The sequence below is a fragment of the Nocardia sp. CNY236 genome, assembly GCF_000482385.1.
Taxonomy (GTDB): Bacteria; Actinomycetota; Actinomycetes; order Mycobacteriales; family Mycobacteriaceae; genus Nocardia.
The window spans coordinates 43,972-246,165 of record NZ_KI519394.1; the positions used below are offsets into that span (position 1 = coordinate 43,972).

Consider the following 202,194-nt stretch of genomic DNA (forward strand, 5'->3'; position numbering starts at 1 on the left):
CGCGCAATTCCTCGGCGAGGGTCTTACCCACCTCGTCGCGCCGACCGGCAACGACCACCGTCGCACCTTTTTCGGCGAAAGCAACCGCGGTCGCACGACCGATACCAGTGAGTCCCCCGGTGACCAAGACGACAGACTTTCCCATTATCGAACTCCTAATGATTCCACTGCAGTTCACAGGGCCGGGCGTCCGCCGTCACCAGTGAAAATGCCGGTGGCGGTGAAGTGGCTATCGGCCCGTGGGCACGGTATCAAGGGCTCCAAATCTGTCAGTGTCGGCAGTATTTTCCCTAGCTACGAACCGAATTCGACGGCGGACGCTCGCATCCGGTGTGCACCGTGCGCGCGTCCGCGGGTGTAGTAGTCGCAGAAGCAGAGCCAACTCCGCGGCGCTCGTGCAGAGCGGCCTGCAAGGTTGCTGCCCACTGCCGCACGATGAGCCCACGGCGAGCGGAATCATCGGTGAGTAGGTCGGCCAGGCCGAGCCCGCGCGCGAGATCCAGGGTCGCCTGCACGAGATGGTGGGTGACCGGGTCGGAGTCGTCCACCCCCAGGGCTTCCACGGCACGGCGGTGTGAGGCGCGTCCCAGGCGGGCCTCCAAGGGAACGATGCGTTCGCGCAGCACGGGGTCGGCCGCAGCATGGGTCCACACCTGCACCGCCGCCTTGAACAGCGGGCTGGTGTAGGACTCGACCAGCCCGGCCACCACCGCTTCGGTGCGGGCCAGACCGCTACCCAACCGCGCCAGCGTCGCCGCGTCCGGCACCGACTGCCCACTACGGCTGTGGAACATGTATTCGACAGCAGCGGTGATCAGATCCTCCCTGGTCGGGAAGTGATGCTGCGCCGCGCCACGCGACACCCCGGCCCGTTCGGCAACGACTGCGACCGTAGCGGCTGCCCAGCCCATTTCGGCCAGGCAGTCGATCGTGGCTTCGAGCAGGCGCTGCCGGGTAGCTCGGCTGCGGTCCTGCTTGGGTTCGTGGGGTGTCGCCATGACGGCTATTCTGCCCAGCTGGGCGTGCGACGTTGCAAAAAGGCCAGCATGCCTTCGTTCACCTCGGGAGTGCCGAAGAAGCTCGCCGAACGCTGCGCGAGGTCTTCGGCAGATGCGTCGAAGGCGGCGAGAATGTCCGCGTTGACCAGCCGCTTCGCTTCGGCGAGCCCTTGTGGAGCCCCCTTGCGTACCTCTGCGCACAATCGCGCCGTCTCCGCCGCCAAGTCTTCGGCAGTGATGGTGACCAGGCCGATCTGCTGCGCCACCGCAGCGCCGAACTTTTCTCCGGTCAGGTAGTACCGACTGGCCGCACGCGGGTCGAGCCGAGGCAGCAGGGTCAGCGAGATCATGAACGGCGCCAACCCGATCCGCACCTCGGTGAGTGCGAAACTACTGCTCGGGCCGGCGACGACAATGTCGCATCCAGCCACGATGCCCATGCCGCCGGCGCGCACGTTGCCGTCGATCTGCGCGATCACCGGCTTCGGAATCTCCACCAGCCGCCGCAATACGCCGATCATGGCCCGAGTGCGGTGGTCGGCCGCCACGGCCGGATCGGCGTCACTCGCCTCGCTGAGATCCGCACCCGCACAGAAAGTGGTGCCGGTGTGGGTCAGCACGATGGCGCGCACCGAATCGTCGGCCGCGGCGGCGTCGAGCCCGTCGAGCAATTCGGTGACCAGCTTCGACGACAACGCGTTGCGATTGTGCGGGGAATCGAGGGTGAGCGTCGCAATGCCGCTGCTCACCGCGTACCGGACGAACGTACCCGCCTCGGTCATGCACATTCCTCTCAGTACGACTTCGGCAGGCCCAGCGAGTACTGGGAGACGAAGTTCAGAATCATCTCTCGGCTGACCGGCGCGATACGGCTGATGCGCGCGGCCGCGAGCATGGTAGCCAACCCGACATCGCTGGTCAGACCGGAGCCACCGTGGGTTTGAATGGCTTGGTCCAGTGCATTGATACTGGCTTCCGCGGCCGCGTATTTCGCCATGTTGGCGGCCTCTGCGGCACCCATCTCATCGCCCGCGTCGTACAGGGTGGCGGCATTGCGCATCATCAGTCTCGCCATTTCCAGTTCGATCTTGACCTGGGCGAGTGGATGCGAAATACCTTGGTGCGCACCGATCGGCGTCTTCCATACCGTGCGCTCCTTGGCGTATTCCACCGCGCGGTCGATGGCATAGCGGGCGACACCGATGGCCATGGCAGCGCCCATGATGCGTTCGGGGTTCAGACCCGCGAACAGTTGCATCAGCGCCGCGTCCTCCTTGCCGACCAATGCGTTCGAGGGCAGCCGGACGTCATCGAGGAACAGGTTGAATTGGTGATCGGGCTCGATGATGTCCATCTCTTGCGCCGTCTTGGTGAACCCTTCGGCGTCGGTCGGCACGATGAACAGCGCCGGCTTGAGCTTGCCGGTCTTGTGGTCTTCGGTACGTGCCACGATCAGCACGGCGTCGGCTTGATCCACACCCGAAATGAAGTGCTTGCGGCCGTTGAGGATCCAGTCGTCGCCGTCGCGGCGCGCGGTCGTGGTGATCTGATGAGAGTTGGAACCCGCATCGGGCTCGGTGATCCCGAAAGCCATCTTCTTGGAGCCATCGGCCAGTGCGGGCAACCAGGCTTGCTTTTGCTCATCGGTGCCGTACTTGGTAAGGATGCTGCCGCAAATGGCGGGTGAGACCACCATGAGCAACAGCCCGGCACCCTGCGCGGACAACTCCTCCAGCACCAGCGAGAGCTCATAGATTCCCGCGCCGCCGCCACCGTACTCCTCGGGCAGGTTCACTCCGAGGAACCCGAGTGCGGCTGCCTGGTCCCACAACTCGCGCAACGGTTCGCCCTTACGCGCTCTCGGCAGCACGTACTCGCGGTAGCTGTGTTTCGCGGCCAACGCGGCGGTGGCCGACCGCAGCGCCTTCTGCTCTTCGGTTTCGATGAAGCTCATCAGTTCTCCTGGGTTTCGTTGTCCGCGACGGGTTCGACGACCGCGAGCACGGCGCCGACGTCGACCTGCTGGCCGACGGTGACATTGAGGGCGTCGAGCACGCCAGCGGCAGGGGCGGCAATGGCGTGCTCCATCTTCATCGCCTCCAGCCACAGGATGGGTTGGCCCTGTTCGACATGGCTACCGACCTCGGCGCCGAGCCGGATCACACTGCCCGGCATGGGCGCCAGCAGCGAACCGACGGCCACATGGTCTGCGGGATCGCTGAAGCGGGGCAGCCGGCGCACGGCCACCGGGCCGAATGCGGAGTCGACATACACCTGATCGCCGTAGCGCGCGACCTCGAACTGCCGGCGCACCGGGCCCCGGTCCCCTGGGACGGACAACACGACCCGGTCGGGTGCGGACTCGACCAGGGCGATCCCTGGGTGCCCGTCCACGGTGAGGCCCGTTCGGGCGAAACGATAGCCCACCTCGTGCGTGCCGGTGACCCGACTTTCGTAGGACTTTCGCTGCGACTGCGAAGGAAGGTTGCGCCAACCGCTGGGCAGTCCGCCGCCCGTTCGGGCGCCGGCACGGTTGTCGGCGGCATCGGCGAGCGCCGCGGCCACGATCGACAGCGCCTCGTCGGACTCCGACACCAGCGGTGCGGCCAGATCGTCCAAACCGTGTGTGGCGAAGAATGCGGTGTCGGTGTCACCGGCCAGGAACGCCGGATGACGCAGCACCCGCACCAGCAGGTCGCGGTTGGTCACCAGGCCGTGGATCTTCGCCCGCTGCAGGGATGCGGCGAGCAAGCGGGCCGCGTCACTGCGTGTTTCGGCGTAGGAGATGACCTTGGCCAGCATCGGGTCGTAGTGCACCCCCACCACCGAACCGTCGACCACTCCGGTGTCCACCCGCACGCCCGGCCGGTCGAGCAGATCGAATTCGGTCGCTCCAGCGGCGAACACGATCCGATGGAGCGTGCCGCTCTGCGGCTGCCAGTCGTGGGCCGGATCTTCCGCGTAGAGCCGGACTTCGATCGAATGCCCGTGTATTGCGGGCGGTTGCGCGGGCAAGGAACCGCCCGCGGCGACATCCAGCTGCAGCCGCACCAGATCCAGCCCGGTGGTGCACTCGGTGACCGGATGCTCCACCTGCAGGCGGGTGTTCATCTCCAGGAAGAAGAACTCCCCCTGCTCGTCGGCGAGAAATTCCACGGTGCCGGCGCCGGTGTAGTCGATCGCCTCCGCGGCGAGTCGCGCCGCCTCGAACAGCCGCGCTCGCATCCCGGTGGTGCGCTCCACCAAGGGAGACGGCGCCTCCTCGATCACCTTCTGATGCCGGCGCTGGATGGAGCACTCCCGCTCACCGACCGCCCAGATGGTGCCGTGTGTATCGGCCATCACCTGGACCTCGATATGCCTACCGGTCTCCAGGTAGCGTTCGCAGAACACGGTCGGATCGCCGAAGGCCGATTCCGCCTCTCGTCGGGCGGCATCGATCTGCGGGGCCAGGTCGGCGAGGCTGCGCACCACCCGCATACCACGACCGCCGCCGCCGGCGGAGGCTTTGATCAGCACCGGCAAGTGCGCCTCGGTGACCTCGGCCGGATCCAATTCGGCCAGCACCGGCACGCCGGCGGCGTGCATCATCTTCTTCGAGGCGACCTTGGACCCCATCTGCTCGATCGCCGCGACCGGAGGCCCGATCCATACCAGTCCGGCGTTGAGCACCGCTTTGGCGAATTCCGCATTCTCCGACAGGAATCCGTATCCGGGATGGACGGCGTCTGCGCCGGCCGCCAGCGCGGCCTCGATGATCAGCTCACCACGCAGATAGGTCTCGGCGGGCGTGTTACCGGGGAGGCGCACCGCAGCGTCCGCCTCGGCGACGTGTGGCGCCGCGGCATCCGCATCGGAGTACACCGCGACGGTACCCAACCCCATGCGCCGGCAGGTGGCGAAGACCCGACGGGCGATTTCGCCGCGATTGGCGACAAGGACAGTGGTGATGGTCATCCGCGGCCTCACATTCGGAAGACGCCGAAGCCCTCGGCGCCTTTGATCGGGGCGTTGTGAATGGCCGACAAGGACATTCCCAACACGGTGCGGGTATCACGTGGGTCGATGACCCCGTCGTCGTACAGCCGACCGGACATGAACATCGCCATCGATTCGGCTTCGATCTGGGCTTCCACCATGGCGCGCATCCCCGCGTCGGCTTCTTCGTCGAACGGTCGGCCTTTGGCTTCGGCGGCGGCCCGACCGACGATCGAGATCACACCGGCCAGCTGCGCCCCGCCCATGACGGCAGATTTCGCGCTGGGCCAAGCGAAGACGAAGCGCGGATCGTAGGCCCGACCGCACATACCGTAGTGGCCCGCGCCGTAGGAGGCGCCCATCAGCACCGAGATGTGCGGCACCTGAGAGTTGGAGACCGCGTTGATCATCATCGAGCCGTGCTTGATGATGCCGTTCTGCTCGTATTCCTTGCCCACCATGTAGCCGGTGGTGTTGTGCAGGAACAGCAGCGGGGTGTTGGACTTGTTGGCGAGTTGAATGAACTGCGTGGCCTTCTGCGACTCCTCGGAGAACAGCACACCGCGCGCGTTCGCCAGGATCCCGACCGGATACCCGTGCAGTTCGGCCCACCCGGTGACCAGGCTACTGCCGTAGAGCGGTTTGAACTCGTCGAAGTCCGACCCGTCCACGATCCGCGCGATGACTTCACGCGGATCGAAGGGAATCTTCAGATCCGACGGCACGATTCCGAGCAGATCCTCGGAGTCGTACAGCGGCTCGATCACCTCGGCCCGGGGCGCCGGGCCTTGTTTGCGCCAGTTCAAACGCTTGACGATGGAGCGTCCGAGACGAATCGCGTCCTGCTCGTCGACTGCGTAGTAGTCGGCGAGACCAGAGGTTCGCGCGTGCATATCTGCGCCGCCGAGCGATTCGTCGTCGGATTCCTCGCCGGTGGCCATCTTGACCAGAGGTGGTCCGCCGAGGAACACCTTGGAGCGTTCCTTGATCATCACCACGTGATCGGACATGCCAGGGATGTACGCGCCGCCGGCCGTGGAGTTTCCGAACACCAGCGCAATGGTCGGGATACCGGCCGCCGAGGCCCGAGTGAGATCGCGGAACATCCGGCCGCCGGGGACGAAGACCTCTTTCTGCGTAGGCAGGTCGGCGCCGCCGGACTCCACCAACGAGATGATCGGCAGCCGGTTCTCCCGCACGATGTCGTTGATACGCAGGGTCTTGCGCAGAGTCCAGGGGTTCGAGGTGCCGCCGCGCACGGTGGGGTCCGTCGCGACGATCATGCACTCGACGCCTTCCACCACGCCGATCCCTGCAATCGTGCTTCCACCGACATGGAATTCACTGCCCCAGCCGGCGAGTGCGCACAGCTCCAGGAACGGCGCGTCCTCGTCGACGAGCAACTCGATGCGTTCACGGGCGGTCATCTTGCCGCGCTTGCGGTGCCGGGCCACCTTGTCCGGCCCGCCGCCGCCCACTGCCTTGGCGAACTCGGCCTCGACCTCGCCGAGCTTGGCGACCATGGCTTCTGCAGCGGCCTCGTAGTCCGGCGAGGCGGTGTCCAGTGTGCTACGCAGCGCGGTCATGACTGGTACCCCAATCTCTTCGCTGCCAGACCGGTCAGAATCTCGGTGGTGCCGCCACCGATGCCCAGGATCCGCATGTCCCGATATTGCCTCTCTATCTCGGATTCGCGCATGTAGCCGAGGCCGCCGAACAATTGCACGGCCTGGTGGGCCACCCACTCCCCCGCCTCGACCGCGGTGTTCTTGGCGAAACACACCTCGGCGATGAGGTCGGTTTCACCGGCTGCGCTGCGCCGCACCACTTCGCGGGAGTAGACCCGGGCGACGTCGATGCGCCGTGCCATCTCGGTGACCGTGTTCTGTACGGCTTGTCGGCTTATGAGCGGCCGACCGAAGGTCTCCCGATGGCGCACCCAGTCCAATGTCAGGTCCAGGCACCGCTGGGCGCTGGCGTACGCCTGCACGGCGAGGGCGATGCGCTCGCTCACGAATGCGGCTGCGATCTGGGCGAAGCCGGAGTTCTCCGGGCCCACCAGATTCTCCACCGGCACCCGCACATCCACGTAGGACAGCTCCGCGGTGTCGGAGGCCAGCCAACCCATCTTGTCGAGCTTGCGGCCGACCGTGAAGCCGGGGGTGTCCTTGTCGACGATGAGCAAAGAGACACCTGCGGCGCCCGGACCGCCGGTGCGCACCGCGGTGACCACGAAGTCGGCGCGGACACCGGAGGTGATGTAGGTTTTGGCGCCGTTGACGATGTAGTGGTCGCCATCTCGGTGGGCGGTGGTGGTGAGATGGCCGACGTCGGAACCGCCTCCGGGCTCGGTGATCGCCAACGAACCGATCTTCTCGCCGGCCAGAGTGGGCTTCGCCCAACGCTCGATCTGCGCGGCGTTGCCGGAGGCAATGATGTGCGGCAGGGCGATGCCACAGATGAACAGCGAAGCGAACAATCCACCCGAGGCGCCGGCCAGGTGTGTCTCCTCGCAGACGATCATCGCATCGACGCTGTCACCATCGCCGCCGCCGGCGGATGCCGGAAACTGCACACCGAGCAATCCGAGGTCGCCTGCCTTCTTGTGCAATTCACGGGGGATCTCCCCGTGGCGCTCCCAGTCGTCCAGGTCGGGCAGAACATCCCGCTCGACGAATCCACGCACCGTGGCGCGCAATGCGCGACGTTCCGGCGTCTCCCACGGTTGTGTCATGACAGCAACTCCACTGGAATATCGATGTGTCGAGACCGCAGCCATTCGCCGAGTCCCTTGGCCTGTGGATCGAAGCGGGCCCGATAGGCCACGCCCTGGCCGAGTATGCCTTCGATGATGAAGTTCAGCGCCCGCAGATTGGGCAGGACGTGCCGAGTGACGGTGAGCGACGCCGCTTCCGGAAGCAATTCTTTGATCCGCGCTTCGGTCAACGTGTGCACCAGCCAGCGCCACTGCTCGTCGGTGCGTACCCACACCCCGATGTTCGCGTCCCCGCCCTTGTCGCCGCTGCGGGCCAACGCGATGGCGCCCAGCGGCACGCGGCGAGTTTCCCCGGTCGGCGCCGGCTCCGGGGCGGTCGGCTCGGCAACGGCCACGAGTTCGGTGGAATCCGAGGCTGCGGCGATGGCGACGCGCGTGCCGTCGGGCAGCACCGCGGTGTGCGCTACCTCGGCGGCGTCGACGAACCCGGGCCGGAACACGCCGTACGGAGATCCGTCACCGGGCATCGAGGTGAAGCTGCACCCCGGGTAGCTGGCCAGTGCGAGTTCGACCGCGACATTGGAGAAGGCCCGGCCGACCTTCTTCGGATCGGGGTCGCGGACCACGCACCGCAGCAGCGCGCTGGCCTGCTCCTCCGTTTCGGCGTCGGACCGGTCCAGACGAGCCAGGGTCCAGGTCATCTCGGCGGGTTCGATCGGCAACCAGGACTCCAACTGACGTTGTGCCAGTTCGGCTTTCGCCTCGATGTCCAGTCCGGTGAGGATGAATTCCATTTCGTTGCGGAAGCCGCCGAGCGTGTTCAGCGAGACCTTGAGCTGCGGCGGCGGTGCCTCACCGGTGACTGCGCTGATCGACACCCGGTCCGGTCCGTCCTGGTCGAGCCGGATCGTGTCCAGACGCGTCGTCACATCCGGTCCCGCATAGCGGGCGCCCTGGATCTCGTACATCAACTGGGCCTCGACCGTGTCGAGGGTGACCGCGCCGCCGGTGCGGGCGTGTTTGGTGATCACGCTGCTGCCGTCGGCGCGAATCTCGGCGATCGGGAAGCCGGGCCGGCCGAGATCGGCGAGCTCGGTGAAGAAGGCGTAGTTGCCGCCGGTGGCCTGTGTGCCGCATTCGATGACGTGTCCGGCCACCACGGCTCCGGCGAGCCGGTCGTAATCGGTGCGGTCCCAGCCGAAGTGTGCGGCGGCCGGGCCGACGATCACCGACGCGTCGGTGACCCGCCCGGTGACCACCACGTCGGCGCCGGCATTCAGGCATTCGGCGATCCCCCATGCACCGAGGTAGGCGTTTGCGGCCAGCGGGGAGCCGAAGCCGAGTTCGTTCGCTCGAGCGAGCAGGTCGTCGCCTTCGACGTGCGCGATCTTGGCGTCGAGTCCGAGATCGGCGGCGACCTTGCGCAACTTCTCCGCGAGACCGGCCGGATTGAGTCCGCCCGCGTTCGACACGATGCGCACATTGCGCTCCAGAGCGAGCCCGAGGCAATCCTCGATCTGCTTGACGAAGGTTTTCGCGTAGCCGAGGCTCGGGTCCTTCATCCGATCGCGCCCGAGGATCAGCATGGTCAGCTCGGCGAGATAGTCGCCGGTGAGAACGTCGAGGTCACCACCTTCGAGCATCTCCCGCATGGCGCCGAGTCGATCGCCGTAGAAGCCGGAACAGTTGCCGATCCGGAGGACATCCGGATCGGCGGCCAGCATACTCATCAGGGCACATGCCTCCAGTCCGGCGAACCGTCGAGGTGGGCCGCCTGCCACATCTCTGAAGTCCGCGTTCTGCGACCAGCATCACATCCAGTACAGAAAAAAGCAAGCATGCGTGCTTGTTAACTGTCTCGGATGCTCTGCGACGACCCGTCGCAGCCGGTCACGCCGACCCGCGAGGTGGCACTGCAACCGTATGCAGCAAGATGTGCACCGTGTCCACCGACGTCACCGTGATCGCCTTGCTCGCCCTGTCCGGATTTCTACTCGGGGGCACCTACGCGACGTGGAAAACCACCCGACCGCTGGCGGCCGCACTGGCAGTATGCGCGGTCCTCGCGGCCGGTGGCGCCCTGGCCTGGTGGCTCGGCTAGTCGGCTAGCTCGATCATGTCTTTCAGCATTCCGAAATGCACATCGGAGCGCGTCGGCCCTCAGCGGTGTCCCAGCGGCTCACATGTGTCGACGGTGTACCGCACAGCAGCGCCCGGTCGTCGGACATCAGCTGGGCGACAGTGTCGCCGAACCGTGTCCACTGACGTCCCTCCCCCACACACAATCGGCCCGGCGCGCACATGCGCACCGGGCCGATTGCTACACCGTCCGCCGGGCAGTGGCGAGCGGTGACGCACCGTCCACCGGGCAGTGACGGACGGCGGGTGCGCCGACCTCCCGACAAGGTCGGCGCTCGACCCGAGTGGCGTGGAGTGACAACTCGGGTGGCTGTAGGCGCTAAGCGTCGCGCCGGTTCACCACGATCAACGCCGCACCGAAGACGACCGCCACGAACCCGGCGAAATACAGCAGGCTGCCCCAGGCCCCCCAATGCCACTCCCCGGTCGTGGCGGAGCCCACGAAACGGTTCACATTCATGAACGGCAGAAATGGGGCGACCGTTTCGCCGAAGCTGCCGAAAGTCCCGAGCAAGGTTTCGATGAGTAGCGGCCACAGCACGATCAGCGAGATCGCCGCCGCGGACTGCCGTACCAGCACACCGACACCGACAGCGAGCACGACGCCGAGGAAGGCATAGATCGCAACGCCGTAGACAACGCGCCAGTCCTCTGCAGTGGACAGTGTCAAGCTCGCGCCCGCGTCGGGTCCACCGAACATCGTGCCCACCACATAGGCCAGGAGTACCAGCACCGCGGTCAGCAGCGCTCCGTACACCCCGACCAATCCGGCTTTGGCGAGGACGACCCGGTCGCGATGCGGGGTGGCCTGGAACGTCGACCGGATGATGCCGAAGCGGTATTCACTGGTCACGGTCAAGGTCGCCATGATCATCAGCACCAGCACCCCGAATCCACTCACCCCGAGTGCCACTTCGGCGACGGTGAACGGACCCGAGCCCTCCTCGCCGTACGTCGAGCCTGCCACCGAGGCCAGCAGCGCGGCCACTCCGAGCGAGAGGGCGATGATGATTGCCGAGCACCACCACGGCGACTTGGTCGAGGTGAGCTTGATACGTTCTGCTGCCAGTACGCCCATCACAGCGCACCCCCCATCACCTGATCGACACCCTCACCGTGGTATTGCACCGCATCACCGGTCATCCGCATGAACGCCTCCTCCAACGAAGCCAGCTGGGGAGCCAGCTCGAACAACGTGATCGCGTTGGCACCGGCCAGCTTGCCCACCGCGTCGCTGGAAGCACCGGCCACCACCAATGCGGGGTTCTCCGGGTCGACGCCATCCTCGCGCACGGCGAAGCCGTTGGCGATGAGCAAGCTGCGCATGTGGGCCAACTGAGGGCTGCGCACTCGAACCGACTGTTCCGAGGCCCGCTCGACGAAATCCTGCGTGGTCGAATCCGAGATGAGCTTGCCCCGCCCGATCACCACCAGATGCTCGGCCGTCTGCGCCATCTCCGCGAGCAGATGACTGGATACCAGCACCGTGCGTCCTTCGGCAGCCAGTCGTTGCAGGAACCGGCGAATCCACAGGATGCCTTCCGGGTCCAGACCGTTGACCGGCTCGTCGAACAACAACACCGGCGGGTCTCCCAGCAGGGCACCGGCCAGACCGAGTCGCTGCGACATACCCAGCGAGAAACCCCCCGCGGGCTTGCCCGCCACCTCCGACAACCCGACCAAACGCAGGACCTCCGCGACTCGCGATTTCGGGATGTCGTTGGAGGCGGCCATCCACGCCAGATGCGCGCGCGCCGACCGGTTGGGATGCACCCATTTGGCATCCAACAACGCACCCACGGTGCGCAACGGATGGTCCAATTCGTGGTAGGGCTTGCCCTGCACGAGCGCAGTCCCCGCAGTGGGCTTGTCCAAGCCCAGGATCATCCGCATGGTGGTCGACTTCCCCGCACCGTTGGGTCCCAGAAAACCCGTCACGATTCCCGGTCGCACCGTAAAAGTCAGATCCTGCACCGCTACGGTCTTCCCATACCGCTTCGTCAGGCCCTCCAGCTCGATCATGCTGTCCAGCATTCCTGAAATTGCGCCGCGGTGCGTCGGCCTCGAGGGAGGAAGTTCGGTCATCCTCGAGAATGACCCGACCCGCGACCGACCCCGACCGGCGGCTTCGAAAACTCCGGGGTTTCGCCCGCACGCAGCGGGCAACTCGGCGATGATGGATGCGCCGAACGCTGTCGCTCCATTCCGGCCGCACGCCACAACAGCTGCGGATCGGGCACACATTCTCGACCTTCTGTCGGTTCGCACCGACCGCCCGTGGACGTTGCTACCCTCCCTAGACGAAGGATCGACGGTATGACCGCACACGACTCGGCCGCACCGCAACCGACTCGCCCTACCTGGGTGCCCGACGAGCTCTATCCGTTCGCCGACCACTACCTCGACCTCGACGAGGCCCTCGTCCACTACATCGACGAAGGCGACGGGCCACCGCTGCTGATGCTGCACGGCAACCCGACGTGGTCGTTCCTCTATCGCAATCTGGTACTCGGCCTGCGCGATCGATTCCGTTGCATTGCGCTCGACTATCCCGGATTCGGTCTCTCCTCCGCCGCACCGGGTTACCGATTCACCCCCGGCGAACACGCCGGCGTCGTCAGCCGGCTGATCGAACGGCTCGATCTGCGCGAGATCACCCTGGTGGTGCAGGATTGGGGCGGCCCGATCGGGTTTGCCGCCGCCACCCGGCACCCAGACCGGTTCGCCGCCTTCGTCATCGGAAACACCTGGGCCTGGCCCAAAACCGATCCGGGAACACAGGTGTTCTCCCGCTTCCTCGGTGGACCGGTGGGTGGCTGGCTGATTCGGGAGCGAAATTTCTTCGTCGAACGCATACTGCCGTCCGGAGTCCGCCGTACGACGCTGAGCGACACGGTGATGAACGCGTATCGCGGGCCTTTCCCCACCCCCGCCTCACGGCGACCGGTCCACGCCTTTCCTCGCGAAATCCTGGGCAGCCGCGATCTACTCGCCGATATCGAGCGCAAGCTCCCGACAGTGGCCGACCGCCCGGCACTGATCGTGTGGGGCGACAAGGATCTCGCATTCCGCTCCAACGAACGTCGCCGGTGGGAGCAGATTTTCCGCCGACACCACACCGTCGCGCTCGAAGGCGCCAGTCATTTCGTTCAAGAAGACGCCCCGGAGGAAATCATCACCGCGATCCGATCCTGGTCATCCACCTGATCGGACGATCCCAGGCTCTGTGGGTCGTGCGATAATCCGGATCGTGGGATCTGACGCGGTTCGGATGCTGTGGCCCGCGGCGTGAATGGTCCTGGCGACGGCGGGCTGGTGGCGCGTAAGGCGCTGGTCGATCGGCTCCAGGGCTCGGCTCGGGTCGCGGTGGTGTCTGCGCTTGCGGGCAGTGGCAAGACAGTGCTGCTGCGATCTTGGGTAGCGCAGGCGAGCCTGGCGGGGCGGACCGCGTGGGTGACGGTAGCGGGCGATGAGCGGGATCCGCAACAGTTCTGGCTGGCAGTGGTGGACGCGCTGAAGCGAACGGGGCCGGGGTCGGCATCGGTCCAGGCGATGTCGGCGGCGCCGGACCTCGACGGATGGTCCATGGTGGAGCGCCTGCTGATGGACTCGGCATCGCTCGAAGACCTCGTCTGGTTGGTCGTCGACGACGTCCACGAACTGGCCACGGAAGGGCTTCAGCAGCTCGAACTGCTGATCATGCGTGCGCCACCGCACCTGCGGTTCGTCCTGGCGTCTCGGCATGATGTGCGGCTGGGGTTGCACCGACTGCGGCTCGAAGGCAACCTGTCGGAAATCCGCACACCCGACCTGCGGTTCGGCTCGGCCGAGGCGCGGCAGCTGTTTGCCGCGGCAGGTGTGGAACTTCCCGAAGCGTCGGCGCAGCTGGTGCTCGAACGAACAGAGGGGTGGGCTGCAGGGCTACGGCTGGCGGCGCTGTCGCTGACCGGGAGACCGACCCCGGGCCAGTTCGCAATCTCCGGCAGTGAGCGGACGGTCGCAGAGTACCTGCTGACCGAAGTGCTGGACCGGCAGAGCATTCAGGTGCGGCGACTGCTGTTGCGCACCAGCATCCTCGAACGGGTGAACGGGGCGCTCGCCGACCTGCTGTCCGGAGGCAGTGGCGGAGAACGGGTGCTGCACGACCTCGAAGAGAAAAACGCTTTCGTGGTCTCGCTCGACACCCAACGGTCGTGGTTTCGCTATCACACACTGTTCGCCGACCTTCTGCGGTTGGAACTTCGGCGCACCTGGCCGGATGAAATCACCGACCTGCATCGGACTGCCGCCGAATGGTTCGCGGAGCACGGTTACCCGGTGCAGGCGATACGGCACGCTCAAGCCGCGCAGAACTGGGACCTCGCCAGCGGTCTGCTCGCCGATCACTGGCCGGGCCTTCATCTCGACGGGCGCGCAACCACTGTCCATGACCTGCTCGGCGGGTTCCCCATCGAACGTATCGCCACCGATGCCGAGCTCGCCGCAATCGCCGCGACGGACGAGCTCTCGCACGGTTCGGTGGAGACGGCGAACCACTATCTGAGCCTGGCCGAGAATGCAGCGGCGTCGATGCCGGCCCACCGGGCAGGACAGGCCCCGCTACTGCTCGGGACTGCCCGGCTGCTGCTCGCCCGCCATCGTGGCGACTTGGACGTAGTAGCCAGCGAGGCGAAGAACCTGCAGGATATGACGGCGATCCCGGACCCGATGCGATTTCGTGTGGGCAGGGACCTGCACGCGCTGGCGCTGATCAGTTTGGGCACCGCCGAGCACTGGGCAACCAGGTTCGCCGATGCCGGAGCGCACCTGGAACAGGGTCGGGAGCTCGCACATCGGCTCGGACGGCCCTACCTGGAGTTCACCGGCCTGGCCTATCAGGCCTCGGCCGAGGTCTTCCAGTCCTTCGCGCTCGCGACAGAGCACGGCCGCCAAGCGATCGACTTGGCCGAGCGGCACGGCTGGACGGACACCTCGGCCGCCGGCATGGCCGACATAGCACTCGGGACCATCGCCGTCTGGCAGGGAAAGCTGGACGAAGCCGCACTCTGGTCCCAGCGCGCCGAACGCACCATCAGAGCCGAAGCCCGGCCCGGAGTGGAACTGGCAATCCACTATCTGCGCGGGGTGCTGGACTTGGCACGCGGCCGGAACGCCGCAGCGCTCGCGTCGTTCCGGACCGGCGCGCAGCTGGCCGATCTACTCGCTGCACCGAACCTGTCGGCCACAACGATGCGGTTCTTTGTTTCGCAGGCCCTGGTGCGGCTCGGCGAGATCGATGATGCCGAGCAGGCTCTTGCCGCATTCCACGACGACCACGATCGCGGAGAGTTACGCATCGCCACGGCGGTGTCGAGACTCGCCACGGGGGATCCACATACAGTGATCGCCGAACTCGCCCCGGTCCTGGACGGTTGCGCCCCGCTGCTCTGGCGAAGCTGGCAGATTCAGGCGTTCTGGCTCGAAGCGATCGCGCGGGATGCACTCGACGACCCCGGCGCCGCCGGCCGCGCACTCGAGCACGCTCTGGATCTCGCCGAACTCGACGGTGTGTTGCTGTGGTTCTTGTTGCACCCTGCGCCGGACCTGCTCGAACGACACGCTGGGCGCTCCGCCCATGCTGCGCTGATCGCCGAGATCCAGAGCCTGCTGGCCGCCGGACAACTCGCCACTCCGGTCGCCGGTCCGCCACCGGCCGAGTCGCTGAGCGCGAGTGAGCTGCGCGTGCTGCGCTATCTGCCGACCAATCTGACCGCGCCGGAGATAGCCCGCGAGTTGTCCGTCTCGCACAACACCATCAGGACCCATATGCGCAACCTGTATGCCAAGCTCGGCACCCACCGCCGCTCCGAGACCGTCACCCGCGCCCGTGGCCTGGGCTTGCTCGCCCCGTCCGCCTCCCGTTCCGGGCGCTGAACGTCGCGGTGTGTCGGCAACCGGTGCGCGACGTCGGCCCGACGACGATTTCGAGCCACGCCAGACCTGTTCAGCAGATTCCCGCAATGATGGCCGCGAGGGCCGCCGGTTGGGACAGGAATGGCGAGTGCGAGCTGTCCAGTTCGGTCACCGTCGTCGGCGTGGCCGATACAGCATCGATCTCGCGGACGAATCGCCGTTGCAGCGCCACTGGGATCGCGTTGTCCTTCGTACAGACGACGTAGGAATGCGGGACGGTGCCGAAGCGATCGGCCGTCACAGTGAAATCTTCGGCCGGAATTCCGATCGGCCCATCGGGTTGGAGCAGACCGATTGCCGCATCGGCGGTGGCCCGATCGACGTCACCGTAGAACACCTCACGGGCCGCCGAGTGCCGGCTCGGGTCGCCGATGTCCAGGCGCGCGGCCCCGACCACCATCGGGTCGGCCACCAGAAGCGTGGAGGTCATTTCACCCTCGTTCTCCGGGCTGGCCGAATACTGCGCGACTGCACCATCGACGGGTGCGAACGCACTGACGTACACGAGATGGGAGAACAATGACGGTTCCAACTCGGCTGCTGCAGTGGCGACCGCACCTCCCATGCTGTGCGCCACCACGACGACGCGCTCGCCACCACCGATGGCCCGAATCTGCTCGACGAGCGTCTGCGCGGCGGACGAAGCCGTGACAGCTGAGGTACGCGACGGCTCGACAGCGTAAACGGCCGGATCGAACGGCCGACGCCAGCGTGACTCGGGCGAGCGACTCCGCAGCCCGTGACCGTCCAGATCGACAGCCACCGACGGGATGCCGCTGGCCGCAAGCTGTTCGGTGACCAGGCTCCAGCACCAGCTCGCGTGCCAGAAACCGTGGACGAGAACGACAGGGGTCATCTGATGGCTCCTCAGGATCGATGCTGGGCCTACCTGTCCCAGACGAACCTCAGCCTGCAGATGGCCGATGTGACCCGGCAATCGCATCGTTCGGGTGAATTCCGCCGCGGAAGCACCTCGTCGGACCAGTCTCGACCGGCAAGTGCCAGGCTCAGTGCCCCGGCCACTGGGCTGGACGCCGCTCGACGAACGCCGCCACACCTTCGGCACGGTCGTCGGAGAAAACTGCTGCGCGCCACGCCGAGTCCTCGATGTCCAGGCCGGCGGCGAGATCGACGTCCAACGACCGGCGCAGGGCGTTGCGTGCATTTCGCACAGCGACCGGAGAATTGGCGGCGATCCGTTCGGCCAGTTCGAGGGCCTGCGCGCGAACGTCGTCGGCGGGCACGAGACGGTCCACCAGACCGAGGCGCTCGGCCTCGGTGGCGGGCACCTTCCGACCGGTGAACAGCAGATCGGCGGCTTTGCCGTAGCCGATCCGCTTGGCCAGCAGCTGGGTTGCGCCGCCCCCCGGAACGATGCCGAGGGTGACTTCGGGCACACCGACCACGGCATCCTCGGCAGCGACGACGAGATCGCAACAGAGCATGAGTTCCATACCCCCGCCCAGCGCCCAGCCACGCACCGCGGCGACCGTGGGTACGGGCAGCTCGCGCACGGCGTCGAACATACGACGGAACACCAGCCGCTGAGCCATGAAGTCTCGATCCCGCATTGCGGCGCGTTCCTTCAGATCCGCTCCGACGCAGAATGCTCGCGGATCGGCCGAGCTGAGCACCACAGCCCGGAGGCTGTGGTCGGTCGCGAGCTCAGCGCAGGCCGCGGCGATCCGACCTGCCAGGTGAGTCGACAGCGCGTTGCGGGCCTGCGATCGGTTGAGAACCACCTCCGCCACATGGGCTTTGCGCTGGATGAGGATGTGTTCGTCGGTCATTGTCCGAGCCTCTCCTATTCCTGAGTACACCGCTGCCCAGCAAACAGGCGGGGACTCCCAGCGCCAATCCGAGCAAGACTCCGCCGGTCGGCCGTTGCCCGAGCATCGGCCAGGACATGATGGCGGCCATCGCGGGGACCAGACAAGACACCACGCTGGTCCGCGCTGCTCCGATCCTGGCCACCGTGGCGAGCATCAGCCGTGTGCCCAGCATCGAATTGACCACCACCAGCCAGGCAATGACCAGTGCTGCCTGCGGTGCGTCGTGGATGGCGCCGCGTTCGAGAACTGCCAGCACGACCAGCGGCGGCACAGCCGCCCCGAGCTGGACCGCGCTCGCGGCCCGCAGATCCACCCCGCGACAGAACCGCTGTTGCCACACGATGCTGCCGGACAAGCCGAGGAGGCCGAGGAGCGTGAGCGCGCTACCGACGTCGAGGCGTCCGGTGCTGGCCACCTTGTGCCAGAGCGCGACCAGCACGGCGGCGACGCCGAGCACCAATCCGAGCAGCCGCAGCCAGCCCAGCCGCTCCCCGAGCAGCGCTGTGGCGAGCACGGCCGTGAGCACCGGCTGCATGCCGAAGATCAACGCGGACACCGAAGCAGGCACGCCAGCGGCCAAGCCGGCGTACAGGCTCGCGAAGTGCACACAATGTCCGAGTACACCGACCACGACACAGTGCGCCAGCACGCGCCCCCGCGGCCAGGTGGCCTTGGCGGTGAAAGCGAGCGCGGTCATGGCCGATGCAGCCACAGCGAGCCGGATCGCCGTGAGCAGCAAAGGCGAAGCGGCGGCTACCCCGAGCGCACCAACCGGATAGCCGGAGGCTGTGGCCAGCATCAGGCCGATCATGAGGCCGGGAGTCAGCCCCGACTCCGCGCTTCGGCGCTTCCGCCGCCCCAGGACGGACCCCTTCATCAGTCGACGGATTGCAGCATCACCTCATAGGGCGTCAGGCGATTCTGACCTGCCGAGTCCACGCAGCGACTGACCCAGTACCGCACCACGGCGCGCACCACGTCGTGGGCGAGCGGCTTGTCGAACAGCTGACCGGAATCGGCTTGCCGGGAGAACCATTCGATACGTGAGGTCAATGCTCCACCCAGGGTGAGGACTTGGCCGGGGAGCGCCAATACGTCGCGGTCGGCGACAGCTCGCATGAGTTCGAGGCCAGCCGGACCGCCGGGCACCGAATGATTGTGCGCCAAAAGGAGTTTGGTGCCTGGTCGCAGATGGTCCAAGTCGACGTTCGTCAGCTCGTTGCCCCAGGTATTGGTCACGATCGCGCCGCCACGAAGCAGCGTCTCGGCGGTGTAGGTGCCGAATTCGGTGGCCACCACCGGATAGCCGTCGATTGTTTCGGTTCCCTCTGGATAGGCGATGTCACCGACGGCCACATCCTGGAATCGCGCGTTGCGCAGGTAGTCGAAGAACTCCCCACCCATTGCGCCGAGCGAGCCGAGCAGAGTCAATGGTCCAGCGAAGTCGGGTTTGACTTGTTCGAAGGCGGCGATGACACCGGTTGTCGAATAGGATGATTTTCCGCCGCAACCGCCCACTCCCCGGCCGACGCCCAGGACGTGCGGTGTGTAGCGGTAGAGAACGTCGGCCAGGCCGGCAAAACGGCCGAAATCCGGCGTGAGTTTCACTCGACCGTCCAGACTGTTGAGAAGTTGGCCGATTCCTTCGAATACCGGTTCAATTGTCCCCGAGAATTTTGGGTGCGCCGGGTCGGCCAGAATTTCTGCGTCCTGCTCGGTGCGTGGCCGCATTACACACCGTCCGCCACCCACTCTGGCGGCGATAAATCCCGCAGGCAGTCGAGATTCGAATGGCTCGAGAATTCCCTCTTCGACCGCGAGATTGATGAGTTTGTTCTTCAGCTGACTTTCGTCGATGGCGAGCCGAGCCAGAATTTGGACCGCGTCCTCGTCGCTGACATCGAAGGGAACCAGGCGGGTTCCGCCATATGAATAGTCGGTACCTTCCTGTCCATCCCAGGCGACCCAGGCATCAGCATGGGGCGTCTCCACTTTTCTCCAGGACACACCTGATTGCGATTGCATGTCATCCGACATGAATTCCACCCTTTTCACCCCTTTTCGAGCGCAACAAATTAGCCAGTTCTGAGAACTAGCTATATATTTGCCACATCAACTCGATGATTTCTCCTGCGCCAAAGACGCTACTCGGGACCGGAGACAGCAGTCGATATGACCGTGATCACACTTCATAAAATCCGACAAATGCACCAATGCTGTGAATTCGCTATTGTCTACACTGCGTTCGATATCGAAACAGAATCCTCCGCCGGCATCGTGTCCAATAGGTTGCTGCAATAATCTGAGAATCGACGCCGATGTGAGTCTCCGAAGGTTGCGCACGGCCGGTGATTCACGACGCAACGAGATCGGGTTCACCGCAGTGGGCGTGGCAACCGGGTAGCTCCACCGAGCGACGTCGCGTTCGTGAGTAGCCAGAAGAGCGCGGCCTGCGCAACGGGCCATGCTCTTCTGGTGACCCGCTGTGCGGGCCGCGTGTTGCATCCGGTTTCGGCGCCAGCGCCCGACCGGTGCTGCCGAGACGACCGGTGAGCTGGGGCGTCGAGACGCGCTATCGTGCTGGAGACGAAGCGTGTGCCCAGAATCGCTTGGGGATGCGCCCGGCAAGGCGGGCCGCGTAGCCCGCGCGGACCCCGTCGGCCATAGCGGCGGCCATCAGGTCCGGACGATGCGCCCTGGTGACCGCGGTCGCCAGCAATACAGCCGAACAGCCCAGTTCCATCGCGAGCGCCGCATCGCTGGCCGTACCGATGCCCGCGTCCAAGATGACCGGTACGTTCGCCGCGGCGACGATCATTTCGATATTGTGTGGATTGCCGATTCCCAGCCCCGTGCCGATGGGCGCGCCGAGCGGCATGACCGCCGCGCAGCCGGCTTCCTCCAAGCGGCGCGCCAGGATCGGATCGTCATTCGTATAGGGCAGCACGACGAACCCGTCGTCGACGAGTCGCTCTGCGGCCGTGAGCAATTCGATGGGGTCGGGCAACAGAGTGCGCTCGTCGGCTATCACCTCGAGCTTCACCCAATTGGTGTCCAACGCCTCACGCGCCAGCTGCGCGGTCAGCACCGCGTCGGCCGCAGTGCGGCAGCCCGCGGTATTCGGTAGTGGCGCGATCCGCAATCGCTTCAGCAGGTCCAATACCCCCGTGCCACCCGCGGCATCGATTCGACGCATGGCCACGGTGGTCAACTCGGTGCCGGAGGCAACCAATGCCTCCTGTAGTACCTCGAGGTTCTCCGCACCACCGGTGCCCATGATCAGGCGAGACCCGAACTCACGGTCGGCGATCCGCAACGGAGCCTCGACCAGCGCCCGCTGCGGAGGCGTGCCCCTATCGTCAGCCACCCTGAACCGCCGTCAAAACCTCGATCTGCCAGCCCCGCTCGACCGGCTCGGTCCACCGCGACTTGGGAAACACCGCACCATCCACCGCCAGCGCCACACCCTGGCAGGGCAGGCCGAGCCGCTCCAATAGCTCGTGCACGGTCAGCGGCGCCGCGAATTCGTGGTCCACGCCGTTGACCGTGACACCGATGGGAATGGATGACAGCGTCATCGAATGTCTCCTGCTATCGTCGAAAAGCGTTGTGGATCAGCGACGTCCGCATCGGGCAGGGCCTTCCCCCCGAGTGCGCCCACCACCGCGTCCGCCGTGATCGGTACGGTGAGCATGCCATTGCGGCCATGCCCGGTGGCCGCAACGATCCGATCGGTGAGCCGACCGATCACCGGTAGGTTGTCCGGGCTGCCCGGCCGGAATCCCGCACTCGCCTCGGTGAGCTCGTACTCTCCGATGCCGGGAAGCACCGTTTCCGCATCGGAGATCAGGTCACGAACCCCGGCGACGGTGACCGTGGCGTCGAAACCCGCCTCGTAGTGCGTGGCGCCGACGACGATCCCGTCGGGACGGGGCACCAGATACAGCGGCCTGCCATGCACCCGCGCCCGCACGACCCTTCGTGGCGCCGGCGCGACACCGGGCCGCTGTCGCAGGCGCAGGATCTCACCCTTGATCGGGCGGATCGGCAACTCCGGCCACAGCTTGGCCGACGCTGCTCCCGTGGCCAGCACGATCTGGTCGTGGTCCAGTTCGGTCAGCGAATGCACGGTCCGGGCACGCACCACGACGCCGGCCGCCTGTGCCGCACTGCGTAGCGCGACCATCAACTTCCGGTTGTCGATCGCTGGCTCGGTGGGCGCGAACAGTGCCGCACGCACCGTGCGGGACAGCGTGGGTTCCAGCTCGCGAACCGCGGCGCGGTCCAACAGCCGCACCTGGTGGCCTCGTTCGGTGACCCAGTCGGCCACGGTATGCAGATCGGCGACGTCGGCCTGGTCCAGCGCGACGGTCATGGTCTGGTCGGCCACGAACACCCCGACCCCGGTCGCGGCTTCCAAGCGAGCGGCGAACCTCGGCCAGCGAGCCAACGATGCGGCGCCGAATGCCAGTACCCGGTCCTCACCGGGCCAGCCTTCCGACAGCGGCGCGAGCATACCGCCGGCTATCCATGAGGCGCCGGCCGCGACCGCTGGGTCCAGCAGCGTCACCGACCAGCCGACTTCCGCAGCGTGCCAGGCCACGGCGAGTCCGATGACGCCGCCGCCGACGACGGCCAGAGTCCGCATTCGCTCCACCTGCCTCCTGTTTCGCATCTCCACGGTAGCGCGGCTACGGTCGAACGCGTGCAACCCTCCCATCCGAATCGACCGGTCTCGCCCCGGGAGCGCCTGGCCTCCGCGCGGCTGTACCTGTGCACCGATGCCCGCCGGGACACCGGCGATCTAGCCGCATTCGCCGAGGCGGCGTTCGCCGGCGGTGTGGACATCATCCAGCTCCGAGACAAAGGGTCCATCGGCGAGGCAAAATTCGGCCCGCTGGAGGCCAAGGCGGAACTCGGCGCGTTGGCCGAGCTGAAAGCGGCCGCGCACCGCCACCAGACACTGGTCGCGGTGAACGACCGCGCGGATATCGCGCTGGCGGCGGGCGCGGACGTCCTGCATCTCGGCCAGGCCGACATTCCTCCCTGGTACGCACGCCGAATTCTCGGACCCGATGTGGTGATCGGACGGTCCACGCACAATCGTGCCCAAGCCGGCCTGGCCGTAATCGACGACCACATCGACTACTTCTCCACCGGCCCGGTGTGGGCGACGCCGACCAAACCCGGACGCCAGCCGGCCGGCCTCGACCTCGTCCGTTCGACCGCGGATGCCCATCCGACCCGGCCCTGGTTCGCGATCGGCGGAGTCGACGCGCACAATCTGCCAGAGGTCTTGCAGGCCGGAGCGACCCGTATCGTCGTGGTGCGCGCGATCACCGAGGCCAGCGATCCGGAAGCGGCGGCACGAGAACTGAAATCCGCTTTGCTCGCGAATATCTAGAGCGCCGAGGTCAGGACAGGACTTGCTGCCTGGTGAACGAGAACCCGGCCTGTCCACCCGCCATGGATCGGACACCGCACCCATCCACGATGTCGACCTCGTCGACGATCTCGACGTGGTCGCCCGGTCCATCCGGATTCGAATGCAGCCAAACGAATCCGAGTTCGCCGAGGTCGAGGGTGCGCGGCAAGACCGCGGCTACTGCATCGCCATCGGCGATCTCGGCGAGCAGGACCCGACCGGGCGCAGCGCGCAACACCGGCCACGACGCCGCGAAACCCGGGTGCAGCGCGCGCATGTCGACCTCGCACTCCGGAACCCAGACCAGATCCGTGCTCTCCAGATTGCCGCGGGTCGGCAGTGTCGTCATCGCGTCGGCGACCACGGTGGTGTAGGTCCAACCACTGCGCGCGGACGCGGTCGTTCGCTGGCTGCGCACCCGCACTTCGGCAGGGTCGATACCAGCCTCCTCCCATGCTTCGCGCACCGCGGCATGCACCGGCGTTTCGTGACTGTCGAGCGCTCCGCCAGGCAATGCCCAGGTCCCGCCTTGATGGCTCCAGGGCGCTCGGTGTTGCAGCAACACTGCCGAACCGCCGCCCGCTCGGGGGGCGCGCAACAACAGTCCGGCGGCGCCGTAGCGACCCCAGTGCCGCGACCCGTCAGGGCTTTGTCGCCAGCCGTCGCCGTCACCACGCATGTCGTAACCATCCTCGTCTCGCCGCGACGCCGCCCCGCCCCGCTACTCTCAATCGAGACAGTTCATCCGCCACAGCGCATACAACCACAATAAACTCCGCGTCGATACGCATGGAGCAGTCGGGGGACCTGGTAGGGCCGTTGGAGCACACATCGAACTGTCCGGATCGGGAGGTGGACATGGCCGATGTCGAGGCGAAGCCAGCAGCATCACAGCTATTGTTCGCACCCGCGGTGGCCGGTCACGGTGATCCCGACGGAGCGGGTGTCAGGGCGGTCGATCGAAGCCTCGGGACTACGCGACTGCGGTCGCTGGCCACCTCGTCACCCGTGCGGCTGATCGCGGTGGGCCTGCTGTTGATGAGCCTGTGCCTGGCCACGGGCGCGGTGACTGCGACGACCGTCGGTGATCGGCAACACGGTCTGCGGGTATTGCTGCACAACACCGAGCCGGACGCACACTCCGCACACCGTCTCTACACCGCACTGTCGATCGCCGACGCCGCCGCCAGTACGGCATTCATCGCCGGCGGGCTGGAACCGCAAGCAGTGCGTGATCGCTATACCCAAGCCCTCGGCGAAGCTGCCGCCGAGCTGGTGACGACATCGAACCCTGCCATCGCGCCGAACCCCGTACACGATCCGGATGCCCGACTACGTACCGCTATGGTGACCGGGCTTCCGGTGTACGCGGGTCTGGTGGAGACCGCGCGGACGAACAATCGCAGTGGGTACCCCGTCGGGGCAGCGTATTTGAGCGAAGCCTCCCACTACATGCAGACCACGCTGCTGCCCATGGCCGAAGAACTGCAGAATCTGCGTGCCGCGAGAGTAGCCGACGCGCAACACGACCACGTACGCCCACCCTGGCTCGCCATCGCCCTGTCGGTCCTGGCGCTCGGCGCATTGGCGGGAGCACAGCGGCAACTGGCCCGGCGGTGGCGACGGGTGTTCAATCCAGGGCTCGTATTCGCATCGGCGACCATGTTGATTCTGTTGGCATGGACGGTATCGGCGGGAACGATGTCTGCCGCGGCGATGAGCGAGGCGCGCGACGAGGGCGTGGTTCCCACAGCCCTCCTGACCGAAAGCCGCATTCTGGCGCAGCGGGCGCGAGCCGCGGAGACATTGAAGCTGGTGCGCCGAGACGCCACCGGCGACTACGACCGCACCTACGATGCGGATGTCGAGCGGCTGGCCGAGCTGATCGGCACCTACCCCGCTTCCGCGCCCGCCGGAGGCGAGGTCCGCACCGCCGTTGCCGCGCTACACCATTGGCAGCTGGCCCATCGACGCATGAACGACGCGCTGGCCGTGGGCGATGTCAACACCGCGGCGGCGGTAGCGACCGGCCCTGGCGCCACCGACGCCGCGGTGCACGTGGACGCGCTGGACCGTGCGCTGGAGCGGGGTATCGCACAGACACGGGACACCGTGCGCGACACGATTTCCCAGGCGGCTCGTGCGCTGAACTTCCTCGAAACCGCGGCGCTGGTGCTCGCCGTGGTCGCGGCAGGCTCGATCGGACTCGGCATCTGGCCGCGGCTTCGGGAGTACCGATGAAAGCCGATCCCAGCAGGATGGTGCTGGTCTTCCTCCTCGTCGTAGCGTTCGTGGGCGGCTGCGGGAGTGATCCGGTCGCACCGCCACCGACCGCGACCCCCGCGTACACCAACCCGCCGTTGCCCGCCAAAGCCGTTCTCGCGCCCACCGATTCGTCGAGCGCGCCGCCCAGCCCACGGCAGTGCGGCGACCCCACGGCCAGCTTGCGACCCACCGGTGCGGGCGCCGGTGCTCGCGGCTCGACGATCGATGCGATCCGGGCTCGGGGCAGGCTGCGTGTGGGCTTGGATACCGGCACCAACTTGTTCAGCTTCCGCGATCCGGTCTCCGGCGCCATCGTCGGATTCGACGCCGATATCGCACGAGAGGTGGCCTACGACCTGCTCGGTGACCGAGATCTGATCGAGTTCCGCAGCCTCGGCTCGGCCGACCGCGAGGATGCGCTGCTCGACAACGCCGTGGACCTGGTTGCGAAGACGATGACGATCACGTGTGAGCGACGCGAGAAGGTCACCTTCTCCACGGTGTACTTCCTGGCCGGCCAGCGAGTCCTTGCGGTGAAGGGCTCGGGTATCACCGGCTTGTCCGACTTGGCGGACAAACGTGTCTGTGTCGTGCGAGGTACCACATCACTGGATCACATCCGCCGCCAACAGCCCGAGGCAACCGTGCTCACGGTTCCCACCTGGGCCGACTGCCTGGTCGTCCTGCAGCAACGCCATGTCGATGCGGTCACCACCGACGACGCCATCCTCGCCGGGCTGGCCACGCAGGATCCGTACACCGAATTGGTCGGAGACAGCATAAGTCTGGAGCCGTATGGCCTCGGTATTCCCCAGGGGCACGACGACCTCGTCCGCTTCGTCAACGGCACGCTGGAGCGGATCCGACACGATGGCACCTGGAGTCGCCTCTACGAGCGATACCTCACCGTGCTCGGCCCCGCTCCTGCTCCGCCTACCCCTGCCTATCGGGATTGAGCGGCGCCGGGCACTGCGCGGACCACTCAGTCGAGGACGGCGGTGGCCTCGACCTCGACGAGCACGTCCGGCTCGAACAGTTGATCGACACCGATCAGCGATGCCGGTGGCATCGGCTGCGCAATCCCGAGTTCCTGGCTGGCCCGCTCGATCCCGGCCATGAAGTCCCCCATCTTCTCCGCACTCCACGCAGTCACGAAGAACCGCAGGTGCACCACGTCCGAGAACGTCGCACCGGCACCGGCCAAACCACGCGCCGTATTCCGCAGAGCCTGCACGACCTGACCGGCCAAATCACCCGTGGCCACCGGATTGCCCTGCTGGTCCCGCGCGATCTGACCGGCCAGATACACCTGACGACTACCGGTGCCGATCGAAACATGGTGGTAGGGCACAGGCGCGAGCATGCCTTCGGGGCTGAGCAACTGCACGGTCATCAGGAGTCCTTTCATCGACCAACAAGTAGGTATCAAATACATACCTGGTAGCCGAAAGGAACTTCAACTATACTAGGTATCATGCCGGAAACCCCCCAGGTCGCAGCCACTCAATCGCCGATCGGTCCGCAGCACCGTGAACTGCTCGACCAAATACTCGACAAATGGTCGCTGGAGATACTCGAAACGCTGTGCGAACAGCCCCGACGCTTCAACGAGCTCCGCAAGGCGATACCGGCCATCACCCAGAAGTCGCTGACCACGACGCTGCGGCGCCTCGAACGCAACGGAATGGTCGAGCGCATCGTGACCAGGACACGTCCGCTCGCCGTCGAATACCAGATCGCGCCATTGGGAAAGACCTTTCGCGACCCGGTCGACGCTCTACTGAACTGGACCACCGCCCACATGTCCGACGTCGCGCACGCACGCGAGCGTTTCGACGCCGAAACCTCCATCGAGGCGTCAGCGAGCTGACGCGCACCCGGATTCGGCCACTACCCGCTGAGCGGCGCGTCCGTCACAGTGGCGATCGGACGCCCGCTGCACAGCTCGCCTCGCCAACGGTCCGGTTGCGAAGTCGGTCCCGAATTCGCGGCGGTTCGCGTGGCCGTCGACCTCCGCCCTGGTGGTGTGCTCGGTTGCAGGCACAGGCTCGTGGGCTTGTTCGAAAATATCTGCGGCGCAGCAGTACAAGGTGCCGTCATAGTCGCAGATCACCCAGTCACCGGGGCGGGCGGCGAGGACTCGGCCAGGGGTGTCGATCCAAAGATCGAGACCGACTCTCCAGATCTGCGCAATGGCACCGACCCATCTGATGATCTCGTCGACATTGGCGCCGTTGTAGCGAATGGCGTCGATTTCGAGTGGACGGCGGCGGAACCGTTGTGGGGCGGCGTGCATATCAGCCTTCCGTTGACGTAATGAGCAGGTTTCGACCTGCGACTGCGGGGGCTTCAATCGCTCAGCGGAATCCGACGGCGATACTCTGCAGTCACGAAGAACCGCAGGTGCACCACGTCCGAGAACGTCGCACCGGCACCGGCCAAACCACGCGCCGTATTCCGCAGAGCCTGCACGACCTGACCGGCCAAATCACCCGTGGCCACCGGATTGCCCTGCTGGTCCCGTGCGATCTGACCGGCCAGATACACCCGAGGACTACCGGTGCCGATCGAAACATGGTGGTAGGGCACGGGCGCGAGCATGCCTTCGGGGCTGCGCAACTGCACGGTCATCAGGAGTCCTTTCATCGACCAACAAGTAGGTATAAATTGCATACCTGGTATCTGAAAGGAACTTCAACGATACCAAGTGTCATGTTGGAAACCGCCCTGGTCACTCCCACCGGCCCCAGCCCCTGATCGGTGCACAGCACCGTGAACTGCTCGACCGAATACTCGACAAATGGTCGCTGGAGATACTCGAAACGCTATGCGAACAGCCCCGAAATCCTCGAGGTCACCGGTCACGGCGACAAACGCGGAGTCGGCGCTGCTGCACAGGCGCTGCAATGAGACGGCGACGCCTTCTGGGTACCGGGGCGCGAAACGACGGTATCGCTGCGACCGAATGATCAGGTCAGCGGATGTCCGGTGCGAGCTGCTCGGCCAGCCCAACGATGATGCCCTCCGGGCCACGGATGTAGCACAGCCGATAGCTCTGCTCGTACTGCTCCACCGAACCGACGAGTTCGGCGCCATGGGTGCGCAGGCGAGCAACGACGTCATCGATGTCGTCGACGGCGAACATGACACGACGAATGCCCAACGTGTTCGCCGGCGTGTCTTTCGGCTCGGAACCGATCGCCTTCGGTGTGTGGAACATCGCCAGTTCGACTCGACCGTGGCCGTCCGGGGTCCGCAGCATCGCGATGTCCTGTCGGACGTCGTCGAGCCCGATGACGCGTTCCACCCAACGCCCCTCGACCGGCCCCCTGCCCTCCAGTTCCATACCGAGTTCGACGAAGAACTCGACAACAGCATCGAGGTCCTCGACAACGATGAGGACGTTGTCCATCCGCCGAATCGTCATGCCCTATCTCCTTCGTCAGCCGGCCCCCGACATAGGCGTCGTGGGCACTAAAATACCGACTCGCAGCAAGACGGAAACTCATCGCCGCGCGACCACGCCGCACCTGCGGTGCCGTCGTATTCACCTCCGGTATCGGGTCAGCGAGCCGACGCACAACCGGATTCGGCCACCACCCTCCGGGCGGCGCGAGCAATGGCCAATTCCTCGTTCGTCGGCACCACCAGCACCGCCACTGGAGCATCGGGAGGGGAAATTCGGCGCGCGGCCCGGGCTCGAGCGGCATTGGCCACCGGGTCCACCGCGATACCGAAGCGCTCGAGACCGGCCACAGCGTCGGCACGCACCCGCGGGGTGTTCTCCCCGACCCCTGCGGTGAACGTAATCGCGTCGACCGCACCGAGTTCGACCAGGTATGCCCCGAGGTAATGCCGCAGCCGATGAATGTACACGTCGTAGGCGAGCAGAGCAGCACTGTCTCCATTCGCCATCAGCCGCTGCAGTTCCCGGAAATCGTTGACCCCGGACAGCCCCTTGATACCCGAATCCCGGTTGAGCAGAGTATCGACCTGGTCGATATCCAGATGCGCCGAGCGCATCAGATGCGACACGATCCCGGGATCGAGATCACCCGGCCTGCTGCCCATCACCAGCCCCTCCAGCGGCGTGAGACCCATCGACGTGTCGACCGGCCGCCCGCCCTGCACAGCGGAAGCAGATGCGCCGTTGCCCAGGTGAAAGATGATCTGGTTCAGCTGCGCGGGATCGCGCCCGAGCAGCTCGGCCGCCTGGCCACAGACATATTCATGCGAGGTACCGTGGAAGCCGTACCTCCGAATGCCGTGAGCGGCAGCTATTTCACCATCGATGGCGTAGGTTTTCGCAGCCGCTGGCAGACCGTGGAAGAACGCAGTATCGAACACGGCGACCTGGGGCACACTCGGCAAGAGTTCGCGGACACTCTCGATCCCGGCCACATTCGCCGGATTGTGCAGGGGCGCAAGCGACGACAGCTCCGATATCGCGGTGAGCACGCCGTCATCGATCAGGGTGGGTCGATAGAACGTCTCACCACCGTGCACCACTCGGTGCCCGACCGCGAACACTCCTTCACTCAGCACGTCACGGCCGGCCGCAGACAAGGTGTCGAAGACCAGACGTAGCCCTGTCGTATGGTCGGCGACCCGCTCCGCACGGCGAGTGATCTCACCGTCGGCGCGCTGCTCGATCGCCCCGTTGCCCTCACCGATCCGTTCCACGATCCCCGACGCGTCCACGACGCCCGACACCGGTTCCAGGAGCTGATACTTGATCGATGACGAGCCGGAGTTGAGCACCAACACCCGGTCGGTGCGATCAGAAGCTACGTCACGATTCTTCATCGCATCTCCTGGGCCTGGATGGCGGTGATGGCCACCGTGTTGACGATATCGGCCACCAGCGCGCCACGGGACAAGTCGTTGACCGGCTCGCGCAAACTTTGCAATACCGGGCCGATCGCAATGGCATCCGCACTGCGCTGCACGGCCTTGTAGGTGTTGTTACCGGTATTCAGGTCGGGAAACACGAATACTGTCGCGCGCCCGGCGACATCGGAATCGGGCAACTTGGCGTTGGCGACAGTGGGTTCGATTGCGGCGTCGTACTGAATCGGGCCTTCCACCGGCAAATCCGGCGCGCGCTCGCGCACCCGTTCTGTCGCCACCCGTACTTTGTCCACGTCCGCTCCCGCGCCCGATGTCCCCGTGGAGTAGGACAGCATTGCGACTCGAGGTTCGATCCCGAAGCGTGCCGCGGTCGCCGCGGAGGAGATCGCGATGTCGGCCAACTGCTCCGCTGTCGGGTCCGGCACCACAGCGCAATCGCCGTACACGAGAACCCGATCGGCCAGGCACATGAGGAAGACACTGGACACGGTGGAGACACCGGGAATCGTCCTGATGATCTCCAACGACGGACGGATGGTGTGCGCGGTGGTGTGCGCAGCGCCGGAAACCATACCGTCGGCGATTCCCATGTGCACCATCATGGTGCCGAAATACGAGATTCCCGAGACGACTTCTCGGGCGCGCTGCAGGGTCATCCCCTTGTGCTTTCGCAACTGCGCGTATTCTGCGGCGAACTCCTCCAGATACCCCGAGTTGTTCGGGTCGAGCACCTGGGCCGCCGAAATGTCCACCCCGAGTTCCGCGGCGCGCGTGCGCACCGCGGACTCCTCACCGAGGATGACCAGGTCGGCAATCTTGCGTTGCAGAACCCGGCCCGCCGCGCGCAGGACCCGTTCGTCATTCCCTTCGGGCAACACGATTCGCTTGCGATCGACGCGCGCTCGCTCGATGAGCTGATATTCGAACATCTGGGGCGTCACCACCGAAGTATGGGGTACATCGATACGCCGCAACAGCTCGGCGGCATCGACGTGTTCCTCCATCACAGCGAGTGCGGTATCGACCTTGCGTGCGCTGCCCGCTGACATCCGACCACGGGTCCGGTAGGCGGCGCTGGCGGTCTCGTAGCTGCCCAGACCGGTGGTGAGGATCGGCAATTTCGGCTCCAGTCCGCTCATCAACCGAGCCATCGTGGGATGAGGCAGCAGGCCGCCGTTCATGATGATGCCCGACAGCGACGGAAATCCCTCCGCCTCGTGCGCGTTGAGCACACTCAACAACACGTCGGATCGGTCTCCCGGCGCGATGACCATGGCACCTTCCTCCAGCCGCTCGAGGACATGTTCGGCGGTCATACCGCCCACCATGATCTGCAGCGCCTCACGGCGCAGCAATTCCGGCTCGCCACTGTACATTTCGCCGTCGATCGCCTCGCACAGCTCAGCGACGGTCGGCGCTACCAACAGCGGGATCTCGGGCAGCGCCCAGCAGGGAGCGTCGAGTCCGCGCAGTGCGGCGCATACCTGCTCGAGTTGCCGCGGATCGCAACGGTTGGCGACAACGGCGACCAGCTGTGCATGCTCGAGGGACAATTCGCCGGCACACAGCTCGGCCAGCTGCTCGACCTGCTGCGGGCTGCGCCCGGCGCCATGCACCACCAACATGACCGGTGCACCCAGGTTCACCGCCACGCGGGCATTGAACCGCAGTTCGCTGGGGCTGGCCACGTCGGTGTAGTCGCTGCCGACCACGACCACCGCGTCGCACACCTTGGCAACCTCGTGGAAACGCTGGACGATCTCGCTGATCGCCGCGTCCGGGTCGGCATGCACCTGCTCGTAGGTGGTGCCGACGGCCTGGGTGTAGTCGATATCGGCCGTGCTGTGCTCGAGCAGCAGTTCCAAGATGTAGTCGGTCTCGGTGGTCGAGCGCGTGATCGGCCGGAAGACTCCCACCCGCGCGACCGTCGAGCACAGAATCTGGAGCACGCCGAGCGCCACCGTGGACTTCCCCGTATCGCCTTCCGGTGAGGCGATGTAGACCGCAGAGGGAGCGTTGTCGACCATGCCCGCGAGCTTAGTGAACATCGAGCGCTCGGCCTCGCCGCCGCGGCTGGGCATTCGGTCGGGCGGTGCACGCCACTGCCGACCCATAGGCAGATCCAACCGCTATAGTCCGGGCATGACTGAGGCTTTTCCGGCATGGCGGTGGGGTTCGCGCAATACACCGTTGTCGCGTGTGATGAAGAAACTTGCGGCGACGAAGGTGGGATCCAAACTCGTCCGCATCGCCGCTCCCCTGGACCGGGCCCTCTTGGAGCGTACCGACGGCAAATACACGCTGTTCGGCCCGATCGGCGAAACGGTCGTCCTACTCACCACCATCGGCCGCAAATCCGGGCAGCCCCGCACACAGCCGTTGCTGTGTCTGCACGAAGGCGACACGCTGTTCGTGATCGGCAGCAATTTCGGCAGACCGCACCATCCCGCCTGGACGGCCAACCTACTGACGAATCCGAAGGCCACTGTCGCGATCGGCGGCGAACGTATCGAGGTGACCAGCAGACTGGTGGACGAACCGGACAAGAGCGCCGTCTTCGACCGCTTCGTGGAACTCGCCCAGGCCTACGCGGTCTACCGCACCCGAACCACCCGGGACCTGCGTATCTTCGCGCTGCGTCGGGCGTGATGGTTCAGGCGAGCGCACGCAGCCGGGGCGCCAGATCACGCTGGAACAGGTCCAAGAATCGGCGCTGGTCGTGTCCCGGGGCATGAAACACCAGGTGGTTCAAGCCCGCATCGAGATAGGGCTTGATCTGTTCGACCACGTGGTCGGGGTCGCTGGCGACGATCCAACGCTTGGCGATCTGCTCGATCGGTAGTGCGTCGGCGGCGGCTTCCATCTCGATCGGGTCGGTGATGCTGTGCTTCTGCTCCGCGGTCAACGACAACGGCGCCCAGAACCGCGTGTTGTCCAGGGCTTTCTGTGGATCGGTGTCGTAGGAGATCTTGATTTCGATCATCCGGTCGAGATCTTCGGCGGTGCGGTTGGCCTTGGCTGCGCCTTCCGCAATGGCGGGCATCAATTTCTCGGTGTAGAGATCCATGCCCTTGCCCGAGGTACAGATGAAACCGTCGCCCGCGCGGCCGGCGTACCGCGCCACCAAGGGGCCACCCGCCGCGATGTAGATCGGGATTCCGCCTTTGGGTACGTCGTAGATGGATGCGCCGACCGTCCGGTAGTACTGCCCGTCGAAATCGACGCGGTCGCCGGTCCACAATGCGCGCATCAGTTCGACCGCCTCCCGCAGACGGGCGAAACGTTCCTTGAATTCGGGCCATTCGCCGACGTATCCGGTCGCGATCTCGTTGAGCGCCTCGCCCGTACCGATTCCGAGCATGACCCGGCCGGGATACAAGCACCCCATGGTCGCGAACGCCTGGGCGATCACTGCCGGGTTGTAGCGGAAGGTGGGGGTCAGCACGGAGGTCCCGAGCGTGATGCGCTCGGTGCGCTCGCCGACCGCGGCCATCCAGGCCAGGGAGAACGGTGCGTGGCCGCCTTGGTGTCGCCAGGGTTGGAAGTGATCGCTCACGGTTGCGCTGTCCATACCGTGTTCCTCGGCCAGCACCGCGATCTCGACGAGTTCACGGGGGCCGAACTGCTCCGCCGATGCCTTGTATCCGAGTTGGAGTTCACTCATCTGCCATGCTCCTCGCGTTTCGTTTCGCCGCCACCGCGATCCGCCTTCGACAGTAGCCAACCCCAACCAGACGCGTGCACCGACCTCGCAGTCCACCCATTGCCGTTGCGTCCGAAACCAGCGAGGCCGGTCCACGGGTTGTGATCGAGAACAGCCGTAGCCGCAGAGATTTTGCTGCCCATCGGCGGGCGGGGTGCTTCACCGAATGCCAGAGTGTGCATCCAGTCGGGGAGGTCGGTGAACGCCCACAGCAGGTGGAAACCGAAACCCCGCTTGAAGGTCGGTGCGGCGTCTTCATTCTCGGAGTGCGCCACTGCCACAAACATCGGACAGCCGGCCCGTTCGGCGTCCCCCACACCAAGTCCCTAAGAGTCGCGAGCGCATCGGCCGGCGGCGCCTGTGCGGTGTGCCCTCGGCCGCGGTTTCATGGTCGCGTACGCGACCATGAAACGGTCCCGTTCACCACCGACTTCCCGCGACAGCCGCCCTGTAATGAGGTCATGACAACAGCGTTGACCGAGCGGGAGCCGCTCGGATGCGGCACCAGGACACGGCACCGGGGCATTCTCTGGTTCCTCGTACTCGCCTTCGCGGGAGCGTGGATTCCGTGGGGGGTCGCCGGAGCAATCGGATACTCCCTCGACAATCCGGTGGTCCAGCTGCTGACCGGGGCTTTCGTCCCCGCACTCGCCGCGGTCTGCACCCGGAGGTGGATCACCCGCGAAGGTTTCGCCGATGCTGGTTTGCGCCTGCGGCTCGCCCGCCAGTGGCGCTCGTACCTGATCGCCGCACTGCTCCCGATCGGTGTTCTCGCCCTCGCGCTCGGACTCGCGCTGGTGCTGGGCATGTGGCGTCCCGAGGCCGGCGACTTCGATTCCGGGCATGTGCTGTTCCTGGCGCTCGCGCCGATCATCCCAGTAGTGGCCGCACCGATTTTCTTCGGCGAGGAATTCGGCTGGACCACCTACCTGCGCGACCGTCTCGTGCCCGGCCGCCCCGTGCTCACCACATTCGCAACGGGCGCGATCTGGGGCATGTGGCATTGGCCGCTGCCCTGGGTGGGCTATCTCGGCGCGGGCGGTTCCGCCGCCGACGCGTTCATCGCCATGGTGCTGTGGCTGCCGCTGTCGATCGAACTCGAGTTCGTGATCGGCTGGTTGTGGACGCACAGCGGCTCGGTGTGGCCGCCGGCCCTACTGCACGGCGGGAGCAACCTCGTGCTGGCGCTGGGACTGGAACTGTTCGCGGGCACCGCCGACCCGTCCAGCACCGCCACTACGCTGCTGATGTGCGCAGCATATTCCCCCGTGGTCGCGTGGATCGTCGTGGCGACGAAGCGCGGCGGCCCGCAGCGCGCGCGACCGGCGACGCCGGCGGGAGTCCGGCGGTGACCACGGTGGGGTCCGCACTCCGTTCCGGCCCACGTTTCCTCATCTCTCGTTGGCCGTGGTGCGCGCTGCTGTCCGTACTCTGCGGTGGTGTCCTTGCGGCGGCCGCGGCCATCGGTTTCGTGCCGGTAGTACTTCTCGGGCTCACCCGCGATCTGCGGGCCGCCCTGTGGGAGCCTATGCTGCGACTCCAATGCGCTCGGCTCCGGCTCATCGACCCCGACACCGCGGACCACGCCGCAGACCGGGTGCGAGCCGCCGCCGCCGAACGCCGGTTACCCACTGTCCGGCACGCCACCTACCTGGTCGCCACCACTGTGCTCGGGGGTGCGGTGTGCTGCCTGGCGATGCTCGGTTTCATCCTCGCCGCGGTCCTGCTCGCCGCGCCGCGCCTCGTCCGGACTGATTACTTCGACCTCGGCCTCTGGGTGGTCGATGAGCCGACGGAAGCATGGATCTGCACAGGCGCGGGGTTTGCCGCCGCGCTCCTGCTGTTGGTGCTCCTCAGCGCCTGGTCGGCGCTCGAAGCGCTGGTGGCCCGGACGCTGCTGGCCCCCGACGCCGACCGTTGGCGGCGCGAAGCCGTCCGAATCGAGAACACCCGCTCCGCGCTGCTGGAGGCAGAAGGCTTCGAGCGCGAACTCCTCGAATCAGAACTGCACGACCGGGTCCAGCATCGGCTCGTCGCCCTGTCGATGACCCTCGGCCTGGCCGAAATCCAGGACACGAACGGACCCGCCGGCCGCGTCGCCGCCGAAGCCCACCGGCAGGTCGACGAAACCGTCAGCGAACTGCGGGCCGTCCTGCGCGGCTTCTCGCCCCGGGTCCTGACCGAACGCGGCTTGGGTCCGGCTCTGATCGATCTCGCGGCCGATCTACCGCTCGATATCCGCATCGACCTCGATGACGCGTCCGGCCCGGACAGCCGGCTACCCCCGGCCGTCGAGCACATGTCCTACGTCTTCGCCGCTGAATCCCTCACCAACGTCGCCAGGCACACCGACGCCACCCGAGTCGACCTCCACGGCACCCATGCCGGTACACAGTGGATTGTGACCATCACCGACGACGGGCCGGGCGGCGCCCATATCGTGAGCGGCCACGGCCTTGATCGCCTGCAACGCCGTCTCGCGGCCCTGGACGGGCAACTCACGGTGTCCAGCCCACCCGGCGGACCGACAACCATCCGGATGGAGTGCACAGTGTGACAGTGCCACCCGCTCGACTACGGATCGTGCTGGCCGAGGACAGTGCGCTGCTACGCGCCGGGCTGGAGAGTGTGCTCACCTCGGCCGGGCACGAGGTGAGTGCGGCAGTCGGCGACGCACCGGGCCTCCTCCACGCCTACGCGGCCTACACACCCGATCTGGTGATCACCGACGTCCGGATGCCACCGAACGGCACCGACGACGGCCTCCGCGCCGCCGCCGAACTACGCCGCCGCGACCGACAGTTACCGATAGTCGTTCTGTCACAGTATGTTTCAGTCGCTTACCTCGATGACCTACTCGGCGATGATTCGACTGCCGGTGTGGGATACCTCTTGAAAGAGCGCGTCGGACACGTTCGGCAGTTCCTCGACACCGTCTCCCGGGTCGCCGCAGGCGAAACGATCATCGACCCCGAGATCGTCCGAGCCCTCGTCAAGTCGAGCCGGCACCGTACTCCCTTGGCCGAGCTCACCGCCCGCGAACGAGAAGTACTCGCACTGGTCGCGGAAGGCAAAACGAACTCCGGCATAGCGGAGGTTTTGACGGTTTCGGAAGCTGCCGTACGCAAACACATCGGCGGCATCTTCGCGAAACTCCCCCTCCTCGAGGGTGATCGACGAGTTCAAGCGACGCTCATCTATCTCCGTTCACTCGGCCAGCCCTCGATCTCCTGAGCCGCCTGTGGTAGCAACAGACAGCCCCCAATGGTCCGACCGGCGCGGAGAGCGGGTAGCTGATCTATTTCGTGGTGGTCTGGAAATTTTCCGTGAGGGTGTCGGTTGTCTCGATTGGGTCCGAGTGAGCCGAAACGGCATGCTCGGCGGCGCGGCTGACCTGCTCCCAGCCTGCCCAGGTATCCATTCGTCGGCGGGAGATGTCGAAGGCCAGATCGTAGGCGGTGCCGCCGAGTAGCAGCCGCAGCGGTGGCTCGTCGCTGTCGACCAGCTCGAGTAGGGCTTCGGCGGCGAGTCGGGGTTCGCTGTCGACCGAGCCGTCGGCCCACTGCGCCTCCAACTGGGTCCGGAGCCCATCGTAGGCGTCCATCGGTGTCGGGGTGGTCATGCTCCGGTAGAGGTCGGTCCAGTAGCCACCCGGCTGCACGATACTGACCGCGACGTCGAAAGTGGCTGCCTCCGACGCCAGGGCTTCGCTCATGCCTTCGAGCGCGAACTTGCTCGCGCTGTACATGCCTGTGCTGGCGAAGCCGCCGAGGGCCGCGATGCTGGAGATCTGCACGATGTGGCCCGCACGCCGGGCCCGCAAATGCGGCAGGACAGCCTGGCAGACCCACAGCGCGCCGAAGAAGTTGACGTCGAACTGGGCTCGCGCTTGCTCCTCGGTGAATTCCTCGATCATGCCCAGGGACAAGGCGCCGGCATTGTTGACGATGATGTCGAGCTGCCCGAAGTGCTCGATCGAGGTGGTCACCGCACCGAAGACAGCCGTGCGGTCGGTCAGGTCGAGCGCTAGGGGGAGCAGCCGTTCACCATGAGACTCGTCGAAGTCGACGGCGTCGATGGTCCGAGCGACGGCGACCACCCGATCCCCACGCTCCAGAGCGGCCCTTGTGAAGGCACGCCCCAGTCCACGACTGGCGCCGGTGATGAACCAGGTACGAGCACCGGAATCGGACAGGGCAGACATGCGGTTCTCCAACGTTCGACGGATGACACCTACAAGACGAGACGCTCCGTCTCATCGAGCGCCAACAGTACGCCATGCCCCACCCTGTAGCAAGACGATACGACTCGTCTCATATCGTATGGTGATCGCATGACACCCGACCCGAGCCGCCGAAGAGAGAGTTCCCGGCAGGCCATCCTCACGGCGGCGTTCGACCTGCTACAGGAGGTCGGCTACGCCAAACTCACCATCGAGGGCATCGCCGCGCGTGCCGGGGTCGGCAAGCAAACCATCTACCGCTGGTGGCCGTCCAAGGGCATCGTCATTTTCGACGCGGTCCTCATGCTCAACGAAGGCAGCGAGGGTGAGGCTCCCCTGCTTCCCGACACCGGTGACCTGCACGCCGACCTCACCGCGGTATTGCGTGCCACCGTCGCGGAGCTCACGGACCCGCGCTACGATCGGCCGTTGCGCGCGCTGGCCACCGAGATCACGCTCGATCCCGAACTGGCGATCGCCTACGCCGAACGCCTGGACAAACCCATGAGACAAGCCAAGCGACAACGGCTGCGCAAGGCCCAGCAGGCGGGCCAACTCGCCGAGGACCTCGATCTCGACGTGGCAGTGGACATCATCTGGGGACCAGTGCTCAACCGCTGGCTGCAACGCAGCGGACCCCTCACCATCGACTACGCCGATAGCGTCGTCACCACCGCCCTCAACGGCCTTCGCCCCGCCGTCCGGGCCACCGAGCCCGGCCCCCAAGGCTCGCCAGCCCAGCGAGCCCAACCCTCAGACGAATCACCGAAATTCGCCAAGTGATCGTTCTGGACACCAACGTCGTCAGCGAACCCGCACAACTGGAGCTTCACCCGTCACCACCCGCGACACCTCGCCGTTCGCAGCCGCTGGAGTGTCCACCATCGACCCGTGGCAATGAGACACCAAGAATTCTCGGATCAACTAGCCACTCATCCGTATGAACTATGAGGTCGTCAGCGCTCGATGGCTGGGAACGGAATCGTGTCACCGGCCCGACTGCCCGGGAGCTCGTCGCGATGCAGGCGAAGGGTCGGCGCTTCCTGGCGCGGCAGCGGCAGCGTCGACGCCGGGTCCAGGGTCTGCGCTCGCGGGCGGGCGGGAAGCCGGTAGAACTCGCGCGCGTTGTCCTCCAACACCTTGTGCATGTCGCTGCCGACCACATCGCAGAGGAGATCGACGTCCGCGTCCCGGAATGGACGCCCCGCTCGGGTACCGGGCAGGTCTGTGCCGAACATGAGGGCTTCGGGATTCACCGCGTGGATGCGGCGCAGCGTGTCGACGACATTCATCGCGACCCGGCCGAACCCGGTCGCTTTGACCCGCGCTCCACGGTCGACGAGATCGAGCAGGAACGTCAACCCCTCGGCGGACATGCCCAAATGGTCGATCGAGAGCGCGGGCAGCTTGGAGATCACCGGTTTCAGTGAGGCGAGCGTGGCGCCGTCGATGTAGACCTCGACATGCCAGCCGACCAAGTCGTACGCGCGCAGCGCCTGCAACGTCAATGCGGTGATGTCGTCCGCGGCGCGCTTGAGGTTGAACCGTAGGGCGCGTACTCCGACGCGATCGAGTTCGAGTATCTCTTCGTCCGAGGCGTCCAGATCCAGTCGGGTCACGCCGACCCAGCCCTCACCGAGTTCGGCGAGGGCTGCCTTCAGGTAGCTCTGATCCGTGCCCTGGAACGACCCGCTGACCACGGCGCCGCCAGTGACATCGAAACGGGCCATACGCTTTCGATAGTCGGCGATGGTGAACGGGGTGGGCAGATAGCCCTCGTTCTCGGCCAGCGGGAACCGCGGGTCGAAGATGTGCAAGTGGGCGTCGAACACTCGTACAGAATGCCTCAGTGTCGGGCTTTTCGCTGCCACAGCACGGCATTACCGCGACGATGCAACGGCGAGCTGCGATCTGCTCACACCTTGTGGGGTTCGCTGGCACGCAGCATGTCCTCGCGCTCGACCACCTTGACGCGTTCACGGCCCTCGGGTTCGCCGAGGGACCGTTCATGGGCGTCGAGACGGTACCAGCCGGCCCACGTGGTGAAGGGAATACCCTTGCTCTCCAGGAACTCGATGACGGCTTCGGGTTCTGGCCGTTCAGCTGGCGTGAAGCCAGAAGCGTCGTCGAGTAGACACGCGATCGTCTCGTTGGCATCGCCCTTGGTGTGGCCGATCAGGCCGACCGGGCCGCGCTTGATCCACCCGGTGACGTAGGTCGCGGGCAAGTAGCGCGCCGCGCCGTCGGCATTGTCGTCGACGACCACCCGGCCCGCTTCGTTCGGCACGGTGCCGGCCTGCTCATCGAACGGCAGATCGGTCAAGTTCTGGGACAGGTAGCCGACCGCACGGTAAACCGCCTGCACGTCCCAGTCCTTGAACACGCCGGTTCCCTTGACGTTGCCGGTGCCGTCGAGTTGAGTGCGCTCGGTGCGCAGACCGACCACTTTGCCGTCCTCGCCGATGACCTCGGCCGGTGATTCGAAGAAGTGTAGGAACAGCTTGTGTGGCCGACCACCGACATCGCGAATGGCCCACTGTTCGAGAGTATTGGCGACCATGTCGACCTGCTTGGAATGACGACGCGCCGCTTCGGAACCTTCGTCGTAGTCGATGTCCTCGGGGTCGACGATGACCTCGATGGTTGGGGAATGATCCAGCTCGCGTAGCTCGAGGGGGGTGAACTTGGCCTGGGCCGGGCCGCGGCGGCCGAAAACGTGCACCTCGATGGCCTTGTTGGCCTTCAAGCCCTCGTGCACGTTCGGCGGGATCTCGGTGGGCAACAGCTCATCGCCGGTCTTGGCCAGTACGCGCGCGACATCGAGGGCGACGTTGCCGACACCGAGCACGGCGACCTTCTCCGCCTCCAGCGGCCATGTTCGTGGCACGTCGGGATGTCCGTCGTACCAGGACACGAAGTCGGCTGCGCCGAAGGAGCCCTCGAGGTCGATGCCGGGAATGGAGAGGGCGCGGTCGGCGTTGGCGCCGGTGGAGAAGATCACCGCGTCATAGAAGCAGCGCAGATCGTCGAAGGTGATGTCGGTGCCGTAGTCGATGTTGCCCAGCAGTCGTACCTGTGGCTTGTCGAGGACCTTGTGCAGGGCGGTGATGATGCCTTTGATGCGCGGGTGGTCCGGCGCCACGCCGTAGCGGATGAGACCGAACGGCGCGGGCATCCGCTCGAACAGGTCGATGCCGACCTCGGCGTCGGACTTCATCAAAGCGTCGGCCGCATAGATCCCGGCTGGTCCGGCCCCCACGATCGCGATGCGTAGTGGGCGGGTCGCTGCACTCTTTTCGGTCATCTCTTACGCGCACCCTTATGGTCGAAACAATTACAAGACGTCTGCCTTAGCTTAGGCTAAGTTGATGCACTGGCCGGTGGCACCTGTACGGCGCGACTGCCGGCCAGTGGCCACACGGTGCTCCCTCCACCGTGGCGAGGAACCGCTGATCGTGCTTCAACAGCAGGTCGCCGTGCTGTAATTCTATCCGTACACCGACAACCTCATCGCGCCGGCGCGTCCCAACCGGGCACACCAGCGGCGCCACCAGCACGACCGTTGGGCGCCTTCGTCACCGCCGCCGAGCACCCGTACCGGGTAGCGCACACGATCGTGCGCAGCGGCCGGCCCGCGGTCCACGGATCCGGGGGTCGACCGCGCGATACCTGCGCCCACCAGGGATCATTGAGCAATGACCGAGCAGCAGCCGACCTCGGACGAGGACCCGAACATCCGCATCGACCAGACCGACAAACGCACTCTGGTCCCGTTCGTCGCGGCGGGGGTGGTCGCGGTCGTCGTGCTCATCGCGATCGTGCTGACCCAGATCTTCTCCACCGCTGAGAAAAATGTCACAACATCCGATCGGATCGGTGCGGCTGTCCACAATTTCGTCGAGGGGTACAAAAGCACCGACACCATGCCGCCGCCGGACGCCGCGTGCGAGGATTTCGATGCCGGCCGTTGGCCACTGGCCCGACAGATGGAGGACGGAAAGTCCGTCGATGTCACGGAAGTGGGCGAGCCGACGGTGAACGGCGACCGGGCGGAGACGAGTGTGACAACGAAGGTGGACGGCGTGGAAGCCACCACCGTGTGGCGCCTCACGCAATCCGACGGCCGGTGGCTGGTCTGCACGTGAGCTGTACCCCCCGGTTTGACATAGCGACCCGTGTCGGTGCAATCTCAGCCGAAGGTCATGAGAACCAGCGTCAAGCCCCGGCGGTGCTGGTCGGCAACCCTCCTCCGCGGTGGGGTGCTCCGGGTGACGACCTGGCCGTGCCCCGATCCCGGGCGCGGCAAGTGCGGATTCGCAGGAGGAGCGCATGAGTTACGCCGGTGACATCACCCCCGAGCAGGCATGGGATCTATTGCACAGTCATTCCGACGCGGTGCTCGTCGACGTACGGACCGAAGCCGAATGGAGGTTCGTCGGAGTACCCGACACCAGCTCGGTCGGCCGACCGACCGTGCTGGTCGAGTGGGCCGACTCCGCCGGCGCGCGCAACGAGACCTTCCTCGAACAGTTGACCCACGCGCTCGGCGACCACGACCCCGACGCCCCGGTCGTCTTCTTGTGTCGTTCCGGCCAGCGCTCCCGCGGAGCGGCGATCACTGCGACTTCGGCCGGCTACCGCACCTGTTACAACGTGCTGGACGGTTTCGAAGGACCGCTGGACGAATTCGGTCATCGCGGCGGGGCCGGGTGGCGGCGCCTCGGATTGCCCTGGCGGCAGTCGTGATCACCGGCGGCTCGTTCGACAAGCCGCTGCCCGCCGGTGTCGGTCCCGCAACGCTGAGCGTGCGAGGCGGACTACGCCGCTCCGGGTTCGAGGAAACGGCCGAGGCGATGTACCTCACCTCCGGTTTCGTCTACGAGAGCGCGGAAGCCGCCGAGGCCGCGTTCAACGGCGACGTCGAGCATTTCGTCTACTCGCGCTATGGCAATCCGACGGTCGCGATGTTCGAGGAACGGATGCGGCACATCGAGGGCGCCGAGGCATGTTTCGCAACTGCGAGCGGCATGGCGGCGGTATTCACCGCGTTGGGTGCTCTCCTGGGCGCGAACGATCGACTCGTCGCTGCGCGGAGCCTGTTCGGCTCGTGTTTCGTGGTGTGCAACGAGATTCTGCCGCGCTGGGGTGTGGAGACCGTGTTCGTCGACGGTGACGACCTCGACCAATGGGAGCGTGCGCTGTCGGTGCCCACCACCGCGGTGTTCTTCGAGACGCCTGCCAATCCCATGCAAACGCTGGTCGATGTGCGCCGGGTGGCCGAACTGGCCCATGCGGCGGGCGCGAAAGTGGTGTTGGACAATGTGTTCGCCACGCCACTGTTGCAACGCGGCTTCGAGCTCGGGGCCGATGTGGTGGTCTACTCGGGGACCAAGCACATCGACGGGCAAGGCCGCGTACTCGGCGGCGCTATTCTCGGCGCCGAGGACTACATCGGCGGACCGGTGAAAACCCTGATGCGTCATACCGGCCCGGCCTTGAGCCCGTTCAACGCTTGGACCCTGCTCAAAGGCCTGGAAACGATGCCCCTGCGGGTGCGCCACTCGACCGACTCCGCTCTGCGGATCGCCCACTTCTTGGAAGACGATCCGGCGGTCGGCTGGGTGAGATACCCCTTCCTGCAATCGCATCCACAACACGAGCTGGCTACCGGTCAGATGAGTGCCGGCGGCACAGTGGTCACCTTCGAAGTGAAGGCGCCCGCACACGAGGCCAAGCGGCGCGCGTTCGAAGTCCTGAACCGGCTGCGCGTGATCGACATCTCCAACAACCTCGGCGATGCCAAATCCCTGATCACGCATCCGGCCACCACGACTCATCGCGCCCTCGGCCCCGAGGGCCGGGCCACCATCGGTCTGTCCGACGGCGTCGTGCGCATCTCGGTCGGTCTCGAGGACGTCGAAGACCTGCTTGCAGACCTGGACAACGCGCTGGCGTAATCACCTGGTGCGGGTCAGCGGCTTCCCGTGTCTTCGATGTCGGTCAGGTGGGCGATGTTCGCTCGATCGTCCGACGCAGCACTGGGTGTGGTGGTGAACCAGGCGTCCAGGATTTCGCGAAGCTCGGCACTGGATGTCGAGCGCAGACTGAGGGCGAGGACGTTCGCATCGTTCCAGGTGCGCGCACCTGCCGCGGTTGCGGCATCGGCGCAGAGCGCGGCACGGATGCCGGTAACCTTGTTCGCTGCGATCGAGGCGCCGGTTCCGGTCCAACAACAGACGATCGCTTGGTCGGTGCGGCCCTCGGCGACGTCCCGTGCGGCCGCTTCGCTCGACCACGCCCAATCATCGCGTTCCTCGGTGGACAAGGCGCCGTGCAGTACCGTCTCGTACCCCTGGTCTGCCAGCGCCGCGACGAGTTCTTCGGCGACGCCTGCGCGCATATCCGCTGCTACCGAGATTCTCATGATTCCAGCCTAACTGGCTGCGCACGACCGAACGGCTTGCGATGCGCGCACCCCACGTTATTGTCATACTGTCAATACAGTCCTCCCGGTCGCGTCCGGAGGCCGTTCAATGCTCCGCCCATTGCTGCAATGGCCGGCGGCCCGGTCACCGGTGCGCTGGATCAACGACGAACCGAGGTACGGCGTGCGCACTCCCTCCACCTCCCAGCACGGCCCGCTCGCGGGCATCAAGATCATCGAACTGGCCGGGATCGGGCCGGGGCCACATGCCGGGCTACTGCTCGCCGACCTGGGCGCCGACGTGGTGCGGGTACAGCGGCCAGGCCAGCTGCCCGGCGGATTCGACCGGGCACAACTGCGGGGCAGGACCATCGTCGAGGCGGATCTCAAGAACCCGACCGATATCGAGCGCGTTCTGCGACTGGCAGATCGCGCGGACGTACTGATCGAAGGCTTCCGTCCCGGAGTCACCGAACGGATGGGCCTCGGACCGGACGACGTACTCGCACGCAACCCCCGCCTCATCTACGGTCGGATGACCGGCTGGGGTCAGACGGGGCCGCTGGCCGACCGCGCCGGGCACGACATCAACTACATCTCCCTCACCGGTGTGCTGCACGCCATCGGCCGCAAAGGCGAACGCCCCGTCCCTCCGCTGAACATGGTCGGTGATTTCGGCGGCGGCTCGATGTTTCTGGTGTTCGGCATTCTCGCTGCCCTGGTGGAACGACAAACATCAGGTAAGGGCCAAGTGATCGACGCGGCCATGGTCGATGGCACCCTTGCGCTGTCGCATCTGATCTGGGGTCTGCGCGGTGCCGGCGCCTGGTCGGACGAACGCGGAGTGAACCTGCTCGACACCGGGATGTCGTTCTACGACACCTACGAGACCTCCGACGGCAAATACATGGCGGTCGGCGCGATCGAACCACAGTTCTACGCGCAGTTGCTCGCCGGCTTGGAGATCGACCCACACGGCCTGCCCCACCAACTCGACCCCGCGGGGCAAGACACCCTGAAAAAACTCTTCGCCGAACGCTTCGGCAGCAGAACCCGCGCGGAGTGGACCGAGGTGTTCGCCGGCACCGACGCCTGCGTCTCACCAGTGCTCACGTTCGAGGAGGCCACGCACAACGAACACCTCGTGGCCCGCGACTCGCTGCTGGAGTTGGACGACATCACCCAGCATGCGCCGGCGCCGCGATTCTCCCGCACACCGAGCGCCAGCCCCTCGCCACCGCCGACCACCGCGACACCCATCGAGTCGCTCTGGGCCGATTGAACCCAGCCGCCGAAGCCCGCGGCGGGAAGCCGTTGCTCAGTAGCAGGTCAGTGGTTCGGCTGCGCGCGACGACAGCGCCGAGTATGCAGATCCGATGGCCTTCACCGCGAGCCGCAAGTCGGATTCCGGGTGGGTGAACGGCAGCCGCACGAAGCGTTCGAATGCCCCCTGCACACCGAATCGCGGGCCGGCCGCGAGCAACACGCCGTGGTTGGGCGCGGTGGCGGCCAATGCCGTGGAGACCGGTGCGGGCAAGCGCGCCCATACCGACATGCCTCCCGCACCGACCCCGACGCGCCAGTCGGGCAGTTGTTCGGCGAGCGCGTCGAGCAGAGCAGCCCGCTGGGCACGCAGTTGATTCCGGCGGCGAACCAGGATCTGGTCGGCGAACTCGAGCAGATGCACGGTGGCCAACTGGTCCATGACCGGGGTACCCAGGTCGACCGCTGATCGAATGCTGAGCAGTTTGGTGATCAAGGGTTGATTGGTGCGGATCCAGCCGACGCGCAGGCCGCCCCAGAACGACTTCGACGCCGAGCCGATGGTGACGATGTCGGCGCCCCGGGAGAAGGCCGCGACCGGGGGCGGCGGATCGTCCTCGCCGAGCCCGAGATCGACCATGGATTCATCGACCACGATGGTCATCCGGGTATCTCGGGCGATGGCCGCCAGTTCGGCGCGGCCCGCGGCATCCAGCAGCAACCCGGTCGGATTGTTGTAGTCGGGCACCAGGTAGGCCAGGGTGGCCGCGGTTTGTCGGGCAGCGCTGCGAATTCCGTCGAGATCCCAACCACGTGCCGGGTCCTCGGGCCGCAACGGTACCGGCACCGGACGAGCGCCGGCGTCACGAATCGCTTCGATGGCGTGTGGGTAGGTCGGATGATCGATGAGCACGCTCGCGGCCGGTGTGACCAGAGCGTTCAACAACAGGCGCATGCCGTGCTGCGCGCCGAGGGTGACCAGGATCTGGCTCGGTTCGGTGGGTAGGCCCCGTGCGGTGTAGCGGCGGGCGATCGCCGCCCGGAGCACGAGCACACCGACCGGGTCCATGCCGTGGGTATCGAGATAGGATCTGATCCCTTCCAGCGCAGCGGAGTAGGCATCGTGCATCTGCGGGGGCGCGGCCATGGCGGCATAGGTCATGTCCACGGTGGACAGCTCGGGTGCGACCGGCATCGGCAGCATGCTTCTGGCCGGCCTGCCGTCGTAGTGCACGTCACGGGGCAGCGCCACGGTGCTGCGGGAGCCTTGTCGGCTGATCAGATACCCGTGCTCGCGCAACAATGCATAGGCAGAGGTGATCGTGGTACGACTGACTTCGAGTACAGCGGCAAGGTCGCGTTCACTGGGTAGAGCGACGCCCAACGGCGCGCGCCCGTCGTGAATCAGCAATCGAATACCTTCGGCGAGGGCCTGATACGCCGGACGCACCGACCGCCCTCCAGCGGATTGTTGGCCATCGTGGTGCCGCCACCCGCCCAGGTCGCGGGCAAGGCTCCCCGCGCCGATCACTCGCATCGCCATGAAGCCAGTATCGAGCGAGTGGTATGGATAGACAAGGCCAATTTCGAACAGTGGTCGACCATTACGACCGTGTCGGTCGCGCGGAGCAGACTTGGTGCATGAGCGATTCCTCTCGACTCGCCTCGGCGGTTTCCGATTCTCTCGCCACTCCCGAGGCGACGCGCACGGCAGACCATGCGCCCGCGCCCGCCCATGCCGCGATGACGTCGTTCGAAACCGCGATCGGCTGGTGTGCGATCGCGTGGCGCGGTGCGGCCGTGATCGTGTTTCAGCTTCCCGAGGCCGACCCGGCCGCCACCCGTGCCCGGCTCACCCGCGTCTGCACGGGAGATCACCGACACCAGCAGCTCACCGAACAGAAGCCTGCGGGCGTCATCGCGAAGGCCATTGCGGGCATCCGCGCCCATATCGCAGGCGAACTCGACGACCTGCGCTGGATTCCGGTGGACATCGATCATGTAGCACGGTTTCAGCGCGCCGTCTTCGCGGCGACCCGCGCCATCGACCCGGGGCACACCCTCAGCTACGGTCAAGTCGCCGACCGCGTCGGTGCACCCGGGGCCGCCCGAGCAGTCGGACAGGCACTGGGCCGCAATCCGATCCCGCTGGTCATTCCGTGCCATCGCGTCCTCGCCGCCGATCACGCGCTCCACGGTTTCTCCGCCCCCGGCGGCATCGACACCAAACAGCGACTGTTGGCCATCGAGCGCACGTCGGGCTTCGGCGAACCGACACTGTTCTGACCCGCAGGACCGACCGAACCACCGAGTGCGCCCAGCCGGTCCTATGGCATGTCGCGCAGTGCGGCAGCCAGCCGGTCCAGAAGCCCTACACCGGTTTCTCGTTCGGTCACCAGCGACCCCCGATCTGCGATCGTTGCTCGACGCGCCCGACGACCCTGCGCCGGACCAGGTTCGATTCTGGAAGCCGCCACCAGCAGCGAGTAAGTTCACGAGGGGTTGCGTCGTACGACCGAGGCAGTAACCGACGTGGGAAGAGCCGACGTGGACCGACGCACATTCCTCACCACTGCACCTTTCGCACTGACGGCAGCAATCGAACCTTCACGGGATCGGCTACTCGCCACCCTCGACCAGCTACCCGCCCCTGGGCAGCGGGTGCGGCTCGAAGACGTCGCCTCTGTGAAGAACATGTTCTCGCATTTCCAGCAGATGGATGTCTTTCACGGCGGCGGGTCTGGTCGGCTGATCTTGGCCGCCTATATGAACGAGCACGTCTATCCACTTCTTCGTGGTGCCCATGCTGTCGACACACACAGGGCACTGTGCAGTGCCGCGGCCGAGCAGACCTACTTGCTCGGATGGATGGCATTCGACAACGGCGAACACGGCACAGCGCAACGGTATCTGATCCAGGCCCTTCGTTTGGCGCAGGAGTCTCACGACCATGCACTCGGCGCCCATGTTCTCGCGGGGATGGCCGACCAAGCGACCTTGCTCGGCCACCCAGAGGAAGGGCGGCGGCTCGCGCAGGCCGGGCGACAGGGCCTCATGCGTGCGAGTTCTCCCGCGTGCCTGGCGGACCTGTGGACTCTCGAAGCTCGTGCTCTGGCGACGATCGGCGACAAGACCGGTACCGCCCGGGCGGTCAACGAGGCGGAACGCGCCTTCACCGACATCCGATCGGATCGAGAGCCGGAATGGGCGCGGTTCATCGATGAGGCCTATATCTGCGGTGAATGGGCCAATGCCTTTCGGGATATCGGGCAGCCGGCCGACGCGCAGCCCCATGCCCGCCGGTCGATCGCCCATGCTCGCGCTCAGAACCGTGCCCGCCGCGGCGCACTCTCCCACGCGGCCCTCGCGGCGACCCACGTCCACAATCGTGACCTGGAGGCTGCCTACGCAGCGGGGATTCGAACCCTCGACCTGTCGGGCAAGGTCGAGTCCTCGCGTTCGGTCGACGCCGTGCGCGACGTTCGCAGGCGCATCTTGTCCTTCGGCTCACATCCTCTGGTCGCGGACTACAACGAGCGCACGCGGACCGTCTTGGCGGCCTGATCTCGGCGACTCACGACCGGGACTCGCCGGAAACATCGGCCGCAGCCCGTATCGGCAGGGCTGCTGCAGCCGTACCGACGCCCCCGGGCTCAGTCGATCGGATGCTCACGGTAGAACTGGCACGCGTCCCCGGTGATATAGCCGTCGGCACAGCCGAAATACGTTTGGATACACGCGTTCGACGAACATCCGAGTTCGATCAAGGTCTGCCGGACCCTGACATTGCGTTGGGCCGGAGTCTCCGAGTTCGCCGGTGTCACTGCCGCCACAGCCGGGGTCGTGGGCAGCGTCGAGCTGTCGGCCGGCTCCGATTGGCCGCCCGAGCACCCCCCGACGAACGCTATTCCAGCCACCAGTGCGCACAGCATCATGGTCGATCGCATGAGCACCTCACCTGTTTCTGGATTCGCCCCGCATCACCGCCGCGAGAGCCTCGCGATCGGTGACATCCATCTTGCTACACGCGCGGTAGAGATGCCCCTCCACAGTGCGCACCGAAACGGTGAGCCGGTCGGCGATCTGCCGATTGGACAATCCTGCGGCAACCAGGTTCGCGATCTCGCGTTCGCGGACGGTCAACGGCAACGGTTGGGCGGCCTGCCGCAGAGCCGGGGTGCTCGCGCCGCCGCAGATCGCGGCCAGCCGGTTGGCGACCGCGGCGGACTCCACCAGTCGACGTCGATCCCCGGCCCGCTCATAGGCCACCGCGGCTTGGGCCGCGGCATCGGCGGCCGAGAGCACTGCACCGATGCGCTCGAATTCCGCCACGACGGAATCGAGTCCGGGGCCGTCACGAGCAGCCAGCGCCGCTGCGTGTCGTGCCTGGGCTTGTACCAATCGCCCGTCCACCCGAGCGGCGAGATCGGCCAATCGTTCGGCCACGGACTGCTCGCCGAAGCGAGCCGCGGTATGCAGCGCCATGGCCTCGATTGCGTGCTGATGTGCGTCGGACGCGGCGGCGGCGGCATCGATCGCGAGCTGGACGGCGGGGATGGTGGCGCCTTCTGCGGCCGCCGCCCAAGCGCGGGCGATGTCCAGCTGGGGCTCGTACACCGCACTGTGCCTGCCTCCCCTGGCTGTGGCGTGCGCGATCGACTCGGCAGCAGCGCTGGCGCGCCCGAGCGCCGAGTATGCCTCGGCCAGGCGAATTCTCGCAGGGTACATCCAGGCGGCGGCCCCTTCGGCAGCCAATGCGGCCAGCGCCTGCTCCAGATTCTCGATGCCGTCGAGGAACCGTCCCTGCGCGACGTCCACCGTGCCTTGCAGGATTTTCGACATCCCCCAGGCCAGATATTGGCCGGGCGACGAGTAGCCGAAGTATGCGCCGGCGCACTGCCGCGCGGCCTCCAGTTCGCCGGTGAAGGTCAGCGCCAGCACCTCGGCATGGGTGGACATGAAACGATTCAGTCCGTCGATATGGTGTTCCACCTCGTGGCCGCGGGCCGCATAGGCTCGGGCCGCCTCGGCTCTGCCGGTCAATGCCGAGGCAAGGCCGCCGCCGAACGAAGCCCACCACACCGCCCATGCCGGCGCGCCGGCCGTGGACATGACCGTATCTGCCGCAGCGATCGCATCGTCGAGGCGATTCTCATTGACCGCGGTCGCCGAGGCCAGCCCGGTGAGGATGACCGAGATCGTTGGATGGCGCACCTTCGCCTGTACCAGCGCCAGCACCTGATCGGCGCGATCGGCATCACCCATGGCCCACAACAGATTCGCGACCCGGGTGCTGCCCCAGCGGGCGAGTTGCACCTCGTCGAGTTGGTCGGGGTCGAAACTGGCCAGCGTGCGTTCCGCCTCGATTCGGTGGCCCTGCCACAGCAGGGCACGGGCCAGCAGATCGGCGGCTTCCACACCGCCGCCGCGCTCGACCGCGGCGCGGGCGAACCGTTCACCCAGCGGCAGATTCGCCAACCCGATCGCGTCGGCGGCTGCCGCCTCGAACAATTCCAGATCCGCGGACTTGTCACTGTCCAAGGCCAATTCGGCCAACCGAATGCGGTCGGCAGCAGAGTTGATCGGACGTTCTTTCAGCGAGGAATACAGCTGCCCCCGCAGCCGCCGCGCGGACGCGATACCGAGCCGGCGCCGAATCACCTCGCCGAACAAGGGGTGGGTGTAGCGCACCGACACCTCGTGCGCACTCTCGACCACTCGGATCACGGTGCGCGCTTCGGCGGACTCCACTGCGTGCTCGCCCACCAACTGCGCGAGCACGTCCAGATCGATGGGCTCACAGAAGGTCAACAGTTCCAGCACCCGCAGCACCGGATCGGGCAGCTGCTCGACCCGGTCCTCCAACAACGCGGCCAGCTCCGAGGTCACCGCCGCGCGCCCGCGCAACTGCCACACCCCATTGACCGGACGCAACGTGCCCGCCTCCAGAGCACCCTCGACCAAATGCCGTAGGAACAGCGCGTTTCCGGCGGAGGACTCCCACATCAGGTTCGCGGTGAACCCCTCGAGTTGGCCGCCGAGCATCGACTCCACCAACTCGACGCTTTGATGCTGTGTGAACGGGCGCAGATCGACGCGTGTCAGATGTCCGTCCTTCCACAGCGAGGTGACCGCGTCCGGCGTCGGGACTCCACTGCGCACGGTGACTACGATGCGTGCCGCTTTGTCGATGGCCAGCTGCAGCAGGAGCGTCGCCGACAGTTGATCGAGCAGGTGGGCGTCGTCCACGCCGATCACCGTGTCGCCATCGGCGAGCAGCGACTCGCGTGCCGCCGACATGAACGTCACCGGGTCGTGCGCGGTGTAGACACCGACCATGTGCGCGAACACCCCGAGCGGGATACTACGCGCCGACTCGGTGCCCGACACCCACCGAACATTGCCGCCCAGCGCGCCGGTGGCGTGCCGAGCCAGGGTGGTCTTGCCCACTCCCGCGTCACCGGTCAGAACCACTCCGACATGCTCCGACCCGGCCAAAGTCGCACGAATCGCTTCGAATTCGCTTCCCCGCTCGATCATCGGCCAGTTCCGAGCCATGTTCGTACTGTAGATCTTCACCGATCATGATCGAAGCCGAGCGAGACCGAGACAACGCACGGCTGCGCAGAGAGGCCACGAATACCGTTTCGATAGACAGCGACCCGACGCGACACCGACCACTCGGTCGCTGTGCCACCCTTCCGGAAGGAATGAGCTCTATCGGACCGACCGAACACCGCTGAGGTACTGGAAGTATCAACGCGCCTGGTTGTCGGCGCTGATGATGTATGGGGTCCAGATCTGTCCAGCCACTGCTACGGTCGTGCCATGTTCGCTCTCGTGGTGAAGTTCGACCTGTTCGACGAGGACGCCGCCGACTCGTTCGACACGCTTGTCGCCGACACCGTCCGGCAGATTGCCGAGCACGAGCCCGGCACGCTGGTCTATTCAACACACACCGTCGACGATGAGCCGCTGTCGCGAATCTTCTATGAGGTCTACGCCGACCGCGAAGCTTTTGGCGAGCACGAGCGACAACCGCATATCCGTGCCTTCCTCGACCGTCGCACCGAGTACGTCGAATCGTTTCGGGTGGAGTTCCTCGGCGACGGCCCGGCAAAGGGCCTTCCCGACTAGAGGCGCTGAGCGATTCCGCACCACATGGCGAACCCATGGACACTGTCGACCATGCGAGCCTCGGCGCGGGCCAACGCACGGACGGTCTCGTGCACCATCGGGTGGTAGCGGGTCTGTACTGGGGCGATCGACTTCGCGGTCTGTAGCGCGTCGAACGCCCGGCGTCGGTCCCCATGGAACAGGTAGGCGCGTGACAGGTCGATGTAGTGGTGGCCTGCGCGCTCCTTGGGCGCATCAGCGGGGATCACCAGGGCGCGTGCGCGGTTCAGTGCCTCCGTTGCGTCCATCGCTTCGACAGCGAGCGCTACCGACCAAATGCCGACATTCGTCGGACCAAAGCTGAGCACATGATCGCTATCGTCTCCGAGACGCTCCGCACTGGCCCGGGCTTCTGCAAGGTGTTCGTCGGCGAGGGTCCCGCGGCCGGATCGCGAAGCAGCGAGACCGGACTGCAAGTGCAATCCGCCCCACGCAATCAGGTCGTCGCGGTGACCGAGTCCGAGTCGCGGCGCAATCTCGCTTCGGCACCGTTCGAGGAAGCTGAGCGCGGTCGTCCAGTCGCCTCCGGAAGTTAGTTGCGCCGCCCTCTGAAACTGTGCCGTCGCCTTCCACAGGGGATTGTCGGCCTCTGTAGCGGCCCATGCGATCCTGTCGACAGCTACGGCGGCCAGGTCCGCATAGCCGAGCTTGTGTGCGAGTGAATGGGCCGAGTAGTACAGCTCGCACAACATCACCAGGGCGCGGATCCGGTCAGCGCCGGTCGCACGGTGGGCCGCAGCGCGCACTTCACTGAGGAGGTCGGGCAGGCGTTGGCCAAGCTTGTGAAAACTTGCGGCACGACGCCAGATGCACACCTTGTCTACATCGGTGCCCAGCCTCGCCAGCGGTCGGGGTTCGACCACGGCCGCGCTGTCGATATCGTAGGCGGCCAGTTCGGTGCGCAGCACAGCAATCGCAGAATGTACCTCGGTATCCGGACCAGGCACAGGCGTATACGGTTGCCCGGTCAAGTCGGTTACCGACAACCGCAATGCTCTGGATACCGCACCCAAGAACGCAGGCGTCGCCGGCGCCCGCCGTTGCTCAACAGCGCTCACCAGCGCAGTCGACACACACGCCTTCTCAGCGAGTTGCTTTTGTGTCAGGCCCGCCAGCCTCCGAGCCTCCGCCACTCTGGCCGCTACTGCCGCGCGATCTCCGATCATGGTCACCACCGTTTCATTGAACGCTGTGCCGAGCCCGCAGTGACAAGAGTACGAAAAACTTTCGTACTTCACATCTGAGAAGAAGGTCATGGTTGAATCCACGCCCCGACGCCGAGTGGCCGTCATTCCGACGTCGGGTGTACTCCACACCCGTGCAGCTGGAGGCATCTGCCATGGAAATTTTCGTCTCTTTGGTTCTCACCGCGTTGGTCCTATTCCTGGTCGTAGCCGCATCTCCCGGCCCCACCAGACATGAGCACGGCCTGACAGTCTCCGAAATCAAGACCCGGATCGCGGCCGAACTCGGCCGTGGAGGGACTGAAACAAGGCAGTTTCCGCGTGGTGCGCGCAAGAAACAAACGGTTTTCGCCAGTGCTGATGCACGCCACTATGAGAACGAAACGCTTGCGTGTCCTCGGGCCGTCGCGAGGCGATAGGTGTGATCACTCAAGTGAAGGGGAAGACTTGACATCGAAGCAGGTCGCTATCGGCTACATACGCCGTGATGTCTCCGGCATATCTCAGAACTGGGATGAAATTCAGATCCGCAGCCTCGCAAGTAGACTCAGATACGACCTGGCCAAGACCATTGTGTTCGAGGCGGGTACCAATGCTCCGATCGCGAAATTGATGAATGCCGTGTGGGCGGCCAACGCAGCCGCTGTGATCGTACCTAGTGTGTGGCATTTCGGCCCAACCGTGCCAGCCGAGCTTGTCACGCTTGCCGATGTGATTACTGTGCGGCCGCGGCACACATATACCAGGTAGCGACCGGGGTGTTCGACTGTGACGCACCCGCGGACAATCATGCGGTGACAATGCCCCGATTGCGGGTCCTGATCGACAACAGACCCGCGCTGCACCTCTATCGGGCATGTGGTTTCGCATTCAGCGGCCTGCATCTCGAGCGAGCGTTGTCATCGGGCTGCCGCGTCATGGTTCACGAAATGGAATTACCGCGGGCAGAGGTCATCTGAGCTCTTTCCTGACAGAGGTATCGGGATGATCGGGCCGCATGATCCCCCCACTGCGCGAGCAGAGAAGCACTGTGGCCGTGGCAGTTCGGCGCCCGATCCTGTCAGCAGGCTGACATTCTGCTGTGCCCGATGATGCCGACCGTGTTGGCTGCCAGGAGTGACACCACCGGCTCTCTAGAGAGGAATCGGCAATGACCACATCCGCTTCCAGCAGTTCGTCCAGCCCGAGTACCGGCGCCGGCCGTGCGATCGGTTTCGCCGCAGGATGGGGCGCACTCGCCGGCACTGCCGCATCCCTGGTGATGGCCATCTACGCCATGATCGCCGCAGCCACCTACCAAGACACGGGCTTCTTCACCCCGCTGTACCACATCGCGTCCACCTTCATCGCTCCGGACACGATGATGAATTCGATGCAGCAGGCAGGGGCAGGCGACAGCTTCTTCTTCTCCTTCGGCCCCGCTGCGCTCGGCGTGGTCATCCACATGGCGGTCGGCGCCGGCTACGGAGCTCTCTTCGGTGTCGGCGCCCGCGTCGCGCGCATGCACGCAGCAGCCGTACTCGCTGCCGGCCTGGGATGGGGTCTGGTCGTTTTCGCCATCAGCACCTGGATCGGACTACCGCTTGCAGCAGCGCTCTTCGATGGCGGTGACCCCATCCGCGACATGGCCGACATGGTCGGCTACCCGACCTTCGTAGGCGAGCACCTGCTCTACGGTGGCGCGCTCGGTGCGATCCTGGCCTACCGGCGCAACAGCTGACATCAGCCGCCGCGCTGACCGGGCAGGGTGTCCGGCCACGGACAGAATCTGCGAACGCCGCCGATACCGCCGCGTCGGTCTTGTGCGCGCTCAGAGCGATCCGGTCTGCCGAGCAGCCGATGGCAAGCAGCACGGCTAACCCAGGACATCGTGTCGGACGATCGTCTGGTCCCGGCCGGGTCCGACACCGATGCAGGAAACACGGGCACCGGACAGCTCCTCCAGACGCGACACGTAATCGCGAGCATGCGCCGGCAATTGTTCGTAGGTCCGAACATCGGAGATGTCTTCCCACCAGCCCGGCAAATATTCGTAAATCGGCTTCGCGTGGTGGAATTCGGTCTGTGTGGTCGGCATCTGTTCGACCCGTTCGCCATCGATTTCGTAGGCGACACAGATCGGCACCGTCTCCAGACCGGAGAGAACATCGAGTTTGGTGAGGAAAAAGTCGGTGATGCCGTTGACCCGCGTGGCATACCGGGCGATCACCGCGTCGAACCAACCGCAGCGGCGAGCCCGGCCGGTGGTGACGCCCACCTCGCCGCCGGCCTTGGCCAGGTAGGCGCCGGACTCGTCGAACAGTTCGGTCGGAAACGGACCGGAGCCCACACGGGTGGTGTAGCTCTTGAGAATGCCGAGCACCGCGGTGATCTTGTTGGGTCCGATCCCCGCGCCGACCGCCGCACCGCCCGCGGTCGGGTTCGACGAGGTGACATACGGATATGTGCCGTGGTCCACGTCCAGCAGGGTGCCCTGAGAGCCCTCCAGCAAGACGGTCTCGTCTCGCTCCAACGCCAGATTCAGCTGCAGCCGAGTGTCGGCGATGCGGTGCTTGAAGCTGTCGGCTTGGGTGAGGATTTCATCGACCACCTGATGCGGGTCCAGTGCTCGCCGGTTGTAGATCTTGACCAGCACCTGGTTCTTGAATTCCAGCGCGGCCTCGACCTTCTGCGTGAGGATCTTCTCATCGAGCACATCGGCAACGCGCACGCCCACACGGGCGACCTTGTCCTGATAACACGGACCGATACCACGGCCGGTGGTACCGATCTTCTTGCTGCCGAGGAAGCGTTCGGTGACTTTGTCGATGGCCACGTGGTAGGGCATGATCAGGTGCGCATCGGCGGACAGGAACAGGCCGGAGGTATCCACGGCACGCTCTTCCAGGCCGGCCAACTCCGCGAGCAACACGCCGGGATCGATCACGACGCCATTGCCGATCACGTTCCTCACCCCCGGGGTGAGGATCCCCGACGGAATCAGATGCAGCGCGAAATTGTCGCCGTTGGGCAGCACCACGGTGTGGCCTGCGTTGTTGCCACCCTGGTAGCGGACCACCCACTGCACCCGACCACCGAGCAGATCGGTTGCTTTACCCTTTCCCTCGTCGCCCCATTGGGCGCCGATCAGGACGATTGCCGGCATGGTCGTGTCTCCTACGGTTCGACAGGCAACACAGGCGTGTTGCAGCTACCTGCCGTACTGAGGCGGTGGCCGGAGGCACAGTGTAGCCGACGCGTTCGAAGCAGGGGCGGATCGGATCACGACGTGAGCTCGACACCCGTGCGGTCACGCCAGGACGAATGCACCCTGGGACTATGGTTGCACGGCACACCGAGCAGGAGCACGGCGTGGACAGGTGAGCCGGATCGGGCTCGCACAGATGCGGCCCGAGACCGATGTCATCGGCTCGAACCGAGGAAGGTGTACGGCGGCTTGAGTATCCATGTTCTCCGCTGCGAGCACGCACCCGTACCGCTGGCACTCTCGGCGCTGCCGACCACCCAGACGGCCGCCGTTCCCGAATCGGCAGACATCGACCAACTGCTCCCCGTCCTGGCGGTCGACAACCTACCGCGGCTGATCGTGCTGGGCGAGGATGCGGCACTGGCCGCGGTACTCACCCACCTGATGCGCACCGAGCAATTGCACGTGGAGATCGGCTATGTCCCGGTCGAGAAAACCTATGCTTCCCGCGGCTACCAGACCGGCACCGGTAACACCGCGGCTCGACGCGCCCTCGAAGGCCGCGCGGAGCCGACACCGCTGATTCGCGACGACCTCGGCAAGGTACTCGTCGGCCGAGCGATGATCACCGGCGTCGGCGAGGAAAAACTGACCGGCGAGGCCTATGTCGACGACGCCCAACTGTTCTCCGGAAAAGTCACGGTCATGATCATCTCACCGACCCTGGACCTTCCCGGGGTGCGCGCGAGCGTGCGGAAGGGGCTTCGCCAACGACCCTGGCTTCGAGGGCGGGCAGCCCAACTCGGCACCCCAGGGGCGATTGTGACCAGAGACGGCGTCCGCGCCGACCGCCCGGTGCCACGCTCGAGCTTCTATCGTCACCACGAACCCTGGCTGCTGGTGCGATGAGTTCACCGTTCCCGCTCGAGGGCAGGCGTCGCGCCGTACGACCGAGCCCGGTATTCCTCGCCGTGATCGCCATCACTGCGCTGGGCGGCGCGCTGGCCTGGGATGCGCCCCTGGACTCGATCAGGGCCAAGGTAGGCGTTTTCGTCTTCGTGGTATTCGGGTGGGTCGTCACATTGTGTCTGCACGAGTTCGCGCATGCGTTCACCGCATGGCGTGCGGGCGATCGGGAAGTCGAGTTGCGCGGCTATCTGACCTTGAACCCGCTGAAGTACAGCCATCCACTGCTCTCGATCGTCCTGCCGATGGTGTTCATCGCCCTGGGCGGCATCGGCCTGCCAGGTGGTGCGGTCTACGTGCATACCCACAACGTGGCGCCGCGCACGCAACGGATGATCAGTGCCGCCGGACCGGCCGTGAACGCGCTGTGGGCGGTGGTGCTGCTGGCGATCGTTCGGTTCCAAGGCAGCGCCGATGCCCATCCGGCGTTCTGGTTCGGTGTGAGTTTTCTTGCGTTCCTGCAGATCACGGCAACCCTGTTGAATCTGCTGCCGCTGCCGGGACTGGACGGATACGGGATCGTCGAGCCGTCGTTGAGCTATGCGACCCGCCGCTCGCTCGATCAATTCAAGCCGTTCGGAATCCTGATTCTGTTCGCGTTGATCTTCACCCCTGCGATCAATCAACTGTTCTTCGATGTGGTGTACACACTGTTCGAACTGTCCGGGGTCCCGTCGAACTGGTCGCGCTACGGCGGCTACTCGACTCGATTCTGGACCTGAATTCCGGTCCGAGGCCACCGACTCGCCGCGATCCACTCACACTTGGGGTGTTACGTATGGGTGCTGCACCGTCGGGGGCAGCAAAGCGATCGCGGAGATTCGCTGCACACCACACACCTGCATCAGATCGACCAGTATCGAACGGATCTGGGCGAATACCACGTGCGTCGAAAGCCCAGCGCCCGCAACCAGTTCCGGACGGGCTCGTCTGGCGACCGAACGCAGTACGCGCGCGGCTTCGGCCTGGTCGGGCTGCTCGCCGGGGTCGGCGAGCATCATCCGCCGCACGACGTCCACCGCTTGGCCCAGGCGCTCCACCTCGTCGATCACTCCCGGATGTAGCACTTCGTCGTCACGGACCAAGGTCAATGAACGGCGCAGCAGGACCCGCGTATTGCGAACCGCGTTGTCCAGCGGAGGCGCTGTGGCCCGGACGCGGTCGAGGCGTGCGCGCGAGTTCCAATACAGCGGCGAGATTCGGCTTATCTCGCGACCGCCTTCCAGGGTGGACTGCAACGAATCGATCTGCGGTTGCGTAGCGCGAACCGCGGTGAGCGCGCGGCGTATCTTGTCCGGGTCCTGTGCGAGCAGCCCGTCGGCGCACTCGGCCAGTGACGTGCCCATGACGCCGAGAATGTCCGCGGCCAGTGCCCTGGCCCGACGCACTGGATGCAGCGGGATCGCGGCGACCACCACCACTCCGACCAGCCCACCGACCAAGGCATCGAGGACTCGTGACGAGCCGCTGCCGGCCGAAGGCGGTAGCAACGTCGCAACCAGCACCGCGGAACCGGCTGATTGCATGGCGATGATCGAGCCACCGTCCAGGAACACCGCCGCGGACATCGCGACCGCGACCACCAACGCGATCTGCCAAACACCCGTGCCGGCATAGGAGATGAACACGCCGCCTATACCGATCCCGACCGCGACGCCCACAACCAGCTCGACCGAGCGCCGCAACCGAGCGCCGAACGAGATGCCGATCGACACCACGGCAGCTGTTGGCGCGAAGAACGGCAGCTCGTGACCCAAAACATGGTGAGCGAGGAACCACGCCAGTGCGGCGGCGACGGCGCACTGCAGGATCGGCAACGCCGATCGGCGCAGCCGTAACCATGAGGTACGTAGCCGGGCCACGCTATTGGCGCGGGCGGCATCGACGCGGGAAACCGGGTCGATCACCTATTCATTCGATGCCGAGCTCGGCAGCCGCGCGCGGGTCGCAGTCCTCCAGCAGATCCAGGCACCGCGCGTACTCGTCGGTCTCGCCGATTGCTTTGGCCGCTCGGGCCAGCACACCGACACACCGCAGAAAACCTCGATTGGGCTCGTGACTCCACGGCACCGGACCGAAACCCTTCCAACCATTGCGACGCAGCAGATCGAGGCCGCGGTGGTAGCCGGTGCGGGCGAAGGCATACGCGGCGACCACATCGTGGTTCACCGGCTCGGGCAGGGCTTCACCACGAGCCAGCGCCGCCTCGGCGAGGTGTGCCCAGGCGATCGAGGCGGCGGGGTGATCGGCCGCGGCCCGTACGGGATCGGCGCTGTCGAGCAGCAAATCCTCGACATCGGAAATTTCCGGCAGCAGTACCGGTTGCGGTCCGAGCAGGTCACCGAACGAGGTCATGCGGTTCATTGTGCACTGCGGGACGATTTGGTCGATAGGCTGGCCTTCGGTTCCAACTGTTCCACTCGAGCGAGGGGTGTGCGTGTCCGACTCCAACAATGGGAAGAATCCGGCGCATGACGACGTCGGGCCGGCCGACTCGGCCCGATCGCACGAGCCCGAGAACACAAGACCCGGAAAGGACGCCCCGACCTCCCGCGACAATGCGACGCCCGGCGGGGATGCAGCCCCCGAGAGGGGGAGCGCCGACAACGAGGAGAAGCGCGCCGCTGGCGACGTACCGCAGGTCGACACACCGAATGCCACAACCGCAGCAGCAGATCGACCGGACAAGCGCCCGGGTGAGCCGAATTCGGGCACGACCACCTCGAGCACACCGGAGGCGTCCACGCCGAGCGATCCCGACCAGCCGGCGAATACCGAGGCCGAAACCAGGCCGATCCCCCACAGCGATCCGAGTCCACCGACCGCCGCGACCGTCGTGATGCGCCGGTCCGACACCCCGAGCAGGTCCACCGAACCGTCGCCGGAAGCCTCCCTCCCGTCGAACGTGCCCAACCCGGCGAGTTCGGATGCCGCAACCGTTGCCATTCCGCGGGTCGGCGTCGACGACGCCCGGCCCGGCCCGGCCCCCGGGCAGCGTCCAACCGGTAGCGACCGAGCAAGCGGCAACCGTATGCCTCCGACAACCTCGGCGGGCCCCACGCCGAGTGCGCCGTCCGCAGATGCGCCGTTTCCCCCCTCCCGGGGGCCCGGACCGAACGATCCGACCATGCCGATACACCGCGGCCAGCAGACCGGGCAGACCAACCCGACGGCCGGGACGGCACGGCGGCTCCCCCCTCCTGCCCCCTCTCCCGCGGACACCCAGCCGACCATGTCCGTACCGGCGACGGCCGGTCGTCGCCCGGTCCCGCCGCGCACGGTCGCACAACCACAGCGCATCCCTGCGCCGGCACAGCCCGCCGGCGGCGCAGCCGCTGAGGTTTCGTCCCGGAAGAGACCCACTCGGTTGGTAATGGGCGCGGCGATCGGCCTGGTCGTCGCGCTGGCGGCGGTGGTCCTGGCGTTCGTGGCGTTCAGGGACGACAACTCGCCGCCGGCCCAGGTGCGCGCCGCCATCACCACCTATACCGATGCGTTGGCCGCCGGTGATCTGGCCGTACTTCAGCAGACCACCTGTGGTTCATTGCACCAGTTCTACCGAGACATACCGATCGAACAATTCGACGGCGTGCATCAGCTGTCGGTGGAGCGACAGGACATTCCGGTGATCGACAGCATCGATGCCATCCGAATCACCGAAGACACCGCGATCACGCAGGCCACGGTATACACCGAAGCCGATCCGGCAAATCGGTCGGCACGGACCTTCGACCTGCAGCGCACCGACGACGGATGGAAAGTCTGCGACCCACCCTCCGGGACACAATAGCCGCTAAATGTAGCGCAGCTCACACATAGTGGTCAATGGTCTAACTCGCCAGTAACATGGCCCGGACCATGAGCACGGAACAGACAATGGCACGACCGGAGACCGATTCGAGTCCGGCGTCGCTGGCCGGACACCGTTTCCGGGTACGCGATCACTACGAGGTCGGCCGCGAGAAGATCCGCGAGTTCGCACGTGCGGTGCAGAACCACCACCCCGCACATCACCGAGACGATGCCGCCGGCGCACTCGGCCACTCCAGGATCATCGCGCCGCCGACGTTTGCGTCGGTGATCGGGGCGAGCGCGATCACCACCTTGTTCGACACCGTGCTCACCGACTACGACCTGTCGCAGGTGCTACAAACCGACCAGGTCTTCGAGATCTATCGCCCCATTGCGGCCGGCGACCAGATCCGTAGCGAGATCGCCATCGAGTCGATCCGTCGATTCGGTGACAACGACTTTCTCGTGGTCCGCTTCGCGCTGAGCAACCAGCACGGCGATATCGCGATGGTCGGGTCGACCACGATCGCGCGGCGCAACGCAGCCGCCGACGTCGATCTGACCACCGTGATCGACAACATCATGATGCAGGGGCTGCCGGCTGCCGTGGCCTCGGAGACGGGCGAGCACGCCCACAACCGCACGCTGGCTCCGCTCGGCGTCGGTCCGTTGGCCGAGCCGAACGAAGCGGACATCGCGACGGTACACACACTGCCCACCTTCGACGAGCTGACACTCGGCGACCAGTTGCCCGGCGGGCGGTTCCGGCTGGCTCGGGGCGACCTGGCCAACTACGCCGGCGTCTCGGGTGACGCCAACCCGATCCACTTCAGCGACTACGCCGCACAGCTGGTCGGGCTGCCGACAGTGGTCGCACACGGCATGCTGACCATGGGGCTGGCAGGCGGCTACCTCAGCTCGTGGCTGGGTGATCCCACCGCCGTCCGGAAATTCAGCGCACGCTTCGCCGGACTCGTTCCGGTGGCCGCCGACGTCGCGAGCACCGTGGAATTCACCGGTCGCATCAAGTCACTGGATCCCGCTACGCGCACCGCGACGATCGTGCTCGGCGGTACCTCGGCGGGACGCAAGGTGTTCGGTCGCGCGTTGGCCGAAGTCCGGCTGCGCTAGTACGGGCCGGATCATTCGGCACGCGTCGAGCGCATCAGGTAGACGTTGTAGTCGCTCCAGGTCGAGATGGTGAAGTAGAAGTCTCGCCCGGATGACCACGGGTGGATGAACCCCCCGTACAACTCGGGGTAGTCCAGCACGGTCACCGTGGGTGTGCTCTCGGACCACTCACCCTGGGGTGAGCGCGCCTCGCGGACCACGATCGCGGCCTTGCTGGTCTCGAGGTAGCTCATCTGCCAGGTTTTTCGGGCGGCGTCGTAGCGCACCGACAACTCGCCGACAGGAGCGTTCACGATCGGTGTGGCCGACGCGGAGCCCCCCACGGGTGTCCACATCCCATCCTGCCAGTACTGGTAGGCGGTGGTGTTGAGTATCTGGTCCTGCGGAACGCGGGCCAAGCCCACCGCGCCGAGGCGGGTACTGGGCGTACCGAACATATAGACGTGACCCTCGTGTGGAACCATCGCACTCACTTGGAAATTCGCGAGCCCGAAAATGTTGTCCCAGCGGGCGTGCGGGTCCTTGGTCCAGGTCTCGCCGTGGTCATCGGAGTAGGCGATCCCGCCGTAGTTGGTGAAAAACGTTCCGGGAACACTGTTCCAGGTCCGAATGGACATGTAACTCATGTACTGCCGCCCATCCAATGCGAATCCCGAGGTGGGAATGGTGGTGACCTCCACATTGTCGAGCTTGCGGCTGGAGAGCACTTCGGCGGCGTGACACCGAGAATCGGTCACCATCCGATCGAAGGTCATCCCATCGGCAAGGTCGCGATCGGAACTGAACGCCAGTACGTTGCTGCGCCAGTCCAGCCCCATCGCGCCCGGGGGGTGGAACTCGCGACCGACGGTGTCGCCGAACGCGGCGGCGACTTCCCCCGGTGCACTCTCCCACATGATGCCCAGATCCGTGCCATACACTTGCCACCGCTTGTCGGTGCGGTTCACCGAGTTCGCGCCGGTCAGCTTCGCCACTTCCCGAGCCGGACTCAGGCGCGGCGCGGGCGGCCGAGGCGACTTTCCAGCGATCTCGACGGGCGGCTGCACCGGCTCGGGCGGTGGTGTCGGGGCCGGTTGCGGGCCGGGTCCGGGAATCGCAAAGTAGAACGGCTGAGGACTCAACAGGACCTGCGGAATACGCAGCAGCGCTGCGGGATTCGAGGAGCCATCCGGAAGGTCGGTCAGATCCGGACAGGGGTCCGCACACGGGTCCGATGGCAACTGCATCCGAATCCGCTGGGGTGCAGGCTCCGGCGGCGGCGGTGGCAGCACAGTGACCACCGGATACGGTACGGGCACCTCGAGGGTCTCGGGTACGAGGGGTTCGTGCGTCGGCATGGGGTCGCTGGCGCACGGGCCGACCCCGATCGGGTGGTGAAGCGGTTCCGCAGTCGCGACGTGTCGATCGCCGCAGACGAGCATTCCCGCGCCGACAACCGCGGCGCTCGCCGCGGCCGATATTCGCATGCCCATCGCCACCCTCTCGAAATCCTTTGCGGACACGAACCTTGCGGACACGAATCAGCGACCGACCCTACCCCGTCCGACTCGCGCGATCGGCTGGATTCGCGCAACTGGTCGAGCAGCAAACTTACGCGACCGCGACTGCGGCGCCGAGTGATCTGTTGTGCCACACCGGCTCTGCGCAGTCCTTCCCACCGGCAGCGCCACAGTTGCACCCGCCGTCGGACCACCGTGGTGCAGCGACGGATGTGCGGCGCTGCACCACAACGGTCGTCCCCAGCACAGCCGGGGTTGCTCAGATGAGCTCGGTCGGTTCAGGCGCTCACCGAGCGGCCGGCAGACTTCAGATCGTTGCAGGCTTCCACGACTCGCGCGGCCATCGACAACTCGGCCCTCTTCAAGTAGCTGCGCGGATCGTAGGTCTTCTTGTTGCCCACCTCACCGTCGATCTTCAGCACCCCGTCGTAGTTGGTGAACATATGGCCGGCGACCGGCCGAGTGAACGCATATTGGGTGTCGGTGTCGACGTTCATCTTCACCACCCCGTAGCGCAACGAGTCCTCGATCTCGGACTTCAGCGAACCGGAACCGCCGTGGAAGACGAAGTCGAACGGTTGCGCGTCCGCGGACAGACCCAGCGTGGCCGCGGCGACGCGCTGGCCCTCGGCCAGGATCTCCGGCCGCAGCACCACATTGCCCGGCTTGTACACCCCGTGTACGTTGCCGAATGTCGCCGCGAGCAGGTACTTGCCGTTCTCGCCCGCGCCGAGCGCGCCGATGGTCCGCTCGAAATCCTCCGCCGAGGTGTAGAGCTTTTCGTTGATTTCGGCTTCGACGCCGTCCTCCTCGCCGCCCACCACGCCGATCTCGACCTCGAGAATGATGTCGGCTGCCCGAGCGGCCTTCAACAACTCTTTCGCGATCTCGAGGTTCTCGCCGATCGGAATCGCCGAGCCGTCCCACATATGTGACTGGAACAGCGGGTTGCGGCCGGCGTCGACCCGCTCCTGAGAAATCGCGATCAACGGGCGAACAAAGCTGTCCAGCTTGTCCTTCGGGCAATGGTCGGTGTGCAGCGCAATGGTCACGTCGTACCGGGCAGCGATCACGTGCGCGAACTCCGCCAGCGCGACCGCGCCGGCGACCATGTCCTTCACGCCCTGGCCGGAGCCGAATTCGGCTCCACCGGTGGAGAACTGGATGATTCCGTCGCTACCCGCGTCGGCGAAGCCTTTGATGGCCGCATTGATCGTCTCCGACGATGTGCAGTTGATAGCCGGGAAGGCGAAAGAATTGGCTTTGGCCCGACCGAGCATCTCGGCATAGACCTCCGGAGTCGCGATGGGCACAGTAGGACCTCCGTGTCGTTGCAGCAGTATGGTGGCGCTGGTACCTAGTCTGTCAGCCTTACCCTAAGGCAGCGATGTTTCGCCTGGTATGCAGGGACGGAATACGTGGTTGACCGGAGAGTAGCTTTCTTCACGATGCCGGCATTCTCCAGACGAGCCGCTACGATGGGGCCGGTAATTTTGCTGGCGACTTCCCTATGCGGTGGCGAGCGACCCGAGCCAGCCATCTCGGACCAGGAGAACACGTGATTCTGCAGGCAGCCACAGAATCGGTGACGAGCAACCTCGCACTAACCGAGCTTCTCGATCCCATGCACCTGCTCACCGAAACTTGGCTCAAGGACGCAGTGCTGCCGAGCATCCTGGTGATCGTCTTCATCGAGACCGGTTTGCTGTTCCCCATCCTGCCGGGGGACTCACTGCTGTTCACCGGCGGTCTGCTGGCAGCCCTCGAGAATCCCCCGGTGTCCATTTGGGTGCTGGTACCCGCCACCATCGTGGTCGCTTTCGCCGGCGACCAGTGCGCGTATTGGATCGGCCGAACGATCGGGCCTGCCCTCTTCCAGAAGGAAGACAGTCGATTCTTCAAGAAACGCTACGTTACGCAAACCCACGCATTCTTCGAGAAGCACGGGCCGAAGACGGTCGTTCTCGCCCGTTTCGTTCCGATCGTGCGCACCTTCATGCCCGTGCTGGCCGGTGCGTCGGTGATGAACTATCGCCGGTTCGTCACCTTCGACATCGTCGGCGCGCTGCTCTGGGGCGGCGGCGTCACGGTGCTCGGGTACTTCCTGGGCAATATCGCGTTCATCAGGGACCACATCGAGGCGATCTTCCTGCTCATCGTGTTCGTGTCGATCCTGCCCGGTATCACCGCGGTGGCGAAGAAGCTGCTCAACAATCGCGCGCCCGACGAGGCGCTGACCGCATCGAGCGAGACCACCCGCTGAGCCGGTGCCGGGACCGTCGATGCCCCTCGCCATGGGCAGTTTCGATCCGCTGATGTCCGCTGGCCCGACACTCGTATGGGCAGTGGTGGTGACCTTCGTCTTCCTGGAATGTGCGGTGATTTTCGGGCTTTTTCTGCCCGGCGACTCCATGCTCGTCACCGCGGGGATCGTGTTGGCTTCCCACTCCGCGGGTGAGCAACACGTGTGGGCGCTGTCTCTGGGCGCGATGGTTGCAGCCATCGCAGGCAACCAGGTCGGATATGCGATCGGACAGCGCGCCGGACAGCACCTGGTCGCTCGAAAGGGCGGCAGATACGTCAACGTACGCAATGTGCAAAGAGTGTCGGAATTTCTGTTGCGATACGGGTTCGTGGCCGTGTTGGTCGCGCGGTGGATTCCGTGGGTACGCACGTTGTGCCCGTCCGTCGCAGGGGCGGCACGGATGGACCACCGCACCTTCACCGTGGCCAGCACCATCGGTGCGATCGTCTGGGCGCCGGTGCTGTTGCTCATCGGCTACTACGCCGGTGGCTTCGTTGCGCAGGTGCCGTGGCTGATGCCGATCGTCATCGGCATCCTGGTGGCCGCTCTGATCGTCGCGACGATAGTCGGAATACGGCGCTACCAGCGGGAGATGTCACAGCCTGCCGAGGATTTCAGCCTGGCGCCCCCGCCCACACTGGCCGCGGAGACCGAGAGCTGAGCCCACGGTCACAGGCCCGCCGCACTGACTTGGTGCGCCGCCTCCATGAGCAACCATCCGGACAGCTGTACCGAGAGATCGCGTTCGGGCACCCTGGACGAGGTCACCGCGCGACCAGGGGCGATGTGTCCGACCCTGGCGACGAAGCTGGGCAACTGCGCGGGCTTGTTCCAGTCGTGCCCGAACAGCGGCTCGCCCTCGACCTCCAGTCGGTTGGCCCACGCCGACGCGGCCGACGCGCGCACGATCGCCGCCGCCATCCGGCGGTCGGCGGCCTGTTGCCGGTCCCGGCCCGGCAGCATCATCGCCACCAGCGCCAGGTAGCGAATCAAGATGCCATTGAACAACCCGCTGTCGCCGACGCCACCGCCGTGCACCACGCCACTGACGGTCAGATGTTCTTCGACCGCGCCCAGCAGGCGGTGTACTCGGTCGACGTGCCTGATCTCGCCGGTCTGCACGGCCAGCTCGGTCTCCAGCCCGAGCACGACCCCCTGACAGTAGGTGAAAATCGGACGCTCGATCGCGCCGGAGGGCAGGTGGATGCCGTCCAGCATCAAGCCGGTCTCGGGGTCGCGCAGCGTCGCGTCCAACCAGTCGGCCATCTGCTGTGCACGCTGAATCCGACCGAGCCGCAACAGCGCGATCGCGGCGGGACCATTGGTCGGCGTGTTGTAGTAGTCCGATCCCACGCGCCACGGTAAGCCACCGTCCGATCGAGACACCCACCCACTGTGCAGTGCTTTCTCCAACAGGACCAAGGCGTTGCGCACGTTGGTGCCCTGGGTGCGCTCGGCGCGTTCCAGCGCGATCGTCAGCCAGGCGATGTCATCGAAGTACCGGTTGGTCCATCCAGTCAGATTGCGAATGCGATGTGAGCGCGCCAGCGCGGCGATCCGCTTGCGCCGAGTCGCTGTCGGCATCCGGTTGGCGGCATCGGTCGCGCAATCGATCAGGTGCGCCTGCCACCAGTAGTGCCACGAACCGAAGAAACGCTCGCGCCGGGTGGCGGGCCAGCCGACTACACCCAGTTCGGTACCGGGTAGTGCCCACAACGCACGCAGATGACGGGAGATCATCGCCGATTCGGCCATGTCGGCCCGTTCGGACCAGACAGTCGACGACTCCACAGCGTGCGGGCCCCCGGACGACGAAGCCGATCGATACGGCGTCGCCTCATGCTCCACGCGCGAAGCCTCGATATCATCGCTTCGCCAGGTCATGAATCAATAGTGCCAGGATGGAACGGAATTCCGCGCCCAATTTGCTGTGCGGGCGCGGAATGCCGTGATGAACTGGGCGTCTGCAATGTGGCGGCACGTCGCTCACCATGCAGCACCGAGATCGGCGTGTCGACGGACCCACGCATGCATTGCGATCCCCGCGGCGACCCCGGCATTGATGCTACGTGTGGAGCCGAACTGGGCGATCGACACCGTCATCGTGGCGGCTCGTCTGGCCGTTTCGGTGACTCCGGGTCCTTCCTGACCGAACAGCAGCAAGCATTCGCGCGGCAGTGCGGCCGACTCCAATGGCACGGAACCGGGCACATTGTCGACTGCTACCACAGTGAGGTCCGCACGTTGGCTGAACGCCGTCAGCGCGTCGATGTCGGCATGATGTTCGATACGCTGGTAGCGATCGGTAACCATCGCGCCACGACGATTCCAGCGCCGCCGCCCCACGATATGAACGGCCGCAGCGGCGAAGGCGTTCGCGGTACGGACCACCGTTCCGATATTGGCATCGTTCCCGAAATTCTCGATGGCGACATGGAACGGGTGCCGACGCCGGTCGATGTCGGCCACGATCGCCTCGCGAGTCCAGTACCGATAGGCGTCGACCACATTGCGGCGGTCGCCGAGAGCCAGCAACTCCGGATCCAAGCGCGGATCGGGCGGCGGCGGCCCGGTGTGCTCGGCGGCCCACGGCCCCACGCCGTTCGGATGTTCCCCCCACTCGGTAGGTCCGGGCAGGTCGTGCTCCGGCGTATTCGCCGCTGGGTGACTCACGTCGACGATGCTAATCCGACATCTGTGTGGTCGACGGCTGGACTGCCTCGGTGCTCAGTTGGACACGCCCCCGCCTGCAATGACAAAGATCAAGCCGATATTGGCGTTGGTGCGGCCGTCGACAGTGCCGCCGGAGGAGTCGATCTGGGCGAGCACTCGCTTACCCATCACCCATGCGACGGGCCCCAGCAATCCGCACAGAACCAAGCTCAGTATGCCCAGGATCAGAACGGGGTTGGCCTGAGGATGGTTCGGCGGATGCCCACACGGGACATATGGGCCATTGGCCGGGTACTCGGGTGGGGGAGGTTGCGGTGGATAGTTCACGGACTGGAGCGTAATAGATATCGTTGACTACAGCATTTACTACAGCCCGACAGCGTCTTTCGAAACATCCGGCGGTGGAGGCTGAGATGAATCACGGGCGGATATTGCGCACGGTGCTCGGAGTGACAGCCGGGTACCTGACGCTGCTCGCTCTCTGGTTGGGTTGGGTGGCGCCGCACACGCCGCCGGATACGGTGCCATATCAGATCATGGCGATGGTGGGATTGTTCGGTTCCTGTGTCGGGATCGGGATGATGTGGGCGGCGCGACCTTCGAAAGCGGACCGCCGGTTGTGGCGTGATGGGCTGGAAGGCTGGGCCACTGTCGAGGGCGTCCATCCGCTCGAACCCACCGATCACCACACCGAGCTCACCGAGCTGGATCTGGAACTGACAGTGCCCGGATCGGAAAGCTACCGGGGGACGGTCGTGTTCGATGTCGCACCTGCAGATCGATCCCGGTTGGCCGTCGGTGAGATCCTGTCCATCCGCGTCGACCCCACCGACCGCGACCGCATCATCCTGGTGCTGTGACCAGCGCACCGCCGTCATCGGTCGCGAGCCCGCAGGTGAGTTGTCGGGTCGGCGAGCAGACACTGTGCGGCGGCGTAGGTCGTGACGATGATGCCTTCGGTCAGTCGGCGCGCCCGCTCACCACGAGCGAACGACCTCCGCAGCACGATGAGTCCGTCGGAGAGGGTGAACAGCAACGCCCCGAGTTCGAGCCGCCTGCAGCCGGCCCCCTCGACCGTGGCCGCATCACGCGAACCGGGACGACCCAGCGCGGGATCCGAAGCCAGTACCGCAGCGGCGCCCAGCGTAAGTCCGTAGGCCGTCAGTGGCCGCGCCACCGAGGGCGCCCGCACCCGCAGCATCCCGGCCGCAGCCGACCACGCGACTGCCCGAGGCACTGTGGTCCGAGCCGTGGGCCGGCCGCCCATCCGCCACCACAGCGCCGCATATCCAGCCTGCATCACTGCGAACGATGACGCACCCGCAACCAGTCGGCGATCGTCGTCGGGGTCGATGAGCACGATGTCGCCGACTGTGGCCGCACCGAGCGACCCGATCAGGGTGGCGCGGTGAGCCCGTGGCAGCGCGCGGCCTTCGGACGCCACGTCCGCCGCGAGCAGCGGCATCAACAGCGGCTTCGCGGCCCACTGTGCCCGTGCCCGCCCGGTGAAAGCGCCGTACCCGGCTACTGCCGCGGCAGCAAGGTACGCGGCACGGAACGGGCGCATCGGCTAGAAGCTCGCTTCCGGTGGGGCGGGCGGCAAGGTGACGACCTGCCCGGCGTAACTCAGCCCCGCACCGAAACCGAGCAGCAACGCGGTCTGACCGCCCTTGGCCTTTCCGGTGACCAGCATTTCCTCCATGGCCAGCGGAATGGAGGCCGCCGAGGTGTTGCCGGTGTTCTCGATGTCGTTGGCCATGGGAACCTCGTCGGCCAAACCGAGATTCTTCCTCATCAGCTCGCTGATCCGCGCGTTGGCCTGATGTGGGATGAAGACGTCGATGTCCTCCTTGGCCACATTGGATACCTCGAGCGCGGTGGACAGCGCCCGCGGCAGGGTGACCGCGGCCCAACGGAACACCTGCTGGCCCTCCATCCGCAGCGACATGCGCCCGACCGGCTTGGTCTGCGGGTCGAGACCTTGCATGGCCTCCGCCCGGTTCATGTATTCGACGAAGTCGATGTCCTGCGTGATCGCAGAGGCGTGCTCGCCGTCGCTGCCCCAGACCGTCGGGGAGATTCCGTTCTCCGCGCTCGGGCCGACCACCACCGCGCCCGCGCCGTCGCCGAAGATCATCGCCGTGCCGCGATCGGTGGGATCGAGCCCGACCGTCATCGTCTCGGCACCGATGAGCAGCACGTACTCGGCCGAGCCTGCGCGGATCATGTCCGCCGCGACGCCGAGGCCGTATCCGAAACCGCCACAACCGGAGGTCAGGTCGAACGCGGGGACGCCGTTCATCCCCATGTCATGGGCCACCGCGGGCGCACCGTGGGGTGTGAGGGTCAGCCAGCTGGATGTGGCCAGGATCACCACGTTGATCTTCGAGCGATCGATGCCGCTGTTGGTGATCGCCCGTTCGCCAGCCGCCGCGGCTATCGACCGCAGGGTCTCTTCGCCGCTGATCCAGCGACGGTTGCGAATGCCGGTCCGCTCGTAGATCCATTCGTCGGTGGAATCCAGTACCTTACAGACCTCGGCGTTGCTGACCACACGTCTCGGTCGGTAGGCGCCGATCCCGAGCATCGCAACATTTTCCCGATTTCCATTTACTGCAATGCTCACCACGGGTGACTCACACGACCCTTCACAATCTAAAGTCTCAGATCGGCGCCCAGGTCATCCCAGGGCGAGATCCTTCAATCCGAGGATCGACCGGTACTCCAGTCCCTCCGCCGCGATCACCTGATCGGCGCCGGTTTCCCGGTCGACGACAGTGGCGACACCTACCACCGTAGCGCCCGCGCCACGCAACGCGCGCACCGCGGTCAGTGGTGAATTTCCGGTGGTGGTGGTGTCCTCGACAACCAGCACCCGCTGACCTGCCACGTCGGGGCCTTCGATCAGACGCTGCATGCCGTGCGACTTGGCCGCTTTCCGCACCACGAACGCATCGATCGGGCGACCCGGCGCATGCATCACGGCCAACGCCACCGGGTCGGCGCCCATGGTCAGACCACCGACAGCGGCGAAATCCCAGTCCGCGACCAGCTCGCGTAGCAGCGTGCCGATCAGCGGTCCCGCACGGTGGTGCAACGTCGCACGGCGCAGATCGACGTAGTAGTCCGCCTCCTTACCGGAGGAGAGCGTGACTCGGCCGTGCACGACGGCAAGCTCACGTACCAGCGCGGCCAACCTGTCCCTGTCGTTGGCGATCACCTGATCGATCACTTCTACTTCCTTCCGCGTGCTGGGAACAACCCGCGATTCATTCGGGCCGCCAGGGTTCGCGGGATCATTCCGGCAACAGTGGTGAGTGCCTTGAACTGCCATCCGGGCACACTGAGCACTCGACCCTTCTCCAAGTCACGCAGTGAACCGTCGACCACCTGGTCGACGCTCAGCCACATCCAGTCCGGCAAGGCCATCTCGATGCCGGCTCGCTGATGGAACTCCGTGCGCACGAATCCTGGACACAGGGCCTGAACCTGCACTCCGGTTCCGACCAATCCGCCTGCCAACCCTTCGGTGAAGGATACGACGTAGGCCTTGGATGCCGAATACGTCGCGGTCCGGCCAGGGATCAGGCCGGCCACACTGGCCACGTTGACCACGCGTCCGTTCGCCGCGGCGATCATCGACGGCAGAGCGGCCCTGGTGAGTTGCACCACCGACACCACGTTGACATCCAAGACGGCCTGCAGTTGCTCGGGCGTCTGGGCGCAGAAATCTTCCGAGTAGCTGAAACCAGCGTTGTTGACCAAGAATTCGACACCCTCGCTCAACCGCGCCGCAACCCGCTCGAGGTCGGGCGCGCACCCCAGGTCTGCAACCAATACCTGCGTACGCGTGCCGAAACGATGCTCGAGGTCTGTCGCCAGACCCGCCAAGCGCTGCTCGTCGCGAGCGACCAGCACCACGTCGTATCCGAGTGCGGCCACCCGGGTCGCATAGCGACGGCCGATACCCGAGGTCGGTCCGGTCACCATCGCTACCGGGCGGACGGCGCCGGGTAACCGGAGGTGCGGGCGCTGCCTCATGACGGCGCGACGAATCGCACGGGCACGGACTCCACTGCAGTGCGCATGTACCCGGTCACCTCGGCGTCGGTCCCTGGTAGGGACGGAACCCGGGGTGAAACGGTCCGCCGGGAGGATCGGCGGGTGATCGATGCGGCGCTACACCCGGCTCCACAGCCTCACCAGCCGGCGGGGCCTGATCCGATCGCCGCTCCTCCTGCGCCGGGCGACCCTCCTCGTCGGTGACGTCGTCGTCTCGTCCCCGTGGCCGAGCATTGGGCACCACCGCGAGCGATGGACGACGAGACGGTGGCGCTTCGGTCTCGGTGTCACCCGGCGGGGACGCCGGGGGGAGGTCGTCCTCACCGGAGCCGGATGCCGCCGAACGCTCGTCGATATCGGTCTGCTCCGGGTCGGTAGCCAGTGGCCGCTCACGAACGCGCGGACGACCGAGATCGGGCCCGTCGTCATCGAATCGTGGCTCACTGACCGGTGGAAGCACGTGCAGCAGCCCGGACAGACGTAGCACTGCGTCGATCGCGGTCTCCCAATCCTTCGAGGAGGTGCCAACCGGCAGCATGCCCAAAGTCCAGTTGCCTTCGCTCCAGAGCATCTGCACGGTGTCGGTCAATGCCTCGATGAAGGCCACCATGCGTTGGTCGACGGCATGCCGGGCTATTTCGGGATTGGTCGCGAAAACAACTCGATCACCGATGGCGCCCAATAGTTCCAGGTCGTGGTCCTTGGGTGGCGTTGCCGTCTTCAACCGCATGTCCACATCGATGTCCGAGCCGATCTGGCGGCGCACCGCGACCAGAGTCGCCGCATCCTCCAGGTCGAACAGCACGAACTTCTCGCCCTTTCGAATCCCGGTGACCACATCGACCGCGGACAGATAGCCGAGTTTGGCCATCGCCCCACGCCGCCACGTGGATGCCAGCGCAGGCTCCACCGACACGTAGGTATATCCCTGAGACTTCGCCCAGTCCTGTCTCGCATGACCGGTGCGCCGCCGCTGCAGCCGATCGAAATACAGCAACACGATCGCACCCGCCAGCGCGATCGCCGCCAATCCGAACCACATTGCCGTCATCGCCGCCTAGCCTAATAGGCGGGGCTGGCGATAGTCCGGCATTGGCTGCACACCGGACCCGCCGGGTGGCGCCGACCGTCGCAGACGGCGCTCATCGTCCACCGGGTAACGACGTGGAGATGATGACCGTGGCCAGCAACGATCCGTCCTCGGTTTCGTTGCCTTGAACCAACACCAGTTCACCGGTCGGCAGATCGGCGACGGTGGTGGCGGACAGCGAGATCACCTCGGTGTCCGCGTCGGTGCGCACCGTCACGGTGTCGCCCAGCACAGTGCTCACGGTCAAGGTTTCGCCGTTGTTGGCCGTGATGGTGCCCATGGCCGCGGTCAGCCCGCCGAACTCGCCGAAGTCGGGCACAGTCGGCAGTCCGCCGCCTGGCGGTGGCTCCACGGTTCGGTCGTCGGGTAGGGAACTGGTCGGGGCCGACGCAGACGGGCCGGCAGCGGTGTCGGTGGACCCGGAATTGCCGCCGGCCAACATCACTCCCGCGGCGAGGCCGAGCACTCCGACCAACACCAGAACCGACACTCCCAGCGCGATCCACAGGCCGGTATTGCGTCGCGGGGGCTTCTGTCCGAGCGGTGTCTGTTCCGGTGGCGGCTGCACCGGTGGCATGCCGCCGCCCGGAAGTACCGCCGTGTCCGTCGGTCGATCACCAGCGCTGCCGTGGTAGGCGGCCCACGAGGGGTCGTAGGGCGGAAACTCCCGCGTAGCGTTCGGCCCCGGCGGCGCCCACGAACCCATCTGCTCGGTAGGGGGATACTCCGCAGGCGCCGCGGCATCGTACGGCGCGGCATAGTCGGTAGGCCGCGCCGGATCCCCGTAGCCGGACTTCCCCGTCGGACCGAGGTGCTCGGTCGGTGCGTCCTCCGGCCGCTGGCTCCACGGATCGTTCGGGGTGGTCATGTCATCCAGGGTAGGCCGTAACCTGTCCGGCACTCGCTTCGCCGCGCCTCTGGTGGGCATCCCGGCGCCCGGTCGGGCTCGGGCGCCGGTCGGTCAGCGTCCGACCACCAGCGAGTCGCTGTCGGGACCCACACCCACCTTCACGCTGTCGCCGTCGGTGATTTCGCCGGCGAGCAGTTCCTTCGCGAGCGCATCACCGATGGCTTGCTGAATCAGCCGACGCAGCGGACGGGCGCCGTAGACCGGGTCGTAGCCGCGTAGCGCAAGCCAGAATCGGGCCGAATCGCTGACGTCCAGTGTGAGCCGCCGCTGCGAGAGCCGCTTCTGCAGCTGGTCGAGCTGGATATCGACGATGTCTTCGAGCTGCTCTTGGTCGAGCGGGTGGAACATGACCACATCATCGAGACGGTTGAGGAACTCCGGCTTGAACGCCGACCGCACCGCGTTCATCACGAGCTCACGATCACCGCCGGCGCCCAGGTTGGAGGTGAGGATGAGGATCGTATTGCGGAAATCGACAGTTCGGCCCTGGCCATCGGTGAGCCTGCCTTCGTCCAAAACCTGCAGCAGGATGTCGAACACATCCGGATGCGCCTTCTCGATCTCGTCGAACAGCACCACCGTGTAGGGCCGCCGCCGCACCGCCTCGGTGAGCTGGCCGCCCTGGTCGTAGCCGACGTATCCGGGAGGAGCGCCGACCAACCGGGCGACCGAATGCTTTTCGCTGTATTCGCTCATGTCGATTCGGACCATGGCGCGCTCGTCGTCGAACAGGAAGTCCGCCAGCGCCTTCGCCAGCTCGGTCTTACCGACACCGGTCGGGCCGACGAACATGAACGAGCCGGTCGGACGGTTCGGGTCGGCAACCCCGGCCCGCGATCTGCGCACCGCATCGGACACCGCCTGCACGGCTTCGGCCTGGCCGACGACGCGACGACCCAACTCCTGCTCCATCCGCAGCAGTTTCTGCGTTTCACCCTCCATCATGCGACCCACGGGAATACCGGTCCAAGCGGACACGACCTCGGCGATGTCGTCGGGACCGACCTCTTCCTTGAGCATGACCTCGCCGTCTCCCGCTGCAGCGGAGGATTTCTCGGCCTCGGCGAGCTGCTTTTCCAGTACGGGGATGCGACCGTAGCGCAACTCGGCAGCCTTGCCCAGATCGCCGTCGCGCTCGGCGCGCTCGGATTCGCCGCGCAGCGATTCCAGCTCTTCCTTCAAGACGCGAACCTGGTCGATCGCATTCTTCTCGTTCTGCCACCGAGTGGTCAGCTGGTTGAGCTTCTCTCGAGAGTCGGCGAGTTCGGCGCGCAGTTTATCCAGCCGCTGCTTGGACGCTTCGTCGGTTTCCTTGCTCAGCGCCACTTCCTCGATCTCGAGCCGACGCACCGCGCGCTCGACCTCGTCGATCTCCACCGGGCGGGAGTCGATCTCCATGCGCAACCGCGAGGCCGACTCGTCCACCAGATCGATCGCCTTGTCCGGCAAGAACCGGGAGGTGATGTAGCGGTCCGACAGTGTCGCCGCAGCCACGAGTGCGGAATCGGTGATCCGCACCCCGTGGTGCACCTCGTAACGATCCTTGATGCCACGCAGGATGCCGATGGTGTCCTCGACCGATGGCTCGCCGACCAGCACCTGCTGGAAGCGGCGTTCCAGGGCGGCGTCTTTCTCGATGTGCTGTCGATACTCGTCCAGGGTGGTCGCACCGACCAAACGCAGCTCGCCACGGGCCAGCATCGGCTTGATCATGTTGCCGGCGTCCATCGCAGATTCTCCGGTGGCGCCCGCACCGACGATGGTGTGCAACTCGTCGATGAACGTGATGATCTGGCCGGCGCTGTTCTTGATGTCCTCCAGCACCGCCTTCAGTCGTTCTTCGAATTCGCCGCGATACTTCGCGCCCGCGACCATCGCACCGAGATCCAATGCCACCACAGATTTGCCACGCAGAGATTCCGGAACATCGCCTGCGACGATGCGTTGGGCGAGGCCCTCCACGATCGCCGTCTTTCCGACACCGGGCTCGCCGATCAGCACCGGGTTGTTCTTCGTGCGTCGGCTCAAAACCTGTACCACACGGCGGATTTCGGTATCTCGACCGATCACCGGATCCAGCTTGCCCGACCGAGCGGCTTCGGTGAGATCGGTGGAGTACTTCTCCAACGCCTGATAGCTACCCTCGGGGTCGGGGCTGGTCACCCGGGTGCTGCCACGCACTGCGGTGAACGCCGAACGCAGCGCGTCCGCGGTCGCGCCGTACTTGGTGAGCAGCATCGTCACGTCGGAGTCGCCCGCGGCGAGACCGACCATGACGTGCTCGGTGGAGACGTATTCGTCGCCGAGTTCGGTAGCCAGTTGCTGCGCCGCGCCGATCGCGGCCAACGCCTCGCGGCCCAGCTGTGGCGTGGTGGTGGCGCCGGTCGCCCGGGGGAGCCGGTCCACGATGTCCTGTGCCTCGCGTCGCACTGTCGCCGAATCCGTGCCGATGGCTTTCAGCAAGGGTGCGGCGATACCGTCGGTTTGATCCAACAGCGCCACCAACAGGTGCGCTGGACGAATCTCGGGATTGCCCGCGGCGGACGCCGCTTGCAACGCGGCGGTCAGCGCAGCCTGGGTCTTGGTGGTGGGGTTGAACGAGTCCACGGGTCACCTTCCTACTAGTCGGTCGTACGGCACGACCCGCAATCGGCGCGCGCCTCGTCTCGCGTGCCCGATCCCGGCTCATGCCGCTATCTCACTGTCAACGTTCGAAAGGTTGAGTCTGTTCCACTCAAGTTTGGACACCGTCGCCGGGCAGGTGACGATACTTTTCGGCCGGACAGCTCGTACGCTACGCCGCAATACCGCTGGCAGCGACGCCCCCGACACTCGATGGCCCCGACACTGCTGAATACGACGATTGCGGGCGTAGCGGCACACGGATGCCTACGATGGCCAAGGTCGTCCGTCATCGGCACGCGCTCTTGGGACGGCAGCCCACCAAAGGTGCATCTCGACTCGAACTCGTCAGTCCGAATCCCCCGACTCGTCGGCCCGAATCCCCCGACTCGTCGGCCCGAATCAAGGAGCGAACGGATGCGCGCGATCGTCGTACGGAAGTTCGGAGCGACGCCGGAGCTAGCCGAGATGCCGGTGCCCGAGCCCGGACCCGGCGCCGTGCGGGTGCAACTCGAGGCGGCGGGAGTGAACCCCTTCGATCAGCGGATGGCCTCCGGCGTCTTGGAGGGCAGATTGCCGCACGACTTCCCGATGATCCTCGGAATGGATGGCGCGGGCACCGTCGCTACGCTCGGCCCCGGCGTCGACAAGTTCGCCATCGGCGAGCGGGTGGTGGGCAGATTCCTCACCCCGCCGGTCGGGCACGGCAGCTTCGCCGAATACGCGGTGCTGCCCGAGCGCGGCACGCTGGTGTCGGTCCCGGCGGGCGTGCCGACCGTCGCGGCCGCGGCGCTGCCGACTGCGGGGATCACCGCGCAGGACCTGGTGGAAGCCACTCGGATCCAACCAGGCCAAACCGTGCTGATCGTCGGCGCGACCGGCGGTGTCGGATCGTTCCTGGTACAACTGGCGAACATCGCGGGCGCGCACGTCATCGCGACTGCCCGCAGTAGCTCGGCCGACCGCATGACTCGCCTCGGTGCGGCGGAGACGGTCGACTACACCGTGGCGCCGGTCGGCGACCAGATCGTCGCGACCCACCCCCATGGCGTCGATGTGCTGTTCGATCTGGTGAGCTCGCCGAAGGCGCTGGCCGACCTGACGGCGGTGGTCCGTGACGGCGGGACGGTGTACTCGACCGTCTTCGCCGCGGACGAGGACGCCCTGCGTGCGCGGGCCATCCGCGGCGGGAACATCGATTCCAAAGGCAGCGCACTGGAATTGGCCAGGCTCATCGAACGTGTCGCTGCCGGCGACGTGGTGGTGCCGATCGCCGCCACCGTCCCGCTCTCGGCGGGTCCCGGGGTCATCGGCGCGACAGGCGCACAGGGCAAGACCGTCCTCGAAATTTGAATCGCACCGCTCCGAGTCGACCGGTCCGCCCATCGAGCCGGGTCACCGGCGCAGCGCTACCCGGCGACGACCGTGTCCACAACGACCGACCAACGCGCCCGCCGCGGAGGGAAGGGAACTCGTGACGCGGGCCGGTCGTTGGACTCCGTAGGTCGTATCCTCGGCGCTACGGCGACGAGACCTCACCCGGCGGAAAACCAGGCCAGGTCGCCTGAAACGGAGAACGCGACCGGCGTGTCAGAGGCGATGCGTCAGGCGGTCTCGGTTCTCTCGCGACGGCCGGCACGTTCGTTTACCAGCCGCGACGACACGACCGAGACATCCTCGGGGATACTTGTGGGTGGGAGACCGCCGGCAACGGCGCGTCCCCGACAGAACTGAGGGAAAGGAAGCTCCACGTCGTGGATGCGCGTTCGGCTGCGCTGGTCCGCGCCGACTTCCGTTCGGTGGTCGAGTCACCGCATGGACCCGAGCGATTGATCAGCGCGTTCTACGGACATCTGTTCGCCGAGAACCCCGGGTTGCATGAATTGTTCCCGCCCGCCATGGAAATGCAACCCAGACGCATGGCCACCGCGATCCAGTACGTGCTCGATCATCTGGAGGACTGGGAGCGAGCACAGGGATTTCTGGAGCAGCTCGCGCGCGACCATCGCAAGTATGGCGTCGAGGCCACGCACTACGACTCGGCCGGCCGTGCGCTGCTCGCCGCGTTCCGCGCCTACCATGGCGCGAACTGGAATCAGGAGCTGGAGGACGGTTGGCGCGACATCACCATCCTGATCTCCGCGTCCATGGCCATCGGCGCCAACTCCGACACCTCCCGACCGTATTGGGACGCGACCGTGGTCGGTCACCGCCTGGTCTTGGACGACTTGGCGGTCGTGCGCCTACAGTCCGACGAACCGGTGCCCTATCAGGCGGGCCAGTATGTTCCGGTCAGCGTGCCCCAACGCCCGAAGATGTGGCGCTACCTGTCACCGGCGATCCCGTCCAACCCCTACGGCGAGATCGAGTTCCATGTGCGCAAGATTCGTGGCGGCTGGGTGAGCCCCGCGATCATCGGCGAGACCACGGTGGGCGACCGGTGGAAGATCGGGGGCCCTCTCGGTGGCCTGCGGGTCGACCGGGACAGCGGCCGCGATGTGTTGCTGATCGGCGCGGGCACCGGTATCGCCCCCCTGCGAGCTCAACTGATCGAAATGGGCCAACGCGGCATCAACCCGCGCGTCCACTTCTTCATCGGCGGGCGCTACCCCTGCGACTTGTACGATGTGGAGAACATGTGGCAGCTCTCGCAGAGCAACCCCTGGCTGACCGTCGTTCCGGTGTGCGAACAGAAGACCAACCCGTGGTGGTATCCGCATCCGGTGCAGGACGAGCCGTACGGCATGCACCGGCGTCTGATCGGTAATCTGGGCGCGGTGGTCGCGAGCTTCGGCGCGTGGGCGGATCGTCAGATTCAGATCGCGGGATCGGCGCACATGATCGCCGATACCAGGCGCGCACTGATCGCGGTCGGTACGCCGGAGCACAGCATCAGCTGCGACCCTGTGTGACGAAGGAGGCACCTGTTGGGGGACCCGAGCATGCTCGGCAACGGCGCGCAGCATCCACCGGAGTGGACCTCGACCGTTGTCGGCCATCATCGACTCCGTCACGATCTCGCGGTGATTCGATTGATCGGCGAGTTCGTACCGTTCGCCGCTGGACAGTCGGTCGAGGTGGGAATGCCACAGCATCCCCATGTGCGACGCCGGCTCTCGCCGGCGCTACCGCCCTCGTTGGACGGCAAGCTGGAGTTCCACGTGCGCGCCATACCGGGCGGCTGGTGCAGCGGCACGATGGTGGCCGACACCCGCCCGGGTGACGAATGGCGGATCGGCACTCCCCGCGGCGGATTCCATGTGGACCCGGACGGCGAGGAGGTGGTGATGGTCGCCGGCGGAACAGGTTTGGCCCCCATGCGCGCCCAAATTCTGGAACTGGCGCGCACCCCGACCCCGCCGCAGACCTACCTGTTCGTCGGCGGGCGCTCACCGCGCGACCTGTATGCCGCGGACATGCTGCATCTACTGTCCGGCGAATTACCGTGGCTCACAGTGATTCCCGTGGTCGAAGATTTGACCGACCCGAATCGAGTGGACGAGTGGTACGAGCGGTCCCGCGTCGACATCGGATTTTCCGCCGATGACTTGCTACACGGGACACTCGCCGAGGTCGTCGGATCGCATGGCGCGTTCACGAAACACCAAGTGCTGGTGTGTGGCTCGCCCGCAATGGTCGCATCCACCCTGGACGAACTGATCGAAACCGGCACGCCCGCAGAGCGTATTCAGTTCGAGGGGCTGTGAGTTGGGAGCAGCCGACCTCGCCGAGTTCCTCCACACGTAGCGAGACCGGAAATGGTCGATTTGCGGAGGGTGATTCCACGCGTTACCGATTGGGTCGAGAAGCTGAGAGGCGATCCACCGGCACAACTACGGTGGATCGCCTCTGCCTGTGACAGGCTAACTATCGACGGTCGAACTCTCCGCCCACGACGCCAGCAGTGAACGCATCCCACTCCCCAGGGGTGAACTTCAATGCCGGACCGGTCGTGTTCTTGGAGTCACGGACACCCACCACGCCGCCGTGGAATGCGACCTCCACACAATCCTTCGACCCGCTACTGCGGCTGCTCTTGAACCACTGTGCTCCGACTAGGGAAACGCTCACTACTTGTACTCCTTCGCAACATCGACGATGAGGGCTCGACTATCCGCCTCATCCAGCGCCAACCGATCCAGTTCGACGCAAGCATGACGGTACTGCCCAACTTCGTGCGCCTTTTCAAGGTACAGGTCGCCCAAGAAGCCCTGCACATACACCACAGGCGGCATCGTCAATTCTGCCGTCGGATGCGGCGGGAACTCCAACAACACAAAAGTACCGATGAGAAGTGGACGGTATGCTCCAGTCGCTGTAGGCACTATACGAACCGAAACTTTCGGGAGCTGAGCAACTTCAACCATATGGTTGAGTTGAGCTGCCATGATCCGGCAATTGCCGACCGTACGCCGGAGCGCAGACTCGTCGATCAGGGCGTTCATGCACAGTGGGTTCGCTTCACTCGTCAACCGCAGTCGCCGGTTCAGGCCAACCTGCAACATGCGCTCGACATCGGCGGTGCGCTTGTTCGGAAACTCGGTCCAGATGAGTGCTCTTTTGTATTCCTCGGTGTGCAGGAGGCCCGGTAAGAAGGTCGTCTGGTAGGAAGTGATTCGACTCGCCGCGTCTTCGAGTCTGACGAACAATCCGAAATCCTTGGGGATCGCGTCATCAGTGAACGACTGCCACCAACCCCTCGCTCCTTTCGTCTCCTTGACCAGCTCCAGTACCACCTGGGTCTCTTTTTCGCTGGCACCATACAGCTGGCAAAGTCTCTCGATGAGAACCGGGTTGAAGCGGACCGGCTGGCCGGTCTCCATCTTCCAGACCGTGGAGCGCCCCACGGCTATAGCCTTTGCAGCGTTGTCCCTGGTGAGGTCGGATCGCTCGCGCAGACTCTCCAGCTGCAGGCCCAGCAGTCGTCGGGCGATCGTGGAATCAGTTGCCATATCACACTTCCGATGGCGTTGTTTCAACTAGGACAGTGATCAGAACCAAACTAAAACAAGGCCCGATTTTCAGAGACGTTTTCACTGAAACAGTGGCAAGTAGGGCGGTGCGCAGTGTCTTCTTGGTATGCGCCCGGATGGAAGCACGACACCCTCACCGTGTTGCTCGTTATTCGCGTTGCCGCGCAAGGGGAATACCGGAAGCCGGACGCGCCATTCATCCCTCGGATTGGAGATGAGGACCTCATGCACTACAACAACCATGTCATTGCCGGATGCCCCGCGAGTGGCCGATTGCTCATGGTGGCGATCGGCGTGCCTATTGCGGACACCCCCTCACAATGCAGTCTGGTGGTGGCCGATGGATGAGCGCGATTCACAACCGAGTGTGTGGCTGCTGGCCCGGCTTGCGCACGCGCTGCGGGTAATGCCCTATACGCAGGTAGATTTCGAACAACAGCCATTGCCCGAACAGGCCGTCGGATGGTTGCAGCGAGACGACGGTGCATGGAGCCCGGTCTACGCGGATGGGCTGGTGGGTCCAGAGCTTTCGTGGGCGCAAATGTTAGCTGCCACAGGCGAAGACATCGGTGATGTCATCGAATCGCTTATCGAAGCCGGCCTCATCGATACGAACCCCCACCAGGACAGTACGCCCTACCCGATCATAGGCGGCATGGCCGAAAGACCAACCGATCACGACACCTCGAGGGGTTGACATGCCACTGACCCCGCCCCAAGCAGAAACACTCGCCGCGCTCGCGGCAGCGCACCCCGGGGCGTCACTGACCGTCGCGCAGCTACGCGCGCGCACCAGACGTGCGGAATCGACCCTGCGGGCAGCATTACGCGCCCTCACCGCCACCGGATTCACCAGGGCCACACCCAGCGGATGGCAGATCACCCCGCGCGGACGGGCATTGCTACGCACCCGCGCCTACCGCCGATACCGCCCGCACCCTGGACACAACCGACCCACGAGACCCACAACCATGACCACGAAACCAATCGCTATCGGCTACCTCCGCCGCGACATATCCGGCATCTCGCAGAACTGGCACGAAATCCAGATCCGCAGCCTCGCACAACGACTCGGCTACACACTGTCCAAGACGATCGTGTTCGGGACACGCACTGACGATCCCGTCACGCAATTGATCACCGCCGCGCGCAACGCCGCCGCCCGAGCAGTCATCACGCCATGCCTTCGGCATTTCTCCTCACACCTACCCACCGAACTGATCGCAGAATTCGATCTGATCACCATTACCCCCCACCACACCTACACCCGCCCGCCGCCATTTCCATTCGGCTCGTGATTACCGTCGCACGACCCCAATCGGCCCCTACGAGGATGAACAGTTTCTACCGCGTGGGCTTGGGCGACCGAACGGGAACCTCCACACCGAAACACTCGACGCTGAGCACAACGATCACGGTGCACTGGGAGGTCACTGGTCGACCTCCCGTGTTGTGGCTGTGGTAGCGGTCTGCTGCCGCAGTCACGGAGTCGCCGGAGCCAGCGATTGCAGCGACACAGATATACGACACCGGGACCAGCAGTTCGGGCAGTGGGGGTCTCACCCTCTGGAGTGTGCTGGAGCTTCTGCTCGATATCATCAGCCGTTGCTTTCCGGGCATGGTCTGTTGAGTGCTACCTAGCACGACAGTTGTATTTCGTTGTGTTACAAGGAATGTCTTCGATATCGGAGTTGTCGGGCGGAGTTCTGGTGGCGGCGGCATCGGCAGGTGGCCAGGGCGTGGGTGAGGGTGCGGGCGGGGTGGAGGACTATCGCCAGGAGACGGCGGATGTCGGCGACTGTGATTCGACCCAGCCCGCGTGGGCTTTTGGATCGGTAGCGGCGGTGACGGCGAGGAAGGCGTGGGCGAGCATGGCCAGGGTGATGTGCCGGTACCACGGTTCCCATGTGCGGACCTGGTAGTGGTCCAGGCCGCATTGGTCCTTGGCGGCCTGGAAACATTCCTCGACCGCCCTCCTGGCGCCCGCGACGGCGACGATCTGTTCGCGGGTGACGGTAGCGGGGTGAAAGCACAGGTAGTAGGCGATATCGGTGGGGTCGTCGAGGCTGCGGCGGGCCAGCAGGGTGCGGGCGAATCCGGCGGGGATGTCGCCGAAGGACGGCAGCGTGGCCCAAGCCCAGTCGTAGACGCGTTCGCCTCGCTCACCGAGCCCGGCCGACACGCGATGCCAGGCATCAGCGGGCGCGCGACCGACAAGGGTGTCCACCCGGCGACGACCATCCAGATCGTTCACGGTCTGGATGGACCGGCACTTCCAGCACGTAGGACAGCCGGCGAGCCTCGCAGAACGACCGGAACTTGCAGGTACAGCTCTCGGTCGATCAATGCGCGCCCTGCACCGGCAGCGTAGGCGAGGAACACTCCGAGCTGGGGAGTTCTCCGCACGGCCGGCGGTGCCGGAGTATTGCCGCTGCACACCGGCGGACTTGACGCCCTTCTTCAGGAACCCGGTCTCGTCGACCACCAGCACACCATCCGGGCAAGCCAGCGCGGTCGCCACATAGGAGCGCAGCCTGTCTCGCAGTTCATCGGACTTCCACCGCGACCGGTTCAGGAAATGCTGCAGCCCGTCCGGCCCCACCACACCCGCGGCATCGGAGAGCTGCCAGGAGTTCTTGCGCTCCACCGGCGCCAGCAACCCCGTCGGATACGACGAGCCCACCGCCGCGACTCCGCCCGCCCGAACATCCCCGCGATCCCCGCGAACACCTCATCGAACGCCGCCCGCTACACCGAAACATCCTCGGCAACAACATTATCCAACACAGACACGCAAACTACCGCACCACAGGCCCTGTTGCAGCACAACGAAATACAACTGTCGTGCTAAGACGCCCGCGTCCCCAGAGCGGTGCGGGCGCGGACCCGTAGTCGCAGGCCGGTGGGGCTGAGGGCGAGCGCGGGCTTCAGCACCAGGGGCGCGTCCGGGACCAGCTCGACCTGCCAGCGTGCGAAGATCCCGGCGAACGCCAGCATTGCCTCGGTCTGCCCGAAGACGTCGCCGATGCATTTACGCGCTCCCGCGCCGAACATGATCAGGTTCCGGCGGTCCGACTTCGCGCCGTCGATCCAGCGGTCCGGGTCGAAGCGGTCGGCATCGTCGTAGGTGTCGCTGCGGCGATGGATCAGGTGCGGGCAGTACGCCACCGACGTACCGGCGGGCAGGTGGTGGCCGCCCAGTTCGGTGTCGACGGTGACTACGCGGGCAAAAATCCAGGCCGGCGAGTGCAATCGCAGGGTTTCGGTGATGATTCCGCTGGTCAGCTTCAGTTCCCGCAGGCGCTCGTGACCGGGATGGCTGTCCGCGGGCACGGAGTCGACCTCGTCGTGCAATCGGTCCTGCAAGTCCGGCCGCCCGGCCACGACATAGAGGGCCCAGGACAGTGACCCGGCGACGGTCTCGGTGCCCGCGATGAAGATCGTCACCAGCTGGTCGACGACTTCCGCGTTCGTCAGGCCACGATTCTCGCAGCCAGCCGACTCTCCCTCGGCGGCTTCGGCGGTCAGAAGCGCCGAAAGGAAGTCACCGTAATCGTTTCCGCTGACTCGGCGTTCGACCACGATCTCCTCCAGCAGCGTGCGCAGCTGTCGGTTGATCTCATCGAATCGCCGATTCGCCGGAGTCGGCAGCCGAAGCAACGCGGGCGGCGTGATCGTGCGGCGAGTGGCTGCGGCCATCACGAACTCGATCAGTTCGATGATCCGAGCCCGCCGGTCGGACGAGATCGCGTTGGAGAACATCGCATTTGTCAGCACCCGGGACGTGATCACCTCCATCTCGTGCTGCACATCCAGGATCTGCCCGTCCGCCCACGTTTCCGTGACCGCGGCGATCTGCTCGTTCATCACGTCTATGTACCCGGCGAACCGCTCGGAGCGGAAGACCGGCTGAATGGCACGCCGCTGTCGCCGGTGATCCTTGTGGGCGCAGGTCGCGAGACCGTTGCCGAGGAACTCCCGGATCCGGTCGATGATCGGCCCGCCCTTGTCGAACGTCCGATCGTCCAGCAGCACCTCGCGGGTCAGATCCGGACTGCACACCAGCACAATGGGTTTCGTGGCGATACGGATCTGGACCAGGCCGTCGTGCTCGGCCAGCGACTTCACGAACGTGTACGGATCGCGCATCAGATGCGGTAGGTGACCCACGAGCGGAAGGCTGCCCGACGCAACCGGAATCGACTCTAGTGCCTTCATGTTCCCTCCGATTCGGTGGTGATTTCTTACTGGAACCGCTTCTCGATCGCCTGCGCGATCGTGTCGGATGCATACTCCTGGATGAACTGCCGCGCAGTGGGCAACTCGACCACCTCAAGATCGGTGAAGGTGTCGCGTATGCGCGGAATGCAGTCCTTCGGCCGGTACACCAGGTCCTTCATGCCCCACACCAGCAACGTCGGTTTGTCGGCGAGCAGGGCGGGCACGTCGCGGGAGAGCTGGTCCAGCAGCGGCCGGGCGTCACGAATCTGCTTGGCGATCACGCCGAGTCCCCGGCGGGCTTCGGCGCTGGGCTGCACCGCGCGATAGTGCTCGGTCTCGGCCGGACCGATCGTGCGCCCCAGTTCGCTGAGCAGCACCCGCTCCACGAGGAAGTTCCGCTCCAGGATCTGCCGCTGCATCAGGCCGGTTCGGATGACCCGGCTGAACACCTGATTCGCCAGCACCTCGGGCGGCCAGAACAGGGTGTTGCCGAGCACGATGCCGCGCACCCGGTCCACGCGGGTGGTGGCCGCGCCCAAACCGATGGGCCCACCCCAGTCGTGCCCCATCACCACGAAGTCGTCGAGCCCCAGGTGGTCGATGAGTTCGCCGAGCACGGCGGTGTGCCCGGCGACTGTGAAGCCGAACTCCGCTGGGCGTTCGGACAATCCGAAACCGAGATAGTCGACGGCGATGCAGCGGTAGCGGCCGCGCAGTTCCTTCACGATGTCGCGGTAGATGAAGCTCCAAGTCGGAACGCCGTGGCAGAACAGGATCGTCGGACCGGAGCCCTCGTCGATGTAGTGGATCCGGCCGGCAGACGAGTCGAACCACCGGGATTCGAAGGGGTACAGATTCTTGTCGGGAACGAAGTCGATCAGCATGGGAACCTCTCTACGGTTGGGGGACGGATCACATGCGCGCCGCGGCGGCAGAGTCGTCGGACCTGGGCGCCGGGTCCAGGTTCCGGACGCGGACCATGATCGCGACCACGATTGCCGCAAGCCCGAACCATGCTGTACCCCAGTAGAATACGGAGCCATAGCCATGGATCGCGGCGCGGTCGGGCAGACTCGGGTCGGACGGATGATTGCGCACGTACCGGGTGGAAGCCTGGACCGCGATGGTGGTGAGCAGCGCGGTTCCGATCGAGGCGCCGATCGCTGCACCGCGTTCAACAGACCGCTGGCCACGCCGGCGTCCTCCTCGCCGATCCCGTACAGCGCGGTGGCCTGCATGGCCACGAAGATCTGCGCCATGCCGAGCGCGATGACAACCAGCGCGGGAAGCACCGCGAACCAATAGGATTGGCCCACCCGCAACTGCGCCAGGTAGATCAGGCCACCCGCCCCGAACAGCGAGCCGACCAGCAACAGCACCCGTGGACCGGCCTTGGGCAGCAGGGCGCTAGTCACACCCGCGGACAGCACGATACCGAACGGGAACGGCAGGAGGGCGACTCCGGCCTTCAACGGCGAATACCCCAGCGTCTGCTGGAAATAGCAGCTCAGGAACAGGAACACCGCGTACATGGCGACCGGCGCCAGCAGCGCGAGCAAGAACGCGCCAGCTTGGTTGAGCGTCCCCGCAATATGCAGGGGCAGAAGTAGATTAACGACAAGGGCCTCGATCGAGAGGAAAGCCGCCAGCAGGCAGACGCCGACCGCCAGCAGCGCGACGGTGCTGGCCGCGGCCCAACCGACCTGCGCGGCGCGATTGAAGCCGTTGACGATGCTGACCAGTCCCGCGGTCACGAACACGACGCCCGGCAGGTCGTAGCCGGCTGCCTGCCGCAGCGGCACGTCCCGCACGACGACCAGCAGCGCCGCCGCGGTGGCCAGCGCGACCGGAATGTTCACCAACAGGCACCAGCGCCAGGACACGTACTGCGTCAACGCTCCGCCCGCGATGAGCCCGAGCGCGAACCCGGCCCCGGACACGCCTCCGAAGACGGCGAAAGCTTTCGCCCGCTCCTGTGCCGCGGTGAAGGTCGGTCGGACGACGCCGCATGTTGTTCGGACATGAACCTCACCCTTATCTCTCAGCTTCCTGCCACTACGCGATGGTTGGAGCCGCGCCCGGGCAGCCGGCTCGCCAAGAAATCCACGGCAGACCCCAGTGCGCCGATCACCAGGATGATGGCGACAACCTGGTTGTAGGCCAGCTGATCTCGGGCATTCAGGATCTGATACCCCAGACCTGATCTGACCCCGAGCATCTCCGCAGGCACCAGCACGATCCAGGCGGTACCCAGCCCCAGACGGAGTCCGGTCCGCACGTGATCGCGGACGGCCGGAATGATCACGACCCGCAGTAGTTCTATGCGGGTCGCATGAAACGATCGGGCCACGTCCAGGAAACCCCGATCGATGGCATGCACCCCTGAGACGGTATTGAGCAGAATCGGCCAGACGGCAGCGGCCGCGACCAGGAAGTAGACCGGTTGATTGCCGATGCCGAACACGGCGATGGCGATCGGCGTCCAGGACAACGGCGAGATCATGCGCAGGAACTGAACGACGGGCGCGGCGGCCCGCTCGACCCGCGTGCTCAGACCGATGAGCAGCCCCGCCGGCACCGCGATCACCGTCGCGACGGCCAGGCCGATCACCAAGCGCCACAGGCTGATCGCCGCATCCGAGACCAGCACCCCGCGGTGATACAGATCAGCGACGGCCGGCAGCACCCGCTGCGGGGCGGTTTGGCGCAGCAGCGAATGCTCTGGCGACAACACCGAAGTCGCCAGCCACCAGAGCAGCACGGTGAGGGCGACGGCCGCCCCCGGCGGCCAGAGCTTGGCGAGCGCCGATCGGGCCGTGTCACCGGGACTGCGGCGGGATCGAACGATGGTAGAAGTCACAGCGGTTGCACCTGTTCGGCTCTGGAGAGGTCTGCAGGCAGCCCAAAGGCTCGGTTTCCTCCTCGCGCGGCAATTGAATTCAGCACAAAGCTGTCGTCGACCAGCCCCCGGTGCGCCGTGGCCGGATCCAGGTCGTCGAGAAAGCGGCGGTCCCCGTCGACCACGGTGTCGTGCATGGACTCGACCAGCTTTCGGGTGAACCCGGGATAGGGATAGGGCTGGAATCCCACCAGCTGCGGCAACCACTCCGGGTGGCGCAACGGGCAGGGCGGCTTCGGGTAGGTCAGCGCCGTGCGCACCGCTGGAAGTTGCTGGGGCAGATACCTTCCCGCAGTCAACGCGGTCGCGGCCCGATCACGATCGGCGGTGATCCGCAGCTGCGCGGCGACCACCGCGTCCATCACCGACTGCACCGCGCTCGGCCGCTGGGCGATCACGTCGTCCCGGGTCACCAGGACACAGCAGGCGTGTTCGCGCCAGACGTCGCCCAGGAAGGTGTGGATCCGTCCGATGTTCTTGATCTGGGCGATGGCATTGAACGGATCGGCCACCACGTAGCCCGCGATCGACCGATTCGCCAGGGCGGGGACCATATCCGACGGGCTCATGACGATGAGTTCGACGGTGCGCCGGGACCGCGACGCGCTGCGCCGGACCACCGGCGTGATGTCGTGTGCCCGCAGCATCTGCTGCACGATGATGTTGTGGATCGACCACCAAAAGGGGATGGCGACCTGGGATCCGGCCAGCTGGTCGAGATCGGTGATGTCCGGGGCGACCGTGAGCGCGGAGCCATTGGTGTGATTCCAGCCCAGCATCCGCACCCCGGCGCCGAGCACACGCTGCAGTTGCAGGGCCATCGGCATCAGCAAATGCGCGACGTCGATCTGACGGGAGACGAACGCCTCCGCCAGCGCGGCCCAACTCCGGAACAGAACGGGTTTGCCGGCGCTCACCTCGGCGGAGTAGAGGCCCGCGGCGTGCGCGATCAGCAAGGGTGCGGCGTCGGTGATCGGCAGATACCCCACGCGCAGGGCACTCTCGTGCCGCCGCCCGGCGGTCGCCGCGCTGCGCGCCAGGTCCGCCGAGCCGAAAAGCCCTGCGGCGACGGTGAGTCCGGTCGCGCCGGCCAGCAGGTGCCGCCTCGAGATCTCGGTCAAGGAACTGCCATCTCGTCCGGGTGGTACTGCTGGAGGATGTCGTCCCGAAGCGCCAGCGCGTCGCCGGAGCGCACGTCCCGCCATCCCCGGCGGATCCGGCCTCGGTCGAGCAGCACGATTCGGTCCGCGAGAGCGACCGCCTCGTCGACGTCGTGGGTGATGAGCACGACCGTCGCCCCGAGCTCGGCGACGAGCTCGGACAGCCACTGCCGCGAGTCGATTCGGGTCGCCGGGTCCAGCGCGCTGAAGGGTTCGTCGAGCAGCAGCAGCCGCGGCCGGGTCGCTGCCGCGCGCAGCACGGCCACGCGCTGCGCCTGACCACCCGACAGCTCGTTCGGGTATCGGCCCGCGAGGCCGTCCAATCCGAACCGGCGCAGCAGGGTCAGTGGATACTCGCGGTCGAAAACGTCGCGGTGAGCAGCGAATCGTCCTGCGAGCGACACGTTCTCGAGCACGGTGAGCCATGGCAGCAGCAGCGATTGCTGGAACACCACCCCGGTGCGCGGCCGTTCACCGTCCGCACTACAGCGCACCGTTCCCGCGGTCAACTCTGCCAATCCCGCCAGTACCCGCAGCAGGGTGGACTTGCCGCTGCCACTGGGGCCCAGCACGGCGAGGAACTCACCACGATCGATCGAGAGGCACACGCTGTCCAGCACGACGGTGTCGCCGAACTGCTTCGTGCCGCCGTCAACTGTCAATTCGGTTCGCAAACGAGGACACCTTCGTGAGGGGAATCGGGTGGGCAGAACGAGTACCGACCACATCCGCCCGCTTCTGAGAGTCTGCGACGACTAGGCTTTGACGCCGGTCAGTCGCGTGTACATGCCGCCGTGCACGCTGTCGACGACTACGTTGCTCAACCGCTCACGGAACACTCGCTCGAACGGCTCCAGCTTCTTGTAGTGCGACCCCACGATGAAGGACTTCAGGAAGTTGTAGCCGTTGATCGCCCGGAATCCGAAGCCCCTGGTGCGTGGCAGCGCGTCGATGATGCGCACCACGGTGCCCGGCTTCAGGTTCCCGAGCAGCTCGTCCAGCTTCTCCGACGGATCCGGAACACAGCTCATCGCAATGCAACTGAACACCACGTCGATGTCCGGCAGCAGCGGCGTGGTTGCGATGTCATCGACCACGAGCTTCACGTTGTTCCACCCGTGCTCGGTCACCCGCTTCTCCGCCTTGGCGAGAATGGCCGCGTTGTTGTCCAAGCCGATCACCCGGCCCGAGGGTCCGATTGCCTCAATCAGAGCCGGGAAGGCCAGGCCGGTACCGCATCCGAGATCGGCCACCGTTTTGCCCGACAGCTCGAGTCCGGCCACCAGCGCGGGGTGCAGCTTGTCGATGCCACCCAGCGACAGGACCCACGCGGTCCGGTCGTAGATGGGCGCTGCAATGTCATACCGCTCTGCCAATTTCATTCCCCTTGTACTCGGATTCGGTTCAGCCGAAGCTTTTCAACGCCGCGTCAGTCGAACGCGGAAGCCACCCTTGATCGTCGGGGCCAGACCGGTCTCCTCACGGAAGGTCCAGTTCGGCGGGATCTCCACCCGGTACCGGCTCAGGATCAACCCAACCAGGTAGGGCGCGATCAGGTATCCCAGCTGGGCGCCGGTGCATCGGTGCGGGCCGGCGCCCCAGGCCAGGAAGTGCAGCAGGCGCGGCTGATCCACCCGCTTGCTGTTGTCGTAGAACCGGTTCGGATCGAAGGTGTCGGGATCGGTCCACCACCGCAGATCCCGGTGGATCGCCGAGATGGGAGCGCCCAGCATCGTGTTCGGTGCGATGTCGAGTCCCTGGAGGTTCCCTCCGACCGCGGTGAAGCGCAGTAGCAGCGGGAACCCCTGCATCCGAATCGATTCCTCGAAACACGCGCGCACCCACCGCAGGCTGCGCACCGAATCGACCGAGGGCTGCGACAGATCGATGGTGCCGCATTCCTCCACCACGCGATCGGTCGCCTCGGCGTCGAGCAGCGTGCGCACTACGGTCTGGGTGATGGCGCCGGCGGTGGTGCCGTACGACGCGCTGGTCATCGTCGCCACGTCGAAGCAGAGGTCCCAGAACGTCATCGGGGTCTTGAGCTTCTTGTACCCGAGCACCATGCCGTCCAGCACATCGCCGTAGGTGCCCAGGGCCGGCGAATTCTGGCGCTCGACAACCCGATCCTTGACGATCTTCGCGGCGGACAACACCGTCCACGGCCGGATCTTGTACGGGCCCCAGGGGCGAACCAGATTCGGCGGATCGGCGATCTTCAGCGTCGAGCCGAGGAGCTTGGTGAACGTCGCCATGCCCTCGTGCAGCTCACGCATTTCCTTGGCCGTGAACGACTCGGTGTAGGTCTGTTTGAGCACGCCGCGCAGCAGCGTCTGGAAGATCGCTTCTTGCAGATCGGTGACGCCGTCGGCATCGGTCGCCTCACCGATGTTCGCGTCGAGGGTATCCAGGTAGGCGTCGACATTCGCCTGGAACGTGCTCTTCAGGCCGTCACGGGTGACCAGGGGGCTGACGATGCGGCGTCGCTCACGGAAGATCTCGCCCTCGATGAACGACAGACCGTTCTGCCGCTTCGCCATTGCGGGATGGTAGTTGCCGAACTTGCTGTAGTCGCCGGACGTATCGTCCATCACCCGGTGCACGTCTTCCGGGTTACCCAGGACGATCAGGTCCCGCAGCGGCAGCTGGATCCGGCAGACGTCGCCGTACCGCCGGATCGCCTCCCGCAGGAACTTATTGCGGTCCTTGGCGAACTCGGGGTACGAGCCCATGATGCGGTGCCCCGGAGGGCCCGGCAGATGTTTGTTCGAGAGGCGACGGCTGGTGATGCTGGTGGCGGAGTGTATCTTCGTGGCCGCCCCGGCATGCGGGCATTGATTGTCCATCGAAAATCCTTCTACTTGCGGAAGACGTGCGCGCGGACCATGCCGCCGTGGTATCGCGCTTGGGACTCCAAGGTCAGACCGACGCTCTCACAACGAGACAGCGTGAATTCCACGCCGCGATCCGACTCCACTTCTTTGGTCATGTGTGCGACGGGATCCAGGCCGAACAGCCCGGCGATCCGGCGAATCAGGAGCAGACGGAGCTTCAGCACAGTCAGCAGCAGCTCGTTGTCGGGCAGTGCGAGTTCGATCAGCAGGAAGCGCCCGCCGTCGCGCAGCACCCGGGTGACCTCTAACAGCGCCGCCGCGGAGTCGTCCATGTCGTCGAGCGCGAAGCACATGACGACCGCGTCGAAACTCTCCGAGTCGAATTCGAGCGCCTCCGCGCTGCCGCGCATCAGGCTCCATTCGGTTCCCGGCCGTTCCCGGCGCAGCCGCGCCAGCTTGGGCTCGGCGACCTCGAGCATCTCCTCGTTGAGGTCGACCGCGTGGTAGGAGATCGGAACGCGATACTCGGCGGCCAGCGCGGACGCGATAGCGGCGGTGCCCGCCGCGACATCCAGTACTCGGGCACCGGATTCGAGCCGCAGCAGCCGTACCGCCGCGCGGCGCAGCCTGGCGTCGCCGCCGAATGTCATGACCGTGTTGACCAGGTCATAGCGCGGAGCGATCTTGGTGAACATTGCCTGAGGTGTGGCAGGACGTGTCCCGACCATTCAAGAACCTCTTCTCTCTGAGACCGGACACTTCATTCGTGTCGCCCTATCCGGCGCAGCACCTGACCCGCCGCGTCCTCGCCGACCGCCTTCACCATCGACCAGGCGCCGGCCCGCGCGGACCGACCGTCCCGCAGCCAGCCCGATACCAGCCCCACGACCTGGCGCAGGTGGATCTGCCCAGCCAGCGCGGGAGCCTCCACCGCGGGAATGCGCGCGTCGATCAGCGTCGGGCCGTCGGTACGGAGCGCCGCCCGGAACGCGTCGCCGAATTCCCCGGCCGTGCGGGCCGTCACCGCGGACAGCCCGCAGTGCCGCGCGAAGCTCGCGAAATCAAAGGCCGCGAATTCCGAGGAGGTGTCGGGCCACCCCATGATCCAGCTCTCGAACTTGATGGCCGCCAGCGCGCCGTTGTTGAAGACCACGATCACTGCGGTCGAGTCGAGCTGCGCGGCATTCCGCAACTCGGCCAGGGTGATTCCGATACCGCCGTCGCCGACGATCGCCACCGAGATGTCCGCCGGATTGCGCACCGCGACGTCCACCGCCGCCGGCACCGCGAACCCCATCGTGGCGAACGAGGCGGTCCACAGGTAGCGGGTGGCTGACCGCACATGGCGGTAGGCCCACAGCGTGTTGATGCCGACATCCACGCTCAGGGTCGAGGAGCGCTCGGCGCACGCGAGCTCGTGGTCGATAATCTGCGCGGCCGTGACCGCCCGCAGTTCGCGCGTCCCTTCCCGCGGCGCCTTGCGCGCGGCCGCACGGGAAGCGGGCAGGCGGCTAACGGCGCCGCGCTCGGCCGAACAGGCGAGCAGCGCCTCCAGCAGCTCCCGGGCCTCACCGAGCAATCCGATCGAATCCTGGGGCAGGCGAAGAAAAGTCAGCGTATCGGTATTGAGCGAGATCACCGGGCCGGTACCGACCAGCTCGAACGCTGAACCGCGCCACGAGACACCGACCAGCACGACGACCTGACTCTGACGGATGGTCTGCATCGCCACGTCGTGCCCGGAGGTGCCCACCAGGCCGTCGCAGCGATCCCCCAGCACATCCGCGGCCAGCGCGCCCATCGTGCAGTACAGCGGAGCGCCGATGCACGCGGCCAATTCGATCAGTTCCCGGCGGGCGCCCGCGGCGCCACGACCGACGACGATCGAGACGCTCGGCGCCGCCGAGAGCAGCTCCGCGGCCCGGGCGATCTCCTCGTGCCCGGCCATCATGCTGCCGGGCATGCCGATCAGAGATTCCGGAATATCGAATGCGCCGGCGGCTTCGACCAATGCGGCACCGGTGACCGACGCCAGCGCGGCGCCGGTCACATGGATGTGCGTCACTCCCCTACCGCCGCCCGCGACAGTCAGCAGAGCGTCGCGCAGGCGGATCGTGTCCCCGGCTGTGCCGTCCAGCACGACAGAGATCGCCGAGATCTCGCCCAGCACGTCGACCGGGTCCAGGAACCAGCGGTCGATCTCGAACGAGATCAGCAGTACCGTCGCGCTGTCGAATGCGGCGTCGTAGAGGCCGTTCAACTGCCCGAGCAGCTCGGCCGACGAGGTAACCACCGCAGCGGCGGGCTTGCCCGTCGCCTTGAACACCGCGGTCGCCCGCATCGCGGCCGCCTGTGTGTCGGCGACCACGTGCACGTTCAGATCGGCCCGGTCGCTTCGCATATCGAGGCGGCGACGGCTGGTCGGCGACAGATACACCGAGTCGATTCCCCGGACCGACAGCGCCGCGAGCAGATCGCTCGCGAAACCGGCGACTTGCGCGTCGGGAGCTGCGGGCGAGGACTCCAGCTCCACCGCGCCGGTGAGGATCACGACCGGTCCGGTCTCGCGGCCCGCCTGCTCGATGGCCGAATCCAGTTCCGCCGGCGTGGCCGCCCACAGCACCGGGATGCCGAACGCCCGCGCCAAGTCCCGGATCGTCGCACCCGAAGCTGCGGCGCACACCACGGTCACCGGAACTGAATACCTTGCGGACGTGGATAACTCGGAGATGTACTGGTCCAGCGACGCGAGTTCGGTCAGCGCGTAGCAGCGCCTGCCCGCCGCGAGGGCGAGGCCCATCGCCATCGGGAGCGCCGAACCCTCGGCCTCCAGGTTCCAGGCGCTGTGGACATCGGCGTGCCCGCTCAAGAATCTGCGCGAAAGTCGTTGTACGGTACCGGGATCCACGGCCAGGGTCGCGCCCGCTAACCGCCGCGCGAGCACCTCCCACCCGGCGGGCGGTTGCTGGTCTCGCGATTTTCCGGCCGGGCGCTCCGCGGTGTCGGCCGACGCCCCGGTGCGGCTCGCGACGGCGGAGACCAGGGATTCGAGGATGCCCGCGATATCGCCCGCGACACCAATCCGGCGGCTGCCCGCGTCGAACCCGGAGGTCGCCAGATCGGTGATTTCGATGAGGGTGTCCGCGGCGGGAAAGTACTTCCGCACACCGGTGGTGGGACGGCCGATCAGCAGCACACTGTCCGCAGTGGCCGGCGCGGCGCTGCCATCGTTGACCGGGGTGACCAGCGTCTCGGGTATTCCCGATTCCGGCAGAGCCCACAGCCGGACATCCAACGCGTCCGCGAGCGTCCGTGCGCGATCGGCCGCTTCCCGGCTGCCCACGCCGAGAACGATCGGCGCCGGATGCGAGCACAGGTAGTCGGCGAGATCGTCGATTCGCTTCTTGTCGACCTTCGTGGCGCTGCGGCAATCCAGCCGGTATGGACTCGGCTGTTCGGTCTCCTGCACCGGCGTGTGCAGCAGGTCGGACGGAATGGCGACGTGCGCCGAGGTCCGTTCGAGGCGGATGCCCAGCATGATCTGGTCGAAGACGCCTATCTGGTCGGCCGACATGATGTCCGACGACCGCCACGCGCCGTCGCGGAAAAGCCGCGAGGAATCGATCTCCTGGAACGAACTGGTGCCGATTCCGGCGAGGGCGACCTGACCCGAGATCGCCAGCACCGGCACGCGATCGTACTGCCCGTCGTAGACCCCGGGCAGCAGATGCGTCGCTCCGGGTCCGGCCGTGCCGAAGCACACGCCGACCGTGCCCGAACCCCGGGCATAGCCGACCGCCATCCACGAAGCCGCGCTCTCGTGGCGGACCGCGATCAGTCCGATCTCGTCACGCCGCCCGACCGCGTCGACGAGACAGTTCACCGACTCGGCGGGCATTCCGAAGATGTAGCGCACATCATTTCGGACCAGTCGATCCACGATCGCGTCCGCGAACCGCGGATGCCCCAACAGATCGGCACCCAAGTGGGGATTCATCTGTGGCACGCGCTTGCCTCCATTCGGCTGTAACCCTCCGCGAGTACGCCGACCACGTCGGCTGTGTGTTCCGGCGCGGGAACGGTGATCCGGACGCCGAGGGCCGGATACTCACGCACCGCAATCGCCGAGCGGGTGAAGAAATCTACGAGAGATGCCGGATGCCGCGTCGGCACCCAGACGAAGTTGCCGCACGATTCGGGGACCACCAGGCCGTTCTCGCGAATCGAGGTAAGGAACGCCGTGCGGCTGCGCACTACCTCGTCGACCTGGGCGGCGAGTTCGTCGCTCACATCCAGCGAGGCGACGGCCGCGGCCACCGCCAGCCGATTCACGCCGAAGGGCATGGCGGCCGTGCGGCAGGCGCCGATCAGCTCGCCGTCGCCGACCGCGAATCCCACCCGGAGACCCGCCAGACCGTAAGCCTTGGAGAAGGTCCGCATCACGACCAGGTTTCGGTGCGCGCGTGTGAGCCGGAGCACGGCCGAGGCATCGGCGGTGCGGTCGAAGTCGATGTACGCCTCGTCCACCACGACGACCGTGTGCCGCGGCACCGCGGATAGCACCCGGTCGATCTCGTCAGGGCGCACGGGCTCCCCGGTCGGGTTGTGCGGCGAGCAGATCAGCAGGGCGGCCGCGTCGTCCCCGGCCGCAGCCACCATCCGATCCAGCGTCTGCCAGCGAATCATACTGCCCCGCAACGGAACCGGCGTTCCACCGGCGTCCACCACGACCCGCTCGTAGGCGTCGAACGCCGGAACCGCGTAGACAACCCGACGGCCTGCGCCGGCGACCCGCCGCAGAATGTAGCCGAGCACGCCCACGCTGCCCGGCCCAACGATGACCTGGTCGGGGCCGCAGCCCACGAACTCGGCGATGGCGCCGCGCAGCGCACCGTAGGAGGCGGCGGGGTACTCCGCCGCGCGATCCACTTCGGCCTCGATCGCCTTGCGGACAGACGGCAGCGGAGTGAACGGCAGAGCATTGTTCGAAAGGTCCAGCCGGACAGTCGAATGATCACGGTCCTCGCCCGCGCGATACTCGTCCCACACGACACCCACGGGCGCCCGCAGGACCGTCTCCAGCGCATCCATCACACAACATCCTTATTTCGGCGGGTATCGAGTTTCAGCGCGTCCATGAGGAAGATGACGACCAGCGACCCGGCCACGATGCCGACCGACGAAAGAGAGGGATCCACCAGCAGGATCCAGGTCGACAGGTAACCCGTCGACACCACCATGTCGAAGCGAAGCATGTTGTTCGCCGAGTGGTTGTCGTCGCGAAGGATCATCCGGGCGGCCTGCACGCAGACAATCGGGAACCACACCAGAGTCAGCAGGAATTTGACGGCGAATTGCCCACTGGCCACCAGAAATACCGGACCCAGATAGACCAGGATCGTTCCGGTCGCGGCCACGATGGCCGCCTGCCTGCGAGTACTGCTGAGCGTCGCCGAGGTGACCAGCCCGGCGCTCTTGTCGCCGTGATAGTCGGGCAGGTTCTTCACCAGCCCCTTGGCTACGAACCAGATGAAGAGATAGGCGGCCATCAGCATGAACGCCCAATTGCCGAGCACCGACGGTCCATGCTTCGCCACCGCAGCTGCCATCACGAACGGAAACGCGACGTCCAGCGCGAAGAGCCCGAGGGAGGGCAAAGGCCGTGCCTTCACCCGAAAGGGCGGCAGCGAGTACTGATGGGCGATGACGATGCAGATCAGCGTCATCCCGACGAACACCGGACCGACCGGAACCGACAGGGCCAGCATGAGCAGGCACACCACATAGGCGCTCTTCAGCAGCTTGCGGCGGCCGTACAGGCCGAGCAGGTACAGCCGGGCCGGGAGGTTCTCGTTGTCCTCCTCGACATCCGAGTAGCCGTTGAACAGATTGGCGACCGCGCTGTACAGGAAGGTAATCGCGAAGCCTAAGAATACGTTCGGGCCGATTTCCAGACCTTGCATCTTGCAGGAAAGGCAGAAGGCCAGCATCCCGGGCAGGCAGGTGCGCGGGCGGGCGAAGGAAAGGAAGAGTTCGATTCGCTCCCGAATTCCCTTCGCGAATCCCTCGGACGAGTTCACCCAGTCAATTCGCTTGTCTGCCGATTTGCTCAGAAACTCGTCAAGTGTAGGTATAGAAATTGTTCCAACCACGATCACAGCTCACTTGTCATATGCATTGCAAATTGACCCGCTCCAGGATTTGACGTTCATCACCTCGAAGCTATGACACGAACTTACCCCGAAAACTGTTGCAGCCAAGTGAATGTCCAACTGCAACCTTCATCAGTTGAACACGGCAGCGATTTCGCATACGAAAGGGCCCGAGCTAAGCGTTCGCGTTCGCGACCAGCAGCTGGCCGAGGGCGATGCCGCCGTCGTTGGGGGGTACCTGGCGGTGGGTGTGGACCTCGAATCCGTCGCGGCGGAGCGTCAGCAGGCAGTTGATCAACAGGAACTCGTTGAGGAATACGCCACCGGAGAGCACCACCTGACGGATGCCGGTGTCGCGGGAGACCTCGCGGCACCGGTGTCGCACCATCGCGACCACGCCGGAATGGAAGCGGCGGGCGATGGTCGCGATCGGCGCCCCCGCGGTGAGATCGTCGGCCATCGCACGGATCGCCGGCCGGAAGTCGACCTCGGTCGCGGTGTCGTCGAACGGGTATCCGTCGGCCATCGCGAGGTCGCGATCGAGCAGGCCCTCCAGCTCGATCGGTCCCTGGGCTTCGTATTCGGCGTATGAGCAGACGCTCAGCAGGGCGGCCACCCCGTCGAACAGGCGCCCCATGCTCGAGACCTCGGGCGAATTGATGCCGCGCGCCCGCATCGTCGAATACACGTGGCGGCGGTCGGGTTCGAGCGCGGCGATGGCTGGAAAGGTCCTGGCTGCCAGGTCGATATCGCCGAACGCGTCCAACGCGATCGACACCCCGGTCCGGATCGGTTCGTGGACCGCGCGATCGCCGCCGATCAGCGCCAGGCTCCGCAGATGCGCTACCCGCTCGACGCGGTCGAAGCCGCCGACCAGGAACTCCCCGCCCCAGGTGGTGCCGTCGGTGCCGTATCCTGCCCCGTCGAAGACCACCCCGATGGCCTGTCCGGTGAGCTGATTCTCGGCCATGCACGCGGCCATGTGCGCGTGATGGTGCTGGACGAACACCGGATCGCCGGGTTCTCCGATGCCCTCCCGCATACTGCTGCTGCGGAATTGGGGATGCAGGTCGTAGACGCCGGCCTTTGGGCGCAGGTCGTAGAGCGCCGCCAGGTGCGCCGCCGTCTTGCGGTGCGAGGCGAAGGTTTCGTCGTTCTTCAGATCGCCGATGTGCTGGCTGAGGTACACCCGGGAACCGGCGGACAGGGCCACCGTCGTCTTGAGTTCGGCGCCGTAGGCCACCAGGGGAGCAAGCGGGCGGCCCACCTCGACCGGGTATGGCGCGTACCCGCGCGCCCGGCGCAGGAAAGTCGTTACGCGACTGTCCAATTCGGGATGGAAGGACATCCGCACCACGGAATCGTCGACCCTGATCTCGATGTCGCGGTCGTGGTAGAGGATCACGTCGGCGATATCAAGCAGCTGCGTGAGGGCGTCCTCGTTGCGGTGCACGATGGGGTAGCCGGAGATGTTGCCGCTTGTCATGACGACCATGTCCAGGCCGGACTCGTCGAGGAGCAGGTGATGGTGCGGCGCCGAGGGCAGCATCAGGCCCAGATTCGGATTCCGCGGGGCGACGCTCTCCGGTACCGCTCCGGAACGCTTGCGGGCCAGCAGGATCGGCCGTGCGGGGGACCGCAGCATCGCTGCTTCCGCCTCGGACAATTCGGCGATCCGATGGGCGGTGGCCAGATCCCGGACCATGACGGCGAAGGGTTTCGAATCCCGGCGTTTGCGTGCACGTAGCAGCGCCACCGACGCGCCGCTGCTCGCGTCGACGGCGAGATGGAAACCTCCGACGCTCTTGACGGCCGCGACCTGGCCCGCGACCAATTCCGTTGCGCACCTGTGTAATGCGTCCTCGCCCTGGAGGACCCTGCCGTCGCGGTCGGCCAGGAACAGACTCGGCCCGCAGTCCGCGCAGGCATTCGGCTGCGCGTGGAAGCGCCGGCTCAGCGGATCCCGATACTCTCGATCGCAGTGCTCGCACATCGCGAAGGAGTGCATGGTGGTCTGCGACCGGTCGTAGGGCAGCGCCCGGACGATCGAATACCGCGGACCGCAGTTCGTACAGTTGATGAACGGGTAGCGGTACCGGCGGTCGGCCGGGTCGCGCAACTCGGCCAGGCAGTCGGCGCACACGTGCGTATCCGCTGGCACAACAGTAAGTTTCGCTCCGGCATCCGCACTGCGCACGATCTCGAAATCGGTGGCGCCCGACGGTCCCGCCGACTTGTCGAGGGCCATCACACCGTCGACTCGGGCCAGCTCCGGGGCCTTGCCGTGCAGCTCCGCGCTGAACAGCCGCAGCGTGGACTCGTCGCCGCTCGCCTTGATGAGCACGCCCTCGGGATCGTTGCGCACCCAGCCGGTCAGCCCGTGCGCACGGGCGAGCTTGTAGACGAACGGCCGGAAGCCCACTCCCTGAACGACACCGGTGACCCGGATCGTCCAGGTCGCTCGGTCGGTCGGCCGAGTCAGCACAGCCGGGGCAGCTCTGCGCCGCGCAGGGGTTGCAGCGAGGATTCGCGGCCGGCGGCATCCCGCAGGAACACCTCGCCGCCATCGAGGGCGGTGACCGTGCCGATGACGGTGGCTTGCTGTCCGTACTCGTGCCCGCGCAGTGCGGTGAGTACGTCCTCGGCCACCGCGGGGTCGAGGAAGATCGCCAGGCACCCCTCGTTGGCGCAGTGCAGGGGATTGATCCCCAGCATGTCCGCCGCCATCGCGGTCTCGTGCTGGATGGGCAGGGCCGGGGCGTCGATCACGATGTTCTTGTCCAACTTGGTTGCGTACTCGTGCAATACGGCCGCGAGCCCGCCGCGCGTGACATCGCGCATCGAGCGGATCGCCCCGGCCGGAGCTGCGGCGAAGAGGTGATCGATCATCGTGTTGAGCGGTGCGCAGTCGCTGAGCACCCGGCTCTCGAAGCCGAGCCCGTCCCGGATCGACAGCAGGTGCACGGTGTGGTTGCCCAGCGGGCCGGACAGGATGACCGTGTCGCCGGGGCGCACGGCGCCCATCCGCAACGGCTCGCGTCCAAAGAATCCGACGCCACTCGTGTTGAGGTACAGCTGATCCGCTTCCCCAGCGCGGACCACCTTGGTATCGCCGCACACGATCTGCACTCCGGCCTCGCGTGCGGTCTCCCGGATCGAGGTAAGCACCTGGGCCAGCCGGTCCAGGGGCAGTCCCGTCTCGAGGATCAGCCCGAGCGTGAGATAGCGGGGGGTCGCTCCGGAGACCGCGAGATCGTTGACGGTCCCGCACACCGCGATCTTCCCGATATCGCCGTTGCCGAAGTACGGCGGATCGACGACGAAGCTGTCGGTGGTCATCGCGAGCTGGTTGCCCTCCGCGGGCAGGATCGCGCTGTCCTCCATTTCGCCCACGTAGACCTCGCCCAGGGTCTCGGCGATGAATGCCACCAGCTCGCCCGACAGCAGGGCGCCGGTGCCGTGGTCGAGCTGGATCTGCTGGGCCGCGAGCGTCACGGTGTCTTCGTCTCTTTCCGGGGGATGCCGCCGGTCTCGTCCAGCGTCCGAATAATCTCTTCGGAGTCCGCGACTGTGGCGCAATAACTTTCGAGCCATTCGAGGGCGCGCTCCCGGTCGGCTTCGAGGGCCGAGAACACGCAGTCGCTCGGCACCGCGACGATGTAGCCGCGGAAGAACGCGTCGGCGGCCGTGGTCTGGACACAGATCTGGGTTTGCAGGCCGATGAGGATCAGCGTCTCGATCCCGATCTGCTGGAGCCGGTCGTGCAGATCGGTCTCGTAGAAACCGCTGTCCTTGCTGCGCTCCTGGATGATGTCGTCCGAGGCCAGGAACTCGCGAACGACCTCGGCTCCCGAGGTGCCGCGCACCGCGGGGACCCGGCCGTCGTACCGTTCGGCGAGCGGATCGTCCGGCTCGTTCAGCAGCTGTAAATGGAAAATGGGATAGTCGCGCTTGCGCATGGCGGACAGGAATTCCGTGACATGCGGTGTCGCAGCGGCGATCGCAGCCTGCCGTTCCGGGTTCTTCCCGACGATATCGTATTGCAAACCGCTTGTTATCACTGCAATTTTGGACATGACGAACTACTCCAGTATCTCGGTTAGAACCTGTTTGTGAATCTCAGGCCCACTTGCAGTCCGAGGGCTGTCTTGCTCGGTGATCGCGTGGCATTGTAGTTCCTGGGCGATGCTCGACCAATTCGCCGCGCATTGCTGCGCGAATTCGAGGATGTGATCCACCGTATGGGGAAGAATGGCTTTGGATATCTTCTCGATATCGCTGCCCTTCACGGCCCGATGATGCATCCAGCGCAGGAGATCGCGTCCACTGGTGCTCATCCGGAGTGCGGGATCTCGGGACAGCAACGCCAGCAGGGTGTCGAGATCTGTGGGCTTGCGGGAGTCCGGGGGAGTGAGTCGATCGGTGATGTACCCGGGGTTGTTCTCCCGTACCGATACAGGCTGGTCGGTTTTGTTCTGGTCGGGGCGGAGGAACGGGTACTCCCCGCGTTTGAGCTTGGTGCGGACATCGCGAATGGTCGACGGGGACAAGCCCACTTCCTGGGCGATGCTCCGCAGCGACGCGTGCGGGCGGGCCATGATCAACTCGGCGGCGGTGCGCCGGGCCGAGTTGGTGTCGACGGGCCGCAGGCGGCCGTCACTGCCCAGTCGATGGCTCGACGGCTGATCACCGTCGAGCCGGCTCCGGATCGACGCGACGGTCTTCGCTGACAGGCCTGCGGTGGCTGCGATCGAGCGATCCGACCAGTGCGGGTGGGTCTGCACGATCCGTTCGGCGGCCGCGCGCCGATCGGTCAGGGGCAACGGCAGGCCGTGTGTGGTGTTCTCCCGGACTCCGACGATGAACGCGAGTTTCTCGGAACCGTCCATCAGATACGCGTCGATATGCGTGAATCCCTTGAGCCGCGCGGCAAATGTGCGGTGGAATCCGTCGATAACGCGCATTGTCGGCCGATGGACGAGAATGGGCGGCAAGGGCCACTGCGCCTCGACCAGGCGTTCAATGTGTGAATAGTCTTCCCCCTTGGATCGGGGGGACCCCACCGTTACCAGCGATGCAATTTCCACGGAGGTCTTGACGCGTTTCAAATTCGAATACTGATTCAAGTCTATCGTGCCTCCCCCTCTGGAGCCTCAAGATCAGATTCTGACTTTAGCGCCGTGTGTGGCCATCCGGCAAGCGCCCTGGATGGCGGTGGTGAGGCGATGTCGATCCGTCGCTGGTGGCGGCCGGTCCGGGTGTCCAACTGAGCGAAAGTCGCAGTTGCACACCATGATACTGGGTATCACGAGTGGGACGTCGTTCCGGATCGGGCGCTTGTCGAAGGGATTCGGCGTGTGTGGTAATACCCCGGCCCAGCGTATTACCAGTCGAAGCCATCGTTCGAAATGTCGACATTGAGGTGATTTCAGCAAGGTAGGCGCCAGGTTTCGGGCACTGTGACAGAAATCCCTGGGCGACACGATCATCGAGTCCCGGATAGGGACGTGAAGTCCAGGTAACGAGGGTCCTGCTACGAAACGCTCCATTACAAGGACTCCACGTGATCGCCTATCCTGCCATGCTCGACGTCCCCGTAAACTGGTGGATTACGTGTTGCGATTGCTGGCTGCCGAACGACGAGACCGGGGCACCCGCCGCGGCAGCCGGACGCTGAGCTGCTGGAAACAGGTATTGTTCCTGGTGGCGTGGTTCCGCAAGCAGGAGGACATCGCCGTGCTCGGGGGCGGGATTCGGTATCAGCCGCGCCACCTCCTACCGCTACCACGGCGAAGGCATCACCGTACTCGCCGCCCAGGCCCCCGACCTGCAGGAAGCCTTGCTACGCGCCCACGCCGAAGGTCTCACGCACCCGATCCTGGATGGGAAGGTGTTCGACGCGGACCGCAGCAGCGAGAAGATCACGAGCGTGAAAGGCGAGCAGATCGACCTCTGGTATTCCGGAAAAGCCCACACCTTCGGCGGCAACATCCAAGCTCTCTCGGCCCCCACGGGATTGCCGTTGTGGGTCTCCGACGTCGAGTCCGGCTCGGTGCACAACCTGGTCGCCGCACGCGAGCACGTTCTCGGCCAATTATATTGGGCAGCATCGTATCTGGCTCTACCGACGCTGGCCGAGGGTGGCTACGAGAGCGCCGGCATCGGCGTGCACACCCCGATCAAGCAACCGCCGACGGCCGGGCTCTCGACGTGAACACCCGCACCCGCAACGCGCTACTGCGCGGGCTGCGCTGCCTGAGCGAACGCGGATTCGCGATCCTCACCGGCCGCTGGCATGCCCTGCGGCACTTCACCGCCAGCCCCGAGAATATCGGCGACATCGTCAAGGCCGCACTCGTCCTCACCCATTTCGAATACAAACGGATCGCATGAAACTTACTGAGATCACTTCATTCACTCACCGCCGGCAATCGCGGTGTCAGAGGAAAAGGAACATCGGGTGAACTATGCCAGCCGCAAGGACGATCACGTCCGTCTGGCCGTCGCGCAGCATCAGCGGTCAGCTACCGCGCACGACCTGTCACCGTTCGACGAAATCGCCTTCGTCCACCACGCCCTCCGGGGTACCGCGGAACACGCGGTCTCTCTCGCGACGGAGGTGAGCGGCGCGAGTTGGCCTGTGCCGCTGTACATCAACGCCATGACCGGCGGCAGCGCCCGCACCGGCGAGGTGAACCGCGAGCTGGCGATCGCGGCGCGCGAGACCGGACTGGCGATCGCGTCGGGCTCGATGAGCGCCTACCTGGCCGACAGCGCGGTGGCTCACACGTATCGCGTGCTGCGCGAAGAGAATCCGGACGGTTACGTCATCGCGAACGTCAATGCCAACGCCACGCCCGACATGGCGGCACAGGTGGTCGAGTTGCTGGGGGCCGATGCACTGCAGGTGCACGTCAACGCGGTCCAAGAGATCGTGATGCCGGAGGGGGATCGGGACTTCTCGGCCTGGCCGCGCAATATCGCCCGCCTCGCGGAGTCGCTCGGCATCCCGGTGATCGTCAAGGAGGTCGGGTTCGGGATCAGTGCCGACACCGTCACGCAGCTGGCCGACCTGGGTGTATCGATTGTCGACGTATCGGGCAGCGGTGGAACGAATTTTGCGTTGATCGAGAATGCCAGGAGGCGACAGGACGACTTCGGCTTGCTCGCCGGCTGGGGCCTGTCCACCCCGGCCTGCCTGCTCGACGGCGCCGAGGTGGCCGTCGCGCGCGGGGTGACGCTGCTGGCCTCCGGTGGGGTGCGCACTCCGCTCGACGCTGTACGCGGCCTCGCCCTCGGCGCCCGGGCCGTGGGGATATCCGGGCATTTCCTGTCGATCCTTCAGGGTGAGGGCCTCGACGCGCTGATCGCGGCCATCGACACCTGGATCACTCAGATCCGTCAGCTCATGGTGCTGCTCGGCGCGGACAACGTGCGCGCGCTGACCTGCACGGATCTGCTGCTGGCGGGTGGGCTCGCCGAGACGTGCAGGCTGCGTGGCATCGACCCTGGGCACTACGCCCGGCGGTCCCGGAAACCGGTTGCGGTGCACCCTGTCCGATGATCGCGGGAGGGTCGCGAATTCCCGGGCGATTGGTTACCGGTGAGAAACTTGGCTCGGGTTATGATGCGGCGAGCGACGAAAAACATTGTGTTCCTTAGTAAGTGAAAGGTCACCGCATGAGCCCCCTGCAAATAACGCTGGGCGCCATCTCGATCCTGATCGGTGTCCCCGCGTGGGCCGGGTTTGTGCTGGCCGTGCGCCGGATGGTGCGCACCATCCGGCTGGGGCAGCCCGCACCGGACCGGTGGCGGCCCTTCGGCCCCCGCTTGGCCACCGTGATCAAGGAATTCGCCGCGCACACCCGGATGGTGAAGTTCCGGACCGTCGGCTGGGCGCATTGGCTGGTGATGGTCGGGTTCCTGATCGGGTTCGTCACCGTATTCCAGGCCCAGGGGCAGATCTTCGACCCCATGTTCACCTGGCCGTGGATCGGTCACACCCGCTTCTATCACCTGCTCGACGAATTGTTGGGCCTGGGGACGATTGTCGGCGGCCTGGTGCTGATCACCATCCGGCAGTTGAACCATCCGCGGCGCCCGGCGCGGCTGTCGCGGTTCTCGGGCTCCAATTTCCTGGCGGCGTACTTCGTCGAAGCCGTCGTGGTGGTCGAGGGCATCTCCATGGTCGGCGTGAAGGCGTTGGTCGTGGCCTACACCGGCGAACATGACGCGATCAGCGACTTCGTGAGCATGCAGATCGCCAAGGTGGTGCCCGCCAGCGCCTCGGCGGTGTCGGTCTTTGCCTTCTTCAAGCTGATGGCGGCGCTGGTGTGGGTGGTCGTGGTCAGCCGCAATATCGACTGGGGTGTGGCGTGGCACCGCTTCGCCGCGTTCTTCAACATCTACTTCAAGCGTGAGAAGGACGGCGGCGTCGCTCTCGGCGCTGCCAAGCCGATGATGTCCAACGGCAAGGCACTCGACATGGAGAACGTCGACGTCGACACCGACATCCTGGGTGTGGGTAAGTTCGAGGACTTCTCCTGGAAGGACATCCTCGACGTCACCACCTGCACCGAATGTGGCCGCTGCCAGTCCCAGTGCCCCGCTTGGAACACCGGTAAGCCGCTGTCGCCGAAGCTGCTGATCATGTCGCTGCGTGACCACGGCTACGCCAAAGCCCCCTACCTGCTCGCCGGTGGCCGCACCGACACCGGCGGTGACGAGGTCGGCCTGGTCGACGCCGACGGCAAACCCGACGAGCCCGCCCTGGCCAAGATCTCGGCCGACGCCCGCGCCGAGGCCGAGCGTCCGCTGGTCAGTGGCGAGGACATGAACGGGATCATCGATCCCGAGGTGCTGTGGTCCTGCACGACCTGTGGTGCGTGTGTGGAGCAGTGCCCAGTCGATATCGAGCACGTCGACCACATCATCGACATGCGCCGCTACCAGGTGCTGATCGAGTCGGAGTTCCCCTCCGAGCTGGCCGGGTTGTTCAAGAACCTGGAGAACAAGGGCAACCCCTGGGGCCAGAACGCCAAGGACCGCATCAACTGGATCTCCGAGCTCGACTTCGACATCCCGGTGTTCCAGCAGGACGCTGACTCGTTCGACGGTTACGAGTACCTGTTCTGGGTCGGTTGCGCCGGCGCCTACGAGGACCGCGCGAAGAAGACCACCAAGGCGGTCGCGGAGCTGCTGGCGACCGCGGGTGTGAAGTTCATGGTCCTGGGCCAGGGCGAGACCTGTACCGGTGACTCGGCGCGGCGTGCGGGTAACGAGTTCCTGTTCCAGCAGCTCGCGCAGCAGAACATCGAGATGCTGAACGAGGTGTTCGACGGTGTGCCGCAGGCGCGCAAGAAGATCGTCGTCACCTGCGCGCACTGCTTCAACACACTCAACAACGAGTACCCGCAGGTCGGTGGCACCTACGAGGTGGTGCACCACACCCAGCTGCTGAACCGTTTGGTGCGGGCCAAGAAGCTGGTGCCGGTGTCGCCGGTGACCGAGAAGGTCACCTACCACGATCCCTGTTATCTCGGTCGTCACAACAAGGTCTACAACGCCCCGCGTGAGCTGATGGAAGGCGCGGGGGCGGTGTTGACCGAGATGCCGCGGCACGGGGAACGGTCGATGTGTTGTGGTGCCGGTGGCGCGCGGATGTGGATGGAGGAGAACCTCGGTAAGCGCATCAACATTGACCGGGTCGACGAAGCGTTGTCCACGCTGGATGGTGGGAATTCGGCGGCGATGATCGCGACGGGTTGCCCGTTCTGCCGGGTGATGCTGACCGATGGTGTGACCGCGCGTAAGGATTCCGGTGAGATCGGCCAGGCGGTCGAGGTCGTGGATGTGGCGCAGTTGATGCTGCAGTCGATCGAGAAACTCGCCCCGGAGACCCTGTCGGCGAACCTGACGGTGATCCAGACCCCGAAGGCCGCACCCGAGCCCGAAGTGATCGCCGAAGCCGCTCCGGCTGCACCGGCGGCGAAGCCGACCGGTGGCGGCCTGGGTATGAAGGGTGCCGCGAAGGCACCCGGTGGCGGACTCGGCATGAAGGGCGGAGCGAAGGCCCCGGGCGCCAAGCCCGCCGCAGCTCCGGCCGCGCCTGCCGAATCGGCCGCTCCTGCGGCTGAATCGGCTGCTCCGGCAACGGAATCTGCTGCCCCGTCTGTCGAATCCGCTGCGACGGAGACCAAGCCGACGCTCCCCGCCAAGGGCCTGGCCATGAAGTCGGGCTTCAAGCGCCCCGGCGTGAAGGCCCCCGGCGCTGCGGCACCGGCAGCCCCGGCAGCGGAACCCGCCGCTGCCCCTGCAGTCGAATCTTCCTCGTCCGCCACAACCTCAGCTGCCGAAGCACCTTCTCCGGCTGCGAAGGTCCCGGCAGCCGAAGCCTCCGCCGAGGGCAACGGCACCGCGGCCGCGCCACCGGCCGCCAAGCCGGGCGGCCTGGGCTTCAAATCGGGGACGAAGGCTCCCGGCCGGAAGAGCTAGGTGTTGCGGGTCGTGACGTTGGTGTCGCTGGCCGTGGGGTGAGCTGAAAGGGGCGGTTCTTTCAGCGGCAGGATGTGAAGCGCCAACTCACACATCAGCCACGAACCGAAAGAACCGCCGTGTCCCACCGTAATGCCCCGCTCACCGTCGAGGGCCGCCACCGCCTCGTCCAACGATGCCAGTCCCGCCCGATCGCCCACATCGCCGCGGAGATGGGCATCTCACGCCAATGCGCCTCGAAGTGGGTCGACCGATTCCGCTGCCACGGTGAACTGGGCCTACTCGACCGCTCCAGCGCTCCTCACCGATCGCCGAACGCGATTCCGCTTCCGGTGGTGGCCCGGATCGAAGTGCTGCGGCGGACCCGAAAATGGTCGGCCCGCCGCATCGCGCTCGAACAGGCCAGCGAGGGCACCGTGGTCTCGGTCCGGACGGTGGGTCGGCATCTGGTCTCGCTCGGGCCGAATCGCCGCCGGTTCCTGGACCCGGCCGGCGACGCGAACCGGGCCCCGCACCGGATCGTTGCCCGCCGCCCCGGGCACATGGTCCATGTCGATATCAAGAAAGTCGGAACGAAGGGTCGATCCACAGATAGTCGTGGGACTGCTCGTCGATCGCAACGGATTCCCGCTGGACATCGGATGTTTCGAAGGCAACACCGCCGAAACCACCACCATCATTCCGATCATCACCGCCTTCCGGGACCGCCACGACCTGACCAACACCGAACTCGTGGTCGCCGCAGACGCCGGAATGCTGTCGGTGGCCAACCTGACCGCACTCGACGAGGCCGGCTGCGGGTTCATCGTCGGATCACGCCAAGTCAAAGCGCCCGGTGTCCTGGCATCCCATTTCCATTGGCACGGCGATTATTTCATCGACGGGCAGCTCATCGACACCGTCACGCCCCGACGCGCCGGAACCCCCGTCAACACCACGAACACCCGCGCCGAACCCGTCTGGACACGCGACAACGAAAAAGCGTGGCGGGCGGTCTGGCACTACAGCATCGCACGCGCCCGCCGCGACACGATCACCCTCAACGCCCAAGAAACACGCGCCAGAGCCGCAGTCGACGGCAGCAAACCCGCGAAATCGACCCGATTCGTGAAAATCGCCGGCACAGACCGATCCGTAGACGAAGTGTCCCTGGCCCAGGCACGGTCGCTGGTCGGGTTGAAAGGCTACGTCACCAACATTCCCGCCGACGTGATGACCGCAGGCGAGGTGATCGGCAAGTATCACGACCAGTGGCAGGTCGAGCGGTCATTCCGCATGTCGAAAACCGATCTCCGCACCCATGACAACCCGACGTGGGTCACTAAACCTGTGCAACTCAGGTCGGGCTGCGCCGAGCGCTGGCCGGCGTCCTGGCCGCGCCCGCCCCTCCTGGCTGCTGGGGCGCAATGGACCCGACGCGAGAGGCGGCGTGCTGCCGGGGTTGTCCGCCCGAGGCGGGGCAGACTGTCAGACGGGTTCGCCGAAGACTGTCTCGACCAGGGTGTCCAATGCCGGTGGGAGGGCTTCGGCCGGGTTGATCGCGGCGTCCCCGGTGGTCAGCCCGGCGGTCATGGTCCGGCGGCCGTCGGGGGTGCTGTACATCAGCGCACCGTAGCCGCCGGGCGCGCCACCGTTGTGGTGGTAGATGATGCCCGCCGGACCCAGGTCCTGCACGAATACACCGAGGCCGTAGTCGATCGGGCCGACCGGCTTGCGCATCTCGGCCAGCAGCTGGGCGGGCAGCAGCGCGCCGGCGTTGAGGGCGGCGAAAAAGACGTTCAGATCCCGCGTGGTCGAGATGGCGCCGCCGGCGCCGAGCAGCATGGATAGGTTCTGCCGGGAGACGTCGGCCACCGTCCAAGCATCGGCATCCTGGTAGCGGTAGTAGCCGTGGGCGTGCGGCTCGGGCAGGTCGGTGATGTTGCCGGCCAGCACGGTGTCGTGCAGGCCGAGCGGGTCGAGGATCCGCTGTTGCAACCATTGGCCGAACGACCGGCCGGTGACCTCTTCGACGAGCAGGGCGGCCACGGTGTAGTTGGTGTTGGAGTAGCTCCAGTCGGCGCCGGGTTCGAAGCGAGCTGGCTTGGACAGTGCCAGTCGTACCAGATCCCGGGGCTGGTAGGCGGTCAGCCGGGTGTCCACCCACTCCTTGCCGGCAGCCGGGATGCCCGGCACGACGGTGCCATCGGGCAGGTACTCGCCGGTGTAGTTGAACAGGCCGCTGGTGTGTTGCAGCAGCATGCGCGGGGTGATCCGGGAGGCCAGCCCGAGATCGGTGAGGTGGTCGGCCGCGGGGGCGTCCAGCCCGACCTTTCCCTCGGCGACCAGTTGTAGGACGGCGGTGGCGGTGAAGGTCTTGGCCACGCTGCCGGCCCAGAACCGGCCGTTCGTGGGTGGGCGGGTGGCTTCGCCGAGTTTGCGGACGCCGGCGCTGCCCACCCATTCGCCGTGATCGTCGTGCACGCGCATCTGCAGTCCGGCAAAGCCTGCGTCGACGAACGCCTCGATGGCCTTCTGCAGGTCCGGCCGGCACGGCCCGGTGATGGTCGAATTGGCCATGGTGGACGCTCCTCAGAGGCTGGTGGCGGTGATGTCGCCGTGGACGGTGGTGGCGTGGATCTCGAGGCTGGCGACAGCCCCGTCGGTGTTGCGAAGCGCGTTGTGGACCCGGCCCGAGCTGGTGCCGGCGTCCAGGGTCGCAGACGAGTCGCGGGCGGCCGCAACGGTGATGTCGCCCTGGACGGTTCGCAGCGTGACGGCGCCGTCGGTGGCCTCGGCGATCCGCAGGTCACCCTTGTGGGTGCTGATCTGTCCCGAACCGCTCAGCCGGCCGACCGTGATGTCACCGCTGGCGAGGATCAGCCGGGCACTCGCGGTCTCGTCGACCTTGATCGAGCCGGCCGCGCCCTCGAGGGTGACGTCGCCGAGCCGCCCGACGCCGCGGAACTCGGCGCTGGCCGCCGTGCCCACGACGTTCGACCCGGCCGGCAGCTGGACGGTCACCTCCACGGAGCCAAACGGACCGAAGACCGGGTTGAAGACCGGATTGCTGGGCTTCCTGGCCTCGATGTGCAGCACGCCGTCGGCGTAGCTGACCTCGACCCGTTCGGCCGCTTTCACGTCACGAGGCTTGGCGGCGTCCGTGGGCAGGACCTCGACCGTGGTGTCGGCCCGGTCGGCGGCGATGATCTGAATGCGTCCGGCGGGGATGTCGAACATCGCGGAAACGGGCGTGGGGGTGTCGAACTTCGGCATGATCAGCTCCTTCACTTGCTGTTTCTGATACCGGAAACGCTACGTTGCCTTCACGAATACAGCAACAATAGTGTTGCAATTATTCTCGATAAACGCAGTTCATAGCCTATAAATCGTTGCAATGAGTCTGTGGTCAACGCAACACTCGAGGGAGTTTTCGTTGCAATGAATGAGGAGTGAACGCTATGGTGGCGGCATCGACGACAAAGGAGGCCGCGATGCCGGGTGGCAGGCTCACGCAGCAGGAACGCCAGCAGATCGCCGCCGGCCTGGCCGACGGCCTCGCCTACGCGGAGATCGCCCGGCGCCTCGACCGGCCGACCTCGACCATCACCCGGGAGGTCATGCGCAACGGCGGCGCGATGGCCTATCGTGGCGACCTCGCACACCATGCCACCGAGCGTCGTGCGCGCCGGCGCCGGACGGCCTCGCCGATTCGCCCGGGAAAGCCGCCGACAGCGCGCGGGCGCGACGCGGGCGCGGTACTGGAATACGAGGAGACCTTCGCCGGAGTGTTCATCGCGTCCGGGCTGCCGAGGATGACCGCGCGGACGCTGGCCTGCCTCTACACCACCGATGCCGGCAGCCTCACCGCCTCACAGATCGCCGGGCATCTGCAGGTCAGTCCGGCTTCGGTCTCCAAGGCGATTGCGTATCTGGAGAACCAGGGGCTCGTCCGGCGTGAGCGCGACGAGCGGCGCCGGGAACGCTACGTGGTCGATGACGACGTGATGTACCAGTCCACGATGGCCAGCGCGAAGGCTACCGCTCACCTGGGCGAGATCGCCCGGCAGGGAGTGAGCGTTCTGGGCCCGGGCAGCCCGGCCGCCGCCCGGCTGGAAAACATCGCCCGCTTCGTCGACTTCGTCTCTGAGAGCATCTCCCGCGCCGCCGAGCAGGCGCGCGAGATACTGCATACCAGGATCGAGGCCGCTCCGGAGGACACGCGCTGAGTCACCGACCTGTTTGGCGACCAGGTGGCAGAACTCCACCTTCTGCGGCGCCGGTGACGTCGCCGGCCTGCTCCGCTTCGTCGGCACGAACCCGGCCGGAAACTTGCGGGCGCCGGTGGCGTCGGGCCGGGACGTCGTCGCGCCGCTCGCGACGTCGGTCCAGACCCGCGAACAGCCCGCGACGCCGCGTGCGTCGCTCTGCAGATCGAGAGTCTGCTCCCCGTGTATCGACGCTGGACACCGACGGTCCATACACCCTGCTTCAGGTCACCGGTCTCATCCACCACAAGGGGCGCGTCGGTGTCACCGAGATGGGAGACCACGTAATCACGCAGGTCATCCCGTAGCCCGTCTTCATCGATCACGAAGTCCGGATGGAGTACTAGAGCTTCCCATCATTGGGAACCAGCTATTGCCAAACGAATCTGCTTCTGTTTGCATTTCAACGTACAACTGAAACAATCAATTTGAGATGTAGGTGATCACATAAATACTCTCCGTCCAGTCATGGCCGGCGTCACCGCACTTGTCATGACTATCGCTCTCGCCGGTGGATCTGCTGCCGCAGTCACGGAGTCGCCGGAGCCAGCGATTGCAGCGACACAGATATACGACACCGGGACCAGCAGTTCGGGCAGTGCGGGTCTCAGCCTCTGGGATGTGCTGGAGCTTCTGCTCGATATCGTCAGCGGTTGCTGGCCGGGCATGGTCTGTTGAGTGCTATCTAGGCACTGTTTCAACGGTGGTGTGGTTGGGGGCGCCGCCAGCGGCGCCCCCAACTGTTGCCTGTGACCGAAAACGCTTGCCTGCGAGGGCATGTCGACAGCCGGACGCGGAGAGGTCTCCAGTGGATCGGTTGGCGACAAGCGAACCTGACATACCGGAGACCTCGTGCCCAGCGTAGGGGTGACGACGCGGGCAGACCTGACCGACGCCGAATGAGTGCGGCTGGTCCCGTCGCTGCCTCGGGCAAAAGCGGGCCGACCGCCGAAATGGTCGAAACGGCAGCTCATCTGATCTGTGACAACTACGGCACTCACAAGGCGCCGATCGTCATGAAATGGCCTGCGGCACACCGTCGAACGCTGGTTCGGGCTGCTCACCGACAAGAAACTCCGCCGCTGTGGCCGCAGAAGCGTTGGCGCGCTCTAGTAATCGCGATCCGCGACTGGATCGCTGCCTGGAATAAGACCAACGGTGTGACTCACAAATCGTCCGGACCGATTGAGCGTGGTGACACCGGAGTGCCGGTGGCGCTGTGGAGTCTGCTCGCGAGCTTGTCGAATGCGAGCGACAATTCGTCTCCTTCGAGGATTTCGAGGTCGGTGTCGAGCTGTACCAACCAGAGTGCGAGTCGCGCCGGATCTCCCGAGTCGATCTCGATGATGCACGTGGAGTTGCCAACGCTCTCGACGGTGATTGGAATGGGAATCTTCGCGGCGACGGTGGCGGCAGGAGCATGAACGAGTACTCGGGCGTGGTAGATGTGGCCTGCTGTGGCGATGTGTCTGGTGACGTATCCGATGACGTCGCGGTCAGGGTCTGCGCGGGGCCGGAATGTTACGCCGGTTGGTGGGCGTGCGGTCATGCGGTCCAGACGGAAGATTCGCCAGTCGTCGCGGTCCAGGTCCCACGCCAGCAAGTACCAGAGGTCTCCCCAATTGATGAGACGTTGCGGTTCCGTATGGCGTGCTTGTTCGCTGCGTTCGTGTTTGGTGTATCCGAACCGGAGCCGCTGGTGGCCGCGAATCGCGGAAGCGACGACGCTGAGTGCTGCGAGGTCCAGGGGCGGTGCAGTTCCGGGGACTGTGTTCGTCGCCTCCCGGACTGCGCCGACGCGTTGGCGTAAACGTCCCGGGAGCACCTGCTCCAACTTCGCGAGCGCGGTGAGCGATTCCTCTTCAGCTCCAGCTGTTCCTGTTGCGAGTGCGCTGAGTCCGACCGCCACAGCAACGGCTTCGTCGTCGTTGAGCAGGAGGGGAGGCATCACAGCTCCCGGTGCGAGACGGTACCCACCCGCGACGCCAGGGCGTGCTTCTACGAGATAGCCGAGTGAACGCAGCTTGCCGATATCTGCGCGCACAGTCCTGGTGCTCACCTCCAAGCGGTCGGCGATCTCGGAGCTCGTCCAGTCGCGTCTGAGCTGGAGAAGCGAGAGCAACTCGAGCAAGCGGGCCGAGGTTTTCAACATGCCATCCATTATTCTCCTAAATGCGGAAGCTATCCTGCCGCAATCTCTGCAATGTTGGGTGTCGTGACCGAGAACAAGACACTCACACCGTTCCGCATCAACGTCCCCCAAGCCGATATCGACGACCTGCGAGACCGGCTGGCGCGAGCCCGCTGGCCGCACCCGGTGCCCGGCCGAGACGATCGCGCTGATTTCAGCCGCGGTATCCCGATGGCATACCTGAGAGAGCTCACCGAGTACTGGCGCGATGACTTCGACTGGCGCGCGCAGGAAGCTCGCCTCAACGAGATCGAACAAGTCACGACGATGATCGACGGTCAGGCCTTCCATATCGTCCATGCGCGGTCGTCGAACCCGCACGCAACCCCGCTGCTGTTGCACCACGGCTGGCCGGGCTCATTCGTCGAGTACCAGCGACTCCTCCCGCTACTGACCGACGAATTCCATGTCGTCATCCCGTCGCTGCCGGGCTTCGGCTTCTCCACCCCTCTTGCAGGTACGGGCTGGGAGCTGGCGCGGACGGCCGAAGCCTTTGCGGAGATCATGACCCGACTCGGGTATCAGCGGTTCGCGGCGCATGGCACCGATACCGGCACCGGGGTCATGGCGCGCCTGGCAACTATCTACCCGGAGCGCGTGATCGGCACGCACTACGGCAGTGAGCGCCGACTGCTCGGCTTGATCGGAGCGCTTTTCCCTGCGCCCGCTGACCTTTCCGGCGAGGAGAGTAGCGAACTCGCTGTGATGCAGACTGAGGCTGCCTCCGAGCGCGGGTACCTCGAGATGCAGAACCACAAGCCGGACACGATCGGGGTGGCTCTCACCGATTCGCCGGTCGCCTTGCTCGCGTGGATCGCTGAGAAGTTCAAGGCTAGGGACAACAGCTATCGCACCCCGGACGAGTCGGTCGACCGCGACCAACTCCTGGCGAACGTCACCTTGTACTGGTTCACGCGCAGCGGCGAGTCGAGCGCCCAGTTCTACTACGAGGCGCAGCATTCCACGGTCGAACGCGCTATGTTCGCGCCCGTCCCCACCGGGTGGGCGGTCTTCGACACCCACCCGCTCATGCGCCGCGTCATGAACCCCACTGGAGCAATCGCCCACTGGAGCGAGTACGCCGAAGGTGGCCACTTCCCCGCCATGGAACAACCGACCTTGCTCGCAGACGACATCCGCACCTTCTTCCGCAGCATCCCCTGACCAGAACTGCAAGCAGCGACGTGGCCGACGCTTCTCTCGTTCGGAAACGGCGGCCACGCCAAGAGCCTCGCTGTGGACCAACAGTAGTCGCGCGGAAAACAACGTGTCGATGCCTTGCGGCGTTGAAGGAGTACGGGGCGATGCGGCGCGCCATCTACGCCGCGAAATATCTGTCGAACCCGGTATATCGGCGCAAGATCGCCTGCGAACTCAACAAGGGCGAGTCGATCCACGCCCTCAAACGCGACCTCATCTACGCCCACGAGGACGCATTCCGCGCCCGGAACCTGGAAGCGTAGACCGAGCAAGCCAATGGGCCTCCGAACTACCGTCGACGGTGGCCGTGGTCTCGACGATTGCGCGGCTGCCAGACCACCAACGCGGTACTGCGTTGCGTCGGTGCGAGTTCGGCGCGGTAGGCGGCCCGCATCCGTTCCGCTTCGGCCGACAACTCGGCAACCTGCTGACGCAGCTCCTCCACCTGATTGGTCAACTCGATGACCCGCTTGATACCCGCCAGGTTGACGCCCTCGTCCTGAGACAGCCGCTGCACTTCACGCAGCAGTTCGACGTCCCGAGCCGAATAGCGACGCCCGCCACCCGAGGTACGTTGCGGAGTGACCAACCCCAAACGGTCGTACGTGCGCAATGTCTGCGCATGCATGCCCGCCAGTTCGGCGGCGACCGAGATCATGAAGAACTCGGCACGCGCCCCCGCGGAGGGGTTCTTCGGCTCTGCGGACATCACGCACCTGCCCATCCCGCACGTGGATCGAAACCACTGGATCGCTCTGCCTGCTGATAACGCTCGAGCGCCTCGACGGCATCGCCATCCAACTTCTGCGGTATCGCGACCTTGACTGTCACCAGCAGGTCACCCGCCCCGCCATCGCGTTTGGGCACACCTCGACCGCGCACCCGGAGAATACGACCGTCGGCAGTGCCCGGCGGCACTTTCACGCCGACTCGGCCGTCCAGTGTCGGCACCGAAACCGTCGTACCCAACACCAGCTCACTGTAACTGACCGGCAGCACGACGGTCAGGTCGTCGCCATTGCGGCCGAAGACCTTGTCCTGGCTGACATGAACGGTCACATACAGATCGCCCGACGGTGCACCGCGCAGCCCGGCCTCGCCCTGTCCGGCCAACCGAATTCGCTGCCCGTCACCGACTCCCGGAGGAATCCGCACGGTGATGGTGCGGGTGCGATTCTGGATGCCGCTGCCCCGGCAGTCGGCACACGGGTCGTCGATGATCGATCCGCTGCCACGGCACTCGTCACACGGCTCGCTGAAGCCGAATGCGCCCTGATTGCGACTGACGACACCGGTTCCATTGCAAATGGGGCAGACTCGCGGACTCGTCCCCGGCTTGGCGCCGCTGCCATGGCATGTCGTGCACGGCGAGGGGCTGGTCATCCGCAGCGGAACCGTGACCCCTTGCGCCGCCTCCCGGAAGCCGAGCGTCGTCTCGGTTTCCACGTCGGCGCCGCGCCGCGGACGGCTGGCGGTCCGAGTGCCGCCACGGTTGAACAGACCACCGAGCAGATCGCCGAGGCCGCTGTCGCCGGCATTGGCGCCACCGAAGATGTCACCGACGTTGAACTCCTGCGAGAAGCCGCCACCGGCGCCGGGAGCGAACCCGCCGCGACCGTACCCGCCGCCGGCGAAGAGCTTGCGGGTCTCGTCGTACTCTTTGCGCTTGGCGGTATCCGACAGCACCGCATGCGCCTCGCTGACCGCCTTGAATCGCTCTTCGGCCTTGGTGTCACCAGGATTGGCATCCGGGTGCAGGTCGCGGGCGAGCTTACGGTAGGCCTTCTTGACCTCGTCCTGCGAGGCGCTGGAGGAAATACCCAGCTCCTTGTAGAAGTCTTTTTCGACCCACTCCCGTTGGCTCACCGAGCATCTCCTCCTCTCGCGTCCCTATCGTTCCTGCGCGCCGGCATCAACGTCCGATGCCTCTTCCGCTGCCCGATCGGCGTCATCGGCCAGATCGGATACGCCATCGGTGACCCCGACGAGCGCGTGCCGCAGCACCCGATCGCCGAAGCGATAGCCCTTACGCATGACGATACCGATCACCGGATCATGGCCGGAGCCCTCGTGCTGCACCGCCTCGTGCACCGTCGGATCGAAAGGCTCGCCCTCCGAACCGAACTCGGTGAGACCCTGCTTGACCAGCGCGGCCGACAACTTGTCGGCCACCGACTTCAAGGGGCCGGATTCCAGATCGCCATGCGACCGTGCGCGGTCGAGATCGTCGAGCACACCGAGCAATTCGGTGACGATCGCCGCCTTGGCGGAGTCGATCGTGGCCTGACGATCGCGCTCGACCCGGCGCCGATAGTTGGCGTACTCCGCGGTCAACCGTTGCAGATCGGCAGTACGTTCGGCGAGCTCGCTACTGATGGTGTCGGCGAGTTGCCGAGCATCGCTCCCGACGCCCGCGTCGCTCTCGATATCCGCATCGACCCCGGTATCCACACCGACCTCGGCATTCGAGGCCGGTGCGGCCGCGACGCCATTGTCCGCGGACGGTTGGCGCAACTCGTTGCTATCCGGATCGATCTTGCGGTTGTCGACGATGGTGATCGGTTCCTTGTCGGCGTTGTCCTCGGTCACTTCTTCTCCGTGTCGACCGGCTCGTCCACAACCTCGGCGTCCACGACCTGATCATCCGAGGCCGCGCCGGCAGCGCCATTGCCCGACGCAGCGGCGTCGGCGGCGGAAGCCTCGTAGATGGCCTGGCCGAGCGCCTGCGATTCGGTCGCCAGCTTCTCGACGGCCGCCTTGACCGCGGCGATGTCGGTGCCCTCGAGCGCCTTGTTCGCCTCGGCGATGGCCGCCTCGACCTTGGACTTGACCTCTGCGGAGACCTTGTCCTCGTTGTCCTTGATGAACTTCTCGGTCTGGTGGACCAGCGACTCCGCCTGGTTGCGGGTCTCGGCCTCCTCACGGCGGGCCTTGTCCTCGGCGGCGTGCGCCTCGGCGTCCTTGACCATCCGGTCGATCTCTTCCTTGGACAGGCCGGAGCCTTCCTGGATCTTGATCGTGTTCTCCTTGCCGGTGCCCTTGTCCTTCGCGGTCACGTGCACGATGCCATTGGCATCGATGTCGAAGGTGACCTCGATCTGCGGCACACCGCGCGGAGCCGGCGGGATGCCGGTCAGCTCGAAGGAGCCGAGCAGCTTGTTGTGCGAGGCGATCTCGCGCTCACCCTGGAACACCTGGATCTGTACGGACGGCTGATTGTCGTCGGCGGTGGTGAAGGTCTCCGAGCGCTTGGTCGGAATGGTGGTGTTGCGTTCGATGAGCCTGGTCATCACCCCGCCCTTGGTCTCGATACCCAGCGACAGCGGGGTCACATCGAGCAGCAGGACATCTTTGACCTCGCCCTTGAGCACACCGGCCTGTAGGGCGGCGCCGATCGCGACGACCTCGTCGGGGTTCACGCCCTTGTTGGGCTCCTTGCCACCGGTCAGCTCACGCACGAGGTCGGTGACCGCGGGCATGCGGGTGGAGCCGCCGACGAGCACGACGTGGTCGATGTCGGCCACCTTGATGCCGGCGTCCTTGATCACGGACTGGAACGGCGCACGGGTGCGGTCGAGTAGATCCGAGGTGATCTTCTGGAATTCCGCGCGGGTCAACTGCTCGTCGAGGAACAGGGGGTTCTTGTCCGCGTCGACCGTGATGTAGGGCAGGTTGATCGAGGTGCTCTGCGAGGAGCTCAGCTCGATCTTGGCCTTCTCGGCAGCCTCACGCAGGCGCTGCATGGCCATCTTGTCCTTGGTCAGGTCGATGCCCGAGCTGGCCTTGAACTTGTCGACCAGCCACTGCACGACCCGCTCGTCCCAGTCGTCGCCGCCGAGATGGTTGTCACCCGAGGTGGCGCGGACCTCGACGACGCCCTCGCCGATTTCGAGCAGCGAGACGTCGAAGGTGCCGCCACCGAGGTCGAACACCAGGATGGTCTGTTCCTTGTCACCCTTGTCCAAGCCGTAGGCGAGGGCGGCGGCCGTGGGCTCGTTGACGATGCGCAGCACGTTCATGCCTGCGATCTGACCGGCCTCTTTGGTGGCCTGGCGCTGGGCGTCTTCGAAGTACGCGGGCACGGTGATCACCGCGTCGGTGATCTCCTCGCCGAGGTAGGCCTCGGCGTCGCGCTTCAGCTTCATCAGCACCCGCGCGCTGATCTCCTGCGGGGTGTACTTCTTGTCGTCGATGTCCACCGACCAATCGGTGCCGATGTGCCGCTTGACCGATCGGATGGTGCGATCGACATTGGTGACCGCCTGGTTCTTGGCCGGCTGGCCGACCAGTACTTCACCGTTCTTCGCGAACGCGACGATCGAGGGAGTCGTACGCGCCCCCTCCGAGTTGGCAACGACGACCGGCTCGCCACCTTCGAGAACGGCGACAACCGAGTTCGTGGTCCCGAGGTCGATTCCGACCGCACGAGCCATGGTAATTCCTCCTGATTCAACGTACCGATATGTGTCGGTGCCGGGCGGACGACCGCCCTGTGGCGCCCCGACGAGCGCCGCGAGGTCTCGCCCCACTCACCTCACGGAGCACGACCCCAGCAACACTGAGTGTGGTCGGCTCAATCCTGCATCAGCACGACAGTCGACGTCAAGCCAAACTTGAGCTGACTGCACTCAACATTGTTCGATTGTCTCAACGCGGACCCGCAGCGATTGATTCCCGACGATCATCCGGCGCGTTCACGGAACCGCGTCGAGGATCTCCTCGGCGATCTTCTCGTCGAGCGTCACCCGCACCAGCGCCGCCGCCAGATCGGCAATGTGGCGCTCCGGTGCGAGATCGGCCAGCCGGTCCGGGTCCTGCGGCAGTCGAACGCGCCCGGCGCCGCGTAGGGCGCGTTCGTCGAAATGCGGCCGAACCCACGTCCAGATGTCCTGGACCTCGCGCAGGAAAATATCGCTTCCGGTGGGCCCGATGCCCTGAAATTCCTGCAACAACGTCGCGGCACGCTTGGGATCACGCCCTGCCGTCACGGCCAGTTCGCGCAGGTCACCGTGGTACCGGTCGAGCACGCGCGAGGCATTGGCGCCCAGCCGGGTCGCGGCGCTCTCGTCGTATCGGCGATAGTTCGCCTGGTCGAGCGCCTCGACCAACTCGTGCCAATTCGCATCCGCGACCCGATGCGGGGTGCGGTAGCCGCGTCCGATCAACTCTCGGGTGGCCGCCACCGCGGTCCGGGCCGCGATCCGGGTACTGAGCAACTGAGTGAGTACCAACAATTGGAACAGCGAAGCAGGCTGATCCTCGAGCGTAATGCCCGCTTCCTCGGCATAACCCGTGCCTGCACGGACGAGCAGTTCGTGGACGACATCCTCGTGGCTCATCATCGCCTCCTATCGGTACCGACCGCCTACCCGATGCCTCGTTGCATACCCCGGACCGAAACCGTCCCGACGTACCGATACAAACCCCAACCGTGCGGCGGGGGAATGCATTTTCTGCCGGATTCCATTACCTTACGCCGAAACGATGTCGTCCCCATCCGCCCCGCGGCAATCGTCCATCCAGCCGATCCGGCACACACCGAAGGAGACATTCGGTGGAGAATCCGGCGAAATTCCAAGAATTTCCCTAATCTTCCCTGGAGCAGTAAACACATCGCATCCCACAGCCGAACCAGACGTTGTGGCGAAGCGCCGTAAGGCGCCACGCGCCGACACCTGATGACCCACCGGACCAGAGAACATGCGTGGACGGGGCCTCGAATGACACAGCGCCTGGCGCTCGACAACACTATCGCCGCATCGAATTCCGCCGCACCGACAACCGTCGACAGCCGCGACGACAGCAATGCATACGCCACCGGTTTCTCCCGAGACCTCCGAACCGAAGTCGAAACAACAATCATCGGTGCCGCACACATGCAGAACAAAAACGGAGCCGGCGACCGCCGGTTGTGTCGGGAGTGTTGACCGTGACCGATATCGCTTTCGACACACTCCCATACGCGCGAGATATCTTCCGCGACCTGGACTCTGCGAACAAACGACCAGCCGTATATCTGATTCGAGGACGATCGCAGACCGGGAAGTCGACCCTGCTGGCAGAGATCCGCACCCGTCTGCGCGCTCACGGCGTCCCGGTGCACGACGACACGACCCTGCGCCACGACATGCGCAACGGCGCGGTCACCGCGACCGATCTGCCGAGGGCGACTGGCAACCGCCCGGCAGATCGCCCCGCCGATACCCTCGTCCCGGTCCTGGTGGTCGACAACGGGCACCTGCTCAGCGCGGGTGAACTCGAATACCTGCGCGCCGCTGTCGCGTCGGGGCATCGCAGCGTGATCGTCGCCGCCCAGCCCCGTCCCCACGACAAGTCGCTGCGGATGCTCGCCGACACGATCGCCCGACACGGTCGAATCGTGCGCCTGCGCCCCTTGGGCATCGCCGACATCCCCCCGTTCGCCAGAGAACTGGGCCTGATGGTGCCGCGTCCGGTCATCCAACACATCCACACGCAGACCGCAGGTATTCGCGGCGGCGTGGTCGCCGCCCTGGCCGCCGCCTGCTCGGCCCGTCTGCGGGCGGGCACAGCCGCCGTCGACGCCGCCGTCGCCACGTGGGTGCGCGGACTCTTGGACGATCTGGAACTCGACCTGATGGATACCCTCGTCGTCGCCACCACCGGCACAGGCCTGGACACCAGCGAACTCGCCGTTGTGCTCGGCGTGGAACACGCCACCGCCCAAGACCTCATCGACCGCGCACGGGCCAGTGCATTGGTCACCGACGCCGACCTCCTGCTCGAGCCTGCGGTCGCGCCACTGCGCACACTGTTGGGTGAACGCAGATTCGTCGCGGTCGCGCGCAGGTTGCTCGGCGCTCGTCTCGAAGCGGGCCTGCTGCGCAACCGCACCGCAGTGCAGCTGGCCGAGTCCGGCGTGCGCGATCCACGCCTTGCCGAGTTCCTCATCACGGCTGCGGAAGAGTCCGAGCGGGATGCGGTCGGCTATTACAACGCCGCCGCGGCGGCCGGGGCCGATCGCGATCCGATCACGCTGCGCTGGGCCGAGGCCGCGGCGCGCACAGGCGACAGTGAGACCGCGATGCGACTGGCCGAGCCGATGTTGGCGCGGTCGGGCATCGCCGGCGCAGACCTCGCGACTGCGGTACGCATCTGCGCGGTGGTGCTGACTCGCCGCGGTCTGACCGGTCGTGCCGCACAGCTGTACACCTGGCTCGGCCCAGACCGGGTCGGCCCGGACTGGGCCGTCGCCGCCACTGTGCTGCGCGTGGCCGGCGACGCTGCCGGCGCCGAGGCGATGTCCCGGTCGGCGGCACAATGGCCGCCCACCGAGGCGAGCGCGCAAGCGAGTCTGATCGCGGCTGCACTGGCCGACAGCCTCGAATCCGGCGACGGCTCCGGCGCGGCGGTATCGACGCTGATGCAAGCAGCGCGCGCCGACGGGGATTCCGACCACTTCCTTGCATGTACCGCGGTGGCGATTGCCACTCTGCTCTCGCTCGGTTCCGGCGAGCCATACCGGGCCGCGGACGCCCTGCGACGGGCCAGCGCCCGCGGGCTGCGCTGTGGTCACCTCGACGTGCTCGCGGCGTGGACGGCGATGTACGGCGGCGACGAGCGTGCGGCCGCGGCCACCCTGGCCACACTGAACCAGGAAGAACTGGACGTACGAGTCCAGCTCCTTGCACATGGCGTCGCGGCCGGGCTCGCTCGGCGCAACGACAACCACATAGCCCTGGCGCGCATCTGGCAGGCGGCTCGGCCGTTGTTCGATGACGTGCAGGCCGACCTGCTGTTGCTGCTACCGATCGGCGAGCTGTGGCTCGCCGGCATCCGGATACGGGACGAACAGCGAATCGCGTCCCTGGTGGACGCCGCGCGCGAGATGTTGCGCCAGATCGCCGAACCACCCGCCTGGTCCAACATCTTCCATTGGTATGGCGCACAGGCCGCGATCGCACACGGAAACCTCGACGAACTCCGTACGGCGACGCGCCCGTTGCAGGCCGCCGCCGAGGCAGGAAACCGCCACGCGGCCACCCTCACCGATGCCAGCCGCGCCTGGACGCAGGTGCTCGGCGGCGACGTCCCGACTGCGCCGGTCCAAGCGGCCGCCGCGGCGCTCGCCGGAATCGGCATGCATTGGGACGGCGCGCAATTGGCTACCGAGGCGGCGCGCACCGTACCCGATACTGCGATGGCGCATATGCTGGTCGACCTGGCGCGCACGATTCACCCCGACACGAGCCTCGACGGCACATCGCCTCGGCCGGCTGCGTCCTCGGTCGGTGACGGCGGCATACCCGGCTCGACATCGCCGATACCACGGCGCACCACACTGCTCAGCGACCGCGAGCGCGAAGTAGCCGAACTGGTCTTGCTCGGACTCACCTATCGAGAGATCGGCGCTCGATTGTATATTTCCGCAAAGACGGTCGAGCACCACGTTGCCCGAATCCGACGCCGGGTCGGTGCCCGCTCTCGTTCGGAGCTATTGTCAATGCTCCGCGCCATGGGACACGGCCCGCTGCCGGTGTAACCGGGGCGCGATTCGTCAGCGGGAACGCCGAAGCGAGGTATCGAGGATGGCCACTGGGGTCGGCCTGCGCGTCGCCGAGGACATGTGTACGGCCGTCGTCATCACCGACAACGAGGCCGAACCGCACTGCATCGTCCGGGAATCAGTGCTGCACATGTCCGATGACGGCAACACCGAACTGGGCGGCGTGGCGCCGACCGGATACTCCCATTCGATCAGCGGATTCTTTTCCGCTATCGGTGACCCCGCTGGGATCTCCGTCGACGACGGTGCGCCGTACCGCGCCGAAGACCTGTTCGCGACCGCACTTTTCTGCTTGATCGACCTCGCCGCCGAACACCTCAGCGGTCCTGCCGAGTTCTACGCGACGCACCCAGCGGGCTGGCCTGACACCCGAGTGCATTCGCTTCGGGAGGCGCTGAACTACCTCGGCCTGCGCTCGGTACTGCTCATCAGCGAAGGCACGCTGCCCAGTGGGGGAACCTCTGGGACCGAAGGCGATGCACCGGCCCACGACGCAGCCCACGCGGCATTGGCGGCGGTGCTGGCCACACCCGCCGGTACGGCGCCACCGGATCCACTGACCGCGGAGAACCCGACGGCGGACACCGATGTCATCCCGTCGGTACCGGCGCCTGCCGAGCTGCCGCAGGCTTATTCGGAGACCCTCCCTTCCGCACTCGCCGAAGCGCCCCTTGCCGAAGCGACTCCGGTTGCCGAAACGACCGCGCGCGCCGTGACGACATCGGACACCTCGAAAGCGACCTCGGATAGGGCGCGGGCAGCCGCCGCGGCGTCGAAAGGCGCCAAACGAACGCCAGTGCTGGTCGCCGCGGCGGCGGTACTCGGGTTGCTGCTCGGCGGCATCGTCGTGGCCGCGGCGCCACGCGGCGAGGAAGGATCACCGGCTGTACCGCACGAGGCCAAAGCCGAGCGGACCTCGGTGGTCGGTCCGCCGCCCCAGGTCACGTCATCCGTCCCGCTTCCTCCCGCCATGGCGCCCGAACCGCCGATCGTGATCACCGAGGCCGCCGCGCCGGAGACGCCACCGGCGCCCGTGCCGACCAACACCCCGACGACCACAGCGCCCGTAACGACCACCACAACGACCACCATCGGACCGACGACCACAGCGCCCGTAACGACCACCACGCCGACCGACACCCCGACGACCACGACCGGACCGACGACCACGACCGGACCGACGACCACAGCGTCCGTGACGACCACGACCGGACCGACGACCACCACCACAATGCCGCCGGTCACCGGAACCACCGTCCCGATGAGCACCCGTAGCGCCACGACCACCCCGAAATCGCGTCCAGCTGCACCGGATACCGACGATTCCGGACTGCAAACGTCTAGCGACAGCTGGTTATCGATAGCGCCCCTTCCAGGTTTGTGGCCTAAAATGTTGCGCTGACCGTACAGTGAGGCCGAGCCTTTACGCAGCGGTCCCCCGCTGGACGAAGACTGTGTGCCAAGGGTTTCCGCCCACGGCCACGGATGTAGCTGGCACCTGCGTGCCAACGAAGGGAATTCATGCGCAAGTTGGTGGCGCGTCGCGCCGCGGTCAAAGTTGTCGCCCTCGCCTCGACCGTTTTCCTGGCTCCCTTGTTCGGCATCACGACCGCTGCGGCGGCGCCCGACGCGCCCGCGCAGCTCGGTGCGGATACCCTGCCAGCAGAATTGGTAGAGGCGGTTTCTCGCGACCTGAACATGACCCCGACGGAGTACCTGGATCGCGCCGCGCGTGCCCAGCAACTTCGTGACTACGCCCATGAATTCCGCGCGGAACGACCGGATGCCTTCGCGGGCGCCTGGATCGGCAGCGACGGCAAACCCGTTGTCGCGGTCACGTCTCCGAATGCCGCGAAAATCGCCGCAGCCGACGGATACCACACGCGGTTGGCGCCGATCTCGGCCGACAATTTGGAAACCGCTTTGATGCAACTCAACCAGTGGATTTCCAACCTGCCTCGCGAGATTTCACAAGCGGTCAACTCGGTGGCCATCGATCTCCTGAACAGTCGGCTGGTGCTCAGCATTGCCAACACCCCCGTGGGGCACCTGCTCAACTTGCCTACCCTGCTGGCAAATATCACGGTGATCTTGTCTCCGGATGCCGGTGGCCCGGTCGAACGGCGGCCGATGGGCGGCGACACATACATCACCGCTCCTACTTCGCTGAGAGATTCGTCACTGCGTGGAGTCGACATCTGTTCGTTCGGGTTCAACAGCGTCGACGCGGCCGGAAATGCGTTGAACATCAGTGCGGGCCACTGTGATCCGAACCTCGACAAGAGCAACCAAGAGGCCACCGTCTACCTGCCCGACATCCGGGACCTGCCCGCCAGCCCGGCGCTGGGCACGTTCGTACGTGCTTCGTTGGGCGGCGGTCCCGCGCTGGACTACTCGGTGATCGAACTGAACGAGCGCGCGGTACGGGCGGGCATGGATCAGCCTTCGGTGCGTGGCGCCAACGGCAGCACGCTGTCGATCACCGGCACCGCCGAACCGATCACCGGCGCCCCGGTGTGCAAATCGGGTCAATCGTCGACGTTCACATGCGGCTTCGTGGTGGCCGACCGGGTAGAAACCCAGCTCTACACCGCGGAGGGCGAAGCCAGGACGATCCGAGGGTTCGCAACGTCGGCGTGCACGCTCGGCGGCGACAGCGGCGGCGCGATCGTATCGGGTACCTTGGCGTTGGGCATTACCAGTGGTTCCAACGCCGCGGACGCACCGAACTGTGACGAGGCCAATATAGCTCTCGCGCACTACGGTGGCACCGCATCGCTGGGCATTCCGATCCGTGCGATTCTGGCCGACATCGATGCCACCTCCGGTGGCGGGATCGGCAGCGGCATCCGGCTGCGCACCCGACAGAATGTCAGCTGAGCTTTCCCGGCAACGGGTGGTCGCACCCGCGGACAATCCGCGGGTGCGAGAGTAGAAATCGAGAGTGGGAATACTGTGCTGAACCCCATATAGTCTGGGCATGCTCCCGCCACGTTTAAGCCCGCTCCGATCGGCAACACGAAAGACCGGAATCCGACGAACAGCACTGGCCGCCGCAGCGGCCATTCTGTTGTGCGTCCCCACGGCGGCGGTAGCGACCGCGGAGCCCGACCAGTCCCCGGATCTGCCCGCAGGACTGGCGGCCGCCGTGGCACGTGATCTGCATATCTCGCCCGAAGAGTATCTACAGCGCGCAGACCTCGCGCAGGAGGTGGCCACGTTCACCACCACGGCCCAGCGAGACTATCCGGACGTATTCGCCGGTTCTTGGCTCGACGCGGGTAGGGCGGTCGTGGCCGTGGCCCAGGGCTCCAGCGCCGACACGGTGAAACAGGCCGCGGAGTCTTCCGGTTTCACCGTGCGCAACGTCGCCAAGAGCGAGGCCGCGCTGCGCGAGGAGAAGAGCGCGTTCGAACGTTGGCTGGAGGGTCAACCCGAAGCAGTGCGGTCGCTGGTGCGTGGCGCGGTGATCGACACGGTGAACAACACCGTCGCGGTCCGGGTCGACCAAGCGGGCTTGCCGATGCCGAGTTTCATCGACCCGGCGCGAGTCATCGTGACGGCGCCGCCGATGGCGAACGAGAATGCGCCCATACCCGCCGGTGAAATCGCTGGAACCAACCGCGCCTTCACAGCAGGTGACGGATACGCATCCGGCTCCGACGGGGTCTCGCTCCGGTGCTCGCTCGGTTTCAACGGCATCGATCATCGCACTGGCGATACCGTGAACATCACCGCCGGCCACTGCAACCCGGACATCCCCTCGGCCGGCCACGGGAACGCCGCCGGAATCTACGAACTCAACGGCAACCAGCCCGGCCCCCTGCTGGGTGTGTTCGAGAAGTCGGTACTCGGCGAGCAGGACTACTCGATCGTTCGGATCAGCGATCGGGCCGAAGGCCAATTCAGCAACAGCGGCGTGCGGATACCCGGCTCGGCGCCGATGGTGATCGAAGGGGTGGGGACTCCGGTGGTCGGGGCGCCGGTGTGCAAATCCGGCATGCGCACCGGTTTCAGTTGTGGCGTGATCAATGCCGTCGACCAAACGGTGCGGGTGGGTGACCACATGCTCTCTCAGAGCTTCTCGGCCAATATCTGTGCACTACCCGGCGACAGCGGCGGACCGATTGTGACCGGCCGGCTTGCACTCGGCATTTCCAGTGCCTCCTCGGTGGCGGATTTCTCCTTCTGCGTGATCCCGAATCTGATCGGCGCGATCACCGGTGACGCGCCCCAGTTGTTCGGACAGCCGCTCGATGTCGTGTTCTCCGACAACCCCGGTCTCGCCGTGTTCACCAACTCGCCATAGCCACCTGGTGGGGGCTCCTTTCCGCTGCTAAAACTGTCCTTTCCCCTGCTATTACACAGCCCGACGTGGTCTGTACCGACTATCCGAGCACATATGGTCCGGCATGCTGGACCATATGTGTTTGGTTTTGATCGGCTGGCGCGCGCACCCGGACTACCGGTTGATCGTGGCCGCCAACCGAGACGAGTTCTATTCCCGCCCTACTGAGTCCATGCGCGCGTGGCCAGAAGTTCCAGGCTTGATCGCTGGGCGGGACACCGGGGCTGCCGGACGAGCAGCCGGCGAACCCCCAGGCACCTGGCTGGGGCTCGTCACGCAGCCGCAGGACAACGGTCGATTCGGGACGGTCACCAATGTGCGCAATCGCAACGCTCGGGTCATCGACGGCCGATCGCGGGGCGCTCTGCTCATGGATTTCTTGCACACCGACCCCGACCACCCGAGCAGCGAGCGGCCCGCCCCGGAAGAGTACACACACGACATCGCCACAGGACGCGACGACTACGACGGCTACAACCTGGTGGTTTCCGACCTGCGCACGCTGTGGTGGCATTCCAACCGTAGCGCGGGCATGCCTCAGCAATTGGCTGCCGGCTTCCACGGAGTCTCCAACAGCGCGTTCGTCACTTCCGCACGCCCTATCGACACCGATCTGGAACTGTCTGCGCCACAGCCCATTTGGCCCAAAGTGCGCACTGGGTTGACCGAGTTGAATGCCGTCGTGCGGTCCGACCCCGAAGCGCTCGATCGCTATTTTTCAGTGCTCACCGACCGTACCGAGACCCTGGATCAGCAGGCGCCGCCCACGGGTTTGCCCCTCGATCTGGAGCGAGCGCTCTCGGCCAGGTTTGTCGCACACAGCCTGTACGGCACTCGGGCCAGCACCGTGCTGCTCGTGCGTGAGGACGGAACGTTCGACCTGGTGGAGCGCTCATTCGGCACACTGGGTCAGGAGTTGGGCACGGTCGCCAGGCAGGGCAGGCTCGATCTGGCCCGATGAACGACAGGCGGCCCGCCCTCCGCAGAAGACGGGCCGCCTGAGGCCGAATGGCCGAGCGTCCAGCTGTGAACGACTACTTATTTCCCCCCATTTGCCCACTTCGAGGTGCCGGGCGGCGCCTGCAAGGTGTTGAGCAGGTCAATACCTGCCACAATCAGGGCAGGGCCACCCACAGCGATGCTCCCGAGGATGCCACCGATACCCGCGCCGGCGGCCACACCAGGGATACACACGGGCAAGCTCAGGACGCACCCGATCGCCGCTCCGGCAGCGGTGCCGACGAAACCGCCGATCGTGGTGGCGAGGCCGAACTGACTCTTGAAGTCGTTCGTCGCGCGCTGATTCTCTACCGGCGAGGCGATAGGCTGCGCCACGACGTTCACGGAGTTGACCGGCGCGTCCTCGACGACGGCGACGTCCCGCTCCGGGGTCAACTCGAGCACGGCGCCGCCTTCTGCGACCTCTGCCTTCACCGGGACCACCGTATCGCCGACATTGAACGCGATCGGCGCCGACAGGATCGTGTCACCGTTGGAGTCCTTGACGCTGTAGACGTCGTTCTCCTCGACGTCCTCGGAAGACTTCGTCAGCTCGAACGTGCCCCCCTCGAGCGTGGTCACGACAGTTTTGTGCTCGAGCTTGACCGAGTACTGAATGGACTCGTCGGGCGTCGGAGTAGGCGCCGGCTCGGCATACGCGGTCCCGAGACCAATAGTCATCGCGCCGCTGACCGCCGCGGCCGCGGCGGCGATTCTACGGAGTTTCATTGTTTTCCAATCATCAGGTCGGTGTCACTGTCCGGTCTCCAGCACGCGAGAGCCACTCCAATCAAGTTCGGACGTTGGCTCCGAACCCTCCCCGAGCGGTGCAAAACGGAGATTGGACATAACGCCGCGAGTCTAATAGATCCCGTGTGGTAGGCGAAGCTTCCTAGCGAACAGTACAACTAAGCCCATCCTTACCAACTGAGCGGCTCGTTCCGGTGTTTACGGTGGTGGACGAGCGATACGTGTCGCATCGACGCCGATGTTGTGATGTAAATCACGGCATATCCGGACATGCCCACTTCGCGCGAGACTCTTACGGAGCCAACCCGCGATGTACGGCTTTGTTACCGACGGGTAACTTACCGACGGTTAAGATACGAGCCATGCGAAGGCGGCGACCGCGCCACTTTCGCTCGTGTTGCCTCTAAAGAAAGGTCGCGACATGAATGCCCTGACAGTGACGCTGGGCACATTTGGGGCTGCGCTGAGCCTTCTGTGTTGGGCGTCGTTCTTCGGTGGTGTGAACAGAGTTGTGCGGACCATCATGGTCGGCCAGCCCGCACCGGACCGATTGCGGCCGTTCTTCCCGCGTTTCAAGCAAATGCTGATCGAGTTCGTCGCGCACACGCGCATGGTCAAGTTCCGCACCGTCGGCTGGGCGCACTGGATCTTCATGGTCGGCTTCATGGGCGGCTTCATACTGTGGTTCGAAGCGTACGGCCAAACGTTCGACCCCGAATTCCATTGGCCGATCATCGGCGACACCGCGATCTACCACCTGTGGGACGAGATCCTCGGAATCGGCACGGTCGTCGGCATCATCACCCTGATCACCATCCGGCAGCTGAACCATCCGCGCGTCCCGGAACGCCTGTCGCGCTTCAGCGGCTCGAACTTCGCCGCCGCATATTTCATCGAGTCCGTCGGCCTCATCGAGGGCCTGGGCATGATCTTCGTGAAGGCCGGGAAGATCGCGACCTACGGGCATGCGAACCCCGCGACCGACTTCTTCACCATGCGAGTCGCCACGTTGCTACCGGCCAGCCCGACCATGGTGTCGATCTTCGCCTTCATCAAGCTGATGTCGGGTATGGCGTTCCTGTGGTACCTGGGCCGCAATGTCACCTGGGGTGTTATCACCCACCGGTTCTCTGCGTTCCCGAACATCTACTTCAAGCGTGAGGACGATGGCAGCGTCGCCCTGGGCGCGGCCAAGCCGATGATGTCGGGCGGCAAGCCGATCGACATGGAGACGGCGGACCCGGATGTCGATACCTTCGGCGCAGGGCGAGTCGAGGACTTCTCCTGGAAGGGCTGGCTGGACTTCACCACCTGCACCGAATGCGGGCGGTGCCAAAGCCAGTGCCCGGCGTGGAACACCGGCAAGCCGCTGTCGCCGAAATTGCTGATCATGTCGCTGCGTGACCACGGCTATGCCAAGGCGCCCTACCTTTTGGCCGGTGGCCGCAAGGACGCGGGTGGCGACGAGGTCGGGCTGGTCGATGCCCAGGGCGCGGTCAACGAGTCCGCGCTGGCGAAAATCCCCGAGGCCGCGCGAGCCGAGGCCGAACGTCCGCTGGTCGGCGACATGGACGTCAGCGGCATCATCGATCCCGAGGTGCTGTGGAGCTGCACCACCTGCGGCGCGTGCGTCGAGCAGTGTCCAGTGGACATCGAGCACGTCGACCACATCATCGACATGCGCCGTTACCAGGTGCTGATCGAGTCCGAGTTCCCCTCCGAGCTCGCCGGCCTGTTCAAGAACCTGGAGAACAAGGGCAACCCCTGGGGGCAGAACGCCAAGGACCGGCTCAACTGGATCAACGAACTGAACTTCGAGATCCCGGTCTTCGGCCAGCCCGCCGCGAACGGGGAAGAGATCAGCAGCTTCGACGGCTACGACTACCTGTTCTGGGTCGGCTGCGCCGGCGCATACGAGGACCGTGCCAAGAAGACCACCAAAGCGGTCGCCGAACTGCTCGCCACCGCGGGCGTGAAGTTCATGGTGCTCGGCGCCGAAGAGACCTGCACCGGTGACTCGGCGCGCCGCGCGGGCAACGAATTCTTGTTCCAGCAGCTGGCGCAGCAGAACATCGAGCTGCTGAACTCGGTCTTCGAAGGCGTCGAGGATCGCCGCAAGAAGATCGTCGTCACCTGTGCGCACTGCTTCAACGCGCTGAACAACGAATACCCGCAGGTGGGCGGGAGTTACGAGGTCGTGCACCACACCCAGTTGCTCAATCGTCTGGTGCGCCGCAAGCAGCTGATCCCGGTGACCTCGGTGTCGCGGAATGTCACCTACCACGATCCGTGCTACCTCGGACGGCACAACAAGGTCTACAACGCGCCTCGCGAGCTGATGGCCGCCTCCGGCTCGAATCTGGTCGAGATGCCCCGACACGGCGAACGGGCCATGTGCTGTGGCGCCGGCGGCGCCCGGATGTGGATGGAAGAGCAGCTCGGCAAGCGCATCAACGTCGACCGCGTGGACGAAGGGTTGAATACTCTGGCCGGGTCGTCGAACGGTTCCGGCACCCCGGGCAAGATCGCGACCGGATGTCCCTTCTGCCGCGTTATGCTGACCGACGGCGTCACCGCCCGACAGGAGAACGGCGAGGGCGAGGGCGTCGAGGTGGTGGACGTCGCCCAGCTGATGCTCGACGCTATCGAGCGGGTGGATCCCGCCGAGCTGACCGAAAAGATCACCGTCGTTCAACAACCCAAAGCACCCGCCGCGAAACCGGAACCGGAGCCGGAACTTGCCCCGGCGTCCGCCACGCCCACGCCGGCCACAACCGCGCCCGCCGGCGGCGGTCTGGCCATGAAGGGCCCGGCCAAAGCACCAGGTGGTCTCGGGATGAAGGGCGCCGCCAAAGCACCCGGCGCCAAAACACCCGGCGGCCTGGGCATGAAAGGCGGAGCCAAAGCACCCGGAGCCAAAGCACCCGGCGCGCAGGCGACCGAACCAACGCAGACCGACGCCACCTCGGCGCCAGCCGCACCGGTCAAAGGCCTTGCTATGAAAGGCCCGGCCAAAGCACCGGGTGGTCTCGGGATGAAGGGCGGCGCCAAAGCACCGGGAGCGAAAGCACCCGGCGCGAAGGCACCCGGCCTGGCGATGAAGGGCGCGGCCAAGGCGCCGGGCGCGAAGGCTCCGGGCGCAAAGGCTCCGGCGACGGACGCACCCACGGCAGGCCCCTCGGGTGAGGCAACACCTGACGCTGATTCAGCGGCTGTGGCTCAGACCGAAACTGCGCCGACCGAAACCAAGCCGACCGAAACCAAGCCGACGGTTCCAGCCAAGGGCCTGGCCATGAAGTCCGGCTTCAAGCGGCCCGGCCCCAAGGCTCCCGGCGCTCCTGTCTCCACCCGGCGACAGGAGCCCGAAACTGCGGCGACACAGACCGAACCCGCTGTCGAGTCCGAGCCGACCGGCAACGGCGCCAGCGGCGACGGGGCGCCCGACGTCGCGCCGCCGACCGCCAAACCCGGTGGTCTCGGCTTCAAGTCCGGTGCCAAGGCGCCGGGACGGAAGAACTGAGCGCAGCCTCCGACACACGGCCGACACCCGGGTCCCGCTCCAGGGACTCGAGCGTCGGCCGTTCTCCTGCCCTGGCGAGTCCCGCGTCACCCACGAATGCGCAGTAGCTGACGTCTCCGCTTGTACATCTGCCGTTGCCCGGCCTCTTGCCTCGGTGACGCGGCGCCGCCATCGGCAGGGCATACCAATCTTTTATGCGATGCACAGTCTTCGGTACCGGGTATCTCGGAGCCACGCACGCGGCGTGCATGGCCGAACTCGGACACGATGTCGTCGGGGTGGACGTCGACCCAGGAAAGGTCGCGAAATTGTCCGACGGGGTGGCGCCGTTCTACGAACCCGGCTTGGAGGAGGTGCTGCGCCGCAACCTCGCCGCAGGTCGGTTGCGGTTCACCACCTCCTACGCCGAGGCGGCCGCGCACGCACAGGTGCATTTCCTCGGCGTGGGCACCCCGCAGAAGCGGGGTGAGTACGCCGCAGACCTGCGACATGTCCACTCCGTGGTCGACACGCTCACACCCATGTTGGAGCGCCCTTCGGTGATCGTCGGCAAATCGACGGTTCCGGTCGGCACAGCCGCGGCGCTCGGCGCTCGCGCCCGCGCATCGAGTGCCACCGACGTCGAGGTGGCGTGGAACCCGGAGTTTCTGCGCGAAGGCTTCGCGGTCTCCGACACGCTACGTCCGGATCGGCTGGTCCTTGGCGTAGACCAGGGTCGCGACGCCGCCGCGTGGGTCGAGGCGCTGATCCGGGAGATCTATGCCGAGCCGATCGCCGCCGATGTCCCTTTCTTGCTGACCGACCTGGCCACTGCGGAATTGACCAAAGTTTCCGCGAACGCGTTTCTGGCGACGAAGATTTCGTTCATCAATGCCGTGTCGGATGTTTGCGAGGCGACCGGCGCCGACGTCACCGTGCTGGCCGACGCTCTCGGTTACGACGCCCGGATCGGCCGCCGATTCCTGGACGCGGGTGTGGGTTTCGGCGGCGGATGTCTACCGAAGGATATTCGGGCGTTCATGGCGCGTGCCGGTGAACTCGGCGCCGATCACGCCGTAGCCTTTCTTCGTGAGGTAGACCACATCAATACCCGCCGCCGCACCACGGTCGTGGACATGGCCGCTCGCGCCTGTGGCGGCACACTGCGCGGCGCCGACGTCGCTGTACTCGGCACAGCCTTCAAACCGGAATCCGACGATGTCCGCGACTCGCCCGCGCTCCATGTGGCAGGGATGATTCGACTCCGGGGCGCGGAGGTGACCGTGTACGACCCCAAGGCGCTGGAGAATTCACGCCGGGTATTCCCGACACTGAATTACGCGACGTCGGTCACCGAGGCGTGCGAATTCGCCGATGTCGTGCTGGTGCTCACCGAATGGGACGAGTTCACCGCGCTGCGCCCCCAGGACTTGGACCAGGTGGTGCGTGTGCGTTCGATCATCGACGGTCGGAACTGTCTCAATCGTGCCACGTGGCGGGCTGCCGGATGGGTGTACGCGGGACTCGGCACGCCGTAGAGTTGCGCTGCGAGGCAGTCCCAGCTGGATGGACGAGCCTGCCTCGAGCACAGTTGATCACCGGCGGTAGGGTCCGTCCAGTGGGCCGCGGCCGAAAGACGGAGCAGGCTCGCATGTCGTGACGCGTGAAACGAGATGGGCAGCTGATGAGTTCGGTACTGGGAGTTTCGGTGGGGGTTGGCGCCATTCGCATGGCGCGACCACATGCCGGTAGCTCTGCCGGGCATGTTTCGCCCCACTCCTTCGACGTACAGACCATTCCGGTCGTGGACCGGAGTGTAGAAGAGTTCACTGCCGAAGCCATCGGGGTCACGCTGGAGTCCTCGCCGGATATAGGCGCCGTTGCGATTGCCTACCGCAGCGAGCAACACGCTCACACGATTCGGGCAGCGATGGCACGCCAGCAGTTGACCAATTACGAACTGGTGCCGGAAGTCGCAGCCGCACTGGACTTCGCCTACGCGACGCATTCGGTCGGCGACCAATCCTCGCTGCTCGTCTACGATCTGGGTAGCTCTGGTCTGTCGGTGAGTGTGATCGACGCCCGGACTCGAAGGGTCCACTACAGCGAACGCTCCAGCGACATCAGCGGCGACTATCTCGATTCACTCATCCGCGAGCAGCAGATCGCGTCGGGTCGCATCGCCCATCCGCCGGATATCGCCGGCCTCGGCGCACTCGACGCTCTGTGCCGGGAGGCGAAAGAACAGCTGACGACCAATACCGCCGTGGCTCTGCCCAGCAAGCAGGGGCTGGTGCTGTTGGCACAGGAGAATTTCGAATCGCTGATCACCCTGGCCATCGAGTCGTCGGCGCGCATGGCCCACAATGCGGTCCTGCGTACCAACTGTCCGGTCGACGGTGTCCTCGCCATCGGTGGATGCGCCCGAATCCCGTTGATCGCCGCGGTGCTCGAACGCTCGATGGGGGTGCCGGTCATCGTTCCGGACTGCCCGGAGACCGTGACCGCGCGCGGCGCTGCACTTCTGGCCAGGCCGACCCACCCGAGACCTCCTATTCCGAGGACGGCGCTCGATGACGAGCGGCTGTCGCCGGCATGGCTGTCCGCGCCCGCCACCCGTGGCAAACGCGAGATCAATGGAGCGGTGTTGACCGTCAGCGCCTTGGTGGTGGTCGCCGCGATCGGGCTCGGCCTCGGCTACGGGCCAGAGGTGCTGGAACGCGATTCACATACCCAAGAGGCGCCGCCCACGGGACCGCAGACGAGCGCGCCGCGAACCACCGACCTCGATCCCCAGATCGCGGCCGTGCCGAGCGCCACAGAACCATTGGTGCAGGAATCGTTGTTGGTGCCGCCACCCAACCGGTCCCAGACTCCGAGCGAGGCACCACCGCCACCGCCGCCCGGCCCGAACACCATTGTGGTTCCTGGACTTCCGCCGATCGTGCTGCCCACCATCCCGCCGGAACTCTTCCCTTTCCCTCCTCCGCCGCCACCCTGAACCGGGCTCGTGCGCACCGCCCGGCGTCACGATGCGCAAGCAGGTGCTCTGGAAACCGACCTGGAATCGTTGTTCGAGAAGACCGAGGCCCCAGTCGGCACTGCGCCGGCCGATCCGATTCAGACCCGCGCGTGACGCGCGTGACGCGGCCGCACCGGAGGGCTGGCATCCTTGCCCCCGAGCGGGCGAGCCAGCAAGACGGCAATACCTGTTGTCAACGGCACCGACAGCGCCAGCGCAATACCGCCGACCGCAGAGCGTGCGATCTCGATAGCGACGGCATCTCCGACCAGGACATCGCGGATGGACCGTCCCGCGACACTGAACAGCAGCAACAGTGGCAGTGCTCCACCGGCGTAGGCCAGCACCAAGGTGTAGACCGTGCTGGCAATATGGTCTCGTCCCACGCGCATTGCTGCGGCGAAGATCTCCCGCCGCGATGCCGATTCGTCGATCGCGGCCAACTCGAACGCGGCAGACGCCTGGGTGATGGTGACGTCGTTGAGCACACCGAGTGAGCCGATGATGAACCCGGCCAACAGCAGCCCAGTGATACTGACGTGCGCGATATACGTCGCCACGTTGGTGTTCTGTTCCTCGGAAAGCCCGGTCACAGTGGTCAACTCGATGGTCAGCCACGACAGGGCCGCCGCGAGCGCCATCGAGGTCAGTGTTCCGAGCAACGCCGAACTGGTGCGAAGGTTCACCCCATGCGCCAAATACAGCACCGCGTAGAGGATCAACGAGCCGGCGACCAGCGCCACCGGGATCGCGGGTTTGCCATCCAGCAAGGCAGGCAACAAGAAGAACACGAGCACCGCGAAGGCGAACACCAGCCCCAGTAGTGCACGAACCCCGCGCCAGCGCGCCACGACGATGATCACGAGCACGAATGCCAGTGCAATCAGAGCGAGCGGCAGCCCGCGAGCGTAGTCGTCGAAGGAATACAGCGGCATGCCGCTCGGGTCGGCTTGTCGCACCAGCCGGATCCGGTCACCGGCGTGCAGGTCGGGTTGCCCTGGTCCGGGAGCGATTTCGAACAAGGTGCGGTTGCCCTCGTGCGGGCCGGACTCGATCGCGATCAGATTGCGCTGACAGGTGTAGGCAGTGTTGCGCGGCTGCATGGGCTCGTCGACGAACACCTTGCCCAATGACGGGCTGCCGCAGGGGCCGACATCTTGGCGCAATACTGTCCCCGCCTCGGTGCGCACTGCGCCGCCGCCCGCGTTCTGCAGCGGTGCGGGAATGTCGACATGCTGTTCACTCGGCCACAGCGCGATCGCACCGATGACGACGAGACCGCCGATCGCGACCAGCAGCCCGATGACCACCCGCGCCGCAGTCGCGCCGATGGCGATCGGTCCAGAATGATCGTGATGATGATGGTCGCTCACCGCGCTCCTACCTGTCCGGCGTGATGCTGTCCGCAGTGAGCATAAGGGATTTCATTTTCAAGATCGGGTCAGTGCCCACAACGCACAGCGGATACGCAGCCAACACGAACTGATCGCGAGACGGTAGCAGGTGCGGGAAGGGGCGGCGGAGAGCAGGGGGACGTCTCCGCCGCCCGCGGGCAGGCCGCCCAGGGGGGTAGGCGGCCCAACCCGGGGCCGAATATACCCAAGGGGGATAGGCAATCCGGCCGGGCACTTCGAGGTGCCGAGGACTACTGTACACAAAAGTCGTTCTTTTGCGCTACTAGGTCGCGAACTTCGGCGAGTATCCGTACGTAAGGTTTGTTTTTGGCCTGTAAGCGGGGCAGCAACGTGACAACGGCGACAGCGCTACTGGCGGTAGCTGCTGAGGAAGTTGCCGAAGCGTTCGATGGCAACCGCGAGGTCCCGCGCCCACGGCAAGGTCACGATCCGGAGATGGTCGTGGTGAGGCCAATTGAAACCGGTGCCTTGGACCATCAAGATCCGTTCCTGCAGTAGCAGGTCCAGGATCAGCTTGGCGTCGTCGTAGATCTCATAGACGTTCGGATCCAGCCTCGGGAACGCATACAGGGCGCCCTTCGGCTTCACACAAGACACTCCGGGAATCATGTTCAGCCGCTCCCAGGCGACATCGCGCTGTTCGAGCAACCGACCGCCGGGCAGAATCAAGTCCTCGATGCTCTGATGGCCACCGAGCGCGACCTGAATCGCGTGCTGCGCGGGAACATTCGGACACAGCCGGGAAGAGGCAAGCAGGTCGACGCCCTCCAGAAATCCGGCGGCGTGGTCCTTGGGCCCGGTGATCGCCAACCAGCCCGACCGGTATCCGGCGACCCGGTATGCCTTGGACAACCCATTGAACGTCAGACACAACAGATCGGGCGCCATACTCGCCAGCGAGATGTGCTTCGCGTCATCGTAGAGGATCTTGTCGTAGATCTCGTCGGCGAGCAGCAGCAACTGGTGTTTGCGCGCGAGGTCGACCAAGTGCTGCAGCACCTCGGCGGAGTAGACCGCACCGGTGGGATTGTTCGGATTGATCACCAGCAGCGCCTTCGTCTTGGAGGTGATCTTCGATTCGATATCGGCGATGTCGGGCTGCCACCCGTTGGCCTCGTCACACAAGTAGTGCACCGGAGTACCGCCGGCCAGGCTGGTCATAGCGGTCCACAACGGGTAGTCCGGGGCGGGAATCAGCACCTCGTCGCCATTGTCCAACAACGCTTGCATGGTGATGGTGATCAGTTCGGAGACGCCGTTGCCGAGGTATACGTCGTTGACGTCGAGCTCGGGGAAACCGGGCACGAGTTCGTACCGGGTCACGATCGCGCGCCGGGCCGAGAGGACACCCTTGGATTCCGAATAGCCTTGGGCATACGGCAGTGCCGCAATGATGTCACGCATGATCACGTCCGGCGCTTCGAACCCGAACGGCGCGGGATTGCCGATATTGAGTTTGAGGATGCGATGTCCCTCGGCCTCCAGCCGTGCCGCGTGCGCGAGTACTGGTCCACGAATTTCGTAGACGACATCCTGCAGCTTCGTGGACTGCTCCAGGACACGCGGGGCGCGGTGCGGATGATGACTCACCCGTCCCATGGTGCCATCCGGCGCAACTCGATTACCGGCACGGCGCGGTGGGGCACGCCAGGTAGCCCGACGATCACTCTGTAGCGGCGGTGGAACCGCAGAACTCTTCGATCCGCTCGTCCAATTGCCGCGCTGCGACCGCGCCACGGAAAGCCGGGGCCGCGATCCGCCGCCGCACGCCGCTCAGCCGTGCCTCGAGTTGCGCGATCCGCATGTCCTCGTGCAATCCGAGTACCGGATGCAAGGCCTCGGCTGCGCCGTCCAGGCACCCATTGATCAGGTGAGCGGCCGCGCAGTCCACCCGGGCCAGGGCTTCCGCACCATAGGAGCGCGCTTCGGACGGCCCGTTCGAATACAGTGCGATCGCCCGCTGCGTCGCAGCCAGTGCGGGCTGCGCCTCACCGAGGTGGATGTAGGTCGCGCCGGCATAGTAGCTCGCCTTGGCATCGGTGAACCCGAAAACCCCGCCGACCGCATCGTGCAGCGTGTCGGTCGCGCTCAGCTCGCGGGCATGGGCGGCCGCGCGCAGACATCGACCGGTGTCGGCGGCGCTGCCCAGAGCAGACCAGATTCGAGCCTCGACATTGAGCAGACGCACAGTCGCTGTGGCGGACTCGGCGAACTCCTGCCCGTTGCGTGCGAGCGCAACCGCCCGGCGTGGGCGACCCGACCAGTACTCGATCAGCGCATGCATGCCACGAGTCCAGGCCCGCAACCCGTTGTGCCCGCACAGTTCCGCATACGCCCAGGCGGCCCGCGCTTGTTCACCCGCCGCGTCGTAATGACCGAGATCGGTGCTCGCATTGGCGAGCAGCCCCGACAACGTGCCTGCCAGCAAATACAGATGGCTGGTATCGACAGGACGCTGATGGCCCTCCAGCAGCCGATACACCCGGCGTCGAACCCGCAGCATCTCCACCATCATCGGAACCGGCGGAATACGCACGTAGTCGTTGGCGATGCGCGCGACATCGGCGTCGAGTTGCTCCAATGTGGTCGAACCGACATTCGTGCTCTCGGCCCTGCCGACGTGCTCGCTGGCCTCATGGGCAGCCGCCATGATCAGATCCCTCTCCGAAATCGCTGCCAATGCAGCGCCTCTCATCGCACCTGCGTCTATGAGAGCCAACAGGTCCGCTTCGCTCGAAAAGTGCACGGGCATCGGGGTATCGGTCGACGGATCGAGTCCCGGCGCAGCGGTTCGATCGATCACCGGCTGATCGACCAGCGCCGCGAACCGTGCCCGAACCACCTCGTCGGACCTGGCCAACGACGTATCGAGAGCCGCCTGATTGATCGGTCGCGGATGAACTCGCGCTCCCCCGGACTCCCATTTGGACACCAGCCGCTCGTGCACACCCAGATGAGCAGCGAATTCCCTGATGCTCATTCGTTTGGCATCGCGAAGGGCCCGGACTTCTCTACCTGACCAATGCCTGACCACGGTGTCATCCCTTCCGCACGCACTCCCCCAAGGGTACGAGTGAATTATGAGCATGGCCACAGTTCGAACTCCCCTGCTATCACAGGCAGCAGAAGGGCAGTGGAAGACGGGCGTGCGGGCGATGCCGAACCACCGAGACCACCGGAACCATGGAAGCAGAAGGCAAGGAGTTCTCCATGGCGGACGAGGACGTCGAGACGGTGGACGAATGGGTGGCGTTCTATCGAGACGAGTTCGGGCTGCCCGTTCGTAGGCGCGGCGGTTTCGCCATGCTTGCGGTGACCGGCCGCATCGGCGTTGTCCACCTGCCGAAGGTGCGGGCCGAAAAAGTATGTGCCGCATTGGGGCGCCACGGTGTGCGAGTTCCTGTGCTGGCCAGAAACATCCGATGGAGCTTCTTCGCCCGACCGGACAGTCGACCGGAACCCCAGCTGCTGGCGGCATTCGATCGTCTGGATATCGGACTGCCCACCGTGGGCAGTGCCGTGATGTTGCCGACCGGTCTCGGCCGCTGGACCCGGGAAGGGTGCTTCTGGGCCAACCCGCCGAACCGCGGTGACACGCTCCCACCGTTGTCCGGCATTCTCGCCGCGGCTCTCGTGGTGGGGGCGGGCACCGGGTACTGATCACCTCCGCGATCGGTACCCGTTGCCGCCCGCCCGGTCGGCGTGGCAGGCTGCCTCCCAGCGCGATTCGGTTCAGCGCGATTCGGCGGCGTCGATCACAGCCGTCGGAATGGGGAAGTTGAGATACGACCGCGAAGGTGTCGGTCCGCGTTGCCCCTGATACTTCGAGCCTGCTGCCGCACTGCCATACGGATGCTCGGCGGGGCTGGTCAGTCGGAACAGGCACAGCTGCCCGATTTTCATTCCGGGCCACAGCGTGATCGGCAGGTTCGCCACATTGGACAGTTCCAGCGTGATGTGACCACTGAAACCCGGGTCGATGAACCCTGCTGTCGAGTGGGTCAACAGGCCCAGCCGACCCAAGCTCGACTTACCTTCCAACCGGCCGGCCAAATCGTCCGGCAACGAGCACAGCTCGAGTGTCGAACCGAGCACGAATTCGCCGGGGTGCAGTACGAACGGCTCGCCCTCGTTCGGTTCCACCAGACTGGTCAGTTCATCCTGCCGCTGTGCGGGGTCGATATGGGTGTAGCGGGTGTTGTTGAACACCCGGAACATCCGATCCAGGCGTACGTCGATACTCGACGGCTGGATCAGGTCCGCCAGCAACGGATCCACGCCCAGACGCCCAGCAGCGATCTCCGCACGGATGTCACGATCGGAAAGCAGCACGTGACGAGCGTAGCGTCCAGCTGGTACGCCGGTTCAGCCGCCGGTTGTCCACGGCCACGTGCCAGGCGCAGCGGTTGCTCCGGCCACCTCGAACGCCGTGCGAATCACCGACGAATCGCATCGCGCGGTCAGCAGGGTGTGTAGCAGAATTCTGGCTTTCAGCGCGTCGAGGTAGCCTGCGCAGACAAGGCCGCGGGCAAGGAGATCCCGTTCGGAGCCGGCGAACTCGTAGGTGGATCGCAGCACCGAGCCCGCTGCGGTGCGGGACGCGAGCACAACGGGGATGCGTGCGGCGAGGGCCTCCAGATCCTCGACGAGCGGCGGCGGGACGTGTCCCCCACCGAGGCCGGCGATCACCAGGCCATCGACATGGTCGGCGACAGCGCGCACCGTTGTGCCGTCGTCGCCGAGGACGATCGGCACCAGCGCCACGCGAATATCGTCGCCGGGGTCGGCCGGAACGACGGTGCGGTGAGCGAGTCGGTTGAGAAAACGAGGCACGCCCTCGACGAGATAGCCCAGTGGCCCGCCATTGGGCGATCGGAACGTGGCGGTCGAGATGGTATGGGTCTTTCGGACCCGGCGGGCGGCGTGGATCTCGTCGTTGAACACGACCAGACATCCCTGTCCGCGCGCATCGGGATGAGCCGCGGTGTGGATCGCGGCGAGGATGTTCGCCGGGCCATCGGCTCCGGCGAGGGTGGGGTTGCGCATGGCGCCGGTCACCACGATCGGTTCGACCCCCGCGTGCAGCAGGTCGAGCAGGTACGCGGTCTCTTCGATCGTATCGGTGCCCTGGATGACGACGACCCCATCGGTGTCGCGCGCACGGTCACGGATTGCCGCGGCGAGCGCGCTGATATCGGAAACGCGCAGCGCCGCGCTGGGCACCCGACGAAAATCGACGACATCCACGCCGACACCGGTGTCGGCCGAACCCGGGACAGCGGCCAGCAATTGCTCGGCCGACAGCGAGAGCGCGGCACCACCGGTCTCGGCGGTGGCTCCCATGGCGATCGTGCCGCCGAGGGCGAATACGGTCACTCGGCGAGGAGGTTCGGCTGTGGGCATTCGGGCAGCCTAGCGAGCCGGAGTAGGGGCGTCCATCGGGAAACGGCGGACGACTCGTCCGCCGTGTCGCGGGTGTCGCACTCATGGCGCTCGCCCCGCCACGAGCACTGGAGACAATATGCCAGAACGACAAACAATCTTGCCGATTCCGGGATAACATTGGTTTACTGGGGTCATGGACGAGCAACCCGGTGTCGGGGCCGTACTCGAGCAGGTCGCTCCACGGCTACGGCGCGCCCGCGAGAAGAAGGGCCTCAGCCTGGCCGACCTGACCCGGGCCACCGGCATCTCGACCAGCACGTTGTCCCGATTGGAATCGGGACAACGCAAACCGAGCCTCGAACTCCTGCTGCCGATCACCGCGGCGCTCGGCATACCGCTCGACGAAATCGTCGCCGCGCCGCGCATCGTCGATCCGCGTATACCGCAGCACGCCACCAAACGAGAGGGCCGGGTACTGATCCCGCTCTCGCGCCAGCAGACCGAACCACGCGCCTACAAGATCCTCATCCACCCCCATGAGGGGCGGCCGCACCTGCGCACACATGAAGGCTACGAATGGCTCTATGTGCTGCACGGGCAGCTGCGGGTCAAACTCGGTGACCACGACTTCGTCATGACCCCTGGGGAAGCAGCAGAATTCGACTGCCAGACTCCGCATTGGTTCGGCGCCGCCGGGCGCAGCAGCGTGGAAGTACTCAGCCTGTTCGGCAAGCACGGGGAACGCATTCACGTACGAGCCAGGACCACTGGCCGCTGATGAGTGGTGAAGTGGCTGGTCATGGCTCTGGCGTGGTGGTGGCGTCGGCGGGACGCCCGCCACCCGAGAGAGCCTGGGCACCAGCCGGATCGGTTTCGCGCTGACGGGCCAGGAACGCCTCGATACGAGCCAGCACACCGTCCCACCCCTCGTCGACGAAGAAGTCACGGACCTCCGGAGTTGGGAAGCCGCTGTGGACGACGGTCATCAGGGTGCCGCCGTCGTCCTCTTCGAACGTCACCTCGATACGAGTCGTCATGGTCATACCATCCGGGCCGGCGCCGGTGGACTCGGTGACGAGCCGGTGCGGGCGGTCGATCTCGACGAATGTCTGCGTCTCCCGAAACAACGTGTCGGGATTGGGTCCCCACACCGCGGTCTGCTGTCCACCAATCCGAAGATCGACCTCGATCTCCACGATGCCGGGCTGCTCGTCGAGGATGGTGAACCAGGCCTGCTGCTTCTCGGCGTCGGTGTAGGCGTCGAAGACTTCCTCGGGTGTCGCAGGCAGTTGCCGTGTCATCCGCAGGTCGAGCGTCATAGATCCTGTCCTTTCGGGTCGGGTTGGAGAGTGAGGTAGGCATCGAGCCCGTCGAGGCGGCGAGCCCAGAGTTGTTGGTAGAAGCCGATCCAGGCCATCGCCTCGTCCAGCGGCGCAACGCCGAGGCGGCACTGGCGTGACCGGCCGACCTTCTCGGTGACGACGAGTCCGGCGTCTTCGAGCACCTGAACGTGCTTCTTCATGCCGGTCAAACTCATCCCAGTGGGCTCGGCGAGCTCGCCGATGCTGGCCGGGCCGGCGCCGAGTCGGATCAGAATGCCTCGACGGGTCGAATCGGCCAGCGAGGCGAACACCCGGTCCAGACCATGTTGGTGAACCATGCAGTTCACCTTACAACACTGAACCTTTGAGTTCAATGAATACGTGGGGTCGCGCTGCGCTCCCCAGTGTGTCACCTGACCTAGAAGATCCGCTGGTGTCCAATTTCGATTGCCCCTACCGATGTGACCAGATATTTGGGAGTAGATATGGGCATACAGAACAATATCGATCGTCTACAGAAACACGACAGAGTGAAAATGATGCTGTCACGCCGAACGAATGGAGGACACCAAGGTTTCTCGCATGTCCTTCGCGACGGCCGAATCCGGGAAGTGCTCGGCGAGTAACCCTTCCAATTGGGTCAGGCGCATACGTACCCACGAGAAGTGGGCACTGATCGGGTTGGCGAGTACCGGCATGACCGCAGCAATACTGCGGTCGACATCGCCGAGACGCGCACTCGCGGAAGCCAGATAGATGTGCGAGAGCATCTCGTCTCCCGGAGACCGCTGCCGTCGCCAGGCCGCGATGGCTTCCTCCGAGGCCTGGACCGACTTACGCAGGGTCTTCGCATCCTCTGCCCACATGAGCGAAAATCCCCGGTAGTAGGTCTGTTTCGCTGATGTGAAGGTGAACAGGCCAGGTATCGAGTCCGGTCTCGCCGCATCACGCGCACGCTCTGCTCGGTCGAGCAACTCCACGGCTCGCGCCGAGTCCCCCAGGTTCGCGACCGAGGCGGCCAAACCGCACAACAATCGGGACTCGGCGGTGCCGGTGGATCGCGTGGCGTACCTCAAGCCGTCCGTCGCCGCGTCCCGCGCGTGCTCGAAGTCCTTGCCGAACCGAAAGGCGAGAGCTTGCGTGCCCCGCGCCCATGCCCGCAACTGATCGTGCTCTGCTCGCTCACCCAAGTGGAACGATGCTCGTGCGTGCGTGAGTGCGGTGTCGGCTTGCCCCAAATCCAGCGTCACATAGGACAACACACCGCACACGCGCCCGAGGGCAATCCACAACTGGCGTATCTCGTCCGGTCGGTGTGCACCCAGCGTGAGGCGGCGCATCAACTCCGCGCGGATGTCCATCGCGCGACCGAGGGTGCGATCATAGGATTCGAACCGAGCATTTTGCGCGATTTCGACAATGCCCTCCTGTATGTCGTCCAGCGCAGCCACGTCCGGGGTCGCGAGCAGTGCTTCCGATTCCCGCCGCGCTCGGTCCACCATCCGCATTGTGTCATTGCGCCGCGCGTGCTCCGCCTGATCGGCATCCCATGCGGCTATCAGCGCTCCGCGCCCGTCGAGTACACGGTCGACCCGTTCGGCCCACCCGCGATCCTTGGGCCACCGACGGCCCGCTTCGATATTCGCCAGCTGCGAGTAGTCACAGAAGGTCTGCCCTGCGAGTTCCCGCAGACTGATTCCGCGTTCGGTTCGTAGCCGCCTCAGCGTTCGACCCGTCCTGTCTGGTTCCATCCCACACGATCGTTCCCTCGTCGACGGCATTCCGCACCCCCCTATGTGTTTTCAAATGAGGACCTGGCGCTTCGAAAACAGCTTAGCCCTGCACAGGTGCATTTCCGTGTGCTGATCTCGAATAGCACCCGGTTCCCGCTGCTGTCGTCTCGGCACCATCACTCGGCCACACGCGGGGACCGAGGGCCTTCCCGCGCAACCCTCCGATACGAACCGAGGACCTCATGGGCCACAACGTCCGTGCCACTACCCATTCGCCTCCATACCGCTTGACCCAACAGCAGGATTCACCACCGAGCGTGTGGCTGCTGGCCAGGCTGGCACGCGCACTGCGAATACTGCCCGATACGCCGACAGGCTTCGAACAACCACCACCATCCGAACAGGCCGTCGGATGGTTGCAGCGAGACAACGGCGTATGGAGCCCGGTGTACTCGGATGGCCTGGTCGGTCCAGAATTTTCGTGGACACAAATGCTCGCTGCCACAGGCGAAGACCTCGGTGACGTCATCGAATCGGTGATAGAAGCCGGACTCATCGAAACGCACGCGAGGCGGGACAGAAGGCGCTGTGCCACCGATTTCCACCGAACACAACCGGACCTGCCGTCATGACCACGAAACCAACCGCCATCGGCTACCTACGCCGCGACATATCCGGCATCTCGCAGAACTGGCATGAAACCCAGATCCGCAGCCTCGCACAACGACTCGGCTACACCCTGTCGAAAACGATCGTCTTCGGGCCACGCACCCACGACCCGATCGCGCGATTGATCACCGCTGCACGCAACGCCGCCGCCCGAGCGGTGATCACCCCATGCCTATGGCATTTCTCGTCACACCTACCCGCCGAACTGATCGCAGAATGCGACCTGATCACCATTACCCCTCACCACACCTACACACGCCGTCCGCCACCACCTGTTGGCGATAGTCTCGGGAGTCGCACCCCCATGGCATAGAAACCGTCTATGGGCGAATTCGTGCCAGACTGGTCGAATGAGGCACGTGGTGGCACTCGCTCTGGACGGTGTCATGACCTTCGACCTGGCCTGTGCCGTGCAAGCGTTTCGGCACGGGCCAGGCCGCAACGGCGAGCCGAGCGGGTTCGAGATGCGTACGTGTGGGGTACGGCCGGGACCGGTGTGGACGCCGAACGGTTTCGATTTGCAGGTGGAATACGGAATCGAAGCGCTCACCGAGGCAGACATCGTCGTCGTGCCCGGGACCGGTATTCCGACCTTGCCTGTTCCACCGCAAGCCTCGGCCGCGTTGCAGGCCGCGGCGGACCGCGGAGCGACCATCGTGAGTATCTGTATCGGTGCGTTCATCCTCGCCGAGGCCGGTCTGCTGGACGGGCGTCCGGCAACGACGCACTGGGCCTACTGCGACGAGTTCGCCGCACGGTACCCGGCAGTGAAACTGGACCCGACGGCACTGTACGTGGACGACGGTGACGTGCTCACCTCGGCGGGGTTGTCGGCCGGCCTCGATCTGTGCCTGCACCTCGTCCGTCGCGAGCTGGGTGCGCGGGCGGCGGCGGAATTGGCCCGGTGGAACGTGACCGCGCCACACCGCGAGGGCGGCCAAGCCCAGTACATCCCGGATCATTCCAGCGCACACGAGGTCGCCAGCGGTCTCGCCGCCACGCTGGCCTGGGCTATCGCCGAACCCGAGGCAGCGGTGGATGTTTCGGCACTGGCGGCGCACGCGCTCATGAGCGAGCGTACGTTCATTCGGCGGTTCAAGGCCGAGGTGGGTATCACCCCACGGCGCTGGCTGGATGCCCAACGCACCACCCGTGCCCGTGAGCTACTGGAAACCACACAGTTGCCGGTCGAGGTCGTCGCGGCACGATCCGGATTCGGCAGCGTCACCGCGCTGCGAGTGCACCTGCGCGCGACGACCGGGACCACTCCCGCGGCCTATCGCCGATCATTGGGGCGGTGACACTCGCGTCGTCACCGCCCGAGTATTTTCGGAGCCACACCGATGAATTCGGAGTGCATCGGGAAAAGTCCGATATCCAGCCCGATATGTCCGCCCCATCCGCGTCGGATATCGGCACATACCACTGTGTTGTGTGCAGGTGATGACCTTTCATCGAACTATGAACTATGATCGGCGTAACCTTCATTCGAACATCTCGAATCCGACTGCTGACCGATTTTCGATCGACTGAACGACTCCCCTTCGATATCGCACTCCGCGAATGTTCGCGGTGTCCGTCGAGATCGACGCGCGAGAGGTGGTTGGAACATGGCCGATCCGAATACCGAGGCGTCTACCGACCTCGAATTCGTGGCCGCGACGGTGAGCACGCCGCTCCAACGGGCCGCCGGGCGGCTGCGGGCGGTGCTGCCGCCGGGGTGGCGCGTCGAGATCGTCGACGCGCCCGAGCGACGCTACGGCCGGCGCGAGCCGATCCTGCGAGCCGTCATGCCCACCGACTGATCATTCTGTCCAACCGAGTGGCATGAGCAGCGACTTCTGCTCGCAGAAGGAATCGAGCCCCTCGGGACCGTTCTCCCGGCCGATCCCGGACGACTTGTACCCGCCGAACGGCGCAGTGGGATCGAACGCGTACCAATTGATCGCGTAGGTGCCCGTCCGCACCCGCGCCGCGATGTCGGCGCCGTGCTCGACGTCGGTGGTCCACACCGAACCCGCGAGACCGTACACCGAGTCGTTGGCGATGGCGACCGCGTCGTCCTCGGTCTGGTAGGGGATGACCGAAAGCACCGGACCGAAGATCTCCTCCTGCGCGATGGTCGACTTGTTGTCGACATCTGCGAAGATCGTCGGCTCGACGAACCAGCCCCGGTCCAGGCCCGCCGGCCTGCCGCCACCCAGCGCCAGCCGCGCGCCTTCGGCCTTGCCCTTGGCGATATATCCTTCGACCCGGTCGCGTTGGCGTTCGGAAATCAGCGGCCCCAACTGCACACTGGGGTCGTTCGGGTCGCCGACCGTCATCGTTGTCACATGCTCGACGAGCGCATCGAGAACTTCGTCGTAACGACTGCGGGGCACGAGAATGCGCGTCTGCGCGACACAACCCTGTCCACTGTTCATCAGTCCCGAGAACGCCAGCATCCCGACACTCGCCGCCACGTCCACATCGGGCAACACGATGGCCGCGGATTTCCCGCCCAGTTCGAGCGAGACGCTCTTGAGTTGGCCGGTGGCCAGCGCACCGATCCGCTTGCCGACCGCGGTGCTCCCGGTAAAGGTCAGCTTGTCGACCCCGGGGTGCCCGACGAGGTACTCCGCCGCGTCGGGCTCGGCGGGCAGCACCGAAAGCACGCCTTCGGGCAGGCCGGCCTCGACGAAGATGTCCGCGAGCATATTGGCGGTGATCGGCGTGAGCGGGGCGGGCTTCAACACCACCGAGCAGCCGGCGAGCAGAGCAGGCGCAAGCTTGTTGGCCGCGAGAAACAGCGGGACGTTCCACGCGGTGATCGCCGCGACGACGCCACGCGGCTCCCGGGTGACTCGGCTGGTGCCGAACCCGCCGACCCGGGTCTCCCGCCACGGGAACGACTCGGCCAGGGCCGCGTAGGAATCCAGCGCGGCGACCGCAGGGATTTGGTTGAGTGTCATGGCGGTCGTCTGCGGAGCGCCGACCTCGGCCGTCAACGCGGCGATCAGGTCGGCGGAGCGCTGCTCCATCAAGCGAGCAGCGCGGGTGAGCACCTCGGCACGCTCACGCGGCGGTGTAGCCGGCCACGGGCCGTGATCGAAAGCATGCCTGGCCGCGGTGACCGCGGCGTCCACATCGGCACGGCTCACCGCGGGGACGCTGCCCACCGGCTCGACCGTGAACGGTGAGAGGACCGGGACGCGCTCGGCGGTGGCTGGCGCGGTCCAGCGGCCGCCGATGAACAAGCTGTCGTAGAACATGAGAACACGTTACAGTTTTGCGCCACATTTGTCTGTAACTCGTTCCAGTTCCACCCATGGGATCCACTACCGTCGGTGTGAATCCCGACCTCTCGGTACGGTTTTCGTCGAACGCACTATTGCGTTCTCTTGCCGAAAAGGGGATGCTGGAGCAGCATATCTGCGCGCTCCATTCCCGAACCGATTCCGCAAACTGGGGAGTCCGAGTCATGGCGGTGCAAGTAATCGACCGGTCGCTGATGACCAGCGATCGGACCGAGCATCAGGCGAAGTGTGTCGGCAGTGGCGGGTGGGTGGTGTCGTTCCTACCCGGCCGCACCTTGACCATCGAACAGGCTACCGCGGCCATTCAGGCCGCCGAGGCGGTCGCGGCGGTCGGAGCACTGGCCGACTTGGTCGGGCTGACCACACTGGAGACCGTGGGGCTGGCGATACGAGAATCGCCGTGGAGCGAGCCGGTGCATGCACCGTGCGGAAAGCGGCACTGGCGCCGCGGGTGGCTGGAGCCCTAGCGCGACTCACGCTTGGCGGCCACGACAACCAGGTTGCTCACGAGTACCTCGCGCACCACCGGCAGCCGTACCAGCCACCACGCCCAGCGCGGGTGGTAACGCGGGAAGACCGCGGCCACCTCGGCCGGAGTACCTGCCGCCCAGCGCAACCCGTCCACAGCACGCACCGCGAACAGCGACCTGCCGAACCGGTTCTTCGGTTCCCGCCCGTGCTTGCGACGAAAACGGCGTGCGGCATACTCCCCGCCGAAGTAGTGCCATGGTCCGGTCTCGTGCCCACCGAACGGTCCGTGCCACACCGTGTACGACAGCACGATCAACCCACCCGGCCTGGTCACCCGCACCATCTCATCTGCCATGACCCACGGTTTGCCGACATGTTCGGCAACGTTCGAGGAGAAGCAGATGTCGACCGCATCGTCGCGGAACGGAAGGGACATCCCGGACCCGCGCACCGCCCCCGCCACCATACGTCCTGCCGCGTGCATCTCCACGGAGTCCGGTTCCACCGGTATGTAGCGCGCCCCGGTCCGGACGAACTCGTCGGCGAAGTACCCCGGCCCACCGCCGACATCGAGAATCGTCGCGCCGTGCAACGACCGGCCGGTCAGGTCTGCATAGAAGTCGGCGATCATCGCCGCGCTGTCGGCCGCCAGGCCCCCGTAGAACAGTGCAGGATCGGTTTGCTCGAACCGGAAACTACCGAGCAGACGCAAGGAGCGGCGCAGCGTAGCCCGACGCGCGAAGCGGGGCGAGCCCCCGCGCGCGGGCGTGGTTTCGACGTCGAGCACGGCGCCGAGTCTGGCACAACCACGAAGCTCACCGTGCCGGGCGGGTGTTCGAGTTAGGGTGTACCGCGGTATTCGACCGATGCCTTACCGACCGAAAGAGCTCCACCGTGCGCGAAGTTCTCCTCCTGTGCTGGCGCGACACCGGGCACCCGCAAGGCGGAGGAAGCGAGCGCTATCTCGAACAGGTCGGCGCGCGGCTCGCGGCACGCGGGATCAAGGTGACGCTGCGCACCGCCCGTTATCCAGGATCGCCCCGGCGTGAACGCATCGATGGCGTCGACCTCGATCGGGCAGGCGGGCGCTTCACCGTGTATCCGCGGGCCCTCGGCGCCCTGCTGCTCGGTCGGATCGGCCTCGGTTCCTTGCGCGGTGTGCACCCGGACGCGGTCATCGACACCCAGAACGGCATCCCATTCTTCGCGACCACCGTCACCAGCGCGGCATCGGTGGTGCTCGTACACCACGGACATCGTGAACAATGGCCGGTCGCCGGCAAACTGGTCGGCCGGGTCGGTTGGTGGATCGAATCCTGGCTCTCCCCCCGCGTCCATCGGCACAATCAGTATCTGACCGTCTCGCTGCCCTCGGCCGAAGAATTGGCAGCCCTCGGTGTCGATCCGGCACGGATCGCCGTGGTGCGCAATGGAGCAGAACCTGTTCCAGTCGACGCCCCGACCGGCGCCGCCGAAACCCGGGCCGAGGCGCCCACGGTCGTGGTGCTGTCCCGACTGGTGCCGCACAAGCAGATCGAGGATGCGCTGGAGGTGGTCGCACGGTTGCACGACCGCCTGCCGAACCTGCGCCTCGAGGTGATCGGCGATGGCTGGTGGGCTGCAAAACTGCGTGACCACGCGCGCGAGCTCGGCATCGCCGACGCCGTCACCTTCCACGGCCACGTGGACGAGCGCCGCAAACACGAACTGCTGGCCCGCGCATGGGTGCACGTACTGCCCTCCCGCAAAGAGGGCTGGGGACTGGCGGTGATCGAGGCCGCGCAGCACGGGGTACCCACTGTCGGCTATCGGAGCTCACGCGGGCTCACCGATTCCATTGTCGACGGCGCCACCGGCCTTTTGGTGGACGATGTCGCTCACCTGTCCGACGCCGTGGGCGAGCTACTCGACGATCCGGTGGGCCGCACCGTCATGGGAGAGAAGGCGCGCGCCCGTGCGCGCGAATTCTCCTGGGAACAAACCGGAAACGGCGTCTACGAGGTGCTGGCCGCCGCTGCCCGGGGCGAGCACCTCCCGGGCTTGATCGCACCGCGGTCGATCGACTGACCCCAGCGCGGTGGTCTCGTACACGCGACACCGCCCGGCGTCGCGCTGTCTTCACCGTGACCGCCCGAACCGAGACCGTACACGTGTGCCGAGCACGAGGCATGGACCGGTGAGCAGGGCCACCGCCCACACGATGTGCGCCGCCCAGACCAATGCGCGGTGCGTCGATGCAGACCCGTGCCATTCGATCGGACCCGGAACGCGATACAGCGCGAAATCGGTGTCCTGGTAGACCAACTCGAGTCGAGCCAGACTTCCAGCCGAATCGCCGAGTGGGCCCGGAGTGGTTCGTTCGACCAATACCCAGCCGACACCGAGATCGGCCAACCGCGTGGCCGAAGCACCGCGGTGTAGCAGATCTTCCACCTCTCGGGCGCGAGCGCCCTCACCGGCCACCCTCGACCCACGCACCGGCAGTTCGCCTGTCTGCAGAACGTCGTTGGGCAGCATCCGCGGCGCCGGGTCCAGCACCGGAACCGCTCCGCTGTAGTGGAATACGCGAAACATGCCCCCCGGCAGCACCGCGACGTCGCCGCCACTGGTCATCCGTTCGGCGACCCGCTGCCACCCATCCGGATAGTGCACCGCTCGGACAGCTCCGCTCACACCCCACGCCAGATCGTAGAGCGGCAGGATCAGCACAGCGGCGAAGACGGCAGCGACCGTGGATATCGCCGCCTGCCGCGGCGCATCGCGCCGACCGCCGGTCCCGGTCGACAACCGACGCGCCAGCACCACGCACCCGGTTGCGGCGCACATGGCGTAGGCCGGCATGGCCAGAGCAACGAACTTCTGGGTGTCGCGCAGGAGACCGGCGCCCGGTACACGGGTCACCAATTGCTCCAGCAAAGTCGTGCCCCACGGGGTCGCACCGAGCGCGGGAAACGCGATCGCGATCGCCGCGAGGAGCAGCAGCACTCGCCGAACACGGCGATCGTCGGAGTCGGCGCCCCCGACAGCGAAGGCCCGGACACCCAGCGCGACGATCGCCAGCAATGCACAGGTTCCGATCACGGCGAGCGGCGTGGTGCGCGAATACGGCACCGCCTCCGCATTCCAGATACCGCCGAGGCCCGCGACGGCACCCAGGGTGCCGAGACCGGGTTCGGCGCGGGCAGCGAACGCCGCGACCCCCGCGGGGTCCGAGGGCTCGCTGCCAGCGCCCGACAGCATGGTCGCGGCCAGCCACGGCGCCGACGTCGCGAGCCAGAGGGCCAGCGTCGCGAGCAGGTGTCGGCGACGAGCGAGTGCCAGCGCGGTGCTCCCGGCCAACAACGCCCCGGTCGGCGTGAGGCCCGCCCCGGCGAGCGCGGCCGACAGCGCAGCCCAGGCCGACACCGTTGCACCGGTCCGCTTCCCGAAGGGCACGACGGTCGATCGGAGTCGGTTGGCGGCCAGCACCGTCCACGGCAGCGCGCCATACCCGGCCAACAAGCTCCAGTGCCCCTGTAACAGCCGCTCGGCTACATACGGATTCCACAGCGCGACCGCGGCGGCGACCAGTTGCGCCCCGATCGGCGCCCGCAGAAATTCGCGGGCCAGGACCGCCGCGCCGTAGGCCGCACCCCACAGCGCGAGCACCAGGATCGCCTTGACGACCAGTCCACCGTCCACGATCGTCGACAGCGCCGCGAGCGCAGCATCCTGCGGTACCGCCCGCGGGGCGGCGTCGCCCAGTCCGAGCGCGGAATCGGTGGGATAGCTGCGCGGGGTACTCACCGCGTCCCGCACCAGCAGGTAGCCCGGCCGCAGCAGCGGCCCGGCCACCAGCAGCGCTCCCGCAGCGCTGGCTCCCGCAGTCACCACTCGCTCCCGGCCGCTCACGCTCACGCCTGAGCACTGTACGTTCCACTCACGTCGACGCCACAGTCACGGCGACCGGCAGTCGACCTCGGCGGGGCGCAGCGTCGGAGCACGCGGCGAGATGCGACGATGAGCCGCGTGCCCGCTATCCGTCGGTTCCTGGTGATGGCGGACCTCACGTGGGTGTCCGGTGGGGCGATGACCGCCAACGTGACCGGATACCTGTTGCAAGTCCTGGCCGGTCGATGGTTGGGAGTTTCCGGCGGCTTCAGCGAGTTCGCAAGTCTGCTCGCGCTGCAGCTGCTGTGCGCGGTTCCCGCGCTGGCATTGCAGAACGTGGTGGCCAGGGATGTGGTTGGGGGCGCGGGCGTCGCGCAACTGCGCGGATTGCAGTGGCGCTGCGCGGCGGTCGTCGCCGTGGCGGCGGCGCTGGTGACGCCGCTGGTGGCCGGCATGCTACAGGTCGGTGTCGCCGCCGCGGCGGCAGCTCTGGCCGCCGCGCCCGCGCTGGTGCTCCTGGCTGGTGAGCAGGGAATTCTGCAGGGGAACAAACAGTTCCGCGCCTTGGGGGTGGTGCTGGGGACGGCGGGCATCGCCCGGGTCGGGCCCGCGTTGGTGATCCTGGCTCTGGGTGGCGGCGTGCCGCTCACGTTGCTGGCGGCGACGTGCGGGATCGTCGCAGCGGCGGTGTGCGCCCGGATGATCGCCGGTGAGCCGGCCACCCGAGCGCGCGGCGAACTCGACCGCGACGATGTCCCGGTCGCCCGCGTACGGCCGGTCCTCTGGGCCGCGCAGGTACAGGCGGCTCTGATGGCGCTGTCGTCGGCGGATCTCCTCGTGGTCCGGATCGTGCTCGAGGAAGCGGATGCCAGCCGCTACGCATTCGGCACCATTGCCACCAAGATCGCGTTCTGGCTGCCACAGGCCGTCGGCGTCGTGCTGTATCCGCGGATGGCGCAGCCGACGCAGTCGGCGAGCGCCATCCGCGTGGCGTTGGCGGTACTCAGCGGGATCGGCCTGACCGCGGTGCTCGGCGCAGCGCTGGCCGCTCCTTTGGCCCCACTGCTGGCCGGGCCGGGCTATGCCCCCGTCCAGGACCTGCTGTGGTTGTTCGCCCTACACGGTGCGGTGCTGGCGGTGTTGCAAGGCGCCGTACTCTCCGCGATCGCTATCGGCCGCACATCGCTCGCCGCGTTCGCCTGGCTGGGCTTGGCCGTCGAAATCGTGGCCATGGTGGTGCTGGCCCGCTCGATCCCCGCGGTGCTCGTGACGGCGGTATCGGTCGCGGCTTGCACAACTGTCGTGGTCGCCGCGGTCGTCGTGCGTGCCGCCGACACCACAGCCGGTCCCGACCCGCTGCGTCCGGTGAGTTGACCTCCGGTGGGTCGACCCCTGCCACCGTCACGCGAATTCGGCTCCCCCACCGGCGGGCAGGACAGCCGGTGGAGGAGCCGAATTCATCAGTGCGCGAAGTGGATCAGGGCTGTTTGTGGATCGGGATCTGTTCGGTGGGCATATCGTCGGCGCCCGGACCCACCCGTTCGGGCGGGGCGCCGCCGATGGGCGCGGTTCCGCCGGGTCGGCTCGGCCCACCGCCCGGGCGAGCGGGCATCGGGCCGGGTCCACCGCCTCGAATGCCCAGCAGCACACCGGCGATCACCGCGATCGCGCCGAGTATCCCGGCCACGATCGGCAGGATCCGCCCGTACAGCGACAGCTGATCGACGTACTTCTTGGCCGTCGACATCTGCGATTCCACGGTCTTGTCGTCCATCACCAGATGCGACTTCAGCGCGGTGACCTCGACCTCGTCCGCAGTACGCGAGTAGTACAGGTGCGGTTTTTCGCTCCCCTTGATCAGCGCACCGGTCTGGGGCTCGACGAACAGGTCACGGGTGTTGGTGTAGTACCGGATCATCGTCACCGGAGCGTCGCCCTCGAGACCCCATTTGGCGGCCGGCAGAGTCACGCGATTCCTCGGTGACTGCACCACATCCCACAAACTGGTGGGCGGCACCGACATCCGGAAGTGATAGACCGTGAGGTTGTTGATCTCGGTCTCTTCGAGGAATTCGATGTCGAAGGTCTTGCGCACGTTGAAATCGAAGTACGGATAGGTCTTCTTCTCCGTGCCGATGGGGAATCGGTACTGCAAACCCGTGTGTTGCACCGGCTCGGCGATGGTCTGACCCTGGCTGTTCACCGTGAGCGCGATGGAGCCGTTCGGTTCGGTGTCGACCGGCATGCCGGTGGTGCGGCTGATCGTGACGCGGTCGATCGCCGCGCTCAGCAGTCCGGTGTCGAGTTGCTTGTCGGTCCGTCGCAGCGTCTGGCCCATTTGCACGGTCATCTTGTCGGCATCGGCCGGATCCTCCACCGTGACGAAACGCTGGGAGACCAGCGGAACATTGCGATCGATCGTGGGCGGGCCGTCCACAGCCAGCGACGTAGCGTCGAGCACGAGGCTGTCTTCCCCTGGCGGGTTGGTCGCGATGGTGGTGATCTCCAGATCGAGAGGAGTCTTGGCAACTTTGTCGACGGTGTAGCTCGGGATCAGCACTGCGGCGACGATGAGAAATGCGCCGAGACCGATGAGCGAGCAGGCCACTGTCCTTCTTGTACCGGCACTCGGTGCCATGCAAACTCTCCTCGTCGTAGAACACAGGCCGTTGCGGAGATGCCGCGGGCAGCCCGCGGCATCTCGTGAGCCCAGACACTACAGTCCTATGTGGCATCGCGCGGTGGCGATGGCAGAAACGGTGGAGAAATCGCAGGGCGCTGCGCACGCAAAGGGGCTGTCGGATCATCGACGACGGGTCGGCAAGGCACACTGAATCACGATGACTTCGACCGCGCCCCCTGTGACACCTCCGGCCTCACGAAGGCTCTCGTCGTTCGTTCCCGCGCTGGAGGGCATGCGCGGGATGGCTGCGCTCGGAGTGTTGGTAACCCACGCGGCATTCCAGACCGCAGCTGTGGACACACCGATCATCGGCCGGGTGTGGCAGCGATTCGACATGGCGGTCGCGGTGTTCTTCGCCTTGTCCGGATTCCTGCTCTGGCGCCCGCACGCCGCGGCGGCGCGCGGGCTCGGCCCGGCTCCGGCGGTCGGTCACTACCTGTGGCATCGCGCCGCGCGCATTCTGCCCGCCTACTGGGTGGTGGTGTGCGTGGTTCTCGTGCTGTTGCCGGGGGCCGCGCGGACGGCCGGAGGGCAGGTGTGGTTGTCGAATCTCGCCCTGTTGCAGGTATTCGTCCCACTGACCTTGACCGAGGGCCTGACCCATATGTGGAGCCTGTCGGTGGAGGTCGCCTTCTACCTCGTGCTACCGGTGGTGGCGTTCGCGCTGATTCGGTTGCGCGGGCGCGCAGCCCGGCTGCGGGCTCCGACGCTCCTGGCCGCCGCGGTGATCTGCTTGGGATGGAACCTGATTCCGGTGCCGACGCCCGAGGCCATCCACGCCGACAACTGGCTGCCCAGCTACCTTCCCTGGTTTCTGGCGGGCATGGTGCTCGCCGAACTCGTCAGCGATACGGTCCACCCCTCGGTGTGGCGCCGGGCCGTGGGGAACCAGCGGCTGATGTGGACGGTCGCTGTGGTCGCCTTCGCGGTATCGGCGACCGATCTGGCAGGGCCGGACGGACTCACTCGGGCCGAGCCTTGGCAGTACGTGACAAAAGTTGCGCTGGGTTCCATCATCGGGTTCACATTGCTGGCGCCACTGGTGCTGCGAGATACGGGCGCGCGCACTCACCGGTGGTTGGAATCGCCGGTGGCAGCGATGCTGGGACGCTGGTCGTTCGGAATCTTCCTCTGGCATCTCGCGGTGCTGTCGATCGTCTTTCCGGTGTTCGGCATTCTGCCTTTCCACGGACAGTTCGGCACGGTGCTCGTGCTGACGATCGCTCTCACCATCCCGGCTGCAGCGGCCAGCTATGCGCTGGTGGAGGAGCCGGCGCGCCGCTGGTCCCGACGCGGCAGCGCCGCAAGTCCCACCGCGACGACCGCAACCAGCGCGGGCAGCTGCACCAGCGGCGAACCACCCAGATAGCCGTCGGGCGAACGCCAAGGCCCGGTCGACAACGCGGCCATGGACACCGCCGTGCCCACGCCCGCCACCACGACGAGCGCACGGGCGGCCACCCGCGGCCGGAACCGGACGGCAGCCACACCGATCGTTGTCGTGATCGCACCCACCGGACCGGCGATCACCGTCGTGGTCGCGAGTAGTCCCGCCACGCCCATCCACCGCCGCCCCCAGGTGACCGGCGCTGCCGCTGGAGCCGGGTCCGCCCGTGCGTCCACCGAATTCGCCAGCGGGTCGGCCACCTCGTCGGTGTCGGAGGCCTCGGGTCTCGACCCGCGGCCGGGGCGGCGGAGCGCGACGACGACCAGCGGTATCAACAGCAGCAGGCCACCGAAGATGCCCAGGCGATACCAGCGATCGATCGGAAAGGCGACCGTGACCGGTCCCATGGCCTCGGCCGGCAGGAGCCAGCCCTGCTGCCAACCGTCGACGACCACCGGCTCCAGCTGCCGGCCGTCCACGGCGGTTGCGCGCCAACCGGCGTTGGTGCTCGCGGGCAGCACCAACAGGCGAGCGTCGCTACGGGCGACGTGAGCCACGGACGCCGGCATGTCGGTGCGGGTCATGCGCACACGGTCGACGGAGAACAGCTCGGTCGGCCCGACCGCCACCCCGACCCGACCTGCGGGTACCGCGAACTGCCCCGCCGCTTCGGAACCGAGACACAGACGCGCGGATACCGGTGCGCTGGAACGCAATTCCGCGGCCGTGGCGGTGATCGTGGTGGACAGGGACCGGCCACCGATTTCGATCGTCGGCCCCAGCGCGCACGGCACTGTGAGCACCCGATCCAACGGCGCGGCTGCAGGGTAGTCGGGTCCGAGCACGACCACCTCCGCCAGGCCGGGGGGCTGAGCTTGTACGAAGCCGAGTGCGGTCTTGTCCAATACCGGTTCCCAGGTGCGCATGCTGACCTCCACCCGGTCGGTCACAGTCGACAACAACTCGATGCGCGTGGGTTCGCCCGGCGAATCCTGGTCCAGCTCGCGCACCTGCGGGCCGGCGCCGAGGTCCACCGTCACCGAGGTCGGCGCCGCGGGCAGGCCGCCGAGCGAGGCAGTGAGTTCGAGACCGGTCACCACCACCGGTTCGGGCAGTTCGATCGTGAGGGTCGGTCGCCCAGCGGTCGGATGACGCACGGAGTCTTCCGGAGCGGTCCAACTGGTGCGCGGGTCACCGTCGGTCGCTGCGAAGGCGGCCCCACGCAGATCGCCGACGTCGGCTGCACCCCGGGCGACGGGACGGCTGTGGTCGGTGAGCAGAGCCTCCAACGCCGGGCCCTGCCTGGTGCGAACGGTGAGTTCCGGGGTGACGGTCATCGGATTCGGGACCGCGAGCGTGCGCTCGAACGGACCCGGCTCCTCCGGCGCCAGCGCGAGGCCTTTGCCGCATCGGACCCGGTCGGGGGCGTCGAAACAGGCGCTGCGGCCAGGAAATTCTTGACCGAGATCCCAGGCGCGCACCTGTGTTCCCGATGGTGGCGGCGGCAATACGGTGCGACGTCGAATGTCGAGCTCGACCGGTGCGTCACGCTGGGAGTAGTCGACGAGCGTGAGTTCGCTGATACCGAATTGATCTCCACGGGTACCGTTTTCGGTGCGGATGGCGGTGATGGTCAGCCAGTCGGTGGTACCGGCCGGCAGTGAAACCGACACCGATGCACCGGGTTCGGCAATGCGCGCCGATACCGTGCCGTGCGCGGTGCGCACCTCGATCCATTTGACCGGATCTCCGATGGCTGCCGAACTGGTGGTCAGACTCAGCTGTCCCGAGGCGATCGGACGATCCAGATCCAGTCGAAGCCACTGCCCCAATGCGTGTTCGGTCCCGTTGCTGATCCACGCAGTGGCGAGATCGCCATCGACGACGGCCGCGGTCGAACTCCCCGGCGCCACCCCGCCGAGCTGGGTGGCGTCCGCGGCGGAACTGGACGCGGTGATCGTCGCGCCGGACCATTCGCCGTGGACCAGTTCGGCGCCCGGCACCGGATAGTCGGCTACCAGGTTGTGGGTGCGGCGTGCGTCGTCGGGCGCGCGCAGCGCCGAATTGTGGTTGTCCACCCGCCCGAAGTCGGCCTCTCGATCCATCGGCGTATCGGTGACCGTCACCGGACCGATGGGCAGCCCGGCCCGCACGGCATCGGCGGCGAGCACAGTGGGGGTTTCGGTCGGGCCCGGATCTCGGCGCAATCGCTCGAGCACCTCCGGGCCTCCCTGCACGATCGGGACATCGGCCAGCGGGATCGTATACGCGCCGGGGAAGCTCTCCGGCGCGCCGAGGCCGCCTCGCACCGTCGTGGGTGTTCCCGGCCCGGGCGCCTCCACCCGGTAGATCTCGATCGCGGGGTAGGGCGGGCGCAGATCGCCATCGACCACCAATCCGTCGGCGATCACCGAGGTTTCGATCCGACCACCGAACTCGGCCACTCGGCGCAGGCCAGGGGAATCCTCGAGAGCTTGATGCGCCAGCATCGGCCGAGACGAGCGGGAGGTCTCCGGGTCGAGGTCGTTGCGCAACACCACCACGCCGATGCCCTGGGCGGCGAGGGTTTCGGCCAGGCCGTCCGAGGGCCGGCCATCGGCGATCAGCCGTTGCACGGAATCCAGTGCGCGGATGGCGCCCGGTGGATTCAGCGGCACCGCGTCACGAACCGCCCACGGGGTCTCGGCCAGTGCCTGCAGCGGTTCGTCGCGGGTCAGGCCCCAGACTTGATTGCCGAATGGGACGCCGGGCACGACCAGAGCACGGGTGTCGGCGGCGTGACGGCGCAGCCAGTCCGCTGTCTGCTGCCAATAGGCCGGGACCTGGTCGTAGGCACCGCGCGGCGCCAGCTTGCCGGTCCAGGCCAGCGAAGTGGATACGGTCAATGCGGCGAGGATCAGCGCGGCGACCGCGACCGGACGGTTGTGCTCTGGATGCACGAACGCGCGCCGCCACACCGGCATCGGTACCGATCCGGGCAACGGTATCCGGGCGAGCAGCTGGGCCAGCCCGAGCACCAAGGGGATCCGGATCAACGGCTCCAGCTTGTGCACGTTGCGCAGCGGAGCGCCCTCGGAATCCAAGAACACTCGCACCGACTCCGCGAACGGCCCACCGATCTCACCGACGAACCCGGCGCACAGGCCGGCCAGGCCGACACACAGGATCAGAGTGAGTCTGCCGCGGTAGGGCATGGATCGCAGCGCCAGGCCCGCCATGCCCGCCGCCGCGACCAGCCCGGTCGCGAGTACCGCAGCGGGTTGGGTCACCAACACCGCGCCGGCGATGCGTTCGGGCGAAACGAACGGCGTCCAACTACTCGTACCGCGCAACACTTCGGCGAGTGAGGCCCATTGCGTGGTCACGCCCGAGGATTCGATGTAGTCCAGAAACGGCGGACTCACCGCGCCGAGCAACAGCAGCGGCACCACCCACCACAGGGTGGCCAACACCAGCAGGGGAATCCAGGCCGCGGTGAAACGCCACCAACGCCGGGTCGGCCGATACGACGCCCACCACAGCAACGCGGGCAGGAAAGCCGCCACCGTCGCCACCGCATTGACCGCACCCATCAGGGCCAGGGCCAGGGCGCTGCCGGCCGGCGTCCGGGCCCGGCTCCGACGCCGCTGCGCCCGGGCGACACCCAGCGCCGCGGGGGCCAGCAGCACCCACGGCGCGAGCATCATCGGCAGCGCCTCCGACGAGATCGACCCGAGCGTGGTCAACACCCGCGGAGACAACGCGAAGGCGAGCGCTGCAACGACTCGGGAGCCGCGCGTGCCGATGCCGAGCGTCTCGCACAGCCGGATGATCCCCCAGAATCCGGCCAGCAGGAGCAACGCCCACCAGATGCGTTGGGTGACCCAGGCGGGTAGACCCAACGCGTGCCCGACGGTGAAGAAGGCGCCGTGGGGAAAGAAATACCCATAGGCCTGGTTCTGCACTTGGCCCAGCGGCGCCTGGCTGCTCCACAGATGGCTCGCGCGCTCGAGAAAGCCGAACGGATTCTGGGCCAGGTCGTATTTCGTGTCCGCGACCGTCAGCGCCGGCGCCTGAGCGAACGCCAGCGCGCAAGCGACGACGACGCTGGCGAAGAACCAGCCTCTGCCCAGTGGTGTGGTGTCGAACTGCCTCGGCGAATCGGTCGGTGCTGCGGAGGTCAGCGTTGACCGTACTCGACGTTGTTCAGCAGCGAGGAGTCCTTGTTACCGCTACGGTCGATGTCCGGGCGGGAGTTCTGCTGCATCGCCGTGGTGATGACGAGCACGCCGACCACACCCAGAAAAGCGCCGGCAACCGCACTCGCGACACCAGGGACGGCAAATTTCATCGCGGCACTCCAATACGTCGAGACAAGCACGTTCCCGGCCAACCTAGCAGGCTGACCGCGCGCGGGAGGCGTTTAGGCCGCACGAACTCTGCCGCCGGCCTCATTCCACGGGCAGCGCACAGTGCAGACCGCCGAGCAGGGTGCGCAGCTTGGCGGTGGTCTCATCGAGTTCTGCCCGAGGTTCGGACGCCGCGACGATGCCCCCGCCGGCATGCGCGCGCACGGTGCGGCCATCCGCCGACAACTCCGCGCACCGAATCGCGACCACCCAGACGCCGTCCCCATCGGCATCGCACCAGCCGACGGCTCCGCCGTAGAACCCGCGATCTTCTTCCAGGTGGGTGATGACGTCCAACGCAAGATCGGTGGGTGTGCCGCAGACCGCGGGGGTCGGGTGCAGCAACACGGCCAGGTCGAGCGCGGTGATCGCAGGGTCGCGCAAACGTCCGGTGATCGGCGTCGCCAGATGCCACACCTCGGAGGCGCTGACCAACTCGGGCCCGTCCGGGATCGACAACTGGGCGCACACCGGGCTCAGCCGCTGGCGAATCCACTCGATGACGAAAGCGTGCTCGTCGCGGTTCTTGGCGCTGGCCAGCAGGTCCCGCGCGTGGGCGGCGTCGACGTCCGGGTCGGCCCCGCGCGGCATGGTGCCGGCGAGCGGGCGCAGCGTCACGGTGTCGCCGCGCCGGGCGATCAGCACTTCCGGTGTCGCGCCCACCAGCGCCGCACCCGTCCGTCCGGCGGGCGTCAGGTCGACTGCGAAGACGTTCGCGCGCGGATGCCTGGTCAGCAGGTGGGCCGCGACCAGTTCCGGATCGAGCGCGGACTCCGCTTCGGCCAGGACCGACCTAGCCGCCACCACCTTGCGCAGCGGTTGTGCTGGATCGTTGAGCTGTTCGACCAGTTTGGTCACCCGCGCCACGTGTTCGGCCGGGTTCGGAATTTCGGTCACCGCCCGCACCGCGGGAAGATCGGGAAGTGCCGCAGGACGCCACGGACCGCTGGTGTGTTCCACACGCTCGGGAGCCGTCAGCGCGGCGGGCTGGCTCGGGTCGAAGGGCAGCGCGCCCACCACGCATTCCGCGTGTCCGGTGCGCAGCGCCGCACTCGCCTGCTGGGCGTCGTCGAAATCCATCCGGCTCCCGTAGCCCCGAACTACGCTGTCGGCGCGAGCGAGCAGGAACCCATCCATGTCCCCAACCTAACGCGGTCGGGGCGACCACTCCGGTCGAGGTCCCCGTCCGCGGCGAGCGACCCCGATCGCGCCCTGGCACGCGGAGCACGCGACACCATCGGGGTCAGGGTGTCTTACCGGGGGGAACCAGCAGGACGGGACGGTGGCAGTGTTTGAGCACGGCGTCGGCGACGCTGCTGTGCAACAGCGCGCGGATGCCGGTCGCTCCCCGAGTTCCCGCGACGATGATGTCGACATCGAGTTCGTCGGCACAGTCGACGATGGCGTTCCAGATGGTCGTGGAACATTCGGCGGTGCGCGCCTCGGCGTTCAAGCCCGCCAGTTCGGCCAGTCGCACCCCTTCGGCGTTGATGGTCCGGGCGTCGAGGTAGGCCACATCCTCGAGTTCCTCGTCGGGCACCCACTCCTGTTGCACCACACCCGAAAGCCCTGCCAAGCGCGCTGCTTGGCGTACCAAGGGTTCCCATGCGGTCAGCACGACAGCGCGATCGGCACTGAGGAATCGCCCAGCGTATTCGATAGCACGCTTGGCGTTCTCGGAGCCGTCGTAGGCGATGAGCATCAGATCGCAGGGCACGTTGACCTCTCGGTGGGCACGACCGCACGGTAGGAACGACCGGCGAAGCACAGCCGCACTTCGAGCCTACCCTCGGGCGGCCCCACGAAACGCCATGGCAACAGGTGTGACCTGTGGGAATGGCGCTCGATCCGGTTCGGGCGGCCGTGGACGCCGGTCCCGGGTGGCGGCGCCGCGAGGAGTACCGTCGACCATTGTGCGCAAGACGCTGTTCGCTGTGTTCGCTGTGTTCGCTGTGTCGGCTGCCGGCTGTTCGAGCGGCGGTGACGCCGAATCGGCCCCACCGAGTACCCCTTCCGATACACCGGGGGCCGCGGCTGCGGTCACCACCCAGGCGCAACAGGACTGCGCTACCGAGTACCTGGAGCGTTTCACCCCCCGGGAAAAACTCGCCCAACTACTGACAGTGGGCGTGACCGGCGCCGAGGACGCGGCGGCGATCGTGCGAGCCGAACAGGTCGGGGGCATCTTCGTCGGCGGCTGGACCGACCGGTCGCTGCTCGAATCCGGAGGAATCACCGGAGTCGAACAGGAAGCCAAGGCTCCGCTGATGGTGACCATCGACGAGGAGGGCGGCCGGGTGTCTCGGGTCGGCGATGTGATCGGCGTGGCTCCGTCCGCACGGGTCACGGCGCAAACCATGACTCCGGACCAGTTCTACGACGCGACGCTGGCGCGTGGTCGCGCACTGCGCGAACTGGGGGTGACCGTGGACTTCGCCCCCGATATCGATGTCAGTGCTCAACCCGACGACACCGTCATCGGCGACCGCTCCTTCTCCGACGATCCCGCTGTGGTCGTGCAGTACGCCGATGCTTTCATTCGGGCGATGCGAGAAGCGGGCGTCGGCACGGTGATGAAGCACTTCCCCGGCCATGGCTCCGCCTCCGGTGATTCCCATACCGGTACGGTCCGCACGCCACCGCTGGACCAACTCCAGGCAGTGGACCTGGCGCCCTTTCGCGAACTGATCGACTCCGGAGCGGGCGTGATGGTCGGTCATCTGGATGTGCCCGGCTTGACCACCCCGGATGTTCCCGCCAGCATCAGCCCAGAGGCGATGGCACTGCTGCGTGACGGCAGCGGGTACGGCGCCGCACCGTTCGACGGACCGATCTTCACCGACGATCTGGGTGGGATGGCGGCGATCACCACCCGACTGTCGATCGCCGACGCTGTGGAGGCCGCCTTGGTTGCCGGAGCGGACAACGCCTTGTGGATCACCACCGACGCGGTACCGCAGGTGCTCGACCAGTTGGAGCAGGCGGTGGCGAGCAACCGCTTGCCAATGGCTCAGGTCGATGCTTCGGTACTGCGCATGGCCACGTTCAAGGGCGCAGTGCCACAGTGCTGAACCCCGCCGAGGCGGCGAATCGGGCGAGCAGCGAGAATGTCGCACCGGAACTTACTTTGGAGTAATATATGGGGCTCACCTGTAGTAGGAGTGTGGATGGCGGGCGGCACGAAGCGACTTCCGCGGGCGATACGCGAGCAACAGATGCTCGACGCCGCTGTGGAGGTTTTCTCGCGCAAAGGCTTCCATGACACCTCGATGGACGCGATCGCCGCCAAGGCGAAGATCTCCAAGCCCATGCTCTACCTGTACTACGGCTCCAAGGACGAATTGTTCCGCGCGTGCATTCAACGCGAAGGAATCCGGTTCATCGAATCGGTCGCACCCGCGGGTGATCCGCGGCTGACGCCGCACGAGCAGTTACGGACCGCTTTGGAGGGCTTCCTCGGCTTCGTCGACCGCAATCGTCGGTCCTGGCAGGTGATCTACCGGCAGGCTATCGGGCAGCAAGCGTTCGCAACCGAGATCGAGAATGCCCGCGAGCAGGTCATCGAGCTCACCGCCAAGCTGCTGGAATCCAGTGCCAAGTATGCCGAGCCCGGGACGAACTTCGATATCGTCGCGGTCGCCGTGATCGGGGCCGGGGAAGCCATCGCCGACCGTTTGGCCAGCGGCCAGATCGAGGTCGCGGAGGCGGTGGATCTGCTCGACGACCTCGCGTGGCGCGGCCTGGCGGGCCGGAAGAAGGCCGAGTAGTCCACCACGTAAACGCTGCTCGGCGCCGTATCCCGTGTGCAACGAGATACGGCGCCGATCGCTCAGCGCAGGGTGCCCGTCAGGTGCGGGAATCCCTTCTTCGGGTGGCGTAGCGCCACATCCCACCCGGTCGCGACCTGGTCGGCATACACATTCACCGTCGCCGGCAACAGAATCGGCTTGCCGAATTTGACCGAGTACTCGACCTTGCCCGGTATACGGCCCTCGATGGCGCCGAGCACGGCCGCCGCCGACCACATGCCATGCGCGATCGGCTTCGGGAATCCGAAGGCCTTGGCGCCCAATCCGGACGTGTGAATCGGGTTGTGGTCACCGGATGCGGCCGCGTACCGCGTGATCATCTTCTGCTCGACCCGCAGCGTGCGCAGCGGCGGCGGCGGAACCTCGTCCGGCTTCGGCTCCGGCTTCGGCCCACCCGACAGGGAGGTGCGCTGCTGGTGCAGAAATGTGGTGACCTGCCGCCACACCAGCTCGCGGCCGACCTTGATCTCGCTGACCGCATCGACGAGCAGGCCCTTGGGGTGCTCACGCAGATTCTCGATATGCGTATGGATATCCAGTGGCTCGCTCACCGAGATGTCACGGCTGCGCTCGATGAGATTCTGCGCGTGCACCGCGCCGACCGCGACGAACGGAAAGTCCCGCGCCACCACCAGTTGCATCGCCAGCGGGAAGGTGAGCACGAACGGATAGGTCAACGGGAGCGCGTCGCCGAAGCGCAGACCGGTCGCCCGGCAGTAGGCCGCCAGATGATCCGGGTCGACTGTCAATCCGTCGAGCTGAACAGCCCGGTTGGGCAGCGTCGGTTTGCGTGCCGACAGCAGCGGCACGGCTCCCACCGCCGCCTTGGCGAACAGGCGACTGTTCTGCGGCGGTTCGGTCAGAGTGATGACCTGAGTTCTGTTTTGCCCGGGTACCGCGGTCATCATGCTCCGATCAGACTCTGCCCGCAGACCCGAACGATATTGCCGGTAACCGCATTCGAGGCCGGGCTGGCGAAGTAGGCGATGGTCTCGGCAACGTCGATGGTCTGACCGCCCTGCGACAACGAACTCATCAACCGTCCGGCTTCGCGGGTGCCCAGCGGGACGGCGGCGGTCATCGCGGTTTCGATGAAACCGGGCGCCACGGCATTGATCGTGATGTCGTGCTCCGCCAGCTTCGGCGCCTCGGCATTCACCATGCCGATCACGCCGGCCTTGGAGGCGCCATAGTTGGTCTGACCGCGGTTACCCGCGATCCCCGCGATCGAGGACACATCGATCACCCGACCGCCGGGCTTCAGGGCACCCCGAGCCACCAGGCCTTCGGTGATCCGATGCGGTGCGGCGAGATTCACCCCGAGCACCGCGTTCCACCGGCCTTCATCCATGTTCGCCAACAGTTTGTCGCGGGTGATGCCGGCGTTGTGCACGATGATGTCGATGCCGCCGAAACGTTCGGTGGCGAAGGCGGCCAGCTTCTCCGCAGCATCGGCAGCAGTCACGTCGAGGGCGAGTGCAGTACCGCCGACCGCGTTCGCCGTCTGGGACAGCGCCTCACCGGCGGCCGGGATGTCGGCCACGATCACCTGGGCGCCGTCCCGGGCGAACACCTCGGCGATGGTCGCGCCGATGCCTCGCGCCGCACCGGTGACCACGGCGACCTTGCCCTCCAACGGGCGATCCCAGTCGGCGGGAGCGCTCGCGTCGTCCTTGCCCACGCGAATCACCTGGCCATCGACGAATGCCGATTTGGCCGAGAGCAGGAAGCGCAGCGTCGATTCCAGGCCGGTCGCGGCGGGCGAGGCCTCCGGGTGCAGGTACACCAGTTGTGCCGTCGCGCCGCGGCGCAGCTCCTTGGCCACCGAACGGGTGAACCCCTCCAGCGCGCGCTGCGCGATCTGTTCTTCCACGTTCGCGGCGAACTCTGGCGTGGTGCCGATGACCACGAGGCGACCGGACGGAGCGATGCTGCGCATGACCGGTTGGAAGAAGTCGAACAGTTGGGAAAGATCCTCGATGGCGCCGATGCCGGTGGCGTCGAACACGAGGGCGCCGTATTTGGCTCCAGCACTCGGTGCGTCGGCGAAGGTGTAGTCCGACAACAGCGCGCGGACCGGCTCGGCGACGCGGCCCTTACCGCCGAGCAGCACCGCACCCGGCAGTGGGTCCGCGCCCTTGCGGTAGCGACGCAGTGTCTCCGGCTTCGGCAAGCCGAGCTTGTCGGCCAAGAACGCGCCGGGGACGGAGTGCACGAACGATCCGTAGAGGTTGGGAGCACCCTTGCTCTTGCTGGCTGCCACTATTCCTACCTTTTCTGAGTTTTGTCTCACGGGTTCGGGGGTCGCCCCGGAATGATCTGCTAGCACAATGTGCGGGTCCGTATCGACACCAAACTTACTCCAGAGTAAGTTTGTTTGGCAAGGACGCCGCAGCTCATGCGTGCAACCCATGGTGCGCCGGCCGAGTCCTTTGGACTTCCCGCACGGCGGGCGATCAGCCACGCGAGTGTGTTCACATCGTCCACGACTCGCCGCTTGCCGGCCTCTGGCGGATTGCCGGAGTACGGAGTACGGCATCGTCGAGGCCGAAGTCCGCAGCGCTCATCAGGATCTCATCAATGGCGCCCTGTGGCCGTTCGAGGATTCGGTTTCCGAAGCTACACAGCGGCTTGCCGGGCAAGCACTCGAACTCAGTTCGGCTGGTGACCTTCTCGGGTCGAACTTGGATGTTCGCAATGCCGACACTCAGGCCGAGCGTTTCGGTAGAGACGACGGCACGATGCATCGCGGATGCAGCCCGAGCAGATCGCGCAGATCCTGCTGCTGCACGCAGCCGTGCTCGGTCAGTTCGAGATGGATGCGTTGGCCGAGGGCAAAAGAGGTGAGCACCATGCCCGCCTGAACCCAGGACTATCACAGAACTTTCTTCCAGCATGCGGGCAAGGACGGAATCCTCGGCCGGAACGAGCACGTGCTCACCAATGAAAAGGCCGGCGACCCGGTCGCCGCAGCCCAACGCGCCGATCTCGCCAACAGAATCCTTGCGATATCGAACGAGCTGCACGAACGGGGGTTTCTTACGACAAGTTCGATCCATGTACCGATATTCGGACGAATATCTCGTCGAACCATGAATTGACCGGTTCCAAATCGTTCGAAATACCTGCCATAGATACGAGATACTGGAACGAAGGATGTGAGCCTCTCCAACCGTCCGGTCATGTTGTGCTGGATGGTTGCCACACGCTTCGGGCGGGTGATGCATCTCACGATCGGCCAATAGATCGCCGAGACGTGTCCGGGAATACCGATGTAGCCCTCGGACTTACTCCAGAGTAAGTTATAGGTAGACAACCGCGACGGGGCACGGAGCTGCGCGGATTCCTGCGCTGGACCGGGTCGCCGAAACACCCATCCATCAGACCTTGGAGACTCGAGTGACTAGCAAAGCCCGTTCAGCGAAGACCACCGCCAAAACCGGCAGGACCGTCCGCCCGGTCGCCGTCGTCGGCGGCAACCGGATTCCCTTCGCTCGCTCGGACAAGGCGTACGCACACGCCTCCAACCAGGACATGTTCACCGCCGCACTGGACGGGCTGGTCAGCCGGTTCGGCCTGCAGGGCGAACGGCTCGGCATGGTCGCCGGCGGCACGGTGATGAAGCGGATCGGCGAACACAGCCTGATCCGCGAAAGCGTCCTCGGCAGCACGCTCAGCCCATACACCCCGGCGCACGATCTGCAGCTGGCCTGCGGCACCGGCCTGCAGGCGATCGTCACCGTCGGTGACGCGATCGCCGCCGGACGCATCGAAGCCGGGATCGGCGGCGGCACCGACACCACCTCCGATGCCCCGATCGGCGTCAGCGAGGACCTGCGCGAGTGGATGCTGCAGGCCAACCGCGCCAAGACCAATGCCGACCGGGTCAAACTGTTCGGCCAGTTGCGCCCGAGCATGCTGGGCATCGAGATCCCGCGCAATGCCGAGCCGCGCACCGGGTTGTCGATGGGCGATCATCAGGCCCTGACCACCAAGGAGTTCGGCGTCACGCGGGAGGCCCAGGACGAGCTGGCCTACCTGTCGCACAAGAACATGGCCGCCGCCTACGACCGCGGCTTCTTCGATGACCTGATCACCCCGTTCCTCGGTTTGACCCGCGACGACAACCTGCGCCCGAACTCCTCGGTCGAGAAGCTGGCCACGCTGAAGCCGGTGTTCGGCGTGAAGTCGGGCGGTGCGACCATGACGGCGGGCAACTCCACCCCGCTCACCGATGGCGCCTCGACGGTGCTGCTGTCGAGCGACGAATGGGCAGCCGAACGCAAACTGCCGGTCCTGGCCCACCTGGTCGACAGCGAGGTCGCGGCGGTCGACTACATCCATGGCCCGGATGGCCTGCTGATGGCCCCGACCTACGCGGTGCCGCGCATGCTCGCCCGCAACGGCTTGACCCTGCAGGACTTCGACTACTACGAGATCCACGAGGCTTTCGCCGCCACGGTGCTGTCCACCTTGCAGGCCTGGGAATCGGATCAGTACTGCAAAGAGCGCCTCGGACTGGACGGCGCGCTGGGGGCGATCGACCGCAGCAAGCTGAATGTCAACGGCTCTTCGCTCGCCGCGGGTCACCCATTCGCCGCCACCGGCGGGCGCATCGTCGCCTCCGCGGCGAAGATGCTGGCAGAGAAGGGATCCGGTCGTACTCTGATTTCCATCTGCGCCGCCGGCGGCCTGGGCGTCGTGGCGATTCTGGAGCGCTGAGTCCACAGCGGCGATCTCGTCCACACGGCCCCTGGGGGCGACATCTGCACCCAGGGGCAATGGCGGTTGCCGACGGCCGTCGGCAACGCGCCCGTCATCGGTCGGACAATTCGTCGTGACCGCCGAACGCCTTGCGCATGGCCGAGAGCATCTTGTCCGCGTACTCGGACTCACCTCGTGAGGAGAACCGCGCGAACAGGGCGGCCGAGAGCACCGGTACCGGCACACCCTCGTCGACTGCGGCGTCGATGGTCCAGCGACCCTCGCCGGAGTCGGATACCTGTCCATCGAAGGAATCCAGATTCGGATCGGTGAACAGAGCGCCGGCGGTGAGGTCGAGCAGCCAGGAGGCGACGACCGATCCGCGCCGCCACACCTCGGTGACCTCGGGCACGTCGATGTCGTATCGGTAGTACTCCGGGTGGTCCAGCGGCGTGCGCTCCGCCGAGTGTGCGTCGGCGCGCCGCACCCCGACATCGGCCTTGCGCAGGATGTTCAGGCCTTCGGCGTACGCGGCCATGGCACCGTATTCGATACCGTTGTGCACCATCTTCACGAAGTGGCCCGCACCGGCCGGCCCACAGTGCAGGTAGCCCTGTTCGGCGGTGGACGGTGCACCGCTGCGCCCCGGCGTGCGGGGGGCGGCATCAACGCCGGGGGCGATCGACCGCAGCAGCGGATCGAGGTGCTCGACCTGCTGCTTCTCCCCACCGATCATCAGGCAGTAGCCGCGTTCCAGGCCCCAGATGCCGCCGGAGACGCCGATATCCAGGTAGTGGATGCCCAGGGGGCGCAGCTGGGCGGCTCGGGCGATGTCGTCGTGATAGCGGCTGTTTCCGCCGTCGATGACGATATCGCCGGGGTCGAGTAGTTCGGCCAGCTCGTCGACGACCGCGCCGGTGGCGCCGGCCGGGATCATCACCCACACGATGCGCGGTCGCCGCAACAACGCCACGAACCCGGGCAGAGTCGTCGCACCCTGGAAATGGTCGCCGAGTTCTTCGCCGATTCGGGCGATCTGGTCGTGGTCGTTCGCGTAGCCGACAGCAGTGTGCCCGTCCTGGACGATACGGCGCACGATATTGCCGCCCATCCGCCCCAGGCCGATCATTCCCAGCTGCATACCATCCCTCTCCCTCATTGGTTCGCGTCGTCGTGGCGATCGTCGGCGTCGATTCTCCTCGCGGTCCTCGAAAAGAGTTTCACCACACGGTTAACGCATCGCGAGCCGGCGCGATACACCAGATGGCTCCGCGCAGTTGCCAGACCCCCGACCCGGCAACTGCGCGGGTCCTTGCGCGTTTGCTCGGGTCGGTCCTCGATCGGTGAGCGACCCGCACGCAACCACGTCGAGGCCACTAGTGTTGGCGCAGTAGCCCGCGTCGGCGGGCGGCCACGACCAACCGAACGGGGAGGACGGTTAGTGACGAGCGAGTCGACTGCTGGCCGGGGTGTGCCCGGCCGGGCAATCCGCCCTGAGGACGGACTCCGGCGACTCCTCGAATTCAGCCGGGATACGGGGGTGGACCCCGAGGCGCCCACCGATGCGTTCCCCCGTGCGGAAGACGAGCCGGCCGCGCCGCGCGCCCAGACCGGCGGGACCGGGCCGGGAGAGGTGGATTCGCAGCCGACCGTGCCGCTGGCCGTGCCGGGTCGCGCAGCGGCCTCCCGGACCGCGACGCCGGAGGTCACAGCTGATACCAGCGGCGCGGGCCGATCGAGCGCAGGCGGTCGCTGGGATGCCGCGCACGCTCGCACACCCATGCCACCGGGGAAATCCCCACTCTCCACACCATTGGCCAAACGGATCGGTATCGCCTTCGGCGCTGTGGTGGCGCTGACCGGTCTCGCCTACCTGACCGACCTGCTGTTGTCCTCCGGCCAGGTGCCGCGCGGCACGGTGGTCGCCGGTATCGATATCGGCGGAATGAACCCCGAGGCCGCCGACGCTCGGTTGCGCGCCGAGATCGACCCGCGGGCCACGACGCCCTTGCCGGTCACCATCGGGCAGGAACAGACCACCATCGTGCCCAGCGCCGCCGGCCTCCATGCGGACTGGGCTGCCACGTGGTCACGCATCGGCGGCCAGCCGCTCGATCCGATCACCAGGCTGACCTCGCTGTGGCATACCCACGAGGTAGTGGTGGCCAGTACGGTCGACGAGGCGGCGCTGGATCGTGAGTTCACGACGCTACGCCGTTACGACCGGCCGACCGTCGAGGGCACGATCGTGTTCGAGAACGCCAGACCGGTCGGGGTGCCTCCGGTTCCAGGACGCATCCTGGATGTAGCCGCCGCCCGAACGATACTGCTCGACAACTGGGCGCTCGGCCGCCCGCTCGACCTTCCGGAAACCACGGCGCCGATGACCGTACGCCCGGAGGCGGTGGATCACGCGCTGCGTACCGTCGCCGAGCCTGCGGTGTCCGCGCCGATCACCCTCATGGGCAAGGGTGTGTCGGCCACCCTCGACCCGGAGCAGCTCGCGTCGGTGCTCTCCTTCGAGCCCGATGAGCACGGCGGCCTCGCACCCGTCATCGACCACGAGATAGCAATCGGATTGCTGGCTCCGCAACTGGCCGAGTCGGAGGTGGAACCGAAAGACGCCGCCTTCACCGTGACCGGGAGCACGATAGCCGTGGTACCCGCCGTCATCGGCGAAACGATAGATTGGCCGAAAACACTCGACCAATTGTCCGCACTGATCATCGCCACCGGCGAACGTGCCGGCGAGGTCGCCTACGAGAAGCGAGAGCCCGAACTCACCACCGAGGCAGCGCAGGCGCTCAATATCACCGAGGTAATGGGCAAATTCACCACCAGCGGATTCAGTGGCCCTTCAGGGGTCAATATCCGCACCGTCGCCGACAAGGTGAACGGCGCGGTCGTGGCGCCGGGAGATATCTTCTCGCTCAACGACTTCACCGGACCACGCGGCGTCGCGGAAGGCTATGTCGAATCCGGCATCATCGACCACGGGCGGCCGAGCACCGCGGTGGGCGGAGGCATCAGCCAATTCGCCACCACGCTGTTCAATGCCGCGTACTTCGCCGGCCTGGAAGACGCAGGACACACCGAACACAGCTACTACATCTCGCGCTATCCTGCGGCACGCGAGGCCACGGTATTCGACGGCGTCATCGACCTGCGGTTCCGCAACAACACCGCCAACGGCGTCTACATCGAAGCGTTCGCCAACTCCTCTACGGTCACAGTGCGCATGTGGGGGGTCAAGACGGTGGACGTGGAATCGGTTACCGGCGAACGCACCAGGCCGACCGAGCCCGCCACGGTCACCCTCCCCGAGGGTGAAGACTGCATCGCGACCGAAGGCGCTCCAGGCTTCACCGTCTCCGATACCCGTATCGTCACCGACCACTACACCGGTCGGGAAATCACCCGCACCAGACACACGGTCACCTACGATCCGATACCGGTCGTCGAATGCGAATGAGCGCGAAAACCTTTCGCAGGCAAACACTCGGCGATTGCTGAGGTGCACCCGTTTTGGTTTGCACTACCGCGAATCCCACTGCCGTGGGGTCTCTTTAGTACGCGATCCGTTGATGGATGCGATATAACTACGCCAGGTTCTAGGACGCGCGTTCGAGTTCCATCCAGGATGAGGGGCGCGAGTCGGAGCGAGTGAAGGGGCATAGTGGTCGTGGACCGTACGGACTCGATGGCAGAGTCTTTGCAGGCGCATAGTTGGAGTGCGGCAGGCTTGCTGGAGGTGGCTATCGGCGATGAAGCCGTGCAGCGGTTGATACAGGGGGGCGGCACTCTCTGCGATGTCGTTCTCGCCGCATGGGCGACCGATGTGGATCCTGCCGACGCGGTGGTCCAGTACGCCGAGGCAGCTGATGAGCCGATACTCTCGGGCCGACGAACCGACCAGTGCGCGTGACGGCGCGGCGACCGCCCCCGGTGACAGGGGAGAAATCGACCTGATTCGAGGTGGCGGCCGCGACCATGACGATCGCGGCGTGCGCGATGCTCTGCCTACTCCTCTGGGCGTTCCACATCGCGCAGTGCCAGCCCGACGAACTCCCGCATGGGAATATCGAGCGCCGTGCACAAGGCATGCAGTTGCTGCATGTCCGGAGACCGTTCGCCGTTCTCGAAGCGTTGAATCGTACTGACCCCCAATCCGGTTAGTTCCGCCAAGCGGGGACGCGTCAGATTCCTCCGCGCCCGCGCTGCGCGCAGTTCGTTGCCCACCGCTCGGTTGATGTCCGAGGCCACCCTTTTCACACCCATACGGACTATTTTGAGGTCCGAACGGCCATGCAGCAAACGGCTGTCGCAATTCAGCCCAACCCGCTCGGCCGTCGATCGTCATAGCGGCCGCTAATCACTCCGAGTTGAAACAAGTCCGTTCGGACCTTATGGTGCTCCGTATGGAACATCTGGACCGCATGGTTGCCGATCTGGTGCGGCTCGCCATGTCCTCGGCCGGGTTGACCCAGGTCGAATTGGCACGACTATCCGATATCCCCCCCGGGACACTGGCCGACAGGCTCGACTCCCGAGGCTCGTTCGATCTGCACGAACTCGTTCGCCTCGCGGCCGCTCTGGGTTGCCGGGTGACCGATCTGGTACCCGAGTCTGGAGCATCCGAGTGAGCAACCAGCCCTCCCGCACGGCCCACCTATCCCCCTCACGACAATTTGTGGTACAAATCACTCCGCCCGCCGGGCGTGGAATCAGCTAATGAGCGAACTTATAGCTACCGCAGAAATCGCTCTGGACGAGCAGCCGGTCGCATGACGACGGCTCGAAATTACACGACCCGAATCGATCCCGAAGTGGAATCGTTGCGCGCCCGCATCGGTGACCGGGTCGTGTGCGTTCCCCCCGCTGCCGCGTCCGAGCGCGGAGCGGTCGAATACGGTGTGATCACCGCGATCGACCACCGAATGGTGTATGTCGACTACGGATACCGCAATCCGGTGTGGCCCGAACTCGGCCAGTCCATCGCAACGCACCCAGCCAACTTGCGGCCGGAGTCCACGACCGAACTGTGGGCGAGGACCGACACCCGCGATGTGGCCGATACCCCCGACAGCGCGCCACCCTCCGCCGCGGATCCGATGCGCTGCCTACGCCGCTCCGCATCCTGACCGGGCACACCTCCTCGAATTCCCTTGACCGACGGCGCCGTTTCGGTGTCCGTCCGATCTCGCACGTCTGGCGAAAGGACATCAGTCATGACCAACTCCCGACCATTGCGCCGCCGCGTAACCTGGCCACCTCGCGCCGCGGACGAAGTGTTCGACGTACTCATCGTCGGCGGTACCTGGAATTCCGACGGAGCGGGAGCCTGCCAGGTCTTCGCCGATGCGCTCGATCCGAAACGCTTTGCGCCGCGCATGGTGGCCTACCCCGCCGACTACGGCCGCCAGCTGTCCTATGCCGACAGCGTCGCCGTAGGCCGGCGCGCACTGCTCGAAGCTGCCGAAGCGGCGGAACGCAGAGTGGTGCTCGCCGGCTTTTCGCAAGGCGCCGCGATCGCGGGGGACCTCGCAGCGGCGGCCGGACACGGTGCGTTGCCACAGCTCGAAGTGGTCGCGTGTGCGCTCATCGCCGATCCGCTGCGTCCAGCGGGCGCGGGGATCGACGGCGACCCCGGCGGTTATGGGATCGCCGGGCAGCGACCGATCACCGACATCCCCGCGTATTGGGCAGCCGCACCGGGCGATCCCATCACCGCCCTACCCGCTGGAAACCCGCTGCGCTCGATTGCCGACCTGTCCGCCTACTTCGGTCTCGGTAGCCCGGAGGCGATGCTGCGCTGGGGTCAGAGCCTGCTCGAGGTAGCGACCCGACGACGCCTCCAACGCTGGTGGTCGCCGCGAAATTGGCGCACCTGGGGCGGCGCCATCGCCTATGCCCGCGGCTACCTATTCGACGGTCGGCACACCGACGACTACCTCCGGCACGGCCATGCACGCCGACTCGCCGAGGCGCTCAACCGTGGGGTGGCCGAGGAGGTGCGCTGATGCCCTGGTTCCAGGTGGACGATCAGCTCGGCTTCCATCCCAAGGTGGTCGCTGCCGGCAATGCCGCCATGGGGTTGTGGGTGCGCGCCGGCTCGTGGTCCATGCAGCAGCTCACCGAGGGATTCGTGCCCGCCGCCATCGTGCGTGGTCTCGGCTCGACGACACAAGCGAAAAAGTTGGTGGACGTGGGACTGTGGACCGCGGAGGCCGACGGCTATCGGTTTCACGGTTGGGACGAGCGGCAGATGTCCAAGGCCGAGATCGAGGAGCGCCGGCGCAAGCGCGCAGCCGCGGGCCGCAAGGGCGGACAGGTTTCCGGACGCGCGCGACGGGCGCAAGCACATGCTTCGGCAGTCGCCACCGGATCGGTGCGACAGACGCGAACCCCTGCCCCTGGCCCCGACCCTGGCCGTGAAAAAGTCACGGGGCAGCCACAAACCGAAGGCGACGCGCCACCTCGGCGATGTTCGACGCACCGAGATCACCCGGCCCCACCGCCGTGTGGCGCGTGTGCCGACGCTCGTCGCGCCCGGGAGCGCTGGGAAGTCCAGCACGGCGTCGATCGCCGGGCCGAGGCGATCGCGCGCCGCGACGCCACCCGTCGATGCCCGATGTGTGACGACGCCGGGTGGCGGCATGCGCCCCCCGAACTGCTCGCGGCGAACCCCGATCCACCGGTGCTCCGTTGCGATCACATCACCATCACCACGCTCGACCACTGGCATACCGCCGGAGAGGACACGGCACCATGACAACCTTCGTCACGACTCGGCGCGCCGCGGCGGTCGCGTGATGACCGCCGACCCGAACCACCTATACCTCGATCGGGCCGAGCTATCCGCGCTCATCGCGCTTCTACGTGAGATCCCGCATTTAGCAGAAGAACTCGACATCTCACTCACCAAACAAGACCGACAGGGAACTACCGGTGACTACCGCATGCACCGTCGGCCGAGCCAGCAGCCGCTGCCGTACAACCCGGCCGCGGCGCGAGCCACCGACGAGTTGCATGCTGTACTCACATCGTGGGTGCGCCTGGTCTGCGAGCAACGCAGATTCGAATACTCGGGTGCACCCACCACTCCCGGCCTAGCCCGTTGGCTGGACCGCAATGTGATCGCGTTGGCGATGACCGAAGGAGCTCAGGCCGCACCCGCGGACATTCGCGCCGCCGTGCAAGCGGCGAACCGAGTGATCTGTCCGCCAGCAACGCGAATCATCGTGGATGAAGCCAAATTCGAGCAGGCGCGCCAGCAGCGGCTGAATGCCTCCGGAATCGTTACGCTGGCGCGAGAACTGGGCGACAGCTACCGAAGCCTCACCGCACGTCGAGTACAGACTTTGCGTGACGCGGGCAGAATCGCGCCGGTGCCCGGCCCGTGGGCGCCGAAATTGCCGGATCTGTATGTCGTGGGCGAGGTTCTAGACGCACATCTGGCGCATCCGTTCCGGACCCGGACCCGAGAATCGTGAACCGATCCCGAGGGCAGACACCCCGGCATCCGACCAGCGACCACGTCCGACAACTCCAGCACACAATCTGCCATATCCGCAGAGTGCATTGGAAACGAGTGCAGCTCAGGGAAGGTTGAACCTGAGCGGTCGGAGGAAGGAAGAGACTCGAGATGAGCGACTGTCACAATGCGAACGCGAAGGCGACGGGCCCTTGCGCACCTGAGATGGAGGAGGGCGGGCCGAGCCGCAGCACCCGCTGGCCGGGTTTGCCCATGTCGACCATCTGCGGGGTATATCGCGAGGGCCGAGGGTTGGTCCACACTTGGTCGTTCCCGTTGGCATCGAGGTAGAAGGTATCGGGAAGGCCCACTCCCACAATCACGTACGTGTCCGTCGACGGCATACCCGCATTCACATGCGGCACCCGCTCGACCTCGAGCCAGCGATCGGAGCCGTGCCGAAGGTCCGTCGTCATCGCAGAGAAGTGCTTGACCGAACTCATCTCGTACACCGCGAACTCGTCCTCAGTGTTTACCCAAAAGCAGTTTCTATCAGCATATTTGAGGTCATGCGCGATTCGGGTGTTGACATCGGAGATCGCTTAGGTGAAGATATCTGCAGCGCCAGATCTGCGCCCAAATCTCGAAATTGCACTACACCAATTACTTTCGACTATGGCTCCGCCGCCCACGGCGGAGCCATAGTCTTTCCACTGCCGGGCAGTCAGAACGCCCGGCCGCATACGTGGCAGGCCCCCGAACACCCTCTCGGTAACGACGATCGCGGGGCCGAGCCTGCCACGACCTGCTCCGACCCCGCCGCCGTCCTCCGCTGCCTCTTTCCGACCGCGGATGAACGCCGGGTCCGGAGCGCCCGCCCCCGGTCACCCCTACCGGGGGCGGGCCCATTATCGACCGGAAAGTAGGGGCCGCCCATGGACGAGACAGTGCATCAGCTGTTGGAGCTGACCGATCATCGTGCCCGACCGCAACCACTCACCCCGGACCAAGCCCATGCCGCAATGCGGACTCACCGTCACTGTACGACCGAGGATTGCCGGCGTAAGCGGCAAGCATTCCAAACCTTGGTCGGCCTTGGTCATATCGTGCCGGATTCCTTCCGCGGCTACTGATCTTTCGACCGAGAGGAGGTGAATCCATGGGTGCCATCATTATTGCCCTGCTAGAACTGGCGATCGAGGTCGCTCCGCTGATTCTGCCGCTACTTGGACTCTGACCGCTTCCAGGTTCGCTCGCAACGACTTCAAGGGTGGTGACCACAAACTTTGTCCAACAAGGAAATCATCGAATCCGTTCAGTTCGCCAACCATCAGCCTCCGCCGCAGTACGTCCAGACCGATGCCGGTCAGCTGGTGACGCCGGAATTCTTGGCTTTCATCCAGCAGGCGCTCAGTGGAAAGCTTGCCGAGAATGCCGACACCGAGGCACTGGACCCCGAGGTCAAGGCCTTGGCCGAGGAACTGTCGGTGATTCATCTACCGGCCTGGAGTAGCACCACCTCGCCCAGAACCGCCGAGCCGACAGTGACGGGTATGAAGCAGGCGACGCGGGTCGCGGAGTATCTGGTCAAGCGTGGCGTGCGGGTGCATCCCGACCTGGAGGAAATCCGGTGGGTAGCCACCCCCGGCGGTCCTCCCGGCGCGTTCGACACCGGGATTCATGTCACCAAGGACGAGAACGGCCAGTGGCCGTCACCGGATCCGGAGTCGTTCTACGACTTCGACGATATCGAGGTCACGCAGACCGACGACGGCGCCTGGTGCGCTGTCCATCCCCGCGGCTTGTCTTTCGAGGCCGCGACCAAGACCGAAGCCTACGCGGGCGTGGTCGATCAGCTGCGTCAGCGGATCGAACAGGCCCGCGGACAGCAGTAGCCCACGAAAGGCGGTGGCGCGATGACCGAACGAATCGTGTTTCCCGACATCGAGAAGACGCTGGTCGACTACCTGAGCGCGGAACTCGCCGCGCTGTCGGACACCGCGGCGGTCGTGACCCGGGTGCCGGATCCGGCTCCGGCGCGAATGGTGCGGGTGGTCCGTGACGACCGCAAGCCGCGGCTCGATCGCGAAGACGAGCAAGGCCAGCGTGGTCCGCACCTGATCCTGGACCGTCCCCGCGTGCAATTCGAATGCACCGACGACTCCGACGACGCGGCAGGACTGGCCAGTGTGGTCCGCGCGATCCTCGCCGGCGCGTCACCTGGCTACCTGGGCGCGGTGTGGTGCGACTACATCGCCGAGGCCGGCGTCGAGAACGACACCGACCCCGCGACCGACGCCCCACGACAGGTGATCACCGCGGATTTGACCGTCCGCGGTTCTGTGCTCGCCTGACTCACGCCCAGCGCTGTTGGCCAGCCGTCTGGTCATAGCCCGGCGGTGACGTGGTTTCGTGACCGCCTTCGACACGTGCGGGGCGACGTCCTCGCCCGACTCCCGTACGGGAGCAACAACCGAATAACCGAATCCCGAGGGGCCTGCGCAACGATCCCAAAGGGAGAAAACGACAATGGCTCTGCCTTCCAGCAACTACATCGGCGCCGGCACCCCGATCTCGGTCACCGGCGGTGTGCTGGTCGCCCCGTTGGGCACCACGCTGCCGGTCGGCGCCTCCGAGGCCCCCGACGCCGCGTTCAAGCCGCTCGGCTACGTCTCCGAAGACGGTATCGAGTCCATGGGTGAACGCAAGATCGAGATGATCAAGGACTGGAACGCCGACATCATCGCGAATCTGCAGACCGAGCATTCGGTCCGTTTCGGCCTCACCTTGTACGCGGTGTGGGATGAGGATGTCCTCAACGAGGTGTTCGGCAACGTCACCCCGACCGATGCCTCGGCCGACCACGGCAAGCTGTACACGATCGAGGAGACCGGTTCGGTGCTGCCGACCCGCTCGTGGGTCTTCGATATGCAGAACGAGAGCAAGAAGCTGCGGATCGTGCTGCCGAACGCCAAGATCTCGCAGGTCCAGGAGCGGAAGTTCGTCTCCCGCGAGCTGGCCGGTTTCACCATCACCGTCGAAGCGTTCAAGAACGACGTCGGTGTGAAGGCCTACCGCTACCTCGACGACGGCATGAAGAACGCCTGATAAAGCCCCCAGTGGCGGCGGGACACTCACCTACGCGCAGGCCCGCCCGCCGCCGCTGGGCCCTTCCTCGAAACCGCCTGCGCATCACTAGATATCGCGAAAGGGTCTGTGCGCCATGACTTCTCCGAAAGCCCCGATCACACTCGACCGTCCGGTTCAGGTGAAGGACGAATTCGTCCGCCAGGTTGCTGGCGCCGAGCTCCGTCTACCGTCCCTGTCATATCTCAAGCCCGGCCTGATCCGGCGTATCCGCCGGCTCAACGACGTCGATGCCATGTACACCCTGCTGGAGCTGACCCTCTCGCCCAGAGCTCTCGCCGTGCTCGATGACATGGACCCGGACGAATACCAAGAGCTGTTGGACGAGTGGCGCACCCACTCGGGGGTCACCTTGGGGGAATCCTGAGCCTCGATGCTCTACTCGAAGAGCATGTCGAGGCCATTCGATACGACCTGATCACCCTGAGCCTGCGGTTGCACCAGCTGGGCACTGAACTGCTCGGCTGGCACGACCTGAAGGCCATCGTCAAGTGGCTGCCCGCCGATTCCGCACTGCAGCGATCGATGCATCCCGACACCCACGTGTGGCAATTGAACCAACAGTTGCTCGCCGACATGACCGATTCGTTGCGGTGGCTCGTGTGGTCGAAAACCGATGATGCCCGCAATGGCCGCAACCGACCCGAGCGAATACCACGGCCCGGCGTGCGGTCCGACCGCGAGCGCATCGGCACGGCCGTCGGCATCGATCAGATAAACGACTTCCTCGGCTGGCGCACATAACCCGTCGGGTGCACGTGGCCGAGAAAGTAGATGTGAATGTGGAGAAAATGATGAACTCCGATACGCGGCTTTCGTCAAGTGGCCAGCCCGCGCACCGCCGCAAGGTACAGCTACCCAGCGGAACTGTATGGAAAGGCGGCGCAGCCACCGGGGCCTCGGCCATCACACTGCCCGACGATGACTCGGTACCCGTCGCAGGAACCGCTGCTGCGAACGACATCACGAACACCACCGTCGGGATCAATTCGCTCGCCCGCGCGATTCACGCGATCCTGGACATAACGCCGAAGTTCTTCGTCCGAATCATTTCACGAGCCACCATAACCAATCCAGCTGAACACCAGGTAAACCGGACCCCTCCTGTTCGTCGTGCCTCTGGCGGGATGGTGTCCGGGCCGGGCGGGCCGCGCGACGATTCGATCCTGACCCGACTGTCCAATGGCGAGTACGTGGTCAACGCGGCGGCTACGGCCAAAACCTTGCCCCTGCTGGAGGCGATCAACGCGGGGTGGGTGCCATCACCACGCTTCCTGGCTGGCATGCTACCGGGTTTCGCGATGGGCGGACTGATCGGCGATGCCGCCTCCAAAGAGTGGCGCAATCTGCTCGCGGGCAGTCTGGAGGCGCCGACTAGTCCGGCCACCACAGGCTTCCGACCGGAAGATTTCGGCATCTACGGCTGGGTCGGGGATGCGTTGAGTGGACTCGGGAACGCTGCCGCAGATGCTGGGGGTGCGGCCGGAGCCGCACTGGGTTCGGCGATCGCACCATTGTTCGCGTCGAACGGAATTCTTGGCACACTCTTTGGCGGATCAACCGATTCGTCCCAGCCTATGGCCGCACTGAAGCAACGGCCGGGACCGGGCGTCGACGGAGCCCCGGACCCGCTGACCGCGAGCCTGCGCATCGAACCCCGGGGGATTCCGTGGGATCCCAGTCGCCCCGGTGAGTTCTCTACCCCGGTGGGCAAACTTTCAGACCTGTATCGGCGAGACCTGCCCCCGAACACCCAGAGCGAAGGGCTCGCTCACTTGGGCAAGCTGGCAGATTCTTTCGGGTACGGCCTGGAGGACGCCGCCACGAAAGCCGGCAGTAGAGTAGGCGCCGCACTCGGCACCGCCATCGGCCCAGCGCTCGGACCCGCGGGCGCATTGGCGCCGGAAATCGGCGCCCAGCTGGGCAGCCTGGTCGGCTCCCGGTTCGGCGGAAGCCTCCGCGCGTCGATGACCGTCAGCGGCGAAGCCAGGACGACTCCCGAGACCTTGGGCGGGGCACCGGCCCCCAGTACTCAGCCGGGAAGCTCCCCGCGTGCACCGGGCGGAAGCGGTGGCGTCCAGACCGGCGGAGCCGGCGGTTTCCAGACCGGCGGAGGCGGCCCGGCCAGCGGTCAGCCGAAGCGGTACGTGCCGAGCGGCGGGAGCGAGACCAACGACGAGTGGTGGGAATATCTGCCAGCTGGCGCGGATGGGGCCAGTGACCCAGTGTGGGCGTACTACCCTGGCGGCGGATCGACTGGGATTACCTATCCGGCAGATCCAGCTGGTCCGCTCGTCGTGCCGGAAGCAACCGATCCCGGGCTCTTCTCCTCGATTCTCGATGGCTTGCGCAAGCAGCCGAAGCTACCTCTCGATAGCCCAGGCGAGACTCTCGACAGCCCGGGTACAGATCCGCACGTACCTATATACAGCGGGGGCAGTGCTACCTATCGCCTGCGGCAGCCGAGACCAGAACAAGAAAGCCGCAACACCCATGGCCCGCAGCCGACACCGAATGCTGGTGGCCACGGCCTGCGTCTACCCGCTTTCGACAGTGGTCAGAGCAGCGAGGACGCGGCTTGGAGGGATATCCCCGAAGCCGACACGCTCGAACAACAGATCGAGTTGTACAACCCGTTCACAGGCGACTTCACGGGCCTGACCAAGCTCGCCGGAGGCCAAGTCGGCGCAGACCTGGGCGGTGCGCTCGATGCCGCACTCGGCGGAAACGGCGGGGCCTTCGGCGCCTTGGGTAGACAACTCGGCGTCGACCTCGGAGCCACGGTCGGCACGGCTTACGAGAACGCCGACCCAGAAAATCAATGGCTGGGGACCATCGGCGCAATGATCGGTAATGCCACGAACATCGAGTGGACGCCACTCGATGTGAAGCCGCCGCCGGACCCCACGTGGGATCAGCAAGTCGGTATGGCCGCCCTACAGTCCGGTATCGCTGGTGCGCAGCAGCACGGCCTCGTCGGCGGTATTACGGGTGCCATTCGTGGCGCCGCGTCGGGCCTCGGTGGCTTCGCGGGCGGTGCGATCGGCACGCTGGTGGCCCCGGCCCTTGGTCCTTTGGGTGTGTTTGCCCCGAAAATCGGCGAAATGCTCGGCTCCATGGTCGCCTCGACTGCTGCCGATTTCGTCGCCAAACCGATCGAGCTCGCGGCCAGCGCGGCCAAAGAGGAGATCGGCAGCGGCTTCGGCTTGGTCGACCTCGCCCGTGGCGCCGGCGGACGCACAGCCCGCGGCGACATCTACAACTTCAACGGCATGGACCCCAAGAGCGCCGCCATCGCGGTGGAACGGGTCCGTCGACGCCGCACGGTGGCGCAACAACGCGGAGGAGGACTCGGCAGATGACCCGCCAACTACTCGATGCCCCGGACACGAAGATCGTGGTTTGGGATGTGAACGGCAGGGTGTGGCACCTTTCCGGCGCGAACGCCGGACGAGAAGGGGTACGGCTGTCAAGCCAACGCGGGTTCATGTTCGCTCCAACGCAACTGCTGGTATCGGAGGGTGCGCGCCAGGACGGCGCGACCTTCCTGCGCTCGGTGCGCGCCAAGAAGGAATGGGACTTTCTCGTTGTCGTCTCACCCTCCGCGCAAGGCCGCGGCGCTGGATCGCTGCGAGACTTCCACGCTGTTCACGACGCCTGGTTCCGCGGATGGTCCACCGACACTCCCTGCACCATAGGGTATTTCACCCGCCATCAAGGATGGCGATTCCAACGGGCTCAGCTCGATTCCGCGCCCGAGTCGGTCAGCGAAGTAGATCCAGCGCGCAACGCCCTCGCTGTGTACCGTATGTCGGCCACAGCCATGGATCCGTTGGAACAGCACTTCGAGGAAACCTCGGTGTGGACCAACAGCGTTGGGCTCAACGAGGGTGTCGTGCGCGCCCGTAATGCCGCCGACCAGCCCGCTTGGCCTCGCTACACGATGAATGGGCCTGGGCGTTGGCAGATTATGGACCCGACCGGCGGTGATGAACTACGCATGGTGCAGACGCCGTTGTTGGTCGAAGGGCAAACACTGCGTATCGACACGCATCCGCGCCACCGAACCGCACGGTTGTATTCGGGTTCCGTTGCTGGCCAGCATGTCTGGGGCCAGTTGGCCGGTCGTCGCTGGATTGCTTCATTGCCGCCGTGGAGTTCCACCGAGATCACCGTCCGGATCGAGGGCGGCACCCTGCAGTCGAGCCTGATCGCGGCGGTGACGCCGCGGTCGTCGAGGCCGTTCTGATGGGCGCGCCGACGTGGGACCCGCAGGCCGAATCGCTGCGCATGGACCGTGAGCACTTGGCCGAGCAAGCCGAGCGTCGCAATCCTACAGTACTGGTCCGCTATTGGGACAAGTTCATGCGCGAAGTGGGCGAAGAACACAACTATCTATCCTTGGAATTCACCTACCCACGCAATTCCGCGGGTGGGCTGAAGATGACCTGCCCGCGCGACATGGTCCACTTCGACCACCTGTTCAACAATGCGGACGAAGAAGACGCGACCATTCCGATCACGGTGAACACCAGTGGTTTCCGCTGGGACGGTTACATCACCAAGGCCGCGATCGTGCGGGACGAGCACGGCGTGGAGACCGTCGACATCGAGGCCATCCACTGCTGGAACCATGTTTCCACGATCTGCTGCTGGGCCAGCCCTTTCGCTCCGATCCTGGCGCAGTTCCCACGGCACATGATCCAGTTCGGCCCGGTGCGCACCATAGTCACCAACTACCTCACCGCGAACCTGATGCGCCTCCAGGCGCCTGGCTGGGCACCACCAGGTGCGGCCGACGACCCGAATTGGGCCGGGGTCGGCAACACGTTGTTCCCGATCGCGGTGGTGCCGGTCGATCCATTGACCGACACCAGCGGCTGGAGCGCGGCCTCGGCCCGGTTCGACATGGCCGACAAGCTGTTCGCGCCCATGCTCGAGGATTCGGGCGTGATGCTCACCGCCCGCTTCTTCCTGCCCGACGAGGACGAACAGCCCGCGCCCGAGTGGTTCTATCTGGACCGTCCGACAGTGGTGTTGGAGACGGTGGACAAATCGGGTGTAACCGGCAACACCGGCTCCCTGCTCACCGGAATACAGTCGTGGATAGAGGAATTCAGTGATGATGGCACAACGCCGGTTCGCTACCCGAATTTCAATTCCACGACCGCCTACGAGGCAGTGTACGGAGAGCCCGGCACGCACGGAACCTTCAAGAACTACCCGTGGGTGTGGTATTTCGAGGGCGAGTATTCCGGTATCGGGCGCTCGGAGATCGCGCTGCACAAACCCACCGCCACCGACGTCATCATCGGCGGCCGTTCCCCGGGTTGGGTGAACGCGGGCATCGAGTTCGTGCTCAAGGGTTTGCTCTCGCTCATCGGCCTGGGCTGGCTCTATCGCGGACAGCTCAACGACGTGTTTCTGGCCTGGAACGTCTACCGGAACATGGAACGGGTCGAACGAGCGGGTCCATATGCTTTCCGCGAGATGTATATCTCGGGTAGTGACAAGGCATTCAACCTCGACGGCTTGGTCGCCGCCCGGCAAGGTCTGCACCTGACCCGCGGATACACCAGCAAACGGGTCTCGGTCGAAGACGGCTCACCGTACATCCTCGGTAGGGATTTCCATCTGGGTGACCAGATCGGGTTTGCGCTCGACAACCACGTTTTCACCGACTATGTGACCGAGCTTACCTTCGTCGACGATCGCGAGACCGCCGCACGGTGGCAGATCGTCGTCGGCGACGGCTCCGACGAGGAGGACTCGATCGTCAAGGCATGGCAGCGGCTCGGCCGCGTCGCCGCCGCGGTCAAGGATCTGGCGACCGACGTGGGCGCCGATCTGGACCTGCTCATCTTCTGACTCAGGCGTGAGGAGTAGAACATTGGCCGACATCACTTTCCCGGCCCACATCAGATTGCGCCGGACACCGGACCCCACCGGGCTCCCCGCGCTGACCGCGGACGTCGAGGTCGCCGACGACATCGCCGAGCTGACCTTGCCCACAGGACCACACGGCCCGTCGGGTCGGCAGGGTAAGCCGCGCACCACCTTTCGAAAGATGGGTGAGATTCCCAATGCCACCGGCCGCCCTACCGACCTCGGTCCGGACGACCGCGGCAAATGGTGGCACCGGCTCGATGACAACGGCATGGACGTATGGACCGGAACGCAATGGCGGCACTCGCCGCAAGCGGTCGGCCCGCAGGGGCCATTGGCCGTGGCCAACGCGATCACCGTCACCTCGACCGAGCACGAGAAACATCTGACCATGCCCGCGGTCGAATTTTCCGGCATAGGTGCGCAACAGCAGCTGCACGTGACCGCACCGGCCGGACCGCAGGGTCCGCAGGGGCCTCCGGGTGTCTCCGCACCGATCGCCGACGCTGAGGATTACGACGCCGCAGCGGACCTGACTCCCGGATCCATACTCGCCTACAATCCAGGCACCCAGAAGTTCCGACCGATGCCGACACCGCTCGGTACCGGGCCGTGGTCGTGGTACCAGGAGGATTTCAATCCCGATGCCACAGGAGACGACGGCATCGACCAGTTGATCGCAGGAAGCTTCACCATTCCCGCGCAACCGTTCGCGTGGCGACCACTGGTACAGGGCCATATTTCGACTCGCGGTGGTAGCAAGCCCACCGAGGCCACGGTCCGACTGGGCGGGGCATACGGTGATGTAGTCGCCGCGACGGCGCCTGCCGTGGGCGGCATGCTGATGCTGCCGTTGATCCCCTGGTATCGGGACGACCGGGCCAGCAAGTCACTCTCGCCAACTTCTGCCTTTGCCACTGTGCCCGCACAGCAGGAGGCGATTCTGCTGGTGACCGTGCAGCGCACCGAGCCCGGCGGCACGATCAGCTTCAGCCGAACGAGGGCTTCGCTGGTGGTTCACGCACATCCCATCGGAATGAGGTGACATGTCCTCCGTAGGTGAATATTTCGACAGCACACTGCTGCGTGGCATCGATGAGAACGCAGGCGCTGCGGGTTTGGTGCAGTCCCTGCACGGTACACCTCGAAACGGCACGCTGGAACTGATGACCGGTGCCCCCGGAGACGCGGGGTCGCGCGGTGAACCTGGAGCCACCTTCCGCTGGGAGGGTGATATCGCCGACCAAACAGCGCTGGCCGCCATGTCTTCGAAGTTGACCACTGTTCACGCCGGCAAGGCCTGGCGGCTGCGGTCTACCAATACCCTGATGTATTGGAACGGGACCTCGTTCGATACATTCTCCGACGCGTTCGGCGCCGCCGGGCCCGACGGCGAGTCATACCCCATGACCATTGGAACTGTCGATACCGGCCCACCCGGATCCGACCTGGAGGTCACCGTCACTGGCAGTCCGCCGAACCTGGTGCTGAACCTGACTGTGCCACGAGGCATCGAGGGCAGCAAAGGCGCCCCCGGTGGACCGGGCCCGATCCGAGACGCGCCGGACTACGCCGACGGTGCGCACGTCGATCGCGCCGTCCCAACGTGGGATGAGTCGGCGCAGAAGTGGAAACCGGCGCCGCATCCAGGCTTGCGCGGCCCCTGGTCGATACTCGAAACCCAAGCATGGGACGGCGCGCCGGGCTTCGAACCGGCGAAGAGCAATGTCGATGGATCGCTCACCGTCGCTAGGCTGAACATTCCTGCGCAAGAAACCGATTGGCGTCCGGTCATCGCAGGAGGCGTCACCGTGGCGACGAACGAAGCCAACGGCAACTTCACTACTCGCGTCGACGCCGAGGTCTTGATCGGCTCGGACTCTGGGCAGATCGTCGCGCTCGGCGCCGGATTCCCCTTCGGTGCGTACGGACACTGCTATTTCCAACCGCATTTCGCCACGCGGGCAATGACTCCAGACAGCCCGGTCGGGGTGATCCCGGCCGGGCAGCCGGAAACGCTGTTCGTGGTGCTGCATCGCCACCAAGGCAGTGCGAAGTACAGCTACGTCCGCTCCAACGCCCAGATCGTCTGCTGGGCCCGGCCGGTGACAGCGCCCTGAGACGGAGAAGAAGATGACCGACGAACAGAACATCGTCGTGGACGACGACATCATGATCACCATGCGCGCCGTCTCCGATTCGATCGGGCTGCCATATACGGTGAACCCGATGGAGCTGGTCGACCGCGAAGCGGTGATCGAGCTGCGGGAGGGGCCGGCAGGTCCACCCGGTGCGGAGGGCGACCCGGCGTGGCCGTGGCGGTGGCAGGGGGATGTCGCCGATTTGGCGGCGCTGTACGCAGTGCAACCGACTGTCGCCGATGCCCGCAAGGCATGGCGGGTCGTCTCGGAGAATGCGGTCTATCTCTGGACCGGACTCGAATTCATCGCTTTCGAGGAGGCTTTCGGCCAGGCGGGCAAACCTGGCGCAGCCAATGCGCTCACCGGCGCCGCGGTGACCGGCGCGGCCGACTCCTCCGCGACAGCCCGGATCACCGGGAACAGTCCCGGACAGCGACTCGAAATCACCTTCCCCCAGGGCGAGACGGGTGAACCCGGCGATCCAGGCGGTGTGGGCCGTTTGCAGGACGCCGCCGACGTACTGGTCGACGCCGACCATCAACTCGGCAGGGATTTCATCTTGACGTGGAGTTCCACGGAAGGCAAGTTCGTACCCGCGCCGAGCCCGCGCCCGCAGGGGCCGTGGGTCATCGGCGAAAGTCAGTTCAGTGGCGGCTCGAATCTCACCGAGCCGAAGACGATCGCGGCGATCACTGTGCCCGGTCAGCCGACGGCTTGGCGGCCGAGGGTTGTCGGTTCGGTGCGGGTCAGCGCGGGTACCGGTTCTCGTGCCGATCTGGAAGTGCGTATCGGGGGACCGGACGGGGCGCTCGTCGGGTACGGTGTCGGCCTGGATATCAGCAACTGGACCTGGACCCTGATCGGTCCGAGGTTCAGCTTCCCGATGACACCGGATTCCGATCTCGGTGTCGTGGCGCCCAATCAGACCATCACCTTGTACGTGATCGCCAAGCGGGTAGCGGGCAGCAACTCGTTCAAGGTTGTCACCACCGACGCCCAACTCATGGTCTTCGCCGAACACGTGTGAGCCGCTGCGACCTTCCTTGCTCGCGCTTCTCGTTTTGCGCTGCGCGACTGTTCCCTCACCGCAGGCCGGCGCCTTCGTCTCCGGCCCATCCGATCTCGCATGCCGTATCCGGCTGCTGCTGCACGAAAGGCATAGATCCATGGCTGATCTGCCCCCGTTGAAGTACGGAAAAGTCGTCGGACGATTCCTCGCCAATATCATCGACGGCCCCGGTGTCGACGACCTGCCGGCCTTCCCACCGCTCGGTGGCACGGTCACCTTCACCGCTAATGCACCGAAGGTGCTGGTCGCTGACGCCGAGCCGGATCCAGCTACCTATGTGCAGCTTCCCCAGCACTACGAATGCGTGCTCGACGAGTACGGATACCTCACTTGGCGCGGAAAGCGCGGCGTTCGCTTGGTCGCGCCCAGTGAGGCGACGAATCCGTCCGAGTGGACCTGGCGGGTGTCGTTCGAGGTGTTCTACGACGGTGACCGCATCCCCATGGAACCGTTCAGTTTCGTCGTACCCGAATACATTCCAGGGCCCGACGACAACGACCCGGACACGGGCGCGCTCGGGCTGGTCGATCTCACCCTCGCCTCACCCGTGCCCGCCTCCGCGGGCAATGCGGTGGTCACCGGCCCACCCGGTGCGGGCATCCAGATCGACGGCCAAGTCGCCACCTACGATCAGCTGCCAGCGGCCCCGCGGGAAGGCGTGCAATACATCGTGGCCGCTGATGGGCTGTTGTACGTGCATCACGCCGCGGCCGGCGGCTGGCCGCCCCAAGGACAGGGCATCGAGGTTCGCGGGCCTGCGGGCGCCAGTGACTGGGCCGGTATCTCCGGCAAGCCGGCGACCTTCCCGCCGACCATCGGCGCGACCTCGACCACCGCGGTCGCGGGCGACGACCCGCGACTGTGGGATGCTCGGACTCCGACCACCCACACCCACACCACCAGCCAACTCAGCGATTCGACCACCATCGGCCGGTCTTTGGTCACCGCCGCCGACGCCCCTGCCGCGCGCTCGGCAGTCGGCGCCGTCGCAGAGGACGACCCTCGACTCACCGATGAGCGCACCCCCACCGCGGCCGGACAGATCTACGACATCGTGTTCAAGTCCCACAGCGGAACCCGCCAGCCGGGTGCGGGCAATGTGATGCCCGAAGGTATCCCCATCCAGCGCAAAATCGCCGTAAGCGCGGTCACCTACCGCTGCGAGACCGCCGGCGGCGGCGATCTCGCCGTCGAACTCCGCGGGGACGGGCAGACTGTCGCCGGTTCCTCGGCGACCATCTCCATCGGAGATCAAACCGGTGACACCACGATCACCCCGGCGACTGCCTGGGTTTTCGACACCGGTGCGCGGATCAGTGTGCACATTACCGCGGTCGACACCGACGCCGGCGATGGCCTGCAAGTCAGCCTGAAGGGCAGCACCCTCGCATGACACTACTCATCGTGGGCGGCACGGAAGCTGTGTCGCCGATGGGCATGAACAAAGCCGGGAATCAAAGGGCGGGAGACGGACTTTCCACTGTGGTAGCTCCAATCACCGATTGGACTGAACGCAGCGGTTACCCGGACAGCGTCATCGGTGGGAGTGGACTGATCGCCAGACAAGCGGGTCAGGTCATGGTGTATTGGGGTCTGAACGTCACCGTCTCCACAACCGTGACATCCACGTTCGAACTCATGCTCAACGACGATTCTTTGCAATCACTTCCGATCGATGACGATGGCGTCGTCACATCGCAGCTCAATTCACCGCTGTCTCTGACGCCGGGGGACGAGCTGTGGATGCGTGTGACCGTACCTCCAACATGGACGTCGACGTACGTCCTGGACGGTCCGGATACCTACATCTACTTCGAGGCTGCCTAGCAGGCCGCGATGGTCCGTTACCAACAGCGAGGAGGACAGGGCATCGTGTCGTGGACTGGTGATCCGATGTGGTTGGCGGATGTTCTTCGTGCCGAGAGGTTGGCGGTGGTGGAGCATCCTGGGTGGCGGCATCGTGGGCACGGTGATTTCGAGGCGATCTGGGGTGTGATGGTCCATCACACCGGTAGCTCGAACACCCCCGCCAACGAGGTCGCCGACGGACACCCATCGTTGGCTGGCCCGTTGTCGCAGCTACACCTCGCGCGGGATGGCACGGTCACCGTGGTGGCTGCGGGTGTGGCGTGGCACGCCGGTGTCGGGCGCTGGCCTGGGCTGCCCGAGGACAACGCGAACTGGCACACCATCGGTATCGAAGCGGCCAACAACGGCACCGAAGGCTGGAGCGACGTCCAATACGACGCGTACGTCGCCTGTTGTGCGGCGATCCTGCGCCGCCTCGGACGCGGCGCCGAGCGGGTGATCGGACACAAGGAATGGGCCGGGGCCAAGCAAGGCAAATGGGATCCCGGTGGCATGGATATGGACCGGTTTCGCGCCGATATCGCGGTCCGATTGAAAGGTGGTGCCCTGATGGCGCTTTCAGATCACGAGCAACGAGAACTACTGGACAAGGTGCGGGGAGTGCATCGAGAACTCACCCATGACCTTCCCACGCGAGTGGCCGATTCCGACTACAGCGACACCATCGCCGGGTATGTGCTCAACTCCGATGCCGCCGACTATCGGAACGAGCAGCGTTTGCGGGCATTGGAGTTGAAACTCGACCAGCTACTCACCGAGGTCGGGTTGGAGCGTCGACGATGAATCCGACCCGTGTGCCCGAACCCGCCCTGGTGCGTTCGGTGTTGGTCGCGGCCACCGGTGTGGTGGCATTCCTACTCGGCCGAGAACTCGACACCGCCTGGATCGAAGCCGCGCTCACCGTGTATGGACTGTTGACCCCGATCATCACCGGTGCGCTCATCCGCCCCGTGGTCACTCCCGCCGCCCGTGCGAACGGTGGGAGCTGATGTGGAGTCACTACTGCAGCCGGAATTGGTTCAGGCCACCGGAGTCGCGCTCGCGTCGGTGATCGGCGCCGTCACCGCATGGCAGGCGCGTGAGGTAGCCAAACTGCGTGCCCGAGTGCAGTCTTTGGAGCAGCAAGCAGTCACCGACAAACGGCGGTTCCGCGAAGCCATCGTGCTGATCCGCGCCCTGCAACGCCACATCGACGAACTGCGCGGTTTTCTGCGTACCCATCTGCCCGGGCAGGAGCCACCCACACCCGGCTTCCGCATCCCGGCGTCTTTGCAGGAAGAAATCTGATATGACAAGCATCTACCGGCTCCCGGTCGACGTCGGCGCGGATTGGACCGACATCACCGTTCCCGCCGGCGCCGAGCTCATCGATGTTCGCAGACAATTCGGCTACGACATAACCTTCTGGTGTCACGAAGGACCTCCAGACACCCCTGCGGACGAAACCCGCCGTCTACGAATGGACTTCCTACCGTTCCCCCCAGGCGGCTCCGACATCCGTTACGGGGATTCCGGACTCGCCGGGTGCGCACCACACGTGATCGACGACCAAGTGTTGTGGGTGCACACACCACCACCAGACCCAGACCCAGACCCAGACCCAGACCCAGACCCAGACCCAGAGGGGGATCATCCTTTGCCGGAGGCGAGCACCTGAGTCGAGTCGATCGACCGAATACGAAACCGTCAGCGGCCCGGAATAGTTCCGGGCCGCTTCTTTCTGTCCGAACCCCTGTGAGCGGTCTGGTCCGTTGGTGGGGTCGGTTGTCAATCGAATAGTGATCTGTGAGGTGGTGACCGCGATGGCGAACACCGGCATCGTCCCCAACAACCCCGCCAATTCCCTGGACTGGGTTACAGGGCGAAGCGCTCACCTGGCCACCCTCACCCCCACCTTCGACGACACCCCCGACACCACAGCCGCACCGGGTGGGCGGGTACACACCTTCCACGGCATGACCCCGGCATCCGCCGCCCGCATGGTCGAACGCATCGACACCCGCCGCGACCTGTCAGCCACAGCCGAACAAACAACAACTACCGCCCCAATCCCAGCCACAGCGGTGGAAATACCGCTGCTGCGACCAGTGTCGAACGATGAAGACCCGCCGGGTTACAACCCGCTCGAGTGGAAGCTGAACGATGACTGGAGTCGTTCGGAGCGGGACGAGATGCGGGAGGACTATTTCGGTAGCCCGGATATAACGGGCCCGATCCCGGAGGATTGGCAGGACCTGTGGCGGAGCGATTCGGAGGCGGCAAAGCAGCAGGCACAAGAACAGCGTCGAGAGTCTACTGAGAATTCGAAATCCGCCGAGGACGACAATTCCTCCTCGGGAAGCGGCGGGAATTCCAGCCCGGGTACTGGTTCGGTGCCGGCGAAACCGTCCCAATCCTCACCCTCAGCTCCGTCATCGCCAGGTGGTGCGGCTGATACTCCTGCGCAGGCATCCCCAACACCGGCGAAGGAAGAACAGGGCCAGCAGAGTGATGGGCAGGAGTCCGACGAGTCCGCAACTGTTGTTCCGAGCACGTTGTTGGATATGCCGGATACGACCGGTCGCAGTCCGGGTGATGTGTGGACCGGTAGGTTGCTCGATGGCCGCACGGTGCAGTATTCGATCCCGGAGGGCAACGGCAACAACACTGTTGACCTACGGATCGAGAATCCCGGTGGTAAACCCGATCACTGGCGTATCGCCAGTGATGGTAACGGTCAGCTGCAGCACTGGCACGACGACGGGGATGGGAACTCCTCTTACGGGATCCAGGCCAGTGCTGAGAGTGACTGGGAGATCAGCAGTTGGGATCCGGGTACATCGACTTCGGATGCGCCTGATTCTCGGACGCGCGGGTCAGCGGACCTGAGCCTTGTCGGCAGTGACGTCTACGACGAGGACGGGACCTATCTCGGTACCAATACCGGTGTCCTGAACGAGGACACCGGACTGTATGACAACGTCTTCACCGATACCGAGGGCAACATTCTCGGTACCAGGACGGTGAACACCGCCGATGGCGGGTATGCCAGCGTTCCCGTCACGCAGCTCGACAGCAATGGTATCGGATGGCAAATCGATGATCAGGACTTCCGTCACGAAACCATCCTGGAGGGATCGAATCGTGTAGCGACGGTCCATGACCCGTCCGGGGTGTTGGTGGACTCGAAGATCTTCGATCCCGACGGGAACCTGTTGTCGTCTTTCGAACGTCGCGGTGATTTCACCCTCGTAGGACACCGAGATACCGACGGCGAACTCGCATACGCCTTCGAGCAACGACGAGACGACGACACCACTATCCGAGGCGAGGTCGAAAACCTCCCCGACGGTGGTACACGCCTGACCTACGAAGACGGTGAGGTCGTCGAATACGACCGAGACGGAAACGAAACCGGACGCCATGATCCCTCACGCGGTGCGTGGGACACCGTGTGGGATACCACCAAGAGTGTCGGGCGACTGGTGCTCGATGGCCTGACCTTCCCCATCGAAGGAATCAGCACCGGCCTGCATCAGATGTCCTCGGCGCGGGCGGGCATTGATGCTTCTGGCCGTGCGGTGTTGGTCATCCCCGCATCCTCACGTGAAGAGAACCTCACCAGTAGGGCGATCATCGACACTACTAGCAGTGCGGTGAGCGGTTTCGGTTCCTGGGCGGCGGACGCGGCCAGCATCGTGAACCCATACCCACTGGCCCCCGCAGCACTCAATCCCATGGACCCGGCCGCGGCCGCGGCCGCGGCAGCGCACCGTCAACGCGGCCGCGATGCAATTGCCACCGCCGTCGATCTCACCGTGGTCCCGGTCGGTGAAGCGTTGGTCGTTCTCGGCGACACTGCCTACAACCTGACATTCGCCCACATCAGAGCAGGCTTCTACACCCGCGTCACCCCCTACGGCACCATCTACACCCCCGACCTGCGCCGCCCCCAACACAGTCCAGCAGATATCGCGCTCGCCGCGATCACCGTTGCCACCCTCTCCTTCCCCGCGACCACCGCCCAACGCACCGCGGCGACCGCCATCGGTAGACACGCCGCCCACACCGCCCTCGCCCGCGGAGCCACCACCGAACAAGCCATCACCATCGGCCGAAACGCCGCCCGCGCCAACCTCGCCCGGCGCAGCCACACACCACCCCCGAAACCTCCACAACACCCGAAACCCCAGCCACCACGCAGAACCCAAACCCCGTCCCACCGCAATGAACCTGTTGCGGTGCCCTACGCCGGGCATGGAAAGCCACCACGGCCCAATACGGCAGCGACACTCCCCGATCGTCAACCCTCGTCGAGTCGTTCCGTGGCTGTGCGTGCCGCGGTCGAGGCCGAACTCGCATGGTGGGCCGACATCCCCGCCCGAGCAGCCAAGAACCTGGGTCGTCTACCGATCCTCGATGACATAGCACGCCTTGGGATCCCACAACCAGCCCTCGCGGGTCCCCGCTCTGCACAAAGAACGTCCTCCTGGACACCAACTGCGATCTTCCGAAGCCGCAGCGGAGATGACGTTGGCAGAACCGACAAACCCTCCGGCAGCACCCGCGAACCACAGACAGCAGACGAATATTACGAACAACTGGCAAAGCAACAGAAAGAGCGACGGAAGAGGGAAATCGCTGAGGCCTACGCCTCGCAAAATGAGAAGGAGAAAATCGCTGCGGCCGACAACCCGAAAGGGGATTCACCAGACTATACGCGCCAAAAGGCCGAGGATAGGAACGATAGAAGCAGCAAGTGGAACTCGGAGAAGATGGATAAAATATCCAGAGAAAATATTCCGAATCTCGATGACGTCAAGTTTACGCACATGAGCGCTACCCACACAATTCATGGTGATCCCGGAAAGCTGGACGGCGGCGGTCACATGTACGGCACAGGAAACCCCGACAAGACCGAATTCCCTATAGAATGGAATGAGCGCGATATCTTCGAAATGGCCGACGATCTGGTCAAGACCACGCGGGACGGCGACAGGAAACCCGTATGGCAGCCAAAGAGGGGGTCTTGGCTCGTCAAGGGTTGGCGCACTCACAAGGGTAGACGGGTGTTGTTCGAGGCGTATGTGCAGAAAAAAGATGATGTGATTCTCTCCGCCGCACCGAAAGGTGGCGACGGTGTCACCAAGAACGACGGACAAGGTCGGAAGATACCTGGCTGGGATCCCTATAGTGGTCTATGATCGAATCCAGCTCGCACAATCGATCGGGGAGGGTAACCCGCGTATGGCATCCAATGACAGCTTCCTGAAATTCCGCGCCGATATACGACAGTTGGCTGCTGGGATTTCCGGTCGATTACCGGAACATGTGAACGCGATGATCCGTGACGAACTGGAGTATGGCCTATACGATATGGCAACCACTGATATCGCGGCCACTCTTATGCGGGAAAAGGTGCCGGTAACGCGCGAGGAGCGGGATACTCTGCAGCGGGTGCTATTCTGCTTCCGGACACCGATGGAGTACTACCCTTTCATCACTCATCGGGAGGATGTGCTGGCTTCGTTGGTGGTGCGGGATGCCCCGGACCGGGGGACGCCATTGGCGTCGATCGCGGCGCACCTTCCGGGGTGG

At 65.7% G+C, this 202,194-nt stretch carries 185 protein-coding genes, 8 pseudogenes and 1 riboswitch; of the genes and pseudogenes, 91 read left to right on the plus strand and 102 right to left on the minus strand.

All coding sequences use genetic code 11. The features are described from left to right. The 8 genes from K940_RS33300 to K940_RS0123190 all read right to left on the minus strand — a co-directional run. A partial coding sequence (locus K940_RS33300) for an SDR family NAD(P)-dependent oxidoreductase (RefSeq protein WP_196812343.1) occupies positions 1-145 on the minus strand: 145 nt, incomplete at its 3' end. 145 nt (positions 146-290) lie between these two features. After that, positions 291-998, minus strand: coding sequence for a TetR/AcrR family transcriptional regulator (locus tag K940_RS30050; protein ID WP_081706589.1), 708 nt, complete (start codon positions 996-998; stop codon positions 291-293). A 5-nt stretch (positions 999-1,003) separates the two neighbouring features. Next, positions 1,004-1,780 carry an enoyl-CoA hydratase family protein gene (locus tag K940_RS0123165; protein ID WP_028479420.1) on the minus strand — a complete coding sequence of 259 codons (777 nt, stop codon included), beginning with the start codon at positions 1,778-1,780 and terminating at the stop codon, positions 1,004-1,006. Positions 1,781-1,791: 11 nt separating this feature from the next. Continuing rightward, entirely contained in the window at positions 1,792-2,952 is a 1,161-nt protein-coding gene (locus tag K940_RS0123170) for an acyl-CoA dehydrogenase family protein (RefSeq protein ID WP_028479421.1), read from the minus strand. Continuing rightward, on the minus strand, positions 2,952-4,955 hold the full coding sequence (locus K940_RS0123175) for a biotin carboxylase N-terminal domain-containing protein (protein ID WP_028479422.1): 2,004 nt from the start codon (positions 4,953-4,955) through the stop codon (positions 2,952-2,954). The genes K940_RS0123170 and K940_RS0123175 overlap by 1 nt, the downstream gene beginning before the upstream one ends. 8 nt (positions 4,956-4,963) lie before the next feature. After that, a complete protein-coding gene (locus K940_RS0123180; protein ID WP_028479423.1) occupies positions 4,964-6,562 on the minus strand; it encodes an acyl-CoA carboxylase subunit beta in 1,599 nt (532 codons plus the stop codon). Continuing rightward, positions 6,559-7,710, minus strand: a complete 1,152-nt coding sequence (locus K940_RS0123185) for an acyl-CoA dehydrogenase family protein (protein ID WP_028479424.1) — start codon at positions 7,708-7,710, stop codon at positions 6,559-6,561. Before K940_RS0123185 ends, K940_RS0123180 begins: the two co-directional genes overlap by 4 nt. Continuing rightward, positions 7,707-9,422, minus strand: coding sequence for an acyclic terpene utilization AtuA family protein (locus tag K940_RS0123190; protein WP_028479425.1), 1,716 nt, complete (start codon positions 9,420-9,422; stop codon positions 7,707-7,709). Before K940_RS0123190 ends, K940_RS0123185 begins: the two co-directional genes overlap by 4 nt. Positions 9,423-9,634: 212 nt before the next feature. On the opposite strand from K940_RS0123190, the gene K940_RS33305 reads away from it, so the two are divergent. Next, complete coding sequence (locus K940_RS33305) at positions 9,635-9,793, plus strand: hypothetical protein (RefSeq protein WP_196812354.1); 159 nt, start codon at positions 9,635-9,637, stop codon at positions 9,791-9,793. A 357-nt stretch (positions 9,794-10,150) separates the two neighbouring features. On the opposite strand, the gene K940_RS0123200 is transcribed toward K940_RS33305, so the two are convergent. Further along, positions 10,151-10,909, minus strand: a complete 759-nt coding sequence (locus K940_RS0123200; RefSeq protein WP_028479426.1) for an ABC transporter permease — start codon at positions 10,907-10,909, stop codon at positions 10,151-10,153. Next, positions 10,909-11,853 (minus strand): ABC transporter ATP-binding protein, encoded by a 945-nt coding sequence (locus K940_RS0123205; protein ID WP_028479427.1) that lies wholly within the window; start codon positions 11,851-11,853, stop codon positions 10,909-10,911. The genes K940_RS0123200 and K940_RS0123205 overlap by 1 nt, the downstream gene beginning before the upstream one ends. A gap of 294 nt (positions 11,854-12,147) precedes the next feature. On the opposite strand from K940_RS0123205, the gene K940_RS0123215 reads away from it, so the two are divergent. Beyond that, complete coding sequence (locus K940_RS0123215) at positions 12,148-13,038, plus strand: alpha/beta fold hydrolase (RefSeq protein ID WP_081706590.1); 891 nt, start codon at positions 12,148-12,150, stop codon at positions 13,036-13,038. Between the two features lie 81 nt (positions 13,039-13,119). Then, the gene (locus tag K940_RS0123220) at positions 13,120-15,744 is read left to right on the plus strand and encodes a LuxR C-terminal-related transcriptional regulator (RefSeq protein ID WP_028479430.1); all 2,625 of its coding nucleotides are present in this window, start codon (positions 13,120-13,122) and stop codon (positions 15,742-15,744) included. A 70-nt stretch (positions 15,745-15,814) separates the two neighbouring features. On the opposite strand, the gene K940_RS0123225 is transcribed toward K940_RS0123220, so the two are convergent. The 7 genes from K940_RS0123225 to thiO form a co-directional block, all read right to left on the minus strand. After that, positions 15,815-16,639, minus strand: a complete 825-nt coding sequence (locus K940_RS0123225) for an alpha/beta hydrolase (RefSeq protein ID WP_028479431.1) — start codon at positions 16,637-16,639, stop codon at positions 15,815-15,817. A gap of 151 nt (positions 16,640-16,790) precedes the next feature. Next, positions 16,791-17,534, minus strand: a complete 744-nt coding sequence (locus K940_RS33815) for an enoyl-CoA hydratase/isomerase family protein (protein ID WP_231390499.1) — start codon at positions 17,532-17,534, stop codon at positions 16,791-16,793. Further along, positions 17,449-18,492, minus strand: a complete 1,044-nt coding sequence (locus tag K940_RS31985) for a DMT family transporter (protein WP_081706591.1) — start codon at positions 18,490-18,492, stop codon at positions 17,449-17,451. The genes K940_RS33815 and K940_RS31985 overlap by 86 nt, the downstream gene beginning before the upstream one ends. Continuing rightward, complete coding sequence (locus K940_RS0123240; RefSeq protein WP_155981080.1) at positions 18,492-19,652, minus strand: hypothetical protein; 1,161 nt, start codon at positions 19,650-19,652, stop codon at positions 18,492-18,494. Before K940_RS0123240 ends, K940_RS31985 begins: the two co-directional genes overlap by 1 nt. 535 nt (positions 19,653-20,187) lie before the next feature. Beyond that, on the minus strand, positions 20,188-20,946 hold the full coding sequence (locus tag K940_RS0123250) for a thiazole synthase (RefSeq protein ID WP_028479435.1): 759 nt from the start codon (positions 20,944-20,946) through the stop codon (positions 20,188-20,190). A gap of 28 nt (positions 20,947-20,974) precedes the next feature. Then, positions 20,975-21,193 carry a sulfur carrier protein ThiS gene (thiS, locus tag K940_RS0123255; protein ID WP_028479436.1) on the minus strand — a complete coding sequence of 73 codons (219 nt, stop codon included), beginning with the start codon at positions 21,191-21,193 and terminating at the stop codon, positions 20,975-20,977. Next, positions 21,190-22,263, minus strand: a complete 1,074-nt coding sequence (gene thiO / locus K940_RS0123260; RefSeq protein ID WP_028479437.1) for a glycine oxidase ThiO — start codon at positions 22,261-22,263, stop codon at positions 21,190-21,192. The genes thiS and thiO overlap by 4 nt, the downstream gene beginning before the upstream one ends. 57 nt (positions 22,264-22,320) lie before the next feature. Between thiO and thiE the strand changes: the two genes are divergently transcribed. Further along, positions 22,321-23,019: a thiamine phosphate synthase gene (gene thiE, locus K940_RS0123265; protein ID WP_028479438.1), complete on the plus strand. Its 699-nt coding sequence runs from the start codon at positions 22,321-22,323 to the stop codon at positions 23,017-23,019. A 10-nt stretch (positions 23,020-23,029) separates the two neighbouring features. On the opposite strand, the gene K940_RS30055 is transcribed toward thiE, so the two are convergent. Next, entirely contained in the window at positions 23,030-23,719 is a 690-nt protein-coding gene (locus K940_RS30055; protein WP_081706592.1) for an NUDIX hydrolase, read from the minus strand. A gap of 179 nt (positions 23,720-23,898) precedes the next feature. On the opposite strand from K940_RS30055, the gene K940_RS0123275 reads away from it, so the two are divergent. Together K940_RS0123275 and K940_RS0123280 are read left to right on the plus strand one after the other, a co-directional pair. Continuing rightward, positions 23,899-25,281: a hypothetical protein gene (locus K940_RS0123275; RefSeq protein ID WP_028479439.1), complete on the plus strand. Its 1,383-nt coding sequence runs from the start codon at positions 23,899-23,901 to the stop codon at positions 25,279-25,281. After that, the gene (locus K940_RS0123280) at positions 25,278-26,261 is read left to right on the plus strand and encodes a glutamate ABC transporter substrate-binding protein (protein WP_028479440.1); all 984 of its coding nucleotides are present in this window, start codon (positions 25,278-25,280) and stop codon (positions 26,259-26,261) included. Before K940_RS0123275 ends, K940_RS0123280 begins: the two co-directional genes overlap by 4 nt. A 26-nt stretch (positions 26,262-26,287) precedes the next feature. Here the strand turns inward: K940_RS0123280 and K940_RS0123285 are convergent, their stop codons facing one another. Further along, positions 26,288-26,698, minus strand: coding sequence for a RidA family protein (locus K940_RS0123285; RefSeq protein ID WP_028479441.1), 411 nt, complete (start codon positions 26,696-26,698; stop codon positions 26,288-26,290). Positions 26,699-26,779: 81 nt separating this feature from the next. Here K940_RS0123285 and K940_RS0123290 point away from each other — a divergent pair, with 81 nt between their 5' ends. Continuing rightward, a complete protein-coding gene (locus K940_RS0123290) occupies positions 26,780-27,175 on the plus strand; it encodes a helix-turn-helix domain-containing protein (protein WP_028479442.1) in 396 nt (131 codons plus the stop codon). Here K940_RS0123290 and K940_RS0123295 read toward each other — a convergent pair. The 5 genes and pseudogenes from K940_RS0123295 to pta all read right to left on the minus strand — a co-directional run bounded on the left by K940_RS0123295 (position 27,164) and on the right by pta (position 32,183). Further along, a complete protein-coding gene (locus K940_RS0123295; protein WP_028479443.1) occupies positions 27,164-27,601 on the minus strand; it encodes a hypothetical protein in 438 nt (145 codons plus the stop codon). The genes K940_RS0123290 and K940_RS0123295 overlap by 12 nt on opposite strands. A gap of 89 nt (positions 27,602-27,690) precedes the next feature. After that, positions 27,691-27,936 (minus strand): annotated as a pseudogene (locus K940_RS30060) (Rid family hydrolase); the annotation flags it as partial. A gap of 343 nt (positions 27,937-28,279) precedes the next feature. Beyond that, positions 28,280-28,732, minus strand: coding sequence for a VOC family protein (locus tag K940_RS0123310; protein ID WP_028479444.1), 453 nt, complete (start codon positions 28,730-28,732; stop codon positions 28,280-28,282). 137 nt (positions 28,733-28,869) lie between these two features. Beyond that, complete coding sequence (locus K940_RS0123315) at positions 28,870-30,111, minus strand: acetate kinase (protein WP_051407482.1); 1,242 nt, start codon at positions 30,109-30,111, stop codon at positions 28,870-28,872. Next, a complete protein-coding gene (gene pta / locus K940_RS0123320; RefSeq protein ID WP_028479446.1) occupies positions 30,108-32,183 on the minus strand; it encodes a phosphate acetyltransferase in 2,076 nt (691 codons plus the stop codon). Before pta ends, K940_RS0123315 begins: the two co-directional genes overlap by 4 nt. 115 nt (positions 32,184-32,298) lie before the next feature. On the opposite strand from pta, the gene K940_RS0123325 reads away from it, so the two are divergent. Further along, on the plus strand, positions 32,299-32,805 hold the full coding sequence (locus tag K940_RS0123325; RefSeq protein ID WP_028479447.1) for a nitroreductase family deazaflavin-dependent oxidoreductase: 507 nt from the start codon (positions 32,299-32,301) through the stop codon (positions 32,803-32,805). Positions 32,806-32,809: 4 nt separating this feature from the next. Here the strand turns inward: K940_RS0123325 and fgd are convergent, their stop codons facing one another. Together fgd and K940_RS0123335 are read right to left on the minus strand one after the other, a co-directional pair. Then, on the minus strand, positions 32,810-33,820 hold the full coding sequence (gene fgd / locus K940_RS0123330; protein WP_028479448.1) for a glucose-6-phosphate dehydrogenase (coenzyme-F420): 1,011 nt from the start codon (positions 33,818-33,820) through the stop codon (positions 32,810-32,812). Beyond that, positions 33,817-34,134, minus strand: a complete 318-nt coding sequence (locus K940_RS0123335; protein ID WP_155981081.1) for a hypothetical protein — start codon at positions 34,132-34,134, stop codon at positions 33,817-33,819. The genes fgd and K940_RS0123335 overlap by 4 nt, the downstream gene beginning before the upstream one ends. A 186-nt stretch (positions 34,135-34,320) precedes the next feature. Here K940_RS0123335 and K940_RS0123340 point away from each other — a divergent pair, with 186 nt between their 5' ends. From K940_RS0123340 to K940_RS0123350, 3 genes are read left to right on the plus strand one after another with little or no spacing between them, the layout of a single operon-like run. Further along, complete coding sequence (locus K940_RS0123340) at positions 34,321-35,211, plus strand: CPBP family intramembrane glutamic endopeptidase (protein WP_028479450.1); 891 nt, start codon at positions 34,321-34,323, stop codon at positions 35,209-35,211. Continuing rightward, positions 35,109-36,416: a sensor histidine kinase gene (locus K940_RS0123345; RefSeq protein ID WP_231390488.1), complete on the plus strand. Its 1,308-nt coding sequence runs from the start codon at positions 35,109-35,111 to the stop codon at positions 36,414-36,416. Before K940_RS0123340 ends, K940_RS0123345 begins: the two co-directional genes overlap by 103 nt. Further along, a complete protein-coding gene (locus tag K940_RS0123350) occupies positions 36,413-37,093 on the plus strand; it encodes a response regulator transcription factor (protein ID WP_231390489.1) in 681 nt (226 codons plus the stop codon). The genes K940_RS0123345 and K940_RS0123350 overlap by 4 nt, the downstream gene beginning before the upstream one ends. Positions 37,094-37,157: 64 nt before the next feature. Here K940_RS0123350 and K940_RS30065 read toward each other — a convergent pair whose 3' ends face one another. After that, positions 37,158-38,063, minus strand: coding sequence for an SDR family oxidoreductase (locus K940_RS30065; RefSeq protein ID WP_051407483.1), 906 nt, complete (start codon positions 38,061-38,063; stop codon positions 37,158-37,160). Positions 38,064-38,192: 129 nt separating this feature from the next. Here K940_RS30065 and K940_RS30070 point away from each other — a divergent pair, with 129 nt between their 5' ends. Beyond that, positions 38,193-38,864: a TetR/AcrR family transcriptional regulator gene (locus K940_RS30070; protein ID WP_081706594.1), complete on the plus strand. Its 672-nt coding sequence runs from the start codon at positions 38,193-38,195 to the stop codon at positions 38,862-38,864. Positions 38,865-39,037: 173 nt separating this feature from the next. On the opposite strand, the gene K940_RS0123365 is transcribed toward K940_RS30070, so the two are convergent. The 3 genes from K940_RS0123365 to K940_RS0123375 form a co-directional block, all read right to left on the minus strand. Next, entirely contained in the window at positions 39,038-39,913 is an 876-nt protein-coding gene (locus K940_RS0123365; RefSeq protein WP_028479453.1) for an amidohydrolase, read from the minus strand. 83 nt (positions 39,914-39,996) lie between these two features. Continuing rightward, positions 39,997-41,385: an FAD-dependent oxidoreductase gene (locus K940_RS0123370; protein WP_028479454.1), complete on the minus strand. Its 1,389-nt coding sequence runs from the start codon at positions 41,383-41,385 to the stop codon at positions 39,997-39,999. A 183-nt stretch (positions 41,386-41,568) separates the two neighbouring features. Continuing rightward, positions 41,569-41,760: a hypothetical protein gene (locus tag K940_RS0123375; protein ID WP_028479455.1), complete on the minus strand. Its 192-nt coding sequence runs from the start codon at positions 41,758-41,760 to the stop codon at positions 41,569-41,571. 16 nt (positions 41,761-41,776) lie between these two features. On the opposite strand from K940_RS0123375, the gene K940_RS0123380 reads away from it, so the two are divergent. The 3 genes from K940_RS0123380 to K940_RS0123390 all read left to right on the plus strand — a co-directional run bounded on the left by K940_RS0123380 (position 41,777) and on the right by K940_RS0123390 (position 44,038). Beyond that, positions 41,777-42,226 (plus strand): hypothetical protein, encoded by a 450-nt coding sequence (locus K940_RS0123380; protein ID WP_028479456.1) that lies wholly within the window; start codon positions 41,777-41,779, stop codon positions 42,224-42,226. A 53-nt stretch (positions 42,227-42,279) separates the two neighbouring features. Next, positions 42,280-42,396, plus strand: a riboswitch (SAM riboswitch). A gap of 14 nt (positions 42,397-42,410) precedes the next feature. Beyond that, positions 42,411-42,827 carry a rhodanese-like domain-containing protein gene (locus K940_RS0123385; protein WP_028479457.1) on the plus strand — a complete coding sequence of 139 codons (417 nt, stop codon included), beginning with the start codon at positions 42,411-42,413 and terminating at the stop codon, positions 42,825-42,827. Then, the gene (locus K940_RS0123390; RefSeq protein WP_028479458.1) at positions 42,824-44,038 is read left to right on the plus strand and encodes an O-succinylhomoserine sulfhydrylase; all 1,215 of its coding nucleotides are present in this window, start codon (positions 42,824-42,826) and stop codon (positions 44,036-44,038) included. Before K940_RS0123385 ends, K940_RS0123390 begins: the two co-directional genes overlap by 4 nt. Positions 44,039-44,052: 14 nt before the next feature. Here the strand turns inward: K940_RS0123390 and K940_RS0123395 are convergent, their stop codons facing one another. Beyond that, positions 44,053-44,505, minus strand: coding sequence for an RpiB/LacA/LacB family sugar-phosphate isomerase (locus K940_RS0123395; RefSeq protein ID WP_028479459.1), 453 nt, complete (start codon positions 44,503-44,505; stop codon positions 44,053-44,055). 184 nt (positions 44,506-44,689) lie between these two features. Between K940_RS0123395 and K940_RS0123400 the strand changes: the two genes are divergently transcribed. Further along, positions 44,690-45,787: a CaiB/BaiF CoA-transferase family protein gene (locus tag K940_RS0123400; RefSeq protein ID WP_028479460.1), complete on the plus strand. Its 1,098-nt coding sequence runs from the start codon at positions 44,690-44,692 to the stop codon at positions 45,785-45,787. 36 nt (positions 45,788-45,823) lie between these two features. On the opposite strand, the gene K940_RS0123405 is transcribed toward K940_RS0123400, so the two are convergent. Further along, a complete protein-coding gene (locus K940_RS0123405; RefSeq protein WP_028479461.1) occupies positions 45,824-47,311 on the minus strand; it encodes a PLP-dependent aminotransferase family protein in 1,488 nt (495 codons plus the stop codon). A gap of 200 nt (positions 47,312-47,511) precedes the next feature. Here K940_RS0123405 and K940_RS0123410 point away from each other — a divergent pair, with 200 nt between their 5' ends. Both K940_RS0123410 and K940_RS30075 read left to right on the plus strand, forming a co-directional pair. Then, complete coding sequence (locus tag K940_RS0123410) at positions 47,512-48,054, plus strand: methylated-DNA--[protein]-cysteine S-methyltransferase (RefSeq protein ID WP_028479462.1); 543 nt, start codon at positions 47,512-47,514, stop codon at positions 48,052-48,054. A 261-nt stretch (positions 48,055-48,315) separates the two neighbouring features. Further along, positions 48,316-49,332: a hypothetical protein gene (locus K940_RS30075; RefSeq protein ID WP_051407484.1), complete on the plus strand. Its 1,017-nt coding sequence runs from the start codon at positions 48,316-48,318 to the stop codon at positions 49,330-49,332. A gap of 89 nt (positions 49,333-49,421) precedes the next feature. On the opposite strand, the gene K940_RS0123420 is transcribed toward K940_RS30075, so the two are convergent. Next, positions 49,422-49,715, minus strand: coding sequence for a hypothetical protein (locus tag K940_RS0123420; RefSeq protein ID WP_155981082.1), 294 nt, complete (start codon positions 49,713-49,715; stop codon positions 49,422-49,424). Positions 49,716-49,722: 7 nt separating this feature from the next. Next, on the minus strand, positions 49,723-52,326 hold the full coding sequence (locus K940_RS0123425; RefSeq protein ID WP_028479464.1) for a LuxR family transcriptional regulator: 2,604 nt from the start codon (positions 52,324-52,326) through the stop codon (positions 49,723-49,725). Positions 52,327-52,596: 270 nt separating this feature from the next. Here K940_RS0123425 and K940_RS0123435 point away from each other — a divergent pair, with 270 nt between their 5' ends. Continuing rightward, the gene (locus tag K940_RS0123435; RefSeq protein ID WP_028479465.1) at positions 52,597-52,905 is read left to right on the plus strand and encodes a putative quinol monooxygenase; all 309 of its coding nucleotides are present in this window, start codon (positions 52,597-52,599) and stop codon (positions 52,903-52,905) included. Here K940_RS0123435 and K940_RS0123440 read toward each other — a convergent pair. Continuing rightward, complete coding sequence (locus tag K940_RS0123440; protein ID WP_196812344.1) at positions 52,902-54,200, minus strand: helix-turn-helix domain-containing protein; 1,299 nt, start codon at positions 54,198-54,200, stop codon at positions 52,902-52,904. The genes K940_RS0123435 and K940_RS0123440 overlap by 4 nt on opposite strands. A gap of 375 nt (positions 54,201-54,575) precedes the next feature. On the opposite strand from K940_RS0123440, the gene K940_RS0123445 reads away from it, so the two are divergent. The 3 genes from K940_RS0123445 to K940_RS0123455 all read left to right on the plus strand — a co-directional run bounded on the left by K940_RS0123445 (position 54,576) and on the right by K940_RS0123455 (position 55,848). Next, positions 54,576-54,878 carry a hypothetical protein gene (locus tag K940_RS0123445; protein ID WP_028479467.1) on the plus strand — a complete coding sequence of 101 codons (303 nt, stop codon included), beginning with the start codon at positions 54,576-54,578 and terminating at the stop codon, positions 54,876-54,878. 44 nt (positions 54,879-54,922) lie between these two features. Continuing rightward, entirely contained in the window at positions 54,923-55,087 is a 165-nt protein-coding gene (locus tag K940_RS32695; protein WP_155981083.1) for a hypothetical protein, read from the plus strand. A 191-nt stretch (positions 55,088-55,278) separates the two neighbouring features. Continuing rightward, positions 55,279-55,848 (plus strand): hypothetical protein, encoded by a 570-nt coding sequence (locus K940_RS0123455; RefSeq protein WP_231390490.1) that lies wholly within the window; start codon positions 55,279-55,281, stop codon positions 55,846-55,848. 135 nt (positions 55,849-55,983) lie between these two features. On the opposite strand, the gene K940_RS0123460 is transcribed toward K940_RS0123455, so the two are convergent. Further along, entirely contained in the window at positions 55,984-57,273 is a 1,290-nt protein-coding gene (locus K940_RS0123460) for an adenylosuccinate synthase (protein WP_028479469.1), read from the minus strand. Between the two features lie 291 nt (positions 57,274-57,564). Here K940_RS0123460 and K940_RS0123465 point away from each other — a divergent pair, with 291 nt between their 5' ends. Next, the gene (locus K940_RS0123465) at positions 57,565-58,224 is read left to right on the plus strand and encodes a hypothetical protein (RefSeq protein ID WP_231390491.1); all 660 of its coding nucleotides are present in this window, start codon (positions 57,565-57,567) and stop codon (positions 58,222-58,224) included. Then, the gene (locus K940_RS0123470; RefSeq protein ID WP_028479471.1) at positions 58,221-59,003 is read left to right on the plus strand and encodes a site-2 protease family protein; all 783 of its coding nucleotides are present in this window, start codon (positions 58,221-58,223) and stop codon (positions 59,001-59,003) included. The genes K940_RS0123465 and K940_RS0123470 overlap by 4 nt, the downstream gene beginning before the upstream one ends. A 36-nt stretch (positions 59,004-59,039) precedes the next feature. Here K940_RS0123470 and K940_RS0123475 read toward each other — a convergent pair whose 3' ends face one another. Both K940_RS0123475 and K940_RS0123480 read right to left on the minus strand, forming a co-directional pair. Further along, on the minus strand, positions 59,040-60,188 hold the full coding sequence (locus tag K940_RS0123475; protein ID WP_028479472.1) for an aromatic acid exporter family protein: 1,149 nt from the start codon (positions 60,186-60,188) through the stop codon (positions 59,040-59,042). Between the two features lie 4 nt (positions 60,189-60,192). After that, complete coding sequence (locus tag K940_RS0123480; RefSeq protein ID WP_028479473.1) at positions 60,193-60,636, minus strand: DUF3151 domain-containing protein; 444 nt, start codon at positions 60,634-60,636, stop codon at positions 60,193-60,195. 772 nt (positions 60,637-61,408) lie between these two features. On the opposite strand from K940_RS0123480, the gene K940_RS31995 reads away from it, so the two are divergent. After that, a complete protein-coding gene (locus K940_RS31995) occupies positions 61,409-62,071 on the plus strand; it encodes a hypothetical protein (protein ID WP_155981084.1) in 663 nt (220 codons plus the stop codon). A 68-nt stretch (positions 62,072-62,139) separates the two neighbouring features. After that, entirely contained in the window at positions 62,140-63,204 is a 1,065-nt protein-coding gene (locus K940_RS0123490; RefSeq protein ID WP_051407487.1) for a fused (3R)-hydroxyacyl-ACP dehydratase subunits HadA/HadB, read from the plus strand. 11 nt (positions 63,205-63,215) lie between these two features. Here the strand turns inward: K940_RS0123490 and K940_RS0123495 are convergent, their stop codons facing one another. Together K940_RS0123495 and fbaA are read right to left on the minus strand one after the other, a co-directional pair. Continuing rightward, complete coding sequence (locus K940_RS0123495) at positions 63,216-64,676, minus strand: DUF4185 domain-containing protein (RefSeq protein WP_028479476.1); 1,461 nt, start codon at positions 64,674-64,676, stop codon at positions 63,216-63,218. A gap of 305 nt (positions 64,677-64,981) precedes the next feature. Beyond that, positions 64,982-66,016 (minus strand): class II fructose-bisphosphate aldolase, encoded by a 1,035-nt coding sequence (gene fbaA / locus K940_RS0123500; protein WP_028479477.1) that lies wholly within the window; start codon positions 66,014-66,016, stop codon positions 64,982-64,984. 311 nt (positions 66,017-66,327) lie between these two features. On the opposite strand from fbaA, the gene K940_RS0123505 reads away from it, so the two are divergent. Then, positions 66,328-66,966 (plus strand): DedA family protein, encoded by a 639-nt coding sequence (locus tag K940_RS0123505; protein WP_231390500.1) that lies wholly within the window; start codon positions 66,328-66,330, stop codon positions 66,964-66,966. A gap of 19 nt (positions 66,967-66,985) precedes the next feature. Beyond that, positions 66,986-67,669, plus strand: coding sequence for a DedA family protein (locus tag K940_RS30080; protein WP_036530097.1), 684 nt, complete (start codon positions 66,986-66,988; stop codon positions 67,667-67,669). 8 nt (positions 67,670-67,677) lie between these two features. Here K940_RS30080 and K940_RS0123515 read toward each other — a convergent pair whose 3' ends face one another. The 3 genes from K940_RS0123515 to K940_RS30085 form a co-directional block, all read right to left on the minus strand. Further along, entirely contained in the window at positions 67,678-68,763 is a 1,086-nt protein-coding gene (locus K940_RS0123515) for a glycoside hydrolase family 76 protein (RefSeq protein WP_028479479.1), read from the minus strand. Between the two features lie 231 nt (positions 68,764-68,994). Beyond that, a complete protein-coding gene (locus K940_RS0123520; RefSeq protein WP_028479480.1) occupies positions 68,995-69,681 on the minus strand; it encodes a TrmH family RNA methyltransferase in 687 nt (228 codons plus the stop codon). A 54-nt stretch (positions 69,682-69,735) separates the two neighbouring features. Then, entirely contained in the window at positions 69,736-70,008 is a 273-nt protein-coding gene (locus K940_RS30085) for a hypothetical protein (protein WP_051407488.1), read from the minus strand. A gap of 86 nt (positions 70,009-70,094) precedes the next feature. On the opposite strand from K940_RS30085, the gene K940_RS0123530 reads away from it, so the two are divergent. Then, on the plus strand, positions 70,095-70,541 hold the full coding sequence (locus K940_RS0123530) for a hypothetical protein (RefSeq protein ID WP_028479481.1): 447 nt from the start codon (positions 70,095-70,097) through the stop codon (positions 70,539-70,541). Positions 70,542-70,555: 14 nt separating this feature from the next. Here the strand turns inward: K940_RS0123530 and K940_RS0123535 are convergent, their stop codons facing one another. The 7 genes from K940_RS0123535 to clpB form a co-directional block, all read right to left on the minus strand. Continuing rightward, on the minus strand, positions 70,556-71,248 hold the full coding sequence (locus tag K940_RS0123535) for a lysoplasmalogenase (RefSeq protein WP_028479482.1): 693 nt from the start codon (positions 71,246-71,248) through the stop codon (positions 70,556-70,558). Between the two features lie 3 nt (positions 71,249-71,251). Continuing rightward, positions 71,252-72,310 (minus strand): beta-ketoacyl-ACP synthase 3, encoded by a 1,059-nt coding sequence (locus tag K940_RS0123540; protein WP_028479483.1) that lies wholly within the window; start codon positions 72,308-72,310, stop codon positions 71,252-71,254. Positions 72,311-72,361: 51 nt separating this feature from the next. Further along, positions 72,362-72,913, minus strand: a complete 552-nt coding sequence (pyrE, locus tag K940_RS0123545) for an orotate phosphoribosyltransferase (RefSeq protein ID WP_028479484.1) — start codon at positions 72,911-72,913, stop codon at positions 72,362-72,364. Between the two features lie 2 nt (positions 72,914-72,915). Continuing rightward, positions 72,916-73,722, minus strand: coding sequence for an SDR family oxidoreductase (locus K940_RS0123550; protein WP_028479485.1), 807 nt, complete (start codon positions 73,720-73,722; stop codon positions 72,916-72,918). Positions 73,723-73,777: 55 nt separating this feature from the next. Then, positions 73,778-74,794, minus strand: coding sequence for a hypothetical protein (locus K940_RS0123555; protein WP_028479486.1), 1,017 nt, complete (start codon positions 74,792-74,794; stop codon positions 73,778-73,780). A 91-nt stretch (positions 74,795-74,885) separates the two neighbouring features. After that, positions 74,886-75,701, minus strand: coding sequence for a DUF5666 domain-containing protein (locus tag K940_RS0123560; protein ID WP_028479487.1), 816 nt, complete (start codon positions 75,699-75,701; stop codon positions 74,886-74,888). A 93-nt stretch (positions 75,702-75,794) separates the two neighbouring features. Continuing rightward, complete coding sequence (gene clpB / locus K940_RS0123565) at positions 75,795-78,350, minus strand: ATP-dependent chaperone ClpB (RefSeq protein ID WP_028479488.1); 2,556 nt, start codon at positions 78,348-78,350, stop codon at positions 75,795-75,797. 432 nt (positions 78,351-78,782) lie between these two features. On the opposite strand from clpB, the gene K940_RS0123570 reads away from it, so the two are divergent. From K940_RS0123570 to K940_RS0123580, 3 genes are all read left to right on the plus strand, one after another. Next, positions 78,783-79,718 carry an NADP-dependent oxidoreductase gene (locus tag K940_RS0123570; RefSeq protein WP_028479489.1) on the plus strand — a complete coding sequence of 312 codons (936 nt, stop codon included), beginning with the start codon at positions 78,783-78,785 and terminating at the stop codon, positions 79,716-79,718. Positions 79,719-80,119: 401 nt separating this feature from the next. Beyond that, on the plus strand, positions 80,120-81,277 hold the full coding sequence (locus K940_RS0123575; protein ID WP_028479490.1) for an FAD-binding oxidoreductase: 1,158 nt from the start codon (positions 80,120-80,122) through the stop codon (positions 81,275-81,277). A gap of 30 nt (positions 81,278-81,307) precedes the next feature. Then, positions 81,308-82,072, plus strand: coding sequence for an FAD-binding oxidoreductase (locus K940_RS0123580; RefSeq protein WP_028479491.1), 765 nt, complete (start codon positions 81,308-81,310; stop codon positions 82,070-82,072). A gap of 160 nt (positions 82,073-82,232) precedes the next feature. Here K940_RS0123580 and K940_RS0123585 read toward each other — a convergent pair whose 3' ends face one another. Beyond that, positions 82,233-82,436: a DUF397 domain-containing protein gene (locus tag K940_RS0123585; RefSeq protein ID WP_028479492.1), complete on the minus strand. Its 204-nt coding sequence runs from the start codon at positions 82,434-82,436 to the stop codon at positions 82,233-82,235. Further along, entirely contained in the window at positions 82,436-83,317 is an 882-nt protein-coding gene (locus K940_RS0123590; RefSeq protein WP_028479493.1) for a helix-turn-helix transcriptional regulator, read from the minus strand. The genes K940_RS0123585 and K940_RS0123590 overlap by 1 nt, the downstream gene beginning before the upstream one ends. A 114-nt stretch (positions 83,318-83,431) precedes the next feature. On the opposite strand from K940_RS0123590, the gene K940_RS0123595 reads away from it, so the two are divergent. The 3 genes from K940_RS0123595 to K940_RS33820 are packed head-to-tail and all read left to right on the plus strand — an operon-like array spanning position 83,432 to position 84,636. Next, entirely contained in the window at positions 83,432-83,686 is a 255-nt protein-coding gene (locus tag K940_RS0123595; protein WP_028479494.1) for a hypothetical protein, read from the plus strand. Next, positions 83,679-84,035, plus strand: a complete 357-nt coding sequence (locus K940_RS0123600) for a hypothetical protein (protein WP_155981085.1) — start codon at positions 83,679-83,681, stop codon at positions 84,033-84,035. Before K940_RS0123595 ends, K940_RS0123600 begins: the two co-directional genes overlap by 8 nt. Before the next feature lies 1 nt (position 84,036). Beyond that, positions 84,037-84,636: a hypothetical protein gene (locus K940_RS33820; RefSeq protein ID WP_231390492.1), complete on the plus strand. Its 600-nt coding sequence runs from the start codon at positions 84,037-84,039 to the stop codon at positions 84,634-84,636. Between the two features lie 470 nt (positions 84,637-85,106). Here K940_RS33820 and K940_RS30090 read toward each other — a convergent pair. The 17 genes and pseudogenes from K940_RS30090 to K940_RS30115 form a co-directional block, all read right to left on the minus strand. Beyond that, positions 85,107-86,047 (minus strand): annotated as a pseudogene (locus tag K940_RS30090) (IS701 family transposase). 138 nt (positions 86,048-86,185) lie between these two features. Then, a complete protein-coding gene (locus K940_RS0123620) occupies positions 86,186-87,556 on the minus strand; it encodes a cytochrome P450 (protein ID WP_028479498.1) in 1,371 nt (456 codons plus the stop codon). A gap of 26 nt (positions 87,557-87,582) precedes the next feature. Continuing rightward, positions 87,583-88,443, minus strand: a complete 861-nt coding sequence (locus tag K940_RS33310; RefSeq protein WP_028479499.1) for a haloalkane dehalogenase — start codon at positions 88,441-88,443, stop codon at positions 87,583-87,585. A gap of 288 nt (positions 88,444-88,731) precedes the next feature. Continuing rightward, positions 88,732-89,604 (minus strand): annotated as a pseudogene (locus K940_RS33315) (MFS transporter); the annotation flags it as partial. Further along, on the minus strand, positions 89,601-90,407 hold the full coding sequence (locus K940_RS30095; protein WP_051407506.1) for an ABC transporter permease: 807 nt from the start codon (positions 90,405-90,407) through the stop codon (positions 89,601-89,603). The gene K940_RS30095 and the pseudogene K940_RS33315, both read right to left, overlap by 4 nt. An 8-nt stretch (positions 90,408-90,415) precedes the next feature. Continuing rightward, positions 90,416-91,579 (minus strand): ABC transporter substrate-binding protein, encoded by a 1,164-nt coding sequence (locus K940_RS0123635; protein WP_036530025.1) that lies wholly within the window; start codon positions 91,577-91,579, stop codon positions 90,416-90,418. Continuing rightward, positions 91,576-92,292, minus strand: coding sequence for an ABC transporter ATP-binding protein (locus K940_RS0123640; protein ID WP_028479501.1), 717 nt, complete (start codon positions 92,290-92,292; stop codon positions 91,576-91,578). Before K940_RS0123640 ends, K940_RS0123635 begins: the two co-directional genes overlap by 4 nt. Positions 92,293-92,373: 81 nt before the next feature. After that, positions 92,374-92,994 carry a class I SAM-dependent methyltransferase gene (locus K940_RS31175; protein WP_196812345.1) on the minus strand — a complete coding sequence of 207 codons (621 nt, stop codon included), beginning with the start codon at positions 92,992-92,994 and terminating at the stop codon, positions 92,374-92,376. Positions 92,995-93,036: 42 nt separating this feature from the next. Beyond that, positions 93,037-94,464, minus strand: coding sequence for a cytochrome P450 (locus tag K940_RS0123650; RefSeq protein ID WP_081706602.1), 1,428 nt, complete (start codon positions 94,462-94,464; stop codon positions 93,037-93,039). 11 nt (positions 94,465-94,475) lie between these two features. Continuing rightward, positions 94,476-95,147 (minus strand): class I SAM-dependent methyltransferase, encoded by a 672-nt coding sequence (locus tag K940_RS30105; protein ID WP_051407491.1) that lies wholly within the window; start codon positions 95,145-95,147, stop codon positions 94,476-94,478. A 65-nt stretch (positions 95,148-95,212) separates the two neighbouring features. Further along, entirely contained in the window at positions 95,213-98,449 is a 3,237-nt protein-coding gene (locus K940_RS0123660) for a thiamine pyrophosphate-binding protein (protein WP_028479503.1), read from the minus strand. Next, on the minus strand, positions 98,446-99,543 hold the full coding sequence (locus K940_RS30110) for a histidinol-phosphate transaminase (protein WP_051407492.1): 1,098 nt from the start codon (positions 99,541-99,543) through the stop codon (positions 98,446-98,448). The genes K940_RS0123660 and K940_RS30110 overlap by 4 nt, the downstream gene beginning before the upstream one ends. Beyond that, positions 99,543-100,532, minus strand: coding sequence for a UbiA family prenyltransferase (locus tag K940_RS0123670; protein ID WP_028479504.1), 990 nt, complete (start codon positions 100,530-100,532; stop codon positions 99,543-99,545). Before K940_RS0123670 ends, K940_RS30110 begins: the two co-directional genes overlap by 1 nt. 247 nt (positions 100,533-100,779) lie before the next feature. Then, a complete protein-coding gene (gene hypF, locus K940_RS0123675) occupies positions 100,780-103,089 on the minus strand; it encodes a carbamoyltransferase HypF (RefSeq protein WP_231390493.1) in 2,310 nt (769 codons plus the stop codon). Continuing rightward, on the minus strand, positions 103,083-104,099 hold the full coding sequence (hypE, locus tag K940_RS0123680) for a hydrogenase expression/formation protein HypE (protein WP_028479506.1): 1,017 nt from the start codon (positions 104,097-104,099) through the stop codon (positions 103,083-103,085). Before hypE ends, hypF begins: the two co-directional genes overlap by 7 nt. Further along, positions 104,096-104,680, minus strand: coding sequence for a cysteine hydrolase (locus K940_RS0123685; protein ID WP_028479507.1), 585 nt, complete (start codon positions 104,678-104,680; stop codon positions 104,096-104,098). The genes hypE and K940_RS0123685 overlap by 4 nt, the downstream gene beginning before the upstream one ends. Positions 104,681-104,686: 6 nt before the next feature. After that, a complete protein-coding gene (locus tag K940_RS30115) occupies positions 104,687-105,568 on the minus strand; it encodes a hypothetical protein (protein WP_051407493.1) in 882 nt (293 codons plus the stop codon). A gap of 599 nt (positions 105,569-106,167) precedes the next feature. On the opposite strand from K940_RS30115, the pseudogene K940_RS34205 reads away from it, so the two are divergent. The 3 genes and pseudogenes from K940_RS34205 (at position 106,168) to K940_RS0123705 (ending at position 111,098) form a co-directional block, all read left to right on the plus strand. Further along, a pseudogene (locus tag K940_RS34205) lies at positions 106,168-106,997 on the plus strand (transposase family protein). A gap of 67 nt (positions 106,998-107,064) precedes the next feature. Further along, a complete protein-coding gene (gene fni, locus K940_RS0123700; RefSeq protein WP_028479508.1) occupies positions 107,065-108,168 on the plus strand; it encodes a type 2 isopentenyl-diphosphate Delta-isomerase in 1,104 nt (367 codons plus the stop codon). 116 nt (positions 108,169-108,284) lie between these two features. Beyond that, positions 108,285-111,098: a (Fe-S)-binding protein gene (locus tag K940_RS0123705; protein ID WP_028479509.1), complete on the plus strand. Its 2,814-nt coding sequence runs from the start codon at positions 108,285-108,287 to the stop codon at positions 111,096-111,098. Here K940_RS0123705 and K940_RS33830 read toward each other — a convergent pair. Next, entirely contained in the window at positions 111,095-111,298 is a 204-nt protein-coding gene (locus K940_RS33830; protein ID WP_028479510.1) for a hypothetical protein, read from the minus strand. The genes K940_RS0123705 and K940_RS33830 overlap by 4 nt on opposite strands. Between K940_RS33830 and K940_RS32005 the strand changes: the two are divergent. Further along, positions 111,218-111,670 (plus strand): annotated as a pseudogene (locus K940_RS32005) (leucine zipper domain-containing protein); the annotation flags it as partial. The gene K940_RS33830 and the pseudogene K940_RS32005 overlap by 81 nt on opposite strands. Beyond that, positions 111,666-112,391 (plus strand): annotated as a pseudogene (locus K940_RS32010) (IS1634 family transposase); the annotation flags it as partial. The pseudogenes K940_RS32005 and K940_RS32010, both read left to right, overlap by 5 nt. Before the next feature lie 174 nt (positions 112,392-112,565). On the opposite strand, the gene K940_RS0123725 reads toward K940_RS32010, so the two are convergent. Beyond that, the gene (locus K940_RS0123725; protein WP_028479511.1) at positions 112,566-113,657 is read right to left on the minus strand and encodes a serine hydrolase; all 1,092 of its coding nucleotides are present in this window, start codon (positions 113,655-113,657) and stop codon (positions 112,566-112,568) included. 12 nt (positions 113,658-113,669) lie between these two features. Beyond that, a complete protein-coding gene (locus K940_RS0123730) occupies positions 113,670-114,353 on the minus strand; it encodes a DUF4097 family beta strand repeat-containing protein (RefSeq protein WP_028479512.1) in 684 nt (227 codons plus the stop codon). 185 nt (positions 114,354-114,538) lie between these two features. Here K940_RS0123730 and K940_RS0123735 point away from each other — a divergent pair, with 185 nt between their 5' ends. Then, positions 114,539-115,306, plus strand: coding sequence for a helix-turn-helix domain-containing protein (locus tag K940_RS0123735; RefSeq protein WP_231390494.1), 768 nt, complete (start codon positions 114,539-114,541; stop codon positions 115,304-115,306). A gap of 215 nt (positions 115,307-115,521) precedes the next feature. On the opposite strand, the pseudogene K940_RS33835 reads toward K940_RS0123735, so the two are convergent. Continuing rightward, positions 115,522-115,665, minus strand: a pseudogene (locus K940_RS33835) (transposase); the annotation flags it as partial. 172 nt (positions 115,666-115,837) lie between these two features. On the opposite strand from K940_RS33835, the gene K940_RS33325 reads away from it, so the two are divergent. Then, on the plus strand, positions 115,838-116,023 hold the full coding sequence (locus tag K940_RS33325) for a hypothetical protein (RefSeq protein ID WP_028479514.1): 186 nt from the start codon (positions 115,838-115,840) through the stop codon (positions 116,021-116,023). A gap of 487 nt (positions 116,024-116,510) precedes the next feature. On the opposite strand, the gene K940_RS0123750 is transcribed toward K940_RS33325, so the two are convergent. Continuing rightward, complete coding sequence (locus K940_RS0123750) at positions 116,511-117,497, minus strand: YafY family protein (protein ID WP_028479515.1); 987 nt, start codon at positions 117,495-117,497, stop codon at positions 116,511-116,513. Between the two features lie 63 nt (positions 117,498-117,560). On the opposite strand from K940_RS0123750, the gene K940_RS0123755 reads away from it, so the two are divergent. Both K940_RS0123755 and K940_RS32015 read left to right on the plus strand, forming a co-directional pair. Beyond that, the gene (locus tag K940_RS0123755; protein ID WP_028479516.1) at positions 117,561-118,700 is read left to right on the plus strand and encodes an epoxide hydrolase family protein; all 1,140 of its coding nucleotides are present in this window, start codon (positions 117,561-117,563) and stop codon (positions 118,698-118,700) included. A gap of 116 nt (positions 118,701-118,816) precedes the next feature. Then, positions 118,817-118,993, plus strand: a pseudogene (locus K940_RS32015) (Tn3 family transposase); the annotation flags it as partial. A 32-nt stretch (positions 118,994-119,025) separates the two neighbouring features. Here K940_RS32015 and K940_RS0123765 read toward each other — a convergent pair. The 5 genes from K940_RS0123765 to K940_RS0123785 all read right to left on the minus strand — a co-directional run bounded on the left by K940_RS0123765 (position 119,026) and on the right by K940_RS0123785 (position 124,075). Then, positions 119,026-119,445, minus strand: a complete 420-nt coding sequence (locus K940_RS0123765; RefSeq protein WP_028479517.1) for a heat shock protein transcriptional repressor HspR — start codon at positions 119,443-119,445, stop codon at positions 119,026-119,028. Beyond that, on the minus strand, positions 119,445-120,602 hold the full coding sequence (gene dnaJ / locus K940_RS0123770; RefSeq protein WP_028479518.1) for a molecular chaperone DnaJ: 1,158 nt from the start codon (positions 120,600-120,602) through the stop codon (positions 119,445-119,447). The genes K940_RS0123765 and dnaJ overlap by 1 nt, the downstream gene beginning before the upstream one ends. A 24-nt stretch (positions 120,603-120,626) precedes the next feature. Next, on the minus strand, positions 120,627-121,325 hold the full coding sequence (gene grpE / locus K940_RS0123775; RefSeq protein ID WP_028479519.1) for a nucleotide exchange factor GrpE: 699 nt from the start codon (positions 121,323-121,325) through the stop codon (positions 120,627-120,629). Further along, positions 121,322-123,169, minus strand: a complete 1,848-nt coding sequence (gene dnaK / locus K940_RS0123780) for a molecular chaperone DnaK (RefSeq protein ID WP_028479520.1) — start codon at positions 123,167-123,169, stop codon at positions 121,322-121,324. Before dnaK ends, grpE begins: the two co-directional genes overlap by 4 nt. A 261-nt stretch (positions 123,170-123,430) precedes the next feature. Further along, positions 123,431-124,075, minus strand: a complete 645-nt coding sequence (locus tag K940_RS0123785) for a hypothetical protein (RefSeq protein ID WP_028479521.1) — start codon at positions 124,073-124,075, stop codon at positions 123,431-123,433. A gap of 590 nt (positions 124,076-124,665) precedes the next feature. Between K940_RS0123785 and K940_RS0123795 the strand changes: the two genes are divergently transcribed. The 5 genes from K940_RS0123795 to K940_RS0123815 all read left to right on the plus strand — a co-directional run bounded on the left by K940_RS0123795 (position 124,666) and on the right by K940_RS0123815 (position 132,590). Next, positions 124,666-127,257, plus strand: coding sequence for a LuxR C-terminal-related transcriptional regulator (locus K940_RS0123795; protein WP_028479523.1), 2,592 nt, complete (start codon positions 124,666-124,668; stop codon positions 127,255-127,257). 46 nt (positions 127,258-127,303) lie between these two features. Next, a complete protein-coding gene (locus K940_RS30130) occupies positions 127,304-128,683 on the plus strand; it encodes a hypothetical protein (protein ID WP_196812347.1) in 1,380 nt (459 codons plus the stop codon). A 119-nt stretch (positions 128,684-128,802) separates the two neighbouring features. Then, a complete protein-coding gene (locus K940_RS0123805) occupies positions 128,803-130,161 on the plus strand; it encodes a S1 family peptidase (protein ID WP_028479524.1) in 1,359 nt (452 codons plus the stop codon). Between the two features lie 100 nt (positions 130,162-130,261). Then, on the plus strand, positions 130,262-131,590 hold the full coding sequence (locus K940_RS0123810; RefSeq protein WP_155981089.1) for a S1 family peptidase: 1,329 nt from the start codon (positions 130,262-130,264) through the stop codon (positions 131,588-131,590). 115 nt (positions 131,591-131,705) lie between these two features. Next, positions 131,706-132,590: an NRDE family protein gene (locus K940_RS0123815; RefSeq protein WP_028479526.1), complete on the plus strand. Its 885-nt coding sequence runs from the start codon at positions 131,706-131,708 to the stop codon at positions 132,588-132,590. A gap of 77 nt (positions 132,591-132,667) precedes the next feature. On the opposite strand, the gene K940_RS0123820 is transcribed toward K940_RS0123815, so the two are convergent. After that, positions 132,668-133,357, minus strand: coding sequence for a hypothetical protein (locus K940_RS0123820; RefSeq protein ID WP_028479527.1), 690 nt, complete (start codon positions 133,355-133,357; stop codon positions 132,668-132,670). A 442-nt stretch (positions 133,358-133,799) separates the two neighbouring features. Here K940_RS0123820 and K940_RS0123825 point away from each other — a divergent pair, with 442 nt between their 5' ends. From K940_RS0123825 to K940_RS0123835, 3 genes are all read left to right on the plus strand, one after another. Continuing rightward, entirely contained in the window at positions 133,800-136,898 is a 3,099-nt protein-coding gene (locus K940_RS0123825; protein ID WP_028479528.1) for a heterodisulfide reductase-related iron-sulfur binding cluster, read from the plus strand. Positions 136,899-137,092: 194 nt separating this feature from the next. Then, positions 137,093-138,415, plus strand: coding sequence for a UDP-glucose/GDP-mannose dehydrogenase family protein (locus K940_RS0123830; protein ID WP_028479529.1), 1,323 nt, complete (start codon positions 137,093-137,095; stop codon positions 138,413-138,415). Positions 138,416-138,681: 266 nt separating this feature from the next. Next, entirely contained in the window at positions 138,682-139,878 is a 1,197-nt protein-coding gene (locus K940_RS0123835) for an Hsp70 family protein (RefSeq protein ID WP_231390495.1), read from the plus strand. A gap of 119 nt (positions 139,879-139,997) precedes the next feature. Here K940_RS0123835 and K940_RS0123845 read toward each other — a convergent pair whose 3' ends face one another. From K940_RS0123845 to K940_RS0123855, 3 genes are all read right to left on the minus strand, one after another. Further along, positions 139,998-141,272, minus strand: a complete 1,275-nt coding sequence (locus K940_RS0123845; RefSeq protein WP_028479531.1) for a YibE/F family protein — start codon at positions 141,270-141,272, stop codon at positions 139,998-140,000. 390 nt (positions 141,273-141,662) lie between these two features. Next, a complete protein-coding gene (locus K940_RS0123850) occupies positions 141,663-142,913 on the minus strand; it encodes a pyridoxal phosphate-dependent aminotransferase (RefSeq protein ID WP_028479532.1) in 1,251 nt (416 codons plus the stop codon). A 64-nt stretch (positions 142,914-142,977) separates the two neighbouring features. Continuing rightward, positions 142,978-144,294 (minus strand): DNA-binding transcriptional regulator, encoded by a 1,317-nt coding sequence (locus K940_RS0123855; protein WP_081706607.1) that lies wholly within the window; start codon positions 144,292-144,294, stop codon positions 142,978-142,980. Positions 144,295-144,524: 230 nt separating this feature from the next. Here K940_RS0123855 and K940_RS0123860 point away from each other — a divergent pair, with 230 nt between their 5' ends. Next, a complete protein-coding gene (locus K940_RS0123860) occupies positions 144,525-144,974 on the plus strand; it encodes a hypothetical protein (protein ID WP_028479534.1) in 450 nt (149 codons plus the stop codon). Between the two features lie 72 nt (positions 144,975-145,046). Here the strand turns inward: K940_RS0123860 and dcd are convergent, their stop codons facing one another. Further along, positions 145,047-145,646, minus strand: a complete 600-nt coding sequence (dcd, locus tag K940_RS0123865; RefSeq protein ID WP_028479535.1) for a dCTP deaminase — start codon at positions 145,644-145,646, stop codon at positions 145,047-145,049. A 33-nt stretch (positions 145,647-145,679) separates the two neighbouring features. Continuing rightward, complete coding sequence (locus tag K940_RS0123870; RefSeq protein ID WP_036530036.1) at positions 145,680-146,717, minus strand: asparaginase; 1,038 nt, start codon at positions 146,715-146,717, stop codon at positions 145,680-145,682. Positions 146,718-146,892: 175 nt separating this feature from the next. Here K940_RS0123870 and K940_RS0123880 point away from each other — a divergent pair, with 175 nt between their 5' ends. Continuing rightward, entirely contained in the window at positions 146,893-147,477 is a 585-nt protein-coding gene (locus K940_RS0123880; RefSeq protein ID WP_028479537.1) for a helix-turn-helix domain-containing protein, read from the plus strand. A 19-nt stretch (positions 147,478-147,496) separates the two neighbouring features. On the opposite strand, the gene K940_RS30135 is transcribed toward K940_RS0123880, so the two are convergent. From K940_RS30135 to K940_RS0123895, 3 genes are all read right to left on the minus strand, one after another. Beyond that, on the minus strand, positions 147,497-148,018 hold the full coding sequence (locus K940_RS30135) for an SRPBCC domain-containing protein (RefSeq protein WP_051407494.1): 522 nt from the start codon (positions 148,016-148,018) through the stop codon (positions 147,497-147,499). Then, positions 148,015-148,359 carry a helix-turn-helix transcriptional regulator gene (locus K940_RS0123890; protein WP_028479538.1) on the minus strand — a complete coding sequence of 115 codons (345 nt, stop codon included), beginning with the start codon at positions 148,357-148,359 and terminating at the stop codon, positions 148,015-148,017. Before K940_RS0123890 ends, K940_RS30135 begins: the two co-directional genes overlap by 4 nt. A 207-nt stretch (positions 148,360-148,566) precedes the next feature. Then, positions 148,567-149,772 (minus strand): helix-turn-helix domain-containing protein, encoded by a 1,206-nt coding sequence (locus K940_RS0123895; RefSeq protein WP_028479539.1) that lies wholly within the window; start codon positions 149,770-149,772, stop codon positions 148,567-148,569. A 610-nt stretch (positions 149,773-150,382) separates the two neighbouring features. On the opposite strand from K940_RS0123895, the gene K940_RS0123905 reads away from it, so the two are divergent. The 3 genes from K940_RS0123905 to K940_RS0123920 all read left to right on the plus strand — a co-directional run bounded on the left by K940_RS0123905 (position 150,383) and on the right by K940_RS0123920 (position 152,228). Continuing rightward, positions 150,383-150,736 carry a hypothetical protein gene (locus K940_RS0123905; protein WP_028479541.1) on the plus strand — a complete coding sequence of 118 codons (354 nt, stop codon included), beginning with the start codon at positions 150,383-150,385 and terminating at the stop codon, positions 150,734-150,736. 37 nt (positions 150,737-150,773) lie between these two features. Beyond that, entirely contained in the window at positions 150,774-151,724 is a 951-nt protein-coding gene (locus tag K940_RS0123910; protein WP_028479542.1) for a GlxA family transcriptional regulator, read from the plus strand. A gap of 309 nt (positions 151,725-152,033) precedes the next feature. After that, positions 152,034-152,228, plus strand: a complete 195-nt coding sequence (locus K940_RS0123920; RefSeq protein ID WP_028479543.1) for a hypothetical protein — start codon at positions 152,034-152,036, stop codon at positions 152,226-152,228. Here the strand turns inward: K940_RS0123920 and K940_RS0123925 are convergent, their stop codons facing one another. Continuing rightward, complete coding sequence (locus K940_RS0123925) at positions 152,229-153,674, minus strand: aldehyde dehydrogenase (protein ID WP_028479544.1); 1,446 nt, start codon at positions 153,672-153,674, stop codon at positions 152,229-152,231. It lies immediately after the preceding gene. Between the two features lie 209 nt (positions 153,675-153,883). Between K940_RS0123925 and K940_RS0123930 the strand changes: the two genes are divergently transcribed. Then, a complete protein-coding gene (locus K940_RS0123930) occupies positions 153,884-154,186 on the plus strand; it encodes a hypothetical protein (RefSeq protein WP_028479545.1) in 303 nt (100 codons plus the stop codon). On the opposite strand, the gene K940_RS0123935 is transcribed toward K940_RS0123930, so the two are convergent. Beyond that, positions 154,183-154,977, minus strand: coding sequence for a class I SAM-dependent methyltransferase (locus tag K940_RS0123935; protein WP_028479546.1), 795 nt, complete (start codon positions 154,975-154,977; stop codon positions 154,183-154,185). The two genes, K940_RS0123930 and K940_RS0123935, sit on opposite strands and share 4 nt — an antisense overlap. A gap of 107 nt (positions 154,978-155,084) precedes the next feature. Here K940_RS0123935 and K940_RS0123940 point away from each other — a divergent pair, with 107 nt between their 5' ends. Beyond that, a complete protein-coding gene (locus K940_RS0123940) occupies positions 155,085-156,257 on the plus strand; it encodes a glycosyltransferase family 4 protein (protein ID WP_028479547.1) in 1,173 nt (390 codons plus the stop codon). Between the two features lie 51 nt (positions 156,258-156,308). On the opposite strand, the gene K940_RS0123945 is transcribed toward K940_RS0123940, so the two are convergent. Then, positions 156,309-158,087: a hypothetical protein gene (locus K940_RS0123945; RefSeq protein ID WP_051407495.1), complete on the minus strand. Its 1,779-nt coding sequence runs from the start codon at positions 158,085-158,087 to the stop codon at positions 156,309-156,311. 102 nt (positions 158,088-158,189) lie between these two features. Between K940_RS0123945 and K940_RS0123950 the strand changes: the two genes are divergently transcribed. Next, positions 158,190-159,434 (plus strand): polysaccharide biosynthesis protein, encoded by a 1,245-nt coding sequence (locus K940_RS0123950; protein WP_231390496.1) that lies wholly within the window; start codon positions 158,190-158,192, stop codon positions 159,432-159,434. A gap of 103 nt (positions 159,435-159,537) precedes the next feature. Here the strand turns inward: K940_RS0123950 and K940_RS0123955 are convergent, their stop codons facing one another. Then, positions 159,538-160,698 (minus strand): DUF3068 domain-containing protein, encoded by a 1,161-nt coding sequence (locus K940_RS0123955; protein ID WP_028479550.1) that lies wholly within the window; start codon positions 160,696-160,698, stop codon positions 159,538-159,540. Between the two features lie 202 nt (positions 160,699-160,900). On the opposite strand from K940_RS0123955, the gene K940_RS32025 reads away from it, so the two are divergent. Next, positions 160,901-162,112 (plus strand): acyltransferase, encoded by a 1,212-nt coding sequence (locus K940_RS32025; protein ID WP_155981091.1) that lies wholly within the window; start codon positions 160,901-160,903, stop codon positions 162,110-162,112. Here K940_RS32025 and K940_RS0123965 read toward each other — a convergent pair. The 4 genes from K940_RS0123965 to K940_RS0123980 all read right to left on the minus strand — a co-directional run bounded on the left by K940_RS0123965 (position 161,995) and on the right by K940_RS0123980 (position 168,235). After that, the gene (locus K940_RS0123965; RefSeq protein ID WP_051407496.1) at positions 161,995-166,293 is read right to left on the minus strand and encodes an alpha-(1->3)-arabinofuranosyltransferase; all 4,299 of its coding nucleotides are present in this window, start codon (positions 166,291-166,293) and stop codon (positions 161,995-161,997) included. The genes K940_RS32025 and K940_RS0123965 overlap by 118 nt on opposite strands. Then, positions 166,290-166,460 (minus strand): DUF2613 domain-containing protein, encoded by a 171-nt coding sequence (locus K940_RS32030; RefSeq protein WP_081706608.1) that lies wholly within the window; start codon positions 166,458-166,460, stop codon positions 166,290-166,292. Before K940_RS32030 ends, K940_RS0123965 begins: the two co-directional genes overlap by 4 nt. A 100-nt stretch (positions 166,461-166,560) precedes the next feature. Further along, positions 166,561-167,655 (minus strand): isochorismate synthase MenF, encoded by a 1,095-nt coding sequence (locus tag K940_RS0123975; RefSeq protein ID WP_028479553.1) that lies wholly within the window; start codon positions 167,653-167,655, stop codon positions 166,561-166,563. A gap of 106 nt (positions 167,656-167,761) precedes the next feature. Continuing rightward, positions 167,762-168,235 (minus strand): universal stress protein, encoded by a 474-nt coding sequence (locus tag K940_RS0123980; RefSeq protein WP_028479554.1) that lies wholly within the window; start codon positions 168,233-168,235, stop codon positions 167,762-167,764. A gap of 196 nt (positions 168,236-168,431) precedes the next feature. On the opposite strand from K940_RS0123980, the gene K940_RS0123985 reads away from it, so the two are divergent. Then, positions 168,432-169,589 carry a glycoside hydrolase family 3 N-terminal domain-containing protein gene (locus K940_RS0123985; protein ID WP_051407507.1) on the plus strand — a complete coding sequence of 386 codons (1,158 nt, stop codon included), beginning with the start codon at positions 168,432-168,434 and terminating at the stop codon, positions 169,587-169,589. 96 nt (positions 169,590-169,685) lie between these two features. Next, positions 169,686-170,285, plus strand: coding sequence for a TetR/AcrR family transcriptional regulator (locus K940_RS0123990; RefSeq protein WP_028479556.1), 600 nt, complete (start codon positions 169,686-169,688; stop codon positions 170,283-170,285). A 62-nt stretch (positions 170,286-170,347) separates the two neighbouring features. Here the strand turns inward: K940_RS0123990 and K940_RS0123995 are convergent, their stop codons facing one another. The 3 genes from K940_RS0123995 to K940_RS32710 form a co-directional block, all read right to left on the minus strand. Next, positions 170,348-171,235, minus strand: coding sequence for a MaoC/PaaZ C-terminal domain-containing protein (locus K940_RS0123995; protein ID WP_231390497.1), 888 nt, complete (start codon positions 171,233-171,235; stop codon positions 170,348-170,350). Further along, entirely contained in the window at positions 171,232-172,590 is a 1,359-nt protein-coding gene (locus tag K940_RS0124000; RefSeq protein ID WP_028479558.1) for a 3-oxoacyl-ACP reductase, read from the minus strand. The genes K940_RS0123995 and K940_RS0124000 overlap by 4 nt, the downstream gene beginning before the upstream one ends. Positions 172,591-173,034: 444 nt before the next feature. Next, complete coding sequence (locus tag K940_RS32710; protein WP_155981092.1) at positions 173,035-173,181, minus strand: hypothetical protein; 147 nt, start codon at positions 173,179-173,181, stop codon at positions 173,035-173,037. Between the two features lie 545 nt (positions 173,182-173,726). Between K940_RS32710 and K940_RS0124015 the strand changes: the two genes are divergently transcribed. Next, complete coding sequence (locus K940_RS0124015; protein WP_028479561.1) at positions 173,727-175,049, plus strand: acetyl-CoA C-acetyltransferase; 1,323 nt, start codon at positions 173,727-173,729, stop codon at positions 175,047-175,049. A gap of 94 nt (positions 175,050-175,143) precedes the next feature. Here the strand turns inward: K940_RS0124015 and gnd are convergent, their stop codons facing one another. Beyond that, complete coding sequence (gene gnd, locus K940_RS0124020; RefSeq protein ID WP_028479562.1) at positions 175,144-176,172, minus strand: phosphogluconate dehydrogenase (NAD(+)-dependent, decarboxylating); 1,029 nt, start codon at positions 176,170-176,172, stop codon at positions 175,144-175,146. A gap of 300 nt (positions 176,173-176,472) precedes the next feature. On the opposite strand from gnd, the gene K940_RS0124025 reads away from it, so the two are divergent. Further along, positions 176,473-178,503, plus strand: coding sequence for a VanW family protein (locus K940_RS0124025; RefSeq protein WP_028479563.1), 2,031 nt, complete (start codon positions 176,473-176,475; stop codon positions 178,501-178,503). A 228-nt stretch (positions 178,504-178,731) separates the two neighbouring features. Beyond that, the gene (locus K940_RS0124030) at positions 178,732-178,956 is read left to right on the plus strand and encodes a hypothetical protein (protein WP_155981093.1); all 225 of its coding nucleotides are present in this window, start codon (positions 178,732-178,734) and stop codon (positions 178,954-178,956) included. A 95-nt stretch (positions 178,957-179,051) separates the two neighbouring features. Here K940_RS0124030 and K940_RS30140 read toward each other — a convergent pair whose 3' ends face one another. After that, positions 179,052-179,309: a helix-turn-helix domain-containing protein gene (locus tag K940_RS30140; RefSeq protein WP_051407497.1), complete on the minus strand. Its 258-nt coding sequence runs from the start codon at positions 179,307-179,309 to the stop codon at positions 179,052-179,054. A gap of 140 nt (positions 179,310-179,449) precedes the next feature. On the opposite strand from K940_RS30140, the gene K940_RS0124040 reads away from it, so the two are divergent. The 5 genes from K940_RS0124040 to K940_RS0124060 all read left to right on the plus strand — a co-directional run bounded on the left by K940_RS0124040 (position 179,450) and on the right by K940_RS0124060 (position 182,524). Further along, positions 179,450-179,674, plus strand: a complete 225-nt coding sequence (locus K940_RS0124040) for a helix-turn-helix domain-containing protein (RefSeq protein ID WP_196812348.1) — start codon at positions 179,450-179,452, stop codon at positions 179,672-179,674. A gap of 141 nt (positions 179,675-179,815) precedes the next feature. Further along, the gene (locus K940_RS0124045; RefSeq protein WP_028479566.1) at positions 179,816-180,172 is read left to right on the plus strand and encodes a hypothetical protein; all 357 of its coding nucleotides are present in this window, start codon (positions 179,816-179,818) and stop codon (positions 180,170-180,172) included. A gap of 87 nt (positions 180,173-180,259) precedes the next feature. Beyond that, positions 180,260-181,051: a PE-PPE domain-containing protein gene (locus K940_RS31180; RefSeq protein WP_051407498.1), complete on the plus strand. Its 792-nt coding sequence runs from the start codon at positions 180,260-180,262 to the stop codon at positions 181,049-181,051. Then, complete coding sequence (locus K940_RS31185; RefSeq protein WP_028479567.1) at positions 181,051-181,803, plus strand: hypothetical protein; 753 nt, start codon at positions 181,051-181,053, stop codon at positions 181,801-181,803. Before K940_RS31180 ends, K940_RS31185 begins: the two co-directional genes overlap by 1 nt. A gap of 40 nt (positions 181,804-181,843) precedes the next feature. Continuing rightward, positions 181,844-182,524 carry a hypothetical protein gene (locus K940_RS0124060; RefSeq protein WP_036530041.1) on the plus strand — a complete coding sequence of 227 codons (681 nt, stop codon included), beginning with the start codon at positions 181,844-181,846 and terminating at the stop codon, positions 182,522-182,524. Between the two features lie 163 nt (positions 182,525-182,687). On the opposite strand, the gene K940_RS0124065 is transcribed toward K940_RS0124060, so the two are convergent. Then, complete coding sequence (locus K940_RS0124065; RefSeq protein WP_196812349.1) at positions 182,688-183,008, minus strand: hypothetical protein; 321 nt, start codon at positions 183,006-183,008, stop codon at positions 182,688-182,690. A gap of 432 nt (positions 183,009-183,440) precedes the next feature. Here K940_RS0124065 and K940_RS30155 point away from each other — a divergent pair, with 432 nt between their 5' ends. From K940_RS30155 to K940_RS0124165, 20 genes are all read left to right on the plus strand, one after another. Then, positions 183,441-183,638 (plus strand): hypothetical protein, encoded by a 198-nt coding sequence (locus K940_RS30155; RefSeq protein WP_036530042.1) that lies wholly within the window; start codon positions 183,441-183,443, stop codon positions 183,636-183,638. A 153-nt stretch (positions 183,639-183,791) separates the two neighbouring features. Continuing rightward, complete coding sequence (locus tag K940_RS0124075) at positions 183,792-184,400, plus strand: hypothetical protein (RefSeq protein ID WP_028479570.1); 609 nt, start codon at positions 183,792-183,794, stop codon at positions 184,398-184,400. A 21-nt stretch (positions 184,401-184,421) separates the two neighbouring features. Further along, complete coding sequence (locus tag K940_RS30160; protein WP_051407499.1) at positions 184,422-184,859, plus strand: hypothetical protein; 438 nt, start codon at positions 184,422-184,424, stop codon at positions 184,857-184,859. A 175-nt stretch (positions 184,860-185,034) separates the two neighbouring features. Then, positions 185,035-185,613, plus strand: coding sequence for a hypothetical protein (locus K940_RS0124085; RefSeq protein ID WP_028479571.1), 579 nt, complete (start codon positions 185,035-185,037; stop codon positions 185,611-185,613). A gap of 115 nt (positions 185,614-185,728) precedes the next feature. Continuing rightward, positions 185,729-186,019, plus strand: a complete 291-nt coding sequence (locus tag K940_RS0124090; protein ID WP_155981095.1) for a hypothetical protein — start codon at positions 185,729-185,731, stop codon at positions 186,017-186,019. Continuing rightward, the gene (locus tag K940_RS30165; RefSeq protein WP_036530044.1) at positions 185,980-186,396 is read left to right on the plus strand and encodes a DUF5361 domain-containing protein; all 417 of its coding nucleotides are present in this window, start codon (positions 185,980-185,982) and stop codon (positions 186,394-186,396) included. Before K940_RS0124090 ends, K940_RS30165 begins: the two co-directional genes overlap by 40 nt. Before the next feature lie 14 nt (positions 186,397-186,410). Then, positions 186,411-189,014, plus strand: coding sequence for a hypothetical protein (locus K940_RS0124100; protein ID WP_196812350.1), 2,604 nt, complete (start codon positions 186,411-186,413; stop codon positions 189,012-189,014). Continuing rightward, positions 189,011-189,901 carry a hypothetical protein gene (locus K940_RS0124105; RefSeq protein ID WP_036530045.1) on the plus strand — a complete coding sequence of 297 codons (891 nt, stop codon included), beginning with the start codon at positions 189,011-189,013 and terminating at the stop codon, positions 189,899-189,901. Before K940_RS0124100 ends, K940_RS0124105 begins: the two co-directional genes overlap by 4 nt. Beyond that, positions 189,901-191,520 carry a hypothetical protein gene (locus K940_RS0124110; protein WP_036530047.1) on the plus strand — a complete coding sequence of 540 codons (1,620 nt, stop codon included), beginning with the start codon at positions 189,901-189,903 and terminating at the stop codon, positions 191,518-191,520. Before K940_RS0124105 ends, K940_RS0124110 begins: the two co-directional genes overlap by 1 nt. Before the next feature lie 22 nt (positions 191,521-191,542). Then, entirely contained in the window at positions 191,543-192,583 is a 1,041-nt protein-coding gene (locus K940_RS0124115; RefSeq protein ID WP_028479576.1) for a hypothetical protein, read from the plus strand. Position 192,584: 1 nt separating this feature from the next. Continuing rightward, complete coding sequence (locus K940_RS0124120) at positions 192,585-193,658, plus strand: hypothetical protein (protein WP_028479577.1); 1,074 nt, start codon at positions 192,585-192,587, stop codon at positions 193,656-193,658. Positions 193,659-193,671: 13 nt separating this feature from the next. Continuing rightward, positions 193,672-194,706: a hypothetical protein gene (locus K940_RS0124125; RefSeq protein WP_028479578.1), complete on the plus strand. Its 1,035-nt coding sequence runs from the start codon at positions 193,672-193,674 to the stop codon at positions 194,704-194,706. Positions 194,707-194,845: 139 nt separating this feature from the next. Further along, complete coding sequence (locus tag K940_RS31190; RefSeq protein ID WP_051407500.1) at positions 194,846-196,141, plus strand: hypothetical protein; 1,296 nt, start codon at positions 194,846-194,848, stop codon at positions 196,139-196,141. Continuing rightward, the gene (locus tag K940_RS0124135; protein WP_028479579.1) at positions 196,138-196,575 is read left to right on the plus strand and encodes a hypothetical protein; all 438 of its coding nucleotides are present in this window, start codon (positions 196,138-196,140) and stop codon (positions 196,573-196,575) included. Before K940_RS31190 ends, K940_RS0124135 begins: the two co-directional genes overlap by 4 nt. A gap of 9 nt (positions 196,576-196,584) precedes the next feature. Beyond that, positions 196,585-197,400 (plus strand): N-acetylmuramoyl-L-alanine amidase, encoded by an 816-nt coding sequence (locus K940_RS31195; protein ID WP_051407501.1) that lies wholly within the window; start codon positions 196,585-196,587, stop codon positions 197,398-197,400. Then, positions 197,397-197,606 (plus strand): hypothetical protein, encoded by a 210-nt coding sequence (locus K940_RS30180; RefSeq protein WP_051407502.1) that lies wholly within the window; start codon positions 197,397-197,399, stop codon positions 197,604-197,606. The genes K940_RS31195 and K940_RS30180 overlap by 4 nt, the downstream gene beginning before the upstream one ends. 1 nt (position 197,607) lies before the next feature. Beyond that, positions 197,608-197,904, plus strand: coding sequence for a hypothetical protein (locus tag K940_RS0124150; RefSeq protein ID WP_036530053.1), 297 nt, complete (start codon positions 197,608-197,610; stop codon positions 197,902-197,904). A 1-nt stretch (position 197,905) separates the two neighbouring features. Next, positions 197,906-198,274, plus strand: coding sequence for a hypothetical protein (locus K940_RS32035; protein WP_081706610.1), 369 nt, complete (start codon positions 197,906-197,908; stop codon positions 198,272-198,274). 145 nt (positions 198,275-198,419) lie between these two features. After that, entirely contained in the window at positions 198,420-201,800 is a 3,381-nt protein-coding gene (locus tag K940_RS0124160; protein WP_155981097.1) for a hypothetical protein, read from the plus strand. Positions 201,801-201,843: 43 nt separating this feature from the next. Continuing rightward, positions 201,844-202,194, plus strand: a 351-nt coding sequence (locus K940_RS0124165; RefSeq protein ID WP_028479583.1) for a hypothetical protein, incomplete at its 3' end; no start/stop codon positions are given.

What these genes read in the sequence shown, in the direction of transcription:
- K940_RS0123225 (WP_028479431.1), bottom strand. Translation starts at nt 16,639, where the DNA reads ATGACCCCTGTCGTTCTCGTCCACGGTTTCTGGCACGCGAGCTGGTGC.
- K940_RS30155 (WP_036530042.1), top strand. Translation starts at nt 183,441, where the DNA reads ATGGACGAGACAGTGCATCAGCTGTTGGAGCTGACCGATCATCGTGCC.
- K940_RS0123280 (WP_028479440.1), top strand. Translation starts at nt 25,278, where the DNA reads ATGAAAGCCGATCCCAGCAGGATGGTGCTGGTCTTCCTCCTCGTCGTA.
- K940_RS0123950 (WP_231390496.1), top strand. Translation starts at nt 158,190, where the DNA reads ATGAGCCGCGTGCCCGCTATCCGTCGGTTCCTGGTGATGGCGGACCTC.
- K940_RS0123455 (WP_231390490.1), top strand. Translation starts at nt 55,279, where the DNA reads ATGACCACATCCGCTTCCAGCAGTTCGTCCAGCCCGAGTACCGGCGCC.
- K940_RS0124110 (WP_036530047.1), top strand. Translation starts at nt 189,901, where the DNA reads ATGGGCGCGCCGACGTGGGACCCGCAGGCCGAATCGCTGCGCATGGAC.
- K940_RS30110 (WP_051407492.1), bottom strand. Translation starts at nt 99,543, where the DNA reads ATGGATGCGCTGGAGACGGTCCTGCGGGCGCCCGTGGGTGTCGTGTGG.
- K940_RS0123750 (WP_028479515.1), bottom strand. Translation starts at nt 117,497, where the DNA reads ATGTTGAAAACCTCGGCCCGCTTGCTCGAGTTGCTCTCGCTTCTCCAG.
- K940_RS0124160 (WP_155981097.1), top strand. Translation starts at nt 198,420, where the DNA reads ATGGCGAACACCGGCATCGTCCCCAACAACCCCGCCAATTCCCTGGAC.
- K940_RS0123200 (WP_028479426.1), bottom strand. Translation starts at nt 10,909, where the DNA reads ATGGGCGTACTGGCAGCAGAACGTATCAAGCTCACCTCGACCAAGTCG.
- K940_RS0123410 (WP_028479462.1), top strand. Translation starts at nt 47,512, where the DNA reads ATGACGTCGTTCGAAACCGCGATCGGCTGGTGTGCGATCGCGTGGCGC.
- thiO (WP_028479437.1), bottom strand. Translation starts at nt 22,263, where the DNA reads ATGCGGACTCTGGCCGTCGTCGGCGGCGGCGTCATCGGACTCGCCGTG.
- K940_RS0123325 (WP_028479447.1), top strand. Translation starts at nt 32,299, where the DNA reads ATGACTGAGGCTTTTCCGGCATGGCGGTGGGGTTCGCGCAATACACCG.
- K940_RS0124120 (WP_028479577.1), top strand. Translation starts at nt 192,585, where the DNA reads ATGTCCTCCGTAGGTGAATATTTCGACAGCACACTGCTGCGTGGCATC.
- K940_RS0124125 (WP_028479578.1), top strand. Translation starts at nt 193,672, where the DNA reads ATGACCGACGAACAGAACATCGTCGTGGACGACGACATCATGATCACC.
- K940_RS0123385 (WP_028479457.1), top strand. Translation starts at nt 42,411, where the DNA reads ATGAGTTACGCCGGTGACATCACCCCCGAGCAGGCATGGGATCTATTG.
- K940_RS0123395 (WP_028479459.1), bottom strand. Translation starts at nt 44,505, where the DNA reads ATGAGAATCTCGGTAGCAGCGGATATGCGCGCAGGCGTCGCCGAAGAA.
- K940_RS0124065 (WP_196812349.1), bottom strand. Translation starts at nt 183,008, where the DNA reads ATGAGTTCGGTCAAGCACTTCTCTGCGATGACGACGGACCTTCGGCAC.
- K940_RS0123555 (WP_028479486.1), bottom strand. Translation starts at nt 74,794, where the DNA reads ATGACGGCAATGTGGTTCGGATTGGCGGCGATCGCGCTGGCGGGTGCG.
- K940_RS0123295 (WP_028479443.1), bottom strand. Translation starts at nt 27,601, where the DNA reads ATGCACGCCGCCCCACAACGGTTCCGCCGCCGTCCACTCGAAATCGAC.
- K940_RS0123315 (WP_051407482.1), bottom strand. Translation starts at nt 30,111, where the DNA reads ATGAAGAATCGTGACGTAGCTTCTGATCGCACCGACCGGGTGTTGGTG.
- K940_RS0123730 (WP_028479512.1), bottom strand. Translation starts at nt 114,353, where the DNA reads ATGCCGAAGTTCGACACCCCCACGCCCGTTTCCGCGATGTTCGACATC.
- fgd (WP_028479448.1), bottom strand. Translation starts at nt 33,820, where the DNA reads ATGAGTGAACTCCAACTCGGATACAAGGCATCGGCGGAGCAGTTCGGC.
- K940_RS0123855 (WP_081706607.1), bottom strand. Translation starts at nt 144,294, where the DNA reads ATGAGCATCAGGGAATTCGCTGCTCATCTGGGTGTGCACGAGCGGCTG.
- K940_RS0123425 (WP_028479464.1), bottom strand. Translation starts at nt 52,326, where the DNA reads ATGGCTCGGAACTGGCCGATGATCGAGCGGGGAAGCGAATTCGAAGCG.
- K940_RS0123805 (WP_028479524.1), top strand. Translation starts at nt 128,803, where the DNA reads ATGCGCAAGTTGGTGGCGCGTCGCGCCGCGGTCAAAGTTGTCGCCCTC.
- K940_RS0123910 (WP_028479542.1), top strand. Translation starts at nt 150,774, where the DNA reads ATGAGGCACGTGGTGGCACTCGCTCTGGACGGTGTCATGACCTTCGAC.
- K940_RS0123490 (WP_051407487.1), top strand. Translation starts at nt 62,140, where the DNA reads ATGAGCACGGAACAGACAATGGCACGACCGGAGACCGATTCGAGTCCG.
- dnaK (WP_028479520.1), bottom strand. Translation starts at nt 123,169, where the DNA reads ATGGCTCGTGCGGTCGGAATCGACCTCGGGACCACGAACTCGGTTGTC.
- K940_RS0123955 (WP_028479550.1), bottom strand. Translation starts at nt 160,698, where the DNA reads ATGGCACCGAGTGCCGGTACAAGAAGGACAGTGGCCTGCTCGCTCATC.
- K940_RS30130 (WP_196812347.1), top strand. Translation starts at nt 127,304, where the DNA reads ATGGCCACTGGGGTCGGCCTGCGCGTCGCCGAGGACATGTGTACGGCC.
- K940_RS0124135 (WP_028479579.1), top strand. Translation starts at nt 196,138, where the DNA reads ATGACACTACTCATCGTGGGCGGCACGGAAGCTGTGTCGCCGATGGGC.
- K940_RS0123505 (WP_231390500.1), top strand. Translation starts at nt 66,328, where the DNA reads ATGCACCTGCTCACCGAAACTTGGCTCAAGGACGCAGTGCTGCCGAGC.
- K940_RS0123435 (WP_028479465.1), top strand. Translation starts at nt 52,597, where the DNA reads ATGTTCGCTCTCGTGGTGAAGTTCGACCTGTTCGACGAGGACGCCGCC.
- K940_RS30070 (WP_081706594.1), top strand. Translation starts at nt 38,193, where the DNA reads ATGACACCCGACCCGAGCCGCCGAAGAGAGAGTTCCCGGCAGGCCATC.
- K940_RS0123890 (WP_028479538.1), bottom strand. Translation starts at nt 148,359, where the DNA reads ATGGTTCACCAACATGGTCTGGACCGGGTGTTCGCCTCGCTGGCCGAT.
- K940_RS30105 (WP_051407491.1), bottom strand. Translation starts at nt 95,147, where the DNA reads ATGTTCACCAAGATCGCTCCGCGCTATGACCTGGTCAACACGGTCATG.
- K940_RS0123620 (WP_028479498.1), bottom strand. Translation starts at nt 87,556, where the DNA reads ATGAAGGCACTAGAGTCGATTCCGGTTGCGTCGGGCAGCCTTCCGCTC.
- K940_RS0123810 (WP_155981089.1), top strand. Translation starts at nt 130,262, where the DNA reads ATGCTCCCGCCACGTTTAAGCCCGCTCCGATCGGCAACACGAAAGACC.
- K940_RS32035 (WP_081706610.1), top strand. Translation starts at nt 197,906, where the DNA reads ATGACAAGCATCTACCGGCTCCCGGTCGACGTCGGCGCGGATTGGACC.
- K940_RS0124060 (WP_036530041.1), top strand. Translation starts at nt 181,844, where the DNA reads ATGACCGCCGACCCGAACCACCTATACCTCGATCGGGCCGAGCTATCC.
- K940_RS0123420 (WP_155981082.1), bottom strand. Translation starts at nt 49,715, where the DNA reads ATGCGATCGACCATGATGCTGTGCGCACTGGTGGCTGGAATAGCGTTC.
- K940_RS0123825 (WP_028479528.1), top strand. Translation starts at nt 133,800, where the DNA reads ATGAATGCCCTGACAGTGACGCTGGGCACATTTGGGGCTGCGCTGAGC.
- K940_RS0123735 (WP_231390494.1), top strand. Translation starts at nt 114,539, where the DNA reads ATGGTGGCGGCATCGACGACAAAGGAGGCCGCGATGCCGGGTGGCAGG.
- K940_RS0123925 (WP_028479544.1), bottom strand. Translation starts at nt 153,674, where the DNA reads ATGTTCTACGACAGCTTGTTCATCGGCGGCCGCTGGACCGCGCCAGCC.
- K940_RS0123725 (WP_028479511.1), bottom strand. Translation starts at nt 113,657, where the DNA reads ATGGCCAATTCGACCATCACCGGGCCGTGCCGGCCGGACCTGCAGAAG.
- K940_RS0123920 (WP_028479543.1), top strand. Translation starts at nt 152,034, where the DNA reads ATGGCCGATCCGAATACCGAGGCGTCTACCGACCTCGAATTCGTGGCC.
- K940_RS0123765 (WP_028479517.1), bottom strand. Translation starts at nt 119,445, where the DNA reads ATGTCCGCAGAGCCGAAGAACCCCTCCGCGGGGGCGCGTGCCGAGTTC.
- K940_RS30080 (WP_036530097.1), top strand. Translation starts at nt 66,986, where the DNA reads ATGCCCCTCGCCATGGGCAGTTTCGATCCGCTGATGTCCGCTGGCCCG.
- K940_RS0123290 (WP_028479442.1), top strand. Translation starts at nt 26,780, where the DNA reads ATGCCGGAAACCCCCCAGGTCGCAGCCACTCAATCGCCGATCGGTCCG.
- K940_RS0123590 (WP_028479493.1), bottom strand. Translation starts at nt 83,317, where the DNA reads ATGGCAACTGATTCCACGATCGCCCGACGACTGCTGGGCCTGCAGCTG.
- K940_RS33820 (WP_231390492.1), top strand. Translation starts at nt 84,037, where the DNA reads ATGCCACTGACCCCGCCCCAAGCAGAAACACTCGCCGCGCTCGCGGCA.
- K940_RS0123285 (WP_028479441.1), bottom strand. Translation starts at nt 26,698, where the DNA reads ATGACCGTGCAGTTGCTCAGCCCCGAAGGCATGCTCGCGCCTGTGCCC.
- K940_RS0123515 (WP_028479479.1), bottom strand. Translation starts at nt 68,763, where the DNA reads ATGGCCGAATCGGCGATGATCTCCCGTCATCTGCGTGCGTTGTGGGCA.
- K940_RS0123470 (WP_028479471.1), top strand. Translation starts at nt 58,221, where the DNA reads ATGAGTTCACCGTTCCCGCTCGAGGGCAGGCGTCGCGCCGTACGACCG.
- K940_RS0123310 (WP_028479444.1), bottom strand. Translation starts at nt 28,732, where the DNA reads ATGACGATTCGGCGGATGGACAACGTCCTCATCGTTGTCGAGGACCTC.
- K940_RS30135 (WP_051407494.1), bottom strand. Translation starts at nt 148,018, where the DNA reads ATGACGCTCGACCTGCGGATGACACGGCAACTGCCTGCGACACCCGAG.
- K940_RS30160 (WP_051407499.1), top strand. Translation starts at nt 184,422, where the DNA reads ATGACCGAACGAATCGTGTTTCCCGACATCGAGAAGACGCTGGTCGAC.
- K940_RS31185 (WP_028479567.1), top strand. Translation starts at nt 181,051, where the DNA reads ATGCCCTGGTTCCAGGTGGACGATCAGCTCGGCTTCCATCCCAAGGTG.
- K940_RS30140 (WP_051407497.1), bottom strand. Translation starts at nt 179,309, where the DNA reads ATGGGTGTGAAAAGGGTGGCCTCGGACATCAACCGAGCGGTGGGCAAC.
- K940_RS0124045 (WP_028479566.1), top strand. Translation starts at nt 179,816, where the DNA reads ATGACGACGGCTCGAAATTACACGACCCGAATCGATCCCGAAGTGGAA.
- K940_RS0124040 (WP_196812348.1), top strand. Translation starts at nt 179,450, where the DNA reads ATGGAACATCTGGACCGCATGGTTGCCGATCTGGTGCGGCTCGCCATG.
- K940_RS0123380 (WP_028479456.1), top strand. Translation starts at nt 41,777, where the DNA reads ATGACCGAGCAGCAGCCGACCTCGGACGAGGACCCGAACATCCGCATC.
- K940_RS0123705 (WP_028479509.1), top strand. Translation starts at nt 108,285, where the DNA reads ATGAGCCCCCTGCAAATAACGCTGGGCGCCATCTCGATCCTGATCGGT.
- K940_RS0123165 (WP_028479420.1), bottom strand. Translation starts at nt 1,780, where the DNA reads ATGACCGAGGCGGGTACGTTCGTCCGGTACGCGGTGAGCAGCGGCATT.
- K940_RS0123180 (WP_028479423.1), bottom strand. Translation starts at nt 6,562, where the DNA reads ATGACCGCGCTGCGTAGCACACTGGACACCGCCTCGCCGGACTACGAG.
- K940_RS0123550 (WP_028479485.1), bottom strand. Translation starts at nt 73,722, where the DNA reads ATGAGGCAGCGCCCGCACCTCCGGTTACCCGGCGCCGTCCGCCCGGTA.
- K940_RS0124105 (WP_036530045.1), top strand. Translation starts at nt 189,011, where the DNA reads ATGACCCGCCAACTACTCGATGCCCCGGACACGAAGATCGTGGTTTGG.
- K940_RS0123905 (WP_028479541.1), top strand. Translation starts at nt 150,383, where the DNA reads ATGACCACGAAACCAACCGCCATCGGCTACCTACGCCGCGACATATCC.
- K940_RS0124030 (WP_155981093.1), top strand. Translation starts at nt 178,732, where the DNA reads ATGGCAGAGTCTTTGCAGGCGCATAGTTGGAGTGCGGCAGGCTTGCTG.
- K940_RS31995 (WP_155981084.1), top strand. Translation starts at nt 61,409, where the DNA reads ATGCCGATACACCGCGGCCAGCAGACCGGGCAGACCAACCCGACGGCC.
- K940_RS30065 (WP_051407483.1), bottom strand. Translation starts at nt 38,063, where the DNA reads ATGTCTGCCCTGTCCGATTCCGGTGCTCGTACCTGGTTCATCACCGGC.
- K940_RS0123685 (WP_028479507.1), bottom strand. Translation starts at nt 104,680, where the DNA reads ATGTCCAAAATTGCAGTGATAACAAGCGGTTTGCAATACGATATCGTC.
- K940_RS0123650 (WP_081706602.1), bottom strand. Translation starts at nt 94,464, where the DNA reads ATGGACAATCAATGCCCGCATGCCGGGGCGGCCACGAAGATACACTCC.
- K940_RS0123535 (WP_028479482.1), bottom strand. Translation starts at nt 71,248, where the DNA reads ATGCGCCCGTTCCGTGCCGCGTACCTTGCTGCCGCGGCAGTAGCCGGG.
- K940_RS0123990 (WP_028479556.1), top strand. Translation starts at nt 169,686, where the DNA reads ATGGCGGGCGGCACGAAGCGACTTCCGCGGGCGATACGCGAGCAACAG.
- K940_RS0123495 (WP_028479476.1), bottom strand. Translation starts at nt 64,676, where the DNA reads ATGGGCATGCGAATATCGGCCGCGGCGAGCGCCGCGGTTGTCGGCGCG.
- K940_RS0123930 (WP_028479545.1), top strand. Translation starts at nt 153,884, where the DNA reads ATGGCGGTGCAAGTAATCGACCGGTCGCTGATGACCAGCGATCGGACC.
- K940_RS0123205 (WP_028479427.1), bottom strand. Translation starts at nt 11,853, where the DNA reads ATGATCGAGCTGGAGGGCCTGACGAAGCGGTATGGGAAGACCGTAGCG.
- K940_RS0123830 (WP_028479529.1), top strand. Translation starts at nt 137,093, where the DNA reads ATGCGATGCACAGTCTTCGGTACCGGGTATCTCGGAGCCACGCACGCG.
- gnd (WP_028479562.1), bottom strand. Translation starts at nt 176,172, where the DNA reads ATGCAGCTGGGAATGATCGGCCTGGGGCGGATGGGCGGCAATATCGTG.
- K940_RS30180 (WP_051407502.1), top strand. Translation starts at nt 197,397, where the DNA reads ATGAATCCGACCCGTGTGCCCGAACCCGCCCTGGTGCGTTCGGTGTTG.
- K940_RS0123170 (WP_028479421.1), bottom strand. Translation starts at nt 2,952, where the DNA reads ATGAGCTTCATCGAAACCGAAGAGCAGAAGGCGCTGCGGTCGGCCACC.
- K940_RS0123480 (WP_028479473.1), bottom strand. Translation starts at nt 60,636, where the DNA reads ATGACCTCGTTCGGTGACCTGCTCGGACCGCAACCGGTACTGCTGCCG.
- K940_RS0123440 (WP_196812344.1), bottom strand. Translation starts at nt 54,200, where the DNA reads ATGACCTTCTTCTCAGATGTGAAGTACGAAAGTTTTTCGTACTCTTGT.
- K940_RS0123215 (WP_081706590.1), top strand. Translation starts at nt 12,148, where the DNA reads ATGACCGCACACGACTCGGCCGCACCGCAACCGACTCGCCCTACCTGG.
- K940_RS33325 (WP_028479514.1), top strand. Translation starts at nt 115,838, where the DNA reads ATGACTATCGCTCTCGCCGGTGGATCTGCTGCCGCAGTCACGGAGTCG.
- K940_RS0123580 (WP_028479491.1), top strand. Translation starts at nt 81,308, where the DNA reads ATGCTCGGCAACGGCGCGCAGCATCCACCGGAGTGGACCTCGACCGTT.
- K940_RS0123660 (WP_028479503.1), bottom strand. Translation starts at nt 98,449, where the DNA reads ATGAATCCCCACTTGGGTGCCGATCTGTTGGGGCATCCGCGGTTCGCG.
- K940_RS31195 (WP_051407501.1), top strand. Translation starts at nt 196,585, where the DNA reads ATGGTCCGTTACCAACAGCGAGGAGGACAGGGCATCGTGTCGTGGACT.
- K940_RS0123895 (WP_028479539.1), bottom strand. Translation starts at nt 149,772, where the DNA reads ATGGAACCAGACAGGACGGGTCGAACGCTGAGGCGGCTACGAACCGAA.
- K940_RS0123860 (WP_028479534.1), top strand. Translation starts at nt 144,525, where the DNA reads ATGGCGGACGAGGACGTCGAGACGGTGGACGAATGGGTGGCGTTCTAT.
- K940_RS0123175 (WP_028479422.1), bottom strand. Translation starts at nt 4,955, where the DNA reads ATGACCATCACCACTGTCCTTGTCGCCAATCGCGGCGAAATCGCCCGT.
- K940_RS0123785 (WP_028479521.1), bottom strand. Translation starts at nt 124,075, where the DNA reads ATGAGCCACGAGGATGTCGTCCACGAACTGCTCGTCCGTGCAGGCACG.
- K940_RS0123600 (WP_155981085.1), top strand. Translation starts at nt 83,679, where the DNA reads ATGGATGAGCGCGATTCACAACCGAGTGTGTGGCTGCTGGCCCGGCTT.
- K940_RS0123570 (WP_028479489.1), top strand. Translation starts at nt 78,783, where the DNA reads ATGCGCGCGATCGTCGTACGGAAGTTCGGAGCGACGCCGGAGCTAGCC.
- K940_RS0123850 (WP_028479532.1), bottom strand. Translation starts at nt 142,913, where the DNA reads ATGGGACGGGTGAGTCATCATCCGCACCGCGCCCCGCGTGTCCTGGAG.
- K940_RS0124090 (WP_155981095.1), top strand. Translation starts at nt 185,729, where the DNA reads ATGACTTCTCCGAAAGCCCCGATCACACTCGACCGTCCGGTTCAGGTG.
- K940_RS0123185 (WP_028479424.1), bottom strand. Translation starts at nt 7,710, where the DNA reads ATGACACAACCGTGGGAGACGCCGGAACGTCGCGCATTGCGCGCCACG.
- K940_RS0123460 (WP_028479469.1), bottom strand. Translation starts at nt 57,273, where the DNA reads ATGCCGGCAATCGTCCTGATCGGCGCCCAATGGGGCGACGAGGGAAAG.
- K940_RS30055 (WP_081706592.1), bottom strand. Translation starts at nt 23,719, where the DNA reads ATGCGTGGTGACGGCGACGGCTGGCGACAAAGCCCTGACGGGTCGCGG.
- K940_RS0123975 (WP_028479553.1), bottom strand. Translation starts at nt 167,655, where the DNA reads ATGGATGGGTTCCTGCTCGCTCGCGCCGACAGCGTAGTTCGGGGCTAC.
- K940_RS0123530 (WP_028479481.1), top strand. Translation starts at nt 70,095, where the DNA reads ATGAATCACGGGCGGATATTGCGCACGGTGCTCGGAGTGACAGCCGGG.
- K940_RS0123870 (WP_036530036.1), bottom strand. Translation starts at nt 146,717, where the DNA reads ATGCCCACAGCCGAACCTCCTCGCCGAGTGACCGTATTCGCCCTCGGC.
- K940_RS0123340 (WP_028479450.1), top strand. Translation starts at nt 34,321, where the DNA reads ATGACAACAGCGTTGACCGAGCGGGAGCCGCTCGGATGCGGCACCAGG.
- K940_RS32710 (WP_155981092.1), bottom strand. Translation starts at nt 173,181, where the DNA reads ATGGTGCTCACCTCTTTTGCCCTCGGCCAACGCATCCATCTCGAACTG.
- K940_RS33310 (WP_028479499.1), bottom strand. Translation starts at nt 88,443, where the DNA reads ATGCTGATCGACTTCGTTCCCGACAAGAATCTGTACCCCTTCGAATCC.
- K940_RS0123370 (WP_028479454.1), bottom strand. Translation starts at nt 41,385, where the DNA reads ATGACCGAAAAGAGTGCAGCGACCCGCCCACTACGCATCGCGATCGTG.
- K940_RS0123275 (WP_028479439.1), top strand. Translation starts at nt 23,899, where the DNA reads ATGGCCGATGTCGAGGCGAAGCCAGCAGCATCACAGCTATTGTTCGCA.
- K940_RS0123820 (WP_028479527.1), bottom strand. Translation starts at nt 133,357, where the DNA reads ATGAAACTCCGTAGAATCGCCGCCGCGGCCGCGGCGGTCAGCGGCGCG.
- K940_RS31985 (WP_081706591.1), bottom strand. Translation starts at nt 18,492, where the DNA reads ATGAAGGGGTCCGTCCTGGGGCGGCGGAAGCGCCGAAGCGCGGAGTCG.
- K940_RS0123995 (WP_231390497.1), bottom strand. Translation starts at nt 171,235, where the DNA reads ATGATGACCGCGGTACCCGGGCAAAACAGAACTCAGGTCATCACTCTG.
- K940_RS0123405 (WP_028479461.1), bottom strand. Translation starts at nt 47,311, where the DNA reads ATGGCGATGCGAGTGATCGGCGCGGGGAGCCTTGCCCGCGACCTGGGC.
- K940_RS32025 (WP_155981091.1), top strand. Translation starts at nt 160,901, where the DNA reads ATGACTTCGACCGCGCCCCCTGTGACACCTCCGGCCTCACGAAGGCTC.
- pta (WP_028479446.1), bottom strand. Translation starts at nt 32,183, where the DNA reads ATGGTCGACAACGCTCCCTCTGCGGTCTACATCGCCTCACCGGAAGGC.
- K940_RS30115 (WP_051407493.1), bottom strand. Translation starts at nt 105,568, where the DNA reads ATGCGCGTTATCGACGGATTCCACCGCACATTTGCCGCGCGGCTCAAG.
- K940_RS0123560 (WP_028479487.1), bottom strand. Translation starts at nt 75,701, where the DNA reads ATGACCACCCCGAACGATCCGTGGAGCCAGCGGCCGGAGGACGCACCG.
- thiS (WP_028479436.1), bottom strand. Translation starts at nt 21,193, where the DNA reads ATGACGCTGTCATCCATTCCCATCGGTGTCACGGTCAACGGCGTGGAC.
- K940_RS30050 (WP_081706589.1), bottom strand. Translation starts at nt 998, where the DNA reads ATGGCGACACCCCACGAACCCAAGCAGGACCGCAGCCGAGCTACCCGG.
- K940_RS0123880 (WP_028479537.1), top strand. Translation starts at nt 146,893, where the DNA reads ATGGACGAGCAACCCGGTGTCGGGGCCGTACTCGAGCAGGTCGCTCCA.
- K940_RS0123815 (WP_028479526.1), top strand. Translation starts at nt 131,706, where the DNA reads ATGTGTTTGGTTTTGATCGGCTGGCGCGCGCACCCGGACTACCGGTTG.
- K940_RS0123190 (WP_028479425.1), bottom strand. Translation starts at nt 9,422, where the DNA reads ATGAGTATGCTGGCCGCCGATCCGGATGTCCTCCGGATCGGCAACTGT.
- K940_RS31190 (WP_051407500.1), top strand. Translation starts at nt 194,846, where the DNA reads ATGGCTGATCTGCCCCCGTTGAAGTACGGAAAAGTCGTCGGACGATTC.
- K940_RS0123240 (WP_155981080.1), bottom strand. Translation starts at nt 19,652, where the DNA reads ATGTCGGATGACATGCAATCGCAATCAGGTGTGTCCTGGAGAAAAGTG.
- K940_RS0124085 (WP_028479571.1), top strand. Translation starts at nt 185,035, where the DNA reads ATGGCTCTGCCTTCCAGCAACTACATCGGCGCCGGCACCCCGATCTCG.
- K940_RS32030 (WP_081706608.1), bottom strand. Translation starts at nt 166,460, where the DNA reads ATGAAATTTGCCGTCCCTGGTGTCGCGAGTGCGGTTGCCGGCGCTTTT.
- K940_RS31180 (WP_051407498.1), top strand. Translation starts at nt 180,260, where the DNA reads ATGACCAACTCCCGACCATTGCGCCGCCGCGTAACCTGGCCACCTCGC.